Origin of the sequence: uncultured Marinobacter sp., assembly GCF_947259545.1 — a bacterium.
Classification (GTDB): Bacteria; Pseudomonadota; Gammaproteobacteria; order Pseudomonadales; family Oleiphilaceae; genus Marinobacter.
Genome location: NZ_CAMYMK010000007.1, coordinates 516,330 through 747,015 on the forward strand (window position 1 = coordinate 516,330; position 230,686 = coordinate 747,015).

Below are 230,686 nucleotides of genomic sequence, written 5' to 3' on the forward strand. Positions count from 1 at the left end.
CTTCCCCCGAAACCGACGCCCATCAGCTGGCCCGACTGATGTTAGCGCATCAGCTCAACGCAGCTCTGGTGGTCGACAAATACGGCGCCCCCGCTGGCATTGTGACCAGCACCGACTATCTCAAGCTTTACGCCAACGCCGGTCGCCAGCAGGGCACGGTTTAATTCAGCCGCACACCTTCACCCGAGAACAGAATGGCTTTCCATTCATTCTCAGCCCCCACTGTCTCCCGTACCAAAGTGACAATCTCGTCATCCCGGTAGTTGGCCAGGGCGGTAATGTTCGCGCCATCGAGGCCCGGCTGAACCCGCCAGATATCCCACCCGTCGGATTCTTCATCGCCGCTGGCCTCGGAGCCTGCCGTGGATATCCGCGCGATAATGGGCTGCTGTATGCCACTGTCCACCGCATCGTCGGCAAAGGCCCCGGTAGTGGCGCCTGCTGCAATCAGATCATCATCAAACGCCAGTAATGCGGCAAAGGCCTCTTTACCGGTGCGGGCCTCATCCGCGTAGGAAAACGCAAAATTCACGTCACCGGAAGAAGAATAACCGAATACGAAGCCGGTGGTACCGGCCACCGGCTCACTGTTAAGGCTCTTCGTGTCAGCGGTGTCTTCAATGGCGTACAAGCGATCACTGTTCCCCAGCAACCAAAGGTTGTTGAGGTCACTAAGACCATCCACCACTGCCTCATTGCCGTCGGTCCCGCGCTGATACACATTGATGGTGCTGTCAGCGCCGGAGGCATTAAAGAAAAACGCGTCTGAAGAACCGGCACTGTTCTGGGTCGCGACCGCCCCCGCTGTCGCACCAAACAGGTAGGGGCTGGCGCTCACCGTACTGCCGGATACCACGGCCTCATCCTGGCTGGAACCGATCTGCCGCGTCCAGGCGAGTCCGGGGACCTGGTTATCACCGTCGGTTTCGGTATCGATCCGCTGCAGGAAGCTGTCTATTCCGCCGGCCCGGGTCTCACCCGGCCATCGCCCTCTGGTTTCCCCGGCAATCACCACAAATCCGTTATCCGGGTTGATGCCGACCCACCGGGGTACGTCATCCGCTGACGTGCCCGAGCGCAAGGTCCAAACTTCCGAGTACTCATTGCCTTCGGTTGCGGCCGAGTCGAACCAGTAAAGGCTGGTCACGACATCCTTTCCTCCAAGGGAGCTGTGACCGGGTATGTCAACGTCAGTAGCAAAGGCCACTGCAAACTCAAAACGATCCACCCGAGTGCTGCCCCGGGTCACCTGACGCCGGGCAAAGTAAATGACGGGTTGAGGTTTGTTCAGCGCCGTCGCACCATCTGTTACCGCCACTTCCTGCAATAACACTCCCTTCTGATCAAAAATACGCACCAACACCTGGTCATTATTGAGGTCATCATACCCGGCGACATACAACCGCCCCTGATGGCCCACAGCAATATCGGTCGGGATGAAATCATCCACATCATTGAAAATCAGCGGCGCGACCAGTTCATTGAAGTTGATTCGAATTTCACCGCCCTCTGCAAACCCGGCAAATCCAGGTCTCCCTGCCTGGTAATCCTGGTCAACACCAAGCAACAGGAAACGGTCATCCATGCCGGCATTGCTGTAACCCTCATCGGGAACCGTCACCCGGAAGCGAACCCTTGCCACACCTTCCGGGAACTGGAGAATGTCGTTATCCTGCCATTCACCGTTGCCATCCAGGGTCTGGATAACGTATTCCCCAGCCTTGGCAAGTGAGTCCTCGGTCTCCCCTAGCCTGGCCTGAACGGTTCCGTCCCGATCACCAGAGAGAACGGCCACGTACTGACGTTCGGTTCCCACACTGAGGGCATCTCGCTGACGACCGCCAACGGTCTCCAGGCGCACCAGCGGTTCGTTGTCATCGATCGTTAGCGAGACTTTCATTCCACTGTCCGATGGCCCCAGAGCCGCAAGGCCGCTACGTATTTCAGTCAGGGTCAACTGCAGTGATTCAGAAGGTTCCGGCAGGGTGTCATCCACCACTTCCAGACGGATGTAACACTCGGTGATGCCGGGTTCCAGTGTAATGACGCCCTTTGAGTAGAAGCCATTCTCGTCCTGCTGGTAATTCAGGTAGTCGGGTACCGGCAGCGCCCCTTCACTGCCGCTACCCAGGGCCACTATATCCCTGCCAATGACCGCTTCATCGTGATTGGCATCGCCCTCTTCGCAGCGCTGATGGTCGGGGTCAATCCCCTGGTCACAAACAGAGGGATCAAAATCGGAGGAAAGCTCGAACGCCACAGCAACGCGGGTGACCGATGGTTGATCCAGCAGGACTCTGACCAACACGGGCTGGGTGTCCGTGGTACGGTCCTCGGTCCCCGTTACAATGCCGTCACTGTCGAAAAGATTCGCGGTGTAAGTGTGTGAGCCAGTGTCACCCAACTCTGGCGCCTCGCACCGGTTATCGCTGGCTTCCGGGCTGTCTGAGGCCTGGCCTTCAGCGAACGTGTCTGCATCCAGGGATAACGGGTTCCGTTTCACCTCAATATCGAACGGCTGAATTCCCGCCCTTTCGCCATCAGTGGTAATCAGATTGATGTCTTCAATCTTGCCCAGGTCCGCGTCACCACGGTTACCGCCACTCAATCCGGGCACACCGCGTATGATAATGCCTGGGCGGGCCTTGTTGCTGGTCTCCTCCAGCGCCAGCCAGGACGGCGTATTGGTCAGTGAAAAGTCCAGTATCCGCTCACCACCGTAAGCCCCGAAATTATAGTAATACTCGACTCCAAGGTAGGCTTCCGTGGGGGGCACACCCAGCACGGTAGGATCATCGGAGCTCTTTTCGGTTTTGCATCCGGTAGTGACCAATGCCAGGACCAGCAACAGACCATAGCATCTGACCAGGGAAGCAAGGCGGGTTAGCGATTCGGCGCGCATGGAAAAGTCCGTTTCAAAGCGTTGTTATTATGGGTGCTCAGGCAGGACAACCGGTCCGCTTTACACACCGTTACAGAACAACGCCATGGTAATCAATTTGTACACGGGGGGATCTGCGCGAGTTCTCAGATTCACAGGCCGGAGTCCTGTTAAGGATCCCGGCCTGATTGGCTATACGCCGTGGGATTCCAGCAGGGTGCGAAAACCGTCTTCATCCAGCACTTTGACGCCAAGAGACTCTGCCTTGGTCAGCTTGGAGCCGGCGGCTTCTCCGGCGACGACACAGGAGGTTTTTTTGGAAACGCTACCGGCAACCTTGGCACCCAGTTTTTCCAGGCGCTCTTTGGCCTCATCCCGGGTCATTTCCGTCAGCGTTCCTGTTAATACCCAGGTTTCTCCATGCAATGGCTTTGGCTCAGCGGTGATTTCTTCCGTCTGCCACTGAACACCCGCCTCCTTCAGGGAAGCAATCGTTTCCTGGTTGTGGGGCTGGTCGAAGAAGCTTCGAATATGGCCGGCGACGATGGGGCCGACATCCGGCACTTGCTGCAGCGCCTCTTCATCGGCTTCAGCAATTACCTCCAGGCTACCGAAATGACTGGCGAGGGACTTCGCAGTCGCCTCCCCGACTTCGCGTATCCCCAAAGCGTAGACAAAGCGCCAAAGTACCGGCTGCCGAGACTTATCAATGGCCGCCAGCAGGTTGGTGGCTGATTTGTCACCCATGCGCTCCAGCCCGGTGAGGTCTTCCTTGGTCAGTCCGTACAGATCCGCCACGGTCTTCACCATGTCCCGGTCCACCAGGATATCGATCCACTTATCGCCCAGACCTTCAATATCCAGGGCCTTGCGGGACGCATAATGCCGGATCGCTTCCTTGCGCTGGGCGGGACAGTACAAACCACCGGAGCAGCGAGCCACAGCTTCGCCTTCGATCTGAATAACGTCTGAATCGCAGACCGGGCAGGTTTTCGGAAGCTCCACCTCTCGGGCGTTTTCTGGCCGCTTATCCAGCACCACCTTGACGACCTGCGGAATGACATCACCTGCACGCCTTATAAACACCGTATCGCCGATTCGGGCGTCAAGGCGACGAATCTCATCCATATTATGCAAAGTGGCATTACTGACCGTCACGCCACCCACAAACACCGGCTTGAGGCGGGCCACCGGGGTCACTGCCCCGGTTCGCCCCACCTGGAACTCCACGTCCTCGATAACGGTAAGCTCTTCCTGTGCCGGAAACTTATGGGCAATCGCCCAGCGTGGCGCCCGGGAAACAAAACCCAACGACTGCTGCAACGCCAGGCTGTTGACCTTGAAAACGATTCCGTCGATTTCGTAAGGGAGTTCGCCACGCTTGTCCATCAACGCCTGATAGGCCGCCAGGCATTCCTCTACCCCGCATGCCTTGCGCATTTCCGGGTTGATCCGGAAGCCCCACTGTCCAACCTGTTGCAGGCAGTCCCAATGGGTGTCAGGCAATAAAGAGTCGTCGGTCACAGCGACGCTGTACGCGCACATTTCCAGGGGCCGGCGGGCAGTCACCGACGGTTTTTTCTGCCTGAGGCTGCCGGCGGCAGCGTTGCGCGGGTTGACAAAGGTTTTGTCGCCCTGATTGGCCAACGTCCGGTTCAGCTTCTCGAAACCGGCTTTGGGCATATAGACCTCGCCCCGGACTTCCACCGTGTCAGGCACATCGCTTCCTCTAAGCTTCAGGGGAACCGACGGGATGGTACGGATGTTGGCGGTAATGTCCTCGCCCGCGTAGCCATCGCCCCGCGTGGCAGCCCGAATGAGGACGCCCTGCTCGTAATGCAGGCTGACAGCGAGGCCGTCGAGCTTGGGCTCACAAACGTATTCGATGTCGTCCCCGGTTTTCAGGCGGTCCTTCACCCGACGGTCAAAATCCCGCAGTTCATCGTCGCTGAACGCATTGTCCAGTGACAACATGGGTATCCGATGCACCACTTCCTCAAAACTGGTTTCTGCATTGGCACCGACCCGACGTGTTGGCGAGTCCCCGGTGATCAATTCGGGGTGACTGGTCTCCAGTTCCTGGAGCTCGCGGAACAACCGATCGTACTCGGCATCCGGCACCTGGGGATCGTCCAGCACATAATAACGATAGTTATGCTCGTCTATTATGTCCCGCAGTTCCTGTACCCGATTTACCGTTTCGGGAGTTGCTGTGCTCATACCTGTAATCCTTGGACCTACAAAAAAATACCCGGATTCCACCGGGTATTTTACTCGCAACAATGGCGGTGTGCGTCAGTGCCGGGGCGACCGTTGCTTGCGCTCAAACTCACGGATGCGCTGACGGCAATGCTCGATGGTTTGCGGTGTCATCACACTGCGCCGCTCGTCTTTCAGCTCTCCGCCCATATTACGAACCACACACTGAGCGGTTTCGAGCATGAACTCGAAAGCCTGGAGGGCGTTGGATGGCCCCGGCATGCTCATGAAAAAGCTGATGCCCGGTGTCGACAGAGTCGGCATGTCCTGCGGACGGAAGGTTCCCGGTTCTACGGCACTGGCCACGCTGAACTGGACCGGACTGGTGGTATCTGATTCCTCGTGGCGGTGGTAGATATCCATGTCGCCGTATTCCAGGCCACAGGCCTCAAACAGCTCTTTCAGAACACTGCCTTTGAAATCCTCACCGTTACGCGCCAGCACGTTGATGACAACAACCTCTCTGGCTTCCGGGCGGTTGGCGCCCGCCAGCGGTTGACCGGAACGCTTCGGTGATTGATCACGCCGTGCGGTGTCCTCCTGGACTTCGCTGGTCACCGTTGGAGGTGGTGTCGAAGCCGGTGGCTCCACTTGCTCCGCCGGCTGCGGCTCACTGACGATCCCTTCATCAGGCTCGGGCTCGTCGTCATTTGCGCCCCAGCCAGTATCAGGGGCTTCATAATCGTCCCAGGCATCAGTCTGGAAGGTTGTGTCGCTTTCCCCGGATTCCGGTTGTGACGGCTCTTCTTCAGCCACCGCCGATTTCGCCTCGTCACTGATAATCGGACGCGTTGGCTTCTGAACCGGATTGCCAAAGCGGCTGGGACGCTCCCGCTTCAGATAACCCCGCTCTTCAAGCGTGTCCCTGGAGATTGTCCGTGCCCCACCGTTCGGTAGCTCCGGATTGTATTCCTCGTCCAGGGGCGATTCATCCAGGTCATTGGCCCCCATTCCTGATGAAATCGCGATGGATTCCTTGCGTGCCCGGCGCATTCGACGAAAACCGTCGATGACAATGCCGATGATAACCAGGGTACCTATGGCAATTAACCATTCCCTTAGTGACATAGTGATGCTGTCCTGTTTGCAGATCGGATATCGTTGCTACTCTAAGAAAAGCCTGTAATGAATACAACGCACAGGCGGGCCATATGGCCTTTTTGTCATCTTTGACGGCATTCTGAACACCCTGACAACGGGTGCCTTACGCCTCCGCCAGAGCGGCCGCTTCGTCCACATCAACAGACACCAGCCGCGAACAACCAGGTTCGTGCATGGTAACCCCCATCAACTGATCCCCCATTTCCATGGCAATCTTGTTATGGGTAATGTAGATGAACTGAACCTGCTTTGACATTTCCTTGACCATATTGGCATAGCGGCCCACGTTGGCGTCGTCCAGTGGCGCATCCACCTCATCCAGCATACAGAACGGCGCCGGATTGAGCTGGAATATGGAGAACACCAGTGCGATGGCCGTCAGTGCCTTTTCACCACCGGAAAGCAAGTGAATGGTACTGTTCTTCTTGCCCGGCGGCCTTGCCATGATGGCAACACCGGTTTCCAGCAGGTCTTCGCCAGTAAGCTCCAGTGACGCATTACCACCCCCGAAAACCTTCGGGAACAGCGCCTGCAAGCCACCATTCACCTGATCAAACGTTTCCTTGAATCGTTGGCGCGTCTCCCGGTCAATCCGGCGAATCGCATTATCCAGCGTCTCCAGGGCTTCCATCAGGTCTTCGTGCTGGCTGTCCAGATAGGTCTTCCGCTCACTCTGGACCTGGTATTCCTCAATGGCTGCCAGGTTGATGGCACCCAGTCGCTGGATCCGGTTGCCAATCTTCTCCAGCTCATCAGTCCACGCCTGCTCGGTGGCGTCCTCGGGCAACTGATCCAGTACCTCCTGTAACTTCACATCCAGCTCCTTGAGCTGTTCAATGTGGTTACCCGAGCGGATTTCCAGGGCCTGACACTCCATCTTCAGTTTTTCCAGCCGGGCGCGAATATCCTGAACCTCATGCTCCGTGCGGCTGCGGCCCTGTTCCTTCTCACGTACCTCACGATCGATTTCTTCCAACGCATCCCTGGCGACGCCCAGCTTCTCTTCTTCCGCCAGGCGGCGATCCAGCAACCCTTCCAGTTGCATCTGCAGATCTTCAACCGGCTCTTCGGCGTTCTCCCGGGATTCGCGGAGAATTTCAAGCCGCTCTTCCAGCCGCTCCTTCTGCATTTGCATACGGTCGATGGTCTGGCGCAAGCCATCTCTCTGGCTGTTCAGGGACTGCAATTGCAATTGAAGCTGATGAGCCCGGTCCCGGTCGTGGCGGGCCTCCTGGCGCAGGTGATCGAGGTTTTCGCGAAGCGAGTCCCGGCGCTCGAGGAGCTGTTCTTTCTCTTCATCATTGTCTTCGGTGGACGCCAGGGCTTCCTGCCATTCTTCCCGGACTTCCTGCAATTGTTCGAGCTGTTCTTCCAGGCTCAGAGCTACATCCTCGGCATCTTCGCGGATCCTCTGGAGCCGGGCATCGATCTGTTCTGCCCTGGCCTTCAGACCGCTGATCCTGGAAGAAAGTCCGCCAAGCTCCCGCTCCGCGTCGCTGAGACGGCCCTGAGCTTCATCCCGGTTGGCTTCCGCCCTTTCCGATTTCTCCTGAAGACTTTCCAGCGTCTCACTGGCCTCCTGCAACAACGCCTCAGCCTCGTCCAATTCTTCAGACAGCTGGCTGACCTTCTTCTGGCGCTCAATCACCCCCACCTGGGCGGCGTCGGAGTCCGGCATCAGAATCCAGTCCCGGGATACCCAAACCCCTTCCCGGGTAATAACGCTCTCTCCCGGGGCCAGGCTACCCTGCCCGGCGAGCGCATCGTCCAGCGCATCCGCCGTATCTATGCCGGCTAAAAGCCCATGGATGGCCGCAGCTCCGGAGACCCGGGCTGCAAGGCCGGAGGCCTGCTCCGCACCGGGACTGTCAGAGTTGACCAGCGCCAACCCCTTGGGGGCTCCTGACATGGCGTGATGGAGCGAGTCCATACCCGGCACGCTCACCCCCTGACTGAAACGGCTGATCACCTGTTCAACGGCAAACTCCCAACCATTATCGATGGTCAGCTGCTGGGCAACCCTGGGAGCGGATTCCAGCCCGAACTCATGAAGCCAGGATTGAAGTGCATCGTCCTGGCCTCCCATCTGCTCATCGAGCATTGCTTGCTGGGATTCCAGGGAAGCGCGAAGGCTCTGTACCTTCTGACGATAATCAGACACCTTCTGCTCGGCATCTTTCTGCTGCTGACGGGCGTCAAACAGCTCGTCCTGAACCGCCGTGATCCGGTCGGCAGCTTCCTCGCGCTGCAGTTCGAGGGTTTCCTGCTGCTCCAGCAACTCATCCAGCTCAGCACGATCCACTTGCCCCTCAAGCAGGTCCTGCTCGTCCCTCAGGCGCTGCTGACGGGTCTTGAGCTGAGTAATGGCGTCTTCCAGGGAGTTTATGCGCGACTGGGCCAGTTCAGCCTGACGCCGGGCATCCGCAGAACGGGAGCTGAACTGCTCCCAACTGTGTTGCCACTCGCTCATGGCGTCTTCTGCAAGTTGAAGCTTCTCGCCGGACTCCTCGGCCCGGATCGCCAGCGCTTCCTGCTCCGGCTCGATCATATCCAGCTCTTCCTGAATGCCGGAGAGCTTCTCTTCATCCTGCTCCAGTTCCCGCGCAAGCTCCCGCTGGTTCGCCATGGCCTGGTCCAGCTCGGTGGCAATCTGCCGGCCGCGCTCGCGCTGATGTTCCAGGCTTTGCTCGATACGGGCGATATCGGCGCCCGCCTCATAGTAACGAGCCTGGGCCCGGTTAAAGTGCTCGGTCCGCTCCTGATGACTGTCCCGCAGGGACTCCAGTGAGGTTTCCAGGTTGACGCGATCGGTCAGGTATTTTTCCAGCTCCAGCTCGGTGTCGCGAATTCTGGTGCGCCAGGTCTGCAAATCGTTATCCAGCGACTTCCAGCGCAGTACCGTCAGCTCTGCCTTTTTCTGACGCTCTTCCTGCTTGTAGGTCTTGTACTTTTCTGCCGCCGCAGCCTGACGCTCCAGATGCTGCAACTGACGGCCGAGTTCGTCCCGGAGATCGGTGAGTCGCTCCAGGTTTTCCTGAGTGCGTCGAATGCGGTTTTCAGTTTCCCGGCGCCGTTCCTTGTACTTGGAAATACCGGCAGCCTCTTCAATGTAGACCCGCAGCTCCTCCGGTTTGGCCTCAATAAGCCGGGATATCATCCCCTGCTCAATGATTGCGTAACTTCTTGGCCCCAAACCGGTTCCCATGAACAGATCGGTAATATCACGACGGCGGCATTTTGAGCCATTGAGGAAGTATTCAGACTGACCTTCGCGGGAAACTCGACGGCGAACGGAAATCTCATTGAATTTGACAAACTCTCCGGGCGCAGAGCCGTCGCTGTTATCAAATACCAACTCAATTGACGCCTGCCCGACCGGTTTGCGGGCGCTGGACCCATTGAAGATAACGTCGGTCATGGATTCGCCACGCAGATATTTGGCGGAACTTTCCCCCATGACCCAGCGCACCGCATCAATAATATTGGACTTCCCGCATCCGTTAGGACCGACCACCGCCGTCATATTGGTGGGAAAAGGCACCGTGGTCGGATCAACGAAGGATTTGAAACCGGACAGTTTGATGGACTTCAGGCGCATATCAGGCGCTTGCCTCCTCCCTGAGTATTCTTAACACCTGTTCACGCTGATGCTCGCCAAACCTGATTATTGCCGACTCAACCCTGGCAGCATCGCCGCTGGCAGCAGCATCGGCAACATCGGTAAAGAACCGGCCGGTTTCCGTCAGCTCATCGCGGAAATGCTCCAGAGCAACATAGTAGGTTCGGCTGATAGCCGGGCGGAAGTTCTCCAGGGTTTCTTCCAGGAATGGATTATCCACCAGGGTGTAGGCGTAACGCATCACACCGAATCCGGCTTCGATGACCTGCTCACCGGCGTCGCTGCCGGAAGAGTTGAGGGCATCTGTCACAGCCTGGAGTTCCCGGGCGTGGCTCACGATACCCGCCAACTCCTGTGCGGACCAGCGTTCCATGACCTTGCGGCCCAACATGCACAGCAGATCGATGTAGATATCATAAAGGCTGTTGACCAGTTCCGGCGTCAGTCTCGACACCACCGCGCCCCGACGTGGGAAGATTTCAATCAGATGGCGGCGCTGGAGAATCAACAATGCCTCACGGACGGAACCACGACTGACATTCAGTTCACCGGCCACTTTGAGTTCCTGCACTCGTTCGCCGGGCTGGAGATCACCGGTCATGATCCGCTGACCCAGGTGCTGGGCAATTTGCTCGGAAAGACTTTCGGGAGCCTGAAACCTCATATAATTGGTCGCTCACTTGCTGCAGACGGCACGATCATAAGCGCAAAAGTTTACCACAGGGATTGGCTGACCCCATCCCCTTGTCTGACATTTCGACCACACCCTGAAGGGCAGGCAAATAATCGCCGGAATTCTGACACTTCATCGCAAATGAAGAACAGGCGTTATAAAGTATATCAAAAGAATGTTGTAGTCGATTGACTATATTGCCGTTTAAATTTAGGGCATGGTTTGTGCTTGTCAAGGAAAAACACTTGAACAGGTTCATTCCCAGTGAAGCAAACACCATCATTCGCAAAATCCGGCCCGCAGCCTCAAAAACTTGCCGCCCTGCGACAGGCCCACCGGGACTGGAATGAGTCGCCTGATCCAATGACACGCCTGACCAGGCGACTATCAACGACGCTTTCCCTGGAAAATCAGCTCGCCATTCTGGCTGGAGAGGTCAGCGAGATTGTACCGGTCGACGCACTACACTACCGCCATCAGATTGGCGGAACTGATTTTGTGTTCAGCTCAGGCATGGGGGGCCCGCATAGCTGCGAGTATCGCCTCACTCTGGAGGGCGAGAGCTATGGCACACTCTCATTCAAGCGCCGGAAGAAGTTCACAGAACAGGAACTGGAAGCTATCGAACTGATGCTGGGAGCAGCAATTTGCCCCATCCGAAATGCCTGTCAGTTCCTTGCCATCGAACACGCAGCGTTAACCGACTCGCTGACCGGAATCCCCAACAAGCGAGCAATGGAAAGCGCCTTACAGCAGGCCTGCCAGCTGTCAGATCGACACGGAGATCAATACTCTCTGATTCTCTGCGATCTGGACCACTTCAAAGCCGTCAATGACAGATACGGTCATGTGGTAGGCGACCACCTGCTCAAACTGGCCGCCCGGGCACTGGAAAAAGCGGTAAGAAGTTCGGACTCAGTCTACCGCTTCGGCGGTGAGGAATTTGCGATACTTTTGCCACATACCGGTGAAATGGAAGCGCGCCATGTGGCGGAAAGGATACGCGAATACATTGGCACCATTTCGGTCAATTGCGGCAATACCAACGTCTCCGTAACAACCAGTTGCGGAGTAGCCATGCACCTGACCGGTGAAGCCTCAGACCAATGGCTTGCCCGCGCTGATGAGGCCCTTTACCGGGCCAAAGACCACGGACGCAACTGCACCCGGGTCTTTGCCAGTATCAGCTAGCTTTTCTTGACGCTTTTCGCGGGTTTTCGTGCGGGCTTCTTGCCCTGATTGGCTGGTTTGGTCGAGCTCACATCCCATTTGCGGCCCCCGGACTTACGTGCCGGCCGACCGGGTTGCTTATTGCGCTTGCGATCCAGCGCTGCCTGTTCATTGGGCGTCTTGGCGGGTATAGCGACGGACTCCAGACCCACGGCCTTGCTGAGCATATCGACGCCCTTCTGATCCAGCTCTTCCCATTTACCAACCGTCAAACGGCTTGGAAGGAAGACCGGCCCGTATCGAACCCGCTTCAACCGACTGACTCTCACGCCCTGGGATTCCCATAGACGGCGAACTTCACGATTCCGGCCTTCCAGCAGGGTGACATGAAACCATCGGTTGATCCCGCTGCCACCGGCCGGCGTGATGTCGGTGAACTTGGCCATGCCATCTTCCAGCAACACGCCATCCATCAGGCGCTGCAGCATCGCATCGTCCACTTCGCCGAACACCCGGACAGCATATTCCCGGTCAATTTCTCTGGATGGGTGCATCAGCCGGTTGGCGAGCTCTCCATCGGTGGTGAAAAGAACCAGCCCAGTAGTGTTGATATCCAGACGGCCGATGGAGATCCAGCGATGATCCTTGAGCCTCGGCAAACTATCGAACACTGTCGGCCGCCCTTCCGGATCACGGCGGGTGGTCACTTCCCCTTCGGGCTTGTTGTAGATCAGCACGCGGCGGACGACTTCCGAGCCGGAGGCCAGGTCAAGACGCTTGCCGTCCAGTTCTATGCGATCACCGATGGTCACCTTCTGGCCCGGTTCCGGCAGTTGTCCGTTGACCGTTAAACGGCCGGCTTCCACCCAACCTTCCACCTCACGACGGGAACCAACGCCCGCACGGGACAGGAGTTTCTGAATTCTTTCGGGGCCACCAGCGGCAGCCGTCGGTGCTTTCGAAGAAGTGGAGGGTTTGCCTCCAGGCTTACCGGGGCGCTCTGACGCCATGAACTTATCCTTTCAGTGGGCTGATGCGGGTCTATGCCCGCGGCATCAGTGAATTGTCTGATTCGATGGGGCGTCCGGCTCCGATTCACCGGAACCAGCTTCCCCATCATTGGCAGAAGATCCGGATTCAAACTCGATCTCCGCCTGCATGTTCTTTTCAATTTCCCGTCCGATCTCTTCCAGATCCCGCACTTCCGACAAGGGCGGTAACTGGTCCAGACCCTGCAGGTTGAAGTAGTCGAGAAACTGGCGCGTCGTAGCGTACATGGCAGGCCTGCCGGGCACATCCCGATGGCCGACCACCCTCACCCACTCACGCTCCAACAGGGTTCGCACGATGTTACTGCTGACAGTAACCCCGCGAATATCCTCGATTTCACCTCGGGTTATCGGCTGGCGATAGGCGATCAGCGCCAGGGTCTCCAGCAAGGCCCGCGAGTAACGCTGAGGCTTCTCTTCAAACAACCGCCCGACCCAGGGAGCAAACTCTTCACGCACCTGCAGCCGATACCCACTGGCAACTTTTTTCAACTCAAAGCCACGGCCTTCACAGGCTGCCTCCAGCAATACCAGGACATGCTCCATGATCTGGCGGGGAGGCCGTTCATCTTCCGGGAAAAGCTCTCTGAGCTGATCAAATGACAGCGGTCTTCCTGCCGCCAGCAGTGCGGCCTCGGTAATCGCCTGGATCTTTTTCAGGTTCTCTTCGTTCATGGAACTCGTGCTTTCGCTTAACTGGACGCTCTGGCCCTGACATGAATGGGACCAAGGACTTCCCCCTGGACAACCTCAATCAGCTGTTCCTTCACCAACTCAAGCGTCGCCAGGAAGCTGACAACCACGCCCAGACGACCCTCCTCCGGCGTGAACAGACTTTCAAACTTAACAAAGCGATCATCCTGAAGCACCGAGAGAATAGCTGACATGCGCTCCCGGGTAGACAGCTTTTCCCGCTCGACATGGTGGCTGGTGAACAGATCGGCCCGTTTGAGCACGCCCTGAAGTGCAAGCAGCAGCTCCGAGAGCTCCACGTCCGGATGGGGCTGGCTCGACGGTAGTTTCGGCAACGCTGCCGACCCGACAAAGGTATCCCGCTCCTGCCGTGGCAGTTGATCCAGATCCTCCGCCGCCTTCTTGAAGCGTTCATACTGCTGCAATCGGCGTATCAGCTCAGCTCGCGGGTCCACCTCTTCTTCGTCATCACTTTCCTGCCGAGGCAGCAACATGCGGGACTTGATTTCCGCCAGGGTGGCTGCCATGACCAGGTACTCAGCCGCCAGCTCGAAGCGCATGGCTTCCACGGCACCGATGTAGTCCATGTACTGACGGGTAATTTCGCTGACATCGATATCCAGAATGTCCATATTCTGGCGCCGGATCAGGTACAACAACAGATCCAGAGGTCCCTCGAAGGCCTCCAGGAACACCGCCAGCGCATCGGGTGGAATGTACAGGTCCTTTGGCAGATCCACCACTGGCTTACCGGACACCAGAGCCAGGGGCACCTGCTCGGGAGCGGTTGATGGCGCGTCCTCACCCGTCTCGGCCTGCGATGTGCTCACAGTGTCATCAGTCATACTTTCTCCAGCATGCGGCTGAGGGCTCATCCAGTGGACACCGATTCTAACGGTAGTTCAGACCCATGGCTGCGCGAACTTCATCCAGGGTATCCCTGGCCGAATCACGGGCCTGCTCGCAGCCCTCCTCAATAATCGAGCGTACCAGATCGGGGTTGCCTTCGTACTCACGGGCGCGCTCATGGAGGGGGCGCTGCTCCTCAATGATTGCGTCGATAAGCGGCTTCTTGCATTCCAGACAGCCAATCCCGGCGCTTCGACAGCCGGCCTGCACCCATTCCTGGGTGTCCGCATCGGAATAGATCTTGTGCATACCCCACACCGGACATTTCTCAGGCTCCCCCGGATCGGTACGGCGGACCCGCTGGGGGTCAGTCTGCATGGTGCGAACTTTCTGGGCGACCGAATCCTGATCTTCCCGAAGACCAATATAATTATTGTAGGACTTGGACATTTTCTGTCCGTCCAGCCCCGGCATTTTTGATTCCGGGGTCAGCAGCGGCTGGGGTTCTGGCAGAATCACCTTGCCACCGCCTTCGATGTAACCGTACAGACGCTCACGATCGCCCAGGGAAATGTTCTGCTGCTCTTTCAGCAAGGCCCTGGCGGTTTCCAGGGCTTCCAGATCGCCCTCTTCCTGATACCGTTTCTTGAGATTGCGGTACAGTTTGGCGTTTTTCTTGCCCATCTTCACGATGGCGCCTTCCGCCTGTTCTTCGAAACCGGGCTCGCGACCATAGATATGATTAAAGCGACGGGCGACTTCACGGGTAATCTCCACGTGGGATACCTGATCGGCTCCGACCGGGACTTTACCGGCACGGTACATCAGGATGTCCGCACTTTGCAGCAGCGGATACCCCAGGAATCCGTAAGTGGCCAGATCCTTTTCCCGCAGCTTTTCCTGCTGGTCCTTGTAGGTAGGAATGCGCTCCAGCCACCCCAGGGGGGTGATCATGGAGAGCAGCAGGTGCAGCTCTGCATGCTCCGGCACACGGGACTGGATAAACATGGTCGATGACCCGGGATTTACCCCGGCCGCCAGCCAGTCGATGACCATATCCCAGACACTCTGCTCGATACCCGCTGTGTCTTCGTAGTCGGTGGTTAACGCATGCCAGTCAGCGACAAAGAAGAAGCACTCATACTCGTGCTGGAGTTTCACCCAGTTTTTCAGAACACCGTGGTAGTGGCCAAGGTGAAGCTTGCCGGTCGGACGCATCCCGGACAAAACCCGTTGCTGGGAATCTACAGAACTCAAAGCACGAACTCCTTCTGGTGATATTAAACCAGCCCATCTTAGAGCAGGCTGACCGGGCATTATAGTCTTATGTGGCGCTGGCGTTAAGAAGCCTTTGGAAAACAGCCACAAGGCACCCGCTACAACAACGCAAAAGCCCCCGGCGCCTTACGGCAGACCCGGGGGCTTTTGTGACTGACGGTAATGACTTACCAGCCAGTTGCTTCCTTCAACGCCTTACCAATTTCGGCCAGGCTGCGCACGGTTCTGACACCGGCGTCGTTCAGGGCAGCAAACTTCTCGTCTGCGGTACCCTTACCACCGGAGATGATCGCACCGGCATGGCCCATACGTTTGCCAGGAGGCGCAGTCACACCAGCGATGTAGGAAACCACCGGCTTGGTGACGTTATCCTTGATAAACGCAGCGGCTTCTTCCTCCGCGGTACCACCGATTTCACCAATCATCACGATGGCTTCAGTCTGCGGATCGTCCTGCAGCAACTGCAGGATATCGATGAAGTTGGAACCCGGAATCGGGTCACCACCGATACCGATACAGGTGGACTGACCGTAGCCGAAGTCCGTGGTCTGCTTGACCGCTTCGTATGTCAGGGTGCCTGAACGGGAAACGATACCCACCTTGCCCGGCTTGTGGATGTGGCCCGGCATGATGCCGATCTTGCACTCACCCGGCGTGATCACGCCCGGACAGTTCGGACCGATCATGCGTACGCCCTTGCGATCCACGTACTCTTTGGCGTAGAGCATGTCGATGGTCGGGATACCCTCGGTGATGCACACAATCAGCTGAATACCAGCATCTGCGGCTTCAATGATGGCGTCCTTACAGAACGGAGCGGGTACGTAGATCACCGTCGCTTCCGCACCGGTTTTCTCGACCGCTTCACGTACAGTGTTGAACACCGGCAGACCCAGGTGCTCGGTTCCGCCCTTACCCGGGCTCACGCCACCAACCATTTTGGTGCCATATTCAATCGCCTGCTCAGAGTGGAAAGTACCCTGTGCGCCGGTAAAGCCCTGGCAGATAACCTTGGTGTCTTTGTTGATCAGGATGCTCATTATTTACCCCCTGCGGCTTTAACGACTTGCTGTGCAGCATCCGCCAGACTGGTGGCGGCAATGATGTTCAGGCCACTGTCAGCGAGTACTTTGGTGCCGACTTCGGCGTTGTTACCTTCAAGGCGAACAACCACGGGAACCTTGACGCCCACTTCCTTGACCGCACCGATGATGCCCTCTGCGATCATGTCGCAGCGGACAATACCGCCGAAGATGTTAACCAGAACCGCCTGTACATTGTCGTCAGACAGGATGATCTTGAACGCTTCGGACACGCGCTCTTTGGTCGCGCCGCCGCCTACGTCCAGGAAGTTGGCTGGCTGGCCACCGGACAGCTTGATGATGTCCATGGTGCCCATGGCCAGACCAGCGCCGTTAACCATACAGCCGATGTTGCCTTCCAGGGCCACGTAGTTGAGTTCCCACTTGGCTGCTTCCGCCTCACGGGAATCTTCCTGTGAAGGATCGTGCATCTCGTGGATTTTCTTCTGACGGTACAGAGCGTTGCCATCCACACCGATCTTGGCGTCCAGGCAGTGCAGGTCGCCGGCCGGGGTAATCACCAGCGGGTTGATCTCGACCAGAGCCAGATCACATTCTTCAAACAGCTTTGCCAGACCCAGGAAGATCTTGGTGAACTGACCAATCTGCTTGCCTTCCAGGCCCAGCTTGAACGCCAGCTCACGACCCTGGTACGGCTGACCGCCGACCAGCGGATCGATCTCTGCCTTGAGGATCTTTTCCGGAGTTTCTTCGGCAACCTTTTCGATCTCGACACCGCCTTCGGTGGAGGCCATAAACACGATGCGACGGGTACCACGGTCTACAACCGCGCCCAGATACAGCTCCTGGTCGATATCAGTGAGGGATTCAACCAGAATCTTGCTGACCGGCTGACCGTTTTCGTCGGTCTGGTAGGTCACCAGGTTCTTGCCCAGCCAATGCTCGGCGAATTCGCGAATCTCGTCTTTGCTCTTGACCAGCTTTACACCGCCAGCCTTACCACGGCCACCTGCGTGAACCTGTGCCTTGACAACCCAGGCATCGCCGCCGATTTCACCGGCCGCGTCAACTGCTTCTTTCGGAGTATCGCAGGCAATGCCCTTGGATACTGGCAGGCCATATTCAGCGAACAGCTGCTTGCCCTGATATTCATGCAAATTCATAGTTAATGTCCCGCTTTTTGATGGAGGATAACCACGTACGGAAATGAACCCGCCGGATCCTGTCGGATTTAGGCCATAAATCCGACAACAACCTGGTGCGAATTCGGCTAGGCGTGCCGGGGATCACCTCAGCACACCACTGACGCAGTCAGAAACCAACCGTTTAATGGCAGCGGGGCGCCCTCATTGGCGCCCCTGTTTCCTGTTCTGCGTTACTTCTTTTTGCGACGGTTGGCGATATGAATCGCCCCGCCATCGACAGCCAATGCTGCTTCATGCACCGACTCGGACAGTGTCGGATGCGCAAAGCAGGTCAGAGCCAGATCTTCTGCACTGGAACCAAACTCCATGGCAATCACGCCCTGCGCCACAATCTCGGATGCCTGTGGTCCGACAACGTGGAAACCGAGGATGCGGTCGGTCTTTTCATCGGCAATGATCTTCACCAGACCGGACGCTGCGTTGGCTGCCATGGCACGGCCGTTGGCCGCAAATGGGAACGTACCCACCTTGTAAGCCTCGCCCTCGGCCTTCAGCTCTTCCTCTGACTTGCCAACCCAGGCCACTTCCGGCGCTGTATAGATGACGTTCGGAATGCAGTCGTAATTAACCTGGGGCTTGTGGCCGGCAATCCGCTCGGCAACCATGACACCCTCTTCGGATGCCTTATGGGCCAGCATCGGACCACGAACCACGTCACCAATCGCCCAGACACCCGGTGCTTCGGTCTTACAGTTGTCGTCCACGAAAATGAAGCCGCGCTCATCCATCTGTACGCCGGAATCCTCGGCCAGCAGATTGTCGGTGTAAGGACGACGGCCTACTGCCACGATCAGCTTGTCGAACTTCTTCTCTTGCTTGCCGTTGGAATCTTCAAAGGTCACGTTAACCAGCTTGCGCTTGACTTCAGCACCGGTCATGCGTGCGCCCATGACTATGTCCAGCCCCTGCTTCTTGAACTGCTTCTGTGCATCCTTGGCTACCTGCTGATCAACCACCGGCAGGAACGTGTCCTGGGCTTCGATCACAGTCACTTCCGATCCCAGACGGGCCCAAACACTGCCCAACTCAAGGCCGATAACGCCGGCGCCAATCACGCCCAGACGCTTTGGTACTTCGGTGAATTCCAGTGCGCCTTCGGAATCCACAATGTAATCACCGTCAAAGGGTGCCGGTGGAATCTCGATCGGCTTGGAACCGGTGGCCAGGATGACGTTCTCCGCTTCGTAAGTAGTGGCCTTGCCATCCTTGTCGGTAACTTCAACCTGACGATTGGCCAGCAACTTGCCATGGCCATGAATAGGGGTAACGCCGTTGGCCTTGAACAGACCGGCGATACCGCCGGTCAGCTGCTTCACGATACCGCTCTTCCGTTCCATCATCTTCGCGATGTCGATTTTGACATCCTTGGCGATGATGCCCTGCATCTCGTAACCGTGGCTGGCTTCCTCAAACTTGTGGGAAATTTCCAGCAGGGCCTTGGAAGGAATGCAGCCCACGTTCAGGCAGGTGCCGCCAAGCACTTGCGCTTTGCCGTCTTCAGAGGTCCAGGATTCCACACACGCAGTCTTCAGACCGAGCTGGGCAGCTTTGATTGCAGCCACGTAGCCACCAGGGCCTGCACCAATGACAATGACGTCGTACTTATCAGACATATTTGATCCCGTTTTCCGATTCGTTAAGTGGCAGCTCAGACGTCCAGCAGAATTCGCGCCGGATCCTCAAGCATTTCCTTGATAGCAACCAGGAACTGCACCGCTTCCTTGCCATCGATCATGCGGTGGTCATAAGACAGCGCCAGGTACATCATAGGCAGGATTTCGACCTTGCCGTTGACCGCCATCGGACGCTCCTGAATCTTGTGCATACCCAGGATCGCAGTTTGCGGCGGATTCAGGATCGGCGTGGAAATCAGGGAACCGAAGATACCGCCGTTGGTAATGGTGAAAGTACCACCGGTCATTTCTTCGATACCCAGCTTGCCATCTTTGGCCTTGGTGCCATATTCGACGATTTTCTTCTCGATATCCGCCAGACCCAGCGCGTCGACATCACGAACCACCGGCACCACCAGACCACGATCCGTGGATACAGCAACACCAATATCCTGGTAGCCGTGGTACACCATGTCATTGCCATCGATGGAGGCGTTCACAGCCGGGAAGCGCTTCAGAGCCTCGGTGGCTGCCTTGGTGAAGAAAGACATAAAGCCAAGCTTGATGCCATGACGCTTCACGAAGCTGTCCTGATACTGTTTGCGCAGCTCCATGATGGGAGCCATGTTCACCTCATTGAAGGTGGTGAGCATCGCAGCATTCTGCTGGGCACTGACCAGACGCTTGGCAATGCTGGAACGCAGACGCGTCATCGGAACGCGCTTTTCCGGGCGTTCGCCGGAGGCCAGATCCACCTGAGGCATATCGTCAGCCGGCTTCGGAGCTGAAGCAGGCGCTGAAGACTTCGCGCTATCTACATGATTCTGGACATCTTCCTTGGTAACACGGCCATCTTTTCCGGTACCTTTAACGGCATTCGGATCAACGTCATTCTCTTCAGCCAGCTTACGGGCCGCAGGGCTGAGAATTGCGTCGCCGGACGGCGCCTCGCTCTTGGTTTCTTCCTTGGGAGCCTCTTCTTTCTTGCTCTCAGCCGGCTTGGACTCACCAGCTGCACCTTCCTTGAACTTGCCGATCACTTCACCGCTTTCCACGGTGTCGCCTTCGCCTTTCACAACTTCTTCAATCACGCCATCTGCCGGTGCGACCACTTCCAGAACGACCTTGTCAGTTTCAATATCGACAATAAGTTCATCACGGGAACAGGCTTCACCCGGCTGTTTGTGCCAGGTCGCGACGGTACCCTCTGCGACCGACTCTGGGAAAACGGGGGCTTTAATCTCAGTTGACATCTCGGATCCTTAGTTCGGTAGCTCGTCAGATTTCAAACGCATCGTTAACCAGTTTCTTCTGCTCTTCAATGTGAACGGACATGTGTCCACACGCAGGAGCAGCAGAAGCATCACGACCGGCATACTGAAGATACAATTTCGGATTCTTGCGGTGCAGTGCGTTCCGCATATGGTGCTGACTGCAGTACCAGGCACCTTGGTTCATCGGTTCTTCCTGGCACCAGACCACATGCTTGAGCTTGGGGTACAGGGCCAGAACCTCGTCCAGGTCATCTCCCGGGAACGGATACAGTTGTTCGATACGAACAATCGCAACGTCATCCCGCTCGTCAGCCTTTTTCCTCTCCAGCAAATCGAAGTAAACCTTCCCGCTACACATGATCAGGCGGGTGATCTTTTTCGGATCAGACGGCTCTTTCTCCTGAAGCACGGTCTGGAAGGTTCCAGAAGTCAGATCGTCCAGATCCGAGGTCGCTTCCTTGTGGCGCAACAGACTCTTCGGAGTAATCGCCACCAGCGGCTTGCGCAGCGGACGCTTCACCTGACGGCGCAGCATATGGAACACCTGGGATGGCGTTGTCGGAACACATACCTGGATATTGTGCTCGGCACACATCTGCAGGAAGCGCTCGAGGCGTGCGGAACTGTGTTCCGGCCCCTGCCCTTCGTAACCGTGTGGCAGCAGCAACGTCAGGCCACACAGACGGCCCCACTTGTGCTCCCCACTGGTCAGGAACTGGTCAATAACCACCTGGGCACCGTTGGCAAAGTCACCAAACTGGGCTTCCCAGACTACCAGCCCATTGGGAGCCGTTGTGGAGTAGCCATACTCAAACGCCATGACCGCTTCTTCCGACAGCAGCGAGTCATAGATTTCGAACTTCGGCTGATCCTCGGACAGATTCTCCAGGGCGGTATAGGTGGATCCACCTTTCTGGTTATGCAGTACCGCATGACGATGCGAGAAGGTGCCGCGCCCCACGTCCTGCCCGGTCAGACGAATCGGGTGGCCCTCTTCCAGCAAGGTGGCGTAGGCCATGACCTCGCCGTAGCCCCAGTTGATACCCAACGCGCCGGCCGTCATTTTCTCGCGGTCGCTGATGATCTTGGACACCTGGCGCTGGACACTGAAGCCCTCCGGAACGTGGGTGAGTTTCTTACCCAGTTTCTGGATGGTTTTGAGTGCCACACTGGACTTACACTTGGCCGTCCACTCGTGACCGAGATACGGCGTCCAGTCGACGTAAAGCTCCTTGTTCGGTTCCTTGACCAGTGACTTGACCACGTGGTCGCCTTCATCAAGCGCGTCACGATAGTCCAGGTCCATTTGCTTCGACTCATCTTCAGAGATGATGCCGTCAGCGATCAAGGCGTCGGCATAGAGGGCGCGAGTAGTTTTCAGCTTGCGGATCTTTTCATACATGACCGGCTGGGTGGCCGCCGGCTCATCCGCCTCGTTGTGACCACGGCGACGATAGCAGACCAGATCAATCACCACGTCCCGCTTGAACTCATTGCGGTAGTCCATGGCCATCTGGGTCACAAACATGACCGCTTCCGGGTCATCCGCATTCACATGCAGAATGGGCGCCTGAACCATCTTGGCGACGTCGGTACAGTATTCCGTCGACCGCGCATCTTCCTGCCTGCTGGTGGTGAAACCAACCTGGTTATTGATCACGATATGGATCGTACCGCCGATGCCATAGCCCCGTGTCTGGGACATCTGGAAGGTTTCCATCACCACGCCCTGGCCGGCGAACGCCGCATCGCCGTGCATGATGATCGGCACTACCTGAGTCCCATCGTTGTCGTTACGACGGGTCTGTCGAGCCCGGACCGAGCCCTCGACAACCGGAGAGACAATCTCCAGATGAGAGGGGTTGAAGGCCATGGCCAGGTGAACTTCGCCGCCCGGGGTCATCACGTTGGATGAGAAGCCCTGGTGGTACTTCACGTCACCGGAGCCGGAATCGGCCAGTTTCTTGCCTTCGAACTCGTCAAAAAGTTCTTTCGGGTTCTTGCCGAGAGTGTTCACCAGCACATTCAGGCGACCGCGGTGGGCCATACCAAGGACGATTTCCTTGGCACCGTATGAACCGGCACGCTGAATCAGTTCATCAAGGCAGGGAATCAGGCTCTCGCCGCCTTCAAGGCCAAAACGCTTGACGCCCGGATAACGGGATCCCAGATACTTTTCCAGGCCTTCCGCGGCTGTCAGGCGTTCCAGAAGATGTTTACGGGTTTTCGCTTCGTACTCGGGCCGTGAGCGGACCGGTTCCATGCGTTGCTGGAACCAACGCTTGATTCGGGTGTCGACCACGTGCATGTACTCGGCACCAACACTTTCACAGTACGTCTGGCGCAGACCTTTGATGATATCGCCGAGCTTCATGGTTTCGGAACCAAAGCTCAGGGACCCGGTCTGGAATTCCAGATCATTGTCGGCATCAGAAAGCTCGTGGAAGGCCGGATCGAGGTCTTCTACCGTGGGACGCTGCCATACGCCAAGCGGATCCAGCTTTGATTCCTGGTGACCACGGAATCGAAAGGCATTGATCAGCTGCAGAACACGAATCTGCTTTTTATCAGCATCGGAGGTTGCACTGGCGGGAACGCCACTGGCCAGGAAACGCTGATTACGGGAGATGTGTTCGAACTGTTCGCGGATGGAAGAGTGGACAATATCGCGACCTTTATAGCCGTCAACACTGGGAAGCTTGTCGAAGTAGCTGCGCCACTCTTCGGGAACGGCATTGGGGTCTGTCAGGTAGGTTTCAAAAAGCTGTTCAACATAGGCAAGATTTCCCCCCTGCAAGTGGGAAGTCTGCCATAACTGCTCCATTATGCTTTCGTGCATTTTGAATAGCTCACCTTGGGCTGGTGCGGGGAGCTCAGTATGGTCGGCCAGGGGTAAATCTCAGTCAATACGGGTTTTTACGGGATCGACTTTGGCCACCACACCTAGCAAGGATGTTTTCCGTTCCCCGGTGGTTTTGTACTCAGCGAAACCGCGAGACAACCTTATAAGTTCCCATCACGGCATGCGTAGTGTGCATCCTCTTAAGACTTTTGACTATAAGCCTTTGGTTGAAGGCCCCGCGCCGTTGCAGGGCCTTCAGGATGCTAGCTGCATCAGAACAGTATAGCGTTTGTTTTGAATTCTGCTTTTAAGTCGCCCGCTGGAGCAGAAGATTCCGGATATGGCCGATTGCCCTTGTGGGGTTCAGGCCTTTCGGACAAACACTGACACAGTTCATGATACCCCGACAGCGGAAGACACTGAACGGGTCATCGAGATTGGCAAGACGCTCGGCTTGAGCGGTATCGCGGCTGTCCGCCAGGAAGCGGTAAGCCTGAAGCAGGCCGGCCGGCCCAATGAACTTGTCCGGGTTCCACCAGAACGACGGGCAGGAAGTGGAACAGCACGCACAGAGAATACACTCGTACAGGCCGTCCAGCTTCTCCCGGTCCTCGGGAGACTGCAGACGCTCAATGGCAGGCGCGGGCTGATCGTTCACAAGGTACGGCATGACTTTTTCGTACTGCTTGTAGAACAGACCCATATCCACCACCAGGTCACGGATAACCGGCAGCCCTGGCAGCGGGCGAAGAACAAGCTTGTTGTTCTTGAGCACCTGGGACATGGGCGTGATGCACGCCAGACCATTCTTGCCATTCATGTTCATGCCGTCAGAGCCACAAACACCCTCACGACAGGAGCGCCGATAGGCGATAGACGGATCCTTTTCCTTCAGCAGGTTCAGGACATCCAGGACCATCAGATCCTTGCCTTCCGGAAGCTCCAGCTCCACGTCCTGCATGTAGGGCGCGTTGTCAGTTTCCGGGTTATAACGGTAAAGGCTTACCAACATTTTGTGCGTCCCCCTTAGTAAGTCCGGATCTTCGGCTGGAAGGTGTCGACGGTCTTCGGTGCGAAGTTCACGTCACGCTTGCCAACACGCTTCTCGAGCGGGAAGTATACGGAGTGCTTCAGCCAGTTCTCGTCATCACGCTCGGTGAAGTCGTTACGGGCATGGGCGCCGCGGCTTTCCTTACGCTCGAAAGCAGAAATGGCCGTGGCCAGGGCAACTTCGTACAGGTTGTCCAGCTCCAGCGCTTCAATCCGTGCGGTGTTAAACGCATGGCTGGTATCAGCCAGCTTGGTCTTGCGTACACGTTCACCGATGGCCTCGAGCTTCTTCAAGCCCTCTTCCATACTATTACCATCACGGAACACACCAAAGTACAACTGCATGCAGTTCTGCAGATCCTTGCGGACCTCGGCAACGCTCTCACCTTCAGAGGCGGAGTTCAGGCGGTCAAGGCGAGCCATGGCGCGCTTGATGTCATCCTCGCTGGCACCGTCAACCTCAAAGCCACCGCGAAGCTGCTCTTCAATGTGCAGACCCGCCGCACGACCGAAGACCACCAGATCCAGCAGGGAGTTACCACCCAGACGGTTGGCACCGTGAACAGACACACAAGCCGCCTCACCACAGGCGAACAGGCCGGGAATCGGCTTGTCGTTGCCATTCTCGTCCTGGGTCAGCGCCTGACCACCAACGTTGGTCGGAATACCACCCATCATGTAGTGACAGGTCGGAACAACCGGAATCGGCTCTTTCACCGGATCCACGTGAGCGAAGGTGCGGGACAGTTCACAGATACCCGGCAGACGCAGGTTCAGGGTTTCTTCACCCAAATGATCCAGCTTCAGCAGTACGTGATCCTTGTCGGGACCGCAACCACGACCCTCGAGGATTTCGATAACCATGGAGCGGGCAACCACATCACGACCAGCCAGGTCCTTCGCGTTCGGCGCGTAGCGCTCCATGAAACGCTCGCCTTCGGCGTTGATGAGGTAACCACCCTCACCCCGGCAACCTTCTGTTACCAGTGTACCGGCACCGTGGATACCAGTCGGATGGAACTGCCACATCTCCATGTCCTGCACCGGATAGCCTGCGCGCAGAGCCATACCGATACCGTCACCGGTGTTGATCAGGGCATTGGTGGTAGAGGCGTAGATACGACCGGCACCGCCAGTGGCGAGAACGGTTGCCTTACACTTGATGTAGGCCACTTCACCAGTTTCGATTTCAATGGCGACAACACCAACGACTTCGTCCTTGCTGTTCTTGACCAGATCGACCGCGTACCACTCGTTGAGGAACGTGGTGCCGCCCTTCAGGTTGGCCTGATAAAGCGTGTGCAGCAGTGCATGACCGGTACGGTCGGCAGCGGCACAGGTACGGGCAGCCTGACCGCCCTTACCATAATCCTTGGACTGACCACCGAACGGGCGCTGGTAAATACGGCCCTGTTCGGTACGGGAGAACGGCAACCCCATGTGCTCCAGCTCGAAAACGGCCTGAGGGCCAACCGAGCACATGTACTCAATGGCATCCTGATCACCGATGTAGTCTGAGCCCTTGACCGTGTCATACATGTGCCAGCGCCAGTCATCGTTGGGATCGGCGCTCGCAATGGCGCAGGTGATACCACCCTGGGCAGACACCGTATGGGAACGGGTCGGAAAAACTTTTGTGATGCACGCAGTATTGACGCCTGACTCGGTCAGCTGCAGGGCGGCTCGCATACCGGCACCGCCACCACCGATAACAATCGCGTCGTAAGACATGGTCTTGATATTAGCCATTGATTAAAGCCCCCAAAGAATCTGAATGCCCCAGACCACATAGACGAACATGGTCAGACCACAAGCCGCCTGCACCAGGAAACGCGGCGCCATGGCCTTGATGTAGTCGGTTGTGACGGTCCAGAGCCCTACCCAGGCGTGAGCGCCAATAGAAAGCAACGCCATCAGGGTAAAGATGCGGAACCAGGTCTGTCCGAACAACGCCGACCAGGTTTCGTAATTTACGTCGCTGAACACCAAAAAGCCCAGCAGGAACAGTGTGTAGAGTGCCAGCACGTAAGCGGTGACCCGCTGGATCAACCAGTCATAAACGCCACTACGGCCCAGATTCGTTACGCTGTTTACGCTGCCCATACCCAGACTCCTGCCAGAACGATGAGAATGACGGAAACCACAATCGTGATCTTCGCGGCGAGGCGGCCACTTTCAAGCTCTTCACCAATGCCCATATCCATCAACAGGTGTTTGATACCTGCCACCAGGTGGTAAAGCAGAGCAGACAAGATGCCCCAGATGATCAGCTTTGCAAGGAAGCTGTCCAGCAATTCATTGACGCGACTGAAGCCCTCTTCCCCGGACAGGGAAAGCTGAAGTCCGTAGAGCAGGAACGCAACACCAACAAAAATGATGATGCCGCTGATACGATGCAATATGGACGTAATGGCTGGCAGCGGAAAATGAAACTTGCTGAGATCGAGATTAACTGGTCGTTTGCTATTCACAGCGCTCTCACACTCTCTCTTGGTTCCACAATCGGTCGAAGTGACCGGTGCAGATAGTTGGTATGTAAGGATCGGTGTGCTGATACGAAACCGGCACACGATTGGCTCAGGAGGGAGAATACACCCTGCCCACTCGGCGCTACCGACATTGGAAAGCGCCCAGACAGAGTTATCCTCGATTCCGGGCTAGGGATTATAAGGAGTACCCCTGTTAATTACAAACGCGCAACTCGCCTAAGCGCCTGTAATTAGCGGCCTCGCACCGGCTATAAGAATTATTGACAAACTTAATTTTACCCTGAAAACAGCCTTATTCGTGTATTCCCTCATTTACTTGGAATGTCAAATAATGGTTTTTCCGCCCTCCTCCATTGACAAAAAAAGCCAACGCCCTATATTTTGCCGCCAGTTTTGCGATAATACGCGCCTTCTAGCGCATCCAAATACTGAAAAGCTGTCAAAGCTGATATATAGGAGAGCACCATGACCGACAGGAAAGCCACGCTCTCGGTGGGTGACAAGTCCATTGAGCTACCGGTTTACTCAGGCACCGTCGGCCCCGACGTTATCGACGTACGGAGTCTGGTCCAGGAAGGCGTATTTACCTACGACCCAGGTTTTGTATCCACCGCAGCCTGCGAATCCAAGATTACCTACATCGATGGCGCCAATGGCGTGCTGCTTCACCGCGGCTACCCCATCGAACAACTTGCGGAAAACTCCGATTACCTGGAAGTCTGCTACCTCCTGCTGAAAGGCGAACTGCCGACCGCAGAAGAGAACAAGAAGTTCCACGACACCATCAAAAACCACACGATGCTGCACGACCAGATGCGCAACTTCTTCCAGGGCTTTCGCCGGGATGCGCATCCGATGGCGATCATGTGTGGTGTTGTGGGCGCCCTGTCCGCCTTCTACCACGACCAGATGGACGTTACTGACGCACAACAGCGTGAGATCACTGCGCACCGCCTGATTGCCAAAATGCCGACCATCGCGGCATGGTGCTACAAGTACAGCATCGGTCAGCCGTTCATGTACCCGCGCAACGACCTCTCCTATTCCGAGAACTTCCTGCAGATGATGTTTGGCGTACCCTGTGAAGAGTACAAGCCGAACCCGATCCTGGCGAAAGCCATGGACAAGATCTTCATCCTGCACGCCGATCACGAGCAGAACGCGTCAACCTCTACCGTGCGTCTGGCCGGCTCCACCGGTGCCAACCCATACGCCTGTATCGCTTCCGGCATTGCTGCTCTGTGGGGCCCTGCTCACGGCGGCGCCAACGAAGCTGTTCTGGACATGCTGGCGGAAATCGGCGACGAGAAAAACATCGAGAAGTTCATCGCCAAGGCCAAGGACAAAGACGACCCCTTCCGCCTGATGGGCTTCGGCCACCGGGTTTACAAGAACTTCGACCCGCGCGCCAAGGTAATGGCAGAGACCGCTCACGAAGTACTGACCGAGCTGGGCCTGGAAAACGATCCGCTGCTGAAGATCGCCCAGCGCCTGGAGAAGATCGCTCTGGAAGACGAATACTTCGTCAAGCGCAAGCTGTACCCGAATGTGGACTTCTATTCCGGCCTGATCCTGAAGGCTATCGGTATCCCGACCTCCATGTTCACCGTGATATTTGCCCTGTCACGCACCATCGGCTGGTTCTCCCACTGGAACGAGATGGTGTCCGGGGACTACCGCATTGGCCGTCCGCGCCAGCTGTATACCGGTCCCGAAAGCCGCGATTACGAGAAGAAGTAATCCTCCGGAAAGCCGGAACCCCGAAAAGGCCGCTGACTCAGCGGCCTTTTTTGTGCGCAGGATAACGAGCCTGTGATAAGTTAGCCCAATCAAAACCACGTTCAGGAGAGGATGAATGACCACCACAGCTGCCTTCATTGGACTGGGTGTCATGGGCTATCCCATGGCAGGACACCTGGCAAATGCCGGTTATGACGTCAGGGTTTGGAACCGAACTTTCTCCAAGGCCGAGGCCTGGAAAAGGGATTATTCGGGAACCGCCTGCCAGTCTATCGCCGAAACCGTCCGGAATGCCGACATCGTGCTGACATGCGTAGGTGCTGACAAGGATCTTTTAGCCGTTTATGAGGGCAGTGAGGGTATCATTTCAAATGCTCCCGAGGGCGCCATCCTGGTGGATCACACCACGGCATCCGCAGGCATTGCTGAACAACTCGCACAATCATCGAAAGCAAAAAGCCAGAGCTTTATCGACGCACCGGTTTCCGGCGGTCAGCAAGGTGCCGAGAATGGCCAGCTCACCATAATGTGCGGTGGTGAACCGGAGATTTTTGAGCGCGCCAAATCCGTTCTGGAGTGCTACTCCAAGGCCCTTAACCTGATGGGGCCGGCCGGCAGCGGCCAGAAAACCAAGATGGTCAATCAGATTGCCATTGCGGGACTGGTACAGGGCTTATCTGAAGCCCTGCATTTCGCCGAGCAGGCCGAGCTTGATGTACGCAAGGTAGTGGATGTGATTTCCAAGGGCGCAGCCCAATCCTGGCAGATGGAAAACCGCTCAGGCACGATGATTGACGGCAAATTCGATTATGGCTTTGCCGTAGACTGGATGCGCAAGGATCTTGGGATCTGCCTCGAGGAAGCCCGCCAGAACGGCGCCAAGCTGCCTGTAGCGGCATTAGTGGACCAGTTCTATGGGGATGTCCAGGATATGGGAGGACGCCGCTGGGATACTTCCTCGCTGATTCAGCGCTTGCGGAAGTCTCGATAGCCCCCTCTCCCCAAACCCCTCTCCCGCGAGGGGAGAGGGGCTTTCCGGAGTTGGGCTTGAATTGGTGAGTAACCTCCCCTCTCCCCTCGCGGGAGAGGGGCCGGGGGAGAGGGGGGAGAACTCCTACTTCTTTTCCTTCGGCTGCCACTTCCCGTTCACATACCACGCCGACCAGCCTGTCGCCTTGCCCTCTTTCTCGGACATGACGTACTGCTCCTTGCTCTTGCGGCTGTAGCGAATCACCGTTGGGTTGCCCTCGGGGTCACGCTCGGGCGCGTCCATCAGGTAGTCGTATTTCGGGTCGATTTCCTTGCGGTGCGGCTTGATCTCCATCACCAGTGGTGGCCGGGTTTCCCGATTCTTCGGGAACTTGCTGGCAGCGAGGAACAGACCGGAAGCCCCGTCCCGCAGCACATAGGTGTCATCCACCTTCTGGCACTGCAGTTCCGGCATCGGCACCGGATCCATCTTGGGTGGCGCCGGCTCTCCGCTCTTTAGCAGTTTGCGGGTGTTCTTACACTCGGTGTTGGTGCAGCCAAAATACTTGCCGAAACGGCCGGTCTTCAGCTGCATTTCCGAACCGCACTTGTCGCACTCCAGTGTCGGCCCTTCGTAGCCCTTGATGCGGAAGGTGCCCTTCTCCACCTCGAATCCTGAGCAGTCGGGGTTGTTACCACACACATGCAGCTTGCGGCCTTCGTCCACCAGGTAGCTGTCCATGGCGGTGCCGCATTTCGGACACCGGCGCTTCTTGCGAAGCAGGCGGGATTCGCCCTCGCCTTCCACGTCATCATCGGCGCTGACCACTTCATCCCCTGACACCAGGTTGATGGTGGTTTTGCAGCGTTCCTTGGGCGGCAGGGAATAACCGGAACACCCGAGGAATACACCAGTGCTGGCAACGCGAATCTGCATCGGACGGCTGCAGGTCGGACACGGGATGTCCGTTTCCGTCGGTGTATTGGCCCGCATACTCCCGTCTTCACTACCCTCGGCGGTTTCCAGCTGCTTGCGGAAACGGCCGTAGAAGTCATTCAGAACCTTTTTCCAGTCCACCTCACCTTCGGCGATCTCGTCCAGTTCGTCTTCCATCTTCGCGGTAAAATCAAAGTCCATCAGGTTCGGGAAGGACTCGGACAGCCGCTCAGTGACGATCTCACCCATTTTCTCGGCGTAGAAACGGCGGTTCTGGAGCCGCACGTAGCCACGATCCTGAATGGTGGAGATGATCGAGGCGTAAGTGGACGGACGGCCAATCCCCTGCTTCTCCAGCTCCTTGACCAGGCTCGCTTCCGTATATCGGGGCGCCGGCTTGGTGAAGTGCTGGCTGGGGTCCAGTTTGGCCAGATCCAGGACTTCATCAACCTTGATGTCCGGCAGCGCCACATCTTCGTCTTTCTTCGAAGACTGGGGCGCCGCCTTGAGAAAACCGTCAAACTTGATGATGCGGCCACGGGTACGCAGCTCGTAGTCTCCGTTGGCCACGACTATGGACGTACTCAGGAATTCAGCATCCGCCATCTGACACGCCATAAACTGGCGCCAGATCAGGTCGTAGAGCTTCTCAGCATCCTTTTCCAGACCACTGATGTCGGAGGGCCGCCGACTCACTTCCGTCGGGCGGATTGCCTCGTGGGCCTCCTGAGCGCCTTCCTTGCTGCCATAGACCCGGGGCTGCTCAGGCAGATACCGGTCACCGAACTGTTTCTTGATGAAGTCCCGGCAGCTGGCGACGGCGTCCTGGCTCAGGTTGGTCGAGTCCGTCCGCATGTAGGTGATGTAACCAGCTTCATACAAGCGCTGCGCCAGCATCATGGTTTTCTTGACGCTAAAGCCCATGCGGTTACTGGCCGCCTGCTGCAGCGTGGACGTAATGAAAGGCGCGGACGGCCGGGATTTCGTCGGCTTGTCTTCCCGCTTGGCAACGCGGAACGAACCGCCTTTCAGGCGGTCGACATGCTCGTTGCTTTGCTGTTCGTTCACAGGACGGTAGGGCTTATCCTGAAAACGGGTCACTTCGAAGCGCACAGGCTCCTTTGCCTGCCTGGCACCAAGATCAGCATGCAATTGCCAGAATTCTTCCGGGATGAACTTGCGTATCTCGCGCTCACGCTCGACGATCAATCGCACCGCCACAGACTGGACACGACCGGCAGACAGCCCCCGCGCAATCTTGGCCCACAGCAGCGGCGACACCATGTAACCCACCACGCGGTCCAGGAAACGCCGCGCCTGCTGGGCATTCACCCGATTATTATCCAGGGCACCCGGATCTTCGAACGCCGCCTGAATGGCGCGCTTGGTGATCTCGTTGAAGACAACACGGCGGTACTTGTCAGATTCACCGCCAATGGTTTGCTGAAGGTGCCAGGCGATCGCCTCCCCTTCCCGGTCCAAATCCGTTGCCAGATAGATGTGGTCAGCGGATTTTGCCAGGCGCTTGAGCTCACTGACGACCTTTTCCTTGCCGGGCAGGATCTCATAGCGAGCGCTCCAGTCATGATCCGGGTCCACCCCCATACGGGCAACCAGCTGCTCGCGGGCCTTGCGTTTCTTGTGCGCAGCCTTTTCTTCCGGGCTCATCTTGCGCGTTGCCGCCGCTTGCTTCGCACGTTCTTTGGGATCTGACTGAGAGCCACTGCCGCTAACCGGAAGATCACGAATATGCCCGACGCTCGACTTCACAATGAAGTCAGAGCCCAGATATTTGTTGATGGTCTTCGCTTTCGCTGGCGACTCGACAATAACGAGACTTTTACCCATATCGGAGATCTGTATCCTTGGCGATAATCGGTTAAAAAATCAGCAAACCGTAAACTCGCTGTAAAATCAGTCGGCTAGAAAACACTCAATAGCCGCCACATTGTATAAGTGCATTGTTTTACAGGGTCAAGAAAAGCAAGACAACCCATTCTTTAACTTCCGCCCTGCTTTTTTAAAGGAAGCATAAACAGAAAGGCCCGGCAATTGCCGGGCCTCCAGGACAGCGTTACCGATTCGGCCTAGCGAATCAGAGACGCTCCCATACCGTCGCGATGCCCTGACCGAGACCGATACACATGGTGGATACACCAAGCTTACCGCCCTTGGCCTGCATAACGTTCAGCAGGGTTGTGGAGATACGTGCACCGGAGCAGCCCAGCGGATGGCCCAGGGCAATCGCGCCGCCGTTCAGGTTCACTTTCTCTTCCATCACGCCCAGCAGCTTCAGGTCTTTCAGAACCGGCAGGGACTGGCCAGCAAAGGCTTCGTTCAGTTCCCAGAAGTCGATGTCTTCGACTTTCAGGCCTGCACGCTTCAGAGCCTTCTTGGTGGCCGGAACCGGACCGTAACCCATGATCGCGGGATCACAGCCGGCAACCGCCATGCTGCGAATCTTGGCGATCGGCTTCAGGCCCAGCGCTTCAGCCCGCTCTGCAGACATCAGTACCATGGCAGCCGCACCATCGGTCAACTGGGAAGACGTACCGGCTGTTACGGTACCGTTCTTCGGATCGAACGCCGGCTTCAGCTGGCCCAGGGACTCAGCAGTAGTCTCCGGACGAATGGTTTCGTCGTTTTCGATCAGCACCTTGAAGCCATTCTCATCGTGGCCTTCAACCGGCACGATTTCGTTCTTGAAGCGGCCTTCTACCGTCGCTTCGTGGGCCAGGCGGTGAGAACGCGCACCAAACTCGTCCTGCTGCTCACGGGTAATGCCGTGCATCTTCGCCAGCATTTCCGCAGTCAGGCCCATCATGTTGGAGGCCTTGGCAGAATACTTGGAAGCAGCCGGGTTGTGATCGAAACCGGCGGTCATGGGCACGTGACCCATGTGCTCAACACCACCAGCCACAAACACATCACCGTTGCCGGTCTGGATCGCCTGGGCGGCGGTGTGGATCGCGCTCATGGCGGAACCACACAGACGGTTAACGGTCTGTGCCGCGGATTCGTGCGGGATGCGGGTCAGCAGTGAAATCTGACGCGCCACGTTAAAGCCCTGTTCTTTGGTCTGGTTTACACAGCCCCAAATCACGTCTTCAACTTCTTTCGCGTCGAGCTTCGGGTTGCGCTCAAACAGTGCTTCGATCAGCGTGGCAGACAGTGTCTCGGCACGCACGTTGCGGAAGCAGCCATTTTTGGCACGCCCCATCGGAGTCCGCACGCAATCGACGACGACAACGTCTCTCGGATTAAGGCTCATAGATCTTTCTCCGTTCGGAAATCTCGTTCAGGGTTAGGCAAAGAACTTTTCGCCAGTCTTGGCCATTTCACGCAGCTTCTCGGTCGGATGGTACAGAGGACCAAGGTCTGCAAACTTGTCTGCCAGTTCGACGAACTTGTCTACACCCATATCGTCGATATAGCGCAGGGCACCACCACGGAACGGCGGGAAGCCGATACCGAAGATCAGACCCATATCAGCATCTGCCGGATCCTCGACAATGCCATCTTCCAGGCAGCGAACGGTTTCCAGACACAGAGGAATCATCATGCGGGCGATGATATCTTCGTCGCTGAAATCGTTCTTACCCTGAACAACCGGCTCAAGCAGCTTGTAGACTTCTTCGTCGACAACCTTCTTCTGCTTGCCCTTGCGGTCCAGTTCGTACTTGTAGAAGCCCTTGTCGTTCTTCTGTCCGTAACGGTCGTTCTCGAACATCACTTCGACACCGGACTTGAAGTCGGACTTCATGCGATCCGGGAAGCCTTCCGCCATCACCTCGTCGGCGTGCTTGGCGGTATCCATGCCAACAACGTCCAGCAGGTACGCGGGACCCATCGGCCAACCGAACTTTTCCATGACCTTGTCGACTTTCTGGAAGTCGGCGCCGTCACGCAGCAGGCCAGCAAAGCCGCCAAAGTACGGGAACAGAACACGGTTAACCAGGAAGCCCGGGCAATCGTTAACCACGATCGGAGTCTTGCCCATGGCCTTGGCGTAAGCCACGGTGGTCGCGATAGCACGGTCACTGGTCTTCGAGCCACGGATAACCTCAACCAGCGGCATCATGTGAACCGGGTTGAAGAAGTGCATGCCACAGAAGTTCTCCGGACGCTTCAGGTTCTTGGCCAGAAGGTCGATGGAGATCGTAGAGGTGTTGGAGGTCAGGATGGCGTCATCACGAACCATTTCCTCGGTCTCACGCAGAACCGCGTCTTTCACCTTCGGGTTCTCGACAACAGCTTCAACAACCAGATCTACGTTCTTGAAATCACCGTAGTTCAGGGTAGGAGTAATGCTGTTGAGTACGTCGGCCATTTTGCCGGCGTCCATCTTGCCCTTGTCAACACGCTTGGACAGAAGCTTCTTGGCTTCCTTCAGACCCAGGGCGATACCCTCCTGGGCGATGTCCTTCATGATGATCGGTGTGCCTTTCAGTGCGGACTGATAAGCCACGCCACCGCCCATGATACCGGCACCCAGCACGGCTGCCAGATTCACGTCGGAAGCTTCTTTTTCCCAGGCGCTGGCTTTCTTCTTGAGCGCCTGATCGTTCAGGAACAAACCAACCAGGCAGGCCGCAACATTGGTCTTGGCCATTTTGGCGAAACCTTTGGCTTCCACCTCGATGGCTTTGTCACGGGTCATGCCGGCATGCTTCTGCATGGTCTTGATGGCTTCCACCGGCGCCGGATAGTTCTTGCCAGCCTTGCCGGCAACGAACGCCTTGGAAATCTCGAACGCCATCATGCTCTCCATGGCGTTGAGCTTGATCTTGCCCTTCTTCTCTTCGCGACGGGCTTCGTTGTTCAGCTTGCCTTCGTTGCACTGGTTGATAATGGTAACAGCCGCTTCAACCAACTTGTCAGCTTCAACAACGGCATCAACCGCGCCAATTTTCAGAGCAGCATCCGCACGGTTCTCGGTACCACCGCTGATCCATTCAATGGCGTTATCCACGCCCACCAGACGGGACAGACGCACAGTGCCACCGAAGCCAGGGAAGATACCCAGCTTGACTTCCGGCAGACCTACCTTGGCTTTCGGAGCCATAACACGGTAGTCGGTCGCCAGACACATCTCGAAACCACCGCCCAGTGCGATACCGTTGATGGCGGTAACCGTCGGGAACGGCAGGTCTTCAATAGCGTTGAAAACTTCATTGGCCTTCAGGTTGTTGGCAACGAGGTCTTCTTCGGTACCGGCAAACAGCTCGGTAAACTCGGTGATGTCAGCACCGACAATAAAACTGTCTTTGGAGCTGGTTACAACCAGACCCTTCAGATTCTTCTGGGATTTGAGTGCGTCAGCTGCGGCGCCCAGTTCTTCGATGGTGAGACGGTTGAACTTGTTGACTGACTCGCCCTGCAAGTCAAAGTTCAACTGAGCGATCCCGCCTTCGATCTCTTTAACCGTGATGGCTTTACCTTCGTAAATCATCAACTGATCTCCAGTCTGTGTTTGGAACTGCTTGCAGACCTCTCGCCATTTCAGATACTGGCAAGCGCCTGCGGATGCAGCGAGATTTCGGTCACTGCCCGATTAACCGATTCAAAATTCATACAGTCGTTTGAATCGTGAGGGCACACGATGAAAAAAAACAGCTCATTTGTCAATTTGTTTCTGGAAGAATCGGTGCAAAAGTCTTCAGCATAGGTGAAGGCACCGGGAAACTGATGAATTGAAATTATTGTTTTTCAGTGCGGTACATCCGTGTCTTAACAAAAACCGGAACTGCGTCACACAAATTTGGCAGCACTTTACATTTGCCCGGGTTACAGGCCGTAAAACCGCTTGATCGGCTGGCTGAGTTACTTTACCTTCGGACCGAGACTTTAGTCCACAATAATAAAACACACGTACGGAGATCCATCCGATGACCGACGCTCGCCTTCGGGTCCGCTCACTCGTTGCAGCCCTGGTACTGCTCGCTCTTACTTCCCTCGCGGCGCGAGCGGAAACCGCAGACGGATTCCTTTCCGACTTGCACAAGTTCCGCGTAAGCAACTACCTGGCGCTCGACGCCTACTATCGTTTCAGCGCCAATGGCGACAGCAACACCCTGAATGAGATCGTGGGCAACATTAATAACGCCAATACCTCCATGAACAATCTTGCGGACAGCACAGCGGGCGTTCTGAGCAATGAAGATATCGGAAAACTGAACAGTGAGTTCGATTCCTTCAAGAGTCTGATGCGCGATAACATCAATGATGTGCGAAACACCGGCTATCCGGATTTGCGACTGGTTTCCGATATGGCCAACCAGGCACTGACAATGAGCGAAATGGCAACGGAGCTTTACGACACTTCCCGGGAAAGCAGCGAGACGGCCACCAAGTCCCGCGTGGAAGCCGCCCGATCCGCGGCCATCACCCTCGCCCAGATGATGGCCAAATATTCCGCCCGGACATACTCTTCGGTCTCCCAGACATTCCAGGGCTCTGCAACAGAGGAATCCCTCGATCAACAGGCCCTCAGATTTGACTCACTGCTGGCCGAAATCAACAAGGGCGGCAAAAAAGGTGAGCTGAAGAGCACTCTGGAGGATGTTACCTCCAAGTGGCAGTTTATTCGCGGCTCCTACATCAATTACAACGAAAACAATGTGGCATTCGTCATTGATCGCTACTCCAAAGGCATCCTCCAGGGCCTGGACACGACCATCACACTGCTCCAGAACAACACCTGAGATTCGAGTGGGCGGGACCGCCATCCTGCGTCCCGTCCCCGTAGCTCCGAGCCCACTGCCCTAACCTCTTTTTTGATGCCTGTCAGTTCCGAAAATTCGTTTTTCGACTATCCTGAAATGATGGTTACGCTGTAGAACCACTTGTCCGCTAAGGAGCAATGCAATGTCGACGTATCAGAAGATGCTGGTGGCCATAGATCTGACCGAGGAGGCCCCACAGGTTCTTAACAAAGCACAGGAAATCAGTCAGGCCCATGGCGCTGATTTGCTATTGGTACACGTCGTGGAGCCCGTTGGGTATGCCTATGGTGGTGACATCCCGATGGATCTCACAGAATTGCAGGATCAACTGGACAAGGCGGCCCGGGAGCAACTGGCTGCCTATGGCAAACAATACGGTGTGAGCACCGGCAATCAGGTTATAACGGTTGGCAGGCCAGAGTCAGAAATACACAGGCTGGCTAAAGAACAGGGGGTAGACCTTATTATTGTTGGCAGCCATGGGCGCAAGGGCTTTCAGCTGTTGCTGGGCTCAACCGCCAATGGCGTGCTTCACGGCACCGAGTGTGACGTCCTGGCAGTCCGGATTCGCTGACGCCCGCCCCACTCACCGGCCCCAGGACCCTCCAGGCGGGCCGGTGAGTCTGAGCCTTGACTTATTCCCCACCCGCCATCTTGCTTTCAAGCTTTCGTAACTGGCTCTCCAGAGAAAAACTGACGCTGGACGCCATGGAAAAGAAGTTCAGCAATGCCTTCAGATTGCTGTCTCCTTTACATACCGAATGTATCCTTTGCCATAGCGCCTGATTGACCAGCTGCAGTCGCTGATTCCTTTCCACCAGGCCCTGCAGTTCCCAGTCAGGCTCCTGATGATTACGCTTGGCAAAATATTGCTGAAGCAGGTAATGAGAAACACTTCTCATGATGAATTCATCGGTACTGGCAAACGGCAGGTGATTAACAGCCATTGATTTAAGCTCTCCCAAAACCGGACAGCCGCTGGTTGCCATCTTCAACCCCAGCAATGATCGCAACGCCTCTTCAAGTGACGTTGATTTGGAATAGGTGCGACGCTCATCGGTGACACTTACATCGACTTTCTGATACGCCTCATCTGCCTGGAAGGCATTCACCACCGGCAGAATCTCTGTCGCGGCAGGGCAATGAGGTGAATCCGCCGGTTTCAGCGGACAGTTTGAACACTGACAATGTTCAAGGCGAGCCCACGACGGCAATGGTGAAACCACCTCGGCGGGCTGGTTCGTCACTTTGAACTCGATCTGCCGCCCATCCTGAAGCCTGAAAAGGTAATTAACGTTCATTGATTGGCCTGTTCTTCCAACTCCATCCACCGCTCGATGACTTTTTCCAGCTGGGCTTCCCTGGTCGAAAACTCAGCCAGCGTAGCCGAGACTTCCTCCGGCGGGCCTGAATAGAATTCCGGATCCGAGATTCGATCCTGAAGCGCAGCAACCTCCGCTTCCAGCGATTCAATCTTGGCCGGTAATTCCTCAAGCTCCAGTTTAAGCTTATAACTTAGCTTTGTGGGTTTCGATTTTGTGGATTCCGCCACAGCCGCGACATTTGGCTGGCTCGACTCTACCGGTTTTGACGGTTTTGACGGTTTTGCCGGTTTCTCTGAACGAGTAGCTTTGCGCTCCGCCGGGAAAAAACCACCCTGCCGACGCCAGTCACTATAGCCACCGACATATTCCCTGACGGCTCCGGAACCATCCAGGAAGATGGTGTCCGTTACCACGTTATCCAGGAATTCCCGATCGTGACTGATGACAATAACGGTGCCCTTGAACTCCACCAGCTGGGCTTCAAGCAATTCCAGGGTTTCAACGTCCAGATCGTTGGTTGGCTCATCAAGCACTAGTATATTGGCCGGTTTGCTAAACAGCTTGGCGAGCAACAAACGCGCCCTCTCCCCCCCGGAGAAAACGCTGACGGGCGATCGGGCGCGCTGAGGGCTGAACAGGAACTCCTGGAGATAACCAAGGACATGCTTGCTCTGCCCGTTGATCTCAATGAACTCCCGCCCCTCAGAGAGGTTATCCAGGGCATTGCGCTCCAGATCCAGCTCGCCCCTAAGCTGATCAAAGTACGCCACCTCAAGATTCGTACCCAGGCGAATCGAACCTTCTGTGGGTTTCAGATTGCCGAGCAGAAGCCTCACCAGCGTGGTCTTGCCAGTACCGTTCTCGCCCACCAGTCCGATCTTGTCGCCGCGAAGTATCGTCAGGTTCATATCTTCGATCACCGGACTGCCATCCGGGTAGTGGAACCCGGCCTCTTTCGCTTCGACCACCAGCTTGCCTGACCGGTCCGCATCCTCCACAACAAAGCTGGCAGTGCCACCCCGGACCCGACGTTGGCGATGCTCCTCACGCATCGCCTTCAGCGCCCTGACCCGCCCCATGTTGCGGGTTCTCCGCGCCTTGATTCCCTGCCTGATCCAGGCCTCCTCCTGCTTCAAACGCTTGTCGAACAGTGCGTTCTGGCGCTCCTCTTCCTCGAGGGCTTTCTCTTTCAGCTCCAGGTACTTGTCATAAGTCGCCGAGAAACTGACCAGTTTCCCCCGATCCAGCTCCACAATCCGGGTCGCCATCTTGCGGATAAAGGCCCGGTCGTGGCTGACAAACAGAATGGCTCCACGGAACTGTCCAAGCGCTTCTTCGAGCCAGGCAATCGCGGGTACATCGAGATGGTTGGTGGGCTCATCCAGCAACAGGATTTCCGGTTCCGCTACCAGCGCTTTCGCCAGCAACACCCGGCGCTGCCAGCCCCCGGAAAGCGTATTCAGGGTCTGCTCCGGATCAATGCTGTACTGCTCAAGAATGGCATTCACCTTCTGATCCAGCCGCCACCCATCCAGTGCCTCCAGACGCTCCTGAACCTTCATCATCTGATCCAGGCTTGCCTCGTCCGCCTGCTGCGACAGGGTGTGAAAACGCGCCAACAATTCACCGGTTTCCGGGAACGCGCTGGCAACGACCTCATAAGCCGTGCGATGGTCTTCCGCAGGCAGTGTCTGTGGTAATACTGCCAGCTTCGCTCCTTCATCGAGACGCACGATGCCTCCCTCCGGTGTCACTTCCCCACTGACAATCCTGAGCAGCGTGGATTTACCCTCTCCGTTACGACCCAGCAGACACACCCGCTCTCCCGCCTCGATATTCAGCGAGGCCTTATCCAGCAGCGGCTGCATCCCAAAAGCCAGGGAAATGGCATCCAGCGATAACAATGGCACCGTGTTTTTACTCCTTATTAAGCAGGTTACTGATCAGCATTTCTGTTGATGACCGGATCGCCGGCACGAACAGTGCCATGCGCCTCGTGAATGGCGTTCATGCCAAAAATGACCCCATCAATGGTGCGGCGATACTTTCCAAGGGTTCGCAACGGCTGAAGATCCGACCCTTTCACACCGGTATCCGGATCAACCGTGGTCATAACACACCGGGAACAGGGCTTAACCAGATTGAACATCTGCTCACCGATCAACAGTTGCTGCCAATCGTCTTCGGCCCAGGCCGCAGCCCCTTCAATCACGATATTGGGGCGGAAGCGACGCATCTCCACCGGCGTCTCGAGCCGGCCATTCAATTCCTCCAGGGAGGCAAGATTGGTAACCAGGAACGGAAATCCATCCGCAAAGCTCACTCTGCGCTCCTCGGTCACCCGACCGGCGTCCACTCTCCGAAAGGACGTGTCCGGCATGTAGACAAAACGGAAATCAACTCCGCAGAACCGGCTCAGGGCTTCGGAGGCCTCTGCCTTGCCGTAAACAGCCTTGACCCAGTCACGCCACACCAGCACTCGGGCCTCTTCATCGCCCGGCTGCAACAGGTAGTCCCCCTCACCCGGGATGCTCACCCTAACACAATCCCCGTCAAGCGCCGTATGAACCCTGGCCAGCATGGGATAGTCGCGCTGGGTCACAAATCGCCGCTCAGCATCGACAATCATCCAGCGCCGATCGTGGCTGGGTCCGAAATCATCCATATTGAAGGAACTGACCGGAATACCAGCAAGAGACTTCACCGGATAGATATACAGGGAATGGACTCGCACAATACCTCCCGCAGCCGCAGATACTTGAAGATCGGGGGATGAGTATAACCGAGTTAAACCGGGAAACGACGGAATGCAGTGCCTGAAAACGAAGAAACCCGGCCGTTTAAAGGGCCGGGTTTCCGGAATCTGGAGCGGGAAACGAGATTCGAACTCGCGACCCCAACCTTGGCAAGGTTGTGCTCTACCAACTGAGCTATTCCCGCTTGTGGTTGCAGGCTTGATGCCGACAACGGAGGCGTATTCTACGGATTCGTTCGCAGGCGTCAACCACTTTTTGCCAACTTTTTAACCCCGATCATTCCGGGTGATCAGCTATTATCCAATCCGCTCTTTGTGGCGCTCGCAACCCGGCCAGTCTCGCAGTTCAGATACCCGGATGACTGAAGCCATTTCTGATCCGGATAATACTTGAATACCAGCTGGCCGCCTTTCAGGTTATCCACCACCTGCCGGATCACTTGCTGGTCGACTGCTGGGCAACCATGACTGCGTCCGATCCGACCATAGTCACGAACCCAGTTGTCATTAACGTAATCGGCGCCATGAATCACTATGGCACGCTGTCGTGCCAGGTCATTGATACCCGGCTCCAACCCGTCAAGCCGCAGGGAATATCCATGCTTGCCGCGGTAGGATTCACTGGCCTTGAACAGACCAATACTGGACTGGTGGCTTCCCTCAATATTGGAGAACGCGGTGGACTCCAGGTTTCCGGAGTTCTTGCCATGGGCAACCAGATCCCTGAGAACAAGTTGGCCGCTGGCCAGATCGAAAATCCACAGACGTTCCTCACTGGACGGCAGCGAGAAATCAATCACTGCCAGCCGCTCCGGCATTTCAACACCGTTCAATACTGCACATGAAGAGGCTTTCAATGCCTGTTGCAGAACTTCCACATTCAGCTTGGGGGCTGCACTGGAAAGTCTGGTCAGAAGTGCGCTGTCGAAGGATGACGCCGTACCCTGCGAGGGAAGAAAAAGCGCTGTTGCCAGCACAAGACCGAAACCCAAACGACCAGCAGTTCGATTTTTCAACATTCTATAAACCCTGTCAGATCAGCTCAATAAATAGCAAAGCAGGCAAATGGCCCGCGCCTGAGCTCAAGTGTCGGGTATTCTAACAGGGAAAATCGGGAGGTCCGTCAAATCGTACGTTTTTTATACAAATCACCACATACAGCGACGTCCGGCCTCTATACTCCCAGGATCATGCAAATGATCCTGTGAACCGACTGCTCCAGGGCTTTTGCGTCCGCCACTCTCCGGTTCAACAAGGTATCGTATCCAAGGCCAAGCACCACGTTGACCAGCAACGAAGCATCCCTGGCGGGCGCCGGCGAGTCGAGTCTGTGAAGAATCTGCTCCAGGCCGGCTGTCCAGGCACTGCGATAGGTCCGCGCCAGGTCCGCCAACCTTTCGTCCCGCAGCGATTCCATCAGGAATACCTGTTCTGCCAGTACCTGCTCCCGTCGTTCGGAGAACTGTTGCGTCAGGTACGCCGTGGTGATCGACGTCAGGCGACCTGCCAATTCAAGGCGCCCTTGACCACCGCGATGAAGCGTATCTTCCGGAATGTTGTCGAGTACCAGATTTATGGTGTCATAGAAACGACTGAGGTCCTCCCGGGCCTTTTCCGCAAACAGCATGAAAGAATCACTGATCAGCTCGTTGATGTCGCGGAAATAGTAGGTCGTCGACGCCAGCGGCACCCTGGCTTCACGGGCAACGGCCCGATGTTTGATTCCCCGCAAACCGTCCCGGGCTGCGATGCGCAGGGTAGCCTCAAGAATCTGCAGGCGCCGGAACTCGCTTTTCGCCCGCGCGGCCTTACGCCCGCTGTAGTGTATCGATTCCCGCAAGGATCGATCCTCGGGAAGTTCGCCCGATTTCCATAGACTCAGTACCGGTGCGTGCCCCATGGTTGCCACCTTTTTTCGTCATCCTGACGCCCGGCGCGAGCCGGTCGCATGGCGGGATTACCCCGATGTTTTGTTACATTTTGTAAATGGTGACGGAAATCGGGGTCACAAACGTTGACGGAGTCGACATTTTTAGCGGACAAATTGTGCTTGGGGGCTCGGCCAAAAAAACATTATTGACCGAAACGACGCCCCTTCTGCAGATATTCCTCTTCCGCGGGGGTGGAAGGACGTTTGAGCGCTGAGTTGCGATGGGGAAAGCGGCCAAACTCGCCAATAATCTCCCGGTGATCGTGTGCTGCCTGCACAAAGCTCTCCATGAACTCGCCCAGGATGCCGTCGACGGACGCAGCCAGTTGTTCGTAGCATTCAACGGACAGGTCCTGATCCTCAGGGCGTTCCGAGTGCTGCAGCGGCATATACAGAAAGGCTCTCTGCACCGGCGGCAACATCATATCCTGGCCTTTATTCATGGCCTGCCTGGTCAGTATTCTTGCGGTTTTGTCATGCTCGTAAGCAAGCGCACTGCCACGGTAGATATTCCGGGAAAACTGATCCAGCAAAATGATCTCCGCCAGTGCGCCCCCCGCCTGCTTCCTCCAGTGCGCAAGGCCACTCTCGGAGGCAAACAATACAAGGGACAGGAATCGGTAACGGATTTCCTGATCAAACCTGCGGTCAGAGCGGAACCACCGATCACGATGAAAGCGGTCAGGTAATCCCTCCTCGTCAAGTTCACCGAACCAGAAATCCAGAATGTCATTCCAATCGAACATATAAAGCTACACCCCCACGCCAGTCAGGAGCCCTATCCTGCTACACTTTATGACATTGGGGCCAGTACTGTTTACAGGAGAGATCATGCCCGACGAACACCGGATTATTCTTCTTGCACACGGCAGCAGCGACAAGCGCTGGTGCGACACCTTCGAACAATTGGCCGCACCAACCGTCAGTTCGGTCCCAGGCTCCCGTATTGCCTACATGGAACTGGCCACGCCCTCCATGGAACAGGTGGTCGAGCAGGGCGTGAATGAAGGCGTCCGTAACTTTACCGTCGTCCCCCTTTTTCTGGCCGCCGGGCGCCACCTCCGCAAGGATGTACCGGCCATGATCCGGTCGCTGGAGGAAAACCACGGCATTTCCATCCATCTCGCACCACCAATCGGAGAAAATCCCCAACTTGGTGAAGCCATTCGCGATGTGGTTACTCAGGGATTGGCGAAATAAACAGGTCCGGCACTCAGGGACCGCGATAAGGGAGTTATCCAATGAGCCATCGTATTCTAGTCACGGGAGGCACCGGATTCATCGGTCAGGTGCTGTGCCCGAAACTGATCGCCAAGGGCTACAGCCTGACGGTGCTCAGCCGCCAGGGTGAGACAGACGTTCGGGCCGCCTGCGGCCGGGTGGAGGCGATTTCAAACCTGGATCTGCTGAAAGGGCACCCTGGCTTTGACGGCATCATCAATCTGGCCGGCGAAGGCATCGCGGACAAACGCTGGAGCCACCAGCGCAAACAGGCGCTGAGGGATAGCCGCATTGGCCTGACCCGCCAACTGGTGTCCGTGGTCAAAAGCTGGGGCGTCAAACCCGGGGTACTGGTTTCAGGATCGGCGGTGGGGTTCTACGGCAACCAGGAAGGCATCCGTGTTACCGAAGACACCCCTCCAAACGACGAGTTTACCCATCGTCTCTGTAGAGACTGGGAAGCTGAAGCGGTAAAACTTGAGGCAGAAGGCGTCCGGGTCTGTCTGTCCCGAACCGGCGTGGTCGCAGGTCCTGGGGGCGGCTTCCTCCAACGCATGCTGTTACCGTTCCGCCTCGGCCTCGGTGGGCGCCTGGGGAGCGGAGATCAGTACATGCCATGGGTTCACCGGGACGATGTCGTTGCGGCACTGATTTTCATGCTGGAATCTGAGAATGCAACCGGCCCTTATAATGTGGTCAGCCCCAATCCAGTGACCAACCGGGACTTCACCCGCTGCCTGGCCAGGGTCCTCAAAAGGCCAGCCATTTTCCCGGCGCCCGCACCGGTGCTGAAACTGGCCCTGGGTGAAATGTCCCGTCTCCTGTTAACCGGACAACAGGCCATTCCACAACGGCTGATGCAACAGGACTTCCAGTTTACCTATCCCGACTTAACGGAAGCATTGAAGGACTGCGTCCGATGAATTCATTGCCCGCATGGAGCCAAAATGTAACTTTTTTGGAAAAACTGTTTGACAGCGAATAAAGCCTTACTTAATATACGCGCCACCTCGACGAGGCAAGTCAGTAAGAACGTTGCGTCCCCTTCGTCTAGTGGCCTAGGACTCCGCCCTTTCACGGCGGCAACAGGGGTTCGAACCCCCTAGGGGACGCCAATTTTTACCGACTCTAAACAGTCTTTCCGGACTGGTGAGTACCCCCTTTTAAACCCTTTCCGCTGTGGCGCTTGGCATCCTTCATCACGAAGATCCCTACACCCACAAAAAAAGCCAAAATCAGCAATACTGTCAAAATCCCGGCAATCACAACCGCGTCCATATACATAATCCGATCTCCCTTAATCATTTCACCTGATTAGCCTCAGATTACGCGTTACACGCGGATGCCTTATTGACCTGAATCAAACCAACGGACACCACGCATTCTTTTTAAAAGCCGGAACCACACCACATTTCTCCAGGGTTTTCCTTTATCAACAAGGCACTTGAGACGAACTGCTGCTATAGTCCTCAGGATAAGGAACCGTTCGTCCCACGAATACCTCGTCAGGGTGGCTGAAGTAACGACATGCAGAAACTGTCGACACGTCTCCAACGTTTTCGAACGGGCTCTCCCCTGTCGTTCCGGCTACTCGCCTGGATACTTCTCTTCAGCTCTGCGTTCACACTGATTGCCTCTGCCATACAACTCTATTCTGACTACAGCAAAGATCTTCTGCGAATCGACAACCGCATGAATGTGGTAGAAACCGGTTACGCCTCCAGCCTTGCCCGCAGCCTGTGGGCATTGGACCAGAAACTGCTCCAGACCCAAATGGAAGGTATTCTCAGCCTTCCGGACATTGTCCACCTGAGACTCCGCATTGAGCCCGATTCAGAACTGGTCATGGGCAAAGTGCCGCCGGACGCACGAACCACCTCCCACAGCTTTGAGCTCATCCACCAGGGGGATGAAATGTTCAAGCTCGGAGAACTGACCGTGACCGCGGACCTTGACCGCGTGTACGGCGAAATGAAACGAAAGGTCGGGGTTATCCTCATCACCCAGTTCTTCAAAACATTTCTGGTTTCCATTCTTATTATCTGGATTTTCCAGTATTTCGTGGCCCGCCACCTTTCCACCATGGCGAACTATGCCCGCCATTTTTCACTGACCAATCTTGCCGAACCACTCAAGCTTGATCGGCCGGACACCCCGTTGAACCGCAGGGACGAGCTGGCTCAGGTCACCGATGCCATTAACCAGATGCGTGACCGATTGAATGAGGATGTCGCCCGCCAGGAACGGGATGCCGCGCAAATCCGGAAGTTCTCCAAGGCCCTTGAGCAGAGCCCCTCGTCAGTGCTGATCTGTGACCGCCAATGGCGCATTGAATTTGCCAACCAGAAATTCACCCAGCTGACCGGCCATGACGCCAAAGACATCATCGGCAAACACCCCGGCGCCATCTCCGATAACACGACGGACCACAGGGAAACACGGCACATGTGGCAATCCATTCGTCTTCAGGTCCAGCGGGTTGGCGTCTGGCAAGGGGAAGTCAACAGCGTGCGGCGCAATGGCGAGCGTTTCTGGGAACAGCTGATAGTAACGCCCATCAAGAACTCCAAGGGTGAAGCAACAGGCTATCTCATTCTTGGTGAAGACATCAGCATCCGTAAACGGTACGAGCAGCAACTGCTACGCCAGGCCAACTATGACATCCTCACCGGTCTGCCAAACCGGATGCTTGCCCTTGATCGCCTGAAGCTGGCGCTTGCCCAGGCCAGACGGGAAAATTCACTGGTTGGCGTCATGTTTCTGGACCTCGATAACTTCAAGCATATCAATGACACCATGGGGCACGATGCCGGCGACAACCTGTTGATCGAGGCGGCCCGCCGTATTTCCAGCTGCCTCCGTGGCACCAGCACGGTTGCCCGACTTGGCGGCGATGAATTTCTGGTGATCCTGCCAGGGCTGACGGGCGCCGACGCCACATCCCAGGTGGCAGAGCGGATACTGAAGACCTTCGAACCAGCCTACCTGCTCAGCAATCAGGAAGTCTTTGTTACGACCAGTATTGGCATCGCGATTTTCCCGACCGACTCGGATAACAGTGGCACCCTGCTGCAACACGCTGACGCTGCCATGTACCAGGCCAAGCACCGGGGCAAGAGCTCCTACTCCCATTTTGTCCCCGAGATGACAGAAGTGTCTCACGACCGGCTGCAGATGGAATCCCGAATGCGCCGCGCACTGGAGCAGAACGAATTCGAACTCTACTTCCAGCCTATCGTCCAGACAGACACTGGCGCCCTTTCCTCCGCGGAGGCACTGATTCGATGGAACAATGCCAGCATGGGCATGGTTATGCCGGATCGCTTCATCCCGCTGGCCGAAGAAACCGGGCTGATCATTCCTATTGGTGAATGGGTGCTCCATGAGGCTTGTCACAAGGCCATGAGATGGCGTGAAATCACTGGCACCAAAGTCGGTGTCTCGGTTAATGTATCCCCTCGCCAGTTCCGTGACCCAAGCTTCAGCAACACTGTCCTGAACGCACTCGAAGCCAGCGGCCTCGAGGCCGAATGCCTTGAGCTGGAAATCACAGAGCGACTGATACTCGATAACACCATTGAAACCGCAGAGATCCTGAAGCACCTGGACCATGCCGGAATCCGACTTTCGGTGGACGATTTCGGCACAGGATACTCCGCCCTGAGCTATCTCAAGAGCTACCCCTTCGATACCCTGAAAATTGACAAATCCTTTGTCCAGGATGTCCTCAAGGAGCAGGACGACGCATCCCTGGTCAGGGCCATCATTAACATGGCCCACAGCCTCGGGTTGAGGGTCATCGCCGAGGGGGTGGAAGAAGAAGAACAGACCCACTTCCTGCAGCGTGAAGGTTGTGACTACTCCCAGGGTTATTTCTATAGCCGTCCGATGCCGGAAGAAGAATTCGAAAAGTGGCTAAGCACCAATCATCGCGCTAAAGCCTGACACGTACCAGAACGGACCCACCCATGTCAGACACCATACTTGTTGTAAACTGTGGCAGCTCTTCCCTGAAAGTTGCCCTGTTTGATCTTAACCTCAATCAACTGACGTCGGCACTGGCCGAAAGACTTGGCAAACAGGATGCTTTCGCCAGCGTTCCGGGCTATTCCGGGGACATTCCACTAGCAGGCGAAGGCGGACATCGGGAAGCCTTTCAGGCCATCGTATCGACATTCCGGGATCTCAATCTGCTGACCTCACCTCCTGTGGCCATTGGTCATCGCGTGGTGCACGGCGGAGAGACCTTCCGCGAGGCCGCGCTGATAAACGATGACGTCCGGCGGGCCATTGAGGAATGCGCAGGCCTGGCCCCGCTTCACAACCCGGTTAACCTCACAGGCATAGAAGCCACCACCGAACTGTTCCCTGAGGCCCCTCAGGTGGCGGTGTTCGATACCGCCTTCCACCAGACACTGCCGCGGCACGCCTATCTATATGCGGTACCATACCGGTTCTACCGCGACTGGGGTGTTCGCCGGTACGGTTTCCACGGCACCAGTCACAACTTCATGGCCACGGAAGCAGCCCGCCTACTGGGTAAGGTACCGGGTGAAACGTCCATCATCTCGGCGCACCTGGGCAACGGTTGCAGCATCACTGCCATCCGCGATGGCCGCAGTGTGGATACCAGTATGGGGCTCACTCCACTCGAAGGTCTGGTAATGGGCACCCGTAGTGGTGACATCGACCCCGGGCTGTTCGATTTCCTGAAAACCAAGGAGATCAGCGCCGAGGACCTCCACCGGATTCTCAATAACGAAAGCGGCTTATTGGGGCTCTCGGAAAAGACCAATGACATGAGAACGCTCAGCGAACTGGCCGAACAGGGCCATGAACCCTCCCTTGTGGCCATTGAGGTGTTCTGCTTTCGCCTGGCACGGTACATCAGTGCGATGATGGCCTCACTCAGTGAGCTGGACGCCCTGGTATTCACCGGTGGGATCGGGGAAAACAGCGCCATGGTCAGGATCAGAACCCTCAGCCATCTCAAACTGGCCGGTTTCGCCATTGAGCCTTCCCTCAATCAGCAGCACGGTAAGCAAACGAATGGCCGTATCGACCGGGAGGACAGCCGTTTCAAGGTGATGGTCATTCCGACCAACGAAGAACGGGTCATCGCCAGCGAAGCCCTGCAAACCAGCGGCGCCATTCGCCAACGTTGAATACGCAACACCTGCAAGGAAATCTGTATGGCAAAGAACCTGTTTATAGCGCCGACCTCTATGGATTCAGGCCTGACATCCGTTTGCCTTGGCCTGCTCAGGGCTTTGGAGCGGGTAGGCGTCAGCGTCGGCTTCTACAAGCCGTTCAGCCAGTCGGTCCATGAGGGAGAGTCCCACCATAACGATGGCAAGGATCCCTCGGTGGCCTTTGTGCGGGCGCGCAGCCACCTCGAGCCACCGGCGCCCATGAGCCTCAGGGAAGCGCAACAGCTACTGAACAAGGGCAAGGCTGATCTGTTGATGGAGACCGTCGTTGGGGAATATCAGAAGGTCGCCACGACCGTTGATGTTGTCATAATTGAAGGCCTGGTACCGGACAGGAGCGAAGCCTACATCGCCCGACTGAACGTGGAGCTCGCGCGCAACCTGGGTTCGGAAGTTGTGCTGGTGAGTACACCAAAGAATTCGACGGCGGAAGAGCTGGACGAAGAACTGGATTTCTCGTCACGCCTGTTTGCAAACCCTTCGGATCCCGATGTGATCGGCATCATCCTGAACAAAGTGGGGGAACCTGAAAAATCCGACTTCACACCCCGGGTCAATTCACAGCCAGCCATCACCCCGATCGATTTCCAGAATGACTGCAAGGTGTTCGCCGAAGGGCGATTCCGGTTACTGGCATGCATTCCCTGGCAGCCGGAACTGCTGGCCGTTCGGGTGTCGGACATTGCCAGGGAAATGCAGGTATCGGTGCTGCACGAGGGCCAGATGCAATCCCGCAGGGTCCAGAATGTCTCAGTATGTGCACGCACCATCAGGAACATGATCGATACCCTGAAACCGGGTACGCTGATGGTGACGCCCGGTGACCGGGAAGATGTCATTGTGACCACGGCAGTGGCGGCACTTAACGGGGTTCCGCTGGCGGGACTGATGCTTACCGGCGGCCTGATGCCCGATGACCGGGTGGTCGACCTGTGCCGACGAGCCCTGGATACCGGACTGCCGGTGCTCCGTACGGAAACCAATACCTACGAGACGGCCCACCGCCTTGCTAACCTGTCAGCGGCCATTCCGATTGACGACCCCGATCGCATCGAGAAAGCGATGGAAGCAGTCGCTATCCGGGTGGATACCGACTGGCTCCAGGAACACCTGAAGGTTCAACGCCAGAGCCGACTTTCGCCCCCTGCCTTCCGTTACCTGCTGTCCCAGCGCTCGAGAGCCGCGGCGAAGCGCATCGTGCTGCCGGAAGGCAACGAACCCAGAACCGTCGAGGCGGCGATCATCTGCCACCAGCGGGGGCTGGCACACTGCGTCCTGATCGGCGCCCCCGGTGAGATAGAGAACGTCGCGCAATCCCGGGGGCTGACCCTGCCCGACGACATCGAGATCATTGATCCCGCCAAGGTTCGCGACCAGTACATTCAACCGATGGTGGACCTCCGCAAGCACAAGGGCCTGGCCCCCGACATGGCTGAAGCCATGCTCGAGGACAATGTCGTGCTCGGCACCATGATGGTGGCCATGGACGAAGCCGATGGGTTGGTGTCAGGCGCCATCCACACCACCGCGAACACCGTGCGCCCTGCCCTCCAGCTGATCAAGACTCACGACGAAGCCAAAGTGGTATCGTCCGTCTTCTTTATGCTGTTGCCCCAGCAGGTCGTGGTCTACGGCGACTGTGCGATCAACCCCGACCCGAACGCCGAGGAGCTGGCAGACATTGCCATTCAGAGTGCCCAGTCAGCAGAAGCGTTTGGTATTGAGCCTGTGGTGGCGATGATCAGCTACAGTACCGGAGAATCCGGCAGCGGTCAGGACGTGGAGAAAGTGAGGGAAGCGACCCGCATTGCCCGGGAACGCCGTCCGGATCTGCTGATCGACGGTCCGTTGCAATACGATGCGGCGGCCATCGAGAGCGTTGCAAAGAGCAAGGCACCGAACAGCAAGGTAGCCGGTCGCGCAACGGTGTTTATCTTCCCGGATCTGAACACCGGCAATACCACTTATAAAGCGGTGCAGCGCAGTGCAAATGTGGTGAGTATCGGCCCGATGCTTCAGGGTCTGAGAAAGCCGGTCAATGACCTGTCACGGGGGGCGTTGGTGGAGGATATCGTCTTTACCATCGCCATTACGGCGGTTCAGGCAAAGCAGGTTGAGAACGCGGGGCTGGCTTGACAGCCCCGTCGTCTTTTACCGTTTCTTGCTCTTCATCCGCTGTTTCTTCGGACGACGGCCAGCTTTCAGGTCGTTGTCTTTCTTCACCTTCTGGCGCGGCGTCAGGCGATCAACCTTGCCTGCGAAGGGGTTCTCACTGGAGCGGAACTCAAAGCGGATCGGTGACCCAGTAACATTTAGCACCTTGCGGAAGGTGTTTTCCAGGTAGCGTTTGTAGGAGCCGGGAAGTGCATCCGTCTGGTTACCATGAACCACGATAACCGGTGGATTCGAGCCGCCCTGGTGCGCGTAACGCAGCTTGATACGCCGACCCTGAACCATCGGCGGCTGGTGTTGCGCGATGGCGTCCTGAAGGATGGCGGTGAGCCGGTTGGTTGGCCACTTCGCCATCGCCGATTCGTAACAGGCCTGCACAGATTCATACATCACGCCGACGCCTGAACCGTGCAGCGCTGAGATATAATGCTTGTCCGCATAGTCCAGGAAGTCGAGCCGACGCCGAACCTGTTCCTTCACGCGCGCGCGCTCCTCAGGATCCATACCATCCCATTTGTTCACTGCAATCACCAGTGACCGGCCGGCATCCAGCACAAACCCGATCAGATGCAGGTCCTGGTCCACCAGTCCTTCCCGGGCATCGATGACGAGGAGCACCACATGGGCATCCTCAATGGCCTTCAGGGTCTTGATAATGGAAAACTTCTCGACCACTTCCCGGACGTTCTTGCGGCGGCGAACCCCGGCGGTATCAATCAGCGTGTACTGACTGCCCTGGCGCTCATAGGGGATATAAACACTGTCACGCGTGGTGCCCGGCATGTCGTAAACCACAACCCGGTCCTCACCCAGCATGCGGTTGACCAGGGTCGACTTGCCCACATTCGGACGTCCTACCACCCCAATGCGGATACCCGGATAACGTTCGGCGCGATCCTGCTCTTCCCGATCTTCTTCCGAAGGAAGCAGGCTTTCAAGCAGAGACCGTATGCCACGGTTGTGGGACGCGGCAATCTGAAACGTTGATTCAAATCCCAGGCTGTAAAAGTCGGCCGCTGCAATGTCCGGGTCCTGGCCATCGGTTTTATTGACGACCAGGTGCGCCTGCTTGCCGGTCTTGCGGAGATTATTGGCAATCAGCTCATCACCGCTGGTCAGGCCGGCTCGGCCGTCCACCAGGAACAAAACAATGTCCGCTTCCTCAACTGCCTGAAGGGACTGGCGCGCCATTTCCGCATCCAGCCCCTCCTCATCCCCGGTCAGGCCGCCGGTATCGATTACGATAAACCGCTGGCCCTCATAGGTGCCCTCACCGTACTTACGGTCACGGGTCAGCCCGGGGAAATCCGCAACCAGCGCATCCCGGGACCGCGTCATCTGATTGAAAAGTGTCGATTTACCAACGTTTGGACGACCGACAAGGGCAATTACAGGGATCATATAGTTTCGCTACAAAAGATTGACCGGGCCCTCGTGGGCCCGGAGAAGGACGCGCTCAATCGCGTTCCTTGAGTTCAAAAACGGTCATCTTACCGCTATTTCCATAGACCAGCAGATTACCGTTACGCAGCCGCTGGGCCGGCACGCGCAGGCCGTCATCGTCAAATTCCAGCTGTCCCTGCAGTGAACCGTCCTCCAGGGACATTATGTGAATGTACCCCTCGAAGTCACCCACGAGCAGGTAGTCATCGTAGACAACCGGCTGGGTAGTCTGGCGCCAGGACAACCGATCCTGGGTCCACAGTTCACGACGGTCAGATCCCCGAAAGGCCCTGATATCTCCATTCGCAGAGGACACATAGATGCTACCGGCGCCGACCATCGGGGAGTGCAGACTCGATGCCTCGCGGCTCCAGATTTCGTCACCGTTGCGCAAATTCACCAGGGCCAACTTGCCCTGATAGCCAACAACCAGTGCCGCGTTCTCCAGAATCAGGGGCTGACTGGTCACATCCACCAGACGTTCAAGCTCCGTGCGCCCTTTCGGCTGGCCCACCTCATATTGCCAGACCGGCTGGCCACTATCCGCAGCCAATCCAAGCAATTTGCCATTGGCAAAACCGGCCAGTACCAATTCACTACCAACCAATGGCGGAGCTGCCGCCCGCATGGACAAAACGGGTACCACGCTGTCGTATTGCCAGGCCTTTTCGCCGTTCTTCGTGTCGAATGACAACACCTTGCCGTCCGTAGTCTGAACGACAACGATTGTTCCATTGGACTGCGGTGTGGCCAGAACCTCATTTGGAAGCGGCGTGTCCCACAGCACCTCCCCGTCTTCTCGGGACAGGGCCATAAGACGGGCATCACGAGTCACCAGATAGAGCTGTTCCCGGTCACCACCAACGCCGGCGAATACCTGGGCATCCACTTCCCTGTACCAGACAACCTTTCCATTGCCTGACTCAACAGCATATACCTCACCGTCTGCCGAAGCAGCGTAGAGCAAGTCGCCCGTATTCAGCGGCGCCAGATAAAGAAACTGATCCACATGTCCGTCGCCAACGTGCATGGTCCAGACCGGCTCGAGCTCAACTGTGTCCTCTATGTCAGGCACCGGCGCCGGTTCTTCAAACGGCTCTTTGGTGCTGCACCCGGCAAAAACAAACACCAACGCAGCAAGAGTAGCAAGGCGCACAAGCGATGACCCACTAGGCAAGCCGGGCATCAGGCACCCCCCTGCACACCAAGGTCAGACAGCTTCAGTTCCAGAACACCGCTGCGACCCTGCTGGCTTTGTTCCCTGGCAGCCAGATAGGCTTCGCGAGCACCGTCACGGTCGCCCTTGGCCAGCAGGATGTCACCTCTGAGCTCGGAATAGATGGCGGCGAAAGACTCATTGGTACCGGCACTCTCAAGGGTGCTCAGCGCTTTGTCATACTGCTCCGCAGCAAACTGTGCCCGGGCCAGACGACTGCGAATGATATAAGACAGACCACTGCCGTCCTCCACGTTTTCGCTGGCCCACTCCAGGGACGCAATGGCGGACTCGGTATCACCCTCATCATGCAGCTGCTGACGGGCAAGAATAAGCATTCCGTAGGCGGCATAAGCGCTGTCCGGGTACTCTTCCTGAAGTTTGTTGGCAACGAACGCTACCGTTTCACCACGATTCTCATCGGACTGGTCACTGTATGCGTTCAGCAAGTTGGCAAACTGATTGGCGGCTTCAGTGCGTTGCTGCATCTGATGGTTCTGCCAGGCCTGCCAGCCAAACACGATCGCCAGCGCAGCACCGATACCGATCAGTAGGGAACTGCCGTTCTTCTTCCACCAGTCCTTGATCGCCTGAATCTGTTCTTCCTCGGTACGCATTTCGGCCATGATGACTCCTGTAGTCAGCTTTTTGTAAGTTTGCCCGGGTGCGCCGATCAGGCGCCCAGCAATTTATCCAGTGTATTGGCAAGCTCGGTCTGCCCCAGCTCCTGCTGCCCTTCATCGGAACGAAGGGGTTTCAGACCAACGGTGCCGCTGTTAATTTCGTTTTCGCCAAGAATGACCGCATAACGGGCTCCGCTGCGATCGGCTTTCTTCATCTGGCTCTTGAAGCTACCGCCACCACAGTGAGTGACAATAACCTTGCCAGGCAAAGCCTGCCTCAGGGATTCTGACAGCCCCAACGCCACTGGAACGGCCTGATCGCCCATCGCCGTAACGTAGACATCGGCATTGGCGTTGACGTAGTCGGGGATCAATTCCAGCGTTTCCAGCAGCAGGATCAGCCGCTCCAGACCCATGGCAAAACCGACCGCAACCGTGGGCTTTCCCCCCAGCTGCTCCACCAGTCCATCATAACGGCCACCCGCACAGACAGTGCCTTGCGCGCCCAGGCTATCGGTAATCCACTCAAAGACCGTCTTGCCGTAATAATCCAGCCCACGAACCAGCCGGGGGTTTACGGTGTACGCTATTCCGGCCGCATCCAGCAGCTCCCGCAGACGACGGAAGTGCTCCAGGGATTCCTCATCCAGATAGTCATCCAGCTTCGGAGCTTCTTCCAGAATCTTCTGGGTGTCGGGACTCTTGCTGTCCAGGATTCGCAGCGGATTGCTCTCGAGGCGACGCTGGCTGTCGCCATCAAGCTGGTCGCGATACCCGGACAGATAGCTGACCAGAGCCTCGCGATATTCCCGACGGGCAGCCGAAGTACCAATGGAATTGATTTCCAGCCGGGTGTGAGCTTCCAGCCCCAGCTCCTTCCAGAGTCGCGCAGTCAGAATCAGCAGCTCGGCGTCAATATCCGGCCCGCTCATCCCGAAACATTCCACTCCGATCTGGTGAAACTGGCGATAACGCCCCTTCTGGGGCCGTTCATGGCGGAACATCGGGCCGGTATACCAGAGCCGGCGAGTCTGGTTGAAAAGCAGACCATGCTCTTCCGCAGCACGCACACAGCCTGCAGTACCCTCGGGGCGAAGCGTCAGGCTATCGCCGTTGCGGTCCTCGAAGGTATACATTTCCTTTTCGACAATATCGGTCACTTCACCGATGGAACGCTTGAACAGATCCGTCTGCTCCACGATGGGCATACGGATTTCCTGGTAGCCATACCCGGAAAGAACCTCACGAACCTTGCCTTCCACAAACTGCCATACGGGAGTCTGATCCGGCAGGATATCGTTCATCCCGCGAATTGCCTGAATCTTAGCCAAGTTAAACCCTTAATCTCGAATCATTGAATGGGACGGTAGCCGATTACTCACCGGAACGGGCGATAATCGCGTCTTCCTGTTCCTTGCGGCGCGCGACCTCTTCCCGGATCAGACGCTCCAGGTCTTCTGTCAGGGTCGAGTTATCCAGTTTCTGGTTCGGCTTGCCGTCCATATAAAACAGGTTCTTGGGGCTACCCCCGGTCAAACCGATATCCGCAACTTTTGCTTCGCCGGGACCATTCACGATACAGCCTATAATCGCCACATCCAGGGAGGTGTTCACATCCTCCAGGCGGGCTTCCAGGTCATTCATGGTCTGGATTACATCGAAGTTCTGGCGGGAACAGCTCGGGCAGGCGATAAAATTGATACCGTGGCTGCGCAGGCGGAGACTTTTCAGAATATCGTAGCCAACTTTGATTTCCTGCACCGGATCAGCAGCCAGGGAAACCCGGATCGTGTCGCCAATACCATCCATCAGCAGCATCCCGAGGCCAATGGATGATTTAACCGTGCCAGAACGGAAACCGCCGGCTTCGGTGATCCCAAGGTGCAATGGCTGCTCTATCTGGGAAGCGATCTGACGATAAGCCGCCACCGTCATAAACACTTCCGATGCTTTGAGGCTGACCTTGAAGTCCTGGAAATCGTGACGGTCCAGGATATCGATATGACGCATGGCGGATTCCACCAGCGCCTCCGCCGTCGGCTCACCGTATTTGCGTTGCAGCGCCTTTTCCAGAGAGCCGGCATTAACGCCAATCCGGATCGGAATACCACGATCCCGTGCGGAGCTTATAACGGCGCTTACCCGATCATCACGACCAATGTTCCCCGGGTTGATTCGCAGGCAATCAACACCAAGCTCGGCGACTCTCAGGGCAATCTTGTGGTCAAAGTGGATATCCGCCACCAGCGGCAGGGATACGCGGGAGCGAATCTGGCCGAACGCTTCGGCCGCCTCCATGCTGGGCACCGAAACCCGGACAATATCGGCCCCGGCTTCCTGCAATGCCTGAATCTGTCCAACGGTAGCTTCCACATCGCAAGTGTTGGTATTGGTCATGCTCTGAACAGCAATCGGCGCATCACCACCTACCGGCACATTGCCCACCATGATTTGGCGGGATTGACGTCTTTTAATCGGAGATTCCTGTTTCATCTCGTGCTAACCAACATTAGTGTGTTCGGGAGATTCAGATTTCCAGCGTGAACTGGGCACGGTTGTTCACAACCGGATAATCCGACAAATCAACCGGTTCGCCCTGGAAACTGATGTCAGCGACCGCGTTTACAGCACCAATCACCACATTCAACGGCATCTTTCCGGAAACATCGATACGATCCCCTTCCTGCTGGATGGAGCTTACCAGCCTGATGCCTGCAGCGTCGGTAACCCGAATCCAGCAGTCACCGGAAAATGTCACCTGCAGGCGACCGGTGCCAATGGCCTCCGATTCCGGGGAGCTCTCTTCCAACGCGGAATCAGCGGCATCAGTCACCGCAGGTTCCGCGACTTCTTCCGGCTCACTAACAGTTACTGCGTCATCGGGAGCCGTTACCGGCGTTTCTGTTCCGGTGTCGTCCCCGCCCGATTCCGGAAGGGAGTACGTTCCCTCGACCACGTCGGTCGCAGGTACTTCATCCGGCTCGCCGGAATCCGCGTCCAGCGCGGGCTGGTCTAATTCGCCGGTCGATATTTCGGTTTCATTATCGACAGTGAGCCCGCCTTCCGGTTCCTGAAGGTCGCCTGACTCCTGCTCTCCATTCGGTGTAGCCTCGGTGCCTACTGAGCCGTCGTCAACAAATCGGAACACCAGATAGGCGGCCACCAGCAGCGCAACCAATACAATCAGAATCTTTGCAAAACGACGTTTTTGCCGACGCCGGCGCTCAATATCGACCAGTGGGTTCGCTTCCAGTGCCTCAGCTCTCCTCAGACGAAGAGGCTCCAGTTCCTTGTCCAGGATCGCAACCACCGAATCAGCTTCCAGCCCTACTTGTTTTGCATAGGCCCTGACATAGCCTTTCAGGAAAAGCTCACTGTCAATCTGCTGATAGTCACCATCTTCTATCGCCTGTATAACGGCGGGCCGGAGATGTTGAGAATCCGCAATATCCGATACACTCAGGCCCTTCTTTTCCCTGCCCTGCCTGAGCAGACTACCTGCCGACTCACCGGCGGATTGTTGAGAGCTTTCTTCACTAGTCATTAGAAATCAGCACCTTATATTGTTGGTATTCGACTGACTCCGGGAAGTTATTCTTCAGTTGGAGAGCAAGACTGGATTCCCGATCCCGCTCATCAAAATAGCGGGCAATCCGGATACCGGTGAACAGGCTTTCAGGAGAATGCCGGTATCTCGGATTCTTTTGCATAAGCCTGATCAGGCGGTCGTAATAACGAGAGGCAGATGAATAATCCCCCTCCTTCACCAGTGTTCGGGAGAGTGCCAACAGGGATTTCGCATCCCCTCTCGACAATTCCACCGAGCGACGGTAGGCAGCAACCGCAGAGTCATTATTGCCCAGACGTTCTTCACTCATGCCCAGGTTAAAGAAAACCGAGGCCCTGTCTTCATATTTGGTGTCCTTCGACGCCATCAGGAACTGATCACGGGCTTCCTCGAAACGCTGCTCACCATACAGGAAGGCACCATAATAGACACGGCCCCGAGTGTAGTCCCCGTCACTGGAAAGAGCGTTACGGAAGGATTTTTCAGCCAACTCCGGCTCACCGTCGTTGTTAAGCAATAGTCCCATGGCGGAAAGTGCACCGGGATCATCCGGCGACAATGTCAGGGCGCGATCCAAATGTTTCTCTGCGCGGTCCAGATTACCCTGGCCAATGTAGGCGGTTGCGAGCTGCACATAGTTGTGGACCGCCTTGTCGCGGTCCTCTTCACGGGAAAAGCGACTGTCGGAAACCGTGACACAACCTGAGACGAAGAACATTACCAGTACAACGGCCAACACCGCACGGACACGAATCACTGGAGTAAATGCCACGGTTCTCAATTCCTCACCTTGTCTGTTCGTTTCAATACAGTCAGGGGTTAACCTGCTGAACCGCTATGTAACGCTGACTGCGCTTGGTCCGATCCTCAACCCGTCCGACCAGCTGGCCGCACGCGGCGTCAATATCATCTCCCCGTGTGGTGCGCACGGTCGAAATATAACCTGCTTCATTCAGAATGTTCTGAAACCGCCGGGTCGCAGACATTTTCGGGCGACGGAAGTCACTTTCCGGGAACGGATTGAAAGGAATGAGGTTAATCTTGCAGGGCAGACCGCGAAGAATCTTCGCAAGTTCACGGGCGTGCTCAGGCTGATCATTCACTCCTTCGATCACCGTGTACTCGATGGTGGCTTTGCGCTTGTCCGGCAACCGGGCCAGGTACCGCTTTGTCGCTGCCAGCAATTCCGCGATCGGGTACTTTTTATTCAATGGCACCAATTGGTTACGCAACTCATCATTAGGGGCATGGAGCGAAATGGCCAGTGAAACATCTGTAACCTCGCCCAGTCGGTCGAGGGCAGGCACCACACCGGAAGTGCTGACAGTCACCCGGCGCTTCGATATACCATAAGCCAGGTCTTCCATCATCAGATTCATGGCGTCGACGACGTTTTCGAAGTTCAGCAGGGGCTCCCCCATACCCATCATCACCACGTTGGTAATTGGGCGATCCGGGCCCGGCTCAAACGGCATGAAGGCCTTTCGGGCCACCCATACCTGGCCGATGATCTCGGCAGCCGTCAGGTTGCGGTTGAAGCCGCGCTTGCCGGTCGAGCAGAAGGTACAATCAAGACTGCAACCGATCTGGGAAGACACACACAGAGTGCCCCGCTCGCCATCGGGAATCAGTACGGTTTCAACGCTGTTGCCGTTGTCCATACGCATCACCCATTTGCGGGTACCGTCCTTGGAGGTCTCGTCATAGACCACCTCCGGCCCGCGAATTTCGGCGACTTCCTTGAGCTTTTCCCGCAGGACCTTGCTCATATTGGTCATTTGATCGAAGTCATCAGCACCCCGCTGGTGAATCCACTGCAGCACCTGGGTGGCACGGAAACGCTTTTCCCCCAGGGTTTCAAAGAAAGCCTCCATCTTGGCTTTCGGCATCCCCAGCAGGTTGGTTTTTTCAGCGGCCGCTGTCATTTCATAACCTCGATCAGATAACCAATCCGAAGCGGGAGAACATCCCCCGCTTCGGCAACAAAATCAACCGCGCGGGCAGATTTCGCTGTCATTGAAAAAGTATGCGATTTCGCGCTCTGCGGAAGCGGCAGAATCGGAACCGTGTACGGCATTAGCGTCAATAGAAGTCGCAAAGTCGGCACGGATAGTACCGGCTTCGGCTTCTTTCGGGTTGGTCGCGCCCATCAGGTCGCGGTTCTTCAGGATGGCGCCTTCGCCTTCCAGAGCCTGAACCACAACAGGACCAGAGGTCATGAAAGCAACCAGGTCGTTGAAGAAAGGACGTTCTTTATGCTCAGCGTAGAAGCCTTCCGCCTGCTCCTGGGTCAGGTGCATCATCTTGGCAGCAACGATGTTGAGACCGGCTTTCTCAAAACGGGTATAGATTTCACCGATCACATTCTTTGCTACTGCGTCGGGCTTGATAATCGAGAGCGTGCGCTCATTTGCCATGTCATTTCTCCAGTATGGGTTCAGGTTAAAAATTCAGGGTTGGGATTATACGCAGTCCGGAGGCTACTGCCTACCGCACGGAACGGAGACGCCCAACAACTTCAATGATTTGTGACGTCGCAAAGTCGACGTCTTCTTCCGTGGTGAACCGCCCGAGCGAGAATCGCAGGGCGCGGTGGGCGTGTTCATCATCAAGCCCTATTCCACGGAGCACAAACGAGGGCTCGATGGTCGCCGATGCACAGGCCGATCCCGAAGACACGGCCAGCTCCCGCAAGCCAAGCATCAGGGATTCAGCATCAACACCGGCAAACGACAGATTCATGATTCCCGGGACCCGCGCATCAGCGCTGCCATTGAAAGACACGCCATCCAGAGCGGAAAGCCCATCCAGAAAACGGGACCTCAGTGCCTCCAGCGCTGCCATATCGTCATCCAGCAGATCCGCGGCCAGGGCAAACGCGGTGCCCATGCCGACAATCTGGTGAGTCGGCAATGTCCCGGACCGCATGCCTCGCTCGTGCCCACCACCGTGAATCTGGGCATCAATCTTCACGTCCGGTGAACGGCGGACATACAGCGCCCCCACACCTTTGGGGCCATAGACCTTGTGGCCGGACAGCGACAACAGGTCAACCGGCATAGCTGTCACATCCACCGGCATCTTCCCGGCCGCCTGGGCCGCATCTACGTGGAACAGTATCCCGCGCTCTCGCAACAGGCGACCGATAGTGGCGATATCAGTGACACAACCGAGCTCATTGTTCACCATCATCAGGCTGACGAGCACGGTTTCCGGCCTGATCGCTTCCTCGACCTGCTCCGGATCAATGCGACCATCCGGTTGCGGCTTCAGCCAGGTCACTTCAACGCCCTGCCCCTCGAGCCACTTGCAGGTATCCAGCACCGCTTTATGCTCGATCATCGACGTGATGACATGGGCCCCATGCTTCCCGGACACCGCACCTTTGATGGCAAGGTTGTCTGACTCTGTTGCTCCGGACGTCCATACGATTTCCCGGGGGTCGGCATGGATCAGCCCTGCCACTTGCTTGCGGGCATTCTCGACTGCCGCTTCGGCTTGCCAGCCATAGACGTGGGAACGGGAGGCGGGGTTTCCGAATACCCCATCGAGGGTCAGGTACTTGACCATCTCTTCAGCAACAGCAGGATCAACGGGCGTCGTCGCCGCGTAATCCAGATAGACGGGCTTCTTCATAGTGGTATCAGATTAATTGGGTTCAGGCCGGCGACTGCTCTGTCAGGCGCTCGGTGTTGATCGTCTGGGAGTCAGCATCAGACTGACGGCGATCCTGTCGATCCGCCACCATCTGGATTTCCCGTTTTTTCATCAGGTCAGCAAGACTGATCTCGCTGAGAAACTGGTGGATCTGATCGCTCAGGTCCGACCACAGGTGATGGGTCAGGCATTTCTCGCCATTCTGGCAATCGCCCTTATTCCCACAACGTGTTGTGTCCAGGGACTCGCTGACCGCATCCACCACCTCGGCAATGAACACGGCCCCAGCATCACGACTCAGGCGATAACCACCGCCAGGCCCACGAATACTGACGACCAGCTTATGCCTGCGCAGACGGGAAAACAGTTGCTCGAGATACGAGAGGGAGATTTCCTGCCGGGCTGAAATATCCGCAAGACTGACCGGCCCCTGATCCCCGTGAAGGGCGAGATCCAGCATCGCCGTAACGGCATAGCGGCCTTTGGTGGTCAGTTTCATAGTCTCAACCCCGACAAGGGAATGAATCAGAATTCACAGCGCCGAGTATGAATTGACCCACCAAAACAGTCAAGTATTCACTTGTCCTCAGGCTGATCCTCCCGGACGCAGTCAAAATCCTCTTCCTGCAACGGGGGCAGCTCACCATTCTGGTATTCGCTGTTGACCTTTCGCAGTGCCTTGCACATGTTCTCAATGCGGTCATCCACTGCGTGCATATGATCCAGCAAACTGCGCATGGCCCGGGCGACAGGGTCCGGCATCTCTTCGGTCACGCCATAGGCGTCGAAGCCCATGCGCTCCTCCATTTCCTTACGGCGTGTTTCGTCGCCCTCTTCAACCGGCGGGCGCTTCACAATGACCCGACCAGGAATACCAACAACCGTCGCACCCGCTGGAACTGCTTTGGTCACCACCGAGTTCGAGCCTATTTTGGCGCCTTCACCCACATCGAACGGCCCGAGAATCTTGGCTCCGGCACCCACCACAACGCCATTACCGATCGTGGGGTGGCGCTTACCCTTGTTCCAGCTGGTTCCGCCCAGGGTCACACCCTGATAAAGGGTGACATCGTCACCAATCACAGCCGTTTCGCCGATGACCACCCCCATTCCATGGTCGATAAAGAATCGTCGACCAATGGTTGCGCCCGGGTGTATTTCCACACCGGTAAGCCAGCGCGCCACGGTTGAGATGGTTCGGGCCAGCCATTTCAGGCCCAGACTCCATAACCAGTGCGAAAAACGGTGGAAAAGCAGCGCGTGCAGCCCCGGATAGTTGGTCAACACTTCAAACGTATTTCTGGCGGCGGGGTCCCGGTGGAACACACTGCCAATATCTTCCCTTAATCGTTCAAACATGATCTTTATTCCCGGCCAGTGGCGGCTTCATCAGCCTCTGAAGCAATCTCAGGGGAGGCGTTGCCTGCCGAAGATTTCTGCACCGCCGTCAGGATGCCTCTGAGAATATTGATTTCCATCTGATCCAGTCTGGCCCTCTGAAAAAGGCGGCGCAAACGGGTCATCAGTTGACGCGGGTTTTCCCGGCGATGGAAGTCAATATCCACAAGCACCTGCTCAAGGTGCGCGAAAAAACCCTCCACATCGTTCACCGGTGCGGGAGGAACATCCCAACCGGCATCACCCGGCGCAGTCATGGCTTTTAGGTATGGGCTGCCTTCGCCTCCTTCAAGCCCCCGCAGGTAATGCATGCGCAATTCGTAGCAGACAACCTGAACGGCCATCGCCAGATTCAGGGAACTGTAGTCCGGATTGGACGGGATATGGATATGGAAGTGACAGCGCTGCAACTCATCATTACTGAGCCCATGATTCTCACGACCAAACACCAGGGCAACCGGGCCGGCGGATGCATGCTCTGACGCCTTCATGGCCGCATCGGGCGGCGCAATCACTGGCCAGGGAACCTTCCGCCCCCTCGCACTGGTACCCATCACCAAAACACAATCGGCAATGGCTTCGTCCAGTGAAGACACCACATGGGCCTTATCAAGCACATCGGACGCACCGGAAGACCGCGCATAGGACGCCTCATCGGGAAACGAAGCCGGATTCACCAACCAGAGGTTCCCCAGCCCCATATTCTTCATGGCACGTGCCACTGCACCGATATTTCCCGAGTGGGAGGTTTCGACCAGGACGATCCGAACCTGATCCTGAAACGTGTCGTTGCCTTCCTGGGGAAGTGCAGATTTATGCATGGGGCATGGTCTCTATCAATGACTTGGAGATCGCAATCATAGCAGATTTTACCTCGCCCTTGCCTCTCCGGACATCCCGAAACCCTCTGTTATCCGTGACATTGCTGAGGTAAAAAACATACAAGCGGGGGTTTATTTTGCTATCATACGCGACCTTCACACACCCGGATAATGATCACTTAGATGCAACCAGCAATTAAAATGGCTCTGCGCGTAGCGCGTCAGGGGTCTGACTATCTGAAAGCACATTTCGAGCGCCAGGAACCCAGCGGCAAGGACCAGTCCGATCGTCGCGGCCAACTGGAACGTGTGGAAACGTCTATCTACGACAACTTCACGGAACAGCTCGAAAAAGCCTACAAAGACCACACCATCGCACCCATGGGCGAATCAGACGCCAACGGCAGTGAAAAGAGCTGGCATATATTCCCGCTCCTGGGGCGTGACAATTTCCTGCGCGGCATTCCGGACTTTGCCCTGGCACTGGTCCAGAAAAAGAACAACCGGGCAGAAAACCTGCTGCTGGTCAACCCGATTACCGGCGAGGAATACTCCGCCAGCCGTGGCCACGGCGCCGCACTGAACAGCCGCCGGGTACGCACCAGTGACATCAAGCACATCCAACAGTCTGCCGTTTGCAGCAATCTGCTCGATCAGGCACGTACTGGTGATGATCCCCTGCTCTGGGGTGAAATGGCTTCCATGATTGCCCGGGAATCCGGCATGTTCCGCACCTCAGGGTGCGTGGCTCTGGACATTGCACGTGTGTCCGCCGGACATCTGGATGCCGCTATCATTTTCAAACCGGAAACTGCGGACCTGGACATTGGCGTCACGCTCGCCATGGAATCCGGCGCCCTGACCGGTGACTTTTCCGGCAACCCGTCCACCGAAAAAGCACGGCAACTGGTCGTGGCCAACCCGAAGCTTTTCCGGGAAGTGCTGAAAGTCCTCCACCCGTTCCGTGGACGCCTGCCGCGCTAGTCTCTGGCAGCCTTTCAGCAGAAACGAAAAAAGCCGCAACCCGTATGGGCTGCGGCTTTTTTGTGCCTGAGATCGCTGCCGATCACATCCGGTTGAGCCACTCCGGTGGCTCCTCCTGCTCTTCCTCGCCAACGACCCCCTCTTTTGCGGGGACCATCAGGTCTTCACGAGAGATGTTCAGCACCATCAACATGTTGGCGGACACGTAGATCGATGAATAGGTACCGACGACCACACCAATCATCAGTGCCAGGGCAAAGTTATTGATCGCCTCGCCACCAAAGAAGTAAAGCGCCAACAACACCACCAAGGTAGTACCGGACGTGTTAATGGTACGGCTGATGGTCTGATGGATGGATTCGTTAATGATGTGCCAGGAATCCCCTTCCCTCATTTTACGGAAGTTTTCCCGGATTCGGTCCGCCACCACAATGGTATCGTTCAGCGAGTAACCAATCACCGCCAGCAATGCTGCCAGCACCGACAGATCAAACGTCCACTGGAACAGCGAAAACACACCCAGGACGATAATCACATCGTGGGCCAGTGGCAGTACGGAGGCAATCCCGAACTTGAACTGGAAGCGCATGCCGACATAGATCAACACCACAGCCAGCGCCAGCAGCAGCCCCAGGCCACTGTCTTCCCTCAGCTCCTCACCAACCTGAGAGCCAACGAATTCCGAACTCACCAGCTCAAGCTCAGCACCACTACTGGTCAGCGCGCCAACCACTTCCCGGCCAAGTTTGTCGTTTCCGGATTCCCGCATCCGGATCAGCACCGTGGTGTCGGCACCAAAGTTCTGCACCACAAAGTTGCTGTAGCCAGCTTCCGTCAGCTGGCTCCGTATATCACCCAGCGCTGGCGCTTCCTGATACTCCAGCTCAACCGACGTACCGCCGGTGAAATCCATACCCAGGTTCAGTCCACGGACGGCCAGGAGGGCGATAGAGACAATAATCAGTGCTATGGAGACGGCGGAAGCAATCTTCCGCACGCCCATGAAATCAATTGGCTTTCTCTGCGCATCAGACATTAGCCAGCTTCCCCCCGATCGACAACTTCTGAATCCTGCGACCACCGTAAACGAAATTCACGATGCTGCGGCTGACCATCAGCCCCGAGAACATCGATGTGAGAATGCCCAGTGACAGGGTAATGGCGAAGCCTTTCACGGGGCCGGAGCCCATGGCGAACAGGATAACCGCCACCAACAACGTCGTGATGTTGGCATCAACAATGGACACAAAGGCCCGGGAATAACCCGAGTTAATGGCTGACTGCGGGGGCACCCCTGTTTTCAGTTCTTCCCTGATACGCTCGAAGATGAGTACGTTGGCGTCTACCGCCATACCGACCGTCAGGACAATACCGGCAATACCCGGCAGCGTCAGTGTCGCCGACAGGATCGACATACAGGCGATCAACATCATCAGGTTAAGCGTGAGAGCAACGTTGGCGATCAGACCAAAGCCCCGGTAGTAGAGCGCCATGTAGATCAGTACCAGCGCGAAACCAAGAGCCACGGACATCATGCCGGCGTCGATGTTCTTCTGACCAAGGCTGGGGCCAATGGTCCGTTCCTGCACGAAATACATCGGCGCGGCCAGAGAGCCTGCCCGCAGCAACAGGGCAAGTTCCGCTGCCTCCGGAATGGAATCCAGACCGGTGATCCGGAAGCTGCTACCGAGCGCGGACTGGATCGTTGCGAGACTGATAATACCCTTCTCGACGACCCGGTTTTCTACCGTTTGAATCTCACCATCGACCATTTTTTCCTCGGTCTCAGTGCGATATTCGATAAACAGCACCGCCATCCGACGCTTGATCGCATTGCGGGTCGCCCGGTTCATCAGATCGCCACCCACCGAATCCATGGTGATGTTGACCTGCGGCTGGCCGTTTTCATCAAAGGCCTGCTGGGCATTGGATACATTGTTACCGGTGACGATGATTTCCCGCTCAAGACGCGCGGTACGCTGCGGCTGATCACGAAACGGGAAGACTTCAGTTTCGGAAGACGGCGCATCCTGCCTTGCCTCGAGACGGAACTCCAGATTGGCAGTCGCCCCCAGAACACGTTTCGCCTGCGCGGTATCCTGAACCCCTGGCAGCTCCACGATGATGCGATCCGCACCCTGGCGCTGGACCAGCGGCTCGGCCACACCCAGTTCGTTTACACGGTTCCGGATCGTTGTCAGGTTCTGCTCCAGGGCATAGTCCTGGATTGCTTTCACTTCCTGCTCGGACAGGGAGAGGACCAGCTTGAACTCGTCACCATCGGTCTGCTCGTCCAGCAGGAACTGGTTGTACTGATCACGGACCAGGTCAAAGGCTTCGCCGCGGGCGCCCTCGTCACGGAAACTCAGGACGATTTCCCGCCCCTCAAGGTCACCACCACGGTAGCGGATCCGCTCTTCCCGGAGCTCTCGCTTGATCTGCCCGGACAGGGCTTCAAGGCGCTGCTCCACCGCGGTTTCCATGTCCACTTCCAGCAGGAAGTGAACGCCGCCACGGAGGTCGAGGCCGAGTTTCATGGGGCCTGCGCCGAGGCTGCGCAACCAGTCCGGAGTGGACGGCGCCATATTCAGGGCCACGAGGTAGTCCCTGCCCAGCGCATTCTGAACAATCGGGCGCGCCTTGAGCTGATCCTCGCCGTTCAGTACCCGGATCAACCCGTTGCGATCCTGCAGATTACTGCTTTTGATCTCAATTCCTTCAGACTGGAGGGCCTCAACCGCGCGGTTGAGTGTGTTCTCGTTGATCTCGGTACTGCTCCTCGCGCCGGTAATCTGTACCGCGTGATCGTCAGGAAACAGGTTGGGTAATGCATAGACAAACCCGATCACCAGGGCGATCAGGATAATCAGGTTTTTCCAGAGCGGGTACTTGTTCAGCATGGGTTTCCTATTAGCCAGCTCAGATATCTTTCAGGGTGCCTTTAGGCAGGGCAGCAGCTACGGCCACTTTCTGAACCTTGATTTCGACATTGTCAGCGACTTCAACCACGATGAAATCGTCAGTCACCTTGGTGATACGACCGGCAACACCGCCGGATGTCACGACCTCATCACCCTTGTTCAGACCGGACATCAGGGCTTTATGCTCTTTCGCGCGCTTGGACTGCGGGCGCCAGATCAGGAAGTAGAAAATCAGGATGAAGCCGGCGAAAAAGATAACCTGCCCCATCACACCCATGCCCTGGGCACCCGGATCCTGTGCCAGCGCCAGCGACGGCATGGCGGCGATAAATGCAGCAACGAGCAGCTTGATAGTGTTCATTCAATATCTCCGTGGTTTCAGATAACTGTTCAAATATGAATTCGGCCTGCCTGGATGAAGGTCGTCAGTCCGCCAGCGGCGGCACAGTTTCCCCTCGGCGGGCGTAGAAGTCGCTGATAAAGTCCGACAATGTACCTGCTTCAATTGCGCCACGCAATCCAGCCATCAGGTTCTGGTAGAACCTGAGGTTGTGGATTGTGTTCAGCTGGGAACCAAGCATTTCTCCACACTTATCGAGATGATGCAGATAACTTCTCGAAAAATTCTGGCAGGTGTAACAGTCGCACCGCTCGTCCAGAGGCCCGGTATCGTGACGGTTCTTCGCGTTACGGATTTTCACGATCCCGGTGGACGTAAACAGGTAGCCATTACGGGCATTCCGGGTTGGCATGACACAGTCGAACATGTCCACACCGCGACGAACGGCCTCAACAATATCTTCCGGCCGCCCTACGCCCATCAGGTAACGGGGTTTGTCCTGCGGCATACGGGGCGGCAAGTGATCAAGGATACGAATCATATCCTCTTTGGGCTCACCCACCGACAGACCACCGATGGCATAGCCATCAAAACCGATGTCGGTCAGTCCGTCCAGGGAGCGATCCCTCAGGGATTCATACATACCACCCTGGACGATACCGAACAGTGCCGCCGGATTCCCCTCGTGAGCCTGCTTACTCCGCTCGGCCCAGCGCAGTGACATCTCCATGGATTCCCTCGCCTCCTTTTCCGTGGCGGGGTATGGCGTGCATTCATCGAAGATCATCACAATGTCCGACCCAAGATCACGCTGAACCTGCATCGCGATCTCGGGGTTGAGCTTGACCGGTGAACCATCAACCGGCGAGCGAAAGGTGACGCCCTCTTCGGTAATCTTGCGCATGTCACCAAGGCTGAACACCTGGAACCCACCAGAATCGGTCAGAATCGGGCCATGCCACTGAGTAAAATCATGGAGATCCCCGTGGGCTTTCACCACCTCGGTGCCGGGCCGGTGCATCAGGTGAAAGGTATTGCCCAGAATGATCTCGGCTCCGATCTCCTTGATATCCCGCGGCAACATCCCCTTGACGGTACCGTAGGTCCCAACTGGCATGAACGCCGGCGTCTCAACGGTTCCGCGCGGAAAGGTCAGTCGCCCCCGGCGGGCACGGCCGTCTTCACCGAGCTTTTCAAACGACATAAAGCAGGACTGGCTCACGATTTCACTCCGCTTTCCTGACTGGTTTCCCCAGCATAACCTTTCAGCATACCGAGGCTGGGCTCCTGGCCCGTAATAAACATGGCATCGCCATAGCTGAAGAAGCGGTACTTCTCCCGCACGGCTTCAGCGTAGGCCGCCATGACATTGTTGTATCCGGCAAACGCGCTGACCAGCATGATCAACGTGGACTCCGGCAAATGGAAGTTGGTGATCATGGCGTCAACGGTCTGGAAACGGTACCCCGGATGGATAAAGATATCGGTCTCATCACGGAATGGTCGCAGCACCCCGCCACGGCTGGCTGATTCAAGCGAACGTACCGATGTGGTACCAACCGCTACCACCCGGCCACCACGGGCACGGGTACGATTGACAGCGTCGACCGTCTGCTCCGGTACATGGGCCACTTCACTGTGCATGACATGGTCTTCAATACGATCCACTCGTACCGGCTGAAAGGTGCCCGCCCCGACATGAAGGGTGACCCAGGCAACGTCCACGCCGCGGGCCTTCAGCCGCTCCAGCATTGGTTCATCAAAATGTAACCCCGCCGTCGGAGCCGCAACCGCGCCTGCCTCACGGGCATACACCGTCTGGTAACGTTCACGATCCGAGGACTCATCGGGGCGATCCACATAGGGCGGCAATGGCATGTGACCGATGCGCTCCAGAACGTCCAGCACCGCCTCATCGCTGTCACAGAAGAGGTGAAACAGCGCATCGTCGCGCCCCGTCATCCGTAACGCGGTGCCATCTTCAAGCAGGACCTTCTGGCCGGTTTTCAGGGCCTTGGACGCCCTCACATGGGCCAGGATCTCGTGTTCACCCAGTACCCGCTCGACCAGCACTTCCACCTGCCCGCCGGTTTCCTTGCGACCAAACAGGCGCGCGGGAATCACTCGCGTATCATTGAATACCAGCAAGTCGCCGGGCTGAAGCAGGTCTGGCAAATCAGTGAACTGGAGGTGTTCGGTATCCCCGGACAAGCCGTTCAGGCTCAACAGGCGGGATGCGCTACGTTCTTTGAGAGGATACCGGGCAATGAGTTCATCCGGCAGATCAAAGTGGAAATCGGAGACGTTCATTGGATGGACTGTTCACGACACCGCATCGAGCGGCTTGTAAGTGGTAGCGGCGGGCGGACTCGAACCGCCACGGGTTTTACCCCAACGGATTTTGAATCCGTCGTGTCTACCAATTTCACCACGCCGCCATCGGAGAGTGGTGGGGATTATACTGAGGTTTACTCTGAAAGCAATAACAAGCGCCGGACTTCCTTGTTCCGGCGGCCTTTTTTATAAACGATCGAACAGCGACAGGCGCGAAACCTGGGCAAATGACTGCTGCGCGGCCTGCAACACAAAGCTCTGGAAGCTCAGGTTACTGATCGCTTCGGCATAATCCACATCCTGCAGTTGTGAACGGATTTCGTTGCTGTAAACCGAGGAGTCTTCCAGGAAAGACTGAGTAGATTCCACCGCATTCATTCGCCCACCCAACTCGGTCTGTTTCTGAATAATGCTTTCCTGGGCAAAGTCCAGATTGGTCAGGGAATTGCCAATCAGGTCATCGTAAGCCTCCTGGCCACCCGGTGCCGACTTGTCGATGTTTTCAAGGCCGTAGATCAGTTTTTCAATGGAGGTAAACATCGACTGCTTCTGGGCTGTTTTCAGGGTGAATTCGTCACCGATGGCAGCATCAAAGATCTCCACCTGAGCACCGGCCACCTCAAAGCTTCCGCCACTGGTATACGCCGGGGGATCCACAACCAGGGGGTCGTCCGTGCGTCGGTTAAAGGCCTGCACCTCCAGGCCGCCGGCACCGTCATCAACCACGGATATCGAAATGTCATCCGGATACACCAGGTCGAATTCAGCACGATCCACCACCATTCCGGAGCTGATCCGCGCCCCGGAGGTATTGGTAGACGACGCCTCGGCAAAGAACGTGGGTTCGGCTGCCTGCACATCCACATAAATACCCTTGCCATGGTCGCTGATCGGAACGGTGACACCGTCATCGATTTCCAGCACGCGCTGACCTTCATCACCACGGTAAACCCAATCCCCGGACACATTCTTTGTGAACGCCTGCTGATTGCCCTGAAAACCGCTGAAGATATACTCACCCGAGGCGTCTTTGGTATTGGCAATCGTGGCCAACTGATCCAACCGCTCCTTCAGCTCCGAAGCAATGGAATTACGGTCATTCTGGCTCAGCGATCCATTACCTGCCTGGACCGTCAGCTCCCTGACCCGCTGAACCACATCAATGGAACTGGCCAGGGCGTTTTCTTCCTGCTTGAGGCGGTTATCCGCAAGCTGGGCATTACGCTGATAGGTATCCACACGGGCAAGCTCCTGATCAAGCTTGAGGATACGGGCCGCCGCCACGGGATCATCGGAAGGCCGATTCACCCGCTTACCAGTGGATATCTGCTCGGACGTTTTGTTCAGACCAACATTAAGGTCCTGGAGGCGGTTGATGCCACCGGAGAAAACCTGCTGTGACGATATTCTGATCATCTCACCTACCCCCTGTTACCGGAAAGTCTGCAACAGTGTCGTAAACAAATCCTGAGCCACACTCATAACCTGGGCCGAGGCGTTATAGGCAGCCTGGTACTGAATGAGCCTACCGGCTTCCTCATCAAGATTGACGCCCGACACCGATTCCCGCTGGTTGGTTGACTGCTCCAGCAGCGTCTGACTGGCATCCTTGTCCAGCTGACTCTGGCGGGTTTTCACACCGACAGCCTCCACCACCCCGGCGTAGCCCTCGGTGAAGCTCTGGGTGCCGTTGTTCATGGTGTTGGCCGTACCCAGCGCCGCCAGGAACTCGGCGTTGCGGTTATCGGATACACCGTTCTGGTTGAAATCAATGGTGAACACGTCACCAACTTCCGGGTTACCGGAAATTTCAAACTGGAAGCCCTGGTACTCCGCACCGTCACTGGGGTCTTCACTGAACAACTTGTTGGAGATCCCGCTCTGGTACGGCTTGTCAGCAATAATGGCATCGCCGTTATTGTCGAAGACGCTGAATACAAGGTTGCCAGCGCCATCGTCAGCAAACTCGACCTCGAGAGGGCCGTTGGTCAGTTCCCCCTCGGTCCGGAAACCCGGTAACAGCGAGTTGGTAAAAGGGTTACGGACATTCAGCATCTTGCCCTGATTGATCTGCGCAGTGCCGCTGTTGCCCAGATCCGATTCGGCACGAACGGGACTGGCGAACGCCAGGTCTTCTTCCCGTTCCACTTCAAGGCCAAAGTTAGCAGCAGCGTGTCGCGTCGGCTGGATCAGATATTTGTCGCCGGCGTTAAAAGTGCCACCTTCGATGCGAATGTTGAATCCGGGCATGGAGATCTCTGAGTTCACCGGGTCCGGCAACCTACCCTGATTCACAATCTTTCCCGTCTCGCTTTCGATCAGCTCGTAACTGCGGCCATCCCCACTGAACTGAAGGGACCAGCTTCCTGATTCCAGCAGCGAGCTATCGGTAATTTCGACCGCCAGTTGCGCATCCTTGGGCGCCAGGTTGTTGGCATTGGCCACCACCCGGCCGCGCTGTGCCGCAATGTTATTAACGTCGGTGAAGAACAGGCCACCCAGCTCACCCTCAAGATCGAGACCGATCTCATGCTGATGGTTCATGGTATCCGCCAGCGCAATAGCAACTCGGCCCAGTTCATCAAAAGCGGGCTTCAGAGCCTCGGCCTCGAATCGGCGCAACCCGCCAAGCTTGCCACCGTTGATCTGCTCATCCACCGCCAGGGTGCGTCCGCCATTGGTCAGGGTAAATTCCAGCGAGGTTGGCTCCGAAGGACTCTCACGGGTACCGAACTGTGCGGCATTGCTGCCAACGACCAGCGCCAGGCCATTATTCAATGCCACATTGACCTGACTTCCCTCGGCCTGGGTCACCTTGATACCCACCAGATTCGACAGTTCCCTGAGTGCCTCGTCACGCTTATCCAGCAATTCATTCGGCATTTTTCCCTGGGCAATCCCCGGGGATTCGGAAATAGCCAGGTTCAGCTCAGCAATACTCTTCAACAGAGTGTTGGCGTCTTTCACCCCCTGCTGCATCTGGGTTTTCACAGACTCGCGCTGTTGAATGAACTCCTGGTTCAGGGCCTGAAAGCGATTGACCACCTGCTGCGCCTCACTCAGAACAAGCTGGCGTTGCGGTAACGAGGCCGGATCTTCCGCGGCGTTCTGCAGGCTGGCAAAAAAGTTGTTCAGCGCACCGCTGAGCCCGGTCGTTTCCCCTCCAAGGAGGTTGTCGAGGCGGGTCAGCTCGGAATTCAGTGTTTGCTGCTCACCGTTCAGCGTGGTGTCTTCACGCACCTGCTGAGTGAGGAACTCATTGGCCAGCCGCCGGATATTGGAGATGCTGACCCCACTGCCAATAGTCCCGGCCCCGGTTTGCTGCCCCGGCTGGGTCTCGAACTGGACTTCCTGCCGACTGTAACCGGGCGTGTTGGCATTGGTAATGTTGTTGCCAGTGGTGTTCAGCGCCGCCTGGTGGCTAAGGACGCCTGTCAGACCAATATTGATCAGTCCTGCCATAACCGTTACTCCTCAGCCTCTGTATTGTCCGGGGAGCCTGCATTACCCATGGACACTGTCATCAGGGAATCGCCGTTCATGATCCGGCGGATCTTGGCACCGTATTGCGGGTCAGTGGCGTAGCCGGCGTCCTGCAGTTTCTGTGCAAACACTTCGGGCTGATCGGCGGACGCCAGAACATCCCGGTACCTGGGGTTGGACTCCAGGAACGACACATAGTCCCGGAAACTGGATTCGTAATCCGGATACGCCCGGAAGGATGCCCGCTCGCTCATTGGCAGGCCTTCCCGGTATTCGGTGGTGGCGATGTCGACCGAATCGCCCTGCCAGCGTTGGTCGGCCTTGATACCAAACAGGTTATAGCTGGGCGAGTCGCCTTCACCTTCGATCATGTGCTTGCCCCAGCCGGTTTCCAGCGCTGCCTGGGCAATCATCACCCGCGGATCAAGTCCGCTCTCGGCAGCCACGCGCCTGGCAACCGGCAGTAGCTCCCGGACAAACTCAACAGGGCTGTTAAAGTTCCGCGGCAACAGTGCAGCCTCGGCTTTGGCCGGAGCACTGGCAGCCACTTCCGGCTCAGCCGCAGCCATCCGCTCCACTTCCTTTACCTGCTCCGGAAGCTTTCCGGACAGAGGCGGAAGGCTGCGATCGTAATCCGCCAGGGTCGCCTTGTGGTCAGAAAGCCTCTGACCTGACTCGCCCATGCCGGGAATCTGGCGACTCAGCTGGCGAACCAGTGCTTCTGCCAGACCTGTACCGCCGCCCTGCCCCGACATTGTCAGGCTGAGCTGGTTATCAAACATGTCGCGGTAGTGCTGGGATTCATTGCTGTTCAGATAATTATCTTCAGAGAACACATCTCCGGCTTTACGCATGGACTTCAGCATTTCACCAAGAAACAGACTCTCGAACTGCCGAGCCACCTCGGCCAGAGCCGCTTTCTTGTCAGTCCTGGCCTGGCTTTTCAGCTCGTTGAGACCGCTGAAATCGGTGTAAATCCGGGCCTGTTGAACGCTGGAATCCTGCATCACGTCACCTAAATCACAATCAGCTCGGCACGCAGTGCACCGGCCTGTTTCAGTGCTTCAAGAACCGCCATCACATCCCCTGGCGCAGCACCCACCTGGTTGACCGCCTGGACAATCTCGTTAAGGGTCACCGCCGGGCCAAACTGGAACATACGGGCCGGGTCCTCGGTGACAGCGATCTGGGATCTGGGCACAACAGCAGTTTCGCCACCCGCAAAGGGATTGGGCTGCTCCACCTCGGGATTCTCTTCAATAGTCACTGTCAGGTTGCCATGGGTGACTGCTGCCGGGCTGACCTTGACGTTCTGGCCCACCACAATGGTCCCCGTGCGGCTGTTGATTACCACCTTCGCGGCATCCTCAGCGGGATCCACTTCGATGTTCTCCAGGATCGACAGGAAGCTGACCCGTTGATCCGCATCCCGCGGCGCCTTCACCGACACCGACGTGGCATCGTGGGCATAAGCCATACCCGGGCCAAGCATGCCATTGATGGCCTCAACCACCCGGCGTGCCGTGGTGAAGTCGGCACGGAGCAGGTTGAACGTGATGGTGTCACCCTTGCTGAACGGGGAAAGCACCTCCCGCTCAATGGTGGCACCGTTGGGAATCCTGCCAACGGACGGAACATTCACGGTAATGCGTGAACCATCCTGCCCCTCAGCACCAAAGCCACCGACCACGAGGCTACCCTGGGCCATGGCGTAGATCTGGTCATCCGCCCCCTTCAATGGTGTCATCAACAGCGTTCCACCCCGGAGACTATCGGCGTTACCGATGGACGAGACCGTGATATCCAGCTCCTGGCCGGGCTTGGCAAAAGGTGGCAGGGTAGCGCTGACCGTCACCGCTGCCACATTGGCCAGTCTCGGGTTGACCCCTTCCGGCAAGGTGATACCAAACTGATTCATCATGTTGCGGAAGGTCTGGTTGGTGAACGGCGCCTTGTCACCGGTACCGTCGAGACCAACCACCAGCCCGTAGCCCACCAATTGGTTGTTACGCACGCCCTTGATTCTGGCGAGATCCTTCAGGCGATCCGCCAGCACCGGCGACGCCACTACCGACAGCGCAAGCACAACAATCCAGAACCGCATCAGCCTCATAACGGCCACCACTCACTGTTAAAGAAACGGGACAACCAGCCCATCTGGTTAGCCTGATCGAAATCACCGGTGCCGCCATAGGCAAAACGGGCATTGGCAATACGGTTGGAGGCAACGGTGTTATCAGGAGCAATATCTTCGGGGCGAACGAGGCCTGTCAGGCGGATGTACTCATCACCGTTGGTCAGGGACAACCATTTCTCACCGCGAATATGCAGCACGCCATTGGGCAGAACTTCGGTCACCGTCACGGTGATACTGCCGGCCAGGCTATTGCTCTGGTCCGCTTCGGCCTGACCCTCAAAGTCCCGTTCCTGATTGATATTGGTCGCCACATTCAGATTGGTCAGCCCCAGGATGCCAGGTTCCGGCAGGGAGATTTCCTGATCCTTGGTAATGCTGGTCTCCGCATTCTTGCTGGCGCGGGTGGACTCCTCGAGGTTCACCGTCAGAACATCGCCCACATTCAGCGCCACGGTATCGCCGTAGAGGTTATGATTACGCCTGCTCTGGAAGATGGCCCCGGATTCGGGATCACGCTGTATCATCGCCTCGGCGCGAACCGGTGCGTAGGCCGGATCATCCGGAACCGCCCTTGGCCGGCTCATGGCCGTGCATCCCTGCAGCACGATCAGCATGCCCACCAGCGCCAGAGTGCTGACCGGGGTTTTGCTACCTGTTATCGCGATGCGTTTCATGTCTTAATCCCCTCAGCTATCCGCTCAAAAAGCGACGACCGGATCAGCCGATGTTGTTCGTAATAAACTGCAGCATCTGGTCGGTGGAGGACACGACCTTGGAATTCATTTCGTAGGCACGCTGGGTAGTAATCATGCTCACCAGTTCCTCGACCACTTCCACGTTGGACGACTCGATCGCACCCTGCTCCAGAGTACCCAGCCCGCCAATGCCGGGTTCACCTTCAGCCGGATCACCACTGGCATTGGTTTCCTTGTAAAGGTTGTTGCCGATCGCCTGCAGACCCTGAGGGTTGATGAAATCCACCAGGGTAATCTCACCCAGGTTGACCGGCGCGGCCTGGTCGTCCACCACAGCGGTAACGGTGCCGTCCTTGCCAATCGTGATATTCGTGGCGTTCTCGGGAACGTTGATGTTCGGTTCCAGCGTATACCCGTCGGGATTGACGATGTCCCCGTCGGAGTTGAGCTGAAACTGGCCATCACGGGTGTAGGCAACCTGCCCGTCCGGCAACAGAACCTGCAGGAAACCACGGCCGTTAACCGCCATATCCAACGGTTGCTCGGTCACTTCCAGGTTGCCCTGGGAAAACTGCTTGGTCGTGCCGACAACACGTACACCGGTACCGAGCTGAAGGCCGGATGGCAGTTCGGAGTTCTCGCTACTCAGGCCGCCAGGCTGTCGATTCACCTGGTACAACAGATCCTGGAACACCGCACGGTCACGCTTGAAGCCGGTGGTGTTGACGTTTGCCAGGTTGTTGGAAATCGTGGACATCTTGGTGTCCATTGCGCTTAACCCGGTTTTACTGACCCAAAGTGCTGGATGCATGGTTCTACTCCTTGCCGGGGGACTTTGTCAGGCGGCCATGTTTTGCCGCTTTCTTGCCCGTCCGACGACTGTTCACAAGGTTTATCAGAGGTTCTGCAACAGGCGTGCCGAAGCCTCGGAATTCTCATTTGCGGTACTCATAACCTTCACCTGCATCTCGTACTGTCGCGACAGCTGCAGGTTGGCGATCATTTCCTCAACGGCATTCACATTGGAGCTTTCAAGAAAACCGGATGCCACGCGCATGTTTCCATCTGGCGGTTCCGGGCCGTCCAGGGCCTGGTCCGGCTTGCGGCGCATATAGCCGTCTTCGCCTTTCTCAAGGGCACCGGGCGGAGGGTTCACCAGCTTCAGGCGGTCCACTTCCACCAACTGATCCGGCGGCCCCCCAACAGGAATGACAGAAATGGTGCCGTCGGCGCCGATCTGCACATTGTCAAAGGGCGGCAAGGCAACCGGGCCACCGTTACCCATGACCATGTCACCGTTGGCGTTACGAACCAGTCCGTTCACATCAATCTGCAAACTGCCGGACCGGGTGAAGACCTCCTCGCCCCGCTGGTTCTGTACCGCCAGCCAGCCATCACCTTCAACAGCAACGTCCAGTTTGCGGCCGGTTTCCATCAGCGCACCGGCGGACAGATCCGTCCCCGGTCGTTCGGTCATGGCAAAGGCGCGTGTCGGGTGATGCTCACCAAACACCGGCATACTGCGGGCCTGGGCGAAGTCTTTCTTGAATGCGGTGGTGCTGACATTCGCCAGGTTATTGGCATGGGCACGCTGGGCCAGCATGTTCTGCTTGGCGCCAGACATTCCGATGTATAGGGCTTTATCCATGGGAAAACTCCTGCCGGAATTTTGACTGTTACCAGTCTTCCTGCAGGAGTTGTGCCAGAATTGAGTTTTGCGGATTACCTCAGGTTGATGATGGTCTGGGTGACCGCATCAGAGGTTTCAATGGTTTTCGCGTTTGCCTGGTAATTGCGCTGGGCAATGATCAGGTTCACCAATTCGGCAGACAGGTCCACGTTGGAATCCTCCACCGAACTGGCCTTGATCGATCCCAGGGTTCCGGTATCCGGGGCACCGATAATCGGCTGACCGGACTCGAAGGTCTCCACCCAGGTTGTCTCCCCTACCGGCGACAGCCCGTCGGTGTTGTTGAATGCGGCCAGAGCCACCTGCCCCAATGCCTGGGACTGGCCATTGGTGTAACGGGCAAACAACACACCCTGGTCGGATACATCCAGACCCGACAAACGGCCCGTGGTGTAACCGTTCTGATTCTGGTCATTCACGCCAAAAGCACTGCCGTATTGGGTGGTTTCGCTCAGATCCACCACGAACGCAGAACTTGTCGGTGGCTCGGGAATGGGCGTAACTACTTCCTCCCCGGGAGCGGGAGGACCATCCGCGCCATTGGGCAGACCAGCAGCGTCTTTCGGCACCCAATCATCAACCACAACCTCGCCGTTGGGGTCGCCATTGATCGATTGCAGCTCGCCATCCTGGTTGAACCGGGCAGTGAACGGTGTTTCGTCAGTCCCGGCAACCATTTCACCGTCAATCTGCAGGTAAATGGACCATTCACTCTGGCCCACGCCATCGCCCGGCGAGGGCTCCTTCACGAAGAACTGTGTCAGCTCGTGGGAGTTGCCCAGGCTGTCATAGATCGTGGTGGATGTGGCGTGATTGTAGGTGCGCTGATCCAGCGGATTGAACTCATTGGTAATCCGGGTTTCGCCCGCAGCATACGCCGCTTCAAGCGCACCGGTTCCGGACGAATCCGTCAGTACCCCTGTCACCTCGCGCTCCGTGGTGACGAAAAGATTACCACGCTCGGGAGCAGTAAAGGACTGACTTCCAGCAGCGCCGGTCGTGTAGGCCATATCGACGGTGAAACCGCGACTGTCGGTAATCGAAATATCATCACCGGTGTCCGAAACCTGCGCCTGCAGAGTGTTCAGCTCAGAGTCATTGATGGCAGCAGCCAGGGAATCCAGATCGGAAATGCCATCGCTGCTGCGAAAGGTCACGTTGTCACTGCCGTTCAGGGATATGGTCAGCTCGAAGTCCGGATCGGACAAGTCACTGGCCAGCTGAGCCATATCAAATTGCCCGGACAGATCAAACTGAGTCCTGGCGGAGGCGTTGACGCCTTTCTGCGAACCCAGAAGTTCGGCGACCTCATTGGCGGGCTGATCCGTACCAACGGTGATCAGCTGCGACGTTGTGCCATCGGAATATTCGAGCTGGAAAGCGTCACCGTCCAGGTCCGCGGCGTTCAGGTTCTCTCCCAGATCACGTATCCGGTTTTCCAGCACGCTCTCTCTGGAATCCAGATTGAGATCAGTGCTCAGGTTGGTGGTCCGTCTCGGCGCCAGGTTATCTGTCTCAACCTGCAGGTCGCCACGGATGCCGGACAGATTGCCATCTTCATCGGCGGTGAAGCCCTGCACCCGCATGTTCTGGTTATTGGTGACGAACCCGTCTTTGTCGATACCGAACTGGCCGGCACGGGAATAACGGATTTCCCCGCCGTTGTTCAGGACAAAGAAGCCATCACCGTTGATCGCCATGTCCAGGCCGTTATCGGTGAAGCTGATGTTGCCCTGACCAAAAGACTGCTTGACGTCCTGAACCCGCACACCATCACCCACCGGGTTGTTGCCGGAACTCAGGAAACCGCTGGCATAAAGGTCGCCAAATTGCGCACTGCTGCTTTTGAAACCGACGGTACTGGCATTGGCAATATTATTACCGGTGACGTCCAGATCAACAGACGCTGCCCTCAAACCGCTAAGCCCTGTGTTAAAAGCCATAATTCACCTCGTGGTTCCGCACCGGTCGTTCAGTTGATTTGTTCGACGTCCGACAGAGCGATAGAGCCCATGCCCGACAGATTCAGTGTGACCTTGCCGCCCTGACCCAGGGAGACGCTGTCCACATTTGCACTCACCATGGTCGCCAGTTGCTCTGTGCCACCGGGGTATGAACCCTCAGCAACAATGCGGTATGGGCCGGGTGGCAAGGCATTGCCGTTGCCGTCCGTGCCGTCCCACTGGAACGAGGCAATACCCGCCTGGCTGGCGCCGAGATCGATCTGGCGAACCCGTTCGCCGTTCTGACTCTCAATGGACACCCGCAGACCGCCGGTGGAAGCCGGCACCTGAATTGTGCCGGTGATCTCGCCTTCGTTACCCAGGATGCCGATCTGCGATGGCGCCAGAACGGTCCGACCTACCATGGCCGACGCCTGCAGCGCCTGAGTGGAGCGGAACTGGCTGCCCAGATCATCCACACTGCGGGCCACGCCCTGCATTTCCTCCAGAGAGCTGAACTGGGCAAGCTGGGAAATGAACTCGCCATTGTCCTGGGGCTCAAGGGGGTTCTGATTTTTCAGCTGGGCAATCATCAGCTCCATGAACTCGTTCTTGCCGAGCTCATTATTACCCGCACCCGCTTTATCCTTCTGGTGACGGAAACCCCCAAGTACATCCGAGACTTCTGTCGGGTTAATCGCGCTCATCGGTCAATCCTCGCCCGGTTACTGCTGCCCAAGTGTAAGAATGCGCTGCATCATCGATTTGGCCGTGTTCATAATGTCCACGTTCATCTGGAAACTGCGGGAGGACGACATCATGTCGGCCATTTCCTCAACCACATTCACGTTGGGATAAAACACGTAGCCGTCCTCGTTGGCAGCAGGATGGTTCGGCTCGTAGCGCATTTGCAGCTCCGCATCGCTCTCGACAATGCCATCCACACGAACGCCCGCTCCGGGGCCGTCTTCACTACTGAACGCCATCCCCTGCTGGTCAGGGTTCAGCATGGACTGCTGGATGGTCGCAAACACCGGCTTACGGGCCCGATAGGTCGTCTCGGTACTGGAGCTGGCCGTTTCCGCATTGGCGATGTTGGACGCAGTGGTATTCAACCGCAGTGACTGTGCAGTCATGCCGGAACCGGCAATATCAAAAATGTTACCCAGGGACATAATGCTGCTCCTCTAAAAGCTGTTAGCTGCGCCCGGTTACTGACCGGAGAGGGCTTTCTTCAGCCCTGAGAATTTACCGTCCAGGAACTGGAAACTCGCCTGATAGTCCATAGCGTTTCTCATGAACCGGCTCTGTTCCTGCTGAGTTTCCACGGTGTTGCCATCCACGGAAGGCTGATGCGGCATACGGTAGAGCAACTCGTTGTCCTGGCCACCGGGCGTGGTATCCATATGGGCATCGTGGGTCCGCTCCATGTTGAAGCCGCTGCCACTCTGCTGCTGCGCCCTCTCCAACATCGCGCGGAAATCCACGTCCCGGGCCTTGAAGCCGGGGGTATCCGCATTTGCGAGGTTGTTCGCCAACACTTCACCGCGCTTTACCCTGGCCTCCAGGGCGTGCTGGTGAATACCCAGTGCTTTATCAAAGGAAATTGCCATACTGCCTCCCGAACCTTGTGCCCGGCTCTGCATTGGTTTGCCGGTTCACCTCTTTGCAGTGGACAAAGCAACGTCAATGCCAGTTTTCCGGAGGCTGCGGATTCAGTGGGCTGGAGAGTAATGAGTGGAATTTTTTTCCGGGGCTGACGAGCCCGACGAAAGCGGAAGCGGCAATCGCTTTCCCCTACCGGCTAGCGGAAGGCTGTTCAGATAGGCCCCATCAGAATTGTGGGGTTTCTGTATAACTGTTAACCTTTAGTCTTACATCCGCCTATTAAAAAATTATAAAGAGTCGGTAGCAGAATCATGAGTGAACAAAGCGCTTTTCAGAACTTTTCGGAATTCTATCCGTACTACCTGGAAGAACACAGTGATATCACTTGCCGGAGGCTCCATTTCGTAGGCAGTCTCCTGGTCATCGTCGTTGCGCTTTATGCCATTTTAACCGCCAAACTGGCTTGGCTCCTGCTGGTGCCCGTTATCGGTTACGGCTTTGCCTGGGTTGGCCATTTCTTCTTTGAGAAGAACCGCCCGGCCACGTTCAAGTACCCATTGTACAGTCTGATGGGTGACTGGGTGATGTTTCGCGACATCCTCATCGGCCGGATCCGATTCTGATATGTTGAGTGCCTCCGTGGATCTGCGCAAGGCCGGCAATGGTGCCGCCAAGTCCACGGTTGTGGATGCCCAGATAGATCCCGTCGCCATTCCGCCGATGCCGGACTACAACGGCCGTATACTCGCTTACACGGCGACAGCGGCCATTATTGGTGCCGGCGTTTTTGAGGGGGCGTTTCCTGACTGGATGCTATGGCTGATTGGCGCAGCTTTGGCCTGGCCCCATATTGCCCACCTCCTGACCCGCCATACCTTGCTCAGACAATCCCCACGAATCCGTCAGAAAATGCTCATAGCGGATTGCGTCATCGGGGGAGGTTTTGTCGGCACCATAGGGGTGGTCGCCATTCCATCGGTATCCATCATGATGATGCTGATGTTCAGCTGCCTGATCGTAGGCGGCTTTCGTCAATGGGTGTTCGGTTCCGCGTTCATGGCTGCCTCGCTGTTCATCGGGCTGGCCATTTTCGGTCCGGCCGAAAGCTTCCAGGCGCCACTGCTCACCAGCATTCTATCGTTACTGGCAACCGGTCTATACATTTGTGTCACCGCCTATTACTCCCACCAGCAGGCACGGGCGCTGATGATGGCCAAGACCCAGATCCAGAATCAACGGGAACAGTCCATTGCTCTCTCCCACAAGTTGTCCAAGTACCTATCACCCCAGGTCTGGCAATCGATCTTTACCGGAGAGCGGGATGTGCGCCTTGAAACCCAGCGCAAGAAACTGGCCGTTTTCTTCTCCGACATCAAAGGCTTTACCGAATTGTCAGAGGAAATGGAGCCGGAAGCACTGACCGAACTGCTCAACCACTACTTCAATGGCATGTCGGAGGTGGCGTTGAAGTACGGCGGCACCATCGACAAGTTCGTCGGCGATTCGATCATGGTGTTCTTTGGCGACCCCACCAGCCGGGGCCAGAGAGAAGACGCCTTTGCCTGCGTGTCCATGGCCATTGAGATGCGCAAGCACATGAAAATCATGCGGCAGAAATGGCGCAGCCAGGGCATCAAGACCCCGCTGGAAATCCGCATGGGCATCAGTACCGGCTACACCACCGTCGGCAACTTTGGTGCCGAGAACCGCATGGATTACACCATTATCGGCAAGGAAGTGAACCTCGCCAGCCGCCTGGAATCCCTGGCCGATCCGGGTGAAATCCTGGTGTCCTATGAAACCTTCTCACTGATCAAGGACCGCATCATGTGTCGGGACAAGGGTGAGATTACGGTGAAAGGGTTTGGCAAGCCGGTACCGATTTATGAAGTGGTGGACTTCCGCCGCGACATGGGTCCGAACCGCAGTTTCCTGGAACACGAGCACAGCGGATTTGCCATGTACCTGGATTCCGAGAAGATCTCCGAGAGGGAACGCCACGCGATCCTGACCGCCCTGGAAGACGCCGCCGACCGCCTGCGGCAGGAAGAGGAAATCCGCTGATTCCCTCCCCTTGCGAACTTACTGGCGAATCAGCCGGGCCCCGGAACCATCTTCCGGGTCGGTACTGCGCCAGGGATTGATGTCGAGCCCGCCCCTGCGGGTATAGCGGGCACACACCATCAACGCTTCCGGTTTGCACCTTGCCATGATGTCGGTAAACAGGGTTTCCACGCAGTGCTCATGGAAGTCCTGCTTCTGGCGAAAGCTCACGATGTAGCGAAGCAATCCCCTGCGATCCAGTTTTGGCCCGGTGTAGCGGATCATCACCGTGGCCCAGTCAGGCTGACCGGTGACCGGGCAATTGCTTTTCAGCAAGTGAGAACAAAGGTTTTCCGATACCACCTCGCCAGACGCCGAAAGGGATTCCGGCGCGTAATCGTAGGTCACATCGTCCACGGTTTCGCCGTCGATCAGTTCATAGCCTTGCGGTCGGCCTTCCGCCATGGCGCCCTCATCCACACTGCGCATGGTCACCTGCACCGCAGCGCCACTGCCACTGGACAGGTCCCGGGTGATCACATCCGCGACCTGCTCAGGTGACGAAAACACCGCCTGGTTCAGCGAGTTCAGGTACAGCTTCAGGGACTTGGATTCAATAATGCACGGCGAAGCCGCGGGGAACCGAATCTCCGCCCAGGCCACGACCGGCACGCCATCAGCACGCAACCAGGACACCTCCCAGGCCTGCCAGAGATCCTCCCCGAACCAGGGCCAGCGCCCGTCCGACAGACCAATGCGGCGACGATTTTCCTCCCGGGGCACGGGGAAAAGCAGGTCCGGATTGTAGCGGTCCGGATACTCACTGGATTTGCCCAGGGGGGCATCGTTAAGTGCCATGAAGTGTCCTGTTCAAAAGGTGCTGAAAGTTAATGGCGAATGCCTTTGCCGCGCTTGAGCATTTGTAACGAAATCGCGGTCAGCAAGGCAATGAACACCAGGATCATACCCAGTGCCACAAAGGGATTCACGTCCGACACACCCAGAATACCAAACCGGAAGGCATTCACCATGTACAGAATCGGATTGATCATGGACACGCCCTGCCAGAAGTCCGGCAACATATTGATGCTGTAGAACACCCCACCCAGATAGGTCAGCGGTGTAAGCACGAACGTGGGCACGATGGAAATATCATCAAACTTGGTAGCCAGCATGGCGTTGATAAACCCGCCCAGGGCAAACAGCGCCGAGGTCAAAAATACCGTGAGCACCACCATCGGCAGGTTGTGAATGTCCAGCCGGGTAAACCCCAGCGACAGCAGCGTCACGATCAGCCCGATTCCCAGGCCGCGGGCCATACCGCCGCAGACATACCCGGCCAGAATGATCCAGTTGGGCACTGGCGATACCAGTAGCTCCTCAATGCTTCGCTGGAACTTCATTGAAAAGAACGACGACACCACATTGGCGTAGGAACTGGTGATCACCGCCATCATGATCAGCCCGGGCACAATGAAGGACATATAATCGAAGCCCCCCATGTCACCGATCCGGGAACCAATCAGGTTGCCGAAAATGATGAAGTACAGCGTCATGGTGACCGCCGGTGGTAACAGGGTCTGGGGCCAGATCCGGGTGAACCGGCGGATCTCCCGGATCACGATAGTGTTGAACGCCGTGACCATTGCCTGGACCTTCATGCGACACCTCCCTGAGCTTCCCGGGCATTCTCTTCCACCATCCGGATAAACAGCTCCTCCAGACGGTTGGCCTTGGTCCGCATACTCACCACCTTGATTCCCCGCTGCTCCAGTTGCACAAACACCTGGTTCAGGCCCTGACCTTTCTGGACCTCCACTTCCAGTGCGCCCTCCTCACTCAGGCGGCACGGAAAGCCGTCCAGCGCAGGCGCACCCTCCAGTGTGGTTTCCGTATCCAGCACAAAGGTTTCCACATGCAGCTGCTGCAGCAGCTCACGCTTGCTGGTGTGTTTCAGGATCCGCCCATGGTCAATGATCGCAATGTTGCGACACAGGGCCTCGGCTTCTTCCAGATAGTGGGTCGTGAGGATAATCGTGGTGCCCTGACGGTTCATTTCCTCCAGGAACGTCCACATGGACCGGCGCAGTTCAATATCGACACCCGCAGTCGGTTCGTCCAGGATCAGCAGCTTTGGCTCATGCACCAGGGCGCGGGCAATCATCAGCCGGCGCTTCATACCGCCGGACAGCATCCGTGCCGGGGTGTCTTTTTTGTCCCAGAGCCCCAGCTTGCGCAGGTATTTTTCAGCCGACACCTTTGCCTGCTTCAGCGGGATGCCGTAGTAACCCGCCTGGGTAGTGACAATGTCAAAGACCTTCTCAAACTGATTGAAATTGAACTCCTGGGGCACCACCCCGAGGTTCAGTTTGGCGTCAGAGAGATGGGTATCGATGTCATAACCAAACACCCGAACCTTGCCCCCGGTCTTGTTCACCAGGGAACACACGATGCCCAGTGTGGTGGATTTACCAGCCCCGTTGGGCCCCAGCAGAGCGAAAAAATCCCCCTGCCTGACGTTCATGTCGATACCCTTGAGGGCGTGGAAACCATCACCGTAGGTTTTGGTCAGCCCCTCGATCTCCAGTGCGTTGGTCATAAATTACCCAGAAGTGTGGCATGTCAGGCACAAAGGCCCGGCCCATTACATGATCCGTTAAACCAGAAATGTTTTAAGTTGTGGCAACCATGGAATTTTCAAGTCACGGCAGCGGATTTGCCCGCCCCGGAAAAGGTTCAAACTGCGACAGGATTCCCGATATCCCCTCGCGCCCCTCCCTATAATGCCGGTTACAACAATTTACAAAAGGCCCGGCGAAGCAGACGCTTCCTCACGGCAGGCCGCACGACCAGGGAATGCAGGCAACACCATGAGATCCGTTCACCTTACTCGATTGTCCCTGCCATTGATGGCAGTGCTGTTCTTATCTGGCTGCCTCGGTGGCGGCGGAGGCAGCAGCGACGACACCCGAACCGGCTCACTGACATACAACGGCATCAGTGGCCTGCACTACACCACTGCCAGCCGCAGCGAACAAACCGACAGTGCCGGACAGTTCCGCTATTACCCCGGTGAGCGTATCTCATTCCGGGTTGGCAACCTGCCCCTCGCCACTGACGTGCCCACCGACCAATACCTTACCCCACTGGAATTCCTTGCGGATATCCGGAAAAGCCTGAATAACCCGGGCACCGATCACGAAGGGTTGCAGACACACCAGATCACCGAACAGCAATTGTTGTCCGACACCACGCTGCTCAATCTCACCCGATTCCTGCTCGCCCTGAACTGGAACGAAAGGATCACCGAAGGCAACGGAATAGAGATCCGTGACCGGGTGGTGCAACAACTGAATGACGCCTTACCCGATTTGACGGCGCCGATCGACTTCACTGTCAGCGAAACCGATTTTACCGCACTGGGGAGCACACCCTCCCCGGCCAACCAGCTGCTGGCAGGCATCTGCTTCTACCCGGAAGAGGATGAACTCTGTCAGACACCGCCCAGCCAGGAAGAGATCAACAACGCCCCACCCCGGCCGGAGGACGAAGACCTGCGCGACCCTGAAATGGACTACCAGGAAGACCTGCAGAGCAGACGTGATCGCATTCTGGATGCGACCCGCAGCCTGGAGGATTTCGACACCGAAGCGGCTCAGGACTACCTGACGCGGGAACTCAACGCCATAACCACCGACATCGGTAACCGCTACTATCTGGACAACGAAACCGCCAACCACCCGGCCAGCGACACCGGAATCAAAGACGTGAGCATCCGCCGTATCAACGGGGAAACGGACCTGGACAAGGTCGAGGCCATCAGCACGCGCAACCAGGATGTGGTGATTCATGCCTTCGGCTGGCAGACGGCAACGGTGGAGTACTTCATTGCGGGCGACAGCGGAGGCGAATCAGAAGTCATCGTCAACTTTCGCCCGCGGAACAGCTATCGCTGGGTAAGAAAAAGCCTCAGGGTCATCATTGACTGACAACGCCTGAGGCTTGCTGGAAAATCAGGAGCCGACCAGTCGGGACAGGTTCCAGCGCGATTCCGTTCCGGTGACATCAAAGTGCTCAGGGTTGAGCCCTTCCGTACCATGAGGCAGGCACTCGGAAATGGACAGGGTTTCCGCCGGCCCCTTGCCTTCATTGAAGCTTGCCAGATCAATAATCTTGGCGGACTTCAGCGGCTCCTGGTATTGATTGGTCATCACCATCACCTGCGGCCACAAACGACGATCGGCAGAATGGGATACGACAATTCCCCGCTGTCCGTCATTGAGCTGCACCAGACTGCCGGTGGGATAGATCCCGACGGCCTGGATAAACTTCTCGATCAGGTCTCCCTGGAACTCGATGTTGCGCATGTCATACAGCAGGTTGACGGCTTTTGCCGGGGTCAGGGGCTCGGAGTTGTCCCGTGGGGCAATCACCGTTTCGAAGAACTCGGCCAGCCCGGCGATCTTGGCCAGCAGTGGAATGCGGTCGCCGCGGACGCCTTCCGGGAAGCCCGATCCGTTATGACGCTCACGGTGCCCCTGCACCACACTGACCACAGCGCGAGACACACCGGTACCATCCAGCATGGCCACGCCCCGCTCAACATAGCCACGGTAACGCGCGAATTCATCCGCATCCAGCTTGCCTTCCTTTTGCAGCAGCTCAAGGGGAAGCTCTGTCTTACCCACCTGTGACAACAGGCACCCGAGGCCCAGATGGTTGAGCAGCCCTTCGTTCAGGCCCAGATGGCGACCACATATCAGAGCCCACACCGCCGTATTCATGGCATGGCGGTAGGTGAAGTCATCGTGCTCCCGGGTACGACTCAGCCACAGCAACGCATTCGGGTTGCGAATCACACTGGACACCATCTTGCGGGTGACCCTGGCCACTTCCCTCAGATCCGGGGTTTCCTCACGATGGACAGACACGACTACCCGACTCAGGGCGGTTTCGGCATCAGCCAGGACCGTTCCCGAAAGCTTGAGTTCCTTTTTGAGGGTCGACGAGTTTTCGTACCGGACCGGATCCTTGATCTGCAACGGCGGCAGCTGGATCACTTCCCGATTGTCGCCATACTTCCTGTTGGAGCGCTTGCCGAATACCGTGCCTGACGGATTGACCGCATCAAGCCTGTCGCGCGCTTCCGCTACGTCGATCACAACCCACTTGCAGTGGGACATCACTGACCGGATGTCATCCTGGGAACGAATGTGAAAGCCCTGAATAGGGAAAGGTGTCTGGTGCCAAGGCCGATCCAGATCGGATACGAACATCCCTACCTGCAGATCATGTACGGCGATTTTCCTTTGACGAACGCCCACGACGCACCCCTTATATCAAAATTATCGATACTTACTATTCTGACGCAGCCAGCGAAAGAGTCCATTACATTTCTGTAGTGCAAAGTAACCGGGAAGCAACATGGCGTAACCATTGCTATCACGGAGCAACAAAATGTAGCAGTGTGATGGAGCTCACACTTCTGGTACAAAAGTGTCAATCTGCGTCACATATCGAGTCATCGATAACCGGAGGCCCCGCATCCAGTGCGGCTCGGGGAGCTGTACGAAGATGGACCCTGTACGGCACAGACGATGGACGGAGGTAATCGGTTCCATCCAGATCGTCTCCCTCACCACGATGAGTCGCAACGGGCCGGCAGGACACCCTCAGCTCCAGTGAGGTGCCGATATCCACCACCCTGGCTTGCTCATTACCGGGATCGATCACCATACAGGCCGTTTGCTCGCTGGCAGGTTCGCCACTGTCGGCGACAATATCCTGGTCCGACAGGCCACAGGCACGAATCCCACCGGCGCACTCCCCCGCACCGGCATGGGAGTCGTCCGCAAGGCGCCAGATGCGGCTACTGCATTGGGTAGTCAGGATTATCGGCGTGGACTTGTCCGCCACCACCCACCAGTCCGGATAGTCTGCTGTTTGCCAGCTGAGAAGGACCTGGCGCACCTCACCTCCGGAGTTTTCTGCCGGAAACAGGCCGTAGTGGGTATAGTATGAAGCACATCCGGTCAAACCGAATGGCAGGCAAAGAAAGCACAGTAAGAGAAAACGAAAGTTAGTCATTCTGGCGGATTCGCTGCTGGAAATGGGTAATCAGGACCCGCCATTATCCATACAGAAGGGACAGAAACCGTTTATTGATCCGCAAATTGCAAACCGAAACCATCATTGCTCCGGCGCACCACTGTCATCTCCAGCACCGGCGCCGGGACCGGCAACCCCTGGACCTGTACCTCCACCCTGTCACCTATCTCCGGATCAAAAAACTCCTCGCCAACAACAATAAAGATACCGCCATCGGATATATCCCGGGTCGAGAACAGGAACTCCCCGAAAACACCATGGCGCACCATCACCTGCGCACTCATCGCCGTACGACCGTGCTCTCTCCGGTCATTCTCTCCCATAGACTGCAAATCCACCGAATTTACTTGGTTTTTAGGGTCTTCCGAAGCATAGCACCATTCATCCAGAAAATTGCAATACTCAACTTGACATAACCGTGAACACAAATGAGAATGGTTGACGTTTCTAGTTCCGCAATCACCAAAAGATAGTGGAAACCCCTCCGCTTGAGAAAGGATGTCATAGTATGCGAATGAAACTGGCTGCTGCCGCCACCGTGGCACTTTCCGTCATGCCTCTGAGCGCTTCCGCTGACGGCGAAGTTAATATCTATTCCTACCGTCAGGCTTACCTGCTCGAACCCCTGCTCAACGCATTTGAAGAGGAAACCGGTATCAAGGCCAATGTGGTCTTCGCCAAAAAGGGCCTCGCCGAACGCCTGGAGCGTGAGGGTCGCAACAGCCCGGCAGATATCGTGATGACCGTCGATATCTCCCGGATCCACGAACTGGTCGAGCGTGACCTGGTCGCCAGCGTGGATAATGACACCCTGGAAAACAACATTCCGGAGAACCTGCGTCACCCGGATGGCAAGTGGTTTGCGCTGACTACCCGCGGGCGTCTGATCTTTGCTTCAAAGGACCGCGTTGAAGAGGGTGAAATCACCACCTACGAGCAGTTGGCCGACGACAAGTGGGACAACCGCATCTGTACCCGCAGCGGCAAGCACCCTTACAACATCGCCCTGATCTCCTCCATGATCGCCCACCACGGCGAGGAAGAAACCGAGAAGTGGCTGGAAGGCGTAAAAGACAACCTGGCCCGCAAGCCCCAGGGTGGCGATCGTGACCAGATCAAAGCCATCGCCGAAGGCGTATGCGACCTGGCCATCGGCAACAGCTACTACTACGGCAACATGCTGAACGATGAAAACCAGCGTCCGGCCGCTGAAGCTGTACGCCTGGTATTTCCGAATGCAGACGGTCGTGGCACCCACGTCAACATCAGCGGCATCCAGTTGACCAAGAGCGCGCCCAACCGCGACAACGCTATCAAGCTGATGGAGTTCCTCTCTACCGAGGAAGCCCAGCGCATTTACGCTGAAGCGAACACCGAATACCCGGCAAACCCGAACGTCAGCCCGTCTGGCCAGGTGGCCGAATGGGGTGACATCACCCCTGACCAGCTGTCACTGCAGGAAATTGCCGAAAACCGCAATGCAGCCGTCAAACTGGTTGACCGGGTCGATTACGACAACCTGTAAACCGGTCTCTCGCGAAAAAGGGTGGGCCTGGCCCACCCTTTTTTGTCTGCAAAGGCCATAAAACCCGCTCTCAGGCCACCCCAGTCATTGCAGCGACCGCCGCAGGTGACTAGAATCGTGGCTCTTTTCAGGAGAGCAAAAGGAACGACATGACCGAGGCAGCCTCCAGCGGTGAAACCGGGCTAGGTCAGCCCCTGCTGGCGAAACGCACCTCAAAGCGGTGGCTTATATCAGCTGCCCTTACCACTGCGATCGTTGCACTCCCGGTTGTATCGGTTCTTTTCCTGGCCCTGTTCCCGGATGAAAACATCTGGCCCCACCTGCTGGATACCACACTCCCCCGTTACCTGATCACAACGTTCAAGCTGATGCTTGGCGTGGCCGCTATTACCCTGGTGATCGGGCTGGCAACGGCCTGGGCGGTGACGATGTGCGAGTTCCCGGGGCGTCGTTTCTTTGAATGGGCCATGCTGCTGCCCTTCGCCGTCCCTGCCTACGTTATCGCCTATGTGTATACCAGCCTGCTGGACTACGCCGGGCCGGTCCAGAAAGCATTACGGGAAATCTTCGGCTGGGAAAGCGCCAGGGATTACTGGTTTCCGGAGATCCGCTCCCTGGAAGGCGCCACCCTGATGATCGGACTGGTCCTCTACCCCTACGTTTACCTGTTGGCCCGCGCCGCCTTTCTGGAGCAATCCCCTTCGTTGTTTGCCGTCAGCCGCAGCCTGGGGCATTCCGCCATCAGTACGTTTTTCCGGGTGGTTCTGCCCATCGCCCGGCCCGCCATTGCCGTGGGGCTGTCCCTGGTGCTGATGGAGACCCTCAACGATTTCGGCACCGTTGATTTCTTCGCCGTCCAGACCCTGACGGCCGGCCTGTTCGATACCTGGATGAACCTGGGCAACCTTGGCGGCGCGGCACAGATAGCCACCACCATGCTGGTCTTCGTGGTGATCCTGGTCACACTGGAGCGGTACTCCCGTCGCCGGCAACAACAGTTTGCCGCCCGGGACAACCGGGACCCGATTCGCCGTTTCACCTTGACCCGGCCCCGGCAACTGATCTGCATTGCCGTCTGTATCCTGCCGGTCACCCTCGGCTTTGTGGTCCCGGCGATAACGCTGGGCCAGTATGCCTGGGAATACTTTGACGAGAGCTGGAACTCCGAGTTTATCCGCAACACCCTGAACAGCCTGTTCCTGTCCGGTACCGCAGCCCTGACCACCCTGTTGATTGGCGTGACCCTCGCTTACAGCCGGCGCCTGCACGATACCCGGGGCATGCAGATCATGATGCGTCTCTCCAGCCTGGGCTACGCCATGCCCGGCGCGGTACTGGCCGTGGGTGTCATCATCCCCCTGGCGGGTTTCGACAACTGGTTGGACGGATTAATGCGCGACACCTTCAACATCAGCACTGGCCTGCTGCTGAGCGGCTCAGCCTTTGCCCTGGTGTTTGCCTACACGGTTCGTTTCCTGGCGGTATCAGCGGGTAGCGTGGAAAGCGCACTGCAGAAGATTACCCCCAGTATGGACATGGCATCCCGCTCCATGGGGCACTCACCCGGCAGCACCCTGTTACGGGTGCACCTGCCCATGCTTCGGGGAACCCTGATTACTGCGGCGCTGGTGGTGTTCGTGGACTGCATGAAGGAACTGCCGGCAACGCTGATCCTGAGGCCGTTCAATTTCGAGACCCTGGCCACCTACGTGTACCAGTTCGCCTCGGATGAAAAGCTTGCACACAGTGCGCTACCGGCTTTGATTATTGTACTGGCGGGCATTATCCCCATCATTTTGATGAGTCGATCCATATCCAACACCCGAAGCATCGCCTAACACTAGGACAGAGCCGATCAGATGATGGGGCGTGAACTGGCGTCCTGTACCACAAAGCGCCCCTGGAAGGTGGCTACCGGGGCGCCCTTCGGATCGGTCGTCGGTTCCCCGCAATAGACATCCGCATGCAGGGCTATACGAGCCTTGCCATGGCGCGCCAGACTCTTTCTGAAGCGATCAGGGATCTCTCCGCCGGGAAGGCGGCACAGGGCGTAGAAGTCCCCCTCCACTGGCATCAGATAATCCATGTTTCCGCTCTGAACCATCACATTGCCTCTCAGCCCCATATCCGCAATAGCCAGCTCGACCAGCCCCCAGGCTGCGGTAACCGCTACCGAATAGACGCTACCCCCGAAACCGGTGCCCTGGTGATTATGGTTGGGCTCCAGCGGTGCACTCACTAACAGCGCATGGCCGTCATAGGAAAGCACCTCAAGGCCCAGGGCCCGGGTCAGGGGAATGGATTCATGAATGTGTTTCAGGAAACGGGCTAACTGAGTCATACTCCCTCCTCGATTGCACTCAGTTTATTCCCTTGCCCCCGATCGCCCTATGCGACTTATGTAGCCTTTTTGTGACCAATAATTAAAAAGGCCCGGAAAAATCCGGGCCTTTTCTCGGTCACCAGGTGCGGGTTAATCCGCACCCCAATGGCAGGTGTTACTGCCAGATCACGGGCTGACGCTTGGCGTACCAGCTGTCCACCTTCTCCTGGTAGGCATCCTCCACCACATTGCGCTTCAGCTTCAGCGTTGGCGTCAGGAAGCTGTTCTCGATGGACCATTCATCGCTGACAACCGTAATGAACGCCAGCTGCTCGTGCGGATCCACCGTCTTGTTCACTTCCTTGATAAGGTCCTTGAAGCTGGCTTCCAGATCCTTACGGAAAGCCTCATCTGCCAGTTTCGGACGGGTTTCCTCGCCCAGCATCACCAGCGCATGGGGCTGGGTCTGGTTGGCGCCGGACACACACACCATCTCGATGGCGTCATGGGACATCAGGCGGTTTTCGATAGGCGCCGGGGCAATGTACTTGCCCTTACTGGTCTTGAAGATTTCCTTGATGCGGCCGGTGATCTTGAGGCGGCCCATGTTGTCAATCTCACCCTTGTCACCGGTTTTCAGGAAACCGTCTTCGGTGAAGGTTTCGCGGGTTTTCTCTTCGTCCTTGTAGTAACCCATCATGGTGGCCGGGCTCTTGACCAGGATCTCGCCCATGTCACTGATCTTCACTTCCACGCCGGGCGCAGCTTCGCCCACATAACCGGTGCGGGAACGGCCAGGCTTACTCATGTGGGAATAGGCAAAGTTCTCGGACATGCCATAACCTTCCAGCAGTTCCAGGCCCAGGTTGCGATACCAGTCCAGTACATCGTGGGACAGCGGCGCTGAACCACTGCCGGCCAGCTTCACCTTGTCCAGACCAAGACCTTTAAGAACTTTCTTTTTAATCAGGCCACTTACGACAGGAATCTTAAGCAGTCTATCAAGCTTCTTCTTGGGCATCTTCTGCAAGACACCGTGCTGGAATTTCACCCACAGGCGCGGCACGGACAGGAACAGTGTTGGCTGCGCACGCTGCAGATCCTGAACAAAGGTGTCGAGGGATTCTGCAAAGAACAGCTGGAACCCGGAGTACAGAGACCCCAGCTCCACAAAAGTACGCTCAAACACGTGAGCCAGCGGCAGATAGGACAGCATACGCTCATCCGGCCCCACACCCAGCACCTCGGCACCACCGGTGGCGGCGAAGGCCATGTTCTCAAAGCTCAGCATCACGCCTTTCGGGCGACCGGTGCTGCCGGACGTATAAACGATGGTTGCCAGCTCATCCGCATCCCGGGTGGTGTTCTCTTCCATGGGCGGAAACTTGGCCACCAGATCATTCCAGGTCTCGAAGTCGTTGGGCGGGCTCACCGGATAGGACACACACCGAACGCTCTCGGGCACACCGGGCTTCATCGTATCCCAGTCATCCAGCTTGCCAACGAACAACACCTCACACTCGCTGTGGTTGAGGATGTAGTTGACGGTGTCCGCATTCAGGGTTGGATACAGCGGTACGGAAATGTGGCCAGCCATCCAGATCGCCCAGTCGGACATGATCCAGTGCGCACAGTTCTTGGAAATAATCCCCACCCTGCTCTTTTCCGGCAGGTCCAGAGACTTCAGGTACGACGCCATGCGGCGGGCTTCGTCAACGGCGCGCTTCCAGGTGAACTCATCCACCTCACCGTTACCCATTGGCTGCGTCATATAAAGGGAATTGGCCTTGGCCTTTTCCCAGTAATAGACCATATCCAGAGGAAGTTTGTTTGTTGTGTCCATCGACCGTTCCTTGCTTGCAAGTTATTTGAGTTATTGGGATGACCTGTGTCCTGTGAGAGCCGGCCTCTTTGCGGGCTTTTTAGACTTTCGTAGCGTATTGCAACACACCACCTTTCGTCAAAACGTGATAGCGGTAAAACAATTGCACTTCTCATATTTTTACAGATTTTCAGCAACGCTTTGATACGAATCAGGTAACTTCCCCTACCCCGCTCTCTGTTTCCCTATGGTAAACTTGCGCCCCTTTAAAACCTTGAAATCAAAACCTTGAAATCACCGCTCAATACACTCGGGAGAAAGGGCTTATGGCCAAGAAGACTCTGCGAACCCTGATTGGTGCAACCCTGCTGGCCGCAGCGGGACTGGCACAAGGCGAAGAACCACGGGTAGTTGCCGTTACCCAGATTGTGGAACATCCGGCTCTGGATGCGGTTTACCAGGGGGTCAGGGATGAACTGGCCGAAGAGGGATTCACCGAAGGCGATAACCTCAAGCTCATGCACGAGAGCGCCCAGGGCAATGCCGCCATTGCCTCCCAGATTGCCCGCAAATTCGTTGGCGAAGGCCCGGACGTCATCGTCGCCATCGCGACGCCGTCTGCCCAGACCATGGCGGCCGCGGCCCGCAACATCCCGGTTATCTTTTCCGCGGTAACCGATCCGGTCGGTGCCAAGCTAGTGAAAAGTCTGGAAGCGCCCGGCGCTAATATCACCGGCGTTACCGATATGCTGCCGATCGAGCGCCACATTGATCTGCTGGAGCGCCTGGTACCGAACGCCAAGGCCATCGGTACCGTTTATAACCCCGGCGAAGCCAACGCTGTGGCCCTGGTGGAACTGCTGGAAGAGCGCCTGCAGGCCCGTGGCATGACCCTGGTCAAGGCCGCCGCCACCAAGACCTCCGAAGTGCTGGGTGCCGCCCGCTCGCTGGTGGGCAAGGCAGACGCCATCTACCTGACCACCGACAACACCGTGATCAGCGCCGCAGAAGCGGTGGTTTCCGTGGGTGAGCGTGCCAAGATTCCGGTATTCGCCGCGGATACCGCCACCGTCAGCCGTGGCGCGGTTGCCGCCCTCGGATTTGATTACTACGATCACGGCCGCCAGACCGGCAACATGGTGGCGCGTGTGCTGAACGGCGCCAACCCCGGCGACATGGCGGTGGAATCCGTGGATACGCTGAACCTGTTTGTGAATCCCGCAGCAGCCGAGCGCATGGGCATTACCCTGTCCGACGATGTGCTCAACGATGCCCAGGAAATCGTCAAAAGCGATAAGTAACACCTGACCCAATACGGGCGGGCCTCACAAGGGCCCGCCCGTATTCTTTTACAGCGAATATTACCCATGCTCAGTGACATTGCTCTATACGGCGCCATTGAAACCGGTCTGATTTACGGTCTGGTCGCCTTCGGTATCTACATCTCTTTCCGGGTCCTGGACTTTCCGGACCTGACCGTGGACGGCAGCTTCCCCCTCGGGGCCGCCGTCGCCGCCATGCTGATCCTCGCCGGCTGGAATCCCTGGATTGCCACCGGTGCCGCAATACTGGCCGGCATGGCCGCCGGTGCGGTCACCGCCCTGCTGAACGTCAAGCTGAATATTCTTAACCTGCTGGCGTCCATCCTCACCATGATCGCGCTCTATTCCGTGAACCTTCGCATCATGGGCCGCCCCAACGTGGCGCTGTTGACCGAGGAAACCGTGCTCACCCCCTGGTACGACCTGGGCCTGGCCTACCACCAGGTGCCAGTGGTGCTGTTCGTGATTGTGGTGCTGGTCTCCCTGATTTTGCTGTGGCGTTTCATGAAATCCGAAACCGGCCTGGCAATGCGCGCCACCGGCGCCAATGCCCGCATGGCCCGGGCCCAGGGTATTGCCACCGGCGGCATGATCGTCCTTGGTGTCGCCCTTTCCAACGGCCTGGTGGGCCTGGCCGGCGCCCTGTTTGCCCAGAGCCAGGGCGCGGCGGACGTCACCATGGGTGTGGGTGTGATTGTTATCGGCCTGGCGTCCCTGATTGGTGGCGAAGCGGTAATTACGCCGTCCACCGTGGTTCGGGCACTGATCGCGTGCGTGGCAGGCGCCATCATCTACCGGCTGGCCATTGCCTTCGCACTGAACGCCGAGTTCCTCGGGTTGCAGTCCCAGGACCTGAACCTGATCACGGCGGTACTGGTTACCCTGGCGATCGTCCTCCCTGGCGTTCGCACCTCGGTCGCCGCCAAGCTCACCCGCAAAAAAGCCTGAGAGGTACAGCATGATTAGCGCAACGGATCTCAGACTGACGTTTGGCAAGGGCACGCCCCTGGAAAACCCCGCGCTGCGGGGCATGAGCCTGACCGTCAACCAGGGTGAGTTTGTCACCGTGATCGGCAGTAACGGCGCCGGCAAATCCACCTTCCTGAACGCCCTCGCCGGCGAAGTGATGGTGGACAGCGGCAAGATCATTGTCGACAACCAGGACGTCACCAAGCTGCCAACACACAAGCGCGCGGGCCGTGTTGCCCGGGTGTTCCAGGACCCGTTGGCCGGCACCTGCGAAGGGCTGACCATTGAGGAAAACCTGGCCCTGGCCATCAAACGTGGCCAGCGCCGTGGGCTGACCGCCGCCGTAAAGAAGGAATACATGGAGCGATTCCGCAACAGCCTGTCCTCCCTCAAGCTGGGGCTGGAAAACCGCCTGGGTGACAAGATGGGCCTGTTGTCTGGTGGTCAGCGCCAGGCCGTCAGCCTGCTGATGGCAAGCCTGACGCCTTCTGCCATCCTGCTGCTGGACGAGCACACCGCCGCGCTGGACCCGAAAACCGCCGCCTTCGTGCTGGAGCTCACCACCCAGATCATCGAGGAGCAGAAGCTAACCGCGCTGATGGTTACCCACAGCATGAAGCAGGCACTGGAGGTCGGTGACCGCACCGTGATGCTGCACCAGGGTGAAGTGGTGTTTGATATCGAAGGTGAGAAACGCGAAGGGCTGGAGGTCAAAGACCTGCTGGGACTGTTCGAGAAGCAACGGGGGCTGGAGATCGACGACGACAGCCTGCTGCTGGACTGACCGACACCCTACCCCAGAACCACAAAAGGCGGGACATGATCCCGCCTTTTGCTTTTTCACACTACGGATCAGTGACCGTACACCCTCATGGCGGTATCGGTGATTGCCAGGTCGTCCACGAACACCTGACCAATCGACTGCTGACCAATAATCACCTCTTCGATCCCCACATCCGCGCGGAACGATGGCATATCAATCGCCAGTGACGAGCCACCACCGGAGAGCCGTACCCCCTGGTAGATGTACAGGTCCACTTCCGCGAACAGGTCCAGCGGGCTTGCGAACGTCGGGTCGTAGTCGGCCCCGGTGATCTGCAAACCACGCACGCCCATGGCCAGGAACGGCACATCGAAATCCATGGTCTCAATGGCGAACGCGGTGCGTAAGCGCATCACATCGGTAGCGGTATCCACGTGGACCGATCCCCGAGCCATCAAGCCCTCGGCGTAGAAGTTGTCGACCAACCGTGTGTAGTCACCGCTGCCATCGGTGGCCAGCAATTCCCACGCGCCGGTGGTGATCCGAAAATCCACCGCTGCAAAGTTGATTGGCACGATGTTGATGGCGGCATCGCCATCGGCCAGCACATCCACATCAATACGGATGTTATCCAGGCGGTTAGTGGCGGTAGGCCCAGCAATCCCGGCAAAGCCGAAAAAGTCGGTCCGTTCCGCACCACCGATGCTGATGTCATTGACGGCAAACGCCCCCTCATCAACGTACAGGAAACGGTCGATATCAACCCTGGTTTCCAGCTCAATGGAGACACCCGCCTGGCCGGTGATCTCCCCCATGGCGCTGTCATCCAGCAACTGGATATCAGCCAGCCCCATGGCGGGCACCACTGCAATACCCAGCGCAAGCACTTTCGGTTTCAGGCCTTTCATTATTATGTTCCTTTTTATTCTGTTCCTTATTGAGTCGTCATCACTTCCTGTGGGCCACTGCTGTATTCGACGCCACCCCGCTACTTTAGCGACACGTCCATGACGGGTACGTGCACTGGTCACAATTGCTTGAGTTGGTGAACGGAACGCCCCACTTTTTTCGGCCAATTTTTAACCACTACATCTTGTGCTTTGTAGGCCAAACGTCCAACTTGGCGATTTTACGGGCAATTCCCCGGATTCAAGCCCTTATCCATTGATTTTCTTTGCCCCAGAGACACAAGCGATAGTTGTCTTCTTATTCACAGACCACTATATCCTGTTATACTCATTCGAAAGAGGCCCATATATAGGGTTAAGTGGGTATTTTCTGACCATCGCCCAAATAAGCCGTCCGGGGCGCCGCGGCTGCCGCCTGCAGCCACCGCCTTTCCCCGGAAAACGGCAAAACGTCTGGCGAAGTCAACACCACATGTAGTGGTTTTATCCAACAAGAGCGCAATCCGGCCAGGGCACGCAGCCTGGCCAGTAAAAATCAGCACGTTCCAACTGGGGTATGGTTGTATTCGGGGTCACCGGCAGCCATTTATTAAGACATACTGGAAGATTGAGGGTGGCAATGAACGCTAAAGCACAGGCAGTGGTAACAACAATTCCAATGCAGGAAGCTTCGCTTGATATCTGGAGCAGCAAGTATCAGCTCAAGACCAAGACCGGCGAACCTGTCGATAAGGACATCAACGCTACCTACGAACGCGTAGCGACTGCCCTTTCCCAGGTGGAAGCCAAGGCCAACCGCGCCAAGCACATGAAGGACTTCATCTGGGCCCTTAAGCACGGCGCGATCCCGGCGGGTCGTATTACCTCCAACGCCGGCGCCGAGGCCCACAAACCGGCTACCTCCACCATTAACTGCACCGTGTCCGGCTCTGTTCAGGATTCCATGAACGACATCCTGGAAAAGAACCACGAAGCCGGCCTGACCCTGAAAGCCGGCTGTGGCATCGGCTACGAATTCTCCACCCTGCGCCCCCGTGGCGCTTACGTCGCTGGCGCCGGTGCCACCACCTCCGGCCCGCTGTCCTTCATGGATATCTTCGACCGCATGTGCTTCACCGTGTCTTCCGCCGGTGGCCGCCGCGGTGCCCAGATGGCCACCTTCGACGTTCACCACCCGGACATCATCGACTTCATCCAGGCCAAGCGTGAAGACGGCCGCCTGCGCCAGTTCAACCTGTCGCTGCTGATCACCGAAGACTTCATCGAAGCCGTGCGCAACGGTGACGACTGGCACCTGTCCTTCCCGGTCACCGAGAAGGAAGTGGAAGAAGAAGGCCTGGACCTGAACGATCCGGCACAGTTCGTCTACCGTGACTTCCCGATCCTGGAAGGCTACGTGGTCAATGATGAAGGCAAGGTTGCGTGCCGCATCTACCGCACCCTGAAAGCCCAGTTCATCTGGGACACCATCATGACCAGCACCTACGACTACGCAGAGCCCGGCTTCATCCTGATCGACAAGGTCAACCAGATGAACAACAACTGGTTCTGCGAAGACATCCGCGCCACCAACCCCTGTGGCGAGCAGCCCCTGCCCCCGTACGGCAGCTGCCTGCTGGGCTCGGTGAACCTGACCAAGTTCGTGGACTACCCGTTCACCGACAAGGCCAGCTTCAACTATGAGAAGTACCGCAAGGTGGTGGGCATCTTCACCCGCATGCTGGACAACGTGGTAGAAATCAACGGCCTGCCGCTGGAAGAACAGCGCCACGAAATCACCTACAAGCGTCGCCACGGCATGGGCATCCTGGGCCTGGGTTCCACCCTCGCCATGCTGCGCATGCCTTACGGTTCTGACGAATCCGTACAGTTCACCGAAGAAGTGGTCCGCGAGATGGCCGTGGAAGGCTGGCGCCAGTCCCTGGCCCTGGCCGAAGAGAAAGGCCCGGCGCCGATCATGGACGACGAGTTCGAGATTACCCCCAAGATGCTGTCCAAGTGCCCGCAGCTGAGCGAAGACGGCTACAAGCTGGGCGACAAGCTCAAAGGTAAAGTGCTGCACGCCAAGTACAGCCGCTACATGCAGCAGATTGCCGGCGTGGAACCCGAACTGGTCGAGCAACTGGCCGATAAAGGTGGCCGCTTCACGCACCACACTTCCATCGCGCCCACCGGCACCATCAGCCTGTCACTGGCCAACAACGCCAGTAACGGAATTGAGCCGAGCTTCTCGCACCACTACGCCCGGAACATCATCCGCGAAGGCCGCAAGACCAAGGAAAAGGTAGACGTGTTCTCCTTCGAACTTCTGGCCTACCGCCACCTGGTGAACCAGGGCGCGATGCCGTTCTCTGAGGACGAAGACAAGAAGCTGCCAAGCTACTTCACCACCTCCGATGACGTTACGCCGACGCAGCACGTGGACATCCAGGCCGCAGCGCAGAAGTGGGTGGATTCCTCCATCTCCAAGACCGCCAACGTGCCTACGGACTTCGCCTACCCGGACTTCAAGGGCATCTACATGTACGCCTACGACAAGGGCCTGAAGGGTTGCACCACTTTCCGCTTCAACCCCGAGGCGTTCCAGGGCGTACTGGTGAAAGAGAAGGATCTGGAGAACACCCTCTACGAATTCACGCTGGACGACGGCAGCAAGGTAAGCCTGAAGGGCAACGAACAGGTCGAGTATGATGGCGAGATCCACAACGCCGCCAACCTGTTTGACGCGCTGAAAGAAGGCACCTACGGCAAATACTGATCCGGGAACCGACACAGGAAAACGAACATGACAGTTAAAATTACCAACAAAATCGTCGGCTACCGCGTAAAGAAAGCCGACCCCGAAGCCACCGAACACCAGGCACCGGTGCACGCAGAAACCAAGCCCGTTGAGATGAACGAATACATCGAACGGCCGGACTTCCTGCTGGGCACCACCTACAAGATCAAGCCGCCGGTGGCCGAGCACGCGATGTACATCACCATCAACGACATCCTGCTCAACGAAGGCACCGACCACGAAAGCCGGCAGCCGTACGAAGTGTTCATCAACTCCAAGTCGATGGAACACTTCCAGTGGGTAATCGCCCTCACCCGCGTTATCTCCGCGGTATTCCGCAAGGGTGGCGACGTGACCTTCCTGGTGGAAGAGCTGCGCAGCGTGTACGACCCCAACGGCGGCTACTTCAAGAAAGGCGGCGTATTCATGCCGTCCCTGGTGGCTGAAATCGGCGCCGTGATTGAGAAGCACCTGAAGGCCATCGGCCTGCTGGAAAACGAGGAAATGAGCGAAACCACCAAGCGCATCCTCGCCGAAAAGCGCGCCGAGTTCGAAGCCAGCCACACCACGGCCACGAACGACGAAAAGGCCAGCGACTACCCCGCCAACGCCACCATGTGCGGCAAGTGCAGCACCAAGGCGGTGATCGTGATGGACGGGTGTGCGACTTGCCTGTCTTGTGGCGATAGTAAGTGCGGTTGAGGTGATTGACCGGTGATTGATGAGAAGGCCTGGAGTGAAAGCTTCGGGCCTTTTTTTGTTTGGGGCTCCTAATCATTGGACCGCTTCGTTATTGCAGGAACGCGACAGCTTCGTTATTACGCCACATTGTGCAGAATTGATGGTCCCAGCTTTGCAAGGTTCTGTTTTTAGGTCTATTTTTAACAGGTATTGCGGCGGTTAATGGAACCATGCAGCGTAATGACGCTGCAGTCAAATTTATGGCGGGGATTTGGCTTCGGTCTAATCACTGCTATGCAGAAGGGAGACATTGCGGTGCTAAGTAGCCGAGACAAGAAAACTGTTCGGTTCGCGGCGGAACACCCGTGGCTTGCACCGTGGAGTTTGTGGCTATTATCTTCGATGTTCCTCGTTTTTTCTGTGGGTCAACTCTATATCGCAGATCAGCTTGCTGAATCAGCCGGTCTCTCCATAGCTGAACTGGTTCGTCTTTGGTTTGGTGGGCTTGATCCGAGCGGTAGTTACGCAGGTATAACAGCGTCTGCTGTTTTGCGCGTCGAGCGAGCCTTCGGAATGTTCTGCTTAGCTATCCTATCGGTAGGGATAGCGTTCGCAGGAAGTGTCTGGATTGGTCGCATGCGGCGGTTTCGGGCAGAGATCGTAAAACGTGAGGAGGCCGTTACCAATGCATAACCATGCCAGTCACGGCGACGGCTTTTACATTGCGGCTTCGCCTCCATTTCAAAGCCGCGCGTGCTGAGCGGCGTTAGCTGAACGAAGGAGGAAGCTTTGAGTTGCTATTTTCAAGGATGTAGAAAGGTTGGGACTACCAGAGAGCACATTCCGCCAAGGTCTTTTTTTCCTGATGGCGAAAAAGAGCAGCTAATGACTGTTAGATCATGCGAAGAGCACAACAACTCGAAATCTAAAGACGATATATATGTTCTAGCGCAAATATGCATGAATGCATCTCCCAGCAATCGGGCGAGGGAGGTGTTCCAAAATAAAGTCGCACCGCAATTGGAGTTCAACAATGGCGCGTTGCGAAAAAGATTGGCCAAGGGCGCTGTTAATCTCGGAAACGGTGCCGTTAGATATCCAGTTGATGTACCAAGGCTAGATAGTTTTTTTACTGCTTTATCTTGCGGGGTTGTTTTTAAATCATGCGGCTCAGCTTTGCCTGAGAACTATAAAGTGAAAAACATTTACCATTGCCTGGAAGGGAATTCGAGTCCGTTCTTAACAGCCATTGAAAACGGAATTGATAGCTTCTATTCAGGTGAGCCAATGGCTCTCATGGAATTTGGTGATCCTGGCGCAAAGAATGAAAGAATATATACGGTTAAGGTGTTTGGCATCCCGGGCTTCGGGTCGAGCATAACCGTCGTCCATGAGTTCTTTGGCAAATTTAAAGTTACATCAATGCTCACCCATAAGCTGGTAATGAAATCCAGCTAAAAGGCGTTAAATTGCACCCACAGACCTTGAGCAAGGAGTACAAGATGGGGCTTTTCAGTTCTTTCGAGTCAAAGACCATCAAGATCGCAATGGAAGCGCTACAAGAGACAACCAACATGGTGCCTGAGAACTCTACTGAATACTTTCCTACTCCGACAGAAATGAAGGCAACGCTGAAGGAGAATTTCTTCCCAGAGCAGATGAAAGCCTCGTTAAAAAGGGATTACGGAGAAGCCAAGCCAGAATATGCCGCCTATCATCTCTTGGATATCGTTGGTCATCTCTTCGTTCATAACTCAAAGAGAGACATAGGGATGTGGTGTGTTCATGCTTCCCTGCACCTAGGCAAGAACATTCCGGCCCGCTAGGTCTCCGCCGGACGGCGCATTTTCCGCTTCGCTAAGGAAAAGCCGCCGTTTTTTATGCAAAAGCGTTAGCCGCTAAACAACTATGAGGAAGACAATGTCGAGCGAGTTAGAACAGTTCAATGCTCACCAAGAAGATGTCAGGCGACGCGTGGATTCGTTGGTACGATCGATCTTCCTACTGAGCGGCGGGGCTCTTACACTCTCAATCGGTTTGTTCGCTGGAGGAAAGGTCCAACTGCACGATCAGGCCCTCCTAGAATGCTTACGTCAATCTTGGTGGGCACTTTTTGTTTCCATAACTCTTCTGACGGCCGCCTTGGTTTCAATAATCATTCGAGACTACGCTTTTGGCGAACGCTGGCGCAGGCAGCTAGATGGTGGGCCAGAAGCAGCACATTACATGTGGCAGGAGTGGTTGATTGTGACGCTCGCTATTCTTGGGATCCTTGTATTTCTTGGAGGCATGCTCGGCCTCGCATGGGTAGCTACAGGCTACCTCGTCAGAACTAACTAGGCGTTCTACAGCCGACGGCTTAGCTTACGCGTTATGCATATAGGGATGTTATCGAGTGAGTGAAATCGTATTTATTCTCGGTGCTGGAGCATCAAAAGACTGCGGCGCTCCATTAATGAACGATTTTCTTGATACGGCCTCAAGGCTTTTAGGTACGAATCAAGTCTCAGGAAAAAACGACGATTTCAAAAGGGTTTTTCGGGCTATTGCGTCCTTGCAATCAGTCCACTCAAAATCCCAGCTTGATTTGAACAATATTGAATCGATTTTTACGGCTCTAGAAATCGCGAATGCTCTTGGAAAGCTACCAGGATTCGATCCAGAGGAAATCCCTCAAGTCATCGCGTCACTAAAAGAGCTGATAGTTGTAACGCTGGAGCAGACAATCGATTTCCCTACAAGAAAAAGTCACATTTTGGCACCAAGTAGTTACTCAAAATTCTCAGAACTACTTCTATATTTGAGTAAAGACGCGAATCCATCGATTGTTCCGGCAATCGTTTCCTTCAACTACGATATTGCTCTCGACGTTGCTATGCATAGGACTGGCCTCGGTCCCATCTATGGATTCGGACCAGACAGTAATGCTCAGTACCCAGTGCCGCTTCTTAAGCTCCATGGTTCATTAAACTGGGCTGTGCGCAAGAGTTCAGGCACAGTTGAGCCGCTAACTGTACAGCAGTACTTCAGCAAATATTCATACAGCGGCTTTGAAGAAATGAACACGTGCAAGATGCCGGTGGGCAGCCAATTGCAGGAATATTACTCCAAATTTACCGATGTAGAAGTTAATCCGGAGCCCGTAATTGTACCTCCGGCCTGGAACAAAGCTGACTATCATCAAACACTAGCGAGCATTTGGAGCGATACAGCCAAACATCTCGGAGAAGCAGAGTATATTTTCATCATTGGTTATTCACTGCCCGAGACAGATGCATTTTTCAGGCTCTTATACGGACTTGGTACCGTTGGCGAAGCGCTTCTAAAAAAGGTTATCGTTTACAACCCGGATCAGTCCGGCGCCACGGAAGATCGATTTAGAGACATGCTCGGCCCTGGCGCTCTGGCTCGCTTCGAATATAAGCCCATGGTCTTTTCTGAGGCAATTAGTGATATTCGTAAATTTTTCCCAGGTCGCAAGTGATGCATCACCAAAGCATGCACTGCGACGCGGCTGAGGCTAACCCACGAGTTGGGGTGCAGCCCCTAGTGGGAAGTCATAATTTCTTGCCTAAAAAGGAAGGTAATTTTGGCAGTACGTAGAAGATTACGACCACCAGCACCTCATGTCCTGGAAATACAAAAGAACATGAGTGAGGTTGCTAGACTCATGGATATTCACAAAGCAGTAGCAGGGGCTGGGGCAGGGAGAAAACGAGATGTTCAAGTTCTTAATAAAAGCGCCATTATTATAACATTGGCATGTTGGGAAGCATACGTGGAAGATCTGGCAAAGAATGCATTCGAGCACATGATTAACGTTGCCGAATCACCATCTGTTTTCCCTGAACATGTATTGGCCATCGCAGGAAAACGAATCACAAAGTCTGGCTCTTTGGATGTCTGGTCACTAGCTGACGATGGATGGAAATCTGCGTTAAGTGCCCATAAAGACGAAATTCTGAATAAGTATGTAGTCAAAGGTAGTTTCAATACACCAAGTTGCGATAATATCGATAAACTTTTCTCTGAGCTCGTAGGGTTAACGTCTGCTTCCAGAGAGTTTTACTGGCCTGGAATGAGTAATGACCGGGCAAAACTGAAGTTGCAAGATTTGATAGAGCTTAGAGGTGAGATAGCCCATAGAGTCGAGTCAAGCTCGCCTGTTTATAAAAAAGATGTAGAAGCCTACTTAAAGCTCATTAAACGGTTAGGCACGATACTACACAATAGAACCGTTGCACTTATATACGCCCGAACTAACACGATCCCATGGCGTCGCTATCGCCATGGGAAAACGCGCTAGTAATGCATCATATCCTAAAAGGAGATTATGTGGATTTCCTGAGCTTACTTATTGGAGTAGGAGGCTTTTCGCTTACTGCTATTGCTATGGTTTTAACATTCATTTTCCATAAAAGCGTTCGTCCTTTGTATTTATTCGACATTTCCAAATTTGGGGGGATAGAGCACCCCGAAATTGGGATTACGTTCAAAGGGAATCCCGTTTCCAACCTCTACGTTTTACGGTTTGTTTTATGGAATGCAGGAAAGAAAGAAATTAGAAAAGAGGATTTACCTAATGAAAAAGCAGCCCCACGAATTAGCTTCGATTATAGCTCTAAGGTTTTAAGCAATCTGGCTTACTCCTCAACCGGAGATGATACAGGGAATATTACATTTTCTGATCAGAATGAGGCATGCCTGAATTTTGACTATCTCAATAAAGGTGATGCAGTTATTGGGGAAATATATTTTTCAAGTGACGATGAGGATAATGCTCAATTTGAGTTTCTTGGAGCAGTTAAAGGTGCCAAAGTTAAACAAGGAAATAAGGAAATCCGGAACGCTACTAATATTATTTGGCCTCTTGTCCTTTCTGCTCTTCTGGTATTTGTGGCTTTTGGTTCCGCTTCGACAACCTACACCAACTTCGTAAATCATGAGTTTTGGGCAGCTACTTATGGCGTAGGTTTTTCCTCGGCAGTAGCCGTAGCTTCTTTTTTATGTATCAGATTCAATGTACTAATCATTCCTTATATGGTGCCAGAGCAATACGGAGAATTCCTCGAAGATGGTTTGGATAGTAAGTTAGGGAAATACCTTTATGACAAGGCGCTTCAACAGACCGCTAATGCGGCCGATGAGGCTGTAGAAAACCCTGAAATCCCCGCTACCGAAAAATGAGGGCGGGCCTGTTTTCGGGGCTGGACAAACTCTACAGGTGTTTTTAAGGGACAATTCGAAAGGAATAATCAGCTCCGCCGCCGAAGGCTACCAACCAGGAAACGAATGCCCATGAACAAGGCTTCAAAAGCACTAATAGTCTGGCTAAGCATCCTCGCCCTGGCCATCGCTAACGGCCTGTTTCGGGAGGCTGTGCTTCTGCCAGCGTTTGGCATTCCGGCGGCATTCATACTAAGCGGTCTGCTGCTGTCAGCCCTGATTATTGGCGTGGCGTGGGTATCGCTTCCCTGGTTGCGCCTGCGCCGCCCCGGGCAATTCTGGCTGGTGGGATTTGGCTGGCTCGCACTCACGCTTGCGTTCGAGTTTTCCTTTGGGCTTGCACAGGGAAAATCCTGGCCAGTGATGCTTGAAGCCTACACCTTCAAGGATGGTAACCTCTGGCCGCTCGTGCTTGCGGTGACGGCTTGTGCGCCGTTTATCGCGGCAAAGATGAGGCGCAAGGCCTAGCGCTGATCGCGGAAGGTCCACAATCCTATGATGTCAAAGCAGCCTTTCCAGTACCTTCGTAACAACCTGGGCTAGGGTCTTCTGCCCTCCCCTATTTGGCCAAAAAGGCTGATGAATGCCGTTACTCAATACCAGGTTAAAGGTCTCCCACCTGGCGATACCTGTCCGGTGTCATCCCGCTCCAACGCTTGAATGCACGCCGGAAGCTGGCGCTGTCATGGTAGTTCAGTAACGTGGCAATGGCTTCAACCGAGAGCCTTCCATCCCGCAGATAACTCCTGGCCTGTCGCGCCAGAATCTCATCACGAATCTGACGGAAACCCACGCCCTCTTGCTTCAAACGCCGCGACAGCGTGCGTTTGCTGATAAACAGCGCCGCCGCTGCGTCCTCTTCGGTCAGGGTGCCGATCGGAAGCGAGAGCATCATGGTTTCGATTTGCCGACGGCAGCTGTCCGGCTCTCCGCTCAGGTTTGCGAGAATTGCCTCGCATTGCTCCCTCGCCAGAGCGTAGCTCTCATGATTGGCCGACACGTTGGGAATCCTGCAAAGCTCAATCGGCGCACGCACGAGCAGCTCGTCGCCAGAAAAACTGAATTTACCGGGGATGTGGTCCGCATAACCTGCGTCTGGTCCCGGGTCCGGGTGCATGAAACAGGTCTCGAACTCGTGGGCAGGTCGACCAATTATGAATTCGGCACATGAGAGCATAGCCAGCGCGCAGATTTCACCCATGAAACGGCTGGCCTCAGGGCTCATCTCCGCATCAATATTGCAACGGATGATCAACTGGCCATTACTTTGGCTCAGATCCAGCCGGACAAAACTGACGCGTGTCGGCAGAAAGGCCTGGAACGCCTCGATGGCAGCGAGCAGGTTCGGGCTGCTGCTGGCGAGATAACCCATGGGTCCATGGGCGGCCGGTGTCAGTCGCTTGCCAATGCGTAACCCGAGCCTGTCATCCTCCGAGAGGCGCAGGGCATTTTCAATGATCTGAATCTGCTGTTGGGCGGTGAGCCGGGTGGCTTCATCCAGCAGCTGTTCTACGGTGAGGTGCGTTCCTCGCAGCAATTCGGGCAGATTGCTCGCGTGCATGCCCAGTTCCTGCGCGATCAGGCGTGTATAGCTGGTTGGAATGCTGGCCAGAGCGGTGGAATTTGCCTGTGTCATCTGATTCATTGTTTTAATTCTTGTCGGACGATCTGGCAATTGTCTTGTTATGTCCCCCTCCTGTCAATTGATGACCTGTTGAGTCCCGCCACCACAGGGCAATCTGACAACCATGAACATCAGCCAGCTCCAGCTGGCCTCCAGCCATCAACAGAGTCCGAGGGATTTATGGGATACATGACTTTTATCGAACATGACGGTACCCGGCACAAGGTGGAAATCGAGGCGGACAAATCGCTGATGCAGCACGCAGCGGACAACATGGTGCCCGGCATTGATGCTGACTGCGGCGGCGAATGCGCCTGCGGCACCTGCCATGTGATCGTTGACGAGGCGTGGTACGCGAAGACCGGCAAGATCAACAGCAGCGAGCAGCAGATGCTGGAAATGACACCGGAGGGCGCGCCGACCTCTCGCCTGGCCTGCCAGATCGAGATCACCGATGCCCTCGACGGCCTGGTGGTCCACCTGCCCGAATTCCAGATGTAAGGGAGACACCCGATGAATATTCAAACCCGCGCGATGAATCTGAGTGCCCGTCTGGTTCCCATGCATTGGCAAGTCAGGGCTGCCCACCTTGCGCAGCAGGCACTGGACAGAGTCGGTCTGGCTCCGAAGACCCCGGAATTCACGGAATCACCCCTGCCCGATGTGTCCACTCTGGCGATTGAAGACATTGATGTCAGCAACCCTTTCCTTTGGCGTCAGGGTTTGTGGGGCTCCTATTTCAAACGATTGAGGGATGAGCAGCCGGTGCACTTCCAGAAGAGCAGCGCTTTCGGGCCCTTCTGGTCAGTCACCCGCTTCGACGATATCCTCTTTGTCGACAAACGCCATGATCTGTTTTCAGCGGAACCCATCATCACCCTGGGTGATCAGCCCGCGGGGCTGGCGATCGAAACCTTTATTGCCATGGACCCGCCAAAGCACGATAAACAGCGTCAGGCGGTTCAGGGTGTAGTGGCCCCCAGGAACCTCAAGGAAATGGAAAGCCTGATCCGACAGCGCACCCGGGATGTACTGGACCACCTGCCGGTCGATAAACCTTTCGATTGGGTGAGCAACGTCTCCATTGAGCTGACGGCTCGAATGCTGGCGACGCTGCTTGATTTTCCCTACGAACAGCGGCGCAAACTGGTGTACTGGTCCGATGTGGCGGCGGCCAGCCCGGAGACCACCGGAGGTCAGGTGGAGCGTGACGAGTTCTTCCCGGCTGTCGCCGAGGTCGCCCGATCGTTCTCTGAGCTTTGGCGGGAGAAAGAGGCTCGCCGCGACGCGGGGGAAGAGCCGGGCTTTGACGTGATCAGCATGATGGTCAACAACGAAGACACAAAGGACCTGATCCATCGCCCCATGGAGTTTCTGGGCAACCTGGCGCTGCTGATCATTGGCGGCAACGACACCACTCGTAACTCGATGACCGGCGGCGTGCTGGCGCTGAACCGGTTCCCGCAGGAATTCGACAAGCTGAAAGCCAATCCGGCCCTTATTCCCAACATGGTGTCTGAAATTATTCGCTGGCAGACACCGCTGGCTTACATGCGCCGGGTTGCAAAGCAGGACGTGGAGCTGAACGGTGAAACGATCCGCAAGGGTGACAAGGTTGTGATGTGGTACGCCTCAGGCAACCGCGACGAGCGCGCGATCGATAAACCGGATGAGTTCATCATTGACCGCAAGGGTGCCCGTAATCATTTGTCTTTCGGTTTTGGTGTCCACCGTTGCATGGGTAACCGCCTGGCGGAGATGCAGCTCAGGATTCTCTGGGAAGAGCTGCTGGCGCGTTTTGACCGGATTGACGTTCAGGGAGAGCCGGAATACGTTCAGTCGAACTTTGTACGGGGTTATACCCGCATGATGGTGAAGCTGACCAGGAAGAACCAGGGCTGAGCGATGAAAAATTCAACGTCCAATTCCGGTCAGGACCAGGTATGTGTGATCGTCGGGGCGAGTCATGCGGCAGCGCAGCTCGCCACGAGCCTGCGGCAGAAAGGCTGGGCGGGTGCCATTCGGATGATCAGCGACGAAGGCAGGCTGCCTTACCAGCGACCACCGTTGTCGAAGGCGTTTCTGGCCGGTGAAACCGATGCCGACAGCCTGGCCATTCGCCCTCCCGCATTTTATGCGAAACACCAGATCGAATGTGTCTCCGGCAAGGTGACTGCGATCAACCGCAGGGAAAAGACACTGACGCTCGCCGATGGCAACGAGCAACGCTACGACAAGCTTGCCCTGTGCACCGGCACCCGTGTCATTCGGTTACCGATTCAGGGTAAAGAGCTTGCTGGTGTGCACGACTTGCGCAGCCTGGCCGATGTAGAAGGTATTCGGCGGGACCTGCCCCGGACCCGCCGCGCCGTTATCATAGGCGGGGGCTATATTGGCCTGGAAACGGCAGCATCCTTGCGTAAGCAAGGCATTGAGGTGGTGGTGCTGGAGAGGGCTGAACGTGTTTTTCAGCGTGTAACAGCACCGGCAGTTTCGGCGTTTTACCAACGCATTCACGAGGAAGCCGGTGTCGTCATTCACACTGACATAGCCGCCACAGCATTTGAGGGCGAGGAACGCGTTGAACGAGTCGTTTGTGCCGATGGCACCTCATACCCTGCGGACATGGTGATCGTGGGTATTGGCGTGACCCCGAATAGCGAGCTTGCCGAGGCGGCCGGACTGGAGACCAATAACGGCATCGTTGTGGATGAATACTGCCAGACGAAGGATCGCGATATCGTTGCGGCCGGGGATTGTGCCAATCAATGGGATCCGCACTCTGGTCAGTGGCGGCGACTGGAGTCCGTTCCCAACGCGATGGAGCAGGCCAAGACCGCCGCTGCGACTTTGTGTGGGGAAAGGTCACCGCAGAACAGTCTGCCCTGGTTCTGGTCCGATCAATACGACCTCAAACTGCAAATAGCCGGCTTGAGTCAGGGGTACGATCAGGTTGTGATTCGTGGCAACCCGGACTCGGGTCGAAGCTTTGCGGCGTTCTATTTCAGGGAGGGGCAACTGATCGCCGCTGACTGTGTTAATCGCTCGCCTGAATTCATGTTTGCCAAAAAACTGCTCAGCCAAAAAACAACGCCCGATCCCACGCGGCTTGCAGACGATACAATCACAGTCAGAAATTTGATGGAAGAGGTGACCGGTTGAGGGAAAAAGTGTGACCCGACGGCGATGAAACAGGGAGCGAATGCCCATGACCAAGGCTTCGTTGTAACCAAAAGAACGAGGCAGATTTATTCTGCAACCGGGTCTAGCTCGTCGGAGAATACTGTGGCTTGGCCCCGCCCGGCATTCTTTGAGCGGTACAGAGCAATGTCTGCCTCGCGTATCAGCATATCGGCCGATGTGGTTGGGTCGTCTACAAGGCAGATGCCGACGCTGCATCCCACATGGGTGGTGATCTCATCATCAATCAGAATCGGCTCGCTGATACCGGCAATCAGTTTTTCGGCGAGTGCATGAACATCTTCGGCCTGATTCACATTTAGCTGAATGACTGCAAACTCGTCGCCCCCGAGACGCGCGATTGTATCGGTTTCACGCAAGACCTTCTTCATGCGGGCGGCCGTGTGTCGGAGGACTTCATCGCCGACCAAGTGCCCATGCTTATCGTTGCACTGTTTGAAGCCGTCCAGATCGAGCAAATGCAGCGCAAACGGTTTACCGGTGCGCCGCAGTGCCTTGCGCGCCAGGTCAAGGCGTTCGGCAAACAGGACACGGTTGGGTAGATCGGTCAATGGGTCGTGTAACGCTTGATGCGTGATGGCGGCCTGTGCCTCGCGTTCAGTGGTCACGTCGACGTTGCTGCCGACGACGCGCAGTGCGGTTCCGTCTTCACCACGCACGATTGATGCACGGCTAATGACCTCTACGTAGTGGCCATCCCGGTGACGCAAGCGGTACTCCAACTCATAGTGCTCGCCCTCCCCTGCAAGTTGACTCTCGGTTTCACTGGTCACGGCATCGCGCTGTGACGGGTCAATGGAACTGATCCAGGTCTCAAGGGTGTTGTCGAGTTCATGATCGGCGTAGCCCAGCATGCGTTTCCAGCCAGGGGAAAAGAAGACTTCGCCGGTAACCAGATTCCAGTCGAACAGCCCTTCACTGGTGGCACGCATCGCCAACCTGAAACGCTCTTCAGACGACATTAACGTCAGATTCGCCTGTTCCAGTTCGTTTTTAGCCCGATTCAGCTCACGGGTACGTGATTCAACGCGCTGTTCAAGGGTGTTCAGCAGCCGCGCCTTCTCGATCGCGACGATTGCCTGCGCTGCAAGAATTTCCACAACCCTGGTACTGCTCGGTGAAAAAGCTCGTGGTGTCCGCCGGTTCTCCAGATAGAGCAATCCGCCCATTTCATCGCCGTGTAGAAGCGGAACACACAGTACCGAAGCCACTGCGTGGACATCAAAATACGGATCCTTCCCGATGTCACCGGGCTCGGCCGTATCGTCCAACACCAGGCTCTCCCGCCGGCGCATGACGTGATCGAGTACGATATGCGGCACGTCGGTCACATCCTGCAGTGATTTTTCCACGGCTCGCGCGCCCCGCTCATCAAATTCCGCGGCCAGCATCCATGCGCAATCGTCCTTGAGCACAAGGAGTCCGCGCTGGGCACCGGCGCTTTCTGCCAGAATACGCATCAACCTGCACTCGAGCGCGTTGACATCGGTTTCCTGAGAAATAGCCAGGGAAGCGCGCAATGCAGACTGCGCATCGAAATTCACGGCCGCGATACCGGTGTCGGTCGTCAGCTGGTTATAGCTTTCGGATGCCACCTGCAGTTCGTCGGCATACCGTCTGCGCAGCTGGCGCACTTTTTCGTGTGCTTGCCAACGCTCGTACAACCGCAACGCCTGGCGTATCAGGTCGCCTCCGACGGAGATACTGCCTAGCTCCATCATGTACTCGCCGTACAACTCCGTTGCCAGCGCCTGATCATTCAAATAGTAAGTTTCCAGTGCACCCCGAATCGCCTGTTCATAGAAGGTGGCCGCCCGCTGCGGTCGGGAGGAACGGCGTAAACGCTCGGCCTCTACGAGCTTCCACTTATGCAGGAAATTCATCGGCGCATGCTCGGCCCAGAATTTGAGCTGGCGCTGATTGAGCGCAACCTGGCGCAACAAGCGGCGATTGTGAAGGGCAGCTTTGGGTTCAAGCGCAGCCAACAGACACAGCGAGTGATAAAAGTTGTGCTCGGCGATTTCCGCCATCCCCGATACATATTCGACGTACTGCTTCGCCGAGGCAGCCGCTGCCAGCGCTTCATCCTTGCGACCCAGCAAATAAGCCAGCATGGTTTGCGTACAGTAGATATTGAAAACCAGGAAATTGCTGGACTGTGCGATCAACCGCGGAATCAGCGCTTCGGCGTCGTAGTCATCGCCAGCCAATACCAGTGGATCTTTGGCTCGACCGTTGAGGTTGAGCGCCAGCTGTCGCCAGATATGCGCAAACTCAAGGTGGTAGCCCATCTTCAGCCGATCAATAACATGGATATAGGCGTTTTGTTGTTCGATGACTTCATCGAGCGGACAACCGCAGATGACCTGATGTTTGCCATGCTGAATGGCGTTATAGCTGCCGTATTCAAAGTCACCGTAATCAATGCCGCTTTGCAGGCCACGCGGTAGCTCCTCGAGAGATTTCCGCAAGTGCTCCTTCCAATGGCGCACGAAAACGTCGAACAGATTGATGATCTTGGCTTGAAGCGGTTCCGCGCCATAGTGCTCCAACAATCGCGTCGACAATCGGCCATAGGCATAGCCCTTGTCGATCTCCTGGTAGACACTCGCTAAAAGAACGCCATAGAACCCGTAGGCGAAAGCAGCCAACGGTGAGCTGCCGTGCTTCAGCGTTGTTTGCACCATCTGCAGCGTCAGCACCCTCCAAAGATCGGGGCGCATAACATACGCCGCACCAGCGACGCTGACCATAATGCGAATTGCAGCCAACTGTTCGGGGTCTGCCATCTCCGGCTGCTCGGCCAGTGCCGGTATACCTTCGGACGGCAACCGGATCGCTACGCGCAATTTTTCGGCCTGTTTTTTAAGGCCCTGCACATCCGCCGCAAAACGGATATCCAGCAGCTTTAGAGCCTCCAATGCCAGATTGATCGCTGTGTTCAAGTCGTTGCGGGCAATGGCGAACTGGCACTCCAGCTCGAACAAAACCACCTGTTCCAATGGGGTTTTCGCATGGGCCGCCGCCAACCCAAGCATCTCCTCGACCTTATCGTGGTTGGCGTTGATGAATTCGCTCTGAATCGCTTCAAGATAAAGCGCCCAGTGTCTCTGAGGGTCGTCCTGCCATCCCCCCTCCCCGGCCAACGTCAGGGCGAAGCGGTAGTAACGCAAGGCGACGTCATGCGCGCTGGCGGTTTGAGCCCGGCGCGCGGCTTCTGCAGCCAGTTCGGCTATTCGCCGGCGCTCGGCTGGTTCAACGAGTAAAACATGGTTGGGTTCGAAGTGGGCAATGATGTCAAACAGTTGCCGTCCGGACAGCGATCGGGCCTGCGCCGCCAATAGCTGACGGCCAATGTGTAAATGCAGTGCGGCGCGCGAATGCGGCTCAATCAGGTTGTAGGCGGCTTGTTGGACCCGGTCATGTGTGAACTTGAAACCGTGCGCCTCCCGCCTCAGCAAGCCCTCTTTCAGCACAATCTCCAGTGCTGTTTCGGCATACTCCCTGGAGTAACCCGCCACGGTGGCCAGCACAGCCAATTCAAATCTATTACCGATGGAGGCGCCCAGTGATAACAACTCCTGAGTCTGTTCTGGAAGCTCACGCAATCGCTCCAGCAGCAGGTCGATCACATTATCGGCTGGCGGCATGGCATTGAGCAGTTCGACGTCCCACACCCAGCCCGACTGGACTTCGTCAAAACGCAACACACGCTGATCCGCCAGGCGCTTGAGCAGCTGGTGGCTGTAGAACGGATTCCCAGCCGTCTTGGCATGAACTGCGCCAGCCAATGAGTCGGCAGCCTCGCGCGCCATGTTCAGGTTTTTAGCGCACATCTCAGCGAGATCGGCCGCTGAGAGATTATCCAGCGTGGTGGCGCGTAGTACTTCGGGTGTTTCCTTTCGTACCAGGGTTAACGCCTTTTGCAGCGGGTGCGCTGCATCGACCTCGTTATCCCGATAGGCTCCGGCAATCAGCAAGTGCCGGGTTTCTTCTGATTGCGTGATCCTCTGGAGCAGGTCCAGCGAAGCACCATCCATCCACTGTAAGTCGTCGAGAAAGATAACAAGCGGCGGAAACTCGCCTGCCAGGCTGCCGAGAAAAACCGAAAACACGTAGCCCAAGCGGTTCTGGGCTTCTCGGGCCGCCAATTGGCTGACCTTCGGCTGGGGGCCGATCAGATCCACCAACGATGGGACGATCTCGGTGAGCAGCCCGCCGTTGCTTCCGACCGTCGCCAGAATCTTCTCTTTGACCCCATCGCGCTGGCTTTGCGGTCTTGCCATAATTTGCGCCACGACGGAATCCAAAGCCCGAGCCCACACCGAATAAGGCTGCAGGCGCTGGTATTGGTCGCACTTGCCTTCGGCGTAGATGCCGCCGGCCAACAGCGTCGGCGCTCGCAATTGATGAATCAGCGCGGTTTTACCGATCCCCGAATGGCCGCTGATGACATAGAGCAGACGCCCGCCATCACGCACATGATCCATGGCTTCCAGAAGCGCGATCCGGTCAGCATCGCGACCATACAAGCCGGCCCCCGGACGGTAGCGATCAGAGATATCGTGGCGCCCCAGCTCAAAGTCGGCTGCTGCGCCTGCTCGCGCCAACGCCTTCTGCACAAGACCCAGATCAAACTCCAATCCGCGTGCACTCTGATATCGCCGGCCCGGCGATTTCTCCAGCAGCTTCAAGATAATCGACGACAAAATTCTGGGAATATCCGCACGGCATTCATGCGGTGGAACTGGCGCTTTCGTCATGTGCTGGTGGATCAATTCCAGCGGATCGGTGGCGGTGAAGGGACACTCGCCCAAGAGGAGTTCGTAAAGCGTGACGCCCAGCGAGTATAAATCGCTACGCTCGTCTACGCCGATATTCATCCGCCCGGTCGCTTCGGGCGCGGTATAGGGCAGCGTTGCCTTCAGGTGCTGATGATCAATCGGGTTGGCCTCTGCGTGTATAAGCGGCACCGCCAACTCGAAGTCGATCAGCGCCACCTGCTCAGTATCAGAGTTCCATAACAGATTGTCTGGCCGCACGTCGCGGTGCAGCACGCCGAGCGCATGAAGTTCCTTGAGCTGCTGGCTGGCCGCCCTCGCTATCTTGAGCCAGGCACCTAATGGCAATGCCTCCGGCGACTTCAGCGAGTCGCGTAAAGCTACCCCCGCCGAGACAGGCACGACCAGCATCGGCAAACCCATGTGGCTATCCAGCTCGATCTCACCTTGACCAAGGGCCCGTCGATATCGCGCCTCTTTGGCATAATTGGCCTTGAGCTCATCCCCGCGCTGCCCCGGCTGAGGCACTTTGAGCACGACAGTGGCACCGTTATCGCGCCGACAGGCCAACACCACCAGCGTTCGCGAGCTCGCATGGATGTTTGACAGTAGGCGGTAACGCTCAAAGTGCGGTTGCATCGATTTTTACTCAACTTGCCTAACAACATACTAACAGCAATGAAAACCCCGAAAACCGAGACAGATCAATTTTCCCAGAGAAATATCATCGTGGGCGATATGGGCATTACCTGTGGCTACGCCTATGTGCTCTCCCGGTCTATCTGGGTGCCAGTGATCATTCATTGGGTTACAGTGACGGTTTGGGTGCTTTTTCTTGGCGGCAGAAATCTAGTACTGGAGCTGTAATCGCTATGACGGAATCGAAACAGGTCACCGGCCTTTCATCAGGTCACCTTACTCACATCGAAGACCATCTTGACCGGCGCTATATCCAACCGGGGAAATTGCCCGGTGCGCTGACTCTGGTTGCCCGGCGTGGGGAAATTGCCTATCTGAAAGCTCAGGGGCTGATGGATGTGGAGCGCAACAAACCGGTCAGCCGGGATACGGTGTTCCGCATTTATTCCATGACCAAGCCGATTACGTCTATCGCCATGATGCAGCTCTATGAGCAGGGGCGGTTTTTGCTGGATGATCCCGTACACAAGTATATTCCGGCCTGGAAAAACCTGCGGGTTTACAACAGCGGTGTCTATCCCAACTTCCTGACGACACCTGCAACCAGCACCATGACCATTCGCGACCTGTTCACCCATATGTCAGGCCTGACTTACGGGTTCATGAACCGCACCAACGTGGACGCCGCCTACCGGGAGCTGAAGCTGGATGGCGGCCGGAATCTGACACTGGAAGCGCTGGTCAGTCATCTGGCGGAACTGCCGCTGGAATTCTCACCGGGTACCGCCTGGAACTATTCGGTCAGCACGGATGTGCTGGGGTATCTGGTGCAGTTGCTGGCTGATAAGCCGTTTGATGAGTACCTGCGCGAGCATATCTTTGAACCATTGGCCATGCCCGACACCGGCTTCCATGTTCGTGACGATCAGCTGGACCGTTTCGCCGCCTGCTATCAGTTCGATCCTGTCGATCAGTTCAAGCTGCAGGACGATCCGCAGACCTCCCCTTTCCGGGACGAAAGGAGGTTTCTGTCTGGCGGCGGCGGGTTGGTTTCCACCATTGACGATTATTTCCACTTTGCCCAGGCACTCTGTCAGGGCGGCGAGTTTGGCGGGCAGCGGATTATTGGCCGAAAGACTCTGGAATTCATGCGTCGCAATCATCTACCCGGCAATCAGGACCTGCCTAGCCTCTCTGTCGGTCCGTTCAGCGAAACACCTTATGCCGGGACCGGCTTCGGTCTGGGCTTTTCGGTAAAGACTGACGTCGCCAAATCCCAGATCAATGGCTCTGTCGGCGAGTATGGTTGGGGTGGCCTGGCCAGCACCAACTTTATTATCGATCCGGTGGAGGAGCTGGTGGTGATCTTCATGACGCAACTGATCCCCTCCTCAACCTACCCGATCCGTCAGGAATTGCGGGCTATTGTGAATGGGGCGTTGGTTTAGAGGTTGCCAACGTGCTGCAGAACGCTGGGCCGGAGATGACGCCGTTTGACCCAGACCGTCGCGGCTTTTGGTCCCACCACCAGGCTCGCGTAATCGTCGGGGGGGAGTCTCAGCCAGGATTGAGGTTCGTAGTCTTCGCCGTCAACGGTGAGTGTTCCATCAACCACCAGCATTTCGAAGCCCCCGGGGTCGCCGATCCTGAACGACGCCTCAGGGGCTATGGTTTCCAATTGAACCGTCTCCCGCTCATCTTCGAACAAGGGTGAGACGGCAACATCCGGCCTCTCGGGGTCGGTAATGCGGCCGATTCTGTGCGTATCGATTCTGACGAACGTGCGATCGTCAGGATCAAACTGGTGCAGCTTCACGAACATCAGGCAGCCCTGCTCAGCCCCGGGCGTATGGCGTGACGTCGGCGGGTTGCGCACGTAGGTTCCCGCCGGATAGTCGCCGTGCTCGTCCTGGAAAACCCCATGCAGAATCAGGAACTCTTCACCGCCGTCATGGGTGTGGGGTGAGAATGCACTGCCCTCCGCGTAGCGCACGATGGAGGTGGCCCGTGCCACCTCTTCTCCAATCCGGTCGAGCATCCGCCGGTCGACACCGGCCATGGGGGACGGAACCCAGTCCTGGCGTGCTCCGTGCACCACTGCGCGTTTGTTGAAATCCGCATTGATCAGCATAGGATGCCGTTCCCCCAACAGGTCGTAAGATCCAGTGTATTCACGCGGCAGGCGGCCAGACGAAGTCGGGCCGCAGCCCCTCATAAACGGGACGACCATCATCCGGACGGGACTCGCCCTTGGACTCGTCAAAAAACGCATGGTAAGTCGCGGGCAGGCTCTCTGGATCGTACCCCATAAGGTTCGGAACAATCGCGCGGATCCGTCTTTGCTTGTCGTCCAGCATGATGGGGGTGCCGCACGTAGCGCAGGTGCACAGCTCGAGCGGTCCATCCGGATTCTGATCGTTGAACGGTTGTCGGTTCAGGCCGTCCAGATTGTCCACTGTCAGGTCACGGTGGTTGAAGAAGACGACATGGGTCGTCTCTTGCCCGGTGACACGTTTACAGACGGAACAATGGCAGATGTGGTTGTCTATCGGATCATTGCTTGAATGGGTGTGGATATGATCACAACCCCCGGCATATTTCTGTGACATGGCTCGTTCCCCTCTGGTTGAGGTTATACGCCGTGGATCCCAGGAAAGGGATCCTGAGATTTAAAGTATGGAACCTTGTAGCCTGTGCCACAAGGTCCATGAAAATGAGAGACTGGTCCCTATCCGTTTTTAATCAGTGAGTGATTGATGAAGAAGATTGACGCGATGAACGTGCCTGACAGTGACGTGACATGCGCTACATGCGAAGCAAACTGTTGCCGCCTGGAGGTCATGTTGATTACGGATACGGGGGTGCCTGAAAAGTACGTCGAGTTGGACAAGTGGGGTGGAATGACCATGGCCCGCCTGGACGACGGATGGTGTGCCGCTTTAGATCGCTCCACAATGCTTTGCAGTATTTATGATCACCGCCCACTGATCTGCCGTGAATTTGAAATGGGCGGCTACGACTGCCTCGCTGAACGAGCCTCGCTGCCAGGTTAGGTGTGCGGTTTGCTGTCCGCAAACACACTTCGCCCCAACCACTGCCAGAGCTCCTGGCAATCCCGTCCGCTGCCCCGGACCAGAAGGCGGCGCGCCTCCTGCTCCGTCTTCGGATCACTGTCACCCGTCCAGATCTCGGTCAGGCTGGCGACGCTGGCCTCTACGATCAGGGTCAGCTCGTGGCCCGGATCTTCGCGGCACAAGTCTATCTCTCCGTCGGTAACAACAAGCCACCAGTGCCGCTCTCGCTGCCCGGCATCGTTCAGAAAAAAGTGGATGACAACCCGGCGGTCGGTGGGAAACTGGTCGATCCTCGCGAAGCGGCGGATATCCCACATCAGGAAGCCGGCGTCCAGTTGGTTTTCCTGTAACCGGCTACCAATCCATCTCGCGCCCCAGTGACCAATGGCCAGGATGATCGGGCGCAACTCCTCCCCGGCCGGTGTGAGCCGGTATTCCGGATTACCATCTCCCTCGACGCGCTCGAGCACACCCACCGCTTCAAGTTTTTTCAGGCGCTGGGCCAGAAGCGTCGCCGACATTCGCGGCAAGCCCCGTCGAATCTCATTGAAGTGGGTGCTGCCGCACAGTAGCTCCCGTACCACCAGGGGGGTCCATCGTTCTCCGAGTATTTCCGAACCTCGGGCGACGGTGCAGAACTGTCCATAGTTGGTCATAGATGTCGACTCCATGGGAGGCATTCGCGCCCCGAACTTTCATCCTAGCCCTTTACGGTTGCTGGCGCTCCATTTTCTGGACTATCGCCTTTTGCCGGTAAGGCGGATAGTGGTATCAGGCTCAGCTGTCGATGGAATGCGAGGTTACTCCGTAGCCGAGGCGAAAGTGTTACTGCAACGAATACCGCTGATAAGGACAGGATCATGACCAGGATAGCGATTGTTCAGGAACCCCCGGTTTTTCTGGACCGGGAAAAAACCATAGAAAAGGCGGTGCAACTGGTTCGTGACGCCGCCCACAAGGGAGCCGAGCTGGTGGTTTTCTCGGAAGCCTTCATCCCGGGCTATCCCACCTGGATCTGGCGACTGAAACCGGGCGGCGACTGGGGTTTGTCGGAGCAGCTGCATGGCCGCCTGCTGGACAACTCGGTGCAGCTGGGATCGGACCAGCTGCGCCCTCTCCTGGATGTCGCAAAGGAGATGCGCGTGACCATTGTCTGTGGCATAGAAGAGCGCGACGGGGATACCAGCCGGACCACGCTTTATAATTCGGTGTTAACCATCAGCCTGGACGGCACGGTGCAGAACTGCCATCGAAAGCTCATGCCCACGAACCCGGAACGGATGGTTTGGGGATTCGGCGATGCCAGCGGGCTGAAAGTCGTCGACACCCCTGTTGGCCGGGTCGGTTCTCTGGTGTGCTGGGAAAATTACATGCCGCTGGCGCGCTATGCGATGTTCGCACAGGGCATCGACATTTATATCGCACCGACCTACGACAGCGGAGACCGCTGGATTCGGACCCTGCAACACATCGCTCGGGAGGGCGGTTGCTGGGTTCTGGGTGCGGGCAACGTGTTGCGTGGCGGGGATTTACCGGATGACTTCCCGGACTTCGACCGCCTGTATCCGGACAAGGAGGAGTGGATCAACTCCGGTGACTCGGTGGTCATCTCCCCCGACGGGGAGATAGCGGCCGGCCCCTTGCGGAAGGAAACCGGCTTACTGCTGGCCGATATCGACGTAGGTGCTGTGAATGCCGCAAGGCGCAGCCTGGATATCGTGGGCCACTATGCCCGACCGGACATCTTTTCACTGCAGGTAAACATCCAGCAGCAAAGGCCGGTCACCTTCAACGAATAGACCCTGCGGTGGTCACCTATTAACCGAATGCCAGCCGATACTCCCCGGGTGTCATCTTTGTTATCCGCTTGAAGCTGCGGCGCAGACTGGTGTCATCGGCGAAGCCCATTTCTTCACTGATGCGGTATATCGACTTGCTGGTGCTGATCAATTGCTCGCTTATCTGATTGAGTTTTATCAACCGCATGAGCTGGGCACTGTTATAGCCGGTCATACTGACGACTTTTCTGCTGAGCGTGCGCGGGGTGATGTGCAGGTGCTCCGCGAGGGCTGTTGTCTTCAGCCGGGTGTAAGGCGTTTGCTCAACCCAGTGAAATACTTCCCGTATAAAGGGGTTTTGCTGGATCAGTTCGGGTAACTCCTGAAAGGGTGTGTTGCGCTCAATGGGGCGTGGCAAAACCATGTATTGTTGGATGTCATTGGCAACCTGTTTGCCGCACTGCTGTTCGATCAGGGATAACGCGATAGGCAGGTGGCCGTTAACGCCAGCGGCCGTTGCATTACCTTGATCCATAACGAAGGTGCGATTGAGCTGCCATTGCACCTTGGGAAACTGCTCGCGCATGGTCTCCAGAAGCCACCATGTGGTGGTCGCGGTTTGGTGGTTGAGTCGGCCGGCACTGGCGGCCAAATAAACGCCCGTGCAGTAGCTCAGTATGGCCGTCTTCTTACCCTGCTTTTTATCTGAGGTCTCTCCAAATGCTTTGAGGGCTTGAACCAGGCTTTCGTCGTTCGGGTTATGGATACTCGACTGGTCACGCCAGGCCCCCGGTATCAGTAAGGCATCTACATCAGCGCGTTCCAGCATGCTGGCAGGCAACTCCACGCCATTGGCACAGTTCACAGGCTTGCCTTGGTGACTCAACCAACACCATTCGAATACTGATGTCCCCATGCGCAAGTTCGCTGCGAGCAGCAGATCTGAAAAGGCAAACAAACCGGAGGGGATACAGTCAGGGTAGAGCAGCAAGCCGATCTTCATGGGCTAAAAATGCCTGTTTTATGTCATTTACAGACATGCTAGCAACACGATGGGAGACCTACAATGGCGCTCGTACTCTACAGGAGAAGACCATGAAGATTACTCAATTGCGCAATGCCACCGTCATTATTGAGGCAAGCAACAGGGTTATTCTGCTTGACCCCATGTTAGCGCCCAGGGGCTCGATTCCCGCGTTGAAGTATCTCACCCGAAGCCGTCGAAGAAATCCGTTGGTGGAGCTGCCACAGGAAACGGGCGCATTGCTGGAACGTGTGACGCACTGCCTGATTACCCATTGCCAGAAAGGTCATTTCGATCACCTGGACAGAGCCGCCGTGAAGTGGTTGCGCGAACACCAGGTGCCCACTATCTGTATGCAGGGCGACGCTGATTACCTGGCCCGGAAAGGGTTGAACGTGTCGGCCCTGAAAGCTAAAAGCGAGGAGCAGGCGTTTCTGAGGGGTACTATTGTGCCCATTCCGTGTGTTCACGGTCAGGGCCTTGTCGGTCGCATGATGGCCCACGGCCATGGCTTTTTCATTCAGCTTCCGGGAGAGCCGTCACTGTATATCGCAGGTGATACTGTCCTGACCGAGGACGTCAAGAACTGCCTGACGCAACGCCAGCCGGATGTCGCGGTATTACCTGCTGGTGGAGCCCGGTTTGATCTGGGTGGTGAAATCATTATGGGTGAAGATGACGTTATTGCTGCCAGTCATCTCAGCTCAGGGGTCGTTGTCGCCAACCACCTGGAAGCTCTGGACCATTGCCCTGTTAGCCGTAAAGAACTGGCCAGCCTCTGTCAGCGCGAGAATCTTGAGGGTAAATTGCTGATTCCCGCGGATGGGCAAACACTGACGTTTGCAGTGGCTGGCCGGGGGTGTGTAGACGGCATTCACCAGCCCAGCCCCGACGTTGTTGAAAGCACACCAACACGGGAGGATCATGGAGTGTAAGCGTTTGACCCTTTACGAAAGAAGGAGGGACACCATGGCCTTCGCACTGTCCTCCATGACGGTAACCTGCCCTGACTTCGGTCCGGATGGCCAGCTCCACAACCGGCATACAGGAGAAGGCGCCGACCTCTCGCCCGCCTTGTCCTGGAGCGGCGAGCCCAGGGGAACCCAATCCTTTGCGGTGATCTGTCACGACCCCGACGCTCCGCAGGTGAAAAACGGCTCCTACGGCTTTGTGCACTGGGTACTGTACAACCTGCCGACCTCGACACCCCATCTGGATGAGGGCTCCGACAAGGGCACCCACGGCACCAACGATTTCGGAACCAGCGGCTATGGCGGCCCTATGCCTCCCAGGGGCCATGGCCGGCATCACTATTATTTCTGGGTATTGGCCCTGGACCAGCAACTGGACCTGCCCGCCGGCCTCACCCTGGGCGAGCTGCTCGAGAAGGTGGAGCCTCATCTGATGGGCATGAACCGGCTGGTGGGGGTCTATGAGCGCGGCTGATCTACCAGATACTGATCCAGGACCTCGAAGAAATGATTCAGTTTTAGTGGTTTGGTCAGATAGTCGTCGAAACCAGCGGCCTTTCCGCGGTGGATGTCCTCCGGCAAGGCATAAGCGCTCATGGCAATAATGGGTATGCCTGCCAGTTCCGGTTTCGCCTTCAGTATCTCCAACACCTGAAAGCCGTCCATACCGGGCATGCTAAGGTCGAGCAGGATAACCGCGGGCTTGAGTGTGGAAGCCAGCTCAATGCCTTTTTCCGGAGTATCGGCAGGCACCATACGGGCCTTGCCGTGCCGGCGGACAAATTGCTCCACCAGCTTGAGATTGACGGGGTTGTCCTCGATGTACAACACAATGTCCGATCGCGGCTCTCGTGCACTGGTGTCAGCCGCAGGCTTCTCCACCAGGGTTTCTGGTGCCGGTCCCATTGGCTGGCACTCCGGCAGCTCTATCCAGAAGGTGCTGCCTACGCCTACCTCGCTGCTTATCCCCAGCGTCCCGTCCATGGCTTCGACAATCTGCCGGGTAATGCTCAGCCCGATGCCTGTGCCTTCGATGCTGTTTTCCTCTCGCTGGAGGCGATTGAAGGGTGTGGCCAATCCGGATAAATCCTCTGGTTCAATGCCCGGCCCTGTATCGGTAACAGAGAGTCGCACCCGATGGTCGCCGTCGTCTTGAACCCGCTCAACATCCACGATGACCTCGCCTCCCGAGCGGTTGTACTTGATGGCATTGGAGACCAGGTTCAACAGCACCTGTTTCAGGCGAGTACGGTCGGCTTTCACACTCAGGCATTCGGTGGCGTTAAGGCGGCACTTTATTTCACGTTCATCGGCCAGCGGCCGGACCAGGCTCAGCACGTCTTCAATGGACGTGGTGACCTGAACCGGCTCCAGTGACACGTCTATCTGCCCAGCCTCCACTCGCGCCAGGTCCAGAACCTCGTTGATCAGTTCAAGCAAATGATGACCGGCTTTGATGATTTCATCGACACTGCTCACGTCATTTTCGGGCAGAGCAGGATCGGCTTTCATTATCTGGCTGAATCCAAGAATGGCGTTCATCGGGGTGCGCAACTCATGGCTCATGTTGGACAAAAAGCGGGATTTTGCGCGACTCGCCTGCTCAGCCAGATCCCGAGTCTGGTTCAGCTCTTTGTATAGCTTGTCCCGCTGAACCGCCCGGAACAGGCTCCAATAAATGTACTTCTCCCCCGGCCCCTCCATTACGGCATTCGCCACCACAGGGATGTGCGCGTCATCGGAGCTGAGCACCTCTAGCAGAATCTCTTCGACTTTCCCTTCATGTTTGAGCATCGGCAGAATAAAACTGTCGAGAATGATGCAGGATGCGGGCGTCAGCAAAGAAGCGAGGGAGTGTCCCAGCAGGGAGCCGCGGTAGAAACCCAGCCGCTTATAAAAATACCGGTTCGCAAATACGATTGTGCGCTCACCGGGCGTACCCGGGCCCGTGGTCACCATGCAACCACAGGGGAACTTTTCAGGGCCGGGGTCGGAAAATTCCTGCATTCAGTGCCTCCGGTCATCGCAGAAGCGCTCGATACGGTCCGCTACGTCGGCAGGGTGAGTCATGTGGAGGCAGTGGCCTTCCCCCTTGATCAACGAAAACTTACTGCCGGGCATCCGCTCATGCATATAATGACCGATCCTTTGATCGGCCAGAGCGTCAGTTTCGCTCTGCAGGATCAGCGTGGGGTGCCTGGCGTCGGGAAGGATGTGGCGATAATCCGAAAAGAACGTGGCCCGGGCGAAAACCCTGGCAGCCCTGATATCGGTTGAGCAGAAGGTTTTGGCCATATCATCAATCATATCCTGCGGTGCCTCGCGTCCCATGACCAGCGGGGCCAGGAAGCTGGCCCACCCCAGATAATTTCGCTCCATCAAGTCGAGGAGTTCCTGGAGATCCTCCCGTTCAAAGCCGCCCAGATAGTCGGGGGATATGTTCAGAAAACAGGGAGAGGGACAGATCATCACCAACCGCTCAAAGAGGGCCGGATTTGCCTGGCAGGCAAGAAGACCGATCATGCTGCTTACCGAGTGGCCCACGAGAATCACGTCCTGAAGCTCAAGCGCCTCACAAATCTCCGTGACGTCCCTCGCATAGCCTTCCAGTGCAGCATAGCGATGCGGATCAAACGCCGATATGTCCGAGCCGCCTGAGCCGACATAATCAAAAAGCACCAGCGTGTAGCACTCCGGCAATCGCGGCACCAGATACCTCCACATGGTCTGATCGCAACCAAACCCATTGGCAAGCATCATGGTGCGAGCACCATCCCCAATCAGGTGGACGTTGTTCCTGCGGACAACTTTCTGGCGGTTCATCAGCCACTCCTTGTGCCGATGGCTCAAGTCGGGCACCTATGAATTAAGCATAGCCCCAAGGAAACGGGGCGTCCAAGGCGGAAATGGGGATTCAGTTAAGTAGGTTGACAGAGGGGGAGCCTCCCCTCACCGATCAAGCCGCGTTACCTTAACCTCACCCCGCAGCCGATCGACCATTTCCTTATCGAATAACTCGGTACCCGGCTTCATCACGGTTGCAGCACTGCAGGCAATGCCTTCCCGCAAAACATCTTCGGGCGATGCACCCTGTGCCAATAACGCCGCCATACCGGCCAACATCGAATCACCGGCCCCGACCGATGAGGCGACGGGAACCCGGAGCGCCTCGCCCTTCAGGACACTGGACGATGTCACCAGCAATGCGCCCTCCGCGCCCAGGGAGACACACACCCAGGTCACGCCCAGTTCATGCAAACGGCGGGCTTCACGAACGATATCCTGATGCTCATTCAAAGACTGCCCGACCAGGTTTTCCAGTTCGAAACGGTTAGGCTTGATCAGGAAAGGTTGTGCATCAATTGCATTTCGGAGCAGCTCATCATGGGAGTCGACCATAGCACGCCCGCCAGCCGCCCTTACCCGTCGCACCGCTTCTGCGTACAAATCTGTCGGTAAACTTTGCTGCAACGAGCCGGTGATGATTCCCAGCCCATCGCCACAATGGATCACGAACCGGTCGAGTAGTTGTTCCCATTGCGTCGTCGATACCGTGGGACCGACACCACTGACCTCAAACTGGGCTCCCGTGACGCTCTCGAGAATGGTGCCATTGATCCGGGTCTCGCCATCCACCGTCAGGTAACTGACCTGATCCAGCTGCGCATCGAGCTGATGGCGCAGGAAGCGACCGATTTCACCGGCGATAACGCAAAAGGTACAGGCTTGCACACCTAGCCGTTTGAGACCCCGGCCGACGTTGATCCCGTTACCGCCAGGATCGTAGCGCGATTTCAGAGCACGGACCTTCTGATCAGCAATCAGTTGGGGGATTTCATAAGTGATATCCACCGCCGGATTCAGGCTCAGAACGGCCACGGGCAGTTTGCCAAAAGCATCGACCATCAAGTGCTCCTGAGTGATTTCAGGCGCGCCTCCACTTCAAGCACATGGCGGGTGGTATTGAGGATCGCGTCGGGATTGAGGCTCATGGAATCGATACCCAATTCCACCAGGTATTCGGCCATTTCCGGGTAGTCGGATGGAGCCTGGCCACACAGTCCGGAATGGATCCCGTTACGGCGGCAGCCTTCCACTGCCAATCGGATCATCTCCTTGACCCCGTCATCGCGCTCGTCGTAGTCAAAGGCGACGATGTCGCTGTCCCGGTCCACGCCGAGGGTGAGCTGGGTAAGGTCATTGGAACCGATCGAAAAGCCATCAAAACGAAGGGCAAACTGGTCGATGAGAATCACATTATTGGGAATCTCGCACATGGCATAGATCTGCAGGCCATTTTCCCCGCGCTTAAGTCCGAACTCCGCCATTTTTGCCAGCACTCTATCCGCTTCCGCTATCCGGCGTACGAAGGGCACCATCAGGATGACATTGGTCAGCCCCATCTCATCACGCACGCGTTTCATGGCGCGGCATTCCAGCCGGAAACCTTCTTCATAGGCTGGGTGGGCATAGCGTGACGCTCCGCGGAAGCCAATCATCGGGTTGGCTTCCTCCGGCTCGAACGGCGCCCCACCCAACAGGCTTGCGTATTCATTGGACTTGAAGTCGGAAAGCCGCACGACCACGGGTTTGGGCCAGAAGGCCGCGGCAATGGTTCCGATCCCCTCTGCAAGCCGCTGAACGAAGAAGGTTTCTCCATCCGGGGCGCCGAGGGTGAGTTTTTCAATGGCTTCACTAACGCGGGCGTCGGTGATCCGGTCTGGGTACAGCAGGGCCAGTGGATGCGCCTTGATGTATTCCGTAATAATGAATTCCATGCGCGCCAGGCCAACCCCGTCGTTGGGCAGGAAGGACGTCTTGAAGGCCAGTTCAGGATTGCCAAGATTGATCATTATCTCTGTGTCCGGGCGCTCGATATCGCCAACGTCGGTAAGGTCCCGGTGAAACGGGACTTCCCCCCGGTAGACATGACCGTTATCGCCTTCGGCGCAGGAGACGGTGACGGTCTCACCGTCCGGAATGGCAGTAGTTGCACTACCGGTGCCAACCACGGCGGGAATGCCCAGCTCCCGGGCGATGATGGCGGCATGGCAGGTGCGCCCTCCCCGGTTGGTGATGATGGCAGCGGCAGTTTTCATTACCGGTTCCCAGTCGGGTGCGGTGTTATCGGCGACCAGTACTTCACCCGGGATGAAGTCGTCCAGATAGGCGGCAGAAGTGATGACCCGGCTGCGACCGGCGGCGATCCGTTCGCCCACGGCATGACCGGTCACGATAACCTCGCCCTTGCCATCCAGGATGTCTGTTTCCAGCACGTTCACCTGACGCTGGGAGGTAACCGTTTCGGGGCGCGCCTGGACGATATACAACTTGCCATCAAGACCGTCTTTCGCCCATTCAATATCCATGGGCCGTTGATAATGCTGCTCGATGCTAAGGGCATAATCTGCCAGCTTCAGGACGTCGGTGTCGTCAAGGCAATAGCGCTCACGCTCCGCCTTTGGGGTGGGGGTATTACGCGTTGTTTGGCGCGTTTCGCCTTCCAGATAGACCATTTTCAGCGCCTTTTCCCCAAGACGCCGGCGCAGCACGGTTCTGTGACCTTTCGCAAAGGTCGGCTTGTGGACATAGAACTCGTCAGGCTCCACCGAACCCTGGACAATATTTTCCCCTAAACCATAAGCCCCCGTTATAAACACAACATCCCGGAAGCCCGATTCCGTATCCAGCGTAAACATGACACCGGCGGAGGCAAGGTCGGACCGGACCATCTTCATGACGCCAATGGACAGTGACACCTTGAAATGGTCAAAACCCTGGTTCATCCGGTAATGGATGGCGCGATCCGTAAACAGGCTGGCAAAGTCCCGGCGACAGGCATCAAGCAGGCTCTCATCCCCCCGGATGTTGAGATAGGTGTCCTGCTGTCCGGCAAAACTGGCGGTGGGTAAGTCTTCTGCAGTGGCGGAGCTGCGCACGGCGAGACTCAGATCCTCCCCATACTCGTCCTGCAGAAGCCGGTAGGCGGAAATAATTTCGGCAGCGAGATCCCGGGGCAATCCGGCACCGTAAACAATCTCCCGTGCTCGCTTACCTCTTTTGGCAAGGTCGACCATGTTGGTGGGATCCAGGTCGTCCAGCGCCTCATGCAGTTTCTCCCAGGCGCCGGCTTCGTCCAACATGTATCGGTAAGCCGCGGCGGTGGTCGCAAAACCGTTCGGCACAGACACACCCTGCCCCGACAACGTACGGTACATTTCACCAAGCGAGGCATTTTTGCCGCCTACAAGCGGCACATCATTGTTATCGAGTTCGTTGAAAAACCGGATGTACTTGAAACCGTCCATGTTATTCTCCCTGGCTCACGCAGCCAATTGATCACCTTTCATCCAATATAGCCTGCTACCGCAGCAATTATTCCGGCTAAGTCCAACAGACTTGACGTGCATCAGGAAACCGGGGCAGATCCGTTTTTTGGGCGAGCTGCTTGAGGAGTTGGGGTGAGCGCCTATCAGCGCGGCTGATGCTGCAGCGCCTTTCGCAGGTCGAGAAGCGAGTCGTACATCATGCCCTGGATATCCAGTAGCGCCTTCACGGGATTGCCGGCTATCCGGCGACGGGCATCGATGACGAACTGAAGTCCACGCAGCCGGCGTTGGTTGCACCTCGGGCAGCAGCGAATACAGTCGTCAATCAATTTCCCGCGCAAGTTCTCAAAGCCTTCCGGGTCACGCTGGTGCAGCTCCCTGAGCTCATCGAACGGGGGCACATCCATACCTTTCCTCCTTTGCCGGATTCAAGCAGTCAGTGCGGCACCTTTCTATACTATAGGCCGCTCTGGAGCAGTAGGAAACCTCTCCAGGCGGCATTAACCGGCGTGACAGCAAGGACAGCCAGCTCCGGTAACTCAAAAAGTACGGTACCTGCGCGGAATATAAGGTGTGGGTACTAGGGCACTGGGTTCATGTCCGGTCAGAGCACCAACGAGGTTGCAAGGAACAGCATTAGCCCCATACCGATAATGTCGGTAAAGGTCGTCAGAAAGATACTGCTGGCGGTAGCCGGGTCGGCGCCGAAGCGTTTGAGCATCAATGGCACCGCTACCCCGAAGATACCGCTGCCCATGCAGGCGCCGATCATGGCAATGAAGATGACGAGGCCGAGCATGGCCGGGTTGGCGGAATCGATGGACAGGGCGTACGCGAACATGGCGATTCCGGCAATGACGCCTACGGCAGCACCATTGAGTGCGCCCAGCAGAATTTCCTTGCGCAGCAATCGCCTGATTGGATAGTCATTGATTTGCCCCAGGGTGATCCCCCGCAGAGTAATCGCCAGCGCCTGACAGCCGGTGTTGCCACTTTGCCCGGCGAGGACGGGCAGGAAGGCCGCCAAAGCAACAATCTGAGCGATGGTGTTCTCGAACATGCCAACCACGAAGGCAGCGGCGAAAGCGGTGATCAGATTCACCTGCAGCCAGGGGTGGCGCATGCGGAAAGCCAACAGTACCGGCGTGTTGATTTGCTCTTCCTTCGCCACACCGTATTGGGACCCGGCCTGGGCACTGAGTTCCGAGGCAATGCGTTCGTACAGTTTCCAACCACGCACCTCGCCCATCACGTGCCGCTGCTCGTCCACCACCGGGTACATGCGGTAGTGCCGGTAAAGCACCTCGCTCACCGCTTCTTTCACCGGCGTGTCTTCCTGAAAAGCAAAGGGCTCAAGCACCATGATGGAGGACAAGGCATCAGAGGGCTTGGCAAGAATCAGGTCCCGCATGCCCACTACACCCACCAGGCGATCACTTTCAGTCACGAAAATGTAACTGATTTCGGAAACGTCGGCGCTTTTTACCATGAAGGTCAGCGCCTCTGCGACGGTATTGCTGGCCGGTAATGTTGCTGTTACCGGCGTCATCAGTTCGCCAACGGTTTCTTCCATGCCGGATAGCACCGCGCGGGTGGCTGCATCGTCCGGTGCGGCCATGTTGGCCAGGTGAGAGGCGATCATCTGGGCCTGTTCCGCAGGCAATCGCGAAAGAATGAACTGAACATCGTCTGAAGGCGACTGAATCAGCTCTTCAGCGGCATCGAGCGCATTGAGTTCCCGGATACGCTCAATCCGCTCGATCAGTTCCATATTCTGAGTCATTTCGCGCTCCGGCATCAGTGCTTGTTATCTGACTATAGCAACACTGAATCAACAACACAGAATGGCCTGCCGGTCCGAGAGCGTTCTTATCAAGCACGTCTCAGCGCGGATGCCGCAGCTTGTCCAGGCGTCGAATCATCGCCCGCACAAACTCGCTCCGGGCCCTGCGCTGATCCCGCCTTACCTGCTCAAGATTAACGCCTCCCATCCTGTTCCGATATCTGCGCGGGATGCTATTCCCTGGCAAACGGTCTGCTACCTCATCGTTTTCGCGAAGCGCTACCGGATGGCTGCCGTGAAAGTACGTCATCTCTTGTGAAATCAACATGTCTCTGTCCTCCCGGCGCCGTAACGGGTAGCGGGGCGCCCTGGTTATCTTGTGAGTTCGGGTACATGCTAATATTGTTCTAAACTGCAAACTATTCCCTAAATGTGAGAACAGACTTTGCAAAAACGAACAGACAAAAAGTCCGAGAAATCCTCTGCTGCTAGCCAGAAAACACGGAGCAATCTGGCGTGGAATGACTTTGAGCTGGTGCTCGCCATTGCGACTACGGGCTCCCTGTCTGGCGCGTCACGGGCATTGGGCGTCAGCCACGCCACGGTGTTCCGGCGGCTGGGTGATGTTGAACAGCGCCTGGGGGTGATTCTGTTTGAGAGAAGCCGGACCGGTTACCGGCCGACGCTGGCAGGGGAAGAGCTGGCAGACACCGCCAGGGTTATGGACGAGGCTGCCCTGGCCGCCGAGCGTAAAGTGGCCGGCCGTGATCTGGAGCCCAGTGGTGAGATCTGGACCACCACAACGGACTCGCTGCTGATGGGGGTGCTGGCGCCACTGTTCACGCAGTTCCGGCATAAATACCCCGGCATTGTGCTGGACGTGGCCGTCTCCAACCAGCTGTTCAACCTCACACGCCGGGAGGCCGACGTCGCCATCCGCCCGTCCAACCGCCCTCCTGAAAACCTGATTGGCCGGCCGCTGACCACTATTGGCCAGGCCGTCTATGGGCACAAAGACCTTGGCCTGACTCCGGGCACACCCATTGAGGCCCTCGCCAGCCACCCCTGGATTGGCGCCGGGCCACGGCTGCAAGACTCATCCGTCGACCATTGGATGGACAGTAACGCGTTGAAGCAAGCCTGTGTTTACCGTGTGGATACCCTGGTCAGTATCCTCAGCGCCATTCGTTCCCGCATGGGGCTGGCCGTCATTCCCTGTTATCTCGCTGACGAAGATCCCGATATTATCCAGCTCACGGACCCCATCCCCGAGCTGGAATACGGCCTGTGGTTCCTGATGCACCCGGATCTGCGGGGTGTGGTGAGGATTCATGCGCTGATGGACTTTCTGACGGACGCCATCCGGGCGCAGAAGGAGCGCCTGGCCGGGCGGCGTTTAGGCTAGGTTATGTCACTGATATCTGAATTTACTCGGCACAGTCACGGCGGTTTTCTTCAGCAAAGTCCATGACGCTATCAGCTGTCAGCTTGAACGTTGGCGACAGCTCCATTCCCGCACTCTTCAAGGCCTTGGCGGCCCATTTGTTACTGGTATTGAGCAAGTGGTAACGGCCCTCGCCATCATAGAACTGGCTGTCGCCATAGATACCGCGTTTGAGTTCACTCAGGTTCCCGCTCTCATCCTGGGTAAAGCTGTTGGCCAAATATCGTGTTAGAGAATCGCTTTCTTCAGCGGTGAGGCAAGTATCGACAACGTCGCTCCAGGGGAAGTACTCAACGGGAGACACTGGCAGAGCGACAACGTGGACTACGGCGCCCTGTGACCATATGATGGCCTGCAGAGTCACCGCTGTCGTAATCTCCCGGGCCTGGTAATACCCCGCATCGCCCCACCCCAGTTCGTAATACTCAGCGCCTGCAAACCGCTCCTTCAGATCCGGAATCACCGGGTTGAGTTCTTCAGCGGCGATTGCGAGCCCCACATGCCAACCGTGGCTCACGACATACAGTTTGCTCGCACGGGAATTATCAGCCTCGACCTCCGGCTGAACGACATGGGGTTTTCCGGAGCATCCATAAATGGCAAATAACACGAAAAGTAGGCCAATGGTTTTCATCCTGATGCCCTATTGAGCGAGACTGCAGTAACCTACAATACTGCTTAACCCAACCCATTCGCCACTGCTTCCAGATCGCTCCAGAGGAACAAGCGCTGCGTGAACTGTTCGGAGAATCCTTCCGGGATTATGAGCATCGGGTTCGCCGCTGGCTCTGAGGAACGGAGGGCCTCCGAAGCTTTCCGATGCGTCGGAAGTTAGCTCTGTGACTTTCACATGAAGCCCGGATCTAGAACCCATTTTTCGGGACAGGGAATGGCCGGGTTCCGCAGCGAAAGAAATACGGGAGCTCATCGATTGCCGTAAGAATGAACTTTGTCTGGGGGCCGTGCACCGTCTCACTGGTTTCTGGATGTCGCCAGCAACCCGATGGGAAATAGACGTCACGCCCTTCTGTACCCGGAGACACCACAGGCGCCACGAGCACGTCTGATCCCAGCATGAACTGCTGGTCCTGACGGCCGGCCTCCGGGTCATCGGGGAATTCAAGCCATAGTGGGCGAGTGATCGGTATGCCTGTCTTTAAGGCTTCCTGCCATAACCGATAAATCAGCGGTTGCGCAGCGATGTGTCGCTGCATTGCTGTGCGATACTGCTCCACAATCTCAGGATCGTCGAAACGCCAGGGCATTGGGGTGCCATTCACGGGGCCACCGTGTTGACGGAATACCGGCATCAGTGATGCGTGATTGGCCCAGCGAATCAGCAATTCGGAATTGATGGAGCCCAACGTATCAATGTAACCGCCGATTTCGGTCACGAAACCATAGGCCCCGCCCACACTGCGATTGAGCATGTCAGGAATGACGGAACCGATGCCTGAAGCACGGCTCCAGTCGGCGGTATTGTCACCGGGCCAACTTGCCGACTCATAGTGCGCTGATCCTCGACGACCCGAATTGCCGAAACGGACAAAAAACCAGGGTTCCCTGGACGGGTTCTCGGCGACAAACTCATCAAAGGCTTCTCGGGTTGCCTGATGAAAAAGCGCGGCATTTCGATTGTGCATGGCAATACCTGAACTGCCATCATGAAACACCATATCGACCTGCACCTGTTCACCAAAGTCCTGCATAAAACCTTCACTGCCCTCTGCCAGCCCTTTCTTGATGCGGGTCTTCCACCACTCGAACGCTTCCGGGTTGGTGAAATCGATCAGCGCGGCAACGCCGCCCATCAGCGGTGAACCGAAGGTGTATGGCAGTCCCAGTGCATTTTGCGCGACATAACCTCGCGAGACAGCTTCTGAATAGACTTCTGGCTCTTCCAGTTCGTCCTCTGTCTGACCAACGAAAGCCCTGTAGTAGGTCACGGGTTTTATGTCCTGCTCGCGAAGTCGTTGAATAATATCGTCGAAAGCACCCGTCTCCTTGGTACCCACCCATCCCTCAAAGGCAAATGCGGTGATCGGCAGCTCCAGTTGGTCAATCTGATCCAGGGACTCCATGACTTTGGCGGTGTAATTTTCCGGCGTATCCGTAAATTCCTGAATGGTTTCGGAGAGCATCGGACCCAGCGACCAACGAGGCGGCACCCGATGTCGACCATTAATTCCGGACAACTGGCTGACGGCGTGTTTCGCATCCCCGGGGACCACAAGAAAATCCAGTTCGCCACCCGCGACTTCCACGCGCCACGCATCATCCCGGTCAGAGGCCATACGCCAGTGAGAGAGTTCATCGCGATCCAGTAAAAAGCCATAGCCCTGATCTGAAATGAAAAGCGACTGGATGTAATAAGCACCCTGGGGGCCGGTCGGGAACTGGTAGGCGTCACCAAAGTTATTGCCAATCAATGGCTCAAGCTGTTCCGGCGTTTGCGAGAACTCCTCAGCCCAATTCAGAAACGCCTCGTTGCGCTGATCAATTTTGTTTCGTCGCCCGCCAAAGCCTCTGAACGCCTCATCCGGAGCAGCATCAAAGCTGGCCGATACCAAAGGCACTTCCTGCAAGATACGATCAATTCTGACTGAGACTTTAAAACTGCTGTTCTCGTCCGCTGACACCGTCACTCGTGCAGTGCGCCCGCTCGGGTCAGACGTTCCCACTCGCAATGACAATTGGTTATCGGCAACAGTCACCTCCTCGATATCGGTTAACCGATATTCGATTCCGGTGGAGGTTGAGGCCAGCATGTTTCCAACCCAGAATGTGGCCGGAAACTGGAGGTTGACGGGGGCACCAACCATAAAAGTAAACGGTGCGTACAAGGCGGGCGCTTGTGGCATAACCTGAGACCATCCCCCCAAAAGACGGGTTGGTAAAGGTACTCGCGACAGCCAAGGCGCCAGGGGTTCCTGGCTCATACTGCTCAACACTTTCTTGCCGGCCTCATCATAAAAATGCATGGCCAATGGTTCCCGCTCAATGTCCACCCGGCCGTAGTTTGTTCGTATGGTCATCACCTCATCATCGGCATTGATGCGAACATTCGTCGGCTGAACTGTCGGGGGCGTCTGGTTCGCAGCCGAGGGTGGCTGGAGTGATGCGGGCGGCGGGTAGTTCGGCTCTGCGCTCGGTGGTGAAGACGTCTCGTTATTTTCACCCCCACATCCAGACAGAAGCCCAAAGATAAAAATAAAAAGGAGAGGGACACATGCTTTCATGACGATTTTAACCTTTGTTTTTTTAGTTGTTAAAAGCTAATAAAAGGAGAACCGGGGCAGAACTATTTTTCCCGGCTTATTGATGAAACCACTTCCCTCGCCGCACGGATGCCAGACTGAAGCGCACCATCCAGGTAGCCCATCCATTCGGTAGCCGTTTCCGTGCCTGCCCAGTGAATCCTCCCGCAGGGTTCGCGGATGATGTCTCCGAACGAGGTCATCACCCCCGGAGGCATATGGGCCACATAGCAACCCTGGCTCCAGCGCTCTTTCATCCAATCCTGCTCCACATAGGCAAGCGGGTTTGCAGCGTCCGAACCAAAATAATGCACCAGATCCCTGATCACCTGTTGCCGGCGAGTGGGTTCATCTTCAGCGCTCATCGCGATGGCGTGATCCCCATCGATAAAACCCACCAGCACACCCAGACTTTCGTCCTCGGGAGTCTGGTCAAAAACCACATTGAAATGCCGGTCATTACTGACAACCGCTCCGTTGAGCCCTCTCTCGCGCCAGAAAGGGCGCTGATAGGCTACGTGAATCTTGATAACAGAGCCCATGGGCATGCGTTCGTGCAAAGCATTCCGTTTCGCAGGCAACGGCGGGTTGTATACCACCTTCGACGCCATAACCGGTGGTACTGCCATGATCAGGCGGCTGGCCTGATACTCCTGATCCGCTGTGAATACCTTTACGCACTCAGTGGTCTGTTCCACAGCAATCACGGGCGAGTTCAGTTCTATGCAATTACCCAGTTGATCAGCCATGCGTTTGGGGATTTGCCATGCCCCACCCCGGAATTTTGACTGCTGGGCTCCACCTTCTGTGCCGATAAGCGTTTCAAGTCCATGCCCCTGCCGCAGGTACTCCAGGAAGTACAGGTAAGAGACATGGTGTGATTCGGCACACAGCACAGCGCGGGATATGATACGGGCAAATTCCCGGGCGTCTGCCGTACGCACATGCTGCAGAATCCAGCTTTCCAGGGTGTGAGCATCCCATTCGCCGGATCTCACTGCAGCCCAGGGTTCCCCTGTTACCGGCAGGCTTTTGATTTCCTTTTTCCAGCGGCGCTCAAGCAGTCCAAGTTCCAGTAGCGAGACCAGTGGCAGCGGGGGGATGTCCGATTTGTAGCTGCTGACTTTGCCATTGAATGACAGCAGGCTGGCTCCGCGTGTGTACTGAGGATAGGTTTTTACCTCCAGTTCCCGGGCCTGTGCCTGCAGTAATTTCTGTTGCGGGCCCACCCACTGGCCACCGAGGTCGATGGGTTGCCCGCAGATTTCGCCAGGCATGGAACGGCCGCCCACCCGATCCCGGGCTTCAAGCACAACCACTTTTTTGCCCGCTTGCTGTAACTCCAGGGCAGCCTTGAGACCAGCCAGACCAGCCCCGACAATAATGACATCCTGCTTGTTACCGGTCGGATTCATCGTGGATTGGACCTGTTTTTTTTCACTCCAGCGACTGCCGAAGGCGGTTAGAAGCCCTCAGCAACAGGGCTTCTTCCGCGCTGATGGCCGTCATGCCCTGGGTCTTTTTCAACAAGGCGAGAGCCTCTTTCTCCTCATCGACTTTCAGCTTTGCCCGTGCGTATTCGTAGTACACGCCCGGATAATCCGGAGATAGCCGCATGGCCTTGTTAAACAGATCTTCCATTGACGACTCTTTTGCGCCGTAGGTCAACCGGGCAATCAGGCCTCCGGCTTTTTCGATAATACCGGACTGCACCCCACCGAATAATGTGACGGCATAGATATTATCGGGATCGTCTTCCAAAAGTTCTTCCAATGTATCGATAACTTCTGAGGTGTACCCGGTTCCCATGGCCTCAGAGGCGGACAGGTTCTCAAGTATGCGTGCCTTGCCGTAGGCGTTGCCGAACCGGATCATCGGGTGGTCAGGCGCCATGGGCATGATGTCCTCGGTCAGGGTGATGACCTCTTTGAGTAGCTGCCGGCGCGTGTCCTCATCGGTTTCGATCAGCGTTGCGTGGAGGGCCTGAGCGTAAAGCCCCGGAAAGTAGCCGGCCGGCCCCAGGGCCAGGCCCAGGTCCCGCGCTTCCCGGAACTCGCCGTTAAACAGCAGCGCCCAGGCGCGGCGTAACTCTCGGGCGTAGGCATCGAAGGAATTACTCAGCTCGCCTTCCGAGAGGGGCGCCAGATCCGGGTGGGAACGGGCGATCGTCTGTAGATGGTTCTGGGTGAAATCGTACATTTCGGGCCAGCGTTCAGCGTCTGCCCGCAGGCTCTCAGCCGTTGGCAGGGGGCCACGAAATCCGTCGGTCAGTTCCTGCCAGTGTTCAGCAAGATCCTGTTCTGTGTAGCTGAAAGACTGGAGGTCTTGCGGGTAGGATTGCCAGGCTTGTTCAGCGAATATCTGGGGGCTCGCGATAACAAGGATAACCAGTGAAAGGGCTTTTTTGAGCATCATTTTTACTCCATGGTTTAGGCAATTCCACCATAGGAGAGAATGCCGCCCATTGGCCCAGATTCCGGTGCCCTTTGCATAAACGTCAATTTTGATCTTGGAGAACAGGTATGGTTATCTTCCAAATGGCAACGAACCCAACGAGATTCCCATGCACCTACCCTTCTGGCTGACCACCGCCCTACTCTTCCCGATTCTCCTGTATCAGGGCAAACGCGCCCGGAGGAATACGCCGCGGCTGCCAGAGGCCCAGGGTTGCCCCTCCGGCCAGTATGGTGAGGGTGCGCCTGATTTGCGTTTTCTGGTCCTTGGTGAGTCCACGGCGGCAGGCGTGGGCGTGTCCCGCCATGAGCAGGGCCTTGCGAGCCAGCTGGCTCTGCAATTGCACGAACGCACGGGCCGTGCCATTGCCTGGCACACCTTTGGCATCAACGGTATTCGTATGGCACAGCTCAATCGGAAATTGGCCAGTATGGATTTGCCTGAAGCCGATGTGGTTCTGCTGAGCATGGGCGTCAACGACACCACCGGCTTCACGCCCCGGTATCAGTTTCGGCTCCAGCTGCTGGCGCTTCGCGACATCCTTGCCCCACGTTACCCGGGGCCGGTTTACCTGCTGAGTTTGCCGCCCATGCACCTGTTCACGGCGTTGCCCGCCCCGCTGCGGCAAATCATGGGGTGGCGAGCCCGGCAGTTGAATCGGGTGTACGAGCGACTCGCCAAACAGGCACCGGAAGATTTCCGGTACCGGAGTTACCCGGCACTCACCGATGTTTCGCTACTTGCCAGCGATGGCTATCATCCAAGCGACAGGGGCTACCGGGCCATTGCGGAGGTTCTGGCCGTAGAAAGCTGGCTTACGAATTGTCAGCGTGCCGAATGCTGCTATCCATCTAAAAACTGACTTTGTTGTCCTGCATCAATTCGACGACCTCCGACACTTTCTATAATCCCCTCAGTACTAGGTCGAAGTCCCGCTATATGACGCTGTTATAACGGAGAAGGCAATGCACGTACTTGTTACCGGTGGCGCCGGCTTTATTGGCTCTCACATTGCTGAATATCACCTGGCCCGGGGCGATAAGGTACATGTGGTGGATAACCTCAGCACCGGTTCCCGGGCAAACGTTGAGGACTTCCTGAAGAGTCCACGCTTTCATTTCGATGAAGCCGATATCGTCACGTGGGAGGGATTGGACAAAGCCGTTGCCTGGGCCGATCGTGTCTATCATATGGCCGCGGTTGTGGGCGTTTACCGGGTGTTGAGTGAACCGGTAGGCACCATGGCGACCAATATTGCCGGTACTGAACGTGTGTTGCGAGCAGTACACCATGGAGGCTGGTCACCCAGAGTGGTTCTGGCTTCCAGTTCTGAGGTTTATGGTCCCCACAGCGAACCACTTCTGAGCGAAGAGGATTCCCTGATCATCCAGTCCGGCGCCCCGCTGCGCTGGAACTACGCCATCAGCAAGCTCGCGGACGAAGGTTTTGGCCTGGCGTACGCCCGGGAGCACAACATTCCGGTCATCATTGCCCGTTTTTTCAATACGGTCGGTCCTCGACAAACGGGGCGTTACGGCATGGTGGTGCCCCGCTTCGTGCAGAGTGCGGTGGCAAATGAAGCGATTACCGTGTTCGGAGATGGCCAACAGTCCCGGTCCTTTTGCGACGTACGCGATACGGTCGCCATTCTCGATCGGCTGGCCTCCATGCCGGATATGCCAAACGGTGAAATCGTCAACGTGGGTAGCGACCATGAGATCAGCATTAATGAACTGGCCCGCCAGGTGATCGACTGCGCGGGGAGCCAGTCCGCTATCCAACACATCCCCTACAAGGAAGCCTACGGAGCGGAGTTTGAGGATATTCGCCACCGCCGCCCGTCGCTGGATAAATTACGCCGGTTGACCGGCTTCGAGCGCGCCTGGGATCTGGAGTCCACCCTCAAGGACCTGATCCGAAGGGCCCGTAATCAGAAGGCTGAGGGAGACCAATAAGATGGCGACTACGCCTTATTTTGTAATTGGTCCCAGCACTCTGCTGTCCTTCATCGGACTGTTACGCGGACCGGACAAAACCCCGCCAGAGTCGGCGGAAGATCCCACCAACGCCAAAGTGGATGTGGTTATTCCGGCACTGAACGAAGAGCAGAACATTCTGCTGGCGCTCAGTTCCATTGCCCGCCAGACACTCCAGCCCCGTAAGATCATTCTGGTAGATGACGGCAGCACCGATAAAACCGCAGATTACGCCCGCGCCTACGGCGATGAGCTCGGGCTGAAGCTCGAGGTTATCCGCCGCCGCGCCCCTATCGGCAAGACTCCGACCCTCAAGCGGGAGTCGCGGGAGCTGGATGCCGACGTGGAAGTCATCCTCGACGGCGACACCTTCCTGGAATCGGAGAATTACATTGAACGGCTGGTGGAGGAGCTCTACAAGGCACCAGGCATCGCCTCCGCCTGTGGTATCGTGCAACCCATGCGCCAGAAAGACCGCAAAGCCGTTTGCGATACCGCGCCCCTGAAAGACTTTCTGGACGCCCATCAGGATTTCGCACCACACCCGCAAAGCCTGCGACAGCGGTTCAACCGGGCCATTACGAACTTCTACCGGGGTATTCTGTACACTTTTCTGCAGCGCTTTATCTACCGCGGCCAGATGACGGTGTTTGGCAGCATCATCAACCCGGTTGGCTGTGCTGTCGCCTACCGCCGCAAGTATCTCAAAGAGCTGTTCGACTGTTACGAGCCGATTCTGGGGGACGACCTGACCAATTCCGAAGATATCTTCATCGGCTTCGCCATGCTCAACGAAGGCTATCGCAATGTACAACTTCAGGACGTAACCGTTCGTTCCCTCGAGCCGGAGTTCCCCAGGCTGGCACACCAGCTCTACTTCTGGTCCTCTAGCTTCCTGCAAAGCTGTTATTACTTCGATGGCCTGCTGCGTAGCCCGTTCAAGGGTCTGCGGCGTTACCGGCAAAAGCAGGAAGCAAAGCATTACGACGAGACCCACCCCGACAGCCCCCGCCATCGCCGCCGGGACGAACCCTACCGCCAGCCCTGGGGTCAGGGGCATACCAGGCAATTTGGCCGGCCCATGGGCTGGGCCGTGTTCATGTCTGCCCTTGAGAAAATCGCCTTCCCTACGGCCCTGCTGATCATGTTGATCCTGCAACTGTGGGAGCCTTTGCTGATCACCTTCCTGGCGGAAATGGCACTGGTGATCTTTATCCTCATGGCCAACGCGCCAGGCCAACGCTTCCGGGCGTTCTGGGAGGCCATTGCGGTAACCCCGCTACGCTATGGCAGTTTGTTGTTTGACGCGGTCAATATCGGTCGCTTTGCCACTGATCTTTGGATTACCCGTAACCGGAGGTGGCGCAAATGAAACGAATCCTGACCGGAATACTGTTTTCGCTCTGGGCCGGATTGCTCGTTGCGGCCCCCGCGGTGCCTGATGAAGGTCTGAAAGCTGAGATGGCCGGGGACTGGAACGGCGCCCTGAGTGTCTACCAATCGGTCTTGGAGCAACAGCCCGGGCGGGCTGATCTGTGGTTGCGTATGGCAGATATTTACCACCACCTGGATCAAGAGGCCGACAAACTTCATGCCCTGGAGCAGGCCGCCCGCCTGCGCCCCGACAACGCTGAGATCGCATTCCGCCTGTCCCTGGCCTACTCCATGGCTGGCCGACCCACTGACGCAGTGCAACAGTGCTTGCGCGCGGCTGAATTGGAACCGGGCAATCAGGACTATCTGCATGCCTGCCTCAAGCAAGCCAATTGGGCGGGTGATCAAATGGCTGCTGAGCAGGCGCTTGAGGACTACCTCACCCGCTTTGGCAACACCGAAAACTACCAGCGCGCCCAAGCCAACCTGTTGCTGCAGCGTGGCCACTTCTACGCTGCCTCGGATTTGCTGGATCCTCTGGTAGAAGACCACCCGGATGATTACGACACCCACTTCGCACGGGTTCTGGCTACCCGCGCCTCTGGTCAGCCATCGGCCGCACTGGAAAGCGTAAAGGCCATGGAACGACTGAAGCCAGAGCAACTGGACACGGTCGAAGTGGCCAGAGTAACCCGAGCGCCACTGCGGTCGCTGATCGGCGTGTACGGTGACTACCAGTTTGATGCCGACGACATTCGCACCGCCAGCATACATACCCGCGGAGAACTGGCCCTGCGTCCGGAAACCCGTGTATTGCTCGGTTATAACGCCCGCCGGGTCAGCACTCGCCAAAGCTCTGCATTCATTGCAGACGATGGTGATCGCTCGACCATGGATTACTACGGCTGGCTCGGCATTCGGCACCAACTGCACCGCCGTCTGGAAGTAGAAGGACGGGTTGGCCGGGGCAACGTGGAAAGTGGTGGCGACTACGGCTACTACAAGCTCGAAGGCAACTACCATCCTCACGACGATGTGATGCTGCAATTCACCCGTGAGCGGGCGCTGTATGCGCTGTCACCCCTGGCGGTCTCGCGGGAGATTAAAGAAACCCGTAACCGGCTGCGCACATTGTGGCGGCCCGCCCCCCTCTATCAGGTGGAGGGCTGGCTCAGCGCATCAGACTTTTCCGATGACAACAGCCGACAGGAAGTCTTCCTCGCCCCCAGTCGCAACGTGTACTCCAACGGTCCCTGGGGCGTTAATCTCGGCCTGTCAGGCCAGTGGTTCAGTTTCGATGAGGATCTGGACCATGGCTACTACGACCCCGATTATTTCCGCCGCTATGCCGGCACCTTCTTAATCTACTGGAGCCCGAACGCCGACGACTGGGTCGGCCTCCGATCCAGCCTTGGCTGGCACAAAGACAATACCTTTACCAGCTACGAATTTGGCTCTGACGTTGAACTGGAAGCCCTGTTTGGCCGCTACCGGGACTGGCAGCTCCACGGCCGCATAGCCTATGCCGACCGCCTGTTGGAAACCGGTCGCTACTACGGGACCTCCATTCACCTGGGGGCGCTCCGTCGGTTCTGAGCGCCCCGCCGCTTCTACTGGTCGATGGCAACGACCAATGGCCCTGTCAAACTCGTCGGGAGCCATATTGACCTGCGTTAAGGACACTCCTCCGTTCAAACAGTATGTTTATTGTGTCGACATATTTAACACCCCCGTAATGACGGCCTCTCATTCCGCTTTCCCCCACGCTGTTTTCATGAAACTTCTTACTCCGTGGCGCTCATTTTGCCTGCAACTCTTTACTGGCAGGCGTGTCGGGTACTGACCGAGGGTTTCACTATGACCTGGATATCAAAGGGGGCTGGCATCCTGGCTCTGGTCGTGACATTGAGCGGCTGTAGTGCGTCGTCATCCGATGGCCCCTCATCGGAAAATTCAGGTGAGGTGGCCGGCGATCAGTTGGTGACATTGTCGGGGCGTGCTGCGGTTGGCGCTCCCATCACCAACGCACCGGTGGTTGCGCGATGTGAAGAAGGGGAAGGCTTTATCGGATTTGTAACCACCAATGATTCCGGTGGTTTTCTGGGACAAGTCCAGACGTCTTCTTTACCTTGTGCCTTACGGGTTACTGGCAGTAGTGAGGATCAAATCCTGCACAGCTATGCCAACTCGGGCGGTACCATTAACATCACCCCGTTTACAGATTTGATTATTGCCTTATCGTCCTCTATGGCGCCAATGGACTGGTTTGAACAAACTCAGCCATCTTCGGCCGTGGGGAACCTGAACATGGCCAGGGACGAGTTCCTGGCCGCGCTACGGAACGCAAACTATACCCTGCCGGACGACGGGTTTGATCCATTCAAATCCAGCTTCCAGATCAACGATGCCGTGGACCGGCTCATTGATACTTTCTCAGCCACAGTGAGAGCCACGCCCGATATTGATAGCTATCAGGCATTTGTAGACCTGATCTCAAGTGGGAACCTTGCGGCCATTCCCCCAGCACCCACATCACCGGAGGATGATTCAGGAAGCGGCGATGATGGGGGCACTGGTGATGACAGCGGCGCAGGAGATGACGACGGCACTGGCGATGATAGCGGCACTGGCGATGACGGCGGCACTGGCGATGACGGCGGCACCGGTGATGGTGACGACGGTTTAACTGCAGCTGACCTGTGTGCGCCTCCCCAGATTGCGCCAACAGGCACACTGATCGAATTCAGCCAACAACTTTATGATACGCAGTCCGGAGACGAAATAGGCGTTGTCAGTATAAGACAGGAGGTTCTCGGACCGAGGGAGTTCCGGGGCGAAGAAACCCATGCGATATTGGTGGAGGATGTCTCTGAGGGTGTTAACGACGAATCCCGGAATACTACGTATGTTTCCATCGATACGACTGAAAGGGTGGAACGTACTCACGGTTCAACCAGCGTTGACCCTGACACCGGAGAAGAGACAACCCTCTGGTTTGAGCCAACCTTCAACTATCCCTATGCATTAGCGATTGATGAAGAATACAATCAGTCGGTTTCCCAGTTCGCCTCAACCGAAGGTGGACCAAGCATCCTGCTCTTTGAGCTTGACCACACTATTCAGTTCAAAGGCGTAGAGACTGTCACCGTACCGGCAGGCACTTTTGATGCCTGCAAATACCTTGAAACCAGCAGTACCAAATCACAACCCACTCCCTCGACATCCGCAGTCTGGTTCAATGTTGAGGACGGCATATCGGTAAAATCCGCCGTCGTGGAAGGTGGCGAGGAAAAAACAGAGGTCGAATTATTGTCGTATTCGATTAATGGCGCTCAGCAAGCGCCCTAGCAGCCTGCTGATCGTTTGATGTCAGGGTGCCTCAAGAACAAGGTCGCCCATAATAATTGTGTCGACATATTATACATCCCTGCAGTAACAGGTCCTCATCCCGCCTGATTTCAGGAGACTTCTTATCCTGTGGCGTTCATTTTGCGTACAAACTTGGACCGGTAAAAGTGTCAGGTACTGACAGAGGGTTTGACGATGAGATGGATATCAATACGGGCAGGAGTCCTGGCTCTGGCAGTAGTGCTAAACGCATGTAGTCCGTCGGGGCCCTCCGATGGTTCAAGTAATGTTGCTGGCGATCAGTTGGTGACGCTATCAGGTCGGGCTGCGATTGGTGCCCCGATTGCCAATGCACAGGTGGATGTACAGTGTGAGGGAGGAGAAGGCTTTATCGGATCTGTAAACACCGACGATTCGGGCGGGTTTCTGGGGCAGGTGCCGACCTCTGCCTTACCTTGTGCTTTACGGGTCACCGGCATCGGTGAGGATAAACTCCTTCATAGTTATACCGACTCGGGAGGTACCGTCAACATTACCCCGCTTACGGATTTGATCATTGCCTTGTCGGCGTCTATGGCGCCAATGGACTGGATCGAAAGAGAACAGCCGTCGTCGGCCGTGGGGAGCCTGAATATGGCCAGAGAGGAATTTCTGGATGCGCTACGGAGGAAAAACTACAACCTGCCGGCCGACGGATTTGATCCGTTTAAAGCCAGCTTTGAGATCAACGATGCCGTGGACCAGCTCATTGAAACTTTCTCAGCCGCAGTGAGAGCCACGCCGAATGTTAATAGCTACCAGGAATTTGTAGACCTGATCTCAAGTGGAAACCTTGAGGCCATTCCCCAGGCGCCGGAGGAGGATGGCTCAGGAAACGGCGGCGGTACTGGCGGTGGCGGCGACGGCGACAATGACAATGACGATGACGATGACGATGACGACGACGATGATGATGATGACAGGCGCGGAGGTCTGGTTGATATCATCTTCGGTTAGTGGTGCTTTTTAACTCACTCTCGCGGACCAGTCTCAGAATACGATAACGTCTGAACTGGTCCTGGATCGGAGAACCACCTTGGCCATCGCCGTCTGGTTCGTGTTGATCGGAAGCCTGTTGATCATGATGGGTTTGCGGTCGTCCATTCTGCAGCGTTTCAACCTGACACAGCCCATGGTTTACCTGGCTGTTGGGGTGGTGCTCGGGCCGACGGTGTTCGGGGCCTTCCATTTCAACCCCCTGAAAGAAGCCCACTTGTTGGAGGTGCTCGCCGAAGTTGCGGTGCTGGTGTCTCTGTTCATTGCCGGCATGAAAATGCCCTTACCGTTTCGTTGGCGGGAGTGGCGCGCGCCTGTTCGACTCGCCTTCCTCTCCATGTCCATCAGTGTCGCCCTGACCGCGGCTTTTGCTCATTATGTGCTGGCTCTGCCTCTGGGTGCGTCTATTCTGCTGGGCGGCATTCTGGCACCCACCGATCCAGTGCTGGCAACGGAGGTTCAGGTTCGCCACGTGGGCGACACAGATCCATTGCGATTCACCCTGACCAGTGAAGCCGGCATGAACGACGGCAGTGCATTCCCGTTTATCATGCTGGGGCTGGCGCTGATGAGTGCACCGGTGAGTTACGAACTGCTGGGCACCTGGGTGCTGAAGGATGTGTTGTGGTCGACGCTGTCCGCCCTGGTTGTTGGGTTGGTTATGGGGCAATTGTTGGCGAAACTTGTACAGAAACAGCGCCTCCTGGACAGTACAGGCCCATTGCTGGACGACTTTCTTGGTCTGGGCCTTATCGGTGTGGTTTACGGTGTCTGCCTGGCGCTTGAAGCCTGGGGGTTTATCGCGGTGTTTGTGGCGGCCATTTCTCTTCGGCAAACAGAGCTCAAGCTGGCGGGCATGGACTCCGCCAACAAAAAGACTCACGCGATAACGGATACTGCAAGTCACACCGCAATGCCGACACCGCAGCACAGCCCCCAGGTGTCCCAAGGGTCACTGCTATTCAAGGAACCCCTGGAGCGGCTGTCCGAGCTGGTGCTCGTTGTGTTGCTGGGTGGAATGCTGTTTCTTGACTCCTGGAGTTTCAGAGCGGTTGGCCTGGCGCTGTTCCTGTTTCTGGTGGTTCGCCCCGCCAGCGTCTTACTCGGCCTGCTTGGCTCCGGAACCCCCATCAGGCTGCAGATGCTGGTCGGCTGGTTCGGCGTGCGCGGTATCGGCTCGATCTATTACCTGATGTTCGCGATCGTCTTTGGCCTGCCAGAGGAGCTGGCCGTGGAATTCATCCACATTACATTGGTTGTTATCGTGCTCTCGATCATCATCCATGGCTTAACCGTCAGGCCGATGATCCTGAAATGGTGGCCGTAGATATGACCGTTTTGTATCAACTGGCAACGCCCCTGCCCGAGGCCGAGCGCAACGCCAGGCTCTACCGGGGGGAGCTGATCGTTTTTCGGAGTTTTGATGCGATGGCCCAGCTTACCGATAAGTTACGCGCACATTGCTTCAGCCATCTCGGCAATGATCCGACCCGTGCCCATCAATCGATGTCACCCATCAAAATCGAACACGCCTCCGAGGCATTGCGCACAGCCGTGAGAAACGACAGCGATGTGGATCTGGCATGGCGTCAGGTACTGTCCGAACTCCATACCGATCTGGACGACACATACGGCGACGGGACTTTCATTCGTGTCCAGCCACCCAGGTCGGGTGAAGAAGGCGAACGTACCGGGCCGCTTCGCGCTCACAGGGATACCTGGGGCTCCAATCTACCGGCACAGATTAACTGGTGGACGCCACTCTATGACACCACGCCGGAGAGAACCCTTGCCCTATTCCCCGGTTACTTCACACAGATCATCGAGAATGACAGCGCTGACTGGAACTTTCAGGAGATGGTGCGGGCGTACCGGGCGAAAAACGCCCCGGATTACCCATTGCTGCCGACTGCTACCAAGGTTCCATGCTGGGAAGACGCCCTGGTAGTCAGCCTGTTGCCAGGTGATCTCCTCTGCTTTTCAGGTGCTCACCTCCATGCGAGCGTTCCCAACACGACACGTCTTACAAGGCTGTCTTTTGAAACCCGGACCGTGAATCGGAGTGATATGTCTGCAGGCTCTGGCGCGCCCAACGTGGATGGTTCGGCACCATTCATGACACCCCAGATATTTCGGCATTTGCTGAATGGGCAGAGGCTCGGGGAGCTGGCTCTGGTGTCACCCACTCGATAAGCGCAGCTGTTCGCGATAGCGGGCAGGTGTTATCCCCTGCCAGCGCCGGAAAGCGCGGATAAAAGCACTTTCTTCGGAGAACCCAAGTTCCAGGGACACCTGGCCAATGGTCGCGGTCGTATTGAGAAGCCGGCGGGCTTCCTCCCAGAGCAGGTTTTCACGCAATACCTTGAACGATATCCCTTCCTCGGAAAGCCGTCGGGCCAGATGCCGGCCACTGAAGCCGAGCTCCAGGCCCAGCCTTTCTTTTCCCCACCCCGGATTGGCCAGAATCAGGCGGCGCACCTTCTGAATCAGTGCACTATGTCCTAACTGCTCCAGGGTGTGATCGGCAAGATTACGCAGATGCTCCCGTAATGGCTCGTTGGCCTGAATCAGCGGCAGTTCCAACTGCGACTCTCTGAACCTCAGTGCATTGCCGGAGCAGCCGAAATTCACCTTCACACCCAACAGTTCTGCATAGACATCACGATGGCGGGAGTCCGTCCGACACAGCTCCAGCGCCTGGGGCCGAAAGGCCTGCCCGCTGGCCCAGCGGGCCAGCTTGATCAGGGAGGTCATAACCGCATCGACACGCTCATTCTGCTGCACCAGGTAATAAGGGCGATAGCTGATCGATGCAGCCCCGTTCTGGTTCGTCAGGGAAAACTCGCCGCCGTCTCCAACAATGGCGGCATAGTCTACCAGCGTGTCCAATCCTTCCCCCAGAGTCTCACAGGTCACCAGTAACATTCCGGCGCTATCGAGGTGGCCAATTTCCAGATCCAGGCCAACCTGCACTCCGGGCAGCGGATCGTCGCACGCCTGACAATACGCGTCCCAAAGCGCGTCCTGGGCATTCAGGGGAATTCGCCCATCGTCCGCGTCCGGCAAGGGAATAGTGCTCAGATCCAGACCACGCCGTCGCGCCGACTGCATGATCGCTCTGCTATAAAGACTGGAGACGCTCTGAAAACTGGGGTCTATGGCTTGCATTGCCGGTTCTGTGTCCTGAGTGGTCGGGTGCGGGGCACAACAATCTGGGTAGACTTATCGCAATTCCATAACAAATATCAAGGAATACTATGTACGCAGTCATTGGCGCAGGCCCGATGGGACTGGCTACGGCCCGCAATCTTCAGAAGCTGGGCATTCCATTCCGGGGCTTTGAGTTACACCAGTCGGTCGGTGGGCTCTGGGATATCGATAACCCGCACAGCACCATGTACGATTCGGCGCACCTGATTTCTTCCAAGCGCATGACTGAATTCGCCGAATTCCCCATGAAGGAAGACGTGGCACCCTACCCTCACCATAGCGAACTAAAAACCTACTTCCAGGACTACAGCGCCCATTTCGGTCTGGATGAACACTTCGAGTTCAACACCCGGGTGACCCGCGTGGAACCGGAAGGAAATCAGTGGCGGGTAACAACCGAGAAAGACGGCGAAAGTCAGTCACGTCTCTTCAACGGTGTACTCATCGCCAATGGCACCCTGCACAAACCCAACATACCGGAGCTTCCCGGTGACTTCAGCGGCCGCTTGATCCATTCGGCGGATTACCGCAGCCCGGAGGTATTTGCCAGGCAACGGGTACTGATTGTCGGCTGCGGCAATTCCGGCGCGGATATCACCGTGGATGCCGTGCATCAGGCCACCTCCGTGGACATGAGTGTACGCCGGGGCTATTACTTCGTGCCGAAGTTCCTCAAAGGGCGTCCCATCGACACCATCGGCGGTAAGCTGACGCTACCCCGCCCCCTCAAGCAACGGCTGGACGCCCTCCTGCTCCGTGCTGTCGTGGGTAAACCCTCGGATTACGGTCTGCCCGATCCGGACTACCGCCTGTACGAATCGCACCCCGTGATCAACTCCCTGTTGCTGAACCACCTGGGCCACGGCGACGTGAAACCCCGCCCCGACATTGGCCATATCGAGGGCAAGGAGGTGCAGTTTACGGACGGAAGCCGGGGCACCTATGACCTGATCCTGATGGCCACGGGCTACAAGCTCCATTACCCGTTCATCGACCGGAAATACCTGAACTGGCCGCAGGATCAGGACGCTCCCCAGCTGTACCTTAATTGCCTTCACCCGGAATACGACAATCTCTTTGTCATGGGTATGGTCGAGGCGACCGGACTGGGCTGGGAGGGTCGTTTCCAGCAGGCGCGACTGGCCGCCCTCTATATCAGGGCCCGGGAAACTGACAGCCCACAAGGCAAAAAACTGGCGGAGCGTAAACGCCGCCATGCCGGCGAACGACTGGACGGCGGTTACGACTACATCAAGCTGCCCCGGATGGCTTACTACGTCGATAAAGGCGAATATCTCAAGACGCTGGCCAGCCATATACGGCAGCTGGAGCATGCATGAACGGGTCGCTGCCTATTGTCTTTGACAGCAACAGTCTGATTGCGCTCAACGTCATTCTGGCTTTAATGATGTTTGCGGTTTCCCTGAACCTCACGCCGGCTGACTTCAGGCGTGTGGCGACGATTCCACGGGCGCCTCTGGCGGGACTGGCTGCGCAGTTTATCCTGCTTCCGGCGGCCACCTGTCTGGCCACCTGGTTGCTCCGGATCGACCCGGAGCTGGCTCTCGGGATGATTCTGGTGGCCTCCTGCCCCGGCGGGAGCTTTTCCAACATCATGACCTGGCTGGGCCGGGGCAATGTCGCAGTCTCAGTGACCATGACCGGCATTTCCAGCCTGGCCGCCACCATCATGACGCCGGTCAACTTTGCCTTCTATGGCTGGGCCAATCCCTATACCCGCGCCTACCTTACGCAGATCGACGTGCCTGCCGGGCAGCTGTTGCTACTGGTCCTTTTGGTACTGGCCGTGCCGCTTATTCTTGGCATGCTGACCGGGCGGCGCCACCCCAAACTAGCTGCCCGGAGCGAAAAGCCCATGCGTGTGATTTCCCTGCTGATTTTCCTGGGGTTTGTCGCAATTGCTTTCAGTAACAACCTGGACCTTTTTCTGGATCGGTTCCACAGCTTTTTCTGGCTGGTTGTGGGTCACAATCTGCTGGCGCTCGGGGTCGGTTACGGCCTGGCACGGCTACTGTTCCTCTCCGTGCCGGACCGGCGGGCCGTGACCATGGAAGTGGGTATCCAAAATTCCGCCCTGGGGCTGGTGATCCTTTTTACCTTCTTTCCGGATGCCGGGGCCATGATGCTGATCACAGCCTTCTGGGGCGTCTGGCATCTGGTATCAGGCGTTGTTCTCTCGCAAATCTGGGCGTACCAAACCAATGATTAAACGCATACTGATTACCGGCGCCGCCGGCTACATCGGCCATCAGCTCGGCAATCAGCTGGCGGTAGACTCTGATGTGCTGGGCATCGATATCCGTTCCAATCCTCAGGCTGATTTTCCTATTGAGCACAGAGATATCCGTGATCCGAAGATCGGCGAATTCATGAAAGAAGCTGGCATCACACACGTGGTGCACCTGGCCTCCATCCTGCAATCCTCACAGGATCCGGAACGGGACTACGATATTGATGTGAACGGCACGCAAAATCTGCTGGAAGCCTGTATCGACGCCGGTGTCCGACACCTGACGGTCACCAGTTCCGGCGCTGCCTACGGTTACCACCCGGATAACCCGCCCTGGATCGACGAAAACGATCCTTTGCGCGGTAACCAGGAATTCCCTTACGCCTATCACAAGCGCCTGGTCGAGCAACTTCTCGCCAGTTACCGTGACAAACATCCCGAGCTGGAACAGCTGATCTTCCGCCCCGGGACCGTGCTTGGCGCCCATACCCGTAACCAGATCACCGGCCTTTTCCTGGCGCCTCGTGTGCTGCGTTTGAGGGGCAGTGACTCTCCCTTTGTCTTTATCTGGGATCAGGACGTCATACGTGCCATGGAACAGGGCATCCGCCAGGATCAGAGCGGTATCTTCAACATGGCCGGCGACGGCGCCCTGACCATCCGGGAGATAGCCGATAAGCTGGGCAAGCCGGTCATCACACTGCCGGTGCCCCTGGTGCGCACTGGCCTGCGTATTGCTCGCCTGATGGGACGTCCGGTAGGGCCGGAACAGGTCAACTTCCTTCGTTACCGACCGGTGCTCGATAACCGGCGCCTGAAGGAAGAGTTTGGCTACCAACCGGAAAAAACTTCGGCCCAGACGCTGGAATTTTTCATCGAGCAGGCTCGCCTTGCAGGAGAGCTCTGATGCTGCCAGACCCGTGGCTACTACTGGGCCTGTTCATCCTGACGGCGTACACCATTGAGACCATCACCGGTTTCGGCAGCATCGTGATTGCCCTGTCCCTCGGCGCTCTTGTGTTACCCATTCCTCAGCTTCTGCCGGTGTTGGTGCCACTGAATATGGTCATGACCGGTTTTCTCGTCGTTCAGCACCGGCGGGACCTGGACGTCAGGCTACTGTTGGGGCTGATTCTGCCGCTGATGCTCACCGGCACAGTGGCCGGCTATCTATTGGTGCCATGGCTGGGCAGCCACTCGCTGCAGGTCGTTCTCGGAGGGCTGCTGGTCTGGTTTGCCGGGCGCCAACTATGGATGATCCAGCGCGGCCTGAGCCACACCCCCCATCCTCCGCTGATCACCCGAGGGCTGGTGTTCAGTGCCGGCATTACCCACGGCATGTTCGCCTCCGGTGGTCCACTGCTCGTCTATGCCATGGCGGGCATCGCCCCATCCAAGACACGCTTCCGCGCCACCCTGCTGGCGGTGTGGTTTATCCTTAACACCTCCCTCTCAGCACTATACCTCTGGGACGGTACTTTGCTGGCCAGTCTGGACCGGACCGTGCTTTACCTGCCACTGTTGGCATTAGGTATTGTGATCGGGAACTGGGTACACCACTGGCTGAATGAGGACTATTTCAAGGTCGTGGTATTTGCTCTGCTGGGAGTCACCGGTATGGTGCTGGTGTTCGGGCGCGCCTGATGGTGAGAATATAAGCTAGCCCCAGCGCTCAATGATGACAGCCAGGGACAATGCCCTTGTGACTGGCCCCTGACCACACAGTTTTTTATCCTTAGCTTTTTGTTACCTTGCTTGTATGATCAATTATGAGTTGATTTCAACCAATGGCACAAGGAGAGATTCGCCATGCATGCACCATTCAAGATCTCGCTGATCAGTATTCTGTTTACCACCGGCATTTTGCTACAGGGCTGTTCCGATAGCAGTGAGGAAACAGAACCCATGGCACAGGACCAGGCAGCCATGGACGAAAGCAAAGGCGCAACCGAAACCCCGTCTACTGAGCGCGCGAGCGCACCAGCAAACGCGGAGGTCACCATACTGCCCCCAAGGGACGGGGACTCCGTTACCAGTCCGGTGACTGTGGAATTCGGTCTGGAAGGTATGGAAGTCGCCAAGGCAGGCACTGACGAGGCGAATACCGGTCACCACCATCTGTTGCTCGATCTGGATCAGTTGCCACCCATGGATGCGCCGCTGCCGTCGACGGATCAGGTTATTCACTTTGGCGGTGGCCAGACCAGCACCGAGCTGGAACTGGAGCCGGGTGAACATACCCTGCAGTTGCTGTTGGGCGACTACATGCACGTGCCCCACGAGCCGCCGATTATGTCGGAAAAGATCACCATTACGGTTGAATAGTGATCAGAAGTAAACGGGAAATTTTGACACGGAGGTTGTGAATGAAAACCGTCGGACTGGTCGGCGGGATGAGCTGGGAATCGACCCAAACCTATTATGATTGATCACCTACCCAACTGGTTACCTGTAGACGACTCCCAGGCCACTCTTAATATCATCTTCCTGGGCGTCATTCTGTCCGCCAGCATATTTGCAGATACCCTTGCCTGCCGCACCCGAATTCCGCGCATCTCGATTCTGATGCTGGTGGGCATTTGTATCGCCTTCGCTCAACAGGTATGGCCAGGTGATCAGAACGGTGATTTGCTGGGCGGACTGAGCGAGCCACTGATTCAGTTGGCGCTTGTAATGGTCGCTTTTCTGCTGGGTAGTGAGCTGACGATGGATCGACTGCGCAACACCGGTCCTCTGATTCTGGTTGTTTCGTTGTTCGTCATTATAGGCGGCGGGCTTCTTGTCGGCGCCGGATTGCTGGTGCTGGGTTTTCCCCTTGTGGTTGCAGTATCGCTGGCAGCCATTTCAGTGGCAACGGACCCTGCTGCCGTCAGTGAAACTGTGCGGGAGAACGGGAGCACCGGAAAGCTGCCCAGGCTGTTACTGGGTATCGTGGCTATTGATGACGGCTGGGGTATTGTCATGTTCGGGCTCAGTATGTCGATGCTCGGCTGGGTACTTGGTGGTGACGGAGAAATAGCCCTGTTGCATGCAGTGTGGGAACTGGGGGGCGCGATCCTTCTCGGGATCGCAATCGGGCTGCCAGCCGCCTGGCTGACTGGCCGCCTCAGGCCGGGGGAGCCCACACAAGTCGAAGCAATCGCGTTGATTTTACTACTGGCTGGGCTGTCTTCATTGCTGGGTGTGTCCGCCCTGCTGGCGTCCATGATTGCCGGTAGCCTGGTAGCATCCCTGTCCCGCCACCACACCCGGTCATTCCGGGAAATTGAGCATATTGAATGGCCATTTCTTGTGTTCTTCTTTGTATTGTCCGGGGCAAGTATTGATTTGTACAAGGTGGATGATGCAATACTACTGACTCTGGCCTATATCTTTCTTCGTGTGGCTGGCCGGGTGTTGGGCGGATATTTCGCAGCGATGTTCAATAGAGTGAAACATCAGGCAGTCCCAAGGAATATTGGCCTGGCGCTGACGCCACAGGCGGGCGTAGCGATTGGTATGGCATTGCTGGCAGCCGAGCGATTTCCAGAACTCCACAACACCATTCTTCCAGTGGTCGTTGCTTCCACTATACTTTTTGAGCTGATTGGGCCGGTGCTTGTAAGACGGGTTCTGCGTTGATCGTCGTCTCAAACAGTGCCGCATCTCAGCTTACTGTTATCTTTCCCTGAGGGCCGTGTGATTTCATCCCTGACTTTCAATATTGTCGCGTTTGTTATCGCCGCCGTGGTCATTACCACCGCCGGCAGCCGGCTGGCACGGGTGGCGGATGAACTGGCTGATCGAACGGGGCTGGGTGAGGCCCTGTTCGGTATCTTCCTGCTGGCCGGCGTGACCTCACTGCCGGACTTTGCCGCTACCCTGAGCGCCGCACTGGATGCCAGGCCCGACCTTGCCATGAGTAACGTTATGGGCAGCATGGCGGCGAACCTGGTGTTCCTGGGCATCGCGGATATCATTTACCGCAAGGCCAACCTCGAACATGCGGCGGCATCGTCCACCAACCTGATGCTGGCTGCACTGTTGATCGTGCTTCTGGCGCTGCCCCTGCTGGCAATTGCCAGCCCGCCGGTTTCCCTTTGGGGAGTCCACCCGATCACGCCGGTAATTGTTGGCGCCTATCTGTTCGGTCTGCACCTGGTGCGCAGCACAGACAACAAGCCCATGTGGATTCCCCGCCTGACTCACCATACAGTGCCAGACAAACCCGATATGAATCTCCAGGGGAGCCTCACAAGGGCCTGGTTCAGTTTCGTCGGCTTGGCTGCCGTCACAGGACTTGCCGGCTGGGTGCTGATGGAAAGCGCCAAAGTGATCAGTGACGAGACCGGGCTGTCGGACACACTCATTGGTGGTCTGTTTACAGCACTGGCCACCTCATCACCCGAGCTGGTCACGACCATTGCCGCCATTCGTCGGGGCGCACTTACCCTGGCGGTGAGTAACATTTTTGGCACTAACTGCTTCAATATGCTGGTGGTGGCTTCAGCTGATGCCGGCTATCCCGGGGGCTCTATCTATCACGATATGGCGCCAATACAAATGACCTGGGGCCTGATCAGTATTCTGATGACCGCGATCCTGCTGATGGGCATGGTGCGGCGACAGCTCTATGGCATCGGGCGAATCGGGTTTGAGAGTGCGTTGATACTGGCGGTATATACCGTGGCACTGGGCATTGTGGTGACTAGCGGGTGACTTTTAACACTGATGCTCTGAATGGCAAGAGCCACCGGGAACCATCTTGACCTGCATCATAGACAATCACCCGTTCAGAGAACACATTGGAACTCGCGCAGGTTCGGTATTGGACCCGGCGCCGCCTTCAGGATGAATAGCCCAATGAGGTTTGCAGAATTCGTTGTCGCAAGGGCCTACTCCTGGTGGCATTTATAACGCGACTCATCAGGACAGAGGGCATTCAAATGAACATTAATCAAGTCATGGTCAGCGAGGTGGCCAGCTGCACAGCACAAACCTCACTGCAAGACATCGCCATGCTGATGTGGAACAACGACTGTGGCGCCATTCCATTGGTCGATGGCGAGGAGCATCCGGTGGGCATCATCACCGACCGGGATATCGCCATGGGTGCTGCAATGCAGCATAAACCGTTGTGGGAGCTACGCGGCGAGGATATTTCCAGGGATCGGGAGCTGTTTTGCTGCCGTCCGGACGACAGTATTCAGAAAGCGCTACAGCTGATGGAAGAGCATGAAGTCAGGCGCCTTCCCGTGGTCAATCAGTACAACCAGCTTTGCGGCATGGTGAGCCTGGGGGACATTGTCTCGTTCACGGGCGCGGGGAAAGCGAAGAAGGCTGCAGATAAACAGATTTCTCCGATGGAGACCATGGAGTTTCTCCGGCACATCAGCGCACATCACCCCAGCCATAAGGCCGCTGCTGCTCTATAGCGGCTCCAGGCAGACAGCAGTCGACCGCATGCTCTAGCGGCGACTGCGTCAATGGTTAAGATGCTAAGGCTTAATATGCCCCAGAACACAGCAGCCGGCTTGACACAGCTCAAAAATCAACCACTAACAGCCAAAGGTTTCGCCTTCCAGCCTGGCGGTTAACTGCTAGGCTAAGAGGAAGACTCAGTCAGTCTCCTTCGTAGATTCAACCTGCCATCAGGAGGAGGTTTCCCATGAGTAGTCAAACCCTTGATAATGAAAAAGCAGAGGCCTTCGCCGGGCATATGCTGGACGTTCTCAACCACGCCGCGCTCGCCCAGATGGCCAGTATCGGTCACCAGCTCGGCTTGTTCGATGTCATGGCAGATTTACCACCTGCGAGCGACAGACGAATCGCAGAAGTGGCCGGGCTGAACCAACGCTATGTACGGGAATGGCTCGGCGCAATGGTGACCGGGCAGGTAATAGACTTTGCCCCCGAGAACGCGACGTATTCACTGCCACCCGAGCACGCCGCTGCTCTTACCCGACACGCCGGGCCGGACAACCTGGCTCAACCCACGCAATTCCTCCCTCTGTTGGCGCAAGTCGAGGAATCCATCGTTGAGTGCTTCCGCAAAGGCGGAGGCTTGCCCTACTCTGCCTATCCACAATTTCACCAATTGATGGCGGAAGACAGCGCCGCCATTCATGATGCCGCGCTGGTAGATTCGATGCTGCCACTTGTGCCCGGACTGATTGAACGATTGAACAGCGGTATCGAGGTGGCTGATATCGGGTGTGGATGTGGACACGCAATCAATCTAATGGCGCAGGCGTTTCCCAGTAGTCAATTTGTCGGCTACGACATTTCCGGGGAAGGACTTCAGGAAGGCCGCAGGGAATCGCAAGAGCTTGGGCTGACCAATGCGCACTTCGAGTTGCGCGACGCAAGCTCGTTGGACGTCAAGAACCGGTTTGACTTCATCACTGCATTTGACGCGATCCACGACCAGGCCGAACCGGCTCGCGTATTGGAGGGTATTGCCGACGCGCTAAGGCCGCAGGGTGTGTTTCTGATGGTTGATTTTGGCGCCTCCAGTCATGTCCACGAGAATATAGAGTTCCCGGCGGGGCCTTTCATGTATACGATCTCCTGCATGCACTGTGTGCCGGTATCAATGGGACTCGACGGACCGGGTCTCGGCGCAATGTGGGGAGAACAGACCGCGCGGAAAATGCTTACGGAAGCGGGGTTTACTCGGATTGAAGTCAAACAGGTCGAGGGAGATATCTTCAATAACTACTTCATCGCCTCAAAAAACTGAAGGATACTACCCTGGAATCCATGACTTCCATTTGAAAAGACCAGGTTCGGGATATGACCTACTTGTTCGTAGCTGCTGTATTCATCGCTCTGGTGCTTCTGGCACTCCGTAACGTCCGCAATACAGATCCGGCGAAACAGTCCTGTGCCAATGACATTGGCCAGCTCATCCGGCAAGACAGAAACGCTACTCCGGAAGACATAGCGAAGGTTTTTGTCAGACATAAAATCCCCCGGTCTGACAGCTCGAAAGTCGGCAGACTGGTTATGCCACAGTTGATGAAAATAGGCCTGGAATCGGAGGAGGCAATGATGATTATGCATCAGGTCCGGCAGGCCTATGCCTTCGTGCCAGAGGCCTATTCTGACTGATAGCGCATGTATTCCCGATCACACTGCCTCAACCACAACATAGACTCCCATCCAGATCATGCATACGAGCTGGATAAAGAAAAACAGGAAACGAACGGTGGCCGCAAGGTCCGAATGCTGAAAGCCGATGTGCACACTCGTCTGGGCTATACGTGCGATCAGAAGGACCACAGCGAGTACATTAAGCACGGGGCTGCTGATACCCGTAGCAACGATAGCAATCACAATCGCACCGTACACCGGCAGGTTCTCGACACAGTTGGCGTGTGCCCTTAGTGCGCGCTTGTACCAGCCCTGCCCCTCGATACGGTACTCACTGAATTCTGCAATGCGGTTGTGGCCGCTCAGTATGTGAAACCAGCGGTAGGTGCCCACAGTCAGGGCCATTGATAGCAGCGTCCAGCCTGCGAACGCCAGTAATACCAATACAGGGATGGACATGGTTACTCCCTCCTTCCAGTCATGCCGTCAGGGTTGTGATCCGGAGCCCCGCCTTCCATGGCACCGCCTGGAGCTCGGATAACGCCGTTTTTTTAGCTCAACCCGGCCGTATATTCTGATTCACCCGGAAGAAGTTCTCCGGATCGTACCGGGTCTTGATTCGCGCCAGTCGCGGGTAATTGGGCCCATAGGTGGCCTGCACCCGCTCGTCGCCTTCTTCCATCATGAAATTGATGTAGGCGCCGCTGGCGTTGTATGGGTGAATCGCCTCCCAGTAATCACGCGCCCATTGGGTGACGGTTTCTGCGTTTTCCGGCTCGGGATCGATGCCGGCAATGACCATGGACCAGTTTGCGTCACGGCAGCTCCAGGCCATGGCGTTGCTGTCTGTGTCGTGCACCGCACCATTGATCGGGTACAGATGCATCAACGACAACCCGTCCGGCGCCTGCGAAGCGTGCTCAATGTGACGTTCGATAGCTTCGTCGGGCAGTTCTTTCACAAAGTCACCCTTCCAGTACCACTGTAGCCCTTTGGGCAGGATGGGGTCGAAGGCGGACTGCCACATGGGAAATGGCATTTGCGTCATCCCGTCCAGCAGCGGTTCGGGCAGCGCCTCCCGTACCGGTCGCATCGCTTCGATACCCTCTTCTTCCGTGCCGTTGTAGCAGGTCATGAGAGCAACTATGGGCCGGCCCCAGAGTGCTTCGGGAAAGAGTTCCACCTTCGGTACTCGCTTGAGCCCCAGGAACATGCCCAGCTCACGGGGCGCCGTAGGCAGGAAATCACGGTACCACGCCATGATCTGCCGGGCGTCGGCCAGGTCCCAGAATATGGGGCCGGCGTAGACATCCTTCACCGGATGCGCCTGGAAGAGAAAACTGGTCACGACTCCGAAGTTTCCGCCTCCGCCACGAATGGCCCAGAACAGGTCCTCATGCTGATTGATGTTGGCGGTTACGATTCGCCCGTCAGCCAGAACAACCTCGGCTTCCAGCAAATTGTCCACAGTCAGGCCATGCAACCGGCTCAGATAGCCGTGGCCTCCCCCCAGGGTGAGGCCCGAAATCCCGGTGGTGCTGACAATGCCAGCCGGAACGGCCAGCCCATAGGCGTGGGTGGCATGATCCACGTCGCCCTGTTCACACCCCGGCTGAGCCCGCACCGTGGCATTGTCAGGGTCGACGTAGACTCCTTTCATCAGTGAAAGGTCTATCAGCAGCCCGTCGTTACAACTGCCCAGGCCAGGCCCGTTATGGCCGCATCCACGCAGCGCAACGAGCAGGCCCTGATCACGCCCGAAACGCACTGCTGTGACCACGTCTGCCGTATCACAGCAGCGGGCGATGAGTCGGGGACGTTTGTCGATCATGGCGTTGTAGAGGGCGCGGACATCGTCGTATTCGGCATCACCCGGCTCCAGAATGTCGCCCCGGAAGGTGCTCTTCAGTTGATTGATGGCTTCGGTATCCATGGTGATCACCTCTCAGGTCACCGGTAATATTTAGTGCCCGGCCAACTGCGGGTGGCCTCAATGATCACGCTACGCGCAGCCACAACCACCGTCATGAGGTGGTTGTCCCGAATGGTTTGATGAAATGAACGTAAGCGGGACAGTTGTCCTAGTGGTCGCCAAATCCCGCTTCCCGGGCCCTGACGATCAGTTGGGATCGGCTGGTGATGTCCAGCTTGCTGCAGATATTACTGACATGATTGCGCGCCGTTTTGGGGGCGATGGACAGGTGTTCCGCAATGGCTTGATTCGATAATCCCCGGGCAACGACTTCCAGTACGGCGCGCTCGCGACCAGTGAGGGATTTGAACTCCGGAGGTGGCGCAGGCTGATCTGCGCCCTGGTTGGTGAGAAAACGGCGGAACTCCGATACAAAAATGGGCCAGCCCGGATCATCGGGCTGCAGTATGTGGCTCTTACCTTCGAGCGGTAAAAAATGGGCGTCAGCTATGTGAGAGGCGAGTTCACGGCCCATTTCGAAGGGGACCATCTGATCTCCCTTGATGTGCACAACCAGTGTGGGTGTTCGCAGCTTCTCCAGTTGATCTCTGATATCGACCGCATGAAATGCGTGCCAGAGCCGCGCGGCACTCTCCGGCTCCGTAGTGATCCGTTGCAGTTCCGCCCACCAGGCGACCTGGTCTGGTGCGTCACAGGGCGACATCAGACGGGCAAATACCTCTCGAAACGCTCCGTGGTGCCGGCCCCAACCGACCTCAATCATTGTTTCCAGAGCGCGGGCTTCTTCCGTCTTGTACTTGGGTGTATCGCTGGTATATCCACCATGAGCATAGGCGTTATACAGTACGAGACGGCTGACTCGCTCGGGGTGGCGAGCGGCATAAGCCGCCGCAACGGCCCCGCCCTGGCAGATACCGAGTAGCGGAAACCTTCGCCACCCCAGGGCATTGGCCACGGCTTCCAGATCCTGAATCCAGACTTCCACTCCCTGCTCGGTCACCTCGTGGTCCGACAACCCTGAGCCTCGCATGTCAAATCGTGCGAGCGTATGCTCCCGCGTCAGCTCTCTCAGCCAGTGCTGCCAGATCGGGCTGTCCCAGTCATGTTCCACATGGGTCATCCAGCCGCCAACACGCATCAATGGCGGGCCTCGCCCTGCCGTCGCGTAGGCGATGCACACTCCGTCCTGACTTGTGCAAAAATTGATCTTCTGTCTCATATACAGACAGTAGACCAGTTCCAGTTAGCTTTTCAATAAACCCACACTACGAGCCGGCTGGCAAATCAAGCACGATAGGAGTAATTTCGGGTTTATAAGCTGCGCATGCAGGGCCAGTGACTGGTAGTCCCTATTCAGTCACTGACCGTTGTAGAACATGCCGGCTCCATCAGCAAAACCACTGGAGTCCTGTCATGAACACAACGTTTCGCTTTGCAATTCTTGCGGTCACTCTAAGCCTGTCCCTTCCCTCTTTGGCGTATCAGGGATACACGAACGGTGGAACTTCAAACAGTACCGAAGATTCCATCGGCACAATCAATTTCCATGCAAACTGCGATGACGATGTGCGCGCTGACGTCGACCACGCGCTGGGAATGATGCATCACATGATGTACACCCAGGCCCGCGCCGAGTTCGGGACCATTACCCAGACCGACCCAGACTGCGCCATGGCCCACTGGGGCATCGCCACGACTCTGTTCCAACCACTATGGGGCACCACACCGAGCGCGGGGGATATCACCCAGGGGCGCCAGGCTATCCAGAGTGCCCGTGATGCGGCCGGGAATGAGCGGGAACGGCTTCTGATCAACGCTACCGCAGCCTTCTTCGAGCCCGACACCGATCAGCTCCGGGAGCGCCTGGCCGGCTGGATTAAAGGCATGGACAAAGCCTATCAAGCCTTCCCGGATGATCTGAACGTGGCCACGCTTTATGCGCTGTCGCGCCTGACCCTGGCGCTATCCGCCGAAGACCGGAAAGCATTGCTCGACGAGGCAGAAAGGGTGTTGCGCGCGGCCTGGGAGGCCGAACCCACCCACCCCGGAGCGGTTCATTATTCCATCCACGCCACTGACGCTGACGGTCGTGCTGCCAATGCGACTGAAATCGTGGATTCCTATACAGAGATTGCCCCCAGTGTCCCCCATGCACTGCATATGCCTTCACATATTTACGTCCGGCTGGGCGACTGGCCCCGGATGATCGACTGGAATCAGCAGTCATCAGAGGTGGCGGTTAATCACAAGGTCGATGGCGCTACGTCGTTCCATTACATCCATGCTCTGGACTATCTGGTCTATGGTCACCTCCAGCGCGGTGAAGACAGTGCTGCCCGGGATGTCTGGGAATCCGCCCGGAACAACGGTCCGCACCAGGGGAACTTCCCCGGCGCGTTTCACCTGGCTTCCATCCCGGCACGATTGGCCGTGGAAACACGGGATTGGAAGGCGGCTGCCGCCATTACTCCGCGTGCCGTGGACTATATAAGCTGGGATCAATTTCCATGGCCTGAGGGCCTGAGTTGGTTTGCCCGTGGACTGGGAGCCGTTCACACCGATGACCTGGACACCGCGCTGGAGGCCGAACAACGGTTGGCTAAACTGGCGGAAACCGCCAAGTCCGCCGCCGATCCGCGTTTTGCTACCTATATTGAGGTTGATCGGAGGATCCTTGCCGGCTGGATTGCGAACGCCGAAGGTGAGCCTGAGCGCGCCATTGAACTGATGCGCTCAGCCGGAGAACTGGAAGCCACCGTCGAGAAGCATCCGGTCACCCCGGGTGCCCTGCTCCCGCCCTACGAGGCCCTTGGCGACCTGCTGCTTGCCCTGGATCGCCCGGCAGAGGCCCTGGCCGCATACCAACAGTCCAATCGCACCTGGCCACAACGCTATAATACTCTGGAAGGAGCTGCCCGCGCGGCCGATGCATCCGGAAATGCCGAATCCGCCGCGCTCTGGTCCCGTCGGCTGCTGGAAACCGCCCCGGGAACCGAGCGCAAATCAATCAACCAAATAAAGACACTGGCAGGGAGGTCTTAGGATCCCTCATACGAGAAAAGGAGATATTCCATGAGTCATTTGAGCGTTCAGGAACTTGAGAAGGTTGCGGAGGCTTACGAGCAATTGCTGGCCCCCGCATTGTTCGAGCAATGGGCAGACCGGCTGGCAGATGCCGCAGAGATCCAGCCTGGTCAACGCGTACTGGATGTTGCCTGCGGCACTGGCATATTGGCCCGAACGTTGGCCTCACGGGTTGGCGAAAGTGGCGCCGTCTCCGGTGTGGACATCAACCCCGGTATGCTGGCTGTGGCCAAACGCAACTCGCCGGGCATTGAATGGCAAGAAGGTTCCGCAGAGGCGTTGCCCTATGATGACGATCAGTTCGATGCCGTACTCTGCCAGCTAGGACTGATGCTCTTCTCCGCCCCGGAGACCGCGCTCCGGGAGATGAAACGTGTCTTGAAGCCCGGCGGACACCTGGCGCTGGCGGTTTTCGGGTCCTTCGACCAGCTACCAGCCTACGCGACTATGGCAAGCATCTATGAGCGCCTTATCGACCCAGGTGTGGGCAATGCACTTCAACTCCCCTTCTCGATGGGCAATAAGGACCGGCTTGCTTCCTTGTTCGAAGAAGCGGGCATCCAGGCGCCAGTGATCATTACCCATGAGGGCACAGCGCACTTTGACAGCGTCAGGAACATGGTGCTTGCCGATATCAAGGGCTGGTTCCCCTTCGCGGGCATTGAACTTGGGGAGAGCGCGACAGAAGCGGTGGTGAAGGAAGCCAGCAAGGAACTGGCGTCATTCCAGACCTCACAGGGAGCCGTGGAGTTCAAGCTGCCTGTTCATTTCATTACTGCGACCAAGGCCTGAGTCGTAGGGTTGGACATAAGACCCGTCCACCAGGCGGGTCTTATGTCGTTGGAGGCCTCGTGATCGTCTTTTAAGGGAGTAAAAGTCATGTACGATCGAGCGAAGAAGCTTGTGCGTCGCTTCGAAAAAATTCCTGCCATCAATAACGCACTGAACCGACGTTATGCAAAAGAGTTCGCTACTGCCACGAATGTAAACTGGTTCAAGGGTGTGTACCCGGATTTTGCAACGGCAAGTGCGGATGCCCCCGCTAGTAAACCGCTTGGTTATGACAACGATGCCCCTGCGTCCGCCGACATGTATCGATTTCGTATGCAGGCGATCTCACCCTGCGATTACCCGGTCGCGTTCTGGCTCAACAGGTTAATGCAACCCAATCAGAAGCTGATCGATTTTGGTGGTCACGTCGGTGTGTTGTACTACGCACTCACCAAATACCTCACGTTTCCGGAGCCGTTCGAGTGGGAGATTTACGACGTTCCGGCCGTCATCAGGGAAGCCCGGAAATTTGCCGCCGAAAATGGCAATTCCGCCCCGTTGAGTTTCTCTGAAGATCTGACCCAGTCGACTCCCAGTGATTGGGTATTGTTCTCCGGTTCATTGCAATACGTAGAAGATTCGCTGAGCTCGATCATCAGCCAGTTACGGAGCCGGCCAACCTATATATTGATTAACATGCTGCCCGTCCACCCGGATAAAAGCTACGTGACCCTGCAAAACATCAGCACTGCGATCTGTCCCTACAGAATCCACAGCGCGAGTGAACTCCTGGAGGAGATTGAGAAACTCGACGGCGAAGTCATTGACCAGTGGAAAAATGCTGACAAGGCCTGCCAGATTCCATACCACCCTGACCACTCTCTGGATTATTACTACGGTATGTTGGTAAGGCTAAACCCTGCTCAAGACACCACTAACCAGGCCCCACCGGAAATGAGCACTACGCCGAGGCCATAGTCCAGCCAGTTGCCGGTAGGGATTGTTTTCTCGATCAGCACGTAGACCGCCAACCCGGCGATCCAGTACAGGTTCATAACGCCACCAAAGAACAGCAGCAGCATAAGCACCCAACAACAGCCCAGGCAAAAAACGCCGTGCTGCAGGCCCATGATGAACGCGCCACGGGTGCCCGGCCGCCAGTGAGTGGCTATGTACATGGCTGGCATCCGGCAATGCCGAAGGCAGGCCTGCTTGAGTGGGGTGAGTTGATAGATCCCGGCGACTATCAATATCCCTGCCCCCAGCAGCTGACTGGTTAACGCCATGTCCGCCAGCAATCCTGCCTGTTTGATCCCCCAGTGCAGTCCTGTCGCCAGCAAACTGAAACCCGCCCAGGCCAGCAGGTAGCTCACCGTAAACAATGTGGTCGGTACATAGGGATTGCCACTGTTACGGTGCCTGCGATTCACAGCAGCGAACAGCAGGATCATTGGGGTCGCACCGGGCAGCATCATCGCGATCATCATGATCCACCACATAAGGAACATGATGGTTGCGTAGCCGGGTGACCAGTCAGTTGACGCCATGGCAGACATATCCATGCCTGCACCGGCGAGCAGATAGCTCCAGCTGGCCACGATGACGACGGCGAGAAGCGCCAGCACGACCCACCGATCTCTGTGAAGTAAACGTTCCAGGCCTTGATCAGATTTAACACCAATTTCCATTACAGGCTTGTAACTCCCAGTTCGAAAACTATTCTTAAGTATAGGTAGTAACCGAGGTACGCAACGTTTTGCCTATCTATTCGTTGAACAATTGCGATGTATGTACCACCTCCTGCGAGGTCGTCAGGGCTTTGCACGCGGCTTTGTTGCTGCACTTTTTCAAACCCTATTCCCCTACTCCCTACAAGGAGGAACAATCATGAGGAAGCTAACATCAGTCGCAATGCTTTGTGCATTATCCGTTCCCGGATTCGCTCAGGCGGACTGCGGAGAAGTATCCATCACCGAGATGAACTGGGCTTCCAACACGGTGGTGACCAGCGTTGCCAAGTTCATCATGGAGCAGGGCTACGGCTGTGATGTCACCGTGGTGCCCTCTGATACCATTCCCGCTGTGACGTCGGTTGCCGAGAACGGCGAGCCGGACATTGTCACCGAACTCTGGCTCAACTCCGCTGGCGAGGCCTACCTGAAGCTGGAAGAACAGGGCAAGGTAGAGCGTCTTGGTAAAGTACTGGATCCGGGTGGCGTCGAGGGTTGGTGGATTCCCACCTATCTCGCGGAAAAACACCCGGAACTGACCACCATCGAAGGCGTCATGGCTAACCCCGAGCTGGTGGACAACCGCTTTAACAACTGCCCGAGCGGTTGGGGCTGCCGTGTGGTCAGTGACAATCTGATCCGGGCCCTTGATCTGGAAGCCTCTGGTATCGAAGTGTTCAACCACGGTTCCGGCGAGACACTGGCGTCTTCCATGGCGTCTGCCGTACAGGACGAAGAGCCCTGGTTCGGCTACTACTGGGGGCCCACCGTTCCCCTCGGCAAATTCGATATGACTCGCGTCGAATTGGGTGACTACAAACCCGATGTCCACACCCGCAATCAGACCCAGGATGTCGATAATCCTGGCGTATCCGAGTTTCCGGCGGCCCCGGTGCTGACTTCCGTCACCACCGACTTCAAGGAGCGTGAACCGGAAGTGGCCGAGATGCTCAGTAAGCTGACGTTCAAGACCGACACCATGAGCGCCCTTCTGGCGTGGATGGATAAGAGCAATGCATCAGCGGAAGAAGCGGCGGTTTATTTCCTGAACAACAACAGTGACGAGTGGTCCAGCTGGCTGAATGATGACGCCAGGGAGCGCCTTGCTTCTGTACTGGAATAATATCCGGACCTTGAGGGCAGAGTCGGAACACTGACTCTGCCCTCGAGCAACCCTGTGCAGCGCCACAATCCTGACGACTCAGGGGAAACTGAACCCACATGGCTACCTACGACTTTCTGTTCTCATCGCTGGGACTTGAAGAGTGGTGCGCTGGAGACACCAGCGATAGTCCCCTGTCCATGGCGGATTTGCTTAGAAAAACCAAAGGCACAGAAGCTGAACCTGACTCCCTCTGGGATCTGCCCTTCCCTTCAATGGATGCGCTCCACGAATCCTGCGCCTCCTTCCCACAATCAAGGGACCTGACCAAAGGGCTCGAGCAAGGCTTTCTGGACATCAAGGACAACCTGAGCGTTGTGCTGGACCCGCTGACGCAACCCCTGAGCTGGTTCCTCGACGGCACCCTCTACGGCATGCTCAATACCCCCTGGTGGATCGTCATTCCGATACTGCTGGCGGTGGTGTTTGTGGTTTCCAAGTCCTGGAAGCTGGTGGTCTTTGTCGGTGTCAGCCTGGCTCTGCTGGCATTTATCGACTATTACGAATACGCGATGCAGACGCTGGCCATCATTTTTGTCTGTGCCTTCCTGTGCGTCATCTTCGGCGTTCCCATCGGTATCGCCATGTCCCGAAGCGACATGATGCAGCGGCTGACGATCCCTGTGCTGGATATGCTGCAAACGCTGCCACCGTTCGTATACCTGATTCCGTTGATTTTCCTGTTCAGCGTGACCGAATCCAAGCTGTACGGCATCGCCATCATTCTCTACGCCATAGTGCCGGTGATCCGTCTCACTAATCTCGGCATTCGCCTGGTGGACAAGGATGTGATTGAGGCCGCCGATGCCTTTGGCATGACCAGCCGGCAGAAACTCTACAAGGTTCAGATCCCACTGGCATTGCCCAACATCATGGCTGGCGTGAATCAGACCATCATGATGAGCCTGGCGATGGTGGTCATCGCCTCCCTGGTGTCCGCGCCCGGCCTTGGCGTACTGGTACTGCAGGGCATTCGCAACCTCGAGCTTGGTGTCGGGCTTGTGGCAGGGCTGGGTATCGTGATTCTGGCGGTGATCCTTGATCGGGTAACGAAGGCTTCGCTGGCACGTATTAACGCTGCACAGAAACAGTAAGGGAGCGAATTGTGGATCGGGGTATCAAGATTTCCATCCGGAACCTGTACAAGATTTTTGGCCCCACGCCCGAGATCGCTCTGACCTACGTTCGACAGGGCATGGGCAAGGCCGAGTTGCTGGAGAAGCACAATCATGTGCTGGGCCTTCAGGATATCAATGTGGACGTCCACGAGGGCGAGATTACCGTCATTATGGGGCTGTCGGGTTCCGGCAAATCCACCCTGATTCGTCACCTGAACCGGTTGATCGAACCAACCGCTGGAGAAATCGAGGTCGACGGCGAAGACGTGCTGCAGTTCGATGAAAACAAACTACGTAAGCTGCGGCGGGAACGGATGTCGATGGTGTTCCAGAAGTTCGCCCTGCTACCCCACAAGACCGTGCTGGAAAACGCCGGAATGGCCTTGTTGGTGCGTGGTTATAAAGTGCAGGATTTTGAGGCGGAGGCTAGAAAGTGGCTCGCCCGTGTGGGCCTGGAGGGCAACGAGAACCAGTACCCGCACCAGTTGTCCGGCGGCATGCAGCAGCGAGTGGGCATTGCCCGTGCCCTGGCGTCAAATTCACCAATCATGCTGATGGACGAAGCGTTCTCAGCCCTGGACCCGCTAATCCGTTCCGACATGCAGGACCTGCTACTGGAACTGCAGGGCGAGCTCGAAAAAACCATTGTATTTATCACCCACGATCTGGACGAAGCACTGAAACTGGCGGATCACCTGGTTATCCTCAAGGATGGCTACGTTGTCCAGCAGGGCGAGCCCCAGGACATCCTGATGCACCCCAACGACCCTTATATCATCGACTTTATCAGCGACATCAACCGCGCGCGGGTGCTCAGGGTTCGCTCCATCATGGAGAAAACAACCGAGGCCCCGGAACACTGCGCTGGCGATATTTCCGAACGGGATAATCTGGAATCGGTGATTGCCATGTCCGAGGGTGATACCGACCACACCTACCGGGTAATGCGTAAAGGCAAACAGGTGGGCGTGCTCGACATGAAAGAACTGGTGAAAGCTCTGGTGCCCACGGATGCTGCGGAAGGCAATGAACGGGCCCGGTATTGATCGGTCAGTTACCCGTTTTCTGCCGCCAACTCTCTGACTCGTTGGAAGTCCTCCTCACTGAACACCCCGTTCACCCCTGAGATGGCCGCCAGCTTCATGCCGTGCCTGAGGCCGAGTTTGTAGATTTCCCGCACTTTTTCCCATTCAATGTTACGGCCCAGAGTGAAGTTCTCGAATCGCGCTTCCAGTGCCAGCACAATGGTTTCCGCCAGGCAGGCATAGACCACCCCGTCGGACAGGCCAATGTCCTTCATGGCCACCTCTCCGGGTAACTGGATTTCACCGGATTCGATCACCAGCACATCCGGACGTTGGGCGACATCTTCCGCTGAAATATCCAGGGGTCGTGCAACGTCGGTAATCACACAGCCGGGTTTGACCTTCATGATGTCCAGAATGCGTTTGCCTGCTCCGGATGTGGCCGTGACAATCATGTCCATGTCCGCCAGGTCACGTTCAGCAGAGCCTGCCACATGCACGATGGCCCCTGGCGTTTCCTGCTCGATACTTTCCTTCAGGGCCAACAGCTTCGCCGGTTCTGGGGCCGCGAGATACACTTCATCAACCGCTTTGGCCAGTAACCGCGCACATACCGACCCGATCGCTCCGGTAGCACCTACCACCATCGCTTTACCGGCGGCCTTGCCACTGGGCCCGATGCTTACCCGCCCTATTATTTTCATGGCATCATGGGCTGCCCAGAGTGCGCCAGAGGCACTGTAACTGTTGCCGGTGGTAATCGGCAGTGGCGCGCGTTTGGCTACCGTAATGCCCGCATCACCGACCACCTTGGTGAAAGCGCCGAGGCCCATGATCTGAGCCCCCAGCTTTTTGGCCAGTTTCGCCGCCTGCAGCAGTCTTGCGTAGGTGAACTCCGGACCATGGGCCATGATCTCCCGGGGCGTACCACCCACAGTAATCAGCCAGCCTTCCACTTCATCCCCGGTAGGCGACCGGATACCCGACACCCGGGAATAAACAAACGGGGGTGTGTAAGCCACCGCCTTCTCAACCAGGTTCATGATGACCGGTGGTGAGACGCTGGCGATCCAGTCCAGCGGCGGTGTTTTGGTAAGGTATTGCTGTGACAGCGGGTGAATAACAAAGGCAAATCGATTCACCCGGCGGTAGCCGTCTGGATACAGAATTCTGGGCTCTATGCCCAGCCTCTGAATCACATCCAGGTAATCATCCGGCCCCAGTTGTTCCGGTGTCCTTGAAAGAGCCGTACTGATCATGGCGTCCAGGACATTGACTCCAATCGGCCGCCCCTCCAACCAGGGACTGTAATCCACCACCATGGCTACGCGACGGGAGCGCATCCAGTCCAGAACGGTATCGGTCACGCGCGAGGTGATCACGGTTTTGCCATCCAGCTCATTCGGACCGAAAGATTCAAGATCGCCGATGGACGCAACGATAACGTGGGCGTCGGACGCAGCCTGGCGCAAAGACCCCTTAACCAGGCTCTCACCAAGCCGCATGAGTGGCGTGTGCACGATGCTTTCCACGGCTTTTACCGCCGCCGGTCGAAACATAATGGATGCCGTCAGCGAGGTATAGGTTTCCAGTTGCTTCAGGGACGTAAGCAACCGCGGCACGCCAAAGTCCATGTAGGGATCTGCAAAGAACAGGTTGTCGGTATGCTCTGACAATGCTTTGGCAATCCGATAGCCTGCCTGACCATTCATGAACAGCACACGGGCATTATCGAAGAAGTGCCCCAATTCTGACTGTGTGTGACGAACCGCCCACTCCTGCAGGATGCCCCGCAGGCCAGCACCAGTGGTCACCGGCTTGTCCGGAATCCAGGCCTCCAGGCGGGCGGTATCCGGATGTTCAAGCTGTTCACGCCCGACTTCATAGTGGTCATGAACCATACTCAGACCGATGGCGTCTGCCTGATCATGAATGGACTCCAATACCGCTTCGGCCTTTGACAGGTCCCCGTCTGTTCCAATGCGGATGATGCGGAAAGGCTGGCCCAGAAATTCCGTTTCCATATGGTAGTCGTACTCGGATGAACCCTGGCTGACGCTGACGACGGTTTTCATACAGGCCTCCCCCTCTCGCTGTCGCTATGAATAACAGATTAGACCACTGCATCGTTCACCGTCTTAGCCCAGATCAAGTTCAGAAGCACTAACGACCGTCTACAATGAAAGAACAAACCCAAACCCTACTCTGACCGCTAATGGATTACTCAGGAGCTCGCCATGACACTTCAGGAAGAACTAAGCGCAACCGTTGGGGAACTGGTACAGGCCGGCAAGGGCATTCTCGCGGCGGATGAGAGCCACCCCACCATCGCCAAACGTTTCAACGCGGTTGGCGTGGAGTCCAGCGAAGAGAAACGTCGTGAGTACCGCAGTCTCATATTCTCAACATCCGGTCTGGGGGAATTCATCAGCGGCGTGATTCTGTTTGAAGAAACTCTGGGCCAGACCAGCCTCGACAACCAGCGAATACCAGAGCTTCTTGCGAAACAGGGCATTGTTCCGGGCATCAAGGTGGACAAGGGCAAAAAACCGCTGATCAATGCCCCGGGCGACGAGATAACAGTGGGTCTGGATGGCCTCGAAGACCGGCTGGAAATCTACCGGAATCAGGGAGCCCGGTTCGCCAAGTGGCGGGATGTGTTTCATATCTCCGACACCCTTCCCTCTCCCCAGGCCGTGGAAGCTAATGCGGAAGTGCTGGCGCGCTATGCGGCCATATGCCAATCCGTGGGAATTGTTCCCATCGTGGAGCCAGAGGTGTTGATTGATGGCAACCACACCATAGAACGCTGCGCGGAGGTGAGCGAAGCGGTTCTCAGAGAAGTGTTTCACGCCCTTTACCGGCACAAAGTCGAGCTGGAGCAGATGATTCTGAAACCGAGCATGGTGACCCCCGGTAAGGACAACCCGAAGGCCACGCCTGAAGAAGTGGCTCAGGCAACGATTGGGGTATTCCGTCGCGCCGTGCCTGCCGCCGTGCCCGGCATCTGCTTTCTGTCCGGCGGCCAGACCCCCGAAGAGGCAACCGCCAACCTGAATGCGATGAACGCCATGGGCGCGCAGCCCTGGGAACTCAGTTTTTCTTATGGACGCGCGCTACAGGAGCCCGCCCAGAAGGCATGGGCCGGCAATCTGGAAAACGGACCGGCGGCACAGGAAGCATTGCTCAAACGGGCCAGGCTCAACGGCGCTGCGCGCAACGGTAGCTACGCCCCGGACATGGAGGGCTGAACGCCCTCCTCTCCTCTGACGATCCCGGTTCACTTACTGGCAACCGAACGTACAGTTGGCGTCGCCATCGAAAGACATGGTCCGGCCGCTGAGCGGCAGGTGTACCGGCACGGAAGTCAGTGCGGTAAACATTGCCGTGCGGGTACCCTTGCGCACCTCACCGCCCTCGGTGGCCGCTTCATTGGCATGCGAGGCAATGACCGCTTTTGGAGCGATCAGGTCATTGATTACGTAGGCCGCTTCTTTGGGACCGGTCGTGAAGGTGTCGCCGATGTTCATCACCACCAGTTCAGCGCCGTAATGCTCTTTCACCACCAGTTTCTGTTCAGCGGTAATCCCGGTATCGCCTGACAGGTACACCACCAGGCCGTTACTGAAAGTCAGCACGTAACCGGTGGGCGGACCGACACTGGCGCCAACGCCGGCTGCCTGCAGGTGTTCCGCCAGCGGCCCTGTCAGGAAAGACGGTGACACGCCATTGCTGTGGACAGCCGGCACCGTGGTGATCTTCACGCCGCCCGTTTCATGCTCGCCTCCGAAGCGGACCAGCACGGAGTTGGCGGGGTCGCCCCCGGCCTCTTTCAGTTTCGCGGCGAAAAACGCCGGCATTTCGCTGCCGGTGACGATACGCGCCTTTTTCCCTACGGCAATATCAACGGTATTCGATTGCGGCAAGGTGCCAACGGACGTATCCGGCGAAACACAGCTACCGGCATTGGTCTTGCTAATTCGCTGATCGCCGACGTGATCGCCATGCATATGGGACACCAGGATCACATCAATCTCACGAAGCCTGGGGTCGTCTGGACCGGCGACGGTGCGCCCGGCATCGTAGAGGATGCGGGTGCCGTTGGGGTCTTCCAGCACCAGGGCGCGGTCACGGCTGCAGAATTCGCCATCGTGACTGCCCAGGGGGGTGATCCTGACAGGCTCTTCAGCCAAGGCCCAGGGCGCGGCCAGAGCCAATCCGGCTGTCAGGGCGGTTATCAATCCAGAACGTTTCATCGGTTCCCTCTCCGCTGTTTGTTATTCGATAGTAATTAACGAGTACGAACAGCGCCTCATTCCGTACCAGTGTAGTCGGCGGAACAGAATCAGGGACGGAAACGGGGATAAATCAGGCCGCGCAGGAAACCGGAACCGGCTGCTGCAGACAGGCCAGCATTGGTTCAACCTGGCGGATTTTTCGGGCTTCCGGCCAGAGCATGTCAGCTTCGCGGAAGCCCTGACGCAGGTAGTTGAGCCATTGCTTGATGCGGCCGGTGACAAACCGGTCTTCCAGGCGCTGCTGCAGGGCAAAGGCGTATTCACGCACCAGGGACACCGCTTCCGGCCAAGTCATGTCCGGCACGGATTCACCATTCTGACTGGCGCGGATCTTACGGGCCAGGTCCGGGCGGGCGATCAGCCCCCGCCCGATCATCACGTCATCACAACCCGAGACTTCACGGCAACGCCAGTAGTCGTCCACAGTCCAGATTTCGCCATTGGCAATCACATGGGTGTTGACCGTTTCCCGGACCCTGGCGATTTCTTCCCAGTAAGCGGGTGGCTTGTAGCCATCCACCTTGCTGCGGGCATGAATAACAATCTCTTCAGCGCCTGCCGCTTCCAGGGCCTGGGCGCAGGCCACACCCATGGAGCGGTCGTCATAACCCAGACGCATCTTGGCAGTGACCGGGATGTCCGCTGGTACCGCCTTGCGGACTGCCGCGACGATCTCATGCATCAGCTCCGGCTCTCGCATCAGCACACAACCGCCTTTGTGTCTGTTGACGGTTTTGGCCGGGCATCCAAAATTGATATCCACCTGCCCCGCCCCCAGCTCGACCGCTTTGGCACCGTGTCGGCCCATCATTTCGGGGTTTGAACCCAGAAGCTGGACGGCTACCGGCGTACCGACTTCGGTCAGGGCTCCGTTATGCAGCTCCGGTGCGTACTTGTAGAAAATTCTGGGGGGCAGCATGCCGTGGGTCACGCGAATGAACTCGGTTACGCACCGGTCAATACCGCCAACTTTCGTCAGGGTTTCACGAATGGGTGCGTCTACCAGCCCTTCCATTGGGGCAAGAATAATTCGCATGAAGGCTCCGGAGGATGAATGGAAAATCAGTCAGCATCTGATCAAAAATCAGCCGGAGAGGATTGTAAGGAATCTGGCGGAAAGTTGGTAGCCGGGCATCCCGAAATCAGGATGCCCGGCCTGTTGCTTTCGACTTACTTCTTCACGTCGAAACGGTCGTTGTTCATGACCTTGGCCCAAGCGGCAACGAAGTCATTCACAAACTTCTCATCGTTATCATCCTGGGCGTACACCTCAGAGTAGGCACGGAGGATGGAGTTGGAGCCGAACACCAGGTCTACCCGGGTGGCGGTCCACTTCACCTTGTCAGTCTTTCGGTCACGAATCTCGTAGAGATTCTTATCCGCCGGCTTCCAGCTGTAGGCCATGTCGGTCAGATTGACGAAGAAGTCGTTCGTCAACTGGCCTACGCGGTCCGTGAGTACACCGTGTTTGGTGCCACCATGGTTGGTGCCAAGCACACGCATGCCACCGAGCAGAACAGTCATTTCGGGAGCTGTCAGGCCAAGCAGCTGGGCGCGGTCGAGCAGCAGCTCTTCCGGCTTGACCACATATTCCTTCTTCTGCCAGTTCCGGAAGCCATCGGCGACCGGCTCCAGTGGGTCGAAGGATTCCGCATCCGTCATCGCGTCAGTGGCGTCACCACGGCCCTTCAGGAAGGGAACGTGTACGTCATAGCCTGCAGCTTTCGCGGCCTTCTCGACACCCAGGTTGCCACCCAGCACGATGACGTCGGCAATACTGGCGCCGGTTTCGGCAGCGATCTTCTCATAGACGCCCAGCACCTTGGACAGACGTTCCGGCTCGTTGCCCTCCCAGTTCTTCTGCGGCGCCAGGCGAATGCGAGCGCCGTTGGCGCCACCGCGCATGTCAGACCCCCGGAAGGTACGGGCGCTGTCCCAGGCGGTACTGACCAGCTCGCTGATACTCAAGCCGGCGTCGTCGATTTTCTCCTTGACCACTTCTTCGATGTAGTTGGTCTCGCCCTGTGGCACCGGGTCCTGCCAGATCAGGTCTTCAGCGGGCACTTCCGGGCCAATGTAACGGCTCTTCGGCCCCATATCCCGGTGAGTCAGCTTGAACCAGGCCCGGGCGAAGCAGTCCCGGAAGTATTCGGGATCCGCCATGAACTTCTCGCAGATCGCGCGGTACTTGGGATCCATCTTCATCGCCATATCCGCATCGGTCATCATCGGATTGTGGCGAATGGACGGGTCGGTCGCGTCAACGGGCTTGTCTTCTTCCTTGATGTCCACGGGCTCCCACTGGTTCGCACCGGCTGGGCTCTTCTTGAGTTCCCATTCATGACCGAACAGCAGGTCGAAATAGCCCATGTCGAACTTGGTCGGGTTGGTTGTCCAGGCGCCTTCAAGGCCCGAAGAAACGGCATTGGCGGCTTTCCCCTTCATGTTGGGGTTGTTCCACCCCAGGCCCTGTTCATGAACGTCAGCGCCTTCGGGCTCGGGACCAAGGGCATCGGCATCGCCATTGCCGTGGGTCTTACCGACGGTATGGCCGCCGGCGGTAAGTGCTGCGGTTTCCTCATCATTCATGGCCATGCGGGCGAAGGTTTCCCGCACCTGCTCGGCTGTCTTGAGCGGATCAGGCTGACCGTTGACGCCTTCCGGGTTCACATAGATAAGCCCCATCTGCACAGCGGCAAGTGGGTTTTCCATGGTATCCGGCTTGTCCACGTCCTCGTATCGGGTGTCGGATGGGGCCAGCCATTCTTTCTCCGCGCCCCAATAAATGTCTTTTTCCGGGTGCCAGATGTCTTTACGACCGAAGGAAAAACCAAAGGTTTTCAGACCCATCGATTCGTAGGCCGCGTTGCCGGCCAGAATCATCAGATCCGCCCAGCTCAGCTTGTTGCCGTACTTCTTCTTGATTGGCCACAACAGACGGCGGGCCTTGTCGAGACTGACGTTATCGGGCCACGAACCGATCGGCGCAAAACGCTGGTTACCGGTACCACCGCCACCACGACCATCGGCAAGACGATAAGTACCTGCAGCGTGCCAGGCCATACGAATCATCAGGCCGCCATAATGGCCCCAATCCGCCGGCCACCAGTCCTGGCTCTCGGTCATCAATGCGTAAAGGTCTTGCTTCAGGGCGTCATAGTCCAGTTTCTTGACTTCCTCACGGTAGTCAAAGTCCTCACCCAGCGGGTCGGATTTGCGATCATGCTGGTGAAGGATGTCGAGGTTCAGGGCTTCAGGCCACCAGCTGGTGTTGTCCTGGCTGGCCAGAGTGCTGCCACCGTGCATAACCGGACATTTACCACCGGAATCAGTGTTCTCTCTCATCGTACTCTCCTGTTTCTGCGTCGTTGGCAAAAAACGTATCTACGGGGACACCATTCAATATAGATCAACCACAGTTGGCTGCTTGAATGTTTCCTAATGTCAGGATAGAGAACGGCTATGGATTGGGAGGATGAGTTTTAGATTATCGGCAATCAGAGTCGCTCGATGGAAGCAAACTTGCCGTCATTGTCGAACAGGATGCGGAAGCTGCCGCGAACGCCGTCGCGGAGATAAAAACGGGAGAGAATACGGGCCGGGAAGCGGACGGAGCGCCCGTCCCGGGCCGTGGTGTGAACATCGGTGGCCACGCCCTGATAGAGTTTGATCCACTCTTCAGGGCTGATGTTGATATCCACAATAATCTGCTGCATGGACTCTTAGTTCGCCAGTTCCAGCAACAGACGGTTCAGACGGGTTACATAAGCCCCCGGATCTGCCAGCTGCTCGCCGCTGGCCAGGGTGGCCTGATCCAGCAGAACAGCAGACAGCTCGCCGAAACGCTCATCGCCCTTCTCGTTCTCCAGGCGCTGCACCAGCGGGTGATCCACGTTGATTTCGAAGATCGGCTTGCTGTCCGGCACTTTCTGGCCGGCGGCTTCCATGATCTTCTTCATCTGGGCGCCCATGTCAAAGTCACCCACGACCAGGCAGGCCGGAGAGTCGGTCAGACGATTGGTAACCCGTACCTCCTGGACACGATCCTCAAGCGCCTTCTTGATGCGCTCAAGCAGGTCCTTGTGCTCCTCAGCTGCCTCCTCCTTGTGCTTCTTGTCTTCCTCGGTTTCCACTTCGCCAAGGTCGAGATCACCACGGGCAACGTCCTGGAACTGCTTGCCGTCGTATTCGTTGAGGTAACCCATCATCCACTCGTCGATGCGGTCGGACAGGATCAGCACCTCAATGCCCTTCTTGCGGAAAACTTCCAGATGCGGGCTGCTCTTGGCGGCCATGAAGTTGTCGGCGGTGATGTAGTAGATCTTGCTCTGGCCTTCTTTCATGCGGCCGATGTAGTCATCCAGGGATACATTCTGAGTCTGCTCACCGGTATGGGTCGTGGCAAAACGCAGCAGGCCAGCAATCTTCTCGCGGTTGCTGAAGTCTTCCGCCGGGCCTTCCTTGATGACTGTGCCGAACTCGCCCCAGAACTTCTGATACTGCTCGGGATCTTTCTTCGCCAGCTTGGAGAGCATGTCGAGTACACGCTTGGTGAGCGCGGTACGTATGCTTTCCACGGTGCTGTCGTTCTGCAGAATCTCCCGGGAAACGTTCAGGGACAGATCGTTGGAATCGATCACACCCTTGGCGAAACGCAGGTACAGCGGCAGGAACTGCTCGGCGTCGTCCATGATGAATACGCGCTGCACATACAGCTTCAGGCCACGGGGTGCTTCCCGGTTGTACAGGTCAAACGGCGCACGGGCCGGAATGTACAGCAGGCTGGTGTAGTCCAGCTTGCCTTCCACCTTGTTGTGGGACCAGGTCAGCGGGTCTTCAAAATCATGGGCGATGTGCTTGTAGAACTCCTTGTACTCCTCGTCCTTGATCTCGGTACGAGGCAGTGTCCAAAGCGCGGTAGCATCGTTGACGGTTTCGTCCTTGCCCTTTTCTTCCTCTTCCTCGGATTCGGATTTCATCACCACCGGGAAGGAAATGTGATCGGAGTACTTCTTCACCAGGCCGCGCAGGCGGAATCCGTCAGCGAATTCTTTCGCATCGGACTTCAGATGCAGGACGATTTCAGTGCCACGATTCTCACGGTTAACCTGCTCGATGGTGAACTCGCCGTCACCGTTGGATTCCCAGTGCACACCCTCTTCAGGCGCAGCGCCGGCGCGGCGGGTAAACACTTCCACCTTGTCGGACACAATAAACGCGGAATAGAAACCCACACCGAACTGACCGATCAGCTTGCTGTCCTTCTTCTCGTCACCCGACAGCTGCTGCAGGAATTCGGCAGTGCCGGAGCGGGCGATGGTACCCAGGTTCTCGATCACGTCATCACGGGTCATGCCGATGCCGTTATCAGTCAGGGTGACAGTGTTCTTTTCCTGGTCGTAGTCCAGGCGGATTTTCAGCTCGGGATCGCCTTCATACAGGCCGTCATCCTTCAATGCCGCGAAACGCAGTTTGTCTTCGGCGTCCGAGGCGTTCGAGATCAGCTCACGAAGGAAGATTTCCTTGTTGGAATACAGGGAATGGATCATCAGGTGAAGCAGTTGCTTCACTTCGGTCTGAAAACCCAGGGTCTCTTTTTGCGCTTCTACCGTCATGGCTTTTTTATCTCCTGCTGTTTACGTTCGGTGGAGCGGTGCGGTCGGGTAGTCCTGTCCAAAACACGCTGTGAATACGTCCCTGTACGCTCCGCTCCGCCATCCATGGCTCCGCAGGGTTTTGGACAGGACTACCCGACCACACCACCCGATTGTCAATGTAGTGTTGCAGTGGGAAATGGGGGCAAGCCGGGGCATTTCAAGCCCCGGATCAAAGGGAAAATCAGTCTTCGAGGAGGAAGTGAGCCCTGGCAGTGGCAATCGGTTGGGAGCGGGATTTCTGCCAGGCGGTGATCATCACGTTGGCCACACGGTTGCCCTGGCGGGTCAGGCGGCACTCGGCGAAGGTTTCGCGGTTCAGGCCTGCGCGCAGGTAATCCAGGGAGAAGTCCACGATCCGGGGCATGCTCATGCTGTCCTGGGACATCATCAGGTAGATCGCGGCAGACATTTCCATAAAGCCGCCGATGACGCCACCGTGAATGGCGGGCAGGATCGGATTGCCGAGGTTTTCTTCTTTCTTCGGCAAGCGGAAGATCAGATCGTCGCCAAAACGGTCACATTCCAGGCCAATAAAGCGGGCGTAAGGAACGCTTTCCAGCAGCCGCGAAAAATCGCCGCTTTCGCGGGTGTGGCGGAGGATTTCAGGGTCGGTCATTCTTCACCTCCGGTAATCAGATCCCGATAGCCTTTCGGTGTGGCTTCCTTGCCAATGCGCATGAAGGTACCGACGCAGTTGGCGATGGTTTCGCCGCCTTCCTGGTAGGCCTCGCACCGGGTAAAGATGATGTTGCGGGTGATCTTGTAGGTTTCCGCGCGGGCAAACACCGGTTTGTGGGGTTCCGCCGGACGCATGTAATCGACCCTCAGGTCCAGCGTCGGGCACAGCTCAAAATCCTCCAGGGCGCAGATGATCACTGAACCCGAGGTCGTGTCCATCAGCGTGGTAATGGCGCCGCCGTGGATCACGCCGGTATCCGGGTTACCAATAATCCGGTCACTGTACGGCAGGCACATGGTCAATACGCCATCGCCTGCGGCTTCAACAGTCAGGCCCAGTTCCCGCGCCTGATTCAGGGTTTCAAGAAACCGGCGAACCCGGTTCAGTCGGATATCATCAGTCATTCAGTGTCGCCAGATCGGTTAACTGTTGGATTTCGAGGCAGCATCGGATTTCCCCGCCGGCTCTTCAAACACTTTTCCGCCACGCAGGGCCTCCAGGGCGTTGGAACGGAATTCCCGGCGGTACAGAACGATGACAACCAGTGTGGAGCCCGCGATGAACGCCACCGGATGGATAAACCATGTCACCACCGCCATGGCGTAATAATAGGATCTCAAGCCAAGGTTGAAAGCATCCCCCGCCAGGTTGCATACCCGCGCCGCGCTCTGGGCAAAGGCTTCTCGCGCTGCCGGGCTGACTTTGGTGTCCTCCGGTAATGGTGCGCTCCCGATGAGCACAGCCACAAAGTTGTACATGCGCATAGACCAGGTGAACTTGAAGAAGGCATAGATAAACACCATCAGCAAAACCACCATGCGCAACTCCCAGATCGCACGACTGGGCAAATTGCCAAACGGCAGGGTACTGAACACCTCCATCACTTCCTGAGTGTAGCCCAGTGCTGTGATGATACCCGCCAGGATCAGCAGGCAGCTCGACGCAAAGAAAGCACCGTTGCGTTCCAGGTTGCCCACGACCGATGCATCCGGAATGCGGTTATCCCGGCGCAGCATCCCCCGCATCCAATCCTCCCGGTACAGGTCGAGGGTGTTGGACAGACAAGGTCGGTCATTGGCTTTGCGTCTGGAATACTCGGTGTAGCCAATCCAGCACACCAGAAACCAGGCCAACGCAGTCAGTTCCAGATAATCAACCATGGAGGTTCCATTTGCGGAATCAGAAAAAGGAAGGTTAACAAGGGCGTTATCATACACTTCGCAGGGAATTCTCTCCAGATTACAAGGGCACGGTGGCTATAACCGCAGATCATCGGATGTGGTATAAACTGACCCTAATCACCCGGGGTTACGTACATCCCGGATCAAGGACTGATAACAGGAGTTTACCGTGACGAACCGGCTGTTCTTTCGCTATCTGCCTCTGATCGCCCTGCTCTTTGCCATGGCAGGATGTTCCGTAAACCCGGTCACCGGGGAAAAGCAGCTGTCACTGATACCCGAAAGCCAGGAGCTTTCCATAGGCGCAGAACAGTACATACCTACCCAGCAGACCCAGGGTGGCCAGTTCTATCTGGACCCGGACCTGACGGTTTATGTGAACGAAGTGGGTCAGAAGTTGGCCAGGGTCAGCGATCGCCCCGACCTGCCCTATGAATTCGTCGTGCTGAATAGCAGTGTTCCCAACGCCTGGGCACTACCGGGCGGGAAAATCGCCATTAACCGGGGACTGTTGACCGAACTGGAAGACGAAGCCCAACTTGCGTCTGTGCTCGGCCATGAGATTGTCCACGCTGCGGCACGTCACAGTGTACAGCGCATGCAACAGAGCATGCTGATCAGCGCGGGCGTTGCCGGGCTGGGATTCGCACTGTCGGATAATGAGTGGACTGGTCTGCTCATGGGCGGCGCCGCTCTTGGCGCACAGATCATTCAGGCTCAGTACAGCCAGGGCGACGAACTGGAATCCGACCGCTTTGGTATCGAGTACATGGTCGAGGCCGGCTACGATCCCCAGGCTGCGGTGGAGCTTCAGGAATTGTTTGTAAAACTGTCGGAAGGGCGCCAGTCGAGCTTTATTGACGGCCTGTTCGCCAGCCACCCCCCTTCACAGAAGCGGGTCGAGGCGAACCGCAAACTGGTTCAAGAATATGGCGCCGGTGGATACCGCGGCAAGGATGTCTACGACAGAAAACTGGCCAAGGCCAGAAAGCTCCAACCCGCTTACGATGCCCATGACGAGGCCATGAAACTGGCCAGCGAGGGAGAGATGGAAGCAGCGCTGGCCAAAATCAACGAAGCTATCCGCATAGAGCCGGAGGAAGCCCTGTTTTATGCGCTCAGGGGGCGCATTTACGAGGCACAGGAAAAGAAAGCCAAGGCCGAGGCGGACTTCGAGAAAGCGGTGTCCCTCTACCCTGAAATGTTCAGTTACCGCCTGCACAACGGCCTGAATGCGCTGTCCCGGAACAAGCTTGATAAAGCCCGGACCAACCTCACAAAGGCCAACGAGGTGGTTCCGACCTCCATCGCCTTCCTTCGCCTCGGTGATGTGGCGGTGAAACAGAACCGTCGCGAAGACGCCATCAGGTACTACCAGACAGCGGCGGAAGCCGGTGGCCCAGTGGCTGAAGAGGCCAAAAAGAAGCTTGCCAATCTCTCTCAATAAACGCTGGAAAATTCCTTTCAAAGGCCCGGATCCACTCCGGGCCATTCTGTATCCACCTGACCACTACAACGTCCCTTCCCTGAGTTTTGCCGTGGTGACAGCCCATTGCCGTCAATGATTGCATTGACTTTTAGAGCAATAACTCTAAAAATCAGATGACATCAACAACAATCGGACGATTGCCATGTTAGCGAAACGTATCCAACCGATGGCTTTCCAGGCACGACGACTGTACGTGGAGCTGATGTTCCAGGTAATGGGTCGCGCCCTTCAGGCCGTCAGTGAAGTGGATGAGACAGTCCAACAGGAAGCCATTGCCCTTCCGGAAGGTTTTCTGTTTGAAATGATGGTGATGCCAAACGGCTCCAGCCTCATCGTCGAACATACCGGTAACGGGCGCTTCCACTACCACGGCAGTACCGCCCCACGACCGGTGGATCTGTCGATACAGTTCAAGCACATTGCCCACGCGTTCATGGTGCTGTCATTTCAGGAAAAGACTTCCGTGGCCTTCGCCAATGACAGAATGCTGGTGGATGGCGATATCAGCTACGCCATCCGTATGACACGGGTACTGAACCGGCTGGAAGCGTTCATTCTTCCGAAGCTGATCGCTAAGCGGGCCGTCAAGGAATACCCCGCCAACCTGCACCTGCCGGAAAAACTGATCAGTGCCGCACGGATCTACCTCAAGGTCGCAACCAATTTTGTCGAAACGGTGAGAGCATAATGACTAACAAATACTATGAGTTCTTTTGCCCGGTTAAGGTGATCGCCGGCAAGGCTGCCCTGGAGCATATCCCTTACGAGCTGACCGGTATGGCGGCAAAACGCCCGATGATTGTGACTGACAAAGGCGTTCGCGCCGCTGGCCTGCTCGACCCAGTGATCGCCGCGTGCGAGGAAAGCGGGCTGGAAATTGTCAGTATCTACGATGATGTGCCGCCGGATTCCTCTACCGGTGTGGTCCGCGATATTGCCGGCATCTACCGCGCTGAAAAGTGTGATTCCATTATTGCTGTCGGTGGCGGGTCCGCAATTGATACCGCCAAGGCCGTCAACATCCTGGTGTCCGAAGGTGGCGACGATATTGCCGCGTATTCCGGCGCTGGTGTACTCAAGCACCCACTCAAGCCTTTCTTCGTCGTACCAACAACGGCGGGCACCGGGTCCGAAGTAACCGCCGTGGCCGTGATTGCCGATACTGAAAAGCACGTAAAGCTGCCATTCACATCATCATTCCTGCTGCCGAACGCGGCGATCATCGATCCCCGCATGACGCTGACACTGCCGCCTCATATCACTGCGGCAACCGCCATGGATGCGATGACCCACGCGACCGAAGCCTTCACCTGCATGGCGAAGAACCCGCTCAGCGATGCCTACGCCACGGCCGCAATCAAGAAAATCAGCACCTCCCTGCTGTCGGTGATGGAAAACCCGAAAGACGCCGATGGCCGTCTTGAGCTGGCTCAGGCATCCACCATGGCCGGTATCGCTTTCTCCAACTCCATGGTCGGCCTGGTGCACGCGCTTGGTCACGCAACCGGCGCCATCTGCCAACTGCCCCATGGCCTGTGCATGAGCCTGTACCTGCCCTACGTACTGGAGTACAACATTGAATCCATCCGCGAGCCGCTGGGCGAATTGCTGCTCTATCTGGACGGCCCGGATGTCTACGCGGCCACGCCGGCAGCCCGTCGCGCCGAAGCCAGTATCTCCACCATCCGCCGTATGCGGGACGCACTGTACAAGCATTGTCAGTTGCCTCGTACCCTGAAGGAAACCGGCAAGGTCGTTGAGGAGCAACTGGATCAGATCGCCGAACTGGCGCTGGACGATGGCGCCATCATGTTCAATCCGAAAGAAGTTACCCTGGAGGATGCCCGCGAGGTTCTGCGCCGTGCCTGGGCTTAACCCAGAGTGAGACTGGCAATCGGTGCAGAGCTCCCGGCAAAGCCGGGGCCTGCACCGATATCGGTCAGAGTAAGTATTTGCAAAACATATAAATCAAATTATTGAAAAGACCTTACAAAAAAGTAACAATTGCCGAAAAGCTGGCAAGGATGTGCCGGGTTAGACCTTGTTTCCGACTTCAGAGCCGTCCCTGTATGCCAAACCGAACATCCAGCCATCCAGCGCTGTTCCCTGTCCTCTTGCTCCCGCTACTCATTTCCAGCTTTGTGCTGACAGGCTTGGCATACGCGGCCAACAGTGCTCCAACAAGCAATGCCAAAACCCTGCATTTTAATGTCTCTCCCAATGGCTACCCGCCATACCTTATTGTGGAAGGACAGCAACCTTCGGGCATCATGTGGGATGTCGTCACTCTTATCGCGGAGCGTATTGGTTATGAGGTTGTCCCGGAGCAGATTCCCCGCAAACGCGTGGACGAGATGCTGCTGACGGGCTACATCGATGCCACGTCACGGGCAGTGGAATGGACAGACAACCCAGAGCAGTTCCTGTTTACCGATGCCATTGTCGAAGTCGAGGAGGTTGTTTTCATCCCAACCGACTCTGACCTGACATACCAGACGCCGGAAGATCTGTTCTCCCAAACCGTGGTGACTCACCTTGGTTACCTCTATCCTTTAATGGAACCTCATTTCCAGTCCGGTGCAATCAAACGCTTTGACGTATCCCGCGACCGGGACATGTTCGCGTTTTTACTCCACGGTGAGCACTTTGATGCCGCCATTGCCGATCGACTGGTCGGTCAGTGGATCCTCAGAAATGAGGGTTGGCGGAAGGATTTTCGCATCTCCAAAGAGAGTCTCAGCAATTATGGCTTCCGCCTCATGCTTCGCAAGGACCAGGAAAATTTTGCCAGGCGGTTCAATGCCGAGCTGGCCAACATCCGCGAAAACGGCGAACTCGACGCCATTCTCTCCCAATACCGCTGAGCGTCCGCTTACTCCAGGCGTCTCAGCAACAGCATGGGCGATACGCTTAACACCGGCCTGAGCTGCCAGCGGCCGAACAGAGCAAGAACCACAGCGCTCAAGAGCGGAATCGGCAGCACAATGGCCCAGTGCCACTGGAACTCGCCCTCGAACATCCGGAACTGCAGGGCCCAGACAGCGGCCTCTGCCGCTGCCACACCCAGCACACCCGCAAACAGCCCCAGCAATGCGAACTCCAGCATGGTGCTACGCACCAGGAGGGACTGACGGCCACCCAGTGTACGCAGTAGCGCCCCCTCCCGCTGACGGTCCCGAAGCGTAGCACTGACTACAGCCGCCATCACCACCAGCGCTGCGGCCAGGATCAGCACCAGTATGGCTTCAATGGCCTGAGTCACCTGGCGCACAATGTCCTGTATACGCTCGATGATATGATCAATTTCCAGTACCGAGATGGTCGGATACCGACGCGAAAACTCATTGAGGGCATTCTTATTGACGGGCGGCAGGTAGAAACTGGTGATCCAGGTGGCCGGCATCTCCTCCAAGCCGCCTCCCGGCGGAAAGGCCATGTAGAAATTGGGCTTCATGCTGTCCCATTGTACCGTGCGAATGCTGGTAACCGCCTCAGTGACTTTCTCCGATCCGATGGTAAAGGTCAGTTCATCACCGACTTTCAGTCCCAGCTTTTCCGCCAGCTCCGCCTCAACGGAAACACCGCGGGTCTGGCCCGGACTGAACCACTCACCGTCCACGATTTCATTGTCTGCCGGCAGCGACTCCATCCAGGTCAGGTTCAGCTCCCGGTTCAGGGCGCCTACCCTCTCGTCCTTTGTTACCGCTTCCTTGACCGGCGCGCCATTCAGCTCAGTAAACCGGCCACGCACCATGGGATAAAGCTGATCCAGCGGTTGCCCCCGATCCTGCCAAAAGGCGTCAACGTCTTCGACCACATCCGGGGCAATATTGATCAGAAAGTGGTTGGGTGTATTCTCCGGCAACTGCGCCTGCCAGTCTGCCAGCAGTGAAGTTCGAACCAGGATCAGCGTAGCCGCCAGCATCAGCGTCATCGCGAACACGGAAATTTGCGACAGGCTGGCCCGGCGATGCCGGTAGAGCCCCACCAACGCCAGGCGCCAGGCATTGCCGCCCCCCCTGATCTTGCGTAATCCCAAAACCATTAGCCACCCAAGCAATGCAAGAGTGCCCAATAACAGGATCAGCCCACCCAGCAACGCCAGAACCAGAGACACTTCGCCAGCGTACATCCACACCAGCCCGAAAATCGCCACCAGGGCAACAGTCAGGTCGGGCAGCGCTTCGCGACCGGATTCTCCGGGCTGGGAACGCAACACGCGCATGGCCGGTACGTTGCGTAAGCGCCGGATGGGCGGATAGGCAAAAGCAAACAGGGACACCAGAGCGGTCAGCAGCGACGGCGCCAGTGCGGCAGGATCAAGCTGGTAATCCACCGGTCGCTCCAGCACATCGCTGAGCAGGCGGGACAGCAACCAATACAGAGGCAACGCAATCACCAGCCCCCCGACAGCGCCGGCCAGCCCCCAGAGGCCCAGGCGTTGCAGGTACAGTCTGCCAATACCCTGACTGCTCACTCCGAGAGTCTTCAGCAGTGCCACAGTATCCCGCTGCGACAGGGCATACTGACGGCTGGCCACGGCCACCGCGACGGCAGCCAGCATGACCGCCAGACTACCACCAAGCAGCAGGAAGCGCTCGGCACGTTCCAGGGAGCGGGAGAAGGTTTCTCCGTCCCGCACGCCTTCCCATTCATGGCTGGGTTCCAGTTGCGGTTGCAGCCAGCGGTAATAGCCTTCCAGTGCTGCTTCTTCGCCGGCGAACAGATAGACGTATTCCACCCGGCTGCCTTCCTGTATCACGCCGGTGTCCGGTACGTCGTCCGCGTGCATCATCACCCGGGGCGCCAGCGCCGACAGGCGGAAGCCGCCATCAGGTTCACGCACCAGCAGGCCGGATATTTCCAGCTCCAGATTACCGACCTCCAGGGTGTCGCCCACGTTGGTGTCCAACAACCGGAGCAGCCGCGGGTTGATCCAGACCTCACCGGGCGCCGGCCCGGACGACACCAGTTGCCGTGGTTCATCCGGACCCAGCTGAATTTCGACCTGGCCACGCAACGGATACTCATTGCTGACCGCCTTGATTGATACCAGCTGGAAATTGTCCGCCCCGAACACCATGGTAGAAAATTCCACCATCTGTCCGGTTTTCAATTGGCGACTCTGCGCTTCCGTCAGCCAGGCGTCAGGAATGGGGCGACCGTTTTCGGCTTCCAGTTGCCGGTCCGCCGCCAGAAAGGAGCTGGCCGAAGACACCAGCGTACGTTGAAGCTGGCTGGCGAACAGAGCGATGGTGGCGACCGTGGCAACCGCAATCATCAAGGCCGCCAGCACAACGCGTACGTCCCGTTCACGCCAGTCGCGGCGTATGGACATTAATTTACGTGAGGCCACCATCAGATGACTGGCTCCTCGTCAGTGTGGGTATCGGGTTCGGTGAGAACGCCCGCCTCAATGTTGAACTGGCGGCCACAGCGTGCGGCCAGGTGTTCGTCGTGGGTGACCATCACCAGCGTTGTGCCCTGCTCATGGTTCAGTGCCATTAACAGGTCCGACACTGCCTGCCCGGTGCGGTTGTCCAGGTTGCCCGTAGGTTCGTCCGCGAACAGCACCACCGGATCCGACGCAAACGCCCGGGCAATGGCAACCCGCTGCTGTTCACCGCCGGATAGCTGGCGCGGCGTATGGGTGAGGCGCTCGCCAAGACCCACGCGCTCCAGCAATTCCCGCGCTTTTTTCTCCGGAGCCTCGTGCCCACCCAGTTCCAGCGGTAACATCACGTTCTCCAGCGCTGTCAGTGCCGGCAACAATTGGAAAGACTGAAATACAAAACCGACCCGCTGTGCACGCAACTTGGCACGCTCATCCTCAGACAGTTTGCTGATGACCGCTCCGTCCAGTTCGACGGTGCCTTCGGTGGGGGTATCCAGCCCGGCCAGTAACCCCAGCAGTGTGGTCTTGCCCGATCCGGAACGCCCGACGATCGCGACGGACTCACCACGATTGATTTCCAGACTGACCCCCTGCAAGATCGTCAACGTATCAGTCTCCAGACTGACACGATGCGTCAGGCCACTGACTTTCAGCATGGCTGACTGACGGCCCTCTGGATAATGCTCGGTCTGGTCGTTCACGGGGTCTCCAACATTTTAAAGTGGTTACAGGTTGTCTATGGATACGGTATTTTTACGTCTGAGATCAATACTTTTCATCTCTTTTCTTTGTGTCTTTACACAAGTTCAGGCTGATCAGAATCAGGCATCAAACACCGTACTGATTGTCGGGGACAGCCTGAGTGCGGCCTATGGTGTGCAAACGGACGAGGCCTGGGTGGCTCTGCTGCGCGCGCGCCTCGAAGCTGAGGGTCTGGAAAACTGGCAGGTCGTCAATGCCAGCATCAGCGGCGAAACCACCGACGGCGGGCTGCGTCGCCTGCCGGCGTTGCTTGAGGAATATGAGCCCGAAGTAGTGGTCATCGAACTGGGCGGCAACGATGGCTTGCGGGGTTTCCCGCCCAATGTCATCGAGAATAACCTGGCCAAAATGATCGAACATGTCCGCGATGCCGGCGCCCACCCGCTGCTTGTGGGCATGCAAATTCCTCCCAACTACGGTGAGCGCTACACCCGGATCTTCGCCGGAATTTTTCCCAAACTGGCGAAACGGTACGACACCGGCCTGGTTGAGTTCTTTCTGGAAGGCATCTACGACCAGGAGGACATGATGCAGTCTGACGGCATACATCCCACCGCTGAAGCCCAAAACCAGCTACTGGCCAACCTCTGGCCGGAACTTGAGCCGCTGCTCAAATAAGCCAGGCTACCCAGCCACCGACTGGATATGGGCGATTGCACGGCGCTCAGACCAGTAGTATCCATCCCGGGCGTGCTCAACAAACCCCACGTGGCCACCCCAACGCGGTGCTTCCAGATGGACATGCTGACCCAACAGCTCTCTTGATTCCGGGAAGCACCGGGGTGAGAGGAAGGGATCATCGGCAGCATTCACCATCAGCGACGGCACCCGGATGTCCCTCAGCTTGCCAAGAGCGGAGCAACTGGCCCAGTAATCCCGGGCGTCACGGAAACCATGCAGTGGCGCTGTATAGCGGTTATCAAACTCGTGAAAGCTGCGAATGTTCTCGAAGCCGTTCACATCAATAAGCTCCGGAAAGCGCCGGGCTTTCTCTTCCATCTTGACATGCAGGTCCCTCAGGAAGCGCTGCATGTAGATCTTCCGGCTGGGTTTGGCCAGTTCATCCGCACTGCCGGCCAGGTCACAGGGTACGGAATAGGCAACCGCGCCACAGATGCGGCTGTCCACTCTTTCCGACTGTTGAGCAAGATACAACAGTGTCAGGTTCCCTCCCATACTGAAGCCGGAAAGGAACAACGTGCGGTAATCCCGGGACAACCCGTGACGCACCACGCGATCCAGATCCTCCGTTGCGCCACTGTGATAGAACCGGGGCTGCAGGTTCATCACTCCACCGCAGGAACGAAAATTCCAGGCCAGCACATCCCACCCTGCTGTCAGCAGGGCACGGGTCAGACCGAGGATGTAAGGCCTCCGGCTGTGACCTTCAAGTCCGTGGGACAATATTGCCAGCCGGTCACTGCCCTGGCGGTACCAATCCAGGTGCAGTTCGTCGTTGTCGCAGGTAGTGAGCACTTCCGACTCCGGCTCGGCCAGGGCCACTTTACGAAACAGCGTTGGCCACACCGATTGCAGGTGACCGTTACGAAGCCACGGTGGCGGCCGATAACGGAATACCTGCTTACCAATATCCGGCGGCACAGGATGGGGAGCAGACTGATAGTACAATTTTTAACCTTCTAATTCAGAGGGTTGACCCCAACGAATAAAGTCCTTATTATTCGCGCCACTTAGCTGTTCCCCGATAGCTCAGTTGGTAGAGCAACGGACTGTTAATCCGTTTGTCGCTGGTTCGAGCCCAGCTCGGGGAGCCACTTATTCCGAAATGCCGCTGTTTCTTCTGAAACCAGCGGCATTTTTCGTTCCGGATCTCAGAAAATCTGAGGCCGCTGCATAAACGCCTGCATCACACGATACAGTGTATAACCGTCTTCCGTTCCGGTCATCTCACGAATCGAGTGCATACCCAGCTGGGGCACACCGATGTCCAGCGTCGTTACCCCCAGATTTCCCGCCGTCAGCGGACCGATGGTACTGCCACAGCCCATATCGCTGCGCACCACAAATGTCTGGTAAGGCAAACCCAACTCGTCACTGATATGGCGATACACTCCGGCGGAACGACTGTTGGTGGCATATCGCTGGTTGTGGTTGACCTTGATAACCGGCCCCTGATTGATCAGCGGGCCGTGGTTCTCATCGTGACGATCCATGTAATTGGGATGGATTCCATGGGCGTTGTCCGCCGAGATCATCATCGAGCGTGCCATCACACGGGACTTTGCTGCCCCACACCAACGGTCCAGAAGAGCCGACAGGAATGGCCCCTGAGCCCCCTCAGCGGACACACTGCCCACCTCTTCATGATCATTACAGACCAGCAGCGCGGGCTCGTCACTGGATGAGTCCAGCAGCGCCTGCAGACCAATGTAACAGCTCAGCAGATTGTCCAGTCGTGCCGAGGCAATGAACTCGTCCCGCAATCCCACGAATGAGGCACCCCGGGCGTCGTAAAAGCTCAGCTCATAGCCCAGCACCTTGCGAACCCCGATACCGGACTCGGTCGCTATCTGGCGTTCCAGCAAGGAAGCGAAGGTTGTGGTATCAGAATCCGGCACCTGCATCAGTACCGGTGGCAGATCAGTCTGGGCATTGACAGAGCGGTTGCTGTTGGCCTCGCGGTCCAGATGAATCGCCAGACTGGGAATAAATGCGACCGGCTTACGGAAGTTAACCAGTACATCCTTTACGGCTCCGGCTTCGTCCAGAGCCGTGACACGGCCGGCCAGGGACAGATCGCGGTCAAACCATGGATTGAGCAATACACCGCCGTAGACTTCCACCCCAACCTGGAAAAACCCTTTGCGACGCAGTTCCGGGTTCGGCTTTACTTTCAGACAGGGACTGTCGGTGTGGGCGCCGACCATACGGATGCCGCTTTCCGCAACATCGCCCTTACCGGTCCGGAAGGCCACAATCGAAGAGCCATTGCGAATCACGTAGTAGCCCCTGGCCTCGTCGAGCGACCACTCGTCTTTCTCGTCCAGCTCGGTAAAACCGGCCTCATCGAGACGGGCCTTCATCGTGGCGACTGCGTGCCAGGGAGTTGGGGAGGAATCGAGAAAATTCAGCAAATCGTGATTAAACTGCGCGTGTTCCATGATGCTCCTGATTACCTGATAATACGGCTGACAGTATGGCATGAAGCCAATAACCGTCATACTGGTGTCCTGAAACTCAATGGCACCAGACGACACCGGGAGTTTACCTTGCCGTTACCACGATTTCTCGACATCGAATACTGCCAGACCGACGACACCGTCTTTCCCACGGCCATCTCCTGGTCACTGGAAGACGGACGCCTGAAAACCGTTGTTATTGCTCCGGAAGACAGCTGGATACCCGAAGACGGTGACCTGGGCGACGTCGACCTGCTCTACCTGGAAGAACAGGGTGTGCCGCTGATCGAACTGGCCAGGGAACTCCACCAGGACCTGCCGGACCAGACCGTCTTTACCGATGGTATGGACCCGGACGACATCCTGGTGGACCTGATCTTCACCGCAGTCAACATGGAGGCCCCGTTCGAGCTCGCCCCCATCACCGAGTTGATCACCACCTTCGATACCGACAGTCTCGAAGACCGCCGCCGCCAGTTGCTGTTCGACGAAGGATTGGAACCCACACGCGCAGAAAACTGTGTCTATGCCCTCCTCCTGCTGGCCCGGGAAGAAGGCCAACTGGAAGACTAAGCTGTAATCCCGGGCTCCCTGAGGGAAGTGTGACGCGGGTCGACGTAACACACCGTTACAAAAGGCAGAATCTGCCCGAACCCGCAATCGTCAGGAAAGCCCAAAACAATGAACAAGGTGTTGCGACAAGCTCTTCCGGCAGCCCTGCTGCCCCTCGTCCTGCTCGGCGCTGATTTCGCCTTGGCCGAAGAGAAAGCACGAGAAGACATGCACTACGTTGGCCTTTACGCCACCGCGCTGAACCATCGCAGTATTGCCGAAATCAGCAACAAATCCGCCTGGGGCCAGGTTGGCAGCGTTGTCGTTGGCGGTCACATCACCGACCGGTTCCACGCCGAAGTCCGCGCCGGCGGCGGCTACAAAGACGCCAAAACCGGCGACCTGACGCTCTCCATCGACTACTTCGCGAGCTGGTACATCGGGCTGCATTACCCTGTCACCAGCTACGCCAACGTCTACGCTCAGGCCGGTTTTTCCCACATCAGTGGCGATGCGGAACTGGTTAATCCCGACGCAGACGAGAACCGCCAGTTTCGCGACATTGAGGGAGACTTCCCCGACAGCAGTTTCAGCATCAGCTGGCTGGCCGGGGTGGACTTTGAAGTGATCGACAACGGCTATCTGCTGTTTGAGGGTGGCCGGTTATTCAAGGATACCGGTTCAGGTGCCAACACCTTCCAGTTCTCCGGCGGCATCCGTTACGAATTTTGATGGCGAATATGCCAGCACCGGTGAATCCGGGCATTGCGCTGGAAGTCCTTGTCGATGGTGTCCCGTGACACTTCCTCGATGGCAAACTCCTGCTCCAGCGCCTCATCCAGCTTAAAGCGGCGGAAGTTGTTGGAGAAAATCAGCAACCCCTCGGACGTCAGCCGCTGCATCGCCTGTCGTATCAGCTTGCCGTGATCCTTCTGGATATCCAGCACCCCAGCCATACGAGCCGAATTGGAAAACGTGGGCGGGTCCATGAAAATCAGATCGAACCGCTGGTCCGGAGTCGGCTTCGCCGCCAGCCAGGCCAGACAATCGGCCTGCTCCACCTTGTGATGGCGGGCATCTATCCGGTTCAGCGCCAGATTGTCCTCGGCCCACTTCACATAGGTCTTTGACATATCCAGACTCAGGGACCGGCTGGCACCACCCACCGCAGCATGCACTGTGGCTGCCCCGGTATAACAGAACAGGTTCAGGAACCGCTTGCCGGAGGCATGCTGCTGAATCCAGTGCCTCACCGGACGGTGATCAAGGAACAGACCGGTATCCAGATAATCCTTGAGGTTTACCTTCAGCGTACAGCCATGCTCATGCACATTGAAAAATTCACCACTGGCCGCCTGCTTTTCATATTGCGACGTGCCGGTCTGCCGCTGCCGTTGTTTGCAGACCATATCCTCGCGCTCGATGCCGAGAGCTTCCGGAATGACCGCCAGCGCTTCCGCCAGCCGTTCACGCGCCGCACGCTCATCCACCGATTTGGGCGCTGCGTATTCCTGCACATGAACCAGCCCATCGTAGATATCGATCGCCAGCGCAAACTCGGGCATATCCGCGTCATACAGCCGGTAGCATTCAATGCCCTGTTTGCGGGCCCACTGGCCAATGGTCTTCAAGTTCTTCTTCAAACGGTTGCCCAGCATCGCCGCCCGTTCTTCATTGGCAATGCGGGGCTGAACCTCACCGGGTATGCCTGGCTCCCGGGGCGTCATGGAACTGACGTCATCCACCGAGAATAACAGCAACTGTGCAGGCAGCTTGCCGTTGAACAGCTTGTACTGCTTGTAACTGCGCAGGCCGATGGATTTTCCGAACTCCGGCGCGCCGGTAAACACCCCCAGACGCCAACCGGGGACCGCGGCCTTTACAGCTTCTCCCAGGGAACGGTACAGCGCCCCCAGTTCCTTGCGTTCGCTCAAACGCTCGCCGTAGGGAGGGTTGGTCAGTACCAGCCCCTGCTCAGCCCATTCGCCATCAAGGGCAAAGGATTCAACCGGGCGGCATTCAACGTGAACCAGGCCTTCAAGCCCTGCCCGCTGAATATTCTTCCAGGCCGTAGCAATCACACGGCTGTCCTGATCATAGCCGGCAATACGGGGCAACTGGCCCTGCTTGCCTTCGTGGGCACGGCGTTCGGCTTCCTGGCGCAATTGCAGCCACAATTCCGGCTGATGACCGGGCCACATTTCAAAGCCGAACCGGTCCGTGTTCCGGCCCGGGGCAATATCCAGCGCCATCAATGCGGCTTCGATCGCCAACGTGCCGGAGCCACACATGGGATCGATGAAATCACCGCCGGACTTTGCCAGTTCCGGCCAGCCTGCACGTAACAGCAATGCGGCCGCCAGATTTTCCTTGAGCGGCGCAACGCCCTTCTCGGTACGGTAGCCCCGCATATGGAGACTGTGACCACTGAGGTCCAGCCCCACAGACAGACGACCACGATTCAGGCGCGCCGAAATAGTGACATCCGGTGTTTTTGCATCTACCGAAGGACGCTGCCCGCTGCTCGAGCGCATGCGATCAACAATGCCATCCTTCACCCGTTGAGCACCAAACTGGGTGTTTCGAATGGCCTCGTTCTGCCCCAGGAACATCACCCGGAAGCTGCCATTGGCTGGGATGTGCTGCTGCCAGTCGAGGTGCACCACGCCGTCATAGAGTTCGTCGCCGCTGGTAGCGCTGACCTCGTCGATGTGAAGGATGACGCGATTCGCCAGCCGCGACCAGAGGCAGGCCCGGTAGCCGCTTTCCAGGGGCCCTTCTGCCCACACGCCAGCAGGCGCATTTCGCACCGGTTCCATACCGAATGTGCGAAGTTCATCCGCCAGAAGGTACTCGACGCCTTTTGGGCAGGTTACGAAAAAGACAGAATCAGACAAGTTCTACTCCCGGGAGTTTCGGTATTCGGCTAACTACATGGAAATGGCGCATTTTCTCTGGACCAATACACCTTCGTTATGTCACACAACTATAAGAGAAGCTTCATATAGATGAAATAAATAGTGTACATCGGCTCAATGTTCGACTTACCTTGTAAGAGACGCGTCGTTCGGGAGAGCTTACGAGCTTCTCCGTTAACAGGATCCTGACTGCTCTGGCCAGAACTGGCAATAGTGAGTTACCCCGTCGGATTTATTTCCGGGGCAACCGTATGCCAGGGCTACAGCAGAAGTGTACACGCTTGTTCTGTTAATCCATCAGTGAGGAACGGCATGAAAAGACAGAAGAGAGATATGTACGCTCGTGCATTTAAACGGGGTTATCTGGCCGGTGTGTCCGGTAAATCCAAAGACAGTTGCCCGTTAGAGCAGGCGGAAATCCGCCAGGAATGGTTGAACGGGTGGCGAGAAGGCCGCACAGATCAATGGGAGGGCATGACCGGTGTATCCGGCATCCATAAGCTCGCAAATGTCACCACCGCGTGACACAGTCCATAAACCCCGATCTTTAATCTGATCTTTCAACACTTACAATTTGACGCAACACCTTAAATAACCCAGACGGGTCCTCCCGACCCGTATCATGCGAAGAAGCGCCACGGGGTTTATTCCCCGCAAGGGCCCGCTCAGCGGGCCCACCTTCGTTCTGGGCCGGTAAAAATCCTGCGCCTTTATCCCAATCCCCGGCATCACCGACTCACTGCAGTTTGCGAATCGCCTCGACTGCCTCTTTGATCAATGCCGGCCCCCGGTAGATAAACCCGGTATAGATCTGCACCAGTTTTGCTCCGGCCCGGATCTTCTCAGCCGCGCTCTCGCCGTCTGTTATTCCGCCAACCCCGATGATGGGCAGATCCTCTCCCAGCTCCGCGTACAGCCCTTTAATCACTCTCAGGGAAGGCTCTCGCACTGGCGCACCACTCAGCCCGCCAGCCTCATCCGCGTGGGGATGCCCCTGGACCGCATCACGGCTGATGGTGGTATTGGTGGCGATTACGCCATCCAGCCCCGAGTTTCGCAACGCCTCGGCAACAAAACGGATGCCTTCGTCATCCATATCCGGTGCAATCTTGACCGCAATAGGAACGTAGCGCGAGGTGTTGGCTACGCACTTGCCCTGCTCGTCCTTGATGGCATCCAGCAGGCGCTTCAGGGAATCTCCGAATTGCAGGTCCCGCAACCCTGGCGTATTGGGCGAGGAGACATTCACGGTGATGTAGTCGGCCCGGGAATAGACAGCGGAAATACCTTTGCGGTAGTCGGATTCAGACTCTTCGTTTGGCGTGTCCTTGTTCTTCCCCACATTAATTCCGAGAATGCCCTGATACCGGCGTTTGTCGATTCTTGCGAGCATGTGCTCAAGGCCTTCGTTATTGAAGCCCATGCGGTTAATGATGGCCTGGTGCTCGGGCAGCCGAAACATGCGCGGCTTCGGGTTGCCGGGCTGAGCCAGTGGCGTCACGGTTCCCACTTCGATGAACCCGAAGCCCAGGGCGCCGAGGGCATCCACATGGTCGGCATTCTTGTCGAGGCCGGCAGCCAACCCAACCGGATTGGGGAATTCCAGCCCCATAACATTCACCGGGCATGCATCAAACTTCGGTGCCAATGCCTTCAGCAATCCGAATCGGTCAGCCAGGTCCAATCCGGAAAGTGCAAAATTGTGAGCCTGTTCCGGAGGCAACCGGAATAGCAGATTGCGAATAGCACCGTACATCGAAAAAACTCCTTGCGTTTTGGGTGACGCGGAGTATACCGGAAGTTGTCCACAGCATCTTCTAACTTACTTATTTCACCCGTAAATGCCTGTCACGTGGACGTCTGGTAAGCTTTTCCACGGTTTCTGTGGATAAACCTGTTGAAAATCGATGGGCAACGGTTGCCATCCCTTGATAACTGCGCCAGCCTACAGATTGGTTATTTTTTGATCAGTTATTTTTTTCTTTATTATCAATGCATTATAGAGTTTTTGCATTACGGGCCAACACGGGAAAACAAAACGTTACAGATTCACCGTTTTGTCACCATGTGCATAAATCAGACAGAAGTACCGTTTATACCCTTTTGCTCGGAAAGTCCTCTATTACGGCTATAATGGTCCCAGAACTTTCCGGAGACTGGCCCGAAATGTCCGAAAATCAAAAAGCGTCAGTTCATCACAGCCCTGACCTGGACGCTGAACGACACTCTGCTTCACGTGTCACCGTCATCGGCATGATTCTGGATGCGGTGCTTGGTGCCATTAAAGTCATCGCCGGTGCTCTTTTTCATTCCCAGGCCCTGATCGTCGACGGTATTCATTCGTTCACTGACGTCGCATCGGATTTAGTGGTTCTCGGCGTAATGCGGGTTTCACGTCAGGCCCCGGACCAGAACCATCCATACGGCCACCAGCGTATCGAAACCATTGGCACTCTCGCTCTGGGCAGCATCCTGATTGCCGTCGGCGCCGTTCTGGCCTGGGATAATATTCTGCGACTGATAGCTGGCGGAGCCGATCATGTGCCCGAATGGCCGGTGCTGGTTGCTGCAGCAGTGTCTGTGGGCAGTAAGGAGTGGATTTATCACTACACCCGACATGTCGGCCAGACAATACGATCAGACCTGATTATTGCCAACGCCTGGCACAGTCGCACAGACGCCTTTTCCTCTGTCATCGTTCTGTTCTCCACCATTGGTGCAATGGTTGGCTTTATCTGGCTGGATATTCTGGCCGCGGTGGTGATTGCTGCCATCGTTATGCACATCGGCTGGAAATTCACCTGGGACAGCGTCAAAGAACTGGTCGACACGGGACTGTCCGCGGAAGACACCAGGATGCTGAAGACCATCGCCAACGATACCGACGGTGTACGTAACGTGCACGAACTCCGCAGCCGCCGGATGGGGCACGACATCCTGCTGGATATCCATCTGCTGGTGCGCCCGGAAATCAGTGTGTCGGAAGGACATCAGATCGGCATGCAGGTGGTGTCCAACATGCGGGACGCCCTGGGCAACATTCGGGACATCAACTTCCATATTGATGCCGAGAACGACGAGGACCACCTCCCCACCTCGGAAAAGCTTCCATCCAGGCAGGACATTCTCGACGTTCTCACCAGACACATGGGTGAACTGCCGTCCCATACCCGCCTGCGACTGCACTATCTGAAGAACAAGGTTCATATGGAATTGTTTTTTGACAACCCGGAGCAGAAGCCAGCGATTTCAAACAGCGAGATCAGAGACCAGCTATCCCGCTATCCCTGGTTCGGCAGTCTGCGCACCTGGTACGGCACCCATTAACGGCGCCGGTTATCCTCCATGCGGGAAAGAAATTCCTGCATGATCAGGGTGTAGAGCTCACCACCCAGGAAACGGTCCTCGACGCCCGCATCGATGCTGGGGTTGTCGTTGACCTCAATCACCGCGACCCGGTTCCCGGACTGTTTGATGTCGACCCCGTAGAGGCCATTGCCGATCAACCGTGTAGCGTTCAGGGCGGCCTGAATGACATTTCGCGGCACCTCATAGGTCGGCATGGTCTCGAATCCGCCGCTGTCCACTTCGGCTCCGCCGTGCTGGTAGATCTGCCAATGCCCTTTCACCATGTAGTATTTGCAGGCGTAGATGGCCCGGCCACCCAGTACGCCGATACGCCAATCGTAATCGGTGTAGAGGTATTCCTGGGCCAGCACCAGGGCGGATTGTTTGAAAAGCTCCTTCAGGCCCGCCTTCAGCGATTTCTCATCTACCGCCTTGGTTACCCCTCGTGAAAAGGCGCCGTCTGGAATCTTGATCACCGCCGGAAAGCCGAGCTCGCGGACCACATGCTCCACGCTGTCTTTCTGGTCTTTCGACAGAATCAGGGTTTTGGGAGTGGGCACCTTGTTGTTCTTGAGCAGATCGGCGAGGAACACCTTGTTGGTGCAGCGCAGGATCGATACCGGATCATCAATCACCACCATGCCTTCGGCTTCTGCCTTGCGGGCAAAGCGGTAGGTATGGTGATCAATCGCCGTGGTCTCCCGGATGAACAGACCATCGTATTCCGGCAGGCGCATGTATTCGCGACGGGTAATCTGTTCCACATTGATACCGAGCTTACGTCCGGCCTTCTCAAAACGGCTGAGGGCGACCTTGTCGCTGGGGGGCATTTCCTCTTCCGGATTCACCAGTACCGCCAGATCAAAGCGATAGCGCCGACGCGTTCTGGGCTTGCGCCAGACCATGCTGCTAAAGCGGTCAAAGGCCGTTGCGAAGACGTCCTGCTCCTTCTCATCCAGGTCCGCCGGTGCCGCCGGTTTCATGGATTCAATCTGCCAGGCCTTGCGGCGCTTGAAGACGATCTCCAGGATCGGGCACGGAAATCGCTCAAACAGGGCGCGCGCGACCGGCTTCAGGTCCGGGTGCTCTGCGTGGCCAAAGTAGGTGCGGATACGCACTTCGTGCGTAGCGTGGCGTTCGTCGCTGGCCGGATCAATCTCGGAACCCGCCGCGTCCAGCCAGTTAATGACGCTGACATCCAGCTCTTCCAGCTCCAGGGAAAACAGCCCTTTGCGACTCAGGTCGTTCAGGGTCATCACCGAAGGCACAACATGGTGACCGCGGGCTTCCGCCAGCAGCGAGCAGTAATAGCCCCGGCTCAGGTACTTCGCGCTCTGACACAGGTTGATGACCCGCACCCGGCTCGAAGCCGGCGCCGAGAACTGGAGGTACTGGTCAAAGGTGAGGACGTCCTCACTGGGATAGTACGGTGCCCAGTCTTTGGCGCGATCCACAACAATGAGCAAACGGGACATGGCATTCCTCCCTGAGGGTAAAGCCAGATAGAATTCCGGCAACAATACGCCGGCCCCCATACCTGCACAATCCTTTCAGAATGCGTGCTTTTACGCATGGTGGCACTATTTGCGCTTGTTGAACTCTCTACCATAATAGCCTCATACGGGAAGCACGCGAGCACACCCGACCACGATGTACCCAGGCACCACGATTATGCCCGATCTGATCCTTCGCCAAGCCACCCATGATGACCTGGATGCCCTGATACAGCTGGAGCACCGATGCTTCCGCGATGACCGCCTGTCCCGTCGGAGTTTCCGGCGTTTTCTGGAAATGCCCCGGGACCGGTTGATTATTGCCGAACAGGAAAATGAACTGGCGGGCTACTGCCTGGTGTTGATGAGCGCCGCAACCCGACTTGCCCGCATCTATTCCATCGCCGTCTCCCCTGACGTACGAGGCCAGGGTCTTGGTGAAAAGCTGGTGCAGGAAGCTGAAAAGGAGGCAGTGGAAGCGGATCGCATCGTGATGCGGCTGGAAGTGCGGGAGGACAACGCTGCTGCGATTAATCTCTACAGACGCCTGGGCTATCGTCAGTTCGGAACCTACCGGGACTACTATGAAGATCACGGCGACGCCCTGCGTTTCGAGCGTCGTATTCTGTTCTATGAACCGTCCCGTGAGTTCCCGAAAGTGCCCTACTACCCGCAAACCACGGAATTTTCCTGTGGGCCGGCGGCACTGATCATGGCGATGGCAACCCTGGACGATCACCAGCCGGTAACCACCCTGGAAGAACTGAAACTGTGGCGCGAAGCCACCACCATCTTCATGTTGGCCGGTCACGGCGGCTGTGGCCCCCACGGACTGGCGCTGTCAGCCTGGAGCCGCGGCTTCCACGCCAGTGCCTGGATCAGCAAGGAAGGAGCGCTATTCAAGGATACCGTCAGAAACGACGACAAGAAACGGGTACTGGAGCTGGTGCACGAGGGTTTTCTGTACGACATCGGCCAGACCGGCATCCAGCTTCACCATGATCCGCTGACGCTCGACGGCCTGGAATCTGCCCTGCACGAAGGCCGCGTCCCGGTGATCCTGATCAGCACCTGGCAACTGAACCGCAGCCGCGTTCCCCACTGGGTCACCGTCTGCGCCATTGACGACCAGTTCGTCTACATTCACGATCCGGAAATCGACGTCGAAGCCGGTGAAACCGTCGCCGACAAACAATACCTGCCCATTGATCGCCGGGTCTTTGACAAGATGTCCCGTTATGGCCGCAATCAGCCATTACAGGCGGCAGTGATCGTCGGCCCGAAACGCTAAGCCTGGGCCAGGCCGGCCACTATCCAGTCCGCAGGGCCGCTTCCTTCAGCTCGGAGATATCATCCCGCAAGCGGGCAGCGGTTTCGAAATCCAGTTCCGAAGCGGCCTTGTACATCTCGTCTTCCAGCCGCGCCACTTCCTTGAGGACTTCCTGGGGTGACTTGTTACCGGTCCTGGCGCGGTACTGCTCGGCTTCTTCCGCCGCTTTCTCTCCCGGCCGTTCCGCCTTCCTGCGACCGCGACCGCCGCCGCCAGCACCTTCCATGATATCGGCAATCTTCTTGTTCAGCCCCTGCGGGGTAATGCCCTGTTCCAGATTATGGGCTTCCTGTTTGGCACGCCGGCGTTCGGTCTCATCAATGGCCCTCTGCATGGAGCCGGTGATCCGATCACCATACAGAATGGCCTTGCCATGAATGTTCCGGGCGGCACGACCGATGGTCTGGATCAGGGAGCGTTCGGAACGCAGGAAACCTTCCTTGTCCGCATCCAGAATGGACACCAGGGATACTTCCGGCATATCCAGACCTTCCCTCAGCAGGTTAATACCCACCAGCACATCAAACTCACCCCGGCGCAGGTCGCGAATGATTTCCACCCGCTCCACGGTGTCGATGTCCGAGTGCAGATAACGAACCCTGATATCGTGCTCCATCAGGAAGTCCGTCAGATCCTCGGCCATACGCTTGGTCAGGGTGGTGACCAGCACACGCTCGTTAACCGCGGTGCGGGCACGGATTTCCGACAGCAGATCGTCCACCTGGGTGGACGCCGGGCGAACCTCGATTTCCGGATCCAGCAACCCGGTCGGCCGCACCACCTGCTCAACCACCTGCCCGGCATGCTCGGCCTCGTAGTTACCGGGCGTTGCAGAGACGAAGATCATCTGGGGGGCAATCCGTTCCCACTCATCGAACCGCATAGGGCGGTTATCCAGTGCCGAGGGCAACCGGAAGCCGTATTCCACCAGGGTTTCCTTCCGTGACCGGTCGCCTTTATACATGGCACCAATCTGCGGAATGGTGACGTGAGATTCGTCTACCACCAGCAAGGCGTTGGGAGGCAGGTAATCAAACAACGTGGGCGGCGCCTCACCGGGACGGCGGCCCGACAGATAGCGGGAGTAGTTCTCGATGCCGTTACAGTAGCCCAACTCCATCATCATCTCGATGTCGTAGCGGGTACGTTCTTCCAGGCGCTGCGCTTCCACCAGACGGTTGTTGTCCCGCAACTGTTGCAGTCGTTCGTCCAGTTCCACCTTGATTCGTTCAACCGCGTCCAGCACGGTCTGCCTGGGTGTAACATAGTGGGACTTGGGGTAGATCGTAACCCGCGGCACCCGGCGCAGCACTTCTCCGGTAAGCGGGTCGAAATAGCTGAGGTTCTCCACCTCGTCATCAAACAACTCGATGCGGATCGCTTCTTTCTCGGATTCCGCCGGGAACACATCAATCACATCGCCCCTGACCCGGTAATTGGCCCGGTGGAATTCCACATCATTGCGTGTGTACTGCAACTCGGCCAGCCGGCGCAGGATGTCACGCTGATCGATCTGATCCCCCCGATCCAGGTGCAGCATCATTTTCAGGTAGGACTGCGGATCACCCAGACCATAAATCGAGGAGACCGTGGCCACGATGATGGCATCCGGCCGTTCCAGCAACGCCTTGGTGGCGGACAGGCGCATCTGTTCTATGTGCTCGTTGATGGACGCGTCCTTCTCGATAAACGTGTCCGAGGACGGCACATACGCTTCCGGCTGGTAGTAATCGTAGTAGGAAACGAAGTACTCAACGGCGTTGTCCGGAAAAAATTCCCTGAACTCCCCATACAACTGCGCCGCCAGGGTTTTGTTGTGCGCCATGATGATGGTGGGCCGCTGCACCTGCTGGATCACATTGGCAATGCTGAATGTCTTGCCCGAGCCGGTAACCCCCAACAGCGTCTGGTGTGCCAGCCCCGACTGAATACCATCCACCAGTTCGGCAATCGCCTTGGGCTGATCCCCGGCGGGCTGGAAGGGAGAATCGACCTTGAACGCACCGTCTTTCATAAGGGCGCCGGTTTCTGAAGTGGCCATGATTGGCAGACAACCTCCACTGAATGGTTCGAAAATTCTATTGATGCATACTACAGAGAAATTTATCGTTGCGCTGGCTTCATGGTACCATCACTGCGATCGACGACCGCCCGCAAACTAACCGGAACAATGGTATGCCGGCGCGTCGGAGCCCTATCAGACGCAGCTTTAAGGAGCGCAAGTTTGGACCTTCAACTTTCCAGCCGAGTACAGGCAATCAAGCCCTCTCCCACCCTCGCTGTCACCAACAAAGCAGCCGAATTACGCGCTGCTGGCCAGGACATTATCGGCCTCGGTGCCGGCGAGCCGGACTTCGACACCCCTGAACACATCAAGCAGGCAGCCATGGAGGCCATCAAAAACGGCCAGACCAAGTACACTGCCGTAGATGGTACGCCCGCGCTGAAAAAGGCGATTATTGCGAAGTTCAAACGGGACAACGGCCTGGAATACGAAGCCAACCAGATCCTGGTAAGCAGTGGTGGCAAACAGAGCTTTTTCAACCTCGCTCTCGCCACCCTGAATGCCGGTGACGAAGCCATCATCCCGGCTCCGTACTGGGTATCCTACCCGGATATGGTGCTGGTAGCCGAAGGCAAGCCGGTGATCATCGAAACCACCGCGGACACCCGCTTCAAGATCACCCCGGAACAGCTGGAAAACGCCATCACCGAGCGTACCCGCCTGTTCGTGATCAACAGCCCGTCCAACCCCAGCGGCATGGCCTACACCCAGGAAGAGCTTCAGGCCATCGGCGACGTGCTGAAAAAGCACCCGCAGATCATGATCGCCACCGACGACATGTACGAGCCAATCCTGTGGACCGGTAAGCCGTTTTGCAACATCCTGAACGCCACACCGGAGCTGTATGACCGCACGTTCGTTCTGAACGGTGTGTCCAAGGCCTACTCCATGACGGGCTGGCGTATCGGCTACGCCGCTGGCCCGGCGAAAATCATCGGCGCCATGAAGAAGATCCAGTCCCAGAGCACGTCCAACCCCGCGTCAATCTCCCAGGCTGCCGCCCAGGCTGCTCTGGAAGGCCCGCAGGACTGCGTTGGTGAGATGGTCAAAGCGTTCAAGGAACGTCATGACTGGCTGGTAGAGGCCCTGAACAAGCTACCAGGCGTTGAGTGCCTGAACGGCGACGGCACTTTCTATGTGTTCCCGAGCTTCCAGGGTGCTATTGATGCCGACAGCAGCGTCAGCACCGATGTTGAGTTTGCCGAGAAGCTGCTGACCGAAGCAGGCGTAGCCCTGGTTCCGGGTTCAGCGTTCGGCTGCCCGGGCCATATGCGCCTGAGTTTTGCGACCAGCATGGATAACCTGAAAAAGGCCATCGAGCGGTTGCAGAAAGCCCTCGGCTAAAAAGTTTTGGCCAGGGGTTGACGGGGCGGTATAGCCACCTTAATATACGCGCCTCGTCACACGACGACGTTCCCCGATAGCTCAGTTGGTAGAGCAACGGACTGTTAATCCGTTTGTCGCTGGTTCGAGCCCAGCTCGGGGAGCCACTATTCTGAAAGCCCGCTAATTCTATGAGTTAGCGGGTTTTTTCGTTTTTGGCCTTTATGGTTTGTATTCCTGGCTGGATTGGTGGTTGCTGTTTTGGTTCTGCCCTAGCCTTTTAGCTTGGCGGGAATGGTGCGGATGGAACCCCCTCCCAAAAACCGCTACAAGCACATCCGTGTGCGCTTCTCTCCGGCCATCCATGGCCTCCGAAATTTTTGGGAGGGGGCTCCATCCGCACCACTTTGACAATATTGCGATAGTCATCAACGTAGGTCGGATTAGGCGCAGCCGTAATCCGACAATTTTGGTCGCACATACGGTGTGAAACGCTTTGCCGGATTAACATAGCCTCGGCCAATAATCATGCCCGCGCACTGGGTACAAATGTCATGTCGGATTACGGCTGCGCCTAATCCGACCTACGCGTTCCGAGACTATATCTCTGAAGCTTAATTGGGGTGATGGGGCCTTTCTCCCAAAAATTTTGAGGGCCAAGGATGGCCCGAAAGAAGCGCACATGGATGTGCTCGTAGCGGTTTTTGGGAGAAAGGCCCCATCACCCCTGACACCAAACCTCAAAGGCTAGGGCCGAACTAGAACGCCAGGCACCAAGGTCAGAGGGCCACGACCTCAGAGTGAATAGCTTCCAACGCCGCCAGAGGATCAGCCGCCTGGGTAATCGGACGGCCGATAACCAGGTAATCGGACCCGGCCTTGAGGGCATCTGTGGGGGTCATGATGCGTTGCTGGTCGCCTTTGGCGGCGCTCAGGGGGCGGATGCCCGGGGTGATCAGTTTGAAGTCGGTGCCCTGCTCGGCTTTCAGCTTGGGGGCTTCCTGGGCGGAGCAGACGACGCCGTCGAGGCCGCAGTTTTTGGTGAGGGTGGCCAGGCGGGAGACGTGAGCCTCCGGGCTTTCGGTGATGCCGATACCGGCCAGGTCGTTGGCGGACATGCTGGTCAGCACAGTGACTGCGATCAGCAGCGGGCGGTCAGCGCCGAAGGCTTCCAGGCGCTCGCGGCAGGCAACCATCATGTTTTCGCCGCCGGAGGCGTGGACGTTCACCATCCACACGCCAAGATCCGCCGCCGCCGCTACTGCTGCAGAGGTGGTATTGGGGATATCGTGGAATTTAAGATCCAGGAACACATCGAAACCACGGTCCTGCAGACTACGTACCAGCGACGGGCCGGAACGGGTGAACAGCTCCTTGCCGACTTTCAGGCGACACTTGGCCGGGTCCAGTTGATCCACCAGCGCCAGCGCCGGGTTTTCTGAGGGAAAATCGAGAGCGACGATGATCTTCGGGTCATTGTTGGCTTGCACGGTCGGGTCCTGCGGGTAATCGGGTTAAATGGGCTTCAAAGGGGCTATTCGGCTTCCACGCCCTGGATCGGGCGAACGGTTTCCCACTGTTTGCAGCTGGGGCATAGCCAGTGCAGCTGACGGCCAGAGAAACCACAGTTGACGCATCGGTATACCGGACGGTTGGCCAGAATCAGGTGGCCAATACGACTGACGAGGCGACCTTCGTCAGTCGTCATGCCTTTCTCGTAACCAGCCAGCTCCACCAGGCGCAACAACCCCCGGACACTGGGCCGAACTTCCAGTTCCAGGCGCAACAAATCGATGGCGGCTGGCCGGCCGGACGCCCGCTCCACCGACTCCACCAGCGCCAACAGTAGGCTGGTGCTGGGCCATGCTTCGTACAACTTACGGAGTTTCTTTACCAAACGACCGATGTCACCGTGTTCATGCTCCAGCTTCATCAGGCGATCAACGGCCTCGGAACCAAACTCCGGGTTCTGATCGAATACCTTAAGGCTCTGGTTGGCGGCCTCCTTGAAGCTACCCTGCCGCACCTGCAATCTCATGATGATAAACGTGGCGCGGACGCAGGACCGGTCATACTCCAGTGCTTCTTTGGCCAGCTTCTGGGCACCCCAACGGTCATCACTCTTGAGGGCTTCATCCGCAAGCTCACAGGTGATGTAGGCCAGCGATTTCAGGACAGCCGGGTCAGTCTGGCCACTTGTCAGGGTTCGGGCGACCTGGGCGGCTTTCTCCCACTCTTTTTCCTGCTGATACAGTTCAATCAGCTGTAAAGCCGATTTCCGACCGTATTCCCGATCCCCCATCAATTCATGCAGCAATGCTTCGGCCCTGTCCAGAAGACCGGCGTTCAGATAATCCAAAGCGAGCTCTAAGGTTACTTGTGGGGAAAATCGGGTTGGAAGCTCGGGACGGGCAAGCAGGTTTTGGTGAATCAGAATCGCCCTGTCGGTTTCGCCCTTGTGGCGGAAATGAGCACCGATGGATAGGTGCAGGCTAACTGTGTCGCGATTTACGGCCAGGGACTGGACAAAGTTCTCTACCGCCTGGTCGGAATAGTTGGTGAACAGAAACTGAAGACGATCCCGCACCGACTCTTCATCTGAAATGGCTTTCTTTGAACGCCGTGAGGAACTGCCAAGGCGCCCGGCAAACCAGCCAGCCGCGACCGCAATTGTCAGAAGCAGCCATTGAAGCACTATGTCCATTAAAGAGTCCGGTCGTTCTCGGCCCTGGATTTCTCCAATGCCTGCTCGGTACGAGCAAGTCGTTTCTCAAGGTTTCGGCGGGAAACAGACGTTCGGAAAGTCGCCAGCATGGTAATCAGAACACCAATCAGTGTGCCAATAACAAAGGACATGATAATCCAGACAGCAACGCCATGAGGTTGGGTTTCAAAAATCAGGAAATTCAGGGAAACCGCCATCTGGTTATTCAGGGAAAAGACCAACGCCAGGAGAACCAGGAACACAACCAACAGAACAATAAGAATTTTCTGCAATCCTGCCATCGATGTATCGCTCCCCAAGGGTGATTGCCCCGGCCAGTGTTTTTCCCTGCGAAAGGCGATCAGAAGCCCTTCTTCAGACTGTCGTTAACCTGCTCGCGCAGTTCCTTGCCCGGCTTGAAATGCGGCACAAACTTGGCCGGCAACTGTACGGCCTCGCCGGTTTTCGGATTTCGGCCGGTTCTCGCCGCACGATGATGCAGGGAGAAACTGCCAAATCCGCGAATCTCAATCCTTTGGCCATTGGACAGCGACTGAGACATATGTTCAATGATCGTTTTTACGGCCAGCTCCACATCTTTCACGGAAAGCTGTGTTTGCTTGGATGCAATCAGCTCCACCAGTTCGGACTTCGTCATGAGGCGCTTCCCTCTTCTTTATTATTGGATAGCCGGTTACCAGCTCCATGCCCCTAGTTTAGCCAAACCAGAAAAAAACACAAAAAAAACGGGCTCTTAGAGCCCGTTTTTTTACACCAACCGGAAAACTTATTCCTTGTTGGCGTTTTGCTGTTGCATCTGCTCCTTGATGAGATCACCGATGGTGGTCGCACCAGAAGTTTCAGCGGTCTTGCTGCGCACGCTCTCAAGTGCCTGCTTGTCGTCCTCAACATCCTTGGACTTCACAGACAGGTTGATAATGCGGTTCTTGCGATCGATGCTAATGATCTTCGCTTCAACTTCTTCGCCTTCCTTCAGCGCGTTACGGGCGTCTTCTACCTTGTCGCGGCTGATTTCGGAAGCCTTCAGAACAGCTTCAACTTCGTCGTTCAGGGAGATAGTGGCTGCCTTGGCGTCAACGGCGGATACGGTGCCCTTAACAATAGAGCCCTTATCGTTCAGCTGAACAAACTCGGCGAACGGATCGCTTTCCAGCTGCTTGATGCCCAGGGAGATGCGCTCGCGCTCGGGATCAACAGACAGGATAACGGTTTCAACTTCGTCGCCCTTCTTGTATTCACGAACGGCTTCTTCGCCAGTTTCGTTCCAGCTGATGTCAGACAGGTGAACCAGACCATCGATGCCACCGTCCAGACCGATGAAGATACCAAAGTCAGTGATTGACTTGATCTTGCCGGAGATACGGTCGCCTTTGTTGAACTTGCTGGAGAAATCTTCCCACGGGTTGGATACACACTGCTTGATACCCAGGGAAATACGACGACGCTCTTCGTCGATATCCAGAATCATCACGCCTACTTCGTCGCCAACCTGAACGACTTTGGACGGATGGATGTTCTTGTTGGTCCAATCCATTTCGGATACGTGAACCAGACCTTCAACGCCTTCTTCCAGCTCAGCAAAGCAGCCGTAGTCGGTCAGATTGGTGACACGAGCGGTGACCTTGCTGTTTTCCGGATAGCGACCCTTGATATCAACCCAGGGATCTTCACCCAGTTGCTTCAGACCCAGCGATACACGGTTACGCTCACGATCAAACTTCAGTACCTTGACGTTGATCTCGTCGCCCACATTGACGATTTCGCTCGGATGCTTGATGCGCTTCCAGGCCATATCGGTGATGTGCAGCAGGCCGTCAACACCACCCAGATCCACGAACGCGCCGTAGTCGGTCAGGTTCTTGACGATACCCTTGATTTCCAGACCTTCGGTCAGGGTTTCGAGCAGAGCTTCACGCTCGGCACTGTTTTCAGCTTCCAGAACGGCGCGGCGGGAAACAACCACGTTGTTACGCTTCTGGTCCAGCTTGATAACCTTGAATTCCAGCTCTTTGTTCTCCAGGTGCGCGGTGTCGCGAACCGGACGAACGTCTACCAGAGAGCCTGGCAGGAAGGCGCGGATGCCGGACAGATCGACGGTGAAACCACCCTTGACCTTGCCGTTGATAACACCCTTGACCACTTCTTCAGCTTCGAAGGACTTCTCGAGTACCTTCCAGGCTTCAGCGCGCTTGGCCTTCTCACGGGACAGACGGGTTTCACCGAAACCGTCTTCAACAGCGTCGAGAGCTACATCGACAACGTCGCCAATAGCAACTTCCAACTCGCCTTTTTCGTTCAGAAACTGGGAGGCGGGGATAACGCCTTCGGACTTCAGTCCGGCGTTAACGGTGACCCAGTCGTTGTCGACGTCAACTACGGTTCCCTGGACGATGGAACCCGGTTGCATGTCAATTTCTTTTAGGCTTTCTTCAAAAAGATCCGCAAAGCTCTCGCTCATTATGTGTCCTATATGATCAACGCAAGTGTGCTCCGTGCCACCAGCAACACGGTCTGTTAGTAAGTTCCGGACGCAGCCTGTGGCTGGCAGATAACGCTACAACCGGCATTTCAACAACAAAAAGGTGTGGTCAGGCCTGGCCTGCTGCGGCCATACACCTACCCAACACCTCTTCTATACTCAACCCCGTAGAATCAATGACTTGCGCATCATCTGCGGGCTTGAGAGGGGCTGCGGAACGGTTCATATCCCGTTCATCACGAACCCGTATCTCCTCTAAAAGGGCGTCAATATTAACATTGACACCTGCGTCCTTCAACTGGCTGTAGCGCCGTCTGGCTCTCTCCTCGGCGCTGGCCGTCAGGAAAATCTTGACCGGGGCGTCCGGAAATACCACGGTGCCCATGTCGCGGCCATCGGCCACCAGGCCGGGAGCCTGCCGGAAGTCCCGCTGCCGCTGCAACAGGGCATCACGCACCGGCTGCATCACCGCAACCCTGGAGGCATTATCACCGGTCGTTTCTGTACGTATATCTGCGGTTACGTCCTTGCCGGCGAGGATTACTTTAACCGGCTCACCTGGCGCCGTTGGCTCAAAAGCTACATCCAGACCAGCAGCCACCTTGACCAGACCCGCTTCATCGTCCAGGGATACACCCTGACGCACTGCGGCCAGGGCCGTCAGGCGATAAAGCGCGCCGCTGTCCAGCAGGTGCCAACCCAGCTTACGGGCGAGCATCTGGGTGACCGTCCCCTTACCGGACCCTCCCGGGCCGTCAATAGTGATGACCGGAGCCTTGGTACTGGACATCATTCCTCCCCTTCGGTGGTGATCAGGATACCGGTGTCGCGGGCAAGCTCCACAAACCCGGGAAATGACGTCGCGACATTGGCGCAATCGGTCACTTCAATGTCTCCGGTTGCACGCAGGGACGCCACGGCAAACGACATCGCAATGCGGTGATCTCCGTGACTATCGACCTTGCCACCGCCGATCGGCTGACCACCGTCGATAATAATGCCATCGGGCGTCACCGTTGTTTCCACGCCAAGTGCCGCCAGGCCATCCGCCATCACCTGAATCCGATCACTCTCCTTGACCCGCAGCTCTTCCGCGCCACGCAGGACCGTACGGCCATCAGCACAGGCAGCGGCAATGAACAGTACCGGGAACTCATCGATTGCCAGAGGCACCTGATCTTCCGGGATATCGATACCCTTGAGCTGCGCGGAACGCACCTTCAGATCCGCCACCGGCTCCCCACCGATTTCACGCTCCTCCAGGACTTCGATATCGGCACCCATCTGCCGCAGGATATTAATAACGCCAACCCGCGTCGGATTCATACCAACGTGGCGCAGGGTCAGCTCGGAATCCGGCGCAATGCTGGCCGCCACCAGGAAAAAGGCCGCAGAGGAAATATCAGCCGGCACATCAATGGCGGCAGCCGTCAGCCTGCCACCACCGGAAACACTGGCTGTGGCACCATCCCGATGCACATGATAGCCAAACCCGGCCAGCATGCGTTCGGTATGGTCGCGGGTCGGTGCGGGCTCGGTGACCGAGGTGACACCCTCAGCGTACAGGCCCGCCAGCAACAGGCAGGACTTGACCTGGGCGGACGCCACCGGCATTTCGTAATGGATACCGGTCAGCGGCTGCCCACCATGAATCTTCAACGGCGGACGACCACCGTCAGCGGTATCGATCACCGCCCCCATAGCGCGAAGAGGGTCAGCAACACGCCCCATCGGACGCTTGGAGAGGCTGCTGTCTCCAGTCAACTCGGAATCAAACGGCTGCGCCGCCAACAACCCCGAGAACAGGCGCATGGCAGTGCCGGAATTGCCCAGGTACAGCGGCCCACGGGGCGCCTGCAGGCCGTTGACCCCCACGCCGTGAATACGCACGAACCCGTCATCCGGGCCTTCAATGGTCACCCCCATATCACGGAACGCCTGTAGCGTCGCGAGGCTGTCCTCACCTTCAAGGAACCCCTTCACTTCGGTGATTCCATCGGCCAGGGCGCCCAGCATGATGGAACGATGGGAAATGGATTTATCGCCCGGTACCCGGATATCCCCGGCGATGCTGCCGCCGGGCTGAAGATGGAACGTTACCTGTTTCTGACTGTTGTTTGTCACGTAAGCCTGTCCTGAAAGCATTTTCGAAAAATGTTCCCGCGCCGCCTTGGCGCGACTGAAAACCCTGAGCATGGTTGCACCGTCTCCGTCGGCAATGGCGGTACGGAGACGGTCGAGATCGTGCGTAAAGTGGTCGATGACCCGCAGCACGGCATCCCGGTTGGAGAGAAAGATGTCGTGCCACATCACCGGATCACTGGCGGCGATTCGCGTAAAGTCCCGGAAACCACCCGCCGCGTAGCGAAAAATATCCAGATTCTCGTCTTCGCCGGCCAGGGTGTCCACCAGCGAAAACGCAATTAGGTGCGGCAGGTGACTGGTCGCCGCCAGCACTTCATCGTGATAGGCCACGGACATGGTCAGGACGGTAGCGCCACATCCCTCCCACAGCGCCTTCAAACGCGCCAGATCCCCGGCATGAACATTATCCGGCGGGGTAAGGATCACCTTGTGATTGGCGAACATCCCGGAATTCGCTGCCCGGATACCGCTTTTCTCAGACCCCGCAATCGGGTGACCGGGGATCACTCGGGGTGAAAGGTCGCCGAAAACCGCCTTTACATCCTCAACAAAGCTGGTCTTGGTACTGCCCACATCCGTAAGAATGGCGTCGGCGGGCAGGTGGGGCTTTAACTCCTCCAGGACCACACGGGTTGCGCGCACCGGCACAGCGAGGATCACCAGCTCACAACCGGAAACCGCCTCGGCAATGGTGCTGGCAGCCTGATCAATGACACCCAGTTCAACGCCCAGCGACAGTTCGTCCTCTCGCTTGTCGGTGCCGATAACGGTGTCGGCCAGGCCGTTCTCACGCATGGCTTTTGCCAGTGAGCCACCAATCAACCCCAAACCAATAACGGCAACCCGACGGAACAGTGGCTTGGTCGTTGCCACGTTACGCCCCCTGCCCCGTCTGGCCGAGAGCATGGGCCAGGGCCGTCAACAACTTTGCATTTTCCTGCTCGAGGCCGATGGACACCCGTAGGTGCCGGGGCATGCCATAACCGGCAATCGGACGCACAATGACGCCCTGTTCCAGCAATGACTGGTAAATACCCATGGCGTTATTTCCAACATCCACCGCGATGAAGTTGCCCGCAGAGGGAATAAATGACAGGCCAAGCTCGCGAAAGCCGGCTTCCAGTTGCGTCATACCACTGGCATTGACCTCGCGGGAACGCTGGACGTAGGCCTCATCTTCCAATACGGCTGTCGCGGCGGCCAGCGCAATGGTATCCACATTGAACGGCTGGCGTACCCGGTTAAGGATATCCGCGATTTCAGGGGAACTGATACTGTAACCAACCCGCAATGCCGCCAGCCCCCAGGCCTTGGAGAAAGTGCGGCAAACGATCAGATTCGGGAACCGGGACAGCAATTCAACTCCGTCAGCGGAGCCCTCACCCTGAAGATATTCGCAGTAAGCTTCGTCCAATACCACGACAACCCGCGCGGGGATCTTTTCCAGAAACGCCAGAATGGCTTCAGAGTTATGCACCGTACCCGTCGGGTTATTGGGGTTGGCCACAAACACCAGCTTTGTGCGGTCCGTGACGGCCGCCGCCATGGCTTCCAGGTCGTGGCCCCAGTCTTTCGCAGGCACGGACACACCTTTGGCGCCAATCGCCTGAGTTACCAACTGATAAATCGCAAACGCGTACTGGGAGAAAACCACCTCCGACTCCCCATCCGCAAAGCAGCGGGCAATCACCTCGAGCAAATCATTGGAGCCATTGCCCAGGGTAATCTGCGACATATCAACGCCGAAGCGGGCCGCCAGTGCCTGCTTGAGGTCAAAGCCGTTACCGTCAGGGTAAAGGCACAGCTCGCTGAGGGCATCCCGGGCTGCGGCCAGCGCTTTTTCGCTGGGACCCAGCGGATTCTCGTTACTGGCAAGCTTGATGATATCGGCGGGATCCAGCCCAAGCTCGCGGGCCAGTTCATCGATGGGCTTGCCGGGCTGATAGGGGGACAGTGCCTGCACTCCCCTGACCGCCAGACTCTGATAATCAATCGACATCACACCTTCCTCAACGCTTGGCCGAACCGTTTCGCCGTCAACACTTTCTCTAGAGCACTCCAATGGGGTAAGAGCCCAGACGCTTGAGCTCAACCGCTTCGTCGTCCACGTCTGCCAGCACCTTGCGCACCTTTTCGTCTTCCACGTGCCCCTCGAAATCGATGTAGAAGACGTAGGCCCAGGTACCACTGGGTGATGGCCGGGTTTCGATACGCGTCAGGCTGAGACCGTGACGATGGAATGGTTCCAGCAATTGATACAACGCCCCGGGCTTGTTGCGCATGGACACCAGGATGGAGGACTTGTCGTGACCGCTGGCGGGCACCTCTTCCCGACCGATAATCAAAAACCGGGTGGTGTTATCCGGACGATCTTCAATACTGTTGGCCACCACCTCAAGCCCGTACAACTCCGCCGCCATATCACCGGCGATAGCTGCTGTTCCAGGCTCTTCCGCAGCCCGACGTGCGGCCTCGGCATTACTGCTCACCGTCACCCGCTCAATACCGTAGCGGTGGGTGTCCAGCCACTGACGACACTGGGCGAACGACTGCTGGTGGGAATAAATCCGGGTGATTTCCTCGTTCTCATTCGCAGGCGACACCAGTAGGTGATGGTGAATTCGCAGCTGCACTTCCCCACAGATTTTCAGGGGCGACGACATGAACATGTCGAGCGTGTGGTTGATCATACCTTCGGTGGAATTTTCCACCGGCACTACTCCGTAATGGGCCGCGCCGGATTCCACTTCCCGGAAGACAGCATCAATGGCCGGCAGCGGCACGCTGATGACCGAGTGGCCGAAATGCTTGAGCGCTGCCGCCTGGGTGAAGGTGCCAACCGGCCCCAGGAAGGCAATGTGCATGGGCTTTTCCAGCGCCAGGCAGGCGGACATGATCTCACGGAACAACCGGGCCATTTCCTCGCCGGACAAGGGGCCGGGATTCTGCTCCTTGATACGGCGCAACACCTGGGCTTCACGCTCCGGGCGGTAGAAGAACACGTCCTGCCCCGAATTGGCTTTCAGCTTTACATTTGCCACTTCCTGAGCACATTTGGCACGCGCACTGATCAACTCCATGATCTTCTGGTCGAGCTGGTCGATCTCGTCCCTCAGTTCACCCAGACGGGTTTGCTCGTCGGTCATGATCAGCCCCGCTCCTTCGCAAATTCCGCCATATAGGCGATCAGGGCATCAACGCCAGCTTCCGGCATTGCGTTGTAGATACTGGCGCGCATGCCACCCACCGAGCGGTGCCCTTTGAGGTTAAGCAACCCACGTGCATCCGCACCTTTCAGGAAGTCACCGTTCAGGGCATCGTCCCCCAGTGTGAACGGCACGTTCATCCACGAGCGGAAGCGGGGATCGATGGGGTTGGCGTAGAAATCATTGTCGTCAATGAAATCGTAGAGCTTTTTCGCCTTGCGCAGGTTGATCTCTCCCATGGCCTGCACCCCGCCCTGGGCTTTCAGCCACTTGAACACCAGCCCGGCCAGGTACCAGGAATAGGTCGCCGGGGTGTTGTACATGGAGTTGTTATCGGCGATGACCTGATAGTTCATCATCGTCGGGGTTTCCTTGCGAGCCTTGCCCAGCAAGTCCTTGCGAATGATGACCACCACCAGACCGGACGGCCCGATATTTTTCTGGGCGCCGGCGTAGATCAGGCCGAACTTCGACACATCCAACGGGCGTGACAACATGGTGGATGACAGGTCCGCCACCAAGGGAACGCTGCCGCTGTCAGGCACGAAGTCGAACTCCAGGCCACCGATGGTCTCGTTCGGCGTGTAGTGCAGGTACGCGGCGTCGGCACGGGTTTCCCAGCGGCTCTGGTCGGGAATGGTGGTGAAACCGTCCGCCTCGCTGCTGGCCGCTACATTAACGGTTCCATACCGGCTGGCTTCCGCAATGGCCTTCTTGGACCAGATACCGGTGTTCACGTAATCCGCGGAGGTTTTGTCTCCCAGCAGGTTCAGAGGAATGGTCGAGAATTGACTGGAAGCTCCACCCTGCATGAAGAGTACGGCGTAATCGTCTGAAATTCCGGCCAATTCACGAAGATCATTTTCGGCCGTCTCGGCAATTTCCAGGAACTCGTCACTGCGATGGCTCATTTCCATCACCGACATTCCCGAACCGCGCCAGTCGAGCATTTCATCCCGTGCCTGTTGCAGCACGCTTTCCGGCAAGGTTGCCGGGCCTGCACAAAAATTATACGCCCTACTCATGATCCTGTGATCTCTCAAGTCTTACCAATCGTTCGTTCTGCGAGGCACCGGCTTATTCCTCGCCGGCGCCCTCATCTGTGTTATCGCCTTCTGCGGCAGGACTTTCCTCGCCTTCGACGTCTTCGTCATCGCTTTCAGCGATACGCTCAACACCGACCAGACGTTCATCTTCCTGGCTCAGTTTGATCAGGCGAACACCCTGGGTATTCCGGCTCAGCACCGATACCTCGTCAGTACGGGTACGAACCAGCGTGCCCTTGTCCGAGATCAGCATCATTTCGTCGCCGTCGAACAGCTGCAGCGCCGTCACCAGGTTACCGTTACGCTCGGAGCACTGCATGGCGATAACGCCCTGACTGCCACGACTGTAGGTTGGGAACTCGTCAATAGCGGTGCGTTTGCCATAGCCGTTCTCGCTGGCAGTCAGGAGCACGCCGCCTTCCTGCGGGATGATCAGGGACACCACGTGGTGACCTTCCGGCATCCTGATACCACGAACCCCGCGGGCCGTACGGCTCATCGGACGAACGGCTTCCTCATTAAAGCGAACGGCTTTGCCGGCGGTGGAGAACAGCATGACCTCAGCATCGCCCTTGGTGATGGCCGCGCCAATCAGGGTATCGCCTTCGTCCAGAGACAGGGCGATCAGACCGCTGCTGCGCGGACGGGAGAAGTTCGGCAGCGGGGTCTTCTTGACCACACCGGCAGAGGTGGCCATCAATACATACTGGTCTTCCGGATAATCTCGGACCGGCAGGAAGGTGGTGATGCGCTCACCCTCGTCCAGCGGCAGGATGTTGACCATCGGACGGCCACGGGAAGCGCGGCTGGCACGGGGAATCTCGAACACCCGTAGCCAGTACACCTTGCCACGGTTGGAGAAACACAAAATGGTGTCGTGGGAGTTGGCGACCAGCAGTTTCTCGACGAAATCCTCGTCCTTCATGGACGTTGCCGCCTTGCCCCGGCCACCACGGCGCTGGGCCTGATAGTCTTCGACCGCCTGGGTCTTGGCATAACCACCGTGGGAAATGGTGACTACCAGGTCTTCTTCATCGATCAGATCAGCGATGGTCAGGTCACGCTGGGAGCTGGTGATTTCGGTACGGCGCTCGTCACCGAACTCGGATACCACCGCTTCCAGTTCTTCGCGGATTACCTGCATGAGACGATCCGGATCCGCCAGGATTTCCAGCAGGCCGGCAATTTTCTCAAGGATGTCCTTGTATTCGTTCTGGAGCTTTTCGGTTTCCAGACCGGTCAGGCGGTGCAGACGCATATCCAGGATCGCCTGGGTCTGCTCCGGCGACATATGGTACAGCCCATCGCGCAGACCGTAGATTTCCGGCAGGTCATCGGGACGGCAGGCGTCTTCACCGGCACGCTCCAGCATCGCCAGTACGTCACCTGGCGCCCAGCCCTTGGCCATCAGCTTCTCTTTCGCTTCGACCGACGTCGGAGAAGACTTGATCAGCTCAATCATCTCATCGATGTTGGCCAGGGCAACGGTCAGGCCTTCCAGGATATGGCCACGTTCCCGGGCCTTGCGCAGCTCGTAGATGGTCCGGCGGGTCACCACTTCACGACGGTGACGCACGAACGCGTCGAGCATTTCCTTCAGGTTGAGAATCTTCGGCTCGCCGTTGATCAGCGCCACCATGTTGATACCAAACACGGTCTGCAACTGGGTATGGGCGAACAGGTTGTTGACGACCACTTCCGGGTTTTCACCACGGCGCAGCTCGATCACAACCCGGATGCCTTCCTTGTTGGACTCGTCCCGCAGCTCGGTAATGCCTTCCAGACGCTTTTCCTTGACCAGCTCGGCGATCTTCTCGATCAGACGCGCCTTGTTCAGCTGGTACGGCAGCTCGGTAATGATGATGGCATCGCGATTGGTCTTCTTGTCGTGCTCGATTTCGTGGCGGGCACGAATATAGATACGACCACGGCCGGTGCGATACGCCTCAACTATACCGGCACGACCATTAATAATGCCCTGGGTCGGGAAATCGGGGCCAGGAATGAACTCCATGAGCTCATCCACGGTCAGATCCGGATTATCAATCAGCGCCAGACACCCGCTGACCACCTCGGTCAGGTTGTGAGGCGGAATATTGGTGGCCATACCCACGGCAATACCGGAGGAACCGTTCACCAGCAGGTTCGGCACCCGGGTGGGCAGCACATCGGGAATCCGCTCGGTGCCGTCGTAATTGTCGACGAAATCCACGGTTTCCTTGTCCAGGTCCGCCAGCAGCGAGTGCGCGACCTTCTCCATACGGATCTCGGTGTAACGCATGGCGGCGGCGTTATCGCCGTCGATGGAACCGAAGTTACCCTGACCATCGACCAGCGGGTACCGCAGGGAGAATGGCTGGGCCATACGAACGATGGTGTCGTAAACCGCCGAGTCACCGTGGGGGTGGTATTTACCGATGACATCACCGACCACACGGGCGGATTTCTTGTAGGCCTTGTTCCAGTCATTGCCCAGCTCGGACATGGCGAACAGAACACGACGGTGAACCGGCTTGAGGCCGTCACGGACATCCGGAAGGGCCCGCCCGACGATGACGCTCATGGCGTAATCGAGGTAGGACTGCTTCAACTCATCTTCAATATTTACCGGCAGGATCTCTTTGGCTAACTCACCCATCGAGAAAGGTTCCTTTGCGTTTGCTGGAAGTCGTTTCAGGGCTTTTTCTACGCCCCATAGTTATTCTTTAACAAGCGGCCAATACTAACACAGTCAGCCCTTTACGGGGGCATACAGCGACCCTGCGTTAATTAAAAACCACCGTCTTGTTTTCGTAGGTGATGACCCGATCCTCGATATGAGACCGCAGGCCACGGGCCAGAACGTTCTTTTCCACGTCCTTGCCGAGACGGACCATGTCTTCAATGGAGTCGCTATGGCTGATGCGGATCACGTCCTGCTCAATGATCGGACCTTCGTCCAGGTCCTGAGTCACATAGTGGCAGGTTGCACCGATGAGCTTTACCCCACGGCTGTAGGCCTGGTGATACGGCCGCGCACCGGCGAAAGACGGCAGGAAGCTGTGGTGAATATTGATCACCTTGCCGGCGAACTTTTCACACAGGCTCGCTGGCAGGATCTGCATGTAGCGGGCAAGCACCACCACATCCGTATTATAACCCTCGATCAGGCCCTCGATTTCACCAAAGGCCTCGTCCCGGTTGTCCCGGGAAACCGGGATATAGTGATAGGGTATCTCATGCCATTCGACCATGCGGCGCAGGTCCTCATGGTTGGAGATCACTGCAACGATTTCGGCGTTGATCTCACGGCTGTGCCAGCGATGCAGCAGGTCCGCCACGCAGTGGGATTCCTTGCTGCACATCAGGACGACCTTCTTGGGCTGGGCCGAATCCGCAATGTGCCAGTTCATGCCAAACTCGCGGGCAATCGGCTCAAAGGCCGTCCGAAACTGGTCCAGACCGAAGGGAATCGAGCTGGCCTTGATCTCATGGCGCATGAAAAACCAGCCGGTCTGTGTATCGGAATGGTGGCTCGCCTCGGTAATCCAGCCATTGTAGGTGGATAGAAAGTTACTCACCTTGGCGACAATTCCCACCCGATCCGGGCAGGAAATCACAAGACGATAGGTATGCTCCATGAAAACCTTTCCTTAACTGAAATCCGGGAAAGCAGGTGCGTCGGGGAATCACCACCAACATTAACGGCACGCACCTATTAAAATGACCGGCTATCATAGCCTATCTGAACGCCAGAAACGAGGAATGGAGATATGGACAGAGGCCTCTACCACCGCACAAACAAAAACCCCGCCAGGAGGTGCTCAGGCCGCCTTTCAGTTGTGGCGGCGCTGACGTTTCTTGTGGCCATCGGGCCCGCGCATGGGCAAGCCATTCTTGAGGGCGAACGGTTTCACCCGGTCTCTGCAAAAGAGGGCATGGTAGCGACCAGCCACACGCTTGCCACGGAGGTGGCCCTTGAGGTCCTGGAAAATGGCGGCAATGCCGTGGATGCAGCTGTGACGGCAGGCTTTGCCTTGGCGGTGACCCAGCCCCGATCCGGCAATATTGGTGGCGGTGGTTTTATGCTGATTGCCAAAGGGGATGGCTCGGAACCAGAAGCCATTGATTACCGTGAAAAAGCGCCCGCCGACGCCTCAGAGACCATGTTTCAGGATGAATCCGGCAATGTCGTCCGTGATCGCAGCCGCTTCACCCACCTGGCTGCCGGCGTACCGGGAACCGTGGCGGGCCTGGCTTTGGCCCTGGAGCGGCACGGCACCCTCTCGCTGCAACAGGCTTTGGCACCTGCTATCAAGCTGGCCCGGGAAGGCTTTATTGTACCCCGGCGCTTTACGGAGGGTCTGGAGCAGGCCCGGGAAAGGCTACAGCGTTGGCCCGCCAGCCGAAATGCTTTCTATAAAGAGGACGGCAGCGCCTGGCAGCCCGGCGAACGCTTTCGTCAGCCTGAGCTGGCCGACACCTTACAGCGGATTGCGAATAACGGCGTGAAAGGCTTTTATGAGGGCGAAACCGCCACACTCATCGCCGAAGAAATGGCCCGGCATGGCGGCCTGATTACCCGGGAGGATTTGAGAAATTACCGCCCCGCAATCCGCACTCCGGTTCATGGCACGTATCGCGGATACGACATTTACTCCATGTCGCCCCCCTCCTCCGGCGGTACCCACATTGTTCAGATCCTCAACATACTGAAAGGCTTCCCCATGGCGGAATTCGGCCACAACTCCGCTGATGCGATCCACCATATGGCCGAGGCCATGAAGCTCGCCTATGCCGACCGCTCGAAATACCTCGGTGACACCGATTATGTAGACGTACCGCTGACGGGCCTGACCAGCAAAGGTTACGCCGAAGAACTCCGCAAGAGCATCGATCCCGACAAGGCACGCCCCGCCAGCGACATCAATCCCGGCCAGCCGGCGGCCTGGGAAAGCCCGGAGACCACCCACTTCTCCGTGGTGGACAAATGGGGCAACGCGGTGTCCAACACCTACACCATCAATTTCAGTTACGGCTCCGGCATCACCGTAAAGGGCGCCGGCTTTCTGCTTAATAATGAGATGGATGACTTCAGTGCCAAACCTGGCGTCCCCAACGCCTACGGGCTGATCGGTGGTGAAGCCAACAAGGTGGAGCCCGGCAAGAGGATGCTCAGCTCGATGTCACCGACCATTGTCAGAAAAGATGGCCAGAATGTGCTGGTAACGGGCAGCCCGGGTGGCTCGCGGATCATTACCACCACCTTGCAGGTCATCCTGAATGTGATTGATCACGGCATGAACATCCAGACCGCCGTGAGTGCGCCACGCATGCACCATCAGTGGCTGCCGGACGAGATCCGGGTTGAGCAGGGCATCAGCCCGGACACAATCCGCCTGCTGGAAGATCGGGGGCACAAAGTAAACCATGGTTCGGCCATGGGCGCGATCCAGAGCATACTGATCGACAACGAAGGCATGCTGCATGGCGGCGCAGACCCGCGCCGCAGTACATCGTCAGCCATGGGCTACTGAACCGGGAGGTTTTATGGACTTATCCGCGCAACCAACAGGCGGAAATCAACCAGATCCCCCTTCAACGTCCCTGCGACAACGGCTCAGGATTTTTTTGCGGAAATGGCAATACAGATACATTTGCTCTACCCCACTCGGCGTTATATGCAGCGTCTTGTGGTGACGTTGCAATTCAAACTCCCGGCCGAAAGTGCTTTCTAACTGTTCCGGACTGTATCTTCGCACCGGGAGACCACTGCATTTGGGCGGAGCCTCTGGCGCAAAGGTACCGATAATCACATGCCCACCCGGATTTAGCGCTTTTAGGAGGTTGTCACGATACGTCTGCTGCTGCTCAGGCCGGGTTAGAAAGTGAAACACAGCTCGATCGTGCCACAATTCATAATAATGCATTGGCATATCGATCGCGGTGATATCGCCGGTTAACCACGTGACCAGCCCTGCCCTTTTGCCCAATCGTGTTTTAACGGAGGTCAGGGCATGGTCTGATAGATCAAGCACTGAGACCAAACGATAACCTGCATCCAACAGGTCGTCGACCAATGTAGACGCTCCCCCACCGACGTCGATGATCGGAGCGTCGGAGGGCAGACCAAGCCCCTTGATCCAATCTAACGAGATCTGTAAATGGGGCTCATACCAACCCAGTTTTTCAGTGGGATTGATCGAGTAGACCTGATCCCAATGATCTTTATCGCTCATTTAATGTCAGCTCTTGACCGTGCTTAAGGATCTGCTTCAACCCCCCATCACATGGCCCTTGCAAATAGCCCGAAGGGCAAGGCCTTTAACACGTAACTCAGAGGCGTCCAGGGCCACCAGGGCACATAGGCGCGGCGCTTCTCGGATTCGATGGCCTTGACCAGAGCTTTGACTCCAGTCTCTAAGTCGACCCGGAAAGGCGCATTTTTGGTATCGCGATTGATGTCCGTCAGAATGTAGCCGGGCAGAACGTTGCTGACGTTGATGGGTTTGTTATGGGTATCCAGTTGCAGCCCCTCCGCCAGCGAGGCCACAGCAGCTTTGGTAGCGGCATAAACGTTAAGGGGGCCGCGGAAACCACGAATCCCACTTACCGAAGACATCAGCACCAGATGGCCACTGTTCTGTTCCCTGAAAATCTCCATGGCCGCCTCGCTCTGGGCAATGGCTGCAATAAAGTTGGTTTCTGCGGTGTGACGGTTGGCGGCAAAGTGTCCTCGGCCAATCGGTTGGGAACTGCCGACACCCGCATTCACAACCACCCGGTCCAGACTGCCCAACTCATCCCTGAAGCCCCGGAACACCTCAAAGACCTGATCGTAGTCACACACATCCAGGCCCCGGACCAGCACCCGAATGTTCGGGTAAGCTTGCTGCAATTCCCGCTGCAGAGCTTCCAGTTTATCGGCTCGCCGCGCACACAGTGCCAGATTACAGCCCTTGGCCGCCCATTCCCTCGCCATACCTTCACCGAGACCGGTGCTGGCACCGGTAATCAGAATGTTCTTTCGCATCAGTCGTGCCTTATTTTATTGAGATATTTTATACTCAGACTATCACGATTGGCCTTGTACGGTAGGTTAAAGGCTCGGTGACACAAGGTTGCCAGAGAGTCGGCCATGGGTTATTGATGACAGTCATTGACCAGAGTCACTGACTTCACAGGAGGCACTATGTATCTTTCTGTACAACTGAGCTGTTATCCCCTGAAAGACGACTACAAACAGCCAATATGGGATCTCATCACACGGTTGGAGCAAACCGGTCTGGAAGTCCACTCGGGACGTATGAGCACGGAAATTTTTGGCGACTATGATGAGGTTATGAAGGTACTCTCGGAGACCATGAAGTGGTCATTCGAGACGTACGGTAAATCCGTCTTCGTGGCGAAGATCATGGAGGGCGACCGGAGACCCAGATGACAGCACCCAACGGGCCAGGAAACCAGCAAAAGCCGGAGAACAATCCGCAACCGGCTCTTCCCAACCGCTACTCGTTCCTGTGGCTCAGCGCCGCCATCTTCCTGATGATGCTCTGGCTGCAGGACAGCGGGCAGCCCCGGCTTCAGGAACTGGCCTACTCCGACTTCAAGACAGCGGTGGCGAACGATCAGGTCGCAGAGGTCACGCTCAAGGAAGAATCGATTACCGGCCTGTTCACAGACAGCGGTGCTGCGTCCTTCAGCTCGGAGAGCCCCGCCCGGCTCAGCAGCCCGGGATTCCACACCATACGTCCGCCGATGGAAGATCCGTCACTGCTGACTCTGCTGGAAGAACACGAAGTGACCATCAAGGCGACACCCTCGGGGCTACCCTGGTGGCAGGAGATGATCCGTGGTTTCCTGCCCTGGCTCCTGCTACTGGCGTTGATGTTCTGGTTCTGGGGTGCGGCGCAGAAAAAGATGACCCAGGGCGGCGGCCCCTTTGATTTCAGCCGCTCGAAAGCCCGAAGGGCCCGCAAGGAAACCTCCACGGCCACACTGGACGATGTCGCCGGGATCGAATCCGCCAAGCGGGAAATCGCCGAGATCATCGATTTCCTCAAATCTCCCGAGAAGTACCGGGCTCTCGGGGCCGTAATGCCCAAAGGGGTCTTGCTGGTTGGTCCGCCGGGAACCGGCAAGACCCTACTGGCGCGGGCTATTGCCGGTGAAGCGGAGGTGCCCTTCTACAGCATCAGCGCGTCGGAATTTATTGAGATGTTTGTAGGCGTAGGTGCGGCCCGGGTGCGGGATATGTTCCAGGAGGCACGCAAGGAAGCGCCGGCACTGATCTTCATCGACGAACTGGACGCCATTGGTCGCTCCCGGGGCGCCGGCCTCGGCGGGGGCCACGACGAACGGGAACAGACGCTGAACCAGATCCTCACCGAGATGGACGGCTTCGAGGCCCACGAGAATGTCCTGGTGCTGGCCGCCACCAACCGGCCGGACGTACTGGACAGCGCCCTGCTCCGTCCGGGACGATTCGACCGCAAAATAACCCTGGACCGCCCCCACAAGGAAGCCCGCACGGCCATCCTTCAGGTCCATGTCCGCAAGGTACCCCTGGCAGAGGATGTGAACCTTGAACAACTGGCGGCCCGGACCATCGGATTTTCTGGCGCGGACCTGAAAAACCTGGTGAATGAAGCAGCGTTGACGGCAGCCCGGGAGAATCTCCATGAGGTAAATGAGCACTGTTTTGAACTGGCCCGGGACCGGATTATTCTGGGCGAAGAACGGGACGCCCATCTTACTCCGCAGGAACGGGAAGCCGTGGCGTATCACGAATGCGGCCACGCCATCATGGCCTATTACATGCCGAATGCGGACCCGCTGACCAAGGTGACTATCATTCCCCACGGCATGGCCATGGGTGTCACTGAGCAAACTCCGCGGGAAGACCATTACACCTACACGGAAAGCTACCTGAAGGACCGCATCAAGGTGATGCTTGGTGGGCGGTGTTCCGAAAAACTTATTTACGGCGAAGTGAGTACCGGCGCCCAGAACGACCTGAAGGAAGCCACCACCCTGGTTCGCCGGATGATCGGTCAGTGGGGCATGAGTGAAAAAATCGGCCCCCTGGGCCTGAGCATCGGCGAAGAACACGTGTTCCTTGGTCGGGAAATGGGCCTGCCAAGGGAGTTCAGCGAAAAGATGGCCGAGCTGATCGACACGGAAATCCAGGCACAGCTGATGGCCCTGGAAAAAGCCACCCACGACTTCCTCAGCGAACACCGTGACCAGCTTGAAGCCCTGACCAGAGCGGTACTGAAAAAGGAAACCCTGTCAGCCGAGGAGATCGAGGAAATTCTGCGCAAGGAAGACGCCCGTAACATTGCCTGAGCCGCCCCGAACGCCAAATATCAGGGTGTAACTGTCACGGGCAGGCTTAGGGCAATCAGCAACTGGTCAGCCCCCGGTTCAGTGAACAGCGAACATTCCCGGCTGACCACAAGCTGCGCGGCCCGCTCCTCTCGCAACACCCTCGCGACCGTGTCCGGATCCGTGGCAGGTAACACACGCACACGAGTGCCCGCTCCCAGGACGTCCAGGTCTTGCCTGATCGCCTCAAGTTGGTCTGCCGATATATCGTTCTCAGACCGTAACAACACGGTAACTGGCAACTGATGATAACGAGAGGCTTCTGTGGCCGCCTGAAGAGCCCGGTGATTGGCATCCGCATGGTCATTCAGAAATACAATGATCCGGTTACGGGGCGAGACCATTCCTTCAGACCATAACAACACCCTGGAGGACGACTTGCGAATCAACCCGCGGGCCGTGGAACCAAGACGGGATCCAGGCACCAGTGACCAGCCGACTCGACCAAGTACGAGCAGATCCTGCGGGCCCGCCAACGCCAGCACCTCATCAACAACCCGACCTCGGGCGACACTCAGCTCGTGACGCCCACCACGGCTGCTAACCTTGCGAGCCAATGCCTCCTCGACTTCCTGCGCCAGACGTCGCATGCGTCGTTCGAGCATGGCTGAATCCAAAGGCCGACTGATACCTGATGCGGCCCCGACTTCCCGGGAAAAACCATAGCCGGCACTGCGCAGCAGATTCAGTTCTTCAACAAAAATCCCCAGCACATCGGCTCCGGTGCGTGCCGCAATGTCTGCCGCCGCATCAAGAGCGGCATAGCCCATCCTGGATCCATCCAGAAGAACCAGTACCCGCCCTGTTAACATGCCGTGGCCGCTCTGATCATCCGCTAAGTCAGTCACTGCTCCTGCCCCCGCCGTTATTACTGCCTCCGTTTTCATCCTGTTTTTTGCTGACTTCAGCGAACCTCGTCAGCCGCTCGGCCACCTGCCGGTTGAAGCTATGCTCCGGATATTCCCCGTTACTGTCCGGCTCACCGGCTTCCAGGCCGGTTAAAAGTTCAATGGCCTGGTTGATGTCGGAAATCGGGTAAATCCGGAACCGGTCCTCGGCGATCGCCTGCCGCACATCGGCTCTGAGCATCAGGTGTTCAACATTACTGGCTGGCAGTAAAACGCCCTGCCCCCGGATCTCGCCCGCTTCCCGGCAGACGTCAAAGAACCCTTCTATCTTCTCATTAACCCCGCCAACGGCCTGAATTTCACCGTGCTGGTTCATGGATCCGGTGACC

198 protein-coding genes, 5 tRNA genes and 1 pseudogene (2 of these 204 only partly in view) are annotated in these 230,686 nt (G+C 56.9%); 80 read left to right on the forward strand and 124 right to left on the reverse strand.

All coding sequences use genetic code 11. The features are described 5' to 3' along the window. On the forward strand, window positions 1-164 hold the final stretch of the coding sequence (locus Q0Y21_RS10165) for a CBS domain-containing protein (protein ID WP_297794608.1). The gene continues 472 nt to the left of window position 1, outside the view; the window shows 164 of its 636 coding nt (coding positions 473-636); the start codon falls outside the window, past its left edge; its stop codon occupies window positions 162-164. Here Q0Y21_RS10165 and Q0Y21_RS10170 read toward each other — a convergent pair. The 6 genes from Q0Y21_RS10170 to Q0Y21_RS10195 form a co-directional block, all read right to left on the reverse strand. Beyond that, entirely contained in the window at window positions 161-2,902 is a 2,742-nt protein-coding gene (locus tag Q0Y21_RS10170) for a hypothetical protein (protein ID WP_297794611.1), read from the reverse strand. The two genes, Q0Y21_RS10165 and Q0Y21_RS10170, sit on opposite strands and share 4 nt — an antisense overlap. Window positions 2,903-3,073: 171 nt before the next feature. Then, entirely contained in the window at window positions 3,074-5,101 is a 2,028-nt protein-coding gene (gene ligA, locus Q0Y21_RS10175) for an NAD-dependent DNA ligase LigA (protein WP_297794614.1), read from the reverse strand. 75 nt (window positions 5,102-5,176) lie between these two features. Next, window positions 5,177-6,208 carry a cell division protein ZipA gene (gene zipA / locus Q0Y21_RS10180; RefSeq protein WP_297794617.1) on the reverse strand — a complete coding sequence of 344 codons (1,032 nt, stop codon included), beginning with the start codon at window positions 6,206-6,208 and terminating at the stop codon, window positions 5,177-5,179. 136 nt (window positions 6,209-6,344) lie between these two features. Continuing rightward, window positions 6,345-9,839 (reverse strand): chromosome segregation protein SMC, encoded by a 3,495-nt coding sequence (gene smc / locus Q0Y21_RS10185; protein WP_297794619.1) that lies wholly within the window; start codon window positions 9,837-9,839, stop codon window positions 6,345-6,347. A gap of 1 nt (window position 9,840) precedes the next feature. Continuing rightward, window positions 9,841-10,524, reverse strand: coding sequence for a GntR family transcriptional regulator (locus tag Q0Y21_RS10190; protein ID WP_297794622.1), 684 nt, complete (start codon window positions 10,522-10,524; stop codon window positions 9,841-9,843). A gap of 34 nt (window positions 10,525-10,558) precedes the next feature. Then, window positions 10,559-10,897, reverse strand: coding sequence for a hypothetical protein (locus Q0Y21_RS10195; RefSeq protein WP_297795443.1), 339 nt, complete (start codon window positions 10,895-10,897; stop codon window positions 10,559-10,561). Between Q0Y21_RS10195 and Q0Y21_RS10200 the strand changes: the two genes are divergently transcribed. Then, entirely contained in the window at window positions 10,798-11,724 is a 927-nt protein-coding gene (locus Q0Y21_RS10200; RefSeq protein ID WP_297794624.1) for a GGDEF domain-containing protein, read from the forward strand. The genes Q0Y21_RS10195 and Q0Y21_RS10200 overlap by 100 nt on opposite strands. Here the strand turns inward: Q0Y21_RS10200 and rluB are convergent. From rluB to sdhC, 13 genes are all read right to left on the reverse strand, one after another. Next, entirely contained in the window at window positions 11,721-12,713 is a 993-nt protein-coding gene (rluB, locus tag Q0Y21_RS10205; protein ID WP_297794626.1) for a 23S rRNA pseudouridine(2605) synthase RluB, read from the reverse strand. The genes Q0Y21_RS10200 and rluB overlap by 4 nt on opposite strands. Window positions 12,714-12,758: 45 nt before the next feature. After that, complete coding sequence (gene scpB / locus Q0Y21_RS10210) at window positions 12,759-13,427, reverse strand: SMC-Scp complex subunit ScpB (RefSeq protein WP_297794629.1); 669 nt, start codon at window positions 13,425-13,427, stop codon at window positions 12,759-12,761. Window positions 13,428-13,444: 17 nt separating this feature from the next. Continuing rightward, window positions 13,445-14,290 carry a ScpA family protein gene (locus Q0Y21_RS10215; RefSeq protein WP_297794631.1) on the reverse strand — a complete coding sequence of 282 codons (846 nt, stop codon included), beginning with the start codon at window positions 14,288-14,290 and terminating at the stop codon, window positions 13,445-13,447. A gap of 46 nt (window positions 14,291-14,336) precedes the next feature. Beyond that, window positions 14,337-15,551, reverse strand: a complete 1,215-nt coding sequence (locus tag Q0Y21_RS10220) for a tryptophan--tRNA ligase (RefSeq protein WP_297794634.1) — start codon at window positions 15,549-15,551, stop codon at window positions 14,337-14,339. Window positions 15,552-15,739: 188 nt separating this feature from the next. After that, complete coding sequence (sucD, locus tag Q0Y21_RS10225) at window positions 15,740-16,612, reverse strand: succinate--CoA ligase subunit alpha (RefSeq protein ID WP_297794637.1); 873 nt, start codon at window positions 16,610-16,612, stop codon at window positions 15,740-15,742. Beyond that, window positions 16,612-17,778: an ADP-forming succinate--CoA ligase subunit beta gene (gene sucC / locus Q0Y21_RS10230; protein WP_297794640.1), complete on the reverse strand. Its 1,167-nt coding sequence runs from the start codon at window positions 17,776-17,778 to the stop codon at window positions 16,612-16,614. The genes sucD and sucC overlap by 1 nt, the downstream gene beginning before the upstream one ends. Window positions 17,779-17,990: 212 nt before the next feature. Next, entirely contained in the window at window positions 17,991-19,433 is a 1,443-nt protein-coding gene (gene lpdA / locus Q0Y21_RS10235) for a dihydrolipoyl dehydrogenase (protein ID WP_297794643.1), read from the reverse strand. 35 nt (window positions 19,434-19,468) lie between these two features. Continuing rightward, on the reverse strand, window positions 19,469-20,686 hold the full coding sequence (gene odhB, locus Q0Y21_RS10240; RefSeq protein ID WP_297794646.1) for a 2-oxoglutarate dehydrogenase complex dihydrolipoyllysine-residue succinyltransferase: 1,218 nt from the start codon (window positions 20,684-20,686) through the stop codon (window positions 19,469-19,471). A gap of 25 nt (window positions 20,687-20,711) precedes the next feature. Next, window positions 20,712-23,546, reverse strand: coding sequence for a 2-oxoglutarate dehydrogenase E1 component (locus tag Q0Y21_RS10245; RefSeq protein ID WP_297794649.1), 2,835 nt, complete (start codon window positions 23,544-23,546; stop codon window positions 20,712-20,714). A gap of 310 nt (window positions 23,547-23,856) precedes the next feature. Then, window positions 23,857-24,561, reverse strand: coding sequence for a succinate dehydrogenase iron-sulfur subunit (locus Q0Y21_RS10250; protein WP_297794651.1), 705 nt, complete (start codon window positions 24,559-24,561; stop codon window positions 23,857-23,859). A gap of 14 nt (window positions 24,562-24,575) precedes the next feature. Continuing rightward, entirely contained in the window at window positions 24,576-26,348 is a 1,773-nt protein-coding gene (gene sdhA, locus Q0Y21_RS10255; protein WP_297794654.1) for a succinate dehydrogenase flavoprotein subunit, read from the reverse strand. 3 nt (window positions 26,349-26,351) lie between these two features. Next, window positions 26,352-26,702, reverse strand: a complete 351-nt coding sequence (sdhD, locus tag Q0Y21_RS10260; RefSeq protein ID WP_297794655.1) for a succinate dehydrogenase, hydrophobic membrane anchor protein — start codon at window positions 26,700-26,702, stop codon at window positions 26,352-26,354. Then, a complete protein-coding gene (gene sdhC, locus Q0Y21_RS10265; RefSeq protein ID WP_297794658.1) occupies window positions 26,690-27,070 on the reverse strand; it encodes a succinate dehydrogenase, cytochrome b556 subunit in 381 nt (126 codons plus the stop codon). The genes sdhD and sdhC overlap by 13 nt, the downstream gene beginning before the upstream one ends. 483 nt (window positions 27,071-27,553) lie before the next feature. On the opposite strand from sdhC, the gene gltA reads away from it, so the two are divergent. Together gltA and Q0Y21_RS10275 are read left to right on the forward strand one after the other, a co-directional pair. Further along, window positions 27,554-28,828: a citrate synthase gene (gltA, locus tag Q0Y21_RS10270; protein WP_297794661.1), complete on the forward strand. Its 1,275-nt coding sequence runs from the start codon at window positions 27,554-27,556 to the stop codon at window positions 28,826-28,828. Between the two features lie 115 nt (window positions 28,829-28,943). Further along, entirely contained in the window at window positions 28,944-29,819 is an 876-nt protein-coding gene (locus tag Q0Y21_RS10275) for an NAD(P)-dependent oxidoreductase (RefSeq protein ID WP_297794664.1), read from the forward strand. A 123-nt stretch (window positions 29,820-29,942) separates the two neighbouring features. On the opposite strand, the gene topA is transcribed toward Q0Y21_RS10275, so the two are convergent. From topA to fadB, 3 genes are all read right to left on the reverse strand, one after another. Then, window positions 29,943-32,582: a type I DNA topoisomerase gene (topA, locus tag Q0Y21_RS10280; protein WP_297794667.1), complete on the reverse strand. Its 2,640-nt coding sequence runs from the start codon at window positions 32,580-32,582 to the stop codon at window positions 29,943-29,945. A gap of 247 nt (window positions 32,583-32,829) precedes the next feature. Beyond that, the gene (gene fadA / locus Q0Y21_RS10285) at window positions 32,830-34,005 is read right to left on the reverse strand and encodes an acetyl-CoA C-acyltransferase FadA (protein WP_297794670.1); all 1,176 of its coding nucleotides are present in this window, start codon (window positions 34,003-34,005) and stop codon (window positions 32,830-32,832) included. Window positions 34,006-34,038: 33 nt separating this feature from the next. Further along, a complete protein-coding gene (gene fadB / locus Q0Y21_RS10290) occupies window positions 34,039-36,186 on the reverse strand; it encodes a fatty acid oxidation complex subunit alpha FadB (RefSeq protein WP_297794674.1) in 2,148 nt (715 codons plus the stop codon). 436 nt (window positions 36,187-36,622) lie between these two features. Here fadB and Q0Y21_RS10295 point away from each other — a divergent pair, with 436 nt between their 5' ends. After that, window positions 36,623-37,438, forward strand: a complete 816-nt coding sequence (locus Q0Y21_RS10295; RefSeq protein ID WP_297794676.1) for a hypothetical protein — start codon at window positions 36,623-36,625, stop codon at window positions 37,436-37,438. 163 nt (window positions 37,439-37,601) lie between these two features. After that, window positions 37,602-38,033, forward strand: coding sequence for a universal stress protein (locus Q0Y21_RS10300; protein WP_297794679.1), 432 nt, complete (start codon window positions 37,602-37,604; stop codon window positions 38,031-38,033). Between the two features lie 61 nt (window positions 38,034-38,094). Here the strand turns inward: Q0Y21_RS10300 and Q0Y21_RS10305 are convergent, their stop codons facing one another. The 7 genes from Q0Y21_RS10305 to Q0Y21_RS10335 form a co-directional block, all read right to left on the reverse strand. Further along, entirely contained in the window at window positions 38,095-38,760 is a 666-nt protein-coding gene (locus Q0Y21_RS10305) for a hypothetical protein (RefSeq protein WP_297794681.1), read from the reverse strand. Further along, window positions 38,757-40,694 carry an ATP-binding cassette domain-containing protein gene (locus Q0Y21_RS10310; RefSeq protein WP_297794684.1) on the reverse strand — a complete coding sequence of 646 codons (1,938 nt, stop codon included), beginning with the start codon at window positions 40,692-40,694 and terminating at the stop codon, window positions 38,757-38,759. Before Q0Y21_RS10310 ends, Q0Y21_RS10305 begins: the two co-directional genes overlap by 4 nt. A 26-nt stretch (window positions 40,695-40,720) precedes the next feature. Then, complete coding sequence (locus Q0Y21_RS10315; RefSeq protein WP_297794687.1) at window positions 40,721-41,518, reverse strand: MOSC N-terminal beta barrel domain-containing protein; 798 nt, start codon at window positions 41,516-41,518, stop codon at window positions 40,721-40,723. Between the two features lie 130 nt (window positions 41,519-41,648). Then, a tRNA-Gly gene (locus Q0Y21_RS10320) sits at window positions 41,649-41,724 on the reverse strand. 105 nt (window positions 41,725-41,829) lie between these two features. Then, window positions 41,830-42,558 carry a murein L,D-transpeptidase catalytic domain family protein gene (locus Q0Y21_RS10325; RefSeq protein ID WP_297794690.1) on the reverse strand — a complete coding sequence of 243 codons (729 nt, stop codon included), beginning with the start codon at window positions 42,556-42,558 and terminating at the stop codon, window positions 41,830-41,832. Window positions 42,559-42,713: 155 nt separating this feature from the next. Beyond that, entirely contained in the window at window positions 42,714-43,439 is a 726-nt protein-coding gene (locus Q0Y21_RS10330; RefSeq protein ID WP_297794692.1) for a TetR family transcriptional regulator C-terminal domain-containing protein, read from the reverse strand. Window positions 43,440-43,612: 173 nt separating this feature from the next. After that, on the reverse strand, window positions 43,613-44,215 hold the full coding sequence (locus Q0Y21_RS10335) for a DUF924 family protein (RefSeq protein WP_297794695.1): 603 nt from the start codon (window positions 44,213-44,215) through the stop codon (window positions 43,613-43,615). An 85-nt stretch (window positions 44,216-44,300) separates the two neighbouring features. Here Q0Y21_RS10335 and Q0Y21_RS10340 point away from each other — a divergent pair, with 85 nt between their 5' ends. From Q0Y21_RS10340 to Q0Y21_RS10350, 3 genes are all read left to right on the forward strand, one after another. Continuing rightward, complete coding sequence (locus Q0Y21_RS10340; RefSeq protein WP_297794698.1) at window positions 44,301-44,669, forward strand: CbiX/SirB N-terminal domain-containing protein; 369 nt, start codon at window positions 44,301-44,303, stop codon at window positions 44,667-44,669. Between the two features lie 41 nt (window positions 44,670-44,710). Next, complete coding sequence (locus Q0Y21_RS10345) at window positions 44,711-45,613, forward strand: TIGR01777 family oxidoreductase (protein WP_297794700.1); 903 nt, start codon at window positions 44,711-44,713, stop codon at window positions 45,611-45,613. A 116-nt stretch (window positions 45,614-45,729) separates the two neighbouring features. Then, window positions 45,730-45,805, forward strand: a tRNA-Glu gene (locus Q0Y21_RS10350). Between the two features lie 52 nt (window positions 45,806-45,857). On the opposite strand, the pseudogene ccoM reads toward Q0Y21_RS10350, so the two are convergent. Continuing rightward, window positions 45,858-45,974: pseudogene (ccoM, locus tag Q0Y21_RS10355) on the reverse strand (cytochrome c oxidase subunit CcoM); the annotation flags it as partial. Between the two features lie 243 nt (window positions 45,975-46,217). Here ccoM and Q0Y21_RS10360 point away from each other — a divergent pair. The 3 genes from Q0Y21_RS10360 to pta are packed head-to-tail and all read left to right on the forward strand — an operon-like array spanning window position 46,218 to window position 52,036. After that, window positions 46,218-48,635, forward strand: coding sequence for an EAL domain-containing protein (locus tag Q0Y21_RS10360; RefSeq protein ID WP_297794706.1), 2,418 nt, complete (start codon window positions 46,218-46,220; stop codon window positions 48,633-48,635). Window positions 48,636-48,658: 23 nt separating this feature from the next. After that, window positions 48,659-49,855: an acetate kinase gene (locus Q0Y21_RS10365; RefSeq protein WP_297794708.1), complete on the forward strand. Its 1,197-nt coding sequence runs from the start codon at window positions 48,659-48,661 to the stop codon at window positions 49,853-49,855. A gap of 27 nt (window positions 49,856-49,882) precedes the next feature. Continuing rightward, window positions 49,883-52,036 (forward strand): phosphate acetyltransferase, encoded by a 2,154-nt coding sequence (gene pta, locus Q0Y21_RS10370; protein WP_297794711.1) that lies wholly within the window; start codon window positions 49,883-49,885, stop codon window positions 52,034-52,036. A gap of 15 nt (window positions 52,037-52,051) precedes the next feature. Here pta and der read toward each other — a convergent pair whose 3' ends face one another. From der to trmJ, 13 genes are all read right to left on the reverse strand, one after another. Then, window positions 52,052-53,473 (reverse strand): ribosome biogenesis GTPase Der, encoded by a 1,422-nt coding sequence (gene der, locus Q0Y21_RS10375; RefSeq protein ID WP_297794714.1) that lies wholly within the window; start codon window positions 53,471-53,473, stop codon window positions 52,052-52,054. A 55-nt stretch (window positions 53,474-53,528) separates the two neighbouring features. Then, window positions 53,529-54,701 (reverse strand): outer membrane protein assembly factor BamB, encoded by a 1,173-nt coding sequence (bamB, locus tag Q0Y21_RS10380; RefSeq protein ID WP_297794716.1) that lies wholly within the window; start codon window positions 54,699-54,701, stop codon window positions 53,529-53,531. Next, a complete protein-coding gene (locus Q0Y21_RS10385; RefSeq protein ID WP_297794718.1) occupies window positions 54,701-55,357 on the reverse strand; it encodes a tetratricopeptide repeat protein in 657 nt (218 codons plus the stop codon). Before Q0Y21_RS10385 ends, bamB begins: the two co-directional genes overlap by 1 nt. A gap of 47 nt (window positions 55,358-55,404) precedes the next feature. Continuing rightward, window positions 55,405-56,685, reverse strand: coding sequence for a histidine--tRNA ligase (gene hisS / locus Q0Y21_RS10390; protein ID WP_297794721.1), 1,281 nt, complete (start codon window positions 56,683-56,685; stop codon window positions 55,405-55,407). 43 nt (window positions 56,686-56,728) lie between these two features. Further along, on the reverse strand, window positions 56,729-57,847 hold the full coding sequence (gene ispG / locus Q0Y21_RS10395; protein WP_297794724.1) for a flavodoxin-dependent (E)-4-hydroxy-3-methylbut-2-enyl-diphosphate synthase: 1,119 nt from the start codon (window positions 57,845-57,847) through the stop codon (window positions 56,729-56,731). Window positions 57,848-57,881: 34 nt separating this feature from the next. Next, entirely contained in the window at window positions 57,882-58,898 is a 1,017-nt protein-coding gene (locus Q0Y21_RS10400) for a RodZ domain-containing protein (RefSeq protein WP_297794727.1), read from the reverse strand. Then, window positions 58,891-59,640, reverse strand: a complete 750-nt coding sequence (gene pilW / locus Q0Y21_RS10405) for a type IV pilus biogenesis/stability protein PilW (RefSeq protein ID WP_297795401.1) — start codon at window positions 59,638-59,640, stop codon at window positions 58,891-58,893. Before pilW ends, Q0Y21_RS10400 begins: the two co-directional genes overlap by 8 nt. Before the next feature lie 94 nt (window positions 59,641-59,734). After that, window positions 59,735-60,847 carry a 23S rRNA (adenine(2503)-C(2))-methyltransferase RlmN gene (gene rlmN, locus Q0Y21_RS10410; RefSeq protein WP_297794729.1) on the reverse strand — a complete coding sequence of 371 codons (1,113 nt, stop codon included), beginning with the start codon at window positions 60,845-60,847 and terminating at the stop codon, window positions 59,735-59,737. Between the two features lie 63 nt (window positions 60,848-60,910). Continuing rightward, a complete protein-coding gene (ndk, locus tag Q0Y21_RS10415) occupies window positions 60,911-61,339 on the reverse strand; it encodes a nucleoside-diphosphate kinase (protein ID WP_297794732.1) in 429 nt (142 codons plus the stop codon). Between the two features lie 70 nt (window positions 61,340-61,409). Further along, window positions 61,410-62,558: an IscS subfamily cysteine desulfurase gene (locus tag Q0Y21_RS10420; protein WP_297794736.1), complete on the reverse strand. Its 1,149-nt coding sequence runs from the start codon at window positions 62,556-62,558 to the stop codon at window positions 61,410-61,412. Window positions 62,559-62,580: 22 nt separating this feature from the next. Beyond that, entirely contained in the window at window positions 62,581-63,078 is a 498-nt protein-coding gene (gene iscR / locus Q0Y21_RS10425; RefSeq protein WP_297794739.1) for a Fe-S cluster assembly transcriptional regulator IscR, read from the reverse strand. A 77-nt stretch (window positions 63,079-63,155) separates the two neighbouring features. Beyond that, window positions 63,156-63,938 carry a serine O-acetyltransferase gene (gene cysE / locus Q0Y21_RS10430; protein ID WP_297794742.1) on the reverse strand — a complete coding sequence of 261 codons (783 nt, stop codon included), beginning with the start codon at window positions 63,936-63,938 and terminating at the stop codon, window positions 63,156-63,158. A gap of 5 nt (window positions 63,939-63,943) precedes the next feature. Continuing rightward, complete coding sequence (gene trmJ / locus Q0Y21_RS10435) at window positions 63,944-64,798, reverse strand: tRNA (cytosine(32)/uridine(32)-2'-O)-methyltransferase TrmJ (protein ID WP_297794745.1); 855 nt, start codon at window positions 64,796-64,798, stop codon at window positions 63,944-63,946. 183 nt (window positions 64,799-64,981) lie between these two features. Between trmJ and Q0Y21_RS10440 the strand changes: the two genes are divergently transcribed. Further along, window positions 64,982-65,782: an inositol monophosphatase family protein gene (locus tag Q0Y21_RS10440; protein WP_297794748.1), complete on the forward strand. Its 801-nt coding sequence runs from the start codon at window positions 64,982-64,984 to the stop codon at window positions 65,780-65,782. A gap of 82 nt (window positions 65,783-65,864) precedes the next feature. Here the strand turns inward: Q0Y21_RS10440 and secF are convergent, their stop codons facing one another. The 17 genes from secF to flgB form a co-directional block, all read right to left on the reverse strand. Next, a complete protein-coding gene (gene secF / locus Q0Y21_RS10445; protein ID WP_297794749.1) occupies window positions 65,865-66,818 on the reverse strand; it encodes a protein translocase subunit SecF in 954 nt (317 codons plus the stop codon). Then, window positions 66,811-68,682 carry a protein translocase subunit SecD gene (gene secD, locus Q0Y21_RS10450; RefSeq protein WP_297794751.1) on the reverse strand — a complete coding sequence of 624 codons (1,872 nt, stop codon included), beginning with the start codon at window positions 68,680-68,682 and terminating at the stop codon, window positions 66,811-66,813. Before secD ends, secF begins: the two co-directional genes overlap by 8 nt. Before the next feature lie 19 nt (window positions 68,683-68,701). Beyond that, the gene (gene yajC / locus Q0Y21_RS10455; RefSeq protein WP_297795404.1) at window positions 68,702-68,980 is read right to left on the reverse strand and encodes a preprotein translocase subunit YajC; all 279 of its coding nucleotides are present in this window, start codon (window positions 68,978-68,980) and stop codon (window positions 68,702-68,704) included. A gap of 148 nt (window positions 68,981-69,128) precedes the next feature. After that, window positions 69,129-70,247: a tRNA guanosine(34) transglycosylase Tgt gene (gene tgt, locus Q0Y21_RS10460; RefSeq protein WP_297795407.1), complete on the reverse strand. Its 1,119-nt coding sequence runs from the start codon at window positions 70,245-70,247 to the stop codon at window positions 69,129-69,131. Between the two features lie 14 nt (window positions 70,248-70,261). After that, on the reverse strand, window positions 70,262-71,353 hold the full coding sequence (queA, locus tag Q0Y21_RS10465) for a tRNA preQ1(34) S-adenosylmethionine ribosyltransferase-isomerase QueA (RefSeq protein WP_297794753.1): 1,092 nt from the start codon (window positions 71,351-71,353) through the stop codon (window positions 70,262-70,264). Between the two features lie 41 nt (window positions 71,354-71,394). Continuing rightward, window positions 71,395-71,481, reverse strand: a tRNA-Leu gene (locus Q0Y21_RS10470). A gap of 82 nt (window positions 71,482-71,563) precedes the next feature. Continuing rightward, window positions 71,564-72,793: a flagellar hook-associated protein FlgL gene (gene flgL / locus Q0Y21_RS10475; RefSeq protein WP_297794756.1), complete on the reverse strand. Its 1,230-nt coding sequence runs from the start codon at window positions 72,791-72,793 to the stop codon at window positions 71,564-71,566. A gap of 15 nt (window positions 72,794-72,808) precedes the next feature. Continuing rightward, window positions 72,809-74,839: a flagellar hook-associated protein FlgK gene (flgK, locus tag Q0Y21_RS10480; RefSeq protein ID WP_297794759.1), complete on the reverse strand. Its 2,031-nt coding sequence runs from the start codon at window positions 74,837-74,839 to the stop codon at window positions 72,809-72,811. 5 nt (window positions 74,840-74,844) lie between these two features. Beyond that, window positions 74,845-75,867 (reverse strand): flagellar assembly peptidoglycan hydrolase FlgJ, encoded by a 1,023-nt coding sequence (gene flgJ, locus Q0Y21_RS10485; RefSeq protein WP_297794762.1) that lies wholly within the window; start codon window positions 75,865-75,867, stop codon window positions 74,845-74,847. Between the two features lie 8 nt (window positions 75,868-75,875). Continuing rightward, window positions 75,876-76,973, reverse strand: a complete 1,098-nt coding sequence (locus Q0Y21_RS10490) for a flagellar basal body P-ring protein FlgI (RefSeq protein ID WP_297794765.1) — start codon at window positions 76,971-76,973, stop codon at window positions 75,876-75,878. Beyond that, window positions 76,970-77,671, reverse strand: coding sequence for a flagellar basal body L-ring protein FlgH (gene flgH / locus Q0Y21_RS10495; protein WP_297794768.1), 702 nt, complete (start codon window positions 77,669-77,671; stop codon window positions 76,970-76,972). Before flgH ends, Q0Y21_RS10490 begins: the two co-directional genes overlap by 4 nt. Before the next feature lie 43 nt (window positions 77,672-77,714). Further along, window positions 77,715-78,503, reverse strand: coding sequence for a flagellar basal-body rod protein FlgG (gene flgG / locus Q0Y21_RS10500; RefSeq protein WP_297794771.1), 789 nt, complete (start codon window positions 78,501-78,503; stop codon window positions 77,715-77,717). A gap of 84 nt (window positions 78,504-78,587) precedes the next feature. Beyond that, on the reverse strand, window positions 78,588-79,340 hold the full coding sequence (locus tag Q0Y21_RS10505; RefSeq protein ID WP_297794774.1) for a flagellar basal body rod protein FlgF: 753 nt from the start codon (window positions 79,338-79,340) through the stop codon (window positions 78,588-78,590). A 74-nt stretch (window positions 79,341-79,414) separates the two neighbouring features. After that, window positions 79,415-81,325, reverse strand: a complete 1,911-nt coding sequence (locus tag Q0Y21_RS10510; protein WP_297794776.1) for a flagellar hook protein FlgE — start codon at window positions 81,323-81,325, stop codon at window positions 79,415-79,417. A gap of 29 nt (window positions 81,326-81,354) precedes the next feature. Beyond that, entirely contained in the window at window positions 81,355-82,032 is a 678-nt protein-coding gene (locus Q0Y21_RS10515; RefSeq protein ID WP_297794779.1) for a flagellar hook assembly protein FlgD, read from the reverse strand. Between the two features lie 18 nt (window positions 82,033-82,050). Then, the gene (flgC, locus tag Q0Y21_RS10520) at window positions 82,051-82,500 is read right to left on the reverse strand and encodes a flagellar basal body rod protein FlgC (RefSeq protein WP_297794781.1); all 450 of its coding nucleotides are present in this window, start codon (window positions 82,498-82,500) and stop codon (window positions 82,051-82,053) included. A 36-nt stretch (window positions 82,501-82,536) separates the two neighbouring features. Further along, complete coding sequence (flgB, locus tag Q0Y21_RS10525) at window positions 82,537-82,938, reverse strand: flagellar basal body rod protein FlgB (RefSeq protein WP_297794784.1); 402 nt, start codon at window positions 82,936-82,938, stop codon at window positions 82,537-82,539. A 306-nt stretch (window positions 82,939-83,244) separates the two neighbouring features. On the opposite strand from flgB, the gene Q0Y21_RS10530 reads away from it, so the two are divergent. Continuing rightward, entirely contained in the window at window positions 83,245-83,556 is a 312-nt protein-coding gene (locus Q0Y21_RS10530; protein ID WP_297794786.1) for a DUF962 domain-containing protein, read from the forward strand. Between the two features lies 1 nt (window position 83,557). After that, window positions 83,558-84,997 (forward strand): adenylate/guanylate cyclase domain-containing protein, encoded by a 1,440-nt coding sequence (locus tag Q0Y21_RS10535; protein ID WP_297794789.1) that lies wholly within the window; start codon window positions 83,558-83,560, stop codon window positions 84,995-84,997. Window positions 84,998-85,015: 18 nt separating this feature from the next. Here the strand turns inward: Q0Y21_RS10535 and queF are convergent, their stop codons facing one another. From queF to Q0Y21_RS10550, 3 genes are read right to left on the reverse strand one after another with little or no spacing between them, the layout of a single operon-like run. Further along, a complete protein-coding gene (gene queF / locus Q0Y21_RS10540; protein WP_297794792.1) occupies window positions 85,016-85,834 on the reverse strand; it encodes an NADPH-dependent 7-cyano-7-deazaguanine reductase QueF in 819 nt (272 codons plus the stop codon). A gap of 29 nt (window positions 85,835-85,863) precedes the next feature. Continuing rightward, a complete protein-coding gene (locus Q0Y21_RS10545; protein WP_297794794.1) occupies window positions 85,864-86,637 on the reverse strand; it encodes an ABC transporter permease in 774 nt (257 codons plus the stop codon). Beyond that, the gene (locus tag Q0Y21_RS10550) at window positions 86,634-87,575 is read right to left on the reverse strand and encodes an ABC transporter ATP-binding protein (RefSeq protein ID WP_297794797.1); all 942 of its coding nucleotides are present in this window, start codon (window positions 87,573-87,575) and stop codon (window positions 86,634-86,636) included. Before Q0Y21_RS10550 ends, Q0Y21_RS10545 begins: the two co-directional genes overlap by 4 nt. 271 nt (window positions 87,576-87,846) lie before the next feature. Here Q0Y21_RS10550 and Q0Y21_RS10555 point away from each other — a divergent pair, with 271 nt between their 5' ends. Then, the gene (locus tag Q0Y21_RS10555) at window positions 87,847-88,965 is read left to right on the forward strand and encodes an organic solvent ABC transporter permease (protein WP_297794799.1); all 1,119 of its coding nucleotides are present in this window, start codon (window positions 87,847-87,849) and stop codon (window positions 88,963-88,965) included. Between the two features lie 24 nt (window positions 88,966-88,989). Here Q0Y21_RS10555 and Q0Y21_RS10560 read toward each other — a convergent pair whose 3' ends face one another. From Q0Y21_RS10560 to Q0Y21_RS10570, 3 genes are all read right to left on the reverse strand, one after another. Continuing rightward, window positions 88,990-90,300: an HD-GYP domain-containing protein gene (locus Q0Y21_RS10560; protein ID WP_297794802.1), complete on the reverse strand. Its 1,311-nt coding sequence runs from the start codon at window positions 90,298-90,300 to the stop codon at window positions 88,990-88,992. A 175-nt stretch (window positions 90,301-90,475) separates the two neighbouring features. Then, window positions 90,476-90,946, reverse strand: coding sequence for a hypothetical protein (locus Q0Y21_RS10565; RefSeq protein WP_297794804.1), 471 nt, complete (start codon window positions 90,944-90,946; stop codon window positions 90,476-90,478). Window positions 90,947-91,134: 188 nt separating this feature from the next. After that, on the reverse strand, window positions 91,135-91,407 hold the full coding sequence (locus Q0Y21_RS10570; protein ID WP_297794807.1) for a PilZ domain-containing protein: 273 nt from the start codon (window positions 91,405-91,407) through the stop codon (window positions 91,135-91,137). Window positions 91,408-91,592: 185 nt separating this feature from the next. On the opposite strand from Q0Y21_RS10570, the gene Q0Y21_RS10575 reads away from it, so the two are divergent. Both Q0Y21_RS10575 and Q0Y21_RS10580 read left to right on the forward strand, forming a co-directional pair. After that, a complete protein-coding gene (locus tag Q0Y21_RS10575) occupies window positions 91,593-92,609 on the forward strand; it encodes a Fe(3+) ABC transporter substrate-binding protein (protein ID WP_297794809.1) in 1,017 nt (338 codons plus the stop codon). A 149-nt stretch (window positions 92,610-92,758) separates the two neighbouring features. Further along, the gene (locus Q0Y21_RS10580; protein WP_297794812.1) at window positions 92,759-94,447 is read left to right on the forward strand and encodes an iron ABC transporter permease; all 1,689 of its coding nucleotides are present in this window, start codon (window positions 92,759-92,761) and stop codon (window positions 94,445-94,447) included. A 17-nt stretch (window positions 94,448-94,464) separates the two neighbouring features. Here the strand turns inward: Q0Y21_RS10580 and Q0Y21_RS10585 are convergent, their stop codons facing one another. Continuing rightward, window positions 94,465-94,950 (reverse strand): thioesterase domain-containing protein, encoded by a 486-nt coding sequence (locus Q0Y21_RS10585; protein WP_297794815.1) that lies wholly within the window; start codon window positions 94,948-94,950, stop codon window positions 94,465-94,467. Window positions 94,951-95,107: 157 nt separating this feature from the next. After that, window positions 95,108-96,775, reverse strand: coding sequence for an AMP-binding protein (locus Q0Y21_RS10590; protein WP_297794818.1), 1,668 nt, complete (start codon window positions 96,773-96,775; stop codon window positions 95,108-95,110). 305 nt (window positions 96,776-97,080) lie between these two features. On the opposite strand from Q0Y21_RS10590, the gene Q0Y21_RS10595 reads away from it, so the two are divergent. The 3 genes from Q0Y21_RS10595 (at window position 97,081) to Q0Y21_RS10605 (ending at window position 99,829) form a co-directional block, all read left to right on the forward strand. Further along, window positions 97,081-98,055 carry an ABC transporter substrate-binding protein gene (locus Q0Y21_RS10595; RefSeq protein WP_297794820.1) on the forward strand — a complete coding sequence of 325 codons (975 nt, stop codon included), beginning with the start codon at window positions 97,081-97,083 and terminating at the stop codon, window positions 98,053-98,055. A gap of 66 nt (window positions 98,056-98,121) precedes the next feature. Next, window positions 98,122-99,024, forward strand: coding sequence for an ABC transporter permease (locus tag Q0Y21_RS10600; protein WP_012137247.1), 903 nt, complete (start codon window positions 98,122-98,124; stop codon window positions 99,022-99,024). A gap of 10 nt (window positions 99,025-99,034) precedes the next feature. After that, a complete protein-coding gene (locus Q0Y21_RS10605) occupies window positions 99,035-99,829 on the forward strand; it encodes an ABC transporter ATP-binding protein (RefSeq protein WP_297794824.1) in 795 nt (264 codons plus the stop codon). A gap of 68 nt (window positions 99,830-99,897) precedes the next feature. Here Q0Y21_RS10605 and Q0Y21_RS10610 read toward each other — a convergent pair whose 3' ends face one another. Beyond that, the gene (locus tag Q0Y21_RS10610; RefSeq protein WP_297794827.1) at window positions 99,898-100,716 is read right to left on the reverse strand and encodes a DUF6160 family protein; all 819 of its coding nucleotides are present in this window, start codon (window positions 100,714-100,716) and stop codon (window positions 99,898-99,900) included. 619 nt (window positions 100,717-101,335) lie between these two features. Here Q0Y21_RS10610 and Q0Y21_RS10615 point away from each other — a divergent pair. From Q0Y21_RS10615 to Q0Y21_RS10650, 8 genes are all read left to right on the forward strand, one after another. Beyond that, window positions 101,336-103,474, forward strand: coding sequence for an adenosylcobalamin-dependent ribonucleoside-diphosphate reductase (locus Q0Y21_RS10615; RefSeq protein ID WP_297794830.1), 2,139 nt, complete (start codon window positions 101,336-101,338; stop codon window positions 103,472-103,474). Between the two features lie 27 nt (window positions 103,475-103,501). Further along, entirely contained in the window at window positions 103,502-104,197 is a 696-nt protein-coding gene (locus tag Q0Y21_RS10620; RefSeq protein WP_297794832.1) for an NrdJb, read from the forward strand. 939 nt (window positions 104,198-105,136) lie between these two features. Beyond that, a complete protein-coding gene (locus Q0Y21_RS10625; RefSeq protein ID WP_297794835.1) occupies window positions 105,137-105,634 on the forward strand; it encodes a hypothetical protein in 498 nt (165 codons plus the stop codon). Between the two features lie 44 nt (window positions 105,635-105,678). Then, the gene (locus Q0Y21_RS10630; RefSeq protein WP_297794838.1) at window positions 105,679-106,002 is read left to right on the forward strand and encodes a hypothetical protein; all 324 of its coding nucleotides are present in this window, start codon (window positions 105,679-105,681) and stop codon (window positions 106,000-106,002) included. A gap of 569 nt (window positions 106,003-106,571) precedes the next feature. Continuing rightward, window positions 106,572-107,660, forward strand: coding sequence for a hypothetical protein (locus Q0Y21_RS10635; protein ID WP_297794841.1), 1,089 nt, complete (start codon window positions 106,572-106,574; stop codon window positions 107,658-107,660). A 105-nt stretch (window positions 107,661-107,765) separates the two neighbouring features. Further along, window positions 107,766-108,482 (forward strand): HEPN domain-containing protein, encoded by a 717-nt coding sequence (locus Q0Y21_RS10640; RefSeq protein WP_297794844.1) that lies wholly within the window; start codon window positions 107,766-107,768, stop codon window positions 108,480-108,482. Between the two features lie 29 nt (window positions 108,483-108,511). Further along, window positions 108,512-109,363, forward strand: coding sequence for a hypothetical protein (locus Q0Y21_RS10645; RefSeq protein WP_297794847.1), 852 nt, complete (start codon window positions 108,512-108,514; stop codon window positions 109,361-109,363). Window positions 109,364-109,474: 111 nt separating this feature from the next. After that, window positions 109,475-109,870, forward strand: coding sequence for a hypothetical protein (locus Q0Y21_RS10650; protein ID WP_297794849.1), 396 nt, complete (start codon window positions 109,475-109,477; stop codon window positions 109,868-109,870). 136 nt (window positions 109,871-110,006) lie between these two features. On the opposite strand, the gene Q0Y21_RS10655 is transcribed toward Q0Y21_RS10650, so the two are convergent. After that, a complete protein-coding gene (locus Q0Y21_RS10655; protein ID WP_297794852.1) occupies window positions 110,007-111,047 on the reverse strand; it encodes an AraC family transcriptional regulator in 1,041 nt (346 codons plus the stop codon). Between the two features lie 159 nt (window positions 111,048-111,206). On the opposite strand from Q0Y21_RS10655, the gene Q0Y21_RS10660 reads away from it, so the two are divergent. The 3 genes from Q0Y21_RS10660 to Q0Y21_RS10670 are packed head-to-tail and all read left to right on the forward strand — an operon-like array spanning window position 111,207 to window position 114,188. Beyond that, on the forward strand, window positions 111,207-111,527 hold the full coding sequence (locus Q0Y21_RS10660; RefSeq protein WP_297794855.1) for a 2Fe-2S iron-sulfur cluster-binding protein: 321 nt from the start codon (window positions 111,207-111,209) through the stop codon (window positions 111,525-111,527). A 12-nt stretch (window positions 111,528-111,539) separates the two neighbouring features. Then, window positions 111,540-112,928, forward strand: coding sequence for a cytochrome P450 (locus tag Q0Y21_RS10665; RefSeq protein WP_297794858.1), 1,389 nt, complete (start codon window positions 111,540-111,542; stop codon window positions 112,926-112,928). A 3-nt stretch (window positions 112,929-112,931) separates the two neighbouring features. Then, window positions 112,932-114,188, forward strand: coding sequence for an FAD-dependent oxidoreductase (locus Q0Y21_RS10670; protein ID WP_297794861.1), 1,257 nt, complete (start codon window positions 112,932-112,934; stop codon window positions 114,186-114,188). An 86-nt stretch (window positions 114,189-114,274) separates the two neighbouring features. Here Q0Y21_RS10670 and Q0Y21_RS10675 read toward each other — a convergent pair whose 3' ends face one another. After that, window positions 114,275-119,647, reverse strand: coding sequence for a diguanylate cyclase (locus Q0Y21_RS10675; protein ID WP_297794864.1), 5,373 nt, complete (start codon window positions 119,645-119,647; stop codon window positions 114,275-114,277). Window positions 119,648-119,686: 39 nt separating this feature from the next. Between Q0Y21_RS10675 and Q0Y21_RS18480 the strand changes: the two genes are divergently transcribed. Next, complete coding sequence (locus tag Q0Y21_RS18480) at window positions 119,687-119,875, forward strand: CPBP family glutamic-type intramembrane protease (protein WP_366517676.1); 189 nt, start codon at window positions 119,687-119,689, stop codon at window positions 119,873-119,875. A gap of 5 nt (window positions 119,876-119,880) precedes the next feature. Next, a complete protein-coding gene (locus Q0Y21_RS10680) occupies window positions 119,881-121,095 on the forward strand; it encodes a serine hydrolase domain-containing protein (RefSeq protein ID WP_297794867.1) in 1,215 nt (404 codons plus the stop codon). On the opposite strand, the gene Q0Y21_RS10685 is transcribed toward Q0Y21_RS10680, so the two are convergent. Continuing rightward, complete coding sequence (locus Q0Y21_RS10685) at window positions 121,092-121,796, reverse strand: cupin domain-containing protein (RefSeq protein WP_297794870.1); 705 nt, start codon at window positions 121,794-121,796, stop codon at window positions 121,092-121,094. The two genes, Q0Y21_RS10680 and Q0Y21_RS10685, sit on opposite strands and share 4 nt — an antisense overlap. Before the next feature lie 22 nt (window positions 121,797-121,818). Then, the gene (locus Q0Y21_RS10690; protein WP_297794873.1) at window positions 121,819-122,256 is read right to left on the reverse strand and encodes a GFA family protein; all 438 of its coding nucleotides are present in this window, start codon (window positions 122,254-122,256) and stop codon (window positions 121,819-121,821) included. 147 nt (window positions 122,257-122,403) lie between these two features. Here Q0Y21_RS10690 and Q0Y21_RS10695 point away from each other — a divergent pair, with 147 nt between their 5' ends. After that, window positions 122,404-122,700, forward strand: coding sequence for a YkgJ family cysteine cluster protein (locus Q0Y21_RS10695; RefSeq protein WP_297794876.1), 297 nt, complete (start codon window positions 122,404-122,406; stop codon window positions 122,698-122,700). On the opposite strand, the gene Q0Y21_RS10700 is transcribed toward Q0Y21_RS10695, so the two are convergent. After that, on the reverse strand, window positions 122,697-123,377 hold the full coding sequence (locus Q0Y21_RS10700) for a helix-turn-helix domain-containing protein (RefSeq protein ID WP_297794880.1): 681 nt from the start codon (window positions 123,375-123,377) through the stop codon (window positions 122,697-122,699). The two genes, Q0Y21_RS10695 and Q0Y21_RS10700, sit on opposite strands and share 4 nt — an antisense overlap. A 204-nt stretch (window positions 123,378-123,581) precedes the next feature. Here Q0Y21_RS10700 and Q0Y21_RS10705 point away from each other — a divergent pair, with 204 nt between their 5' ends. Then, window positions 123,582-124,520: a carbon-nitrogen hydrolase family protein gene (locus tag Q0Y21_RS10705; protein ID WP_297794882.1), complete on the forward strand. Its 939-nt coding sequence runs from the start codon at window positions 123,582-123,584 to the stop codon at window positions 124,518-124,520. A 19-nt stretch (window positions 124,521-124,539) separates the two neighbouring features. On the opposite strand, the gene Q0Y21_RS10710 is transcribed toward Q0Y21_RS10705, so the two are convergent. Next, window positions 124,540-125,502 (reverse strand): helix-turn-helix domain-containing protein, encoded by a 963-nt coding sequence (locus Q0Y21_RS10710; RefSeq protein ID WP_297794885.1) that lies wholly within the window; start codon window positions 125,500-125,502, stop codon window positions 124,540-124,542. A 92-nt stretch (window positions 125,503-125,594) separates the two neighbouring features. Between Q0Y21_RS10710 and Q0Y21_RS10715 the strand changes: the two genes are divergently transcribed. Next, the gene (locus Q0Y21_RS10715; RefSeq protein ID WP_297794887.1) at window positions 125,595-126,458 is read left to right on the forward strand and encodes an MBL fold metallo-hydrolase; all 864 of its coding nucleotides are present in this window, start codon (window positions 125,595-125,597) and stop codon (window positions 126,456-126,458) included. A gap of 34 nt (window positions 126,459-126,492) precedes the next feature. Beyond that, window positions 126,493-126,969, forward strand: coding sequence for a YbhB/YbcL family Raf kinase inhibitor-like protein (locus Q0Y21_RS10720; RefSeq protein ID WP_297794891.1), 477 nt, complete (start codon window positions 126,493-126,495; stop codon window positions 126,967-126,969). Here the strand turns inward: Q0Y21_RS10720 and Q0Y21_RS10725 are convergent. The 7 genes from Q0Y21_RS10725 to Q0Y21_RS10755 form a co-directional block, all read right to left on the reverse strand. Then, window positions 126,954-128,501, reverse strand: a complete 1,548-nt coding sequence (locus Q0Y21_RS10725) for a PAS domain-containing hybrid sensor histidine kinase/response regulator (RefSeq protein WP_297794894.1) — start codon at window positions 128,499-128,501, stop codon at window positions 126,954-126,956. The genes Q0Y21_RS10720 and Q0Y21_RS10725 overlap by 16 nt on opposite strands. Beyond that, entirely contained in the window at window positions 128,502-129,317 is an 816-nt protein-coding gene (locus Q0Y21_RS10730; RefSeq protein ID WP_297794897.1) for an alpha/beta hydrolase, read from the reverse strand. A gap of 126 nt (window positions 129,318-129,443) precedes the next feature. Then, window positions 129,444-130,400 (reverse strand): 1-phosphofructokinase family hexose kinase, encoded by a 957-nt coding sequence (locus Q0Y21_RS10735; protein WP_297794900.1) that lies wholly within the window; start codon window positions 130,398-130,400, stop codon window positions 129,444-129,446. Further along, window positions 130,400-132,802 carry a phosphoenolpyruvate synthase gene (gene ppsA, locus Q0Y21_RS10740; protein WP_297794903.1) on the reverse strand — a complete coding sequence of 801 codons (2,403 nt, stop codon included), beginning with the start codon at window positions 132,800-132,802 and terminating at the stop codon, window positions 130,400-130,402. The genes Q0Y21_RS10735 and ppsA overlap by 1 nt, the downstream gene beginning before the upstream one ends. A gap of 164 nt (window positions 132,803-132,966) precedes the next feature. Next, on the reverse strand, window positions 132,967-133,230 hold the full coding sequence (locus Q0Y21_RS10745) for a DUF3135 domain-containing protein (RefSeq protein WP_297794906.1): 264 nt from the start codon (window positions 133,228-133,230) through the stop codon (window positions 132,967-132,969). A 197-nt stretch (window positions 133,231-133,427) separates the two neighbouring features. Continuing rightward, window positions 133,428-134,606 carry a magnesium transporter gene (locus Q0Y21_RS10750; RefSeq protein WP_297794909.1) on the reverse strand — a complete coding sequence of 393 codons (1,179 nt, stop codon included), beginning with the start codon at window positions 134,604-134,606 and terminating at the stop codon, window positions 133,428-133,430. Between the two features lie 100 nt (window positions 134,607-134,706). Then, window positions 134,707-134,934, reverse strand: a complete 228-nt coding sequence (locus Q0Y21_RS10755; protein ID WP_297794911.1) for a hypothetical protein — start codon at window positions 134,932-134,934, stop codon at window positions 134,707-134,709. A 117-nt stretch (window positions 134,935-135,051) separates the two neighbouring features. Between Q0Y21_RS10755 and Q0Y21_RS10760 the strand changes: the two genes are divergently transcribed. After that, window positions 135,052-136,011 (forward strand): LysR family transcriptional regulator, encoded by a 960-nt coding sequence (locus tag Q0Y21_RS10760; protein WP_297794913.1) that lies wholly within the window; start codon window positions 135,052-135,054, stop codon window positions 136,009-136,011. Between the two features lie 22 nt (window positions 136,012-136,033). Here Q0Y21_RS10760 and Q0Y21_RS10765 read toward each other — a convergent pair whose 3' ends face one another. The 4 genes from Q0Y21_RS10765 to Q0Y21_RS10780 form a co-directional block, all read right to left on the reverse strand. Then, a complete protein-coding gene (locus Q0Y21_RS10765) occupies window positions 136,034-136,684 on the reverse strand; it encodes a TIGR02117 family protein (RefSeq protein WP_297794916.1) in 651 nt (216 codons plus the stop codon). A gap of 229 nt (window positions 136,685-136,913) precedes the next feature. Beyond that, window positions 136,914-139,085: a TIM-barrel domain-containing protein gene (locus Q0Y21_RS10770; RefSeq protein ID WP_297794919.1), complete on the reverse strand. Its 2,172-nt coding sequence runs from the start codon at window positions 139,083-139,085 to the stop codon at window positions 136,914-136,916. A 266-nt stretch (window positions 139,086-139,351) separates the two neighbouring features. Next, window positions 139,352-140,722, reverse strand: coding sequence for a flavin monoamine oxidase family protein (locus tag Q0Y21_RS10775; protein ID WP_366517677.1), 1,371 nt, complete (start codon window positions 140,720-140,722; stop codon window positions 139,352-139,354). Between the two features lie 22 nt (window positions 140,723-140,744). After that, window positions 140,745-141,722 (reverse strand): hypothetical protein, encoded by a 978-nt coding sequence (locus Q0Y21_RS10780; protein WP_297794921.1) that lies wholly within the window; start codon window positions 141,720-141,722, stop codon window positions 140,745-140,747. A 148-nt stretch (window positions 141,723-141,870) separates the two neighbouring features. On the opposite strand from Q0Y21_RS10780, the gene Q0Y21_RS10785 reads away from it, so the two are divergent. From Q0Y21_RS10785 to Q0Y21_RS10820, 8 genes are all read left to right on the forward strand, one after another. Next, window positions 141,871-142,623 (forward strand): SGNH/GDSL hydrolase family protein, encoded by a 753-nt coding sequence (locus tag Q0Y21_RS10785; RefSeq protein WP_297794924.1) that lies wholly within the window; start codon window positions 141,871-141,873, stop codon window positions 142,621-142,623. A 103-nt stretch (window positions 142,624-142,726) separates the two neighbouring features. Continuing rightward, a complete protein-coding gene (locus Q0Y21_RS10790; protein WP_297794927.1) occupies window positions 142,727-143,716 on the forward strand; it encodes an NAD-dependent epimerase/dehydratase family protein in 990 nt (329 codons plus the stop codon). A gap of 1 nt (window position 143,717) precedes the next feature. Then, window positions 143,718-145,109: a glycosyltransferase family 2 protein gene (locus Q0Y21_RS10795; protein ID WP_297794929.1), complete on the forward strand. Its 1,392-nt coding sequence runs from the start codon at window positions 143,718-143,720 to the stop codon at window positions 145,107-145,109. Next, window positions 145,106-146,707, forward strand: a complete 1,602-nt coding sequence (locus tag Q0Y21_RS10800) for a tetratricopeptide repeat protein (RefSeq protein ID WP_297794932.1) — start codon at window positions 145,106-145,108, stop codon at window positions 146,705-146,707. Before Q0Y21_RS10795 ends, Q0Y21_RS10800 begins: the two co-directional genes overlap by 4 nt. Before the next feature lie 261 nt (window positions 146,708-146,968). Further along, a complete protein-coding gene (locus Q0Y21_RS10805; protein WP_297794934.1) occupies window positions 146,969-148,459 on the forward strand; it encodes a hypothetical protein in 1,491 nt (496 codons plus the stop codon). Between the two features lie 306 nt (window positions 148,460-148,765). After that, a complete protein-coding gene (locus Q0Y21_RS10810) occupies window positions 148,766-149,455 on the forward strand; it encodes a hypothetical protein (RefSeq protein WP_297794936.1) in 690 nt (229 codons plus the stop codon). A 79-nt stretch (window positions 149,456-149,534) separates the two neighbouring features. Next, entirely contained in the window at window positions 149,535-150,821 is a 1,287-nt protein-coding gene (locus Q0Y21_RS10815) for a cation:proton antiporter (RefSeq protein WP_297794939.1), read from the forward strand. A gap of 2 nt (window positions 150,822-150,823) precedes the next feature. Then, entirely contained in the window at window positions 150,824-151,687 is an 864-nt protein-coding gene (locus Q0Y21_RS10820; RefSeq protein ID WP_297794942.1) for a phytanoyl-CoA dioxygenase family protein, read from the forward strand. Here Q0Y21_RS10820 and Q0Y21_RS10825 read toward each other — a convergent pair. After that, window positions 151,673-152,605 carry an AraC family transcriptional regulator gene (locus Q0Y21_RS10825; protein WP_297794944.1) on the reverse strand — a complete coding sequence of 311 codons (933 nt, stop codon included), beginning with the start codon at window positions 152,603-152,605 and terminating at the stop codon, window positions 151,673-151,675. The genes Q0Y21_RS10820 and Q0Y21_RS10825 overlap by 15 nt on opposite strands. A gap of 146 nt (window positions 152,606-152,751) precedes the next feature. Here Q0Y21_RS10825 and Q0Y21_RS10830 point away from each other — a divergent pair, with 146 nt between their 5' ends. The 10 genes from Q0Y21_RS10830 to Q0Y21_RS10875 all read left to right on the forward strand — a co-directional run bounded on the left by Q0Y21_RS10830 (window position 152,752) and on the right by Q0Y21_RS10875 (window position 162,047). Then, window positions 152,752-154,044 (forward strand): NAD(P)/FAD-dependent oxidoreductase, encoded by a 1,293-nt coding sequence (locus Q0Y21_RS10830; RefSeq protein ID WP_297794947.1) that lies wholly within the window; start codon window positions 152,752-152,754, stop codon window positions 154,042-154,044. Beyond that, window positions 154,041-154,934, forward strand: a complete 894-nt coding sequence (locus Q0Y21_RS10835) for a bile acid:sodium symporter family protein (protein ID WP_297794949.1) — start codon at window positions 154,041-154,043, stop codon at window positions 154,932-154,934. The genes Q0Y21_RS10830 and Q0Y21_RS10835 overlap by 4 nt, the downstream gene beginning before the upstream one ends. Then, complete coding sequence (locus Q0Y21_RS10840; protein WP_297794952.1) at window positions 154,927-155,862, forward strand: SDR family oxidoreductase; 936 nt, start codon at window positions 154,927-154,929, stop codon at window positions 155,860-155,862. Before Q0Y21_RS10835 ends, Q0Y21_RS10840 begins: the two co-directional genes overlap by 8 nt. Beyond that, window positions 155,862-156,599 carry a sulfite exporter TauE/SafE family protein gene (locus tag Q0Y21_RS10845; RefSeq protein WP_297794954.1) on the forward strand — a complete coding sequence of 246 codons (738 nt, stop codon included), beginning with the start codon at window positions 155,862-155,864 and terminating at the stop codon, window positions 156,597-156,599. The genes Q0Y21_RS10840 and Q0Y21_RS10845 overlap by 1 nt, the downstream gene beginning before the upstream one ends. A 165-nt stretch (window positions 156,600-156,764) precedes the next feature. Further along, complete coding sequence (locus tag Q0Y21_RS10850) at window positions 156,765-157,280, forward strand: DUF4399 domain-containing protein (protein WP_297794956.1); 516 nt, start codon at window positions 156,765-156,767, stop codon at window positions 157,278-157,280. A 96-nt stretch (window positions 157,281-157,376) separates the two neighbouring features. Further along, window positions 157,377-158,576, forward strand: coding sequence for a cation:proton antiporter (locus Q0Y21_RS10855; RefSeq protein ID WP_297794959.1), 1,200 nt, complete (start codon window positions 157,377-157,379; stop codon window positions 158,574-158,576). 57 nt (window positions 158,577-158,633) lie between these two features. Further along, the gene (locus Q0Y21_RS10860; RefSeq protein WP_297794961.1) at window positions 158,634-159,653 is read left to right on the forward strand and encodes a sodium:calcium antiporter; all 1,020 of its coding nucleotides are present in this window, start codon (window positions 158,634-158,636) and stop codon (window positions 159,651-159,653) included. Window positions 159,654-159,880: 227 nt separating this feature from the next. Then, window positions 159,881-160,369, forward strand: a complete 489-nt coding sequence (locus tag Q0Y21_RS10865) for a CBS domain-containing protein (protein ID WP_297794964.1) — start codon at window positions 159,881-159,883, stop codon at window positions 160,367-160,369. 233 nt (window positions 160,370-160,602) lie between these two features. Continuing rightward, entirely contained in the window at window positions 160,603-161,676 is a 1,074-nt protein-coding gene (locus Q0Y21_RS10870) for a class I SAM-dependent methyltransferase (RefSeq protein WP_297794967.1), read from the forward strand. A 53-nt stretch (window positions 161,677-161,729) separates the two neighbouring features. Next, window positions 161,730-162,047 (forward strand): hypothetical protein, encoded by a 318-nt coding sequence (locus Q0Y21_RS10875; RefSeq protein ID WP_297794970.1) that lies wholly within the window; start codon window positions 161,730-161,732, stop codon window positions 162,045-162,047. A gap of 18 nt (window positions 162,048-162,065) precedes the next feature. Here Q0Y21_RS10875 and Q0Y21_RS10880 read toward each other — a convergent pair whose 3' ends face one another. The 3 genes from Q0Y21_RS10880 to Q0Y21_RS10890 form a co-directional block, all read right to left on the reverse strand. Continuing rightward, window positions 162,066-162,488 (reverse strand): MAPEG family protein, encoded by a 423-nt coding sequence (locus Q0Y21_RS10880; RefSeq protein WP_297794972.1) that lies wholly within the window; start codon window positions 162,486-162,488, stop codon window positions 162,066-162,068. 97 nt (window positions 162,489-162,585) lie between these two features. Further along, entirely contained in the window at window positions 162,586-163,962 is a 1,377-nt protein-coding gene (locus Q0Y21_RS10885) for an FAD-binding oxidoreductase (RefSeq protein WP_297794975.1), read from the reverse strand. A gap of 148 nt (window positions 163,963-164,110) precedes the next feature. Beyond that, on the reverse strand, window positions 164,111-165,181 hold the full coding sequence (locus tag Q0Y21_RS10890; RefSeq protein ID WP_297794978.1) for an alpha/beta fold hydrolase: 1,071 nt from the start codon (window positions 165,179-165,181) through the stop codon (window positions 164,111-164,113). A gap of 194 nt (window positions 165,182-165,375) precedes the next feature. On the opposite strand from Q0Y21_RS10890, the gene Q0Y21_RS10895 reads away from it, so the two are divergent. From Q0Y21_RS10895 to Q0Y21_RS10905, 3 genes are all read left to right on the forward strand, one after another. Next, entirely contained in the window at window positions 165,376-167,004 is a 1,629-nt protein-coding gene (locus tag Q0Y21_RS10895) for a hypothetical protein (RefSeq protein ID WP_297794981.1), read from the forward strand. Window positions 167,005-167,034: 30 nt separating this feature from the next. Continuing rightward, window positions 167,035-167,838 carry a class I SAM-dependent methyltransferase gene (locus tag Q0Y21_RS10900; RefSeq protein WP_297794984.1) on the forward strand — a complete coding sequence of 268 codons (804 nt, stop codon included), beginning with the start codon at window positions 167,035-167,037 and terminating at the stop codon, window positions 167,836-167,838. 87 nt (window positions 167,839-167,925) lie between these two features. Further along, window positions 167,926-168,795 (forward strand): methyltransferase, TIGR04325 family, encoded by an 870-nt coding sequence (locus Q0Y21_RS10905; protein WP_297794986.1) that lies wholly within the window; start codon window positions 167,926-167,928, stop codon window positions 168,793-168,795. Here Q0Y21_RS10905 and Q0Y21_RS10910 read toward each other — a convergent pair. Continuing rightward, window positions 168,741-169,442, reverse strand: coding sequence for a DUF2182 domain-containing protein (locus Q0Y21_RS10910; RefSeq protein WP_297794989.1), 702 nt, complete (start codon window positions 169,440-169,442; stop codon window positions 168,741-168,743). The genes Q0Y21_RS10905 and Q0Y21_RS10910 overlap by 55 nt on opposite strands. A gap of 262 nt (window positions 169,443-169,704) precedes the next feature. On the opposite strand from Q0Y21_RS10910, the gene Q0Y21_RS10915 reads away from it, so the two are divergent. The 3 genes from Q0Y21_RS10915 (at window position 169,705) to Q0Y21_RS10925 (ending at window position 172,873) form a co-directional block, all read left to right on the forward strand. Then, complete coding sequence (locus tag Q0Y21_RS10915; RefSeq protein WP_297794992.1) at window positions 169,705-170,670, forward strand: ABC transporter substrate-binding protein; 966 nt, start codon at window positions 169,705-169,707, stop codon at window positions 170,668-170,670. A 98-nt stretch (window positions 170,671-170,768) separates the two neighbouring features. Beyond that, window positions 170,769-171,803 carry an ABC transporter permease subunit gene (locus Q0Y21_RS10920; protein ID WP_297794994.1) on the forward strand — a complete coding sequence of 345 codons (1,035 nt, stop codon included), beginning with the start codon at window positions 170,769-170,771 and terminating at the stop codon, window positions 171,801-171,803. Between the two features lie 11 nt (window positions 171,804-171,814). Further along, complete coding sequence (locus Q0Y21_RS10925) at window positions 171,815-172,873, forward strand: betaine/proline/choline family ABC transporter ATP-binding protein (protein WP_297794997.1); 1,059 nt, start codon at window positions 171,815-171,817, stop codon at window positions 172,871-172,873. 8 nt (window positions 172,874-172,881) lie between these two features. Here Q0Y21_RS10925 and Q0Y21_RS10930 read toward each other — a convergent pair whose 3' ends face one another. After that, window positions 172,882-174,927: a dehydrogenase gene (locus Q0Y21_RS10930; RefSeq protein WP_297794999.1), complete on the reverse strand. Its 2,046-nt coding sequence runs from the start codon at window positions 174,925-174,927 to the stop codon at window positions 172,882-172,884. 162 nt (window positions 174,928-175,089) lie between these two features. Between Q0Y21_RS10930 and Q0Y21_RS10935 the strand changes: the two genes are divergently transcribed. Beyond that, a complete protein-coding gene (locus Q0Y21_RS10935) occupies window positions 175,090-176,103 on the forward strand; it encodes a class I fructose-bisphosphate aldolase (RefSeq protein WP_297795002.1) in 1,014 nt (337 codons plus the stop codon). Between the two features lie 33 nt (window positions 176,104-176,136). On the opposite strand, the gene Q0Y21_RS10940 is transcribed toward Q0Y21_RS10935, so the two are convergent. From Q0Y21_RS10940 to Q0Y21_RS10975, 8 genes are all read right to left on the reverse strand, one after another. Then, window positions 176,137-177,108, reverse strand: coding sequence for an MBL fold metallo-hydrolase (locus Q0Y21_RS10940; protein ID WP_297795005.1), 972 nt, complete (start codon window positions 177,106-177,108; stop codon window positions 176,137-176,139). Between the two features lie 112 nt (window positions 177,109-177,220). Beyond that, the gene (locus Q0Y21_RS10945) at window positions 177,221-178,186 is read right to left on the reverse strand and encodes a tRNA-dihydrouridine synthase (RefSeq protein ID WP_297795007.1); all 966 of its coding nucleotides are present in this window, start codon (window positions 178,184-178,186) and stop codon (window positions 177,221-177,223) included. Between the two features lie 134 nt (window positions 178,187-178,320). After that, window positions 178,321-180,495, reverse strand: coding sequence for a catalase/peroxidase HPI (katG, locus tag Q0Y21_RS10950; protein WP_297795009.1), 2,175 nt, complete (start codon window positions 180,493-180,495; stop codon window positions 178,321-178,323). A gap of 152 nt (window positions 180,496-180,647) precedes the next feature. Further along, entirely contained in the window at window positions 180,648-180,866 is a 219-nt protein-coding gene (locus Q0Y21_RS10955) for a DUF2835 domain-containing protein (RefSeq protein WP_297795012.1), read from the reverse strand. A gap of 6 nt (window positions 180,867-180,872) precedes the next feature. Continuing rightward, the gene (gene htpG / locus Q0Y21_RS10960; RefSeq protein WP_297795014.1) at window positions 180,873-182,765 is read right to left on the reverse strand and encodes a molecular chaperone HtpG; all 1,893 of its coding nucleotides are present in this window, start codon (window positions 182,763-182,765) and stop codon (window positions 180,873-180,875) included. 223 nt (window positions 182,766-182,988) lie between these two features. Continuing rightward, window positions 182,989-183,423 (reverse strand): PaaI family thioesterase, encoded by a 435-nt coding sequence (locus Q0Y21_RS10965; protein ID WP_297795016.1) that lies wholly within the window; start codon window positions 183,421-183,423, stop codon window positions 182,989-182,991. Further along, window positions 183,420-183,890: a PaaI family thioesterase gene (locus Q0Y21_RS10970; protein WP_297795017.1), complete on the reverse strand. Its 471-nt coding sequence runs from the start codon at window positions 183,888-183,890 to the stop codon at window positions 183,420-183,422. Before Q0Y21_RS10970 ends, Q0Y21_RS10965 begins: the two co-directional genes overlap by 4 nt. 18 nt (window positions 183,891-183,908) lie before the next feature. After that, window positions 183,909-184,646, reverse strand: a complete 738-nt coding sequence (locus Q0Y21_RS10975) for a DUF599 domain-containing protein (protein WP_297795020.1) — start codon at window positions 184,644-184,646, stop codon at window positions 183,909-183,911. A gap of 244 nt (window positions 184,647-184,890) precedes the next feature. Between Q0Y21_RS10975 and Q0Y21_RS10980 the strand changes: the two genes are divergently transcribed. The 4 genes from Q0Y21_RS10980 to Q0Y21_RS10995 all read left to right on the forward strand — a co-directional run bounded on the left by Q0Y21_RS10980 (window position 184,891) and on the right by Q0Y21_RS10995 (window position 189,020). Further along, entirely contained in the window at window positions 184,891-186,114 is a 1,224-nt protein-coding gene (locus tag Q0Y21_RS10980; protein ID WP_297795409.1) for a M48 family metalloprotease, read from the forward strand. 184 nt (window positions 186,115-186,298) lie between these two features. Continuing rightward, entirely contained in the window at window positions 186,299-186,844 is a 546-nt protein-coding gene (locus tag Q0Y21_RS10985) for a hypothetical protein (RefSeq protein WP_297795023.1), read from the forward strand. Continuing rightward, on the forward strand, window positions 186,844-188,031 hold the full coding sequence (locus Q0Y21_RS10990; protein ID WP_297795026.1) for an iron-containing alcohol dehydrogenase: 1,188 nt from the start codon (window positions 186,844-186,846) through the stop codon (window positions 188,029-188,031). The genes Q0Y21_RS10985 and Q0Y21_RS10990 overlap by 1 nt, the downstream gene beginning before the upstream one ends. A 194-nt stretch (window positions 188,032-188,225) precedes the next feature. Then, complete coding sequence (locus Q0Y21_RS10995) at window positions 188,226-189,020, forward strand: transporter substrate-binding domain-containing protein (RefSeq protein WP_297795029.1); 795 nt, start codon at window positions 188,226-188,228, stop codon at window positions 189,018-189,020. A gap of 8 nt (window positions 189,021-189,028) precedes the next feature. Here Q0Y21_RS10995 and Q0Y21_RS11000 read toward each other — a convergent pair whose 3' ends face one another. After that, complete coding sequence (locus Q0Y21_RS11000) at window positions 189,029-191,515, reverse strand: FtsX-like permease family protein (RefSeq protein WP_297795032.1); 2,487 nt, start codon at window positions 191,513-191,515, stop codon at window positions 189,029-189,031. Beyond that, complete coding sequence (locus tag Q0Y21_RS11005; RefSeq protein WP_297795412.1) at window positions 191,515-192,207, reverse strand: ABC transporter ATP-binding protein; 693 nt, start codon at window positions 192,205-192,207, stop codon at window positions 191,515-191,517. Before Q0Y21_RS11005 ends, Q0Y21_RS11000 begins: the two co-directional genes overlap by 1 nt. A gap of 82 nt (window positions 192,208-192,289) precedes the next feature. On the opposite strand from Q0Y21_RS11005, the gene Q0Y21_RS11010 reads away from it, so the two are divergent. Next, entirely contained in the window at window positions 192,290-192,931 is a 642-nt protein-coding gene (locus Q0Y21_RS11010) for an arylesterase (protein WP_297795034.1), read from the forward strand. Window positions 192,932-192,937: 6 nt separating this feature from the next. Here Q0Y21_RS11010 and Q0Y21_RS11015 read toward each other — a convergent pair whose 3' ends face one another. Next, complete coding sequence (locus Q0Y21_RS11015) at window positions 192,938-193,942, reverse strand: alpha/beta fold hydrolase (protein ID WP_297795037.1); 1,005 nt, start codon at window positions 193,940-193,942, stop codon at window positions 192,938-192,940. A gap of 70 nt (window positions 193,943-194,012) precedes the next feature. On the opposite strand from Q0Y21_RS11015, the gene Q0Y21_RS11020 reads away from it, so the two are divergent. After that, window positions 194,013-194,088 (forward strand) — tRNA-Asn (locus tag Q0Y21_RS11020). A gap of 57 nt (window positions 194,089-194,145) precedes the next feature. On the opposite strand, the gene Q0Y21_RS11025 is transcribed toward Q0Y21_RS11020, so the two are convergent. Beyond that, window positions 194,146-195,435 (reverse strand): M18 family aminopeptidase, encoded by a 1,290-nt coding sequence (locus Q0Y21_RS11025; RefSeq protein ID WP_297795040.1) that lies wholly within the window; start codon window positions 195,433-195,435, stop codon window positions 194,146-194,148. A gap of 108 nt (window positions 195,436-195,543) precedes the next feature. Here Q0Y21_RS11025 and Q0Y21_RS11030 point away from each other — a divergent pair, with 108 nt between their 5' ends. Beyond that, window positions 195,544-196,026, forward strand: a complete 483-nt coding sequence (locus Q0Y21_RS11030; RefSeq protein WP_297795042.1) for a hypothetical protein — start codon at window positions 195,544-195,546, stop codon at window positions 196,024-196,026. Window positions 196,027-196,134: 108 nt separating this feature from the next. Continuing rightward, window positions 196,135-196,737: an outer membrane beta-barrel protein gene (locus Q0Y21_RS11035; RefSeq protein ID WP_297795045.1), complete on the forward strand. Its 603-nt coding sequence runs from the start codon at window positions 196,135-196,137 to the stop codon at window positions 196,735-196,737. Here Q0Y21_RS11035 and rlmKL read toward each other — a convergent pair. Next, window positions 196,725-198,902 carry a bifunctional 23S rRNA (guanine(2069)-N(7))-methyltransferase RlmK/23S rRNA (guanine(2445)-N(2))-methyltransferase RlmL gene (rlmKL, locus tag Q0Y21_RS11040; protein ID WP_297795047.1) on the reverse strand — a complete coding sequence of 726 codons (2,178 nt, stop codon included), beginning with the start codon at window positions 198,900-198,902 and terminating at the stop codon, window positions 196,725-196,727. The two genes, Q0Y21_RS11035 and rlmKL, sit on opposite strands and share 13 nt — an antisense overlap. A 333-nt stretch (window positions 198,903-199,235) precedes the next feature. Here rlmKL and rmf point away from each other — a divergent pair, with 333 nt between their 5' ends. After that, window positions 199,236-199,448, forward strand: coding sequence for a ribosome modulation factor (rmf, locus tag Q0Y21_RS11045; RefSeq protein ID WP_297795050.1), 213 nt, complete (start codon window positions 199,236-199,238; stop codon window positions 199,446-199,448). A gap of 211 nt (window positions 199,449-199,659) precedes the next feature. Here the strand turns inward: rmf and Q0Y21_RS11050 are convergent, their stop codons facing one another. After that, complete coding sequence (locus Q0Y21_RS11050; RefSeq protein ID WP_297795053.1) at window positions 199,660-200,679, reverse strand: quinone-dependent dihydroorotate dehydrogenase; 1,020 nt, start codon at window positions 200,677-200,679, stop codon at window positions 199,660-199,662. A gap of 410 nt (window positions 200,680-201,089) precedes the next feature. Here Q0Y21_RS11050 and Q0Y21_RS11055 point away from each other — a divergent pair, with 410 nt between their 5' ends. Then, entirely contained in the window at window positions 201,090-202,250 is a 1,161-nt protein-coding gene (locus Q0Y21_RS11055) for a cation diffusion facilitator family transporter (RefSeq protein ID WP_297795056.1), read from the forward strand. On the opposite strand, the gene Q0Y21_RS11060 is transcribed toward Q0Y21_RS11055, so the two are convergent. Next, window positions 202,247-203,746: a RimK family protein gene (locus Q0Y21_RS11060; RefSeq protein ID WP_297795060.1), complete on the reverse strand. Its 1,500-nt coding sequence runs from the start codon at window positions 203,744-203,746 to the stop codon at window positions 202,247-202,249. The two genes, Q0Y21_RS11055 and Q0Y21_RS11060, sit on opposite strands and share 4 nt — an antisense overlap. Before the next feature lie 196 nt (window positions 203,747-203,942). Between Q0Y21_RS11060 and rimI the strand changes: the two genes are divergently transcribed. Continuing rightward, on the forward strand, window positions 203,943-205,055 hold the full coding sequence (gene rimI / locus Q0Y21_RS11065) for a ribosomal protein S18-alanine N-acetyltransferase (RefSeq protein WP_297795063.1): 1,113 nt from the start codon (window positions 203,943-203,945) through the stop codon (window positions 205,053-205,055). Window positions 205,056-205,074: 19 nt separating this feature from the next. Here rimI and uvrB read toward each other — a convergent pair whose 3' ends face one another. Beyond that, on the reverse strand, window positions 205,075-207,108 hold the full coding sequence (uvrB, locus tag Q0Y21_RS11070; RefSeq protein WP_297795415.1) for an excinuclease ABC subunit UvrB: 2,034 nt from the start codon (window positions 207,106-207,108) through the stop codon (window positions 205,075-205,077). A gap of 210 nt (window positions 207,109-207,318) precedes the next feature. Between uvrB and Q0Y21_RS11075 the strand changes: the two genes are divergently transcribed. Both Q0Y21_RS11075 and Q0Y21_RS11080 read left to right on the forward strand, forming a co-directional pair. Further along, window positions 207,319-208,503 (forward strand): pyridoxal phosphate-dependent aminotransferase, encoded by a 1,185-nt coding sequence (locus Q0Y21_RS11075; RefSeq protein ID WP_297795065.1) that lies wholly within the window; start codon window positions 207,319-207,321, stop codon window positions 208,501-208,503. Between the two features lie 70 nt (window positions 208,504-208,573). Next, window positions 208,574-208,649 (forward strand) — tRNA-Asn (locus Q0Y21_RS11080). Window positions 208,650-209,261: 612 nt separating this feature from the next. Here Q0Y21_RS11080 and pyrF read toward each other — a convergent pair. From pyrF to purU, 12 genes are all read right to left on the reverse strand, one after another. After that, window positions 209,262-209,972 carry an orotidine-5'-phosphate decarboxylase gene (gene pyrF, locus Q0Y21_RS11085; RefSeq protein ID WP_297795068.1) on the reverse strand — a complete coding sequence of 237 codons (711 nt, stop codon included), beginning with the start codon at window positions 209,970-209,972 and terminating at the stop codon, window positions 209,262-209,264. A gap of 44 nt (window positions 209,973-210,016) precedes the next feature. Continuing rightward, entirely contained in the window at window positions 210,017-211,186 is a 1,170-nt protein-coding gene (gene lapB / locus Q0Y21_RS11090; protein ID WP_297795071.1) for a lipopolysaccharide assembly protein LapB, read from the reverse strand. Further along, window positions 211,186-211,488, reverse strand: a complete 303-nt coding sequence (locus tag Q0Y21_RS11095) for a LapA family protein (protein ID WP_297795073.1) — start codon at window positions 211,486-211,488, stop codon at window positions 211,186-211,188. Before Q0Y21_RS11095 ends, lapB begins: the two co-directional genes overlap by 1 nt. A gap of 59 nt (window positions 211,489-211,547) precedes the next feature. Then, the gene (locus tag Q0Y21_RS11100) at window positions 211,548-211,844 is read right to left on the reverse strand and encodes an integration host factor subunit beta (RefSeq protein ID WP_012139425.1); all 297 of its coding nucleotides are present in this window, start codon (window positions 211,842-211,844) and stop codon (window positions 211,548-211,550) included. Window positions 211,845-211,973: 129 nt separating this feature from the next. Beyond that, window positions 211,974-213,665, reverse strand: a complete 1,692-nt coding sequence (rpsA, locus tag Q0Y21_RS11105; RefSeq protein WP_297795078.1) for a 30S ribosomal protein S1 — start codon at window positions 213,663-213,665, stop codon at window positions 211,974-211,976. Window positions 213,666-213,795: 130 nt separating this feature from the next. Further along, window positions 213,796-214,476, reverse strand: coding sequence for a (d)CMP kinase (gene cmk / locus Q0Y21_RS11110; protein WP_297795417.1), 681 nt, complete (start codon window positions 214,474-214,476; stop codon window positions 213,796-213,798). Then, complete coding sequence (locus Q0Y21_RS11115) at window positions 214,476-216,704, reverse strand: bifunctional prephenate dehydrogenase/3-phosphoshikimate 1-carboxyvinyltransferase (protein ID WP_297795081.1); 2,229 nt, start codon at window positions 216,702-216,704, stop codon at window positions 214,476-214,478. The genes cmk and Q0Y21_RS11115 overlap by 1 nt, the downstream gene beginning before the upstream one ends. A 1-nt stretch (window position 216,705) precedes the next feature. Then, window positions 216,706-217,830, reverse strand: coding sequence for a histidinol-phosphate transaminase (hisC, locus tag Q0Y21_RS11120; RefSeq protein ID WP_297795085.1), 1,125 nt, complete (start codon window positions 217,828-217,830; stop codon window positions 216,706-216,708). Window positions 217,831-217,879: 49 nt separating this feature from the next. Further along, entirely contained in the window at window positions 217,880-218,977 is a 1,098-nt protein-coding gene (gene pheA / locus Q0Y21_RS11125) for a prephenate dehydratase (protein WP_297795088.1), read from the reverse strand. Between the two features lie 2 nt (window positions 218,978-218,979). Next, window positions 218,980-220,062 carry a 3-phosphoserine/phosphohydroxythreonine transaminase gene (gene serC / locus Q0Y21_RS11130; protein ID WP_297795090.1) on the reverse strand — a complete coding sequence of 361 codons (1,083 nt, stop codon included), beginning with the start codon at window positions 220,060-220,062 and terminating at the stop codon, window positions 218,980-218,982. A gap of 52 nt (window positions 220,063-220,114) precedes the next feature. Beyond that, window positions 220,115-222,721, reverse strand: coding sequence for a DNA gyrase subunit A (gene gyrA, locus Q0Y21_RS11135; RefSeq protein ID WP_297795093.1), 2,607 nt, complete (start codon window positions 222,719-222,721; stop codon window positions 220,115-220,117). A 127-nt stretch (window positions 222,722-222,848) separates the two neighbouring features. Continuing rightward, window positions 222,849-223,703: a formyltetrahydrofolate deformylase gene (purU, locus tag Q0Y21_RS11140; RefSeq protein ID WP_297795096.1), complete on the reverse strand. Its 855-nt coding sequence runs from the start codon at window positions 223,701-223,703 to the stop codon at window positions 222,849-222,851. A gap of 132 nt (window positions 223,704-223,835) precedes the next feature. On the opposite strand from purU, the gene ggt reads away from it, so the two are divergent. Continuing rightward, window positions 223,836-225,599, forward strand: coding sequence for a gamma-glutamyltransferase (gene ggt, locus Q0Y21_RS11145; protein ID WP_297795098.1), 1,764 nt, complete (start codon window positions 223,836-223,838; stop codon window positions 225,597-225,599). 45 nt (window positions 225,600-225,644) lie between these two features. Here the strand turns inward: ggt and Q0Y21_RS11150 are convergent, their stop codons facing one another. Both Q0Y21_RS11150 and Q0Y21_RS11155 read right to left on the reverse strand, forming a co-directional pair. Then, entirely contained in the window at window positions 225,645-226,301 is a 657-nt protein-coding gene (locus Q0Y21_RS11150) for a class I SAM-dependent methyltransferase (protein WP_297795101.1), read from the reverse strand. A gap of 47 nt (window positions 226,302-226,348) precedes the next feature. After that, on the reverse strand, window positions 226,349-227,095 hold the full coding sequence (locus Q0Y21_RS11155) for an SDR family oxidoreductase (protein ID WP_297795104.1): 747 nt from the start codon (window positions 227,093-227,095) through the stop codon (window positions 226,349-226,351). Between the two features lie 159 nt (window positions 227,096-227,254). On the opposite strand from Q0Y21_RS11155, the gene Q0Y21_RS11160 reads away from it, so the two are divergent. After that, window positions 227,255-227,503, forward strand: a complete 249-nt coding sequence (locus Q0Y21_RS11160) for a YkoF family thiamine/hydroxymethylpyrimidine-binding protein (protein WP_297795107.1) — start codon at window positions 227,255-227,257, stop codon at window positions 227,501-227,503. Then, entirely contained in the window at window positions 227,500-229,410 is a 1,911-nt protein-coding gene (gene ftsH / locus Q0Y21_RS11165; RefSeq protein ID WP_297795110.1) for an ATP-dependent zinc metalloprotease FtsH, read from the forward strand. The genes Q0Y21_RS11160 and ftsH overlap by 4 nt, the downstream gene beginning before the upstream one ends. Window positions 229,411-229,430: 20 nt before the next feature. Here ftsH and Q0Y21_RS11170 read toward each other — a convergent pair whose 3' ends face one another. Beyond that, a complete protein-coding gene (locus Q0Y21_RS11170) occupies window positions 229,431-230,297 on the reverse strand; it encodes a universal stress protein (protein ID WP_297795113.1) in 867 nt (288 codons plus the stop codon). Then, window positions 230,290-230,686 carry the final stretch of an ATP-binding protein gene (locus tag Q0Y21_RS11175; RefSeq protein ID WP_297795116.1) on the reverse strand. 2,003 nt of this gene lie beyond the right edge of the window, so only the last 397 of its 2,400 coding nucleotides appear in the window; the start codon falls outside the window, past its right edge — the gene reads right to left on this strand; the stop codon is at window positions 230,290-230,292. The genes Q0Y21_RS11170 and Q0Y21_RS11175 overlap by 8 nt, the downstream gene beginning before the upstream one ends.

Coding starts and splice junctions, on each gene's coding strand:
- Q0Y21_RS10170 (WP_297794611.1), bottom strand. CDS start 2,902: ATGCGCGCCGAATCGCTAACCCGCCTTGCTTCCCTGGTCAGATGCTAT.
- ligA (WP_297794614.1), bottom strand. CDS start 5,101: ATGAGCACAGCAACTCCCGAAACGGTAAATCGGGTACAGGAACTGCGG.
- zipA (WP_297794617.1), bottom strand. CDS start 6,208: ATGTCACTAAGGGAATGGTTAATTGCCATAGGTACCCTGGTTATCATC.
- smc (WP_297794619.1), bottom strand. CDS start 9,839: ATGCGCCTGAAGTCCATCAAACTGTCCGGTTTCAAATCCTTCGTTGAT.
- Q0Y21_RS10190 (WP_297794622.1), bottom strand. CDS start 10,524: ATGAGGTTTCAGGCTCCCGAAAGTCTTTCCGAGCAAATTGCCCAGCAC.
- rluB (WP_297794626.1), bottom strand. CDS start 12,713: ATGGCGTCAGAGCGCCCCGGTAAGCCTGGAGGCAAACCCTCCACTTCT.
- scpB (WP_297794629.1), bottom strand. CDS start 13,427: ATGAACGAAGAGAACCTGAAAAAGATCCAGGCGATTACCGAGGCCGCA.
- Q0Y21_RS10215 (WP_297794631.1), bottom strand. CDS start 14,290: ATGACTGATGACACTGTGAGCACATCGCAGGCCGAGACGGGTGAGGAC.
- sucD (WP_297794637.1), bottom strand. CDS start 16,612: ATGAGCATCCTGATCAACAAAGACACCAAGGTTATCTGCCAGGGCTTT.
- sucC (WP_297794640.1), bottom strand. CDS start 17,778: ATGAATTTGCATGAATATCAGGGCAAGCAGCTGTTCGCTGAATATGGC.
- lpdA (WP_297794643.1), bottom strand. CDS start 19,433: ATGTCTGATAAGTACGACGTCATTGTCATTGGTGCAGGCCCTGGTGGC.
- odhB (WP_297794646.1), bottom strand. CDS start 20,686: ATGTCAACTGAGATTAAAGCCCCCGTTTTCCCAGAGTCGGTCGCAGAG.
- Q0Y21_RS10245 (WP_297794649.1), bottom strand. CDS start 23,546: ATGCACGAAAGCATAATGGAGCAGTTATGGCAGACTTCCCACTTGCAG.
- Q0Y21_RS10250 (WP_297794651.1), bottom strand. CDS start 24,561: ATGTTGGTAAGCCTTTACCGTTATAACCCGGAAACTGACAACGCGCCC.
- sdhA (WP_297794654.1), bottom strand. CDS start 26,348: ATGGCTAATATCAAGACCATGTCTTACGACGCGATTGTTATCGGTGGT.
- sdhD (WP_297794655.1), bottom strand. CDS start 26,702: ATGGGCAGCGTAAACAGCGTAACGAATCTGGGCCGTAGTGGCGTTTAT.
- gltA (WP_297794661.1), top strand. CDS start 27,554: ATGACCGACAGGAAAGCCACGCTCTCGGTGGGTGACAAGTCCATTGAG.
- Q0Y21_RS10275 (WP_297794664.1), top strand. CDS start 28,944: ATGACCACCACAGCTGCCTTCATTGGACTGGGTGTCATGGGCTATCCC.
- topA (WP_297794667.1), bottom strand. CDS start 32,582: ATGGGTAAAAGTCTCGTTATTGTCGAGTCGCCAGCGAAAGCGAAGACC.
- fadA (WP_297794670.1), bottom strand. CDS start 34,005: ATGAGCCTTAATCCGAGAGACGTTGTCGTCGTCGATTGCGTGCGGACT.
- fadB (WP_297794674.1), bottom strand. CDS start 36,186: ATGATTTACGAAGGTAAAGCCATCACGGTTAAAGAGATCGAAGGCGGG.
- Q0Y21_RS10295 (WP_297794676.1), top strand. CDS start 36,623: ATGACCGACGCTCGCCTTCGGGTCCGCTCACTCGTTGCAGCCCTGGTA.
- Q0Y21_RS10300 (WP_297794679.1), top strand. CDS start 37,602: ATGTCGACGTATCAGAAGATGCTGGTGGCCATAGATCTGACCGAGGAG.
- Q0Y21_RS10305 (WP_297794681.1), bottom strand. CDS start 38,760: ATGAACGTTAATTACCTTTTCAGGCTTCAGGATGGGCGGCAGATCGAG.
- Q0Y21_RS10325 (WP_297794690.1), bottom strand. CDS start 42,558: ATGTTGAAAAATCGAACTGCTGGTCGTTTGGGTTTCGGTCTTGTGCTG.
- Q0Y21_RS10330 (WP_297794692.1), bottom strand. CDS start 43,439: ATGGGGCACGCACCGGTACTGAGTCTATGGAAATCGGGCGAACTTCCC.
- Q0Y21_RS10335 (WP_297794695.1), bottom strand. CDS start 44,215: ATGTTCGATTGGAATGACATTCTGGATTTCTGGTTCGGTGAACTTGAC.
- Q0Y21_RS10340 (WP_297794698.1), top strand. CDS start 44,301: ATGCCCGACGAACACCGGATTATTCTTCTTGCACACGGCAGCAGCGAC.
- Q0Y21_RS10345 (WP_297794700.1), top strand. CDS start 44,711: ATGAGCCATCGTATTCTAGTCACGGGAGGCACCGGATTCATCGGTCAG.
- Q0Y21_RS10360 (WP_297794706.1), top strand. CDS start 46,218: ATGCAGAAACTGTCGACACGTCTCCAACGTTTTCGAACGGGCTCTCCC.
- Q0Y21_RS10365 (WP_297794708.1), top strand. CDS start 48,659: ATGTCAGACACCATACTTGTTGTAAACTGTGGCAGCTCTTCCCTGAAA.
- pta (WP_297794711.1), top strand. CDS start 49,883: ATGGCAAAGAACCTGTTTATAGCGCCGACCTCTATGGATTCAGGCCTG.
- der (WP_297794714.1), bottom strand. CDS start 53,473: ATGATCCCTGTAATTGCCCTTGTCGGTCGTCCAAACGTTGGTAAATCG.
- bamB (WP_297794716.1), bottom strand. CDS start 54,701: ATGCCCGGCTTGCCTAGTGGGTCATCGCTTGTGCGCCTTGCTACTCTT.
- Q0Y21_RS10385 (WP_297794718.1), bottom strand. CDS start 55,357: ATGGCCGAAATGCGTACCGAGGAAGAACAGATTCAGGCGATCAAGGAC.
- ispG (WP_297794724.1), bottom strand. CDS start 57,847: ATGAAACAGGAATCTCCGATTAAAAGACGTCAATCCCGCCAAATCATG.
- Q0Y21_RS10400 (WP_297794727.1), bottom strand. CDS start 58,898: ATGACTAGTGAAGAAAGCTCTCAACAATCCGCCGGTGAGTCGGCAGGT.
- pilW (WP_297795401.1), bottom strand. CDS start 59,640: ATGTTCTTCGTCTCAGGTTGTGTCACGGTTTCCGACAGTCGCTTTTCC.
- rlmN (WP_297794729.1), bottom strand. CDS start 60,847: ATGACAGCGGCCGCTGAAAAAACCAACCTGCTGGGGATGCCGAAAGCC.
- ndk (WP_297794732.1), bottom strand. CDS start 61,339: ATGGCAAATGAGCGCACGCTCTCGATTATCAAGCCCGACGCAGTAGCA.
- Q0Y21_RS10420 (WP_297794736.1), bottom strand. CDS start 62,558: ATGAAGAAGCCCGTCTATCTGGATTACGCGGCGACGACGCCCGTTGAT.
- iscR (WP_297794739.1), bottom strand. CDS start 63,078: ATGAAACTGACCACCAAAGGCCGCTATGCCGTTACGGCGATGCTGGAT.
- cysE (WP_297794742.1), bottom strand. CDS start 63,938: ATGTTTGAACGATTAAGGGAAGATATTGGCAGTGTGTTCCACCGGGAC.
- trmJ (WP_297794745.1), bottom strand. CDS start 64,798: ATGCATAAATCTGCACTTCCCCAGGAAGGCAACGACACGTTTCAGGAT.
- Q0Y21_RS10440 (WP_297794748.1), top strand. CDS start 64,982: ATGCAACCAGCAATTAAAATGGCTCTGCGCGTAGCGCGTCAGGGGTCT.
- secF (WP_297794749.1), bottom strand. CDS start 66,818: ATGTCTGATGCGCAGAGAAAGCCAATTGATTTCATGGGCGTGCGGAAG.
- secD (WP_297794751.1), bottom strand. CDS start 68,682: ATGCTGAACAAGTACCCGCTCTGGAAAAACCTGATTATCCTGATCGCC.
- yajC (WP_297795404.1), bottom strand. CDS start 68,980: ATGGGTGTGATGGGGCAGGTTATCTTTTTCGCCGGCTTCATCCTGATT.
- tgt (WP_297795407.1), bottom strand. CDS start 70,247: ATGTCGTTTGAAAAGCTCGGTGAAGACGGCCGTGCCCGCCGGGGGCGA.
- queA (WP_297794753.1), bottom strand. CDS start 71,353: ATGAACGTCTCCGATTTCCACTTTGATCTGCCGGATGAACTCATTGCC.
- flgL (WP_297794756.1), bottom strand. CDS start 72,793: ATGATCAGAATATCGTCACAGCAGGTTTTCTCCGGTGGCATCAACCGC.
- flgK (WP_297794759.1), bottom strand. CDS start 74,839: ATGGCAGGACTGATCAATATTGGTCTGACAGGCGTCCTTAGCCACCAG.
- flgJ (WP_297794762.1), bottom strand. CDS start 75,867: ATGCAGGATTCCAGCGTTCAACAGGCCCGGATTTACACCGATTTCAGC.
- Q0Y21_RS10490 (WP_297794765.1), bottom strand. CDS start 76,973: ATGAGGCTGATGCGGTTCTGGATTGTTGTGCTTGCGCTGTCGGTAGTG.
- flgH (WP_297794768.1), bottom strand. CDS start 77,671: ATGAAACGCATCGCGATAACAGGTAGCAAAACCCCGGTCAGCACTCTG.
- flgG (WP_297794771.1), bottom strand. CDS start 78,503: ATGCATCCAGCACTTTGGGTCAGTAAAACCGGGTTAAGCGCAATGGAC.
- Q0Y21_RS10505 (WP_297794774.1), bottom strand. CDS start 79,340: ATGGATAAAGCCCTATACATCGGAATGTCTGGCGCCAAGCAGAACATG.
- Q0Y21_RS10510 (WP_297794776.1), bottom strand. CDS start 81,325: ATGGCTTTTAACACAGGGCTTAGCGGTTTGAGGGCAGCGTCTGTTGAT.
- Q0Y21_RS10515 (WP_297794779.1), bottom strand. CDS start 82,032: ATGAGCGCGATTAACCCGACAGAAGTCTCGGATGTACTTGGGGGTTTC.
- flgC (WP_297794781.1), bottom strand. CDS start 82,500: ATGTCCCTGGGTAACATTTTTGATATTGCCGGTTCCGGCATGACTGCA.
- flgB (WP_297794784.1), bottom strand. CDS start 82,938: ATGGCAATTTCCTTTGATAAAGCACTGGGTATTCACCAGCACGCCCTG.
- Q0Y21_RS10530 (WP_297794786.1), top strand. CDS start 83,245: ATGAGTGAACAAAGCGCTTTTCAGAACTTTTCGGAATTCTATCCGTAC.
- Q0Y21_RS10535 (WP_297794789.1), top strand. CDS start 83,558: ATGTTGAGTGCCTCCGTGGATCTGCGCAAGGCCGGCAATGGTGCCGCC.
- queF (WP_297794792.1), bottom strand. CDS start 85,834: ATGGCACTTAACGATGCCCCCCTGGGCAAATCCAGTGAGTATCCGGAC.
- Q0Y21_RS10545 (WP_297794794.1), bottom strand. CDS start 86,637: ATGAAGGTCCAGGCAATGGTCACGGCGTTCAACACTATCGTGATCCGG.
- Q0Y21_RS10550 (WP_297794797.1), bottom strand. CDS start 87,575: ATGACCAACGCACTGGAGATCGAGGGGCTGACCAAAACCTACGGTGAT.
- Q0Y21_RS10555 (WP_297794799.1), top strand. CDS start 87,847: ATGAGATCCGTTCACCTTACTCGATTGTCCCTGCCATTGATGGCAGTG.
- Q0Y21_RS10570 (WP_297794807.1), bottom strand. CDS start 91,407: ATGGGAGAGAATGACCGGAGAGAGCACGGTCGTACGGCGATGAGTGCG.
- Q0Y21_RS10575 (WP_297794809.1), top strand. CDS start 91,593: ATGCGAATGAAACTGGCTGCTGCCGCCACCGTGGCACTTTCCGTCATG.
- Q0Y21_RS10580 (WP_297794812.1), top strand. CDS start 92,759: ATGACCGAGGCAGCCTCCAGCGGTGAAACCGGGCTAGGTCAGCCCCTG.
- Q0Y21_RS10585 (WP_297794815.1), bottom strand. CDS start 94,950: ATGACTCAGTTAGCCCGTTTCCTGAAACACATTCATGAATCCATTCCC.
- Q0Y21_RS10590 (WP_297794818.1), bottom strand. CDS start 96,775: ATGGACACAACAAACAAACTTCCTCTGGATATGGTCTATTACTGGGAA.
- Q0Y21_RS10595 (WP_297794820.1), top strand. CDS start 97,081: ATGGCCAAGAAGACTCTGCGAACCCTGATTGGTGCAACCCTGCTGGCC.
- Q0Y21_RS10600 (WP_012137247.1), top strand. CDS start 98,122: ATGCTCAGTGACATTGCTCTATACGGCGCCATTGAAACCGGTCTGATT.
- Q0Y21_RS10605 (WP_297794824.1), top strand. CDS start 99,035: ATGATTAGCGCAACGGATCTCAGACTGACGTTTGGCAAGGGCACGCCC.
- Q0Y21_RS10610 (WP_297794827.1), bottom strand. CDS start 100,716: ATGAAAGGCCTGAAACCGAAAGTGCTTGCGCTGGGTATTGCAGTGGTG.
- Q0Y21_RS10615 (WP_297794830.1), top strand. CDS start 101,336: ATGAACGCTAAAGCACAGGCAGTGGTAACAACAATTCCAATGCAGGAA.
- Q0Y21_RS10620 (WP_297794832.1), top strand. CDS start 103,502: ATGACAGTTAAAATTACCAACAAAATCGTCGGCTACCGCGTAAAGAAA.
- Q0Y21_RS10625 (WP_297794835.1), top strand. CDS start 105,137: ATGAATGCATCTCCCAGCAATCGGGCGAGGGAGGTGTTCCAAAATAAA.
- Q0Y21_RS10630 (WP_297794838.1), top strand. CDS start 105,679: ATGGGGCTTTTCAGTTCTTTCGAGTCAAAGACCATCAAGATCGCAATG.
- Q0Y21_RS10650 (WP_297794849.1), top strand. CDS start 109,475: ATGAACAAGGCTTCAAAAGCACTAATAGTCTGGCTAAGCATCCTCGCC.
- Q0Y21_RS10655 (WP_297794852.1), bottom strand. CDS start 111,047: ATGAATCAGATGACACAGGCAAATTCCACCGCTCTGGCCAGCATTCCA.
- Q0Y21_RS10660 (WP_297794855.1), top strand. CDS start 111,207: ATGGGATACATGACTTTTATCGAACATGACGGTACCCGGCACAAGGTG.
- Q0Y21_RS10665 (WP_297794858.1), top strand. CDS start 111,540: ATGAATATTCAAACCCGCGCGATGAATCTGAGTGCCCGTCTGGTTCCC.
- Q0Y21_RS10670 (WP_297794861.1), top strand. CDS start 112,932: ATGAAAAATTCAACGTCCAATTCCGGTCAGGACCAGGTATGTGTGATC.
- Q0Y21_RS10675 (WP_297794864.1), bottom strand. CDS start 119,647: ATGCAACCGCACTTTGAGCGTTACCGCCTACTGTCAAACATCCATGCG.
- Q0Y21_RS18480 (WP_366517676.1), top strand. CDS start 119,687: ATGAAAACCCCGAAAACCGAGACAGATCAATTTTCCCAGAGAAATATC.
- Q0Y21_RS10680 (WP_297794867.1), top strand. CDS start 119,881: ATGACGGAATCGAAACAGGTCACCGGCCTTTCATCAGGTCACCTTACT.
- Q0Y21_RS10690 (WP_297794873.1), bottom strand. CDS start 122,256: ATGTCACAGAAATATGCCGGGGGTTGTGATCATATCCACACCCATTCA.
- Q0Y21_RS10695 (WP_297794876.1), top strand. CDS start 122,404: ATGAAGAAGATTGACGCGATGAACGTGCCTGACAGTGACGTGACATGC.
- Q0Y21_RS10700 (WP_297794880.1), bottom strand. CDS start 123,377: ATGACCAACTATGGACAGTTCTGCACCGTCGCCCGAGGTTCGGAAATA.
- Q0Y21_RS10705 (WP_297794882.1), top strand. CDS start 123,582: ATGACCAGGATAGCGATTGTTCAGGAACCCCCGGTTTTTCTGGACCGG.
- Q0Y21_RS10710 (WP_297794885.1), bottom strand. CDS start 125,502: ATGAAGATCGGCTTGCTGCTCTACCCTGACTGTATCCCCTCCGGTTTG.
- Q0Y21_RS10715 (WP_297794887.1), top strand. CDS start 125,595: ATGAAGATTACTCAATTGCGCAATGCCACCGTCATTATTGAGGCAAGC.
- Q0Y21_RS10720 (WP_297794891.1), top strand. CDS start 126,493: ATGGCCTTCGCACTGTCCTCCATGACGGTAACCTGCCCTGACTTCGGT.
- Q0Y21_RS10725 (WP_297794894.1), bottom strand. CDS start 128,501: ATGCAGGAATTTTCCGACCCCGGCCCTGAAAAGTTCCCCTGTGGTTGC.
- Q0Y21_RS10730 (WP_297794897.1), bottom strand. CDS start 129,317: ATGAACCGCCAGAAAGTTGTCCGCAGGAACAACGTCCACCTGATTGGG.
- Q0Y21_RS10735 (WP_297794900.1), bottom strand. CDS start 130,400: ATGGTCGATGCTTTTGGCAAACTGCCCGTGGCCGTTCTGAGCCTGAAT.
- ppsA (WP_297794903.1), bottom strand. CDS start 132,802: ATGGACGGTTTCAAGTACATCCGGTTTTTCAACGAACTCGATAACAAT.
- Q0Y21_RS10745 (WP_297794906.1), bottom strand. CDS start 133,230: ATGGATGTGCCCCCGTTCGATGAGCTCAGGGAGCTGCACCAGCGTGAC.
- Q0Y21_RS10750 (WP_297794909.1), bottom strand. CDS start 134,606: ATGACTCAGAATATGGAACTGATCGAGCGGATTGAGCGTATCCGGGAA.
- Q0Y21_RS10755 (WP_297794911.1), bottom strand. CDS start 134,934: ATGTTGATTTCACAAGAGATGACGTACTTTCACGGCAGCCATCCGGTA.
- Q0Y21_RS10765 (WP_297794916.1), bottom strand. CDS start 136,684: ATGAAAACCATTGGCCTACTTTTCGTGTTATTTGCCATTTATGGATGC.
- Q0Y21_RS10770 (WP_297794919.1), bottom strand. CDS start 139,085: ATGACCATACGAACAAACTACGGCCGGGTGGACATTGAGCGGGAACCA.
- Q0Y21_RS10775 (WP_366517677.1), bottom strand. CDS start 140,722: ATGAATCCGACCGGTAACAAGCAGGATGTCATTATTGTCGGGGCTGGT.
- Q0Y21_RS10780 (WP_297794921.1), bottom strand. CDS start 141,722: ATGATGCTCAAAAAAGCCCTTTCACTGGTTATCCTTGTTATCGCGAGC.
- Q0Y21_RS10785 (WP_297794924.1), top strand. CDS start 141,871: ATGCACCTACCCTTCTGGCTGACCACCGCCCTACTCTTCCCGATTCTC.
- Q0Y21_RS10790 (WP_297794927.1), top strand. CDS start 142,727: ATGCACGTACTTGTTACCGGTGGCGCCGGCTTTATTGGCTCTCACATT.
- Q0Y21_RS10795 (WP_297794929.1), top strand. CDS start 143,718: ATGGCGACTACGCCTTATTTTGTAATTGGTCCCAGCACTCTGCTGTCC.
- Q0Y21_RS10800 (WP_297794932.1), top strand. CDS start 145,106: ATGAAACGAATCCTGACCGGAATACTGTTTTCGCTCTGGGCCGGATTG.
- Q0Y21_RS10805 (WP_297794934.1), top strand. CDS start 146,969: ATGACCTGGATATCAAAGGGGGCTGGCATCCTGGCTCTGGTCGTGACA.
- Q0Y21_RS10820 (WP_297794942.1), top strand. CDS start 150,824: ATGACCGTTTTGTATCAACTGGCAACGCCCCTGCCCGAGGCCGAGCGC.
- Q0Y21_RS10825 (WP_297794944.1), bottom strand. CDS start 152,605: ATGCAGTCGGCGCGACGGCGTGGTCTGGATCTGAGCACTATTCCCTTG.
- Q0Y21_RS10830 (WP_297794947.1), top strand. CDS start 152,752: ATGTACGCAGTCATTGGCGCAGGCCCGATGGGACTGGCTACGGCCCGC.
- Q0Y21_RS10835 (WP_297794949.1), top strand. CDS start 154,041: ATGAACGGGTCGCTGCCTATTGTCTTTGACAGCAACAGTCTGATTGCG.
- Q0Y21_RS10840 (WP_297794952.1), top strand. CDS start 154,927: ATGATTAAACGCATACTGATTACCGGCGCCGCCGGCTACATCGGCCAT.
- Q0Y21_RS10845 (WP_297794954.1), top strand. CDS start 155,862: ATGCTGCCAGACCCGTGGCTACTACTGGGCCTGTTCATCCTGACGGCG.
- Q0Y21_RS10850 (WP_297794956.1), top strand. CDS start 156,765: ATGCATGCACCATTCAAGATCTCGCTGATCAGTATTCTGTTTACCACC.
- Q0Y21_RS10855 (WP_297794959.1), top strand. CDS start 157,377: ATGATTGATCACCTACCCAACTGGTTACCTGTAGACGACTCCCAGGCC.
- Q0Y21_RS10865 (WP_297794964.1), top strand. CDS start 159,881: ATGAACATTAATCAAGTCATGGTCAGCGAGGTGGCCAGCTGCACAGCA.
- Q0Y21_RS10870 (WP_297794967.1), top strand. CDS start 160,603: ATGAGTAGTCAAACCCTTGATAATGAAAAAGCAGAGGCCTTCGCCGGG.
- Q0Y21_RS10875 (WP_297794970.1), top strand. CDS start 161,730: ATGACCTACTTGTTCGTAGCTGCTGTATTCATCGCTCTGGTGCTTCTG.
- Q0Y21_RS10880 (WP_297794972.1), bottom strand. CDS start 162,488: ATGTCCATCCCTGTATTGGTATTACTGGCGTTCGCAGGCTGGACGCTG.
- Q0Y21_RS10885 (WP_297794975.1), bottom strand. CDS start 163,962: ATGGATACCGAAGCCATCAATCAACTGAAGAGCACCTTCCGGGGCGAC.
- Q0Y21_RS10890 (WP_297794978.1), bottom strand. CDS start 165,181: ATGAGACAGAAGATCAATTTTTGCACAAGTCAGGACGGAGTGTGCATC.
- Q0Y21_RS10895 (WP_297794981.1), top strand. CDS start 165,376: ATGAACACAACGTTTCGCTTTGCAATTCTTGCGGTCACTCTAAGCCTG.
- Q0Y21_RS10900 (WP_297794984.1), top strand. CDS start 167,035: ATGAGTCATTTGAGCGTTCAGGAACTTGAGAAGGTTGCGGAGGCTTAC.
- Q0Y21_RS10905 (WP_297794986.1), top strand. CDS start 167,926: ATGTACGATCGAGCGAAGAAGCTTGTGCGTCGCTTCGAAAAAATTCCT.
- Q0Y21_RS10915 (WP_297794992.1), top strand. CDS start 169,705: ATGAGGAAGCTAACATCAGTCGCAATGCTTTGTGCATTATCCGTTCCC.
- Q0Y21_RS10920 (WP_297794994.1), top strand. CDS start 170,769: ATGGCTACCTACGACTTTCTGTTCTCATCGCTGGGACTTGAAGAGTGG.
- Q0Y21_RS10930 (WP_297794999.1), bottom strand. CDS start 174,927: ATGAAAACCGTCGTCAGCGTCAGCCAGGGTTCATCCGAGTACGACTAC.
- Q0Y21_RS10935 (WP_297795002.1), top strand. CDS start 175,090: ATGACACTTCAGGAAGAACTAAGCGCAACCGTTGGGGAACTGGTACAG.
- Q0Y21_RS10940 (WP_297795005.1), bottom strand. CDS start 177,108: ATGAAACGTTCTGGATTGATAACCGCCCTGACAGCCGGATTGGCTCTG.
- Q0Y21_RS10945 (WP_297795007.1), bottom strand. CDS start 178,186: ATGCGAATTATTCTTGCCCCAATGGAAGGGCTGGTAGACGCACCCATT.
- katG (WP_297795009.1), bottom strand. CDS start 180,495: ATGAGAGAGAACACTGATTCCGGTGGTAAATGTCCGGTTATGCACGGT.
- Q0Y21_RS10955 (WP_297795012.1), bottom strand. CDS start 180,866: ATGCAGCAGATTATTGTGGATATCAACATCAGCCCTGAAGAGTGGATC.
- htpG (WP_297795014.1), bottom strand. CDS start 182,765: ATGACGGTAGAAGCGCAAAAAGAGACCCTGGGTTTTCAGACCGAAGTG.
- Q0Y21_RS10965 (WP_297795016.1), bottom strand. CDS start 183,423: ATGACCGACCCTGAAATCCTCCGCCACACCCGCGAAAGCGGCGATTTT.
- Q0Y21_RS10970 (WP_297795017.1), bottom strand. CDS start 183,890: ATGACTGATGATATCCGACTGAACCGGGTTCGCCGGTTTCTTGAAACC.
- Q0Y21_RS10975 (WP_297795020.1), bottom strand. CDS start 184,646: ATGGTTGATTATCTGGAACTGACTGCGTTGGCCTGGTTTCTGGTGTGC.
- Q0Y21_RS10980 (WP_297795409.1), top strand. CDS start 184,891: ATGGCAGGATGTTCCGTAAACCCGGTCACCGGGGAAAAGCAGCTGTCA.
- Q0Y21_RS10985 (WP_297795023.1), top strand. CDS start 186,299: ATGTTAGCGAAACGTATCCAACCGATGGCTTTCCAGGCACGACGACTG.
- Q0Y21_RS10990 (WP_297795026.1), top strand. CDS start 186,844: ATGACTAACAAATACTATGAGTTCTTTTGCCCGGTTAAGGTGATCGCC.
- Q0Y21_RS10995 (WP_297795029.1), top strand. CDS start 188,226: ATGCCAAACCGAACATCCAGCCATCCAGCGCTGTTCCCTGTCCTCTTG.
- Q0Y21_RS11000 (WP_297795032.1), bottom strand. CDS start 191,515: ATGGTGGCCTCACGTAAATTAATGTCCATACGCCGCGACTGGCGTGAA.
- Q0Y21_RS11005 (WP_297795412.1), bottom strand. CDS start 192,207: ATGCTGAAAGTCAGTGGCCTGACGCATCGTGTCAGTCTGGAGACTGAT.
- Q0Y21_RS11010 (WP_297795034.1), top strand. CDS start 192,290: ATGGATACGGTATTTTTACGTCTGAGATCAATACTTTTCATCTCTTTT.
- Q0Y21_RS11025 (WP_297795040.1), bottom strand. CDS start 195,435: ATGGAACACGCGCAGTTTAATCACGATTTGCTGAATTTTCTCGATTCC.
- Q0Y21_RS11035 (WP_297795045.1), top strand. CDS start 196,135: ATGAACAAGGTGTTGCGACAAGCTCTTCCGGCAGCCCTGCTGCCCCTC.
- rmf (WP_297795050.1), top strand. CDS start 199,236: ATGAAAAGACAGAAGAGAGATATGTACGCTCGTGCATTTAAACGGGGT.
- Q0Y21_RS11050 (WP_297795053.1), bottom strand. CDS start 200,679: ATGTACGGTGCTATTCGCAATCTGCTATTCCGGTTGCCTCCGGAACAG.
- Q0Y21_RS11055 (WP_297795056.1), top strand. CDS start 201,090: ATGTCCGAAAATCAAAAAGCGTCAGTTCATCACAGCCCTGACCTGGAC.
- Q0Y21_RS11060 (WP_297795060.1), bottom strand. CDS start 203,746: ATGTCCCGTTTGCTCATTGTTGTGGATCGCGCCAAAGACTGGGCACCG.
- rimI (WP_297795063.1), top strand. CDS start 203,943: ATGCCCGATCTGATCCTTCGCCAAGCCACCCATGATGACCTGGATGCC.
- uvrB (WP_297795415.1), bottom strand. CDS start 207,108: ATGAAAGACGGTGCGTTCAAGGTCGATTCTCCCTTCCAGCCCGCCGGG.
- lapB (WP_297795071.1), bottom strand. CDS start 211,186: ATGGACATAGTGCTTCAATGGCTGCTTCTGACAATTGCGGTCGCGGCT.
- Q0Y21_RS11095 (WP_297795073.1), bottom strand. CDS start 211,488: ATGGCAGGATTGCAGAAAATTCTTATTGTTCTGTTGGTTGTGTTCCTG.
- Q0Y21_RS11100 (WP_012139425.1), bottom strand. CDS start 211,844: ATGACGAAGTCCGAACTGGTGGAGCTGATTGCATCCAAGCAAACACAG.
- rpsA (WP_297795078.1), bottom strand. CDS start 213,665: ATGAGCGAGAGCTTTGCGGATCTTTTTGAAGAAAGCCTAAAAGAAATT.
- cmk (WP_297795417.1), bottom strand. CDS start 214,476: ATGTCCAGTACCAAGGCTCCGGTCATCACTATTGACGGCCCGGGAGGG.
- hisC (WP_297795085.1), bottom strand. CDS start 217,830: ATGTCGATTGATTATCAGAGTCTGGCGGTCAGGGGAGTGCAGGCACTG.
- pheA (WP_297795088.1), bottom strand. CDS start 218,977: ATGACCGACGAGCAAACCCGTCTGGGTGAACTGAGGGACGAGATCGAC.
- serC (WP_297795090.1), bottom strand. CDS start 220,062: ATGAGTAGGGCGTATAATTTTTGTGCAGGCCCGGCAACCTTGCCGGAA.
- gyrA (WP_297795093.1), bottom strand. CDS start 222,721: ATGGGTGAGTTAGCCAAAGAGATCCTGCCGGTAAATATTGAAGATGAG.
- purU (WP_297795096.1), bottom strand. CDS start 223,703: ATGGAGCATACCTATCGTCTTGTGATTTCCTGCCCGGATCGGGTGGGA.
- ggt (WP_297795098.1), top strand. CDS start 223,836: ATGGACAGAGGCCTCTACCACCGCACAAACAAAAACCCCGCCAGGAGG.
- Q0Y21_RS11150 (WP_297795101.1), bottom strand. CDS start 226,301: ATGAGCGATAAAGATCATTGGGATCAGGTCTACTCGATCAATCCCACT.
- Q0Y21_RS11155 (WP_297795104.1), bottom strand. CDS start 227,095: ATGCGAAAGAACATTCTGATTACCGGTGCCAGCACCGGTCTCGGTGAA.
- Q0Y21_RS11160 (WP_297795107.1), top strand. CDS start 227,255: ATGTATCTTTCTGTACAACTGAGCTGTTATCCCCTGAAAGACGACTAC.
- ftsH (WP_297795110.1), top strand. CDS start 227,500: ATGACAGCACCCAACGGGCCAGGAAACCAGCAAAAGCCGGAGAACAAT.